The organism is Rhodococcus sp. BP-332 (assembly GCF_019836065.1).
GTDB lineage: Bacteria > Actinomycetota > Actinomycetes > Mycobacteriales > Mycobacteriaceae > Rhodococcoides.
The window spans coordinates 346029-574566 of the sequence record NZ_JABUEC010000001.1 but is presented as its reverse complement, the minus strand read 5'-3'; the positions used below and the strand labels follow the sequence as shown (position 1 = coordinate 574566).

Here is a 228538-nt window from a genome sequence, read left to right as displayed (position 1 = left end):
AGGTGCTGCACTCCGCTGCGGGGGAGTTGCTGTCGATCACGCCGGCCGACGAGAACGTCGGCCGCGAACTGCTCGTACCGTTCGTGTCCGCGATCGTGGTGTCGGTCTCCCGCGAGACGCGGACCGTCGAGATCGATCCGCCCGAAGGGCTTCTGGACGGCGAGTGACCATGCGTATCGACGTGGTGACGATCTTCCCCGAGTACCTCGAGCCCATGCGTACCGCGCTGCTGGGCAAGGCCGTGCAGAACGGTCTGGTGACCCTCGGTGTCCACGACCTCCGGGACTGGACACACGACGTGCACAAGGCGGTCGACGACTCGCCCTACGGCGGCGGCCCCGGCATGGTCATGAAGCCGACGGTGTGGGGAGACGCGTTGGACGACGTCATGCGCGACGCCGACCCGATCCTGGTGGTGCCCACGCCCGCCGGAGTGCCCTTCACCCAGCGCACCGCCGAGAGATGGTCGCGCGAGGATCATCTGGTGTTCGCATGCGGCCGCTACGAGGGCATCGATCAGCGAGTCTTCGATGACGCGGCGACCCGGGTGCGCGTCGAGGAGGTCAGCATCGGGGACTACGTGCTCATCGGCGGCGAGGCCGCGGTGCTGGTGATGACCGAGGCCGTGACGCGGCTGCTGCCCGGCGTCCTGGGCAATCAGCTCTCGCACCAACAGGACTCGTTCTCCGACGGTCTCCTCGAGGGGCCTGGCTACACCCGACCGGCCACGTGGCGCGGCCTGGACGTGCCGCCGGTTCTGTTGTCCGGCAACCACTCCCGCATCGAACAGTGGCGGCGGGAACAGTCGCTCGAGCGTACCGCTCAGCGCCGGCCCGACCTCCTGCCCTGACGCGATCCCTCAGGCGACGACCCCGGTGGGGAACAGGATCTTCAGCGCGCCGGTGACGGTGACGCGCGCGTGCTTGGCGCCGTCGTCGTCCGTCACCGCGGTGTCCGCCGTCGTCTCCGCGCTGCCGCCGTCCGCGCCGTACCAGGGATCCTCCCGCGAGAGCACCGCCACCACGTAGCGCTCCCCGTCGCCGACGAACCCCGTGCTCAGGTGGATCCACCGACCGTCGACGCAGCACATCCAGCCTTGCTTGACCCCGCGGACCGTCTCGCCCGGGAGTGCCCGCGGGATGCCGAAGGTCTGGGGATAGCCGTCTGCCCCCTCGGGGGTGAACGCCTCGAGGTCTCCGACGACGGTCGCCCGGTCCGCCGGGTTCAGTCCGCCGGTGCCGTCGAGGACGGCGTCGTAGTACCGCACCAGGTCCGCCGCGGTGGTCCGGGTGTTCCACCAGATCCCGTCCGCCGACGCGGCTGTGGCGGGCAGGCCGTAGCGGCCGGCGACGCGTGCCACGACGTCGGATCCACCGGCGGCGTCCCACAGGACCTGTGCCGCACTGTCGTCCGACGACGAGAGCATCGGCGCGATGAGGGCACGGGACTCCTCGTCGAGGGCGAACTCGCCGCGCGACGAGCGGTAGAGCAGATCGTCGGCGATGAACAACTTGACCACCGACGCCGTCTCGATCGGATCGTTGTCACCGGAACCCATGTACGTCCCGGTCTCCCGATCGAGGAAGCCGATGGAGAGCGTGGCGCCGCGAGCGGCCGCGCCGTCGAGTGCCTGCTGCAGGCGGCCGGTGAGGTCCGGTGCCATCGGCATCTCGGGTTCGGGGAACTCCGGTGCGACCGGGATCGTCGTCGCCGCCGGCTCGGCCGGCTGCGCGCAGGCCGCCGCCATCGTGGTGGCGAGCGCCACCGCCGCCATCATGGTGGAGGCTCGTCGCAGGCGCGCCGAGTGAGTTGTCACGTGACTACCGTTCTGTCATCGAGTGCCCCCACATTCGAGAGTGGACGTACCGGGCGCGTCGGCGCTCGGAACCCGGGGCGGCACCGTCACTCCACGGTACCGGCGCGGTAGGGTCCATCGCCGTGACGACCGCTGTGAAATCTGTCAATCGCCGGATCGCCGAGGAGCTCGACGTCGCGGAGGAGCGCGTACGCGCCGCCGTGGACCTGCTCGACGGGGGTGCGACGGTGCCGTTCATCGCGCGCTACCGCAAGGAGGTCACGGGCACGCTCGACGACACCCAGCTGCGCACGATCGACGAGCGACTGCGATACCTGCGCGAGCTCGACGAGCGCCGCGCCGCGATTCTCGAGTCCATCCGCTCGCAGGGCAAGCTCGACGACGCGCTCGAGGACTCGATCGTGCTCGCGGACACCAAGGCGCGCCTCGAGGACATCTACCTCCCGTTCAAACCGAAGCGCCGCACCAAGGCGCAGATCGCGCGCGAGGCCGGCCACCAGCCCGTGGCGGACGCCCTGCTGTCCGATCCGACCACCGATCCGACGTCCTTCGACGAGGAGCAGCTCGCCGGTGCGCGCGCGATCCTCGTCGAGCACTTCGCCGAGGACGCCGACCTCGTCGGGTCGCTGCGCGAGCTGATGTGGACCCGTGGCCGGTTGACCAGCGCGGTGCGACCGGGCAAGGAGACGGACGGTGCGAAGTTCTCCGACTACTTCGCGTTCTCCGAGTCCTTCACCTCCGTTCCGTCCCATCGAGTACTGGCAGTCCTGCGCGGGGAGAAGGAGGAGGTGCTCTCCCTCACGATGGATCCGGAGCCGAACACCGACGAACCCGCACCCGGTACCGCGTCGGTGTACGAGACCCGCATCGCGGCGCGCTTCGGTATCGGCGACCACGGCCGTGCGGCCGACCGGTGGCTCCTCGACACGGTGCGATGGGCGTGGCGGACCAAGCTTCTGGTCAGCCTGGGCATCGACACCCGCATGCGCCTGCGGCAGTCCGCGGAGGAGCGCGCGGTCGACGTCTTCGCCTCCAACCTTAAGGACCTGCTGTTGGCGGCGCCCGCCGGCAGTCGCACCACCATGGGCCTCGACCCCGGGTTCCGCACGGGGACCAAGGTCGCGATCGTGGACCCCACCGGCAAGGTCCTCGCGTACGACACCATCTATCCGCACAAGCCCCAGGGCAAGTGGAACGAGGCGCTCGCGACGCTGGCCGCACTGGCGGCGAAGCACCGTGTCGATCTGCTGGCCATCGGCAACGGCACCGCGTCGCGTGAGACCGACGCGCTGGCGGCGGAACTCATCGCGAGGTACCCGGACGCGAACCTGACCAAGGCGATGGTCTCCGAGGCCGGCGCCTCCGTGTACTCCGCGTCCGCCTACGGGTCGCGCGAACTGCCCGATCTCGACGTCTCGATCCGCGGCGCGGTCTCCATCGCCCGTCGTCTGCAGGATCCCCTCGCGGAACTGGTGAAGATCGACCCGAAGTCGATCGGCGTGGGGCAGTACCAGCACGACGTCTCGGAATCCATGTTGGCGCGTTCCCTGGGCGCCGTCGTCGAGGACGCGGTGAACGCGGTCGGCGTCGACGTCAACACCGCCAGCGTGCCTCTGCTCGCGCGCGTCTCCGGCGTGGCCACCACTCTCGCCGAGTCGATCGTCGCGCACCGCGACGAGAACGGCCCCTTTCGATCCCGATCCGCGCTGCAGAAGGTTCCGCGGCTCGGGCCCAAAGCTTTCGAGCAGTGCGCCGGGTTCCTCCGCATCACCGACGGCGACGACCCCCTCGACCGGTCGAGCGTGCACCCCGAGGCGTATCCCGTGGTGCGCCGCATCGTCGACAGGGCCGGCATGGGAGTCCGTGAGGTGATCGGCAACGAGCGGGTGCTGCGGTCCCTGCGCCCGCAGGACTTCGTCGACGACCGGTTCGGACTCCCGACCGTCACCGACATCCTGTCCGAGCTCGAGAAGCCCGGACGCGATCCGCGTCCGGAGTTCGCCACCGCCACCTTCGCGGCCGGTGTCGAGAAGGTCGCCGACCTGCGACCGGGCATGGTGCTCGAGGGAGTGGTGACCAACGTGGCGGCCTTCGGCGCCTTCGTCGACGTGGGCGTGCACCAGGACGGACTCGTCCACGTCTCGGCGATGTCCGACCGCTTCGTCTCGGACCCGCACGACGTCGTCAAGTCCGGACAGGTCGTGCGCGTGAAGATCATGGAGGTCGACCTGCCGCGCCAGCGGATCGGCCTGTCCTTGCGACTGACCGACGAGATCGGCGGTACGGCAGCGGCATCGGCTCCACGCGGCGGGTCGGGAGGCCAGGGCGCCCGGAACCGGCAGAAGACCGGAGCCGGACCGCGCAAGGGAGCGCAGTCCTCGGCACCGGCCGCGGCAACGGGATCGATGGCCGATGCCCTGCGGAAGGCGGGCTTCGGAAAGTAGAGGGTGTCGCGGCGGCGCGGATAGACTTCCTCGTCACAGGACGGGCACGGCAGGAAGGCGCTGCGATGGAGCGGTGGATGCACCACGTCTCCGACGAGGGGCGCATCCCGCTGCTGTTCTTCCTCGTCGGGTTCATCGCCGGGTTCGTCTTCATCCGGTTCAGCGTCCGCATGATCCGCGCGCAGGTGTCCTGGTGGCCGGGCAACGTCACGCCGGGCGGACACCACGTGCATCACGTCGTGTTCGGTGTGGTCGCCATGCTGGTCTCGGGTATCGCGATGATCACCGTGTACGTCGACGGCACCCAGACCACGGGCGCGGCGCTCGCGGCGTTCTTCGGTATCGGTGCGGCACTGGTACTCGACGAGTTCGCGCTCATCTTCTATCTGGAGGACGTGTACTGGGCCGAGCAGGGCCGCACCTCCGTCGATGCGGTCTTCGTCGCCGTGGCCGCCACCGTCATGCTGCTGTTCGGTCTCAAACCGCTCGAGTTCTTCGACGTCGCCGGCTTCCGTGACGATCCCAGCGTCGCGGTGCGGAGCATCATCGTCGTCCTGGCCGCGCTCAATCTCCTCCTCGCCGCGATCGTCCTCGCGAAGGGCAAGATCTGGACCGGGCTCGTCGGCCTGTTCTTCCTGCCGCTGCTCGTGATCGGCGCGATCCGGATCGGCCGGCCGGGGTCACCCTGGGCGCGCTGGCGCTACACCCGACGCCCACGGCGGATGGAGAAGGCCCTGCGGCGCGAGCGCAACCTGCGCCGTCCCGTCGTCCGCGCGAAGATCTGGATGCAGGACGCCATCGCGGGCACGCCCGACGTCGCGCACGTGCGCGCCGCTGCCGAGGACGAACTCGATCGCATCGTCCTTCCGGCGCCGGCGCCGGGGGAGTCGCGCCCCGATCGCGAATCGGTCGGCGCGGGCTGATCCGGCCGATTTCGTCGGGCACCGGTTCTCTGGCACAATCGTGGGGTTGCCTGACACCGGGCGTGCTACTCGCATGCCCGGCATCCGGTGGACACCTATTCGGAGTACGAACCAGTCGAGCGTCGACGGCAGCCGCCGACGGCAGCCGCTCGGGTCCTCTGCTCGAGATCTCGTCACAGCAAGGATGAACCATGAACACCCTGGATTTCCTGGACAAGCAGTCGCTGCGCAGCGACATTCCCGAGTTCCGCCCGGGCGACACACTGAACGTGCACGTGAAGGTCATCGAGGGCTCCAAGGAGCGCGTGCAGATCTTCAAGGGCGTCGTCATTCGGCGTCAGGGTGGCGGCATCCGCGAGACCTTCACGGTCCGCAAGGTGTCCTTCGGCGTCGGCGTGGAGCGCACCTTCCCCGTCCACACCCCGAACATCGCCCAGATCGACGTGCTGACCCGCGGTGACGTGCGTCGCGCGAAGCTGTACTACCTGCGCGAGCTGCGCGGCAAGGCAGCCAAGATCAAGGAGAAGCGCTGATCTTCGGCGTTCCACTCGCTGGACGGCCGGACACAGGGGACTCGTTCCCCGGTGTCCGGCCGTTCTGCGTCCCGGCCGTTCTGCACCGCGGCGCTGCCGCTAATCTTGACCCGTGACGGACGAGCGCGCGGGCGACGACAACGACGAGGCGCAGCGAACCAAGAAGCCACGGTCCTTCTGGCGTGAGCTCCCGATTCTCATCCTGGTCGCCCTGGTGCTCAGCTTCCTCTTGCAGACCTTCGTCGCGAGGGTGTACCTGATCCCCTCGGAATCGATGGAGCCGACCTTGCACGGCTGCACTGGTTGCACCGGTGACCGCATCGTCGTGGAAAAGATCGGGTACCGCTTCGGCGATCCGACGGCCGGTGACGTCGTCGTGTTCCGCGGACCGCCGTCCTGGGACGGCGACTACGTCTCCACGCGGTCGTCCAACGTCGTCGTCCGCGGCGCCCAGGAACTCGGATCCCTCGTCGGCCTGGTCGCACCGGACGAGAACGATCTGGTCAAGCGCGTCATCGCCACCGGCGGTCAGACCGTCGAGTGCTGCGACGAGCAGGGACGCGTTCTCGTCGACGGCAAGCCGCTCGACGAGCCGTACATCACCATGGACTTCGACTTCGTGCCCGGCACGCTCACGTGCGACACCCCGATCCGTTCCGGGCGGTGCTTCGGGCCCGTCACCGTGCCCGAGGGCAACGTGTGGGTCATGGGTGACAACCGCAGCAACTCCGCCGACTCGCGCTTCCACGTCGCCGACGAACTGCAGGGAACCATCCCGCTGGACAACGTGATCGGCAAGGCGCAGGCCATCGTGCTGCCGCCCGGTCGCTGGGGTCTCATCGACGATCCGGACATCCAGGGGCAGTGAGTTCGGGGCCCATGAAGTCGACCACGCGGCTCTCCCGGACGTCGTGGCCGCCGCGCACCGTCATCCGGCGTGCGGGTGGTATGCGCACCATGGAGTCGGCACTTCTCCGGTCGGGTCTCGGGCCCGTGGCGGGCGTGGACGAAGCGGGTCGTGGCGCCTGTGCGGGCCCACTGGTCATCGCCGCGTGCATCCTGGGCGATCGCGCCCGCGCCGCGCTGGACCTTCTGGACGACTCGAAGAAGTTGAGCGAGAAGACGCGGGAGTCGTTGTTTCCGAAGGTGATCCGCTGGGCGACGGCATACTCGATCGTCACCGTCCCCGCGGCCGAGATCGACCGCATCGGTATCCACGTCGCCAACATCGAGGGCATGCGCCGCGCGGTCGCCGGACTGTCGGTCGACCCCGGGTACGTCCTGACCGACGGTTTTCGGGTGCCCGGGCTTCCCGCGCCGTCACTCCCGGTGATCGGTGGTGACGCCACCGCGGCCTGTATCGCCGCCGCGAGCGTGCTCGCCAAGGTGCATCGCGACCGCATCATGCGCTCACTCGACGGAGACATTCCCGGCTACGACTTCTCCGTACACAAGGGCTACAACACGACGCTGCACACGGACGCCCTCGCCCGTCTCGGGGCGAGCCGGGAGCACCGTCGCTCGTGGTCGAACGTCGCCTGCCTCGAGGATGCCGGCGCCGCACCGACGGTGTCGCCGCAGGAGCGGGGTCGATGGGAACACGAGGGCGCCGATGCGCGATGATGGCGGCATGAGTGCCGAGGATCTCGAGAAGTACGAAACCGAGATGGAACTGTCGCTGTACCGGGAGTACCGCGACATCGTCGGCCAGTTCACCTACGTGGTGGAGACCGAGCGTCGCTTCTATCTCGCGAACTCGGTGGAGATGATCCCGCGGAACGCGGACGGCGAGATCTACTTCGAGGTGCGGATGTCCGATGCGTGGGTGTGGGACATGTACCGACCCGCGCGCTTCGTCAAGCACGTCCGGGTGATCACGTTCAAGGACGTCAACATCGAGGAACTCGACAAGCCGGATCTGAGACTTCCTGAGTGACGGGGACTTCCTGAGTGACGGGGACTTCCCGAGTGAATCAGCGCTGATCCGTTCCCAGGATCCGCGCGTTGAGGTGCCACCCCTCGTAGCCGTCGTCCACGCCGCCGCACTGGTCGTGCTCGATCGACGCGCGCGGAATGGACAGGATGCGTGCCGTCCGTAGCGCCCACGAGTAGTCGCCGCACCCCACCTCCCTGGTCGATTCCCGACCCAGCGCATCGTTCGACGTCCACAGCAGTGCATAAGGGTGAGCGGGCCGCCGATCGTCCGGCACGCGGCGGAGAAGGAACTCACTGCCGGACGGCGTCCCGCTCGCCGACGAGTCGCGTGCAGTGTTCATGACCCGATCATCGCAAACCCCAGGGCCGAGCGCCGCGCAACAGGGGGTTTCGGTGGTCCGTCATCCCCGGGTCGAGCGTCGTCCCCGGGTTTTCTGCGGCCGCAGGTCGGCGCCGCGGCACGGTCGCCGCGTGCCTGCACAGTCGTGCTCCGACACCGGGTGTGCCCACCACCGGGCACCGGGTCGGCGAGGGGAGCCATGGCGACGAACGCGGAAATGGGCAGAGCGGGCGAGGAGGCTGCCGCGTCGTATCTGACGACGGTGGGTCTGCGCATTCTCGACCGCAACTGGCGGTGTCGGCACGGCGAGGTCGACATCATCGGCGTGGACGGCGACACCGTCGTGTTCGTCGAGGTGAAGACCCGCTCCGGCGACGGGTACGGCACTCCGGCCGAGGCGGTCACACCGGCGAAGGCGCAGCGCATCCACCGGCTGGCCGGGCTGTGGCTCGCCGAGCGGTCCGGTCCGTGGGTGCCGGTGCGGTTCGACGTCGTGGAGGTCGTGATCGCCGACGGCCGGGGGCCTCTGCTCTCGCATCTGAGGGCGGCGTTCTGATGGCCCTGGGACGGACGTTCTCGGTCGCCGTCACGGGCATCGACGGCATCCTGGTGGAGATCGAGGCCGACGTGGGGCGGGGCCTGCCGGGCGTGCACGTGGTCGGACTCCCCGATGCGGCGCTGCAGGAGTCACGGGACCGAGTGCGGGCCGCGGTGAACAACTCCGGCCAGAGCTGGCCCGCGTCCAAGGTGGTGCTCGCGCTGTCGCCGGCCACACTCCCGAAAGTGGGATCCGTGTACGACCTGGCACTGGCGTGCGCGGTGCTCGGCGCCGCCAAGGTGGTGCCGCCGGGTCTGTTGGCCTCGACGGTGCTGGTGGGTGAGCTGGCACTCGACGGGCGGGTGCGGAGCGTGCGAGGGGTCCTTCCCGCCGTGCTCGCCGCACGCGGAGCGGGATGGACCCGCGTGGTGGTGCCGCAGGACAGCCTCGCCGAGGCGGGCCTGGTGGGCGGGATCGAGGTCCTCGGGGCCGCGCATCTGAGGCAGGTGATCGAGTGGCTCTCGCACCGGTGCACGCTCCCGGAACCGATGCCGACACGGCCGGGTCCGGAGCCCCGGTACGGCGATCTCGCCGACGTGGTCGGACAGTCCGAAGCACGCTGGGCTCTCGAGGTCGCGGCCGCCGGCGCACACCATCTGATGTTCACGGGACCGCCCGGTATCGGCAAGACGATGCTCGCGGGTCGGCTGCCCGGCCTGCTGCCGCCGCTGACGGAGGGTCAGGCCCTGGAGGTGACGGCGGTGCACTCCGTCGCGGGGACACTCACGGCGGAGTGTCCGTTGATCACCACCGCCCCGTTCATCGCGCCGCATCACACCACCTCGGTGGCGGCACTGGTGGGCGGCGGAAGCGGCATGGCGCGACCGGGTGCGGTGAGCCGGGCGCACCACGGCGTGCTCTTCCTCGACGAGTGCGCCGAGATGTCGGTGCGCGTGCTGGAGGCACTGCGTACCCCGCTGGAGGACGGCGAGGTGCGCATCGCGCGGCGCGACGGGGTCGCCCGCTATCCCGCTCGCTTCCAACTGGTGCTGGCGGCCAATCCGTGTCCGTGCGCCTCGCCGCGGACCGCCGACTGCGTGTGTGCGCCGAACGCCCGTCGGCGCTACCTCGGCAAGCTGTCCGGACCACTGCTCGACCGGGTGGACCTGCGGCTGTCGATGCAGCCCGCTGCGACCGGAATGTTGACCGACGACGTGGGGGAGACGACCGAGGTGGTGCGCGGCAGAGTGACGGCAGCGCGGCAGGCGGCGGCGGAACGGTGGTCCGAGTTCGGCTGGAAGACCAATGCCGAAGTACCCGGATCGGCACTGCGACAGCGCTTTCGGCTCGAACGCGAGGCGTTGATCCCGATCGAACGGGCGCTGCGGCGCGGTGGCATCACGGCGCGGGGCGCGGACCGCATCCTGCGCTTGGCCTGGACGCTCGGCGACCTCGAGGGGCGGATGTCTCCGGGACCCGAGTGCGTGGCGTCGGCGATGAGTTTTCGCGAACAGGGGAGTGGCGTGTGAGTGGAGCGGAGAATCCGGAGACCTTGGCGTGGGCGTACGTCTCGACGGTGGTGCAGGGTCCGTCGCGCGCCGTCGAGCAGCTCATTGCCTCGCGCGGAGTGGTGGACGCCGCGGCGACGATGCGCACCGGGGACGTTCCGAAGGCGGTGTGGGACCGCGTGTCGGCGCGGGCACATCTCGACACCGCCGCGGCGAGCCTCGACCTGATGGCTGCGATGGACGGTCGACTGGTGGTGCCGTCGGACGAGGAGTGGCCCGCCTGGCGGTTCCTCGGATTCGAGCGGCCGGACGGGGCTCTGCCCACTCGCGACGGCGGTGCGCCGTTGGCGTTGTGGGTGGTGGGTCCGGCGCCGGTGGCGTCGTCCACGGAGCGGGCGGTGGCCGTGGTGGGAACGCGCGCCGCGACGAGCTACGGGGAGCACGTGACGGGTGAGATCGCGGGAGACCTGGCCGTGGACGGGTGGACGGTGGTCTCCGGCGGCGCGTACGGCATCGACGGTGCGGCGCATCGCGCCGCGCTGGGCGTGGGCGGCTGCACGGTGGCGGTGCTGGCGTGCGGCGTCGACCGGGCGTACCCGGCGGGGCACGAGCGTCTGCTGCGGAGAGTGTCGGAGACGGGTGCGGTGGTGTCGGAGTATCCGCCGGGCACACCACCCGCCCGGTACCGCTTCCTCTCCCGCAACAGGCTGGTGGCCGCACTGTGTGACGGCGTGGTCGTGGTCGAGGCGGGATGGCGCAGCGGGGCGCGTAACACGGCGTCGTGGGCACGGGCACTGGGGCGACCGGTCATGGCGGTACCGGGGCCGGTGACGTCCGCGTCGTCGACGGGGTGCCACCGGATGATCCGCGAGGGCGAAGCGCGTCTGGTGACGGGTGCCCGGGACGTGGTGGCCGAGGCGGGTGCGGTGGGTGCGGGTGTCGAGGACGACGACGACCGGGACGCCCTGTTCGGCCGCGATCTCGATCGCCTGCCGCAGACTCCCGCCCGCGTGCTGGACGCGTTCCCGGCCACGGGAGCCCGAACGGTGCAGCAACTGTCCGTGGACTCCGGCGTGCCCGTGTCGGCGGTGCGGTCAGCGCTGGTGGTCCTCGAGATCGAGGGACACGCCGGCCGCGACGAGGCGGGATGGGTGCGCATCGAGAAGATCCGGTGAGGGCTGTGCCGGGAGCAGGTCCTCTGCCCGCAGGGAGGTGCCGGGCAGGATCGCGTCGCGCAGGTCCGGCTTGACGCCGCTGATGATCCAGGTGCACAGCGCGGCGAGCTGAGCGGACACGAGCGGCGGTACCGCGTCCCCGATGTGGCGGTACATGTTCGACAGCGATCGCGCGCGGAACACGTAGTCGTCCGGAAAACCGTTCAGCAGGGCCAACTCTCGCACCGTGCACAGCCGGTCCTGCTCGGGGTGGGTGTAGCGGCCGTTGCCGAAGTGGGCGCACTCCCGTTTGACGGTGGGCGCGGGACGGTCCCACCACAGTCGGCCGTAGACGTCGGGGTGCGACCCCAGGCGCCCGGCGGCGACGAGGCGCTGCATCGCGGGCGTCAGGTGGTCGTCGCCGCCGGGGGCGGACCTGAGGTCGAGCCAGGAACCGCCGTCGTGGGGGAGGGCGTGGAGGCGGCGGCGGGTCGACTCACGACCGATGCTGGGCGAGAGGTGCATCGGATCGCCGGACGCCGTCTCACCGGCCTCGACGCGGGGCAGGTGGCCGATCGCGCGACGCACCGTGATCGCCTCCGGTGCGATGGTCGTGCCCTCCCACAATTCGGAAAGAGTGTGCAATTCGTGATCGCGCCGCACCGCGACCACCAGGGATCTCTCGCGTCGTTGCGGTAAGCCGACCGAACTGAGCATGTGCACCGAGGCATCGACGTCGTAGCCGAGGCGATCCAACCGCAGAGCCAACGCGTCGAGATGACCACGGAAATTACCGCCGACCAATTCTCGTGCGTTTTCCATGACGAGGACGATCGGGCGCAGAGCCTCGACGGAGTCGGCGACACGGGTCACGAGCGAATTGCGTGGATCGTCGGTGAGATGATTTCGAGGATTTGCACGAGAGAAGCCGGTGCACGGCGGGCACGCGCTGAGTACGTCGAGTGGTCGTTCGTTCAGACGAGGGGCGAAGAGTCGCGCCAACTCGGCCCCGGTGACAGCGGAAAGATCCACGGCGTGCGGCACCGTTCCGATATTCGCCTCGTAGGACGCATTGCATTCGAGAGATCCGCGCGCACTGCTCGGTTTACCCAGTTGTGCGTCCGCCGCACCGACGACCTCGAACGCACCGTGTCGTGCGAAGCCGCAACTCATTCCGCCCGCACCGCTGAAGAGATCGACGAAGGTCAGCGAACCGGACGGTCTCGTCGTCGACGACACGGCACGCGTTTCCGAGAAACTCTGTGCGGTCATCCGTGAACCCTTCGTGGCCGACGTCGACGGGAGTGGCCGCGTCGAGTATGCGTTCGTCACAGTACCGGTGACCGCGGTGAGCCCGATCGTCCCGTGTCGGTCACGAACAACAGGTCGTCGAATTCACGACCGAGATGTCGTGATTCGGATGCTTTCAGGGCGGCGTCGGGTCGGTGTCACGATGTCGGCCATCTCGGCTGTTATCTTGGAGGAAATTCTTTCTCCACCCGGTATCGAGGAGCGCAGAACAATGGCACGACGCACCACCGTCCAAATGATCGACGATGTCGACGGTTCACTCATCAAGGACGGGCAGGGCGAGACGGTCGAGTTCGCGGTCGGAGGCGTGTCCTATTCGATCGATCTCAACAGCAAGCACGCCAACGAGTTGTACGACCAATTCGCATTCTGGATCGAACACGCGGAGAAGGTGGGCGGCAAGAAGTCTCGCCGGAACGGGTCCGCCGCGGCGCCGAAGAAGGGCCGCCAGAATCTGCAGGACGTGCGGGCGTGGGCCAAGGAGAACGGCTTCGAGGTCAGCACCCGCGGGCGCATCAGCCAGGAGATCCAGGACGCGTACGACGCCGCGCACTGACCTGTCGTGGGGCCGGTCGGCGAATTAGGGTAGGCTAACCACGTCTTGCGCCCCACCGGCGGCAAGGCCCGTACCCGATGGAGGTGCCCTGTGGCGCGACGACTGACCACCCTGACCGTTCTCCGCACCGAGCGGCTCACCCCGCACATGGTGCGCGTGGTGCTCGGCGGTGCGAACTTCGACGAGTTCGCGCCGTCCGAGTTCACCGACAGCTACGTCAAGCTGCACTTCGGTGACGCCGACGAGCCGACGTTGCGCACCTACACGGTGCGATCGGTGGACACGCAGGCCCGCGAAGTCGCCATCGACTTCGTCGTCCACGGCGACGAGGGTGTCGCCGGCCCGTGGGCGCTGAGCGCCGCGGCGGGGGACCAGCTCTCGTTCTTCGGTCCCGCCGGCGCGTACTCGCCTCGTGCGGACGCAGACTGGCACCTTCTCGCCGGCGACGAGACGGGCGTGCCCGCCATCTCCGCAGCACTCGCGGCGCTTCCCGAGGGAGCCGTCGCGCGAGTGGTGCTCGAAGCAGCGAGTCCGGAGGACCGCGTCGAGATCGCGGCGCCGACCTCTGCCGACATCCGCTGGGTGTACCGCGACCAGGATCCGGGTGGCTCACCGCTGGCCGCCGCCGTCCGTGCGGTGGAGTGGCTACCCGGTCAGCCTCATGTCTTCGTGCACGGTGAAGCGCAGTCCGTGATGCACGAGATCCGGCCGTACATCCGCAAAGAGCGTGGCGTGACTGCGGAATGGGCCTCGATATCGGGATACTGGCGTCGTGGCCGCACCGAGGAGGGATTCCGCACCTGGAAGCGAGAACTCGCTGCCAGCGAATCCTGACGATCTCGCGCTCCTCGCGAGATTCACCGAGCATCTCGCTCTGCAACGCAACCGCTCCGAGCACACCGTGCGCGCGTACGTCGGCGACGCCCGTGCTCTGATCGGCTTCTGTCGAGACGCGCACGGTGATCCGTCCGCGGCACTCGACGACGTGATCACTCTTCGCTCCTTGCGCTCGTGGCTCGCCTCGATGTCGGTCGCGGGAGTGTCCCGCTCGACTCTCGCGCGTCGAGCGAGTTCGGCGCGCACCTTCACCGCGTGGTCGTGCACCGTCGGAGCACTCACCGCGGACCCGGCGGTGCGACTGTCGGCACCGCCGTCGCGTCGGACGCTCCCGGGCGTGCTGCGTGAGCGTGACGCTCGGGACGCGATGACGGCCGCGACATCCGGTGCCGAGCAACAGGATCCGATGGCCTTGCGCGACAGGGTCGTCGTCGAGCTCCTGTACGCGACCGGAATCCGGGTCGGCGAACTGTGCGGTCTCGACGTGGACGACGTGGATCTCGACAGACGGGTGCTCCGCGTCCTCGGCAAGGGCGACAAGGAACGCGTCGTACCGTTCGGCGCGCCCGCGGAGGACGCGGTGGTGCAGTGGTCGACCGTGGGCCGCCCCGCCCTGGCCACACCGGACTCCGGCGCGGCCCTACTCCTGGGGCGTCGCGGCGGACGCCTGAATCAGCGGCAGGCGCGCTCGGTGGTGCACGAGGTGCTGTCCGCCGTGCCCGGTGCCCCGGACCTGGGTCCGCACGGCCTCCGACACTCCGCCGCGACCCACCTGCTCGAGGGCGGCGCCGATCTCCGCGTGGTGCAGGAACTGCTCGGGCACGCGTCGCTCGCCACGACGCAGATCTACACCCATGTCTCCGTGGAGCGGCTGCGCGCGGTCCACGATCAGGCGCATCCGCGAGCCTGACGTCGGGTCCTGTCGACCACCTCGCACGCTCGTGCACGTTTGGTACCGTCTGCACGGGGGATGTGACCGTGCCGGCGCTGTGAACCACACCGTTCGTCCCTGATCGGCAATCGGAGCAGACCGTCGACTGGAGGGTGGGGACCGTGGATCGTCGAGACGACAGCCCGCACTCCTCCGGTCCCGGCAGCCGGGCGGGTACGAACGGACCCTGGTCTCCGCCCGAACCGGAGCGATTCTCTCGGCCGTCCGTTCCGCCGTCCCACGTTCCCGCACCGCACCATCCGGGCCTCGCCGATCCGCGACGCGACTCGGCCGCCTTCGGTGCGGAGAGTCCGGTGCGCCGACCCGGGTCGCCCTTCGTCTCGCCGGCCCCGTCCTCCACTCGGCCGGGGTGGCGCCGCACCCTGGATCGCGTCCTGGGCAGTGGGCGACCGGGTGGCCGTGGTGCGGTCGCCTCCGAGGCGGAGCGTCGCCACCAGATCGACCGCATTCGACAGCCGCTGCGCAGCGATTACCGGATCGCCTTCCTGTCCCTCAAGGGCGGGGTGGGCAAGACGACCGTCACCGTCGGGCTGGGGTCGGTGTTCGCTTCCTTGCGACGCGACGACGTCATCGCCGTCGACGCGAACCCCGACTTCGGAACGCTGGGGGAGCGCGTCCCGCGGCAGACGATGTCCACGGTGCGCGATCTCCTCGCTGCCCGGCCGACCATCCGGAGTTACGCCGACATCAGGGAGCACACCTCCCAGTCGTCGAGTCGTCTCGAGGTCGTCGCGGGGGAGCGTGACCCGGCCGCGTCGGAGGCGTTCACCGAACAGGACTACCGCGCGGTCATCGACACCCTCCGAGCGCACTACAACCTGATCCTCACCGACTGCGGCACGGGCATCATGCACTCGGCGATGGAGGGGGTGCTGTCGCTGGCGCACGCACTGGTGCTCGTCAGCTCGCCGGCGGTCGACGGCGCCAAGAGCGCCGCCGCGACCCTCGACTGGCTCGGGCTGCACGGGTACGCGCACCTCGTCGAGCGGACCGTCGTCGTCATCAGCGCCCACCGACCGGGCGCCGCGAGCATCGACATGGACGAACTCACCCGGCACTTCCTCGCGCGCTGCCGCGCCGTCGTGGTGATTCCCTTTGACGATCATCTGGCGGAGGGCTCCGTCGTCGATCTCGATCGACTGCGCCCCCGCACGCGCGCCGCCTTCATGGACCTGGCGGCGATGATGGCGGACGATTTCCCCGACGCGGAGGGCCGGCACGCGTCCGCGCCGCAGTCGACGCCGCAGCGTCACCGCGCGTACTGAAGGCGCCTCACTCGGGCTCGGCCAGGGGTTTCAGCACCACCACACCGCGGTCGACGAGAGCCGTGGGATCGAGGTAGTCACGGCCGCGACGCGCTCCCCAGTGCAGGCACCAGGCGGCGCCGCACCCCTGGTGACCTGCCTCGAGGACACCGATCGGCTGACCTCGTCGCAGCCGGGTGCCGACCGTGACGGTGGGCGTGACCGGCTCGTACGTCGTCCGGAGGCCGCCGGCATGGTCGATCGAGACGACGGGGCGGCCGGCGACCGCACCTGCGAACACGACGACGCCGTCCCCGGCCGCGACGACGGTGTGTGTCGGATCGGAGCCCGCATCGAGGTCGACGCCGCGATGACCCGGCAGCCACCGCTCGGGTGGCGGGTCGTACGGGGTCACCACGGCGGGACGGGGCTGCAGCGGCCAGTCGAACGGGCGTCCGTCCGTGTCCGCGGCGGCTACGGATCCGGACGCCAGCAGGGCTGCCGTCAGCGCCGCGGACACGAGCGCCGAACGCGGCGACCAACGGCGGGCGGAGCGGAGACAGGTCATCCCCGCACTCTTGCGAACGCGACGACAGTGGTCCCGCGTCGAGCCACCGCACCCGGGGACGGACCGTCCTCCGTGCACAGGCGGTCGACCCGGTTATGACCTGCGGCGTCGCGGACGTACACTGGCTTCTGCGGCCTGTCCACACGGGTCGACTTCGCGCGCTCGTCGCGCTTCGGTACGGAACGGCACCTGTCGATCCTCCACCGGAGCACGGGTTCGTCGGCTGGTCCTGCACTGCAGGTCCGACGGACGACGAGCGCCAGGGCACGACACACCTGCGGTACGACGGACCCACGGGTTCGGCGATCGACGGTGCTCGCGCATCAACCGGCACACGAAAGAGAGATCCGCAGCTATGGCTGTCGTTACCATGAAGCAGCTGCTCGACAGCGGCACGCACTTCGGGCACCAGACCCGTCGTTGGAATCCGAAGATGAAGCGATTCATCTTCACCGATCGCAACGGCATCTACATCATCGACCTGCAGCAGACGCTGACGTACATCGATCAGGCGTACGAATTCGTCAAGGAGACCGTCGCCCACGGTGGCACCGTTCTCTTCGTCGGGACCAAGAAGCAGGCACAGGAGTCCATTGCGGCCGAGGCGACTCGGGTCGGAATGCCCTACGTGAACCAGCGCTGGCTCGGCGGCATGCTCACCAACTTCACCACTGTCCACAAGCGTCTGATCCGGCTCAAGGAACTCGAGTCGATGGAGCAGACCGGTGGCTTCGAGGGCCGCACGAAGAAGGAAATCCTCATGCTCACGCGTGAGATGACCAAGCTCGATCGCACCCTCGGTGGTATCCGGGACATGTCCAAGGTCCCGTCGGCGATCTGGATCGTCGACACCAACAAGGAGCACCTCGCGGTCGCCGAGGCTCGCAAGCTGAACATCCCGGTCATCGCGATCCTGGACACCAACTGCGACCCCGACGTCGTCGACTACCCGATCCCGGGCAACGACGACGCGATCCGTTCCGCAGCACTCCTCACCAAGGTCGTGGCGTCCGCCGTGGCCGAGGGCGTGCAGGCGCGTGCCGGCCGCAACGCCGGTATGGACGAGAAGCCCGAGGTCGGTGCCGGCGAGCCCCTGGCCGAGTGGGAGCTCGAGCAGCTCTCGCAGGCCTCCCCGGCCGCCGAGGCGACGCAGCAGGCCGCTGCCGAGACCCCGGCAACCACCGACGCACCTGTCACGGAGGCTCCGGCCGCCGAGGGCGCGAACGGTGCGGCGGCTCCCGCCGAGACCGAGGCACCCGTCGCGGACGTTCCCACCGCGCAGAACTGATCACGGTCGAGACCCGGTGTGCCCGTTAGTGGCGCACCGGGTCTCGTTCTGATTCACCCCCTCTCTCGTCACACACGAGACGCATCACCCGTGCGTCTCCACGAGCAATGCAAGGAGGCTCGCCCACGATGGCGAACTACACTGCCGCCGACGTCAAGCGGCTCCGTGAGCTGACCGGCTCCGGCATGTTGGACTGTAAGAACGCGCTCGCCGACAACGACGGCGACTTCGACAAGGCCGTCGAGCAGCTCCGTATCAAGGGCGCGAAGGACGTCGGCAAGCGCGCCGAGCGTTCCACCGCCGAGGGTCTCGTCGTCGCGAAGAACGGTGTCCTCCTCGAGATCAACTCGGAGACCGACTTCGTCGCCAAGAACGAGGAGTTCCAGAACTTCGCGCAGTCCATCGCGGACGTGGCGGCCGAGGGCAAGCCGGCCGACGTCGACGCCCTGAAGGCGCTGCAGCTCGACGGCAAGACCGTCGACGCCGCACTGCAGGAGCTCTCGGCCAAGATCGGCGAGAAGCTCGAGATCCGTCGCGTCGTCTCCTTCGACGGTCCGGTCGCGACCTACCTGCACAAGCGCAGCTCGGACCTCCCGCCCGCCGTCGGTGTCCTCGTCGAGTACACCGGTGAGGGCGAGGCCGCAGCCGAGGCCGCTCGCGGCGCCGCGATGCAGGTCGCCGCGCTCAAGGCCAAGTACGTCACCCGCGACGAGGTCCCCGCCGACATCGTCGAGGGCGAGCGCCGCATCGCGGAGCAGACCGCCCGCGAGGAGGGCAAGCCCGAGCAGGCACTGCCCAAGATCATCGAGGGTCGCGTCAACGGCTACTACAAGGACGTCGTGTTGACCGAGCAGTCCTCGGTCCAGGACAGCAAGAAGACCGTCAAGGCTCTTCTCGCCGACGCCGGAGTCACCATCACGCGCTTCGTGCGTTTCGAGGTCGGCTCCAACTGAGCCTCGTGACACCCGAGTGACGTCATGACCGTGCCGTCCACCCCGATGGGTGGACGGCACAGTCATGTGCGCCCCGTGCCGACGCATGGGGCAAGATCAGGCGCAACAGTGTCGTGCGGACACCGACCCGCACACGCCCCACGGACAGGAGCCTTCATGACCGAGTCGTCGCCCGCCCGCACCGGATTCTCCCGAGTGCTGCTCAAACTGGGCGGTGAGATGTTCGGTGGTGGCCAGGTCGGGCTCGATCCCGACGTGGTGCAGAAGGTGGCGGAGGAGATCGCGGACGTCGTCCGTTCGGGTGTCCAGGTCGCCGTCGTCATCGGCGGCGGGAACTTCTTTCGCGGAGCCGAGCTCCAGGTGCGCGGTATGGACCGGTCCCGCTCCGACTACATGGGCATGCTGGGCACCGTCATGAACTGCCTCGCCCTGCAGGACTTCCTCGAGAAGCAGGGCATCACCACGCGCGTGCAGACGGCCATCACCATGGGCCAGGTCGCCGAGCCGTACATCCCGCTGCGCGCCGAACGCCACCTCGAGAAGGGGCGCGTGGTCATCTTCGGAGCCGGCATGGGCATGCCTTACTTCTCCACCGACACCACGGCGGCGCAGCGTGCGCTCGAGATCGGCGCGGAAGTGGTGCTGATGGCCAAGGGTGTCGACGGGGTCTACTCCGCGGACCCGCGCGAGGATCCGACCGCCACGATGTACACCGAGATCTCGCACCGCGAGGTCATCGAGAAGGGGCTGAAGGTGGCCGATGCCACAGCCTTCAGCCTCTGCATGGACAATGGGATGCCGATCATGGTCTTCAATCTGCTCACCGAGGGAAACATCGCGCGAGCGGTGTCGGGTGAGAAGATCGGAACCCTGGTCAAGTGAGTCACCACGTGCAGTCGCTGCACACTCGAGGTTTTCGGAAGGAACGGTCGTGATCGACGAAGCGCTCTTCGACGCCGAAGAGAGAATGGAAAAGGCCGTCACGGTCGCGCAGAACGATCTGTCGTCCATTCGGACGGGTCGCGCGAACCCGGGGATGTTCTCGAAGATCGTGGTCGAGTACTACGGCTCGCTGACCCCCATCACCCAGCTCGCGGGCATCAACGTGCCCGAGGCGCGCATGGTGATCGTCAAGCCGTACGAGCAGGCCCAGTTGGGGCCCATCGAGACTGCGATCCGCAACTCGGACCTGGGGTTCAACCCGTCCAACGACGGACACATCATCCGGATCTCCATCCCGCAGCTCACCGAGGAGCGGCGCCGCGAGTACGTCAAGCAGGCCAAGAGCAAGGGTGAGGACGCGAAGGTGTCCATCCGCAACGTCCGCCGCAAGGTGATGGACGAGCTCAAGCGCATCCAGAAGGACGGCGAGGCAGGCGAGGACGAGGTCACGCGTGCGGAGGCCGAGCTCGACAAGACCACCGCGAAGTACGTGGCGCAGGTGGACGAGATCGTGAAGAACAAGGAAGCGGAACTGATGGAGGTGTGACCTCCGCACGTCCCGGTGGCCCAGATGAAGTGAAACGAGAAGCAGTGTCCGTATCGGCCGACAACGGTTCGACCGCCGATCCCGCCCCGAAGACCTCGCGGGCGGGCCGCGACCTCCCCGCGGCGATCGCGGTCGGCGGCGCACTGGGCGTGTCGCTCATCGTCGTCCTGGTCCTGGTTCCGCTCGTGTTCATCGGCATCGCCGCGGCCGCGGTCGCCGTCGCCTCGTGGGAGGTGACGAAGCGGCTGCGGGAGTCCGACATCTCCGTGCCCCGGATCCCGGTGATCCTCGGAGGTCAGGCGATGATCTGGCTCGCGTGGCCGTTCGGCGCACTGGGCGCGCTCAGTGCGTTCGCCGCGACGGTACTTGTCACGATGGTCTGGCGCCTGTTGTCCGGTGGTCTGGACGTGGCACCGAAGAACTACCTGCGCGACTGCGCGATCTCGATCTTCGTCCTGTCGTGGCTGCCGCTGTTCGGTGCGTTCGCGGCGTTGCTGACCCTCGAGGACGACGGCGGCTCGCGCGTCCTCGTGCTCATGATCGCGGTGGTGTGTTCGGACGTCGGCGGCTACGCGGCCGGAGTCCTGTTCGGACGGCACGCGATGGCGCCGGCCATCAGCCCGAAGAAGTCCTGGGAGGGGCTCGGCGGATCGCTGCTCTTCAGTGTCGTCGGGTGCGTCCTCACCGTCACGTTCCTGCTGGACGCGAACCCGTTCGTGGGGGCCCTGCTGGGCGTGCTCATCGTTTTCTCCGCGACGCTCGGCGACCTGGTCGAGTCGCAGGTCAAGCGGGAGCTCGGGATCAAGGACATGGGGACGATGCTTCCCGGTCACGGCGGACTGATGGACCGCCTCGACTCCGTTCTGCCCAGCATTCTCGTGACGTGGATCGTTCTGACGATCTTCGTCTGATCCTGTGCCCGGTCGCGACGGCGTGATCGCCAGTCCGAACATCTGGAACTGGCCCGACGTGTACGAGGCCGAGAATCGCGCCCAGGACGTCACCGGCGAGATCGAGGCGGTGTTGCGGGATCTCACGCCGTGGGCGGGACGCGACGTCGTCGACGTCGGATGCGGAACCGGATTCCATCTGCCTCTGTTCGCCCGCGAGGCACGGTCCGTGGTCGGTGTCGAACCACACCCACCACTGATCGAGCGTGCTCGGCACCGGGTCGCGGGCTCCGCTGTGCGGGTGCTCCGGGGGACTGCGGATCGGCTGCCGCTGGAGGACTGCTCGGCGGACGTCGTGCACGCCAGGACGGCCTACTTCTTCGGGCCGGGATGCGGGCCGGGCATCACCGAGGCCATGCGCGTCCTGCGCCCCGGGGGTGTGGTGGTGGTGGTGGATCTCGACGCCACGGTCGATCCGTACGGAGGATGGATGCGCCGTGACCTGCCGCACTACGACCCCCTCACAGTCGAACGATTCTTCGCCGCGCAGGGTTTCGACCTGCGCCGGGTTCGGACGCGGTGGTCGTTCGCGGACCGCGAGGAGGCCGCTGCGGTGCTGGGAATCGAGTTCTCGCCGCGGGTGGCCGCTCGCGCGCTGCGGCAGCTCACCGGCACGTCCGTCGAGGTCGGATACCGGGTGCACACTCGTCGCAGACCGCACGGACTCGAGACGGCCTGAGCCGCCGCGTCGGCGATCAGAAATCGAGAAGCAGCCCCGATGCGCACCGGCTACCGTGTCCGCTGACCCGTTCGCTGCACCACGAAGGACATCAGCCATGGCCACGAAGTCGAGTACCGCACGGCACGTCGCCGACACCCACGATGTCATTCGGGTGCAGGGGGCGAGAGTCAACACTCTGCAGAACGTGAGCGTCGACCTCCCGAAGCGCCGTCTGACGGTCTTCACCGGCGTGTCCGGATCGGGCAAGAGTTCGTTGGTGTTCGGCACGATCGCCGCCGAGTCCCAGCGCATGATCAACGAGACGTACAGCGCGTTCGTACAGGGGTTCATGCCCAGTCTCGCGCGGCCCGACGTGGATCTGCTCGACGGTCTGACGACGGCCATCATCGTGGACCAGCAGCGGCTCGGCGCCGATCCGAGGTCCACCGTCGGTACCGCCACCGACGCCAACGCGATGCTGCGCATTCTCTTCAGCCGTCTCGGACAGCCGTACGTGGGCTCCCCGCAGGCGTTCTCGTTCAACGTGGCGTCCATCTCCGGTGCGGGAGCGGTGACGGTGGAGAAGGGCGGACGTCAGACGAAGGAGAAGCGCACCTTCAGCATCACCGGAGGGATGTGTCCGCGGTGCGAGGGGCGCGGCTCCGTCTCCGACATCGACCTCACGGCGCTCTTCGACGACAGCAAGTCGCTCAACGAGGGTGCGATCACGATCCCCGGCTACAGCATGGAGGGGTGGTACGGGAGGATCTTCCGCGGCTCCGGCTACTTCGATCCGGACAAGCCCATCGCGAAGTTCACCAAGCGCCAGCGCGAGGACCTGCTGTACCGGGAGCCGACCAAGATCCAGGTGGACGGCATCAATCTCACGTACTCCGGACTGATTCCCCAGATCCAGAAGTCGTTCCTGTCCAGGGACGTCGACGCGATGCAGCCGCACATCCGGGCGTTCGTCGAACGCGCGGTGACCTTCGCCGTGTGCCCGGAGTGCGACGGCACGCGGCTCAACGAGGGTGCACGGTCCTCGAAGATCGACGGCGTGTCGATCGCCGACGCGTGCGCCATGCAGATCAGCGATCTCGCGACGTGGATCCGCGGAGTGTCGGCACCGTCCGTGGCCCCGCTGCTCACCTCGCTGGGAGACACCCTCGACTCGTTCCGGGAGATCGGACTGGGCTATCTGAGTCTCGACCGGCCGGCGGGCACGCTCTCCGGTGGTGAAGCGCAGCGCACCAAGATGATCCGACACCTCGGATCGTCGCTCACCGACGTCACCTACGTCTTCGACGAACCCACCACCGGACTCCATCCCCACGACATCGCCAACATGAACGATCTGTTGATCCGGTTGCGCGACAAGGGAAACACGGTGCTCGTCGTCGAGCACAAGCCCGAGACGATCGTCATCGCCGACCACGTCGTCGATCTCGGACCCGGCGCCGGAACGGCCGGTGGCACGGTGTGCTTCGAGGGCACCGTCGAGGGGCTGCGGACGAGTGACACCATCACGGGCCGGCACTTCGACGACCGCGCCGCGGTGAAGGACGCGGTGCGCACGTCGACCGGAGCGGTGGAGATCCGCGGCGCCGATTCGCACAACCTGAAGTCGGTGGACGTCGACGTGCCCCTCGGTGTCCTGGTGGTCGTGACCGGGGTCGCCGGGTCGGGCAAGAGTTCGTTGATCCACGGCTCGCTCTCGGGCCGCGAGGACGTCGTGGCCGTCGATCAGGGCGCGATCCGCGGCTCGCGGCGCAGCAACCCCGCGACCTACACGGGCCTCCTCGAGCCGATCCGGAAGGCCTTCGCCAAGGTCAACGGAGTGAAGCCGGCTCTCTTCAGCGCGAATTCGGAGGGAGCGTGCCCGACGTGCAACGGCAACGGGGTGATCTACAGCGACCTCGCGATGATGGCCGGAGTCGCCACCGTGTGCGAGCTGTGCGAGGGCCGACGGTTCCAGAACTCGGTCCTCGAGTACCACCTCGGCGGCCGCGACATCAGCGAGGTGCTCGCGATGTCGGTGGCGCAGGCACAGGAGTTCTTCGCCGGCGGTGACGCTGCGCTACCGGCGGCGCATCGAATCCTGACCCGGCTGAACGACGTGGGCCTGGGCTATCTCAAGATCGGTCAGCCGCTGACCACACTGTCCGGCGGCGAGCGTCAGCGGCTGAAGCTGGCGACGCACATGGGGGACAAGGGCGGCATCCTGGTCCTCGACGAGCCCACGACGGGACTGCATCTCGCCGACGTCGAGCAGTTGCTCGCCCTGCTCGACAGGCTGGTGGACGCCGGGAAGTCGGTGATCGTCATCGAGCATCACCAGGCCGTGATGGCCCATGCGGACTGGATCATCGACCTCGGACCGGGCGCCGGGCACGACGGTGGCACCGTGGTCTACGAAGGAACACCCGCGAACCTGGTCGCGGCACGGTCCACCCTCACGGGTGAACACCTCGCCGCGTACGTCGAGCGGTGACCGTCAGCCGATCGAGAAGACCGCGGCCTGAGCGGTGATCTTCTTCGCCTTGGCCAGGCGGGGGAGGTCGCTGCCGTCGCGCACGCCGGAGCCGTCCTCACCGAGCTGGGCGATGACGTCCCGAGCCCACGCCACATCGGCAGCGCTGGGTGCGAGTTCGCGGTTGACGATGGGGCCCTGATCGGAGTGCATGCACAGCTTGCCGGTCATGCCCATGGAGACGGTGAGCTGGCTGTCGCGGCTCAGCATGCTGTCGTTGACGGCGAGGGTGGGGCCGTCGATGGGGCCGGGAAGCCGGGCGGCGCGGCTCGACACGACGAGCCGGGCGCGCGGGTAGGCCATCGCAATAGGGTCGTCGCTCATGCCGGTGTCGCGCCGGAAGTCGCCGCTGCCGAACGCCAGGCGGAAGGTGGCCTCGGCGCGCGCGATCTCGGGGGCAGCCTCGAGACCCATGGCCGACTCCACCAGCGCCACGATCCGGCAACCGTGACCCAATCGGTCGGCGGTGGCCTCGACCTGGCTTCCGCTCTCGGTCTTGGCGAGCATGACGCCCTCGAGGGTGTCGATGCCGCGCAGCGCGTCGAGATCGTCGGCCCAGTACGGCGTGGTGGCGTCGTTGATGCGTACCCAGGCGCGGCCGCCGGCACGGAGCCAGGACACGACGGCATCGCGTGCGGCGGGCTTCGCGCCCGGTGCGACGGCGTCCTCGATGTCCAGGATCACGGCGTCGACGGCGGACTCCGCGGCCGGGGTGAAGAGTTCCGGCTTGCTCGCAGGAACGAGAAGCCACGAGCGCGCCTTGTCGGCGGCCACTCCAGATAGCACGGGGTTCTCCAGGAAGGTCGTCACGTGTGCAGTCCTCGCTCGGTGTGTCGCTCGTGGGTCGCGTCGAGCTGCGACTCGTACCGTTCGACCACCACTGTGCACGGCAGACAACCACACGTGAAGGTTGTGTCAATAGTGTTCACGTGCGCGACGGAACACCGACGGCCGCGACGTGAGATCGCTCACGACGGCGGCCGAGAAACTACTTGCGCTTGGCGGCCCGGCGGACCTGCAGGATGCGCACTCCACCCGCGGTGGCCATGACGAGCGCACCGGCGACCGCGGCGAGGAGCATGCCGATGCCGATGGGCAGGTCGAACGTCCAGCCGAACAGGTGAATCGGGACGCTGTCGAGGTTCTGGATGATGAACACCATCAGGACGACCAGGATGATCGCGCCCACCACGAGACCGGTGTAGAGCGCCGCCGCACGGGTGTGCTTGACGCCGTCGGGCGTCTTTCCCTGCGCCAGGCGGGTGTCCGTGGGCCCGGTCTGCTCGACGGGGAGACCCGCGGCGGTGGAGGAGGTGTCCAGAGGAGCGTCCGTGCCGGTCAGGGCGTTCGGATCGGATGCGTCGTGCGATGAGCGGGCCATGTACAGATCATGCTGTACGGAGATGGCGAATGCACGTCTGCCCCGACCGTGCCCGACAGTGTCGCCGAACAGTGAGAGAATGGTGCTCACTATGGCACCCATCGCTCTCCCTCTCGTGTTCGACGCTCCCCGTCGCGGCATGCCCGCGAAGCACCTCGCCGACCTCGACGCGGACCAGCGTCGAGCGGCCGTCGCCGAGCTGGGCCTGCCGGCGTTCCGCGCCGACCAGCTGGCGCGGCAGTACTACTCCCGGCTGGAGGCGGACCCGGCGAAGATGACCGATCTTCCGGCGTCGGTCCGCGAGAAGGTCGGGGACGCGCTGTTCCCGACGTTGCTCACGCCCGTCAAGCACATCGCCTGCGACGGCGGGGACACGCGCAAGACGCTGTGGAAGGCCGCCGACGGCACACTGCTCGAGTCGGTTCTCATGCGGTACCCGGATCGCGCGACGCTGTGCATCTCGAGCCAGGCCGGGTGTGGCATGGCCTGCCCGTTCTGCGCCACCGGCCAGGCCGGCCTGCAACGCAACCTCTCCACGGCCGAGATCGTCGACCAGGTGCGGAGCGCTGCGGCGGATCTCCGCGACGGTGCGGTCGAGGGCGGCGAGGGGCGACTGTCCAACGTCGTCTTCATGGGGATGGGGGAGCCGCTCGCGAACTACAAGCGCGTCGTCGCGGCGGTCAAACGGATCGTCTCGCCCGCGCCGGAGGGCCTCGGCCTGTCACAGCGCTCGGTGACGGTGTCCACCGTCGGGCTCGCGCCCGCGATCCGCAAGCTGGCCGACGAGGGTCTGACGGTGACGCTGGCCGTGTCGCTGCACTGCCCGGACGACGAACTGCGCGACACGCTCGTCCCCGTCAACAACCGCTGGCCCATCGCCGAGGTCCTCGACGCGGCGCGCTACTACGCCGACACCACGGGGCGACGGGTCTCGATCGAGTACGCGCTGATCCGCGACATCAACGATCAGCCGTGGCGAGCGGACATGCTGGCCAAGAAGCTCAAGCGCGCCCTGGGGGCGCTGGTCCACGTGAACCTGATCCCGCTGAATCCGACACCCGGCAGCGAGTGGGACGCCAGTCCGAAGCCGGTGGAGCAGGAATTCGTGCGACGCGTCCGTGCGCACGGAGTCTCGTGCACCGTGCGTGACACGCGGGGTCAGGAGATCGCGGCGGCCTGCGGGCAGCTGGCCGCCGAGAACTGAGCCGTCAGGAGCGGCGCGGCTTGCGGCGGAGCAGGATGTCGCGGACCAGCAGGCCTGCGATGGCCACGGCGAAGCCGACGAGCCAGATGTCCTCGACCCGGCCCGTGTGGTTACCGATGATCATGACCAGCAGGATCGCGACGGTGACCCAGCCCGCGATGCGCGAGGTACGGGGGCCTTCGCCGCTCCACCCCCACTCCGCGGACGGCACCTCGGCGGTGCTGACCTTGGTCGTGGGAACGCGCTCGACGTCCGAAGCCTGGTTGCGGCTGATGTCGGTCACGGCCGATCCTCCTGAAAGTCTGTGATGCAGGTGGTCCCTGGTGGGCTGAATCCTAGCGCGCTGTACGACCGGCCGTCGTAGGGGCAGTCGCCACGACGTGTCAGGCGGTGAGGGCCGCGATGTAGCGACCGGTCGCGATGCGCTGGGTCGCCCTGTTGAGGGGCCCGCCCAGTGCGACGACCCTGTTGCCGGGCCGCGAGAAGGCGCGGATGTGGGCGGTCACGGCGTCGGTGACCGGATCGTGTCGGACGGTGAAGCGCTCCTCACCCGACTCGGGGTGACCCGGCAGCGTGCCGTACGCGAAGCCCCGGTGGTGCGGTTCGTCGATCACCTCGACGACCCGGCACGGGATGCGGACCGGACCCAGCAGCAGGACCACCACGGTGTCGACGGTCGCCGACGCCGCGCTCGACCGCACCCGCAGCCCGGCGCCACGATGCATGTCCCACTCGACGATGCGGCGTCCGGCCCGCTCGAAGAGTTCGAGGCCGGTCCCGATGCGCTTCTCCACGTCGACGTGGTGGTAACCCGCCGGCATCGACTCGTGCGCGGTCCCTCCGATCTCGGCGTAGGTGAGGGGCGTCGAGAAGTACGAGTCCGGATCGGCGGACGGGAGCAGGGGCACGCCGTCCATCCTCACACGGTGAGCCGCAGTTGCCCGCTCACCGTGCTCTCAGTGAGGTCGTCCACACTGTCCAGGTGACGGAACAGAAGGCACGTGGGACCGACGGACCCGTGCGGGTGCTGGTGCTCGGCAGTACGGGGTCCATCGGCACCCAGGCGCTCGAGGTGATGGCGGCTCGACCGGACCGTTTCACCGTGGTCGGGCTGGCCGCCGGCGGAGGCAACGTCGATCTGCTGCGTCGACAGATCGCCGAGACCGGTGTCCGCGACGTGGCGGTGGCCGACGTCGACGCTGCGCGGACCGTGGACACGCCGGGGCTGCGCTCGGGGGCCGACGCGGCGACGTCGTTGGTCCGCGAGGTGCAGGCCGACGTGGTCCTCAACGCGCTCGTCGGGTCTCTCGGTCTGCCGCCGACGCTCGCTGCGCTGGAATCGGGAGCTCGACTGGCGTTGGCGAACAAGGAGTCTCTCGTGGCGGGCGGCTCGCTGGTCACGTCCGCGGCGGCTCCGGGCCAGATCGTTCCCGTCGACTCCGAGCACTCGGCTCTCGCCCAGTGCCTGCGCGGCGGTCGCGCCGACGAGGTGGCCCGACTGGTGGTCACGGCGTCCGGTGGGCCGTTCCGCGGCTGGGATCGCGAGGGACTCGAGTCCGTGACTCCGGAGCAGGCCGGCAAGCACCCCACCTGGTCGATGGGTCCGATGAACACGTTGAACTCGGCCACCCTGGTGAACAAGGGCCTCGAGGTGATCGAGGCGCATCTGCTGTTCGGCATCCCGTACGACCGCATCGACGTCACCGTGCATCCGCAGTCCATCGTCCACTCGATGGTCACGTTCACCGACGGATCGACGCTCGCTCAGGCCAGCCCGCCGGACATGAAGCTGCCGATCGCGCTGGCACTCGGATGGCCTGATCGCATCGCCGGCGCCGCGACGGCCCTGGACTTCACCCGAGCCCACACGTGGGACTTCGAACCACTCGACGACGAGGTGTTCCCCGCGGTCGAGCTCGCGCGCACCGCCGGCGCGCTGGGCGGCTGCATGACGGCGGTCTACAACGCGGCGAACGAGATCGCCGCCGAGGCGTTCCTCGACGGGCGCCTGTCGTTCCCGCAGATCGTGGACGTCGTGTCCGACGTGGTCGACGCCGGACGCGGCGACTGGTCCGCGGAACCGTCTACGGTGGACGACGTTCTCGCAGCGGACACGTGGGCTCGGGGCACCGCCCGCACACTCGCCGCCGCACGATCGAAAGGCTGAACGAGAAGATGGTGTTCGTTCTCGGTGTGATCGCCTTCGCGATCTGCATCGGCATCTCGATCGCGCTCCACGAGTGCGGGCACATGTGGGTGGCCAAGGCCACCGGCATGAAGGTGCGCCGCTACTACATCGGGTTCGGGCCCAAGATCTTCTCCTGGCGTCGCGGCGAGACCGAGTACGGACTCAAGGCGATCCCGGCCGGTGGCTTCTGCGACATCGCGGGCATGACGGCGGTGGACGAGCTCGCTCCCGACGAGGTCGAGCGCGCGATGTACAAGCAGAAGACCTGGAAGCGCCTCGCCGTGATGTTCGGCGGGATCGCGATGAACTTCGTGCTGGCGTTCGTGCTGGTGTACACCCTCGCCCTCGGCTGGGGTCTGCCCAATCGCGACACGACGGCCACCGTGGCGGGGACCCAGTGCGTGGCCCCGCAGAACGTCGAGGGCGACATGGCGCCCTGCTCGGGTCCCGGTCCCGCGGGTGCCGCGGGCATCCGGGACGGTGACGTCATCACCGCCGTGAACGGTGAGTCGACGCCCACGTTCGGCGACGTCGTCGCGGTGATCCAGGACGAGCGTGGATCGGTGTCCGTCACGGTCGAGCGGGCCGGTGAGACCCTCACCGTGCCCGTCGACGTGCAGGAGACGGACCGTCTCTTCGCCGTCGAGAACGGCGCACCCGACGCCACGGAGCTGCGCACGGTCGGCGCCATCGGCGTCGCCCGCACCCCACTCACCCTCGACTACGACGCGGTGTCCGCCATCGGCGGATCGGCCTCCTACACGGTGTTCATCGCGGGGCAGACGGTGCAGGCCATCGTCGATCTCCCCAGCAAGGTGGGGGCACTGTGGACGTCGATCACCGGTGGTGAGCGGGATCCGAACACTCCCATCAGCGTGGTCGGTGCCAGCGTCATCGGCGGTCAGGCGGCGGAACGCGGCCTGTGGGAGGTCTTCGTCACGCTGTTGGCGACCCTCAACTTCTTCCTCGGTGCCTTCAACCTGCTCCCGTTGCTCCCGCTCGACGGCGGTCACATCGCGGTGACCGTCTACGAGGGCATCCGGAACAAGATCCGCTCGCTGCGGGGGCTGGGCAAGGGTGCGCCCGTGAACTACCTCAAGCTGATGCCGGTGACGTACGTCGTCATTCTCATCGGCGGCGCGTTCATGCTCCTGACCCTCACCGCCGACATCGTGAACCCCATTCAGATCTTCCGCTAGAAGCGCAGGTCCGGCGTGACGGCGCGAACACACGGCGGTCCTCCCGGCGCGACTACAGTGGGGAGAGTCAGTCGGCACCAGATGCCGTCAGAAGCTCGAAAGGATCGAAGTGACCGTTGGACTGGGCATGCCGGCCGGACCCGTACCGGTGCTCACACCGCGACGGAAGACTCGTCAGCTTCAGGTGGGCAGCGTCGGTGTCGGCAGCGACTCGCCGATCTCGGTGCAGTCGATGTGCACCACCAAGACTCACGACATCAACTCCACCCTGCAGCAGATCGCCGAACTCACCGCCGCGGGATGCGACATCGTCCGCGTCGCGTGCCCGCGTCAGGAGGATGCGGACGCCCTGGCGACCATTGCGCGCAAGTCGCAGATCCCTGTCATCGCGGACATCCACTTCCAGCCGCGGTACATCTTCGCGGCCATCGATGCCGGGTGCGCCGCCGTGCGCGTGAACCCCGGCAACATCAAGGAGTTCGACGGCCGCGTCAAGGAGGTCGCGAAGGCGGCCGGTGACGCGGGCATCCCCATCCGTATCGGAGTCAACGCAGGATCCCTCGATCCGCGCCTGATGCAGAAGTACGGCAAGGCCACGCCTGAGGCGCTGGTGGAGTCGGCGCTGTGGGAGGCCGGCCTCTTCGAGGAACACGGTTTCGGCGACATCAAGATCTCGGTCAAGCACAACGACCCGGTCGTCATGGTCGAGGCCTACCGTCAGCTCGCCGCCAAGTGCGACTACCCGCTGCACCTCGGCGTGACCGAGGCCGGGCCGGCGTTCCAGGGCACCATCAAGTCCGCCGTCGCCTTCGGGTCGCTGCTGGCCGACGGCATCGGCGACACGATCCGCGTCTCGCTGTCCGCGCCGCCCAACGAGGAGATCAAGGTGGGGACGCAGATCCTGCAGTCCCTCAACCTCCGTCCCCGCAAGCTCGAGATCGTCTCCTGCCCGTCCTGCGGACGCGCACAGGTCGACGTCTACACCCTCGCCGACCAGGTGACGGCCGGACTCGAGGGCATGGAGATCCCGCTCCGCGTCGCCGTCATGGGTTGCGTCGTCAACGGTCCCGGTGAGGCGCGCGACGCCGATCTCGGTGTGGCGTCCGGAAACGGCAAGGGACAGATCTTCGTCAAGGGCGAGGTCATCAAGACCGTGCCCGAGGCGATGATCGTGGAGACCCTGATCGAGGAGGCGATGCGTATCGCCGAGTCGTACGAGTCCGACCAGGAAGCCGCCGGCGGATCGCCCGTCGTGTCGGTCAGCTGATTCTCCTCGTCTGCGGCGACATTTCCTGGCAGTGTCACCATGACAACGGGTGTGCTCGGTGTGGATCGGCGGTCACGGAGGTGGCGGGATGCTCAAGCTGCTCGGCGCTAAGGCGCTGACGAGCCGCGACACGAACGAGGTCGTCCGTGTGCTGCGCAGTGATCCCGTCGCATCGTGCATGGTGCTGGCACGTGTCGAGGAATCGGGCGTGGAGCCCCGCGACAACCACGGTGAACTGTGGTCACGCGGAGGTCCGGCATCGTCCCTGTGTTTCTCGGGAGCCAATCTCGTGCCGTTGTTCGGTACCTACGACGATCTCCGGAGTTTCGCCGAGCGCGCGTTGCGCTCTCCCCGCGTCTGCTCATCGCTGGTGGGGCGAGCCGAACTGACGCTGCCGTTGTGGGACATGCTCGCCGCGGACTGGGGGACCCCGCGTGAGGTGCGTGCCGAGCAGCCACTGCTGGCGTTGACGAGCGCGCCCACCGCCGTGGACCCCTACGTCCGACGCGTCACCGTCGACGAGCTGGACGTGTACCTCACCGCTGCCGTGGCGATGTTCATCGAGGAGGTGGGCGTCGATCCGCGCGCGGGCGACGGCGGACGCGGCTATCGGCGGCGCATCGCCTCGTTGATCGCGGCGGGTCGCGCCTGGGCGAGGTTCGAGGAGGGCCGCGTCGTCTTCAAGGCCGAGGTCGGATCGCTGTCCACCTCGGTCGGTCAGATCCAGGGCGTGTGGGTGCACCCGCTCTACCGCGGGCGCGGGCTCGGCACCGCGGGAACCGCATCCGTGGCGGCCGCGGTGGTCGACAGCGGCCGCACGGCCAGCCTGTACGTCAACAGCTTCAACGTGCCCGCCCGCCGTGCCTACGAGCGTGTCGGGTTCGAGCGCGTCGCCACCTTCTCCACAGTTCTGCTCGACTGACACGCTGTCAGGGTGAGGGCCGCGGGCGTCCCGTCGCCCTACGATGAGGATCGATGACCTCTCGTGAACACGGCCGTGCCACCCGCGTCCTGATCGTGCTCGTCGCGGCGATCACCGCGGTGGCGGCCTCGGCGTGCACCCCGAAACCGCAGGGCCCCGAGTCCGCGGCCGATTCGTTCGTCTCCGCGCTGGCCGAGCGTGACAGTGCCGCCGCGGCGCAGGCCACGGATCGGCCGGACCTCGCGACCGCCGCCGTCGATCAGGCGTGGGACGGCCTGCAGGCCGAGTCGCTCGACGCGGCGACCGGCGCGGTGAGCGTGAACGGCGACACCGCGACCGTCGACTACACCTACACGTGGCACCTTCCGAAGGACCGCACCTGGACCTACGACGGGGCCCTGCAGATGGGCCGACGCGACGGGGCCTGGGTGGTCCGGTGGAACTCGACCGATCTGCACCCCAAGCTCGGGGACACCCAGTCGATGGTGCTGCGGTCCACGTCGGCGCCGCGCGCGCGGGTCAACGAGCACGCGGGGTCGGACGTCCTGGTGCCCGGGGTGGTCCAGGGGGTGTCCTTCGACGCCGCCGAGTCGACCGACGTGGTGGGCACGGCGCGCACCCTCGAACGCATCCTGAAGCCCTTCGACGCGTCGATCACGGCGCAGTCCATCGTGGAGTCGGCGACCGCGACGCAGGGCCCGTACCGCCTGATGACCCTCCGGGACGAGGACTACGACGCCGTCGCCCCCGGTCTGCTCGCATTGTCCGGGGTGTCGGTGACGGAGCAGTCCGACCTGGTCTCCACCGATCGCACGTTCGCCCCCGACCTGGTGAGCCAGGTGAAGAAGACCGTGATGGATCGCGTCGACGGTGCCGCGGGCTGGAGCGTCGTAGCGGTCAATACCAACGGCGCCGACATCGGTGTGTTGACCGAGACGGCGCCGCAGCCGGTTCCGTCGATCAGTATCAGCCTCGACCGTCCGGTGCAGGTGGCCGCACAGAACGCCGTGAACGTGTCACGGGACCAGGCGATGATGGTGGTGATCCAGCCGTCGACAGGCGACATCCTCGCGGTGGCGCAGAACCCGGCGGCGGATCGGGACGGTCCCGTGGCCTCGACCGGCCTCTACCCACCGGGCTCCACCTTCAAGATCATCACGGCGGGTGCGGCGATCGAGGAGGGACTCGCGACGCCCGAGACCACCGTGCCGTGCCCGGGCCGCATCGTCATCGGCGAGCGCAGCGTGCCCAACTACAACGAGTTCTCCCTCGGGGACGTCTCGATGAACACGGCCTTCACGCGCTCGTGCAACACCTCGTTCGCGAAGCTCGCCAGTGAGATGTCCTCGAGTGCTCTCACCGACGCGGCGGCCATGTTCGGCGTCGGGCCCGACTACGGCGTCGTGGGTCTGCCCACCGAGTCGGGATCCGTCCCGCCCGCAGAGGAATTGGTGCAGCGCACCGAGGACGGGTTCGGACAGGGAAAGGTGCTGGTGTCGACGTTCGGCATGGCTCTCGCCGCCGCGACCGTCGCACACGGATCGACGCCCGTTCCCCGGCTGATCCAGGGGGAGGAGACCACGATCGACGGTGACCACCCGCAGATCGAGCCGGCCATGGTCGACGGACTCCGCGGGATGATGCGCTCGGTGGTCACGAGCGGCACCGCGGACCGGATCGCCGACCAGGGCGAGGTGTACGGCAAGACGGGTGAGGCCGAGGTCGAGGGCGGATCCCATGCCTGGTTCGTCGGATACCGCGGTGATCTCGCGTTCGCGACCCTGGTCGTGCGCGGTGGCAGCTCGGACAATGCCGTCGCCGTGACGCGGGACATGATCACCGCGTTGCCCGCCGGATACTGACCGCGACCGGCGGCGACTACGCTGGTGCCATGTCCGTCCGCACCGTTCTCGAACCCGGCACCGTCTCACCCGTTCTCGATGTTCCCAAGTCCGTCGAGCGTCCCGAGTACGCGTGGAAGAAGACTGCGCGCGAAGGCCACGAGCCGTGGGTGCAGACCCCGGAGACCATCGAGAAGATGCGTCTGGCGAGCCGCATCGCCGCGCAGGCACTGCAGGAGGCCGGAAAGGCCGTCGAGCCGGGCGTCACGACGGACCGACTCGACCGTATCGCCCACGAGTACATGGTCGACCACGGCGCGTACCCGTCGACGTTGGGCTACAAGGGATTTCCGAAGTCCTGCTGCACCTCGCTCAACGAGGTCATCTGCCACGGCATCCCCGATTCGACGGTCGTGCAGGACGGCGACATCGTCAACATCGACGTCACGGCGTACATCGACGGGGTGCATGGTGACACGAACGCCACCTTCCTCGCCGGGGACGTCTCCGAGGAAGCGCGCCTGCTCGTGGAGCGCACCCACGAGGCCACCATGCGAGCGATCAAGGCGGTCAAGCCGGGTCGCGCTCTGAACGTCGTCGGACGGGTCATCGAGGCCTACGCCGATCGTTTCGGGTACGGCGTCGTCCGGGACTTCACCGGCCACGGCATCGGCACCACCTTCCACAACGGCCTGGTGGTGCTGCACTACGACGAGCCCACCGTCGAGACGGTGCTGGAGCCCGGGATGGTCTTCACCATCGAGCCGATGATCACCCTCGGCGGCATCGACTGGGACCAGTGGAACGACGGCTGGACCGTCGTCACGCGGGACCGATCCTGGACCGCCCAGTTCGAGCACACTCTCGTCGTCACGGAGACGGGCGCCGAGATCCTCACCCTCCCTTGACCCTTCGCGGCGCCATTCTGGTCGCGGGAACCACCTCGGACGCGGGCAAGAGTGTCGTCGTGGCGGGGTTGTGCCGCCTCCTCGCTCGACGCGGTGTGAGGGTGGCGCCGTTCAAGGCGCAGAACATGTCCAACAACTCCGTCGTCACGTTGGACGGCGGGGAGATCGGTCGTGCGCAGGCACTGCAGGCCCGGGCATGCGGTCTCGAGCCCAGCGTGCGGTTCAATCCGATACTGCTGAAGCCGGGCGGGGACAGGACTTCGCAACTGGTTGTTCGCGGTCGTGCCACCGGCACCGTGGGCGCCGCCGACTACATGACGCACCGACAACATCTGCGCTCGGTCGTGGCGGAGGAGCTCGACGCTCTGCGGGCCGACTTCGACGTGGTGATCTGCGAGGGCGCCGGCTCACCCGCCGAGATCAACCTGCGGGCCACCGATCTGGCGAACATGGGACTGGCGCGCGCTGCGAGCCTTCCCGTGATCGTCGTGGGCGACATCGATCGCGGGGGAGTGCTGGCCCACTTCTTCGGCACTCTGGCCGTGCTCGACGCGGCGGACCAGGCCCTCGTCGCGGGGTTCGTCGTGAACAAGTTCCGCGGCGATCCCGCGCTGCTGCAACCGGGACTCGACACCCTCGAGACTCTCACGGGACGGCCGACGTTGGGCATCGTTCCGTTCAGCGACGAGTTGTGGCTCGACGCCGAGGACTCCCTCGGGACCGTGGCCGACGCACCGCTGGGCCGGCCCGCTCCTCCGATCGGATCGCAGTGGCTCCGCGTCGCCGCCGTGCGGTTACCGCGCATCTCGAACTCCACCGACGTCGAGGCCCTGGCGTGCGAACCGGGGGTGACGGTGCACTGGGCGACCGAGGCCTCCCGACTGGCAGATGCCGATCTGGTGGTGCTCCCCGGCTCCAAGGCCACGGTCCAGGACCTGGACTGGCTTCGTCGCGCCGGTATCGCGGACGAGCTGGCGCGGCGCGTGGCTCGCGGTGCTCCGGTCCTCGGGATCTGCGGCGGTTACCAGATGCTGGGGAGAACGATCACCGACGCCGTGGAGTCGGGTGCCGGGCAGGTGCAGGGGCTCGGCCTCCTGGACCTCGAGATCGAATTCGCGGCGGACAAGGTGCTCTCCCGGGTCAGCGGGCATGCGGGCGCGGTCCCCGTGACCGGCTACGAGATCCACCACGGCCGGGTGACCCGAAGCGGCGACGAGCCCTGGTTCACGGGCACCGACAGCGCACCCGAGGGCAGCATCCGTGGACGGGTACGTGGCACTCACTGGCACGGCCTGCTGGAGAACGACGACTTCCGTCGTGCCTTCCTCATGGAGGTGGCGGAGCAGGCCGGCCGCACGGGTTTCGTGGTGGCCCCGGACACCGATGTCGACGCGATGCGCACCGCTCAGGTGGATCTGTTGGCCGACCTCATGGAGAGCTCCTTCGACATCGATGCGCTTCTCACGCTCGTCGCCGAGGGCGCTCCCGCCCTGCCCGAACTGCGCGTCACGCAGTCGTCCGCCGCAGAATGACGCGTGTTCCCAGACCGGCCGCGGACGCGACGAGGAGTGGCAGCAGCACCATGGTCAGCAGCCGCGGTGCGTCGGCGACGGTCTCGATGACCGCGCCCCACCACCCCTGCCAGGTTACGACGAAGATCACGGCGCCGATCAGAACAGCTTCGGCCAGCACAGCCGTCCAGATGCCTGTCACCCGCCACCGCACGTAGATCGCGCCGGCCAGCATGCCGATGAGGTTGCACATCAGGAACGCCGCGATGAGGAAGAACAGTTCGATGGCGGCACTGCCCGCGAGAGGTGTTGCCAGAGAGAACGTCTGCATGCGCACACCGAAGCCGTCGGTCGCCGACTCCACCAGGGAGAGTGCGAACAGGCCGATCCCGAATATCAGGGCATGAACGACGGCGACCGCGACGGTGGCGGCGAAGAACTCTCTCCGTGTCACGCCCAGCCCGAGAGTGAAGGGAAACACCTGCGTGAGGATCTGAGCGAACAGAGTCAGGCCGAAGATGAAGACGAAGGTCGCCCCGCCGGTCTTGATCGACATGCTGCCATCGGGGACCAGGGAGAGAACGGCCCAGGTGATACCGACGATGACGGCCAGGATGCCGAGCGGCCACGCGAAGGCGAGCGTCCGGTAGTGGGTGTGGACGCGCATCACGGAGACGATGCGATCGCGAGCGGGGGCGGCGGGGGTGTCGAGCGCGGTGGTCATGACGGGACGTCCTCTCGGGTGTCGGACACGGCGGGCAGCGTGGCTCGTCCGCGCGAGGTGCAGTGGACGACGAACTGTTGCAACGACACGGGTTCGACGGCGAGCCCGTCTGCAGCGACCCGGTCGAGGTCTGCCTCGGTGAGCGGGCCCACGACGGTGGTGCGGGCCATCGATCCGAATGACTCACGATGCAGCACTGCGCGATCCGCGACGAGTCGCTCGACGGCGTCGGTGGACCCACCGATGGTGACCGCGCGTCCGCGAAGATTCTCCGCATCGTCGTCGACCACGACGGTGCCGTCACTGATGACGACGACGCGGTCGACGAGCTCGCTGACCTCGTCGATGAGATGGGTGGACAGCACGACAGTGCGCGGGTGTTCCGCGAAGTCCGCGAGCAGGTGGTCGTAGAACATCTCTCGGGCCACCGCGTCGAGACCGAGATACGGCTCGTCGAACAACGTCAACGGAGCGCGGGACGCGAGTCCCACGACAATGCCGAGCGTCGAGGTCATGCCGCGCGAGAGCTTCTTCACTCTGCGCTTGCGGGGGAGGTCGAAGTCCTCGGTCAGCCGGCGAGCGAAGTCCTCGTCCCAGTCACGCATCAGCGTCGCAGCGGACGAGAGGACCTGGCCGACCGTGAAGTCGTCCGGGTACTTCTGGCTCTCCTTGACGAAGCAGACGTCGCGGAGCACGGTCGCGTTCTCGAACGGCCGGGCCCCGAACACCGTGACATCGCCGTCGTCCTGCCACGTCTGACCGGTGAGAATCTGCATCATCGTCGTCTTTCCGGCGCCGTTGCGTCCCAGCAGTCCGTGGATGCGATGCTCCTGCAACTCGAAGGTCACGTTCTCGAGTGCGGCGACATCGCCGAAGGTCTTGGCGACACCGCGCACGGACGCCACCGTCGCGGTCATCCCTGTGCCTCCGAGATCACGGAATCGACGGTCGACGCCCGCGATTGGGCGTCGATCATGTCCTGGAGTTCGACGGGGCCGAGCCCGAGCTTGCGTGCCTCGGCCACGAGCGGTCGGACGTACTGCTCGGCGAAGCCCTCGCGCCGCCGGAAGCGGAGCGCATCTCGCGCGCCTGAGGTGACGAACATTCCGATTCCTCTCTTCTTGTAGAGAATCCCGGCCGTGACCAGATGGTTCAGGCCCTTGCCCGCGGTGGCGGGGTTGATGCGGTGGAAGGCTGCCAGCTCGTTCGTCGAGGGAACCTGGCTCTCCTCGGTGAGTGAGCCGTCGATGATCGAGTTCTCGATCATCTCGGCGATCTGCAGGAAGATCGGCCGGCCGTCGTCCATCACCTCGACCACTGGCCCTGGCGGCGTCGCCGCCTCGCTGGTTCATTAGTCATGTAATGGACCGTACAACCTCGGGCTCCGTCGTGGCAAGGGCTCCGATCGGACCCGGTCGGGTAGCGTCGGGTCCCATGCAGCAGCAGACCGTCTCCCTGCCCTCCGGCGATCTGATCGTGCGACTCGACGGGCCGGACAGTGGCCACGCGGTGCTGTTGCTCCCGGCCGACCACGACGGCGCAGACGTCTTCGACGACACGGCGGCGCGGCTGACGACATCGGATCTGCGCACCGTCACGCTCGAGCCCGGCGTGAGTCCGAACGACACCGATCTCGTGGCGCTGCTCGATGCTCTCGGGTTGCCGTGGGTCAATCTGGTCGGCAGGGGAGAGGGCGCCGACCGCGCCTGGTCGCTCGCCGCCCGCACGTTCGGGCGCGTGTCGAGCCTGGTCGTCATCGACCGAGGTCACCCGGCTGTTCGTGACGACTCCGGTTGCCCGGCAGTCGAATTGCGTACGACGATGGTGGTCGTGGACCCGACCTTCGCGGAGGAGGCGTCCGCGACGAGCCGCTACGTCTACGGCGACTACCGCGTCGTCACGCTCGACTCGTCGACCCCGGACGCCGCGGCCGCAGCACTGGCCACCGAGATCGTGATGCGCACCAGCGCCTGGTGATCATTCGCCGGGCGCGGTGAGGTAGTCGTTCCCCTGCGAGTCGCGGATGTGGACGATGCCGTTGTGAAGCTTCCGGTAATGCCACTGCCCCCGTGTCTTCAACCCGTGATGCCGGCGGCACAGGGGTTGAAGGTTGGCGGCGACCGTCCATCCGCCTCTCCGGGGGTCGGTGTGGTCGAACGGGACGACGTGGTCGAGGTCGCACTCCTCGCTGGGCACAGCGCAGCCTGGGTGCACGCACGCCGGATACAGGGCTGTCACCAGCGCTGCGACCGCCTCGGACGGCCGGTAGGTCAACGCGCCGGCCGGGGGTACGGCGAAGCCACCGTGGCCGGCGGGGTCGGCTACGGCGCGGTCCAATGCCGTTGGTGGGAGCGCGCGGAGATACTCGACCTGCTCCCTGGCTTTGCGGGCTGTCGTGCTGCCCAGCTTCCCCGTGGTCGGTGTCCAGCCTGCGGGCATGCGGCGGGTGCGGCGGACTTCCCGACCCGTGATCGGCACAGGCGGGTCGGGGACGGTGGGTGGGTCGTGCTCCGGGCATAGGCAGCTGCATCCCGCTCGCGGTTCAGTTCCGCCGGTTGCGGTGATGAGTGCTTGCCACGTCGCATCCCCGGCGATCCTCCGTGCAGTGTCCGCAGGAACCGGACCCCAGCCGACGAGGTGACCGGGTTCCCCTGCCAACCCCGCCGCCGTGGCGGCGTCGAGGACGATGACGGCATGATGGGCCGGTGCGGCCGGCGACGGCGCGTGGGCGCAACTCTCGTCAACGCAGTCGCACGGCAGAGGTGTGCCGGTGATGATCGCGTGCGCAGCGTCGAACAACCGCGCCGGCAGCGAACTCGGATCGGTCACCCCTCGGGCCGCCTCGACGATGGCCCGCTTCATCCCGGCGATCTGCTCTGCGGGGCCACGAACTTTCAGCTCGGCTTGACCTCGCGCCAGCTTCCTGACCGAGACGTACCGTTCCGTCGTCGCGCGCTCCCGAGCGATGCGGTGCCACTCCGCGTCGAACTCCGCGAGAATCCGATCGACCGCCGCGGCGACCGCACCCGGAGTGCACCTCGACGCGGCAGCGATCACCCGCTGCAGCAGTGCCTCGGTGGCGTTCGGAACCCCGGCAAGGGATCGGCACACCGTCCGGAACGCCGCATACGACAACCGGCCCGCATCGAACGCCTCCGCCACCGCAGGATGCGCGGTGCGGGTCAGGAACAGCCACTCGGTCACCGTGCGCGTCGACACCGACAACGCCGCCGCGACCTCCGCCACCGCACAGGTCTCAGCAGCCTCGGCGTCGAACACCCCACCCGGACCGAGCACCGCCGGCCGACGCGACGACTCCTGCACGTACGCACACGACGCCGACACGGTCCGGGCGAACGAGGCCTGGGCGTCGACCTTCGCCGACACCAACACATCGACGGAAACTGGTGCGTCGTACACGAATTCACCCCCCGGTGATGCCCCGATCAGGCCGCCCCCCGACGACCTGAACAGACAGTAACCGACACCACCGACACGGAATCAGCGTGGCGCGAGCGCGTCCGATTCAGTCGAGATCGAGTCCGAGGAGCGCGTTCTCGACCACCTCGGGCAGTGCCGGGTGGATCCAGTACTGGCCCCGTGCGACGTCGCGGACGGACTGCCCGAACGTGAGGGCCTGGATCAGCGGTTGGATCACGGTCGGCGCCTGCTCACCGATGATGTGCGCGCCCAGCAGACGGCCGGTCGCGCGGTCGGCGATCACCTTGCAGAGACCCTCGTCGTCCTCCATCGCCCAGCCGTACGCGACGTCGGCGTACTTCTGGACCTTGACCGCGATGTCGTATCCCTGGTCACGAGCCTCCTGCTCGGTGAGCCCCACCTCGGCGATCATCGGATCGGTGAACACCGCGGAGGGGACGTAGCGGTGATCGAAGCGCTTCCACCCCGTCGTGTCGTCCCACGACGGCTTCAGGACGTTCTCCTGCACCACACGCGCCTCGGCATTGGCGACGTGCTTGAGCTGGTACGGCGACGAGACGTCGCCGAGTGCGAAGACGCCCTCGGCCGACGTGCGGCCGAACTCGTCGACCGCGATGCGGCCGTCGTCGTGCAGGTCGATGCCCGCCTCGTCGGCGCCGAGCTGATCGGCGTTGGGAGCGCGACCGATCGCCACCAGCAGCGCGTCCCCGCGTACCTCGGTGCCGTCCGACAGGGACACCACGACGTCGTCGCCGTCCTGACGGACACCGGTGGCATCGACCGAGAGCCGGACGTCCCACTTGTCCTGCGCGAGCGTGGTGAACTGCTGCGAGATCTCGAGATCCGACTTGCGGAGGAGGCGCTCCTTGCGTGCCAGGACCGTCACGTGCGAGCCGAGGGCCGAGAACACGTGCGCGAACTCGGCGGCGATGTAGCCCGACCCGAGCACGATCAGCCGCTCCGGAAGGGACGGCAGCCGCATGATGTCGTCGTTGGTGTGGAACGTGACGCCGCTGTCGCGGATGAAATCCGGGACGGTGGCACGCGAGCCGCTCGCGACGACGACCTTGTCGGCGGTGACGACACGGCCGTCACCGGTGTCGATACGGCGCGGTCCGACGAAGCGCGCGTGGCTGCTGAACAGCGTCACGTTGGGCGAACCTTCGCGGCGGTACTTCTCCCCGCCGTCCGCGATGGGGTCGATCCGGCCGAAGACGCGGTCCACGATGTCGGTCCACCGCACCTTGTCGATGTGGGCGTCGATGCCGTACTTCGACGCAGTGGTGACAGCGCGGGCCACCTCCGCCGCGTAGACGAACATCTTCGTCGGGATGCATCCCACGTTGATGCAGGTGCCGCCGAAGATGGACTCCTCGAACATCGCGACTGTCAACCCGTCGAAGCGCTCGTCGAGAATCGAGTTGCCGGAACCGGTTCCGATGATCGCGAGGTCGAAATGCTGGACATCGGACCCGGTGTCCGCCGTGGCGCTCACGATCCGGTCGCCAGTTCTGCGTGGTCGCCGCCCGAGGGCGCGTCGGACAACCCGCTGCCGCGGTGCCGCAGCCAGTCGTCCATCTCGGCGAAGGCGCGTTCCAGCGGCTCGGGTGTGGAGAGGAAGACGTCGTGGCGGGCGCCCTCGATCGGGACGATCGTCGTGCGGTTGCCCAGGCATCCCGCCCACCGCGCGATCTGTCGGACGTCGAGAACGGCGTCCGCGGCGTCGACGTCCGGCACGTACGTCTTGGAGAAGCGCGTGACCTTGGATCGGAGGATGAGGGACGGCACGCCGATGTCGAGTCCCCGGTGCAGTTCCGCGTGGCCGCGACGGACCGCGCGGATCCAGCCGAGCTTGATGGGGAAGCCTGCCAACGGTTTCCACGACAGGTCGTAGTCCCACTCGCCGTTGCCACCCGAGCTGATGGAGAGGCCGTAGGTGTCCAGACCCTGACCCGGCAGCGCGCGCAGGGGAGCGACGCGGCCCAGGACACCGATCGCGACGGTTCCGACGCTGCGCACCAGAGGCGGGCCCTGGAGGTCGAACCACGGACTGTTCAGCACCAGACCGGAGATGCCGGCGGCAGCGGCACCCCCTCGGGTGCGTTCGAGACGATCGAGCCACAGCGGGACGATGAGGCCGCCCGTCGAGTGCGCCGCCATCAGGACCTCGGCGCCCGTCTCCTCGCGCACGATCGCCAGCGCCCGGTCGAGTTCCTCGTCGTACAGCGCCAGGTCGGACACGAAGTGCGGCGACTGCCCCTCGCCGATGGAGCGTCCGCACTTGCGCAGATCGAGTGCGTAGAACGCGTGTCCCAGATCGGCGAAGTGCTCGGCCAGATGGCGCTGGAAGAAGTAGTCGGTGAAACCGTGTACGTAGAGGACTGCGCCCTTCGGCGTCGCGGAACCCGTCACGGACCGCGTCAGGCGCACGAGAGTGGCCCGCACCTCGCCCTCGCCGTCCGGGTCGGAGCCGAGCGGTATGGTCAGTTGCTCGTAATCGTCACCGAGTACATCGGGCGCCCATGTAGTCACACTCACACAGTAATGGCCGCTTCGCAGGGGTGGCGAGGGGCACAATCGGGTACAGAGACGGTGACTGTCGCGGTGACGCGGCACGGCGCCGCGGACAGCAGCATCCGCACCGCACTCCCTGTCGGGAGTGCCGATGGACGAAGGAAGTCGATCCAGCAGTGGGCGAACACGATCAGAACAGTCAGTCCGGCACCAAGTCGGGATCGAAGGTGGAGAGGACCGACGTCGTCCTGATCGGCGCGGGCATCATGAGTGCCACGCTGGGCACGCTCCTCCGTCAGGTCGAGCCCACCTGGTCCATCTCCGTCTTCGAGCGTCTCGACGCCGCGGCCGCGGAGAGCAGCGACCCGTGGAACAACGCCGGTACGGGCCACTCCGCCCTCTGCGAGCTCAACTACACCCCGCAGGGCAAGGACGGCTCCGTCGACATCAGCAAGGCGCTGAACGTCAACGAGCAGTTCCAGGTCTCGCGGCAGTGGTGGTCGCACGCGCTGGAGGCCGGCGTGCTCGCCGACCCCAAGAACTTCATCAACCCCATCCCGCACGTCAGCTTCGTGCACGGCGAGGACAACGTGAAGTATCTGCGTGCGCGGTACGACGCGCTCTCGGGCAACCCGCTGTTCCCCGGTTTGGAGTACATCGACGACGAGACCGAGTTCGCCCGTCGCCTCCCGCTGATGGCGAAGGGGCGCGACTTCAGTGATCCGATCGCGCTCAACTGGTCCGACGGCGGCACGGACGTCGACTTCGGCGCACTGACCAAGCAGCTCCTCAACCACCTCGCGGTGGAGGGCGCGTCGGTCAACTTCGGGCACGAGGTCCGCGACCTGTCCAAGAACTCCGACGGCACCTGGACCGTCAAGGTCTACAACGGGCGGACCGGCGTCACGCGCAAGATCGTCACCAAGTTCGTCTTCGTCGGCGCGGGCGGCGGCGCCCTGCACCTCCTGCAGAAGTCGGGCATCGCGGAGGCCAAGGGCTTCGGCGGTTTCCCCGTCAGCGGTGAGTGGCTGCGGTGCACCACTCCCGAGCTCGTCGAGCAGCACTCCGCCAAGGTGTACGGCAAGGCCTCGGTCGGTGCGCCCCCGATGTCGGTGCCGCACCTCGACACCCGCGTCATCGGTGGCAAGCCCGGGCTCCTGTTCGGGCCGTACGCCGGCTGGTCGCCCAAGTTCCTCAAGCAGGGCAAGATGACCGATCTCGTCAACTCGGTCAAGCCGAACAACCTGTTCTCGATGCTCGGTGTCGGTGTCACCGAGATGGCCCTCACCAAGTACCTCGTCACCGAGCTGCTGCAGTCCGAGACCGACCGCGTGGAGACGCTGCGGGAGTTCATGCCGTCCGCTCAAGGCAAGGACTTCGAGCTGGTCACCGCCGGACAGCGAGTCCAGGTGATCCGTCGCAAGGGTCGCGGCGGCGTGCTCGAGTTCGGCACCGCCGTGATCAACGCGGGCGACGGCACCATCGCGGGCCTGCTCGGGGCGTCACCCGGCGCGTCCACCGCCGTGCCGGCGATGCTGGACGTGCTGAAGCGCTGCTTCTCCGACAGGTACAGCTCGTGGGAGCCGACCCTCAAGGACATGGTTCCGTCCCTGGGCACCAAGCTGGCCGAGAACCCGCGTCTGTTCGACGAGATCTGGTCGCACACCACGCGAGTGCTGCAGCTCGACACGACCTCGGCCACCGGCCGGCAGGTCGCGCACTCCGGAACTGTGTGATACCACCATCACATGACGACGGCGACTGCAACACTCAAGCGATCCTGGGCACTCGACCTGTCGAACGAGACCCTCTACGAGCTGCTCAAGCTGCGCGTGGAGGTGTTCGTGGTGGAGCAGGCCTGCGCCTACCCCGAGCTCGACGGTAAGGACCTGCTCTCCGACACCCGCCACTTCTGGCTCGAGCGCGACGGCAGCGTGGTCTGCACACTGCGTCTCCTCGAGGAGCACGACGACGGCGAGAAATCGTTCCGCATCGGGCGCCTGTGCACGCACCGCTCCTCGCGCGGGCAGGGCCACACCACGCGTCTGCTGCGGGCTGCGCTCGCGGAGGTCGGGTCGTCCCCGTGCCGCATCAACGCGCAGAGCTACCTGGTGGAGATGTACGCAAAGCACGGCTTCTACCCGGACGGCCAGGAAGTCCTCGAGGACGGCATCCCGCACACGCCCATGCGGCGCGGCGGCGGCAGTCCCTGGAGCGAAGGCGACAAGAACTGACTCGCCTGCACCGACACTGAACAACCGACGAACGTCTCGGAGAAGCCCGTGTGACTCGGGCGCGGTCCCGCCACTGTGACGTGGTCCGGCCTCCTTCAGGAGGTCGGATCACGGAGCCAGATCGCCGAGCGTTCGTGTCACTGCTGCGTGAGGAGACCACGCGCAGCATCGTCTCGACTCCTCGGCGCGGTCACCGAGGTCGAACAGGACCACACGCGTGAATCCCGGATATCCGTTCTCTGCCATCGTCGGTCAGGACCGACTGCTGTTGGCGCTCTCACTCTGTGCCGTTCACCCCGGCATCGGCGGCGTGCTCGTACGCGGTGAGAAGGGCACGGCGAAATCGACCGCCGTGCGTGCGCTGACGGCGCTGATGCCTCCCGTCACGGACTCGGCGGGCACCCGGCCCGCTCGGCTCGTCGAACTGCCCGTCGGTGCGACCGAGGACCGCGTCGTCGGGTCCATCGACTTCGAGCGCATAGTCCGCGACGGCGAACGCGCCTTCACCCCCGGCCTGCTCGCGTCCGCGGACCGTGGCCTTCTGTACGTCGACGAGGTCAATCTTCTTCACGATCATCTCGTCGATCTGCTGCTCGATGCGGCAGCCATGGGCCGTGTACACGTGGAGCGGGACGGCATCTCGCACTCCTACCCGTCGACCTTCGTGCTCGTCGGCACCATGAACCCCGAGGAGGGGGAGCTGCGCCCGCAGCTGCTCGATCGCTTCGGCCTCGCCGTGGACGTCTCCGCCTCCCGCGATGTCGACACGCGGATGACGGTCGTCCGTCGCCGACTCGACTACGAACGCGACGCCGTCGCGTTCGCCGAGGCGCATGCCGACGCCGACGCGGAGATCGCGGCCCGCATCGCCGGTGCGCGGGACCGTGTCGCCGACGTCGAGCTGCCCGACTCGGAACTGCGTCGTATCGCGGCCGTGTGTGCGGCCTTCGACGTCGACGGGATGCGCGGTGACCTCGTCGTCGCGCGCACCGCGACCGCTCACGCCGCGTGGCGGGGCGGCACCACGGTGACCGAGGACGACGTGCGCGTCGCCGTCGAACTGGCGTTGCCCCATCGGCGTCGGCGCGATCCGTTCGATGCTCCCGGACTCGCGGACGGCGAGCTGGACGACGCGATGTCGCAGGCGGACGAGGACGTGCGACGTTCGGAACCGGAGCCCAATCCTGACCCGGACGACGGCGGAGGCGCACCCGATCCCGCTGCCGAGGACGGTGCTCCCGAACAGTCGAGCTCCGACGATGCACCGTCGGCCGACGAACCGTCTCCGCGGCCGTCGACCGGTGGCAGCTCCGGAACCGCCGCGTCCGGGGACGGCTTCGATGCCCGGCTCCTGCAGATCGACGGTGTCGGCGACGGCGCACCCGGCCGTCGCTCACGCGCGCGGGTGTCCTCGGGTCGTGTCGTGCGTGCGACCGACTTCACTGGCGGCTCACTCCATCTCGTCGGCACTCTGATGCGTGCCGCGGAGCGCAGGGGAGCGGCCGAGTCCGGCCGGTTGTCCATCGCGGGCGGTGACCTGCGCGGCGTCGATCGCGAAGGGCGCGAAGGCAATCTGATCGTCTTCGTCGTCGACGCCTCCGGCTCGATGGCGGCGCGCGACCGCCTGTCGGCGGTCACCGGTGCCGTCGTGTCGTTGCTGCGCGACGCCTACCGACGCCGCGACCGCGTCGCCGTCGTCTCGGTGCGGGGCAGCGACGCGGAGGTGATCCTCCCGCCGACCCGGTCGGTGGACGTCGCCGTCACCCGACTCCGCGACGTACGCACCGGTGGCAGAACGCCGCTCGCCTCGGGCTTCCTGACGACACGCGACGTCGTCGCACGTGAGCGGGTCCGGGAGCCGGGGCGTCGTGCCCTCGTCGTCACCCTGACCGACGGCCGAGCCACCGGTGGACCCGATCCGGTGGGACGAGCCCGTCACGCCGCCGCACTGCTGGCCGCGGACAAGGTGGCCTCCGTGGTCGTCGACTGCGAGTCCGGCATGGTTCGCCTCGGACTCGCCCGTGACCTCGCGACCGCCCTGCGCGGAACCTACATCTCACTGCCCGAACTGTCGTCGGCGAGCGTGGCCGGCGTCGTCCGGGCCGCAGCCTGAGGAGATCGTTCATGCCACAGGGAGTTCCGGCACCCGGCACCGTTCCCGACGACGGCCTGACCACCAGGCAGCGTCGCAACCTCCCCATCCTCGCCGTCCACACGGGCCCCGGAAAGGGGAAGTCCACCGCCGCGTTCGGCATGGCGATGCGCGCCTGGAACCAGGGCTTCGACGTCGCGGTCTTCCAATTCGTCAAGAGCGCCAAGTGGAAGGTCGGCGAGGAGTCGGTGTTCCGCACCCTCGGTGATCTGCACGACGAGACCGGCGTCGGCGGCGCCGTGGAGTGGCACAAGATGGGCTCGGGATGGTCCTGGTCGCGCAAGCGCGGCGACGAGGTCGACCATGCCGAGGACGCACGCGAAGGGTGGGCGGAGATCGCGGCGCGCATCCGGGACGAACGGCACCGCTTCTACGTCCTCGACGAGTTCACCTATCCGCTGCACTGGGGGTGGATCGACGTCGACGACGTGGTGCGCACCCTCACCGACCGGCCCGGCAACCAGCACGTCGTCATCACGGGCCGCAACGCACCCACCGCGCTGCTCGACGCCGCCGATCTGGTCACCGAGATGTCGAAGATCAAGCACCCCATGGACGCGGGTCGCAAGGGTCAGCGCGGCATCGAATGGTGAACGATCTGCCCGCCGTCGTCATCGCGGCCCCCTCGTCCGGCAGCGGAAAGACCACCATCGCCACCGGCATCATGGGCGCACTGCGCGCCGCCGGCAGGCGGGTCGCTCCGTTCAAGGTCGGCCCGGACTACATCGATCCCGGGTACCACGCCGTCGCCGCAGGACGGCCCGGTCGCAACCTCGACGCCGTCATGACGGGCCGCGACGCGATGGTGCCCGCGCTGCGCTGGGGTGCGAGCGGTTGCGACATCGCGGTCGTCGAGGGCGTCATGGGTCTCTTCGACGGTCGCATCGACCCCCACGCCACCGGACCCGCTGCGGAGGGGTCCACGGCCGCGGTCGCCGCCGCGATCGGTGCGCCGGTGATCCTGGTGGTGGATTCGCGAGGGCACAGCCAGAGCATCGGCGCGCTGGTCCACGGGTTCTCGACGTACGACCCCTCGGTCCGCGTCGCCGGGGTGATCCTGAACCGGGTCGGCAGTGAGCGACACGAGGCGGTGCTGCGACAGGCCTGCGACCGGGTCGGCGTTCCCGTGATCGGGTCGGTGCCTCGCGCCGGCGCGCTCGAGGTGCCGTCGCGTCACCTCGGCCTGGTGACCGCAGCCGAGCACGGCTCCGCCGCGGTCGACGCCGTCGCGGCGATGACCGAGCTGGTGTCGCGCCATGTCGACGTCGACGCTCTCGCTCGCATCGCGGCGACGGCGCAGGTTCCGACGGCGGAGCCGTGGAGTCCGGACGCTGCGGTGGGGGTGCGGATCGAGGGTCCGCGTCCGGTGGTCGCCGTCGCCGGTGGCCCGGCGTTCACGTTCGGCTACGCCGAGCAACCGGAGGTGCTGCGTGCCGCGGGAGCGGACGTGGCGGTGTTCGATCCGCGCCACGACCGGTTGCCCGAGGGTGCCACCGGCCTGGTCGTCCCCGGCGGCTTCCCCGAGCTCCACGCCGCCGAGCTGGCCGCCAACGAGCCACTGCTGCACGACATCCGGGCTCTCGCCGACGCCGGGTGGCCGGTGCACGGTGAGTGTGCGGGCCTCCTGTACCTGGCCACCTCGCTGGACGGGCACCGCATGGCGGCAGTGCTCGACCTCGACGTCGAGTTCGGGTCGAGGCTCACCCTCGGCTATCGAGACGCGGTGGCGCTGACGGGGTCGGTGATGTTCGACGTCGGCCAGCGCATCACCGGCCACGAATTCCACCGCACCCACGTCGTCCGGGCGGGATCGTTCGAACCCGCGTGGGCCTGGCGGCGCGACGGCAGCACCGTGCAGGAGGGATCCGTCGGCGCCGGCGGACGGGTGCACGCGTCGTATCTGCACACCCATCCGGTGGCGACGGCCCGGGGATTCGCTCGGTTCGTGGCGGCCTGCCGGCCGAACTGACCCACAGCGTCTCGGCGCCCGTCTGGTTGCATCTCACAAACTTCTGGTGTCTACTGTCGGTCGGATACATACCGAAAGATTGTTTGCACCCGGTTTCCTGGGGAGTGCATCCGGCGAGAGGGTCCTTCACATGGTCAGCAGAATGTTCGGTAGCGCACGCGTCTCGTGGGCGAGTGTCGGATCCGTCGTCGTCGCAGCGGCGGCGCTGGCCGTGGCGTCACCGGCCGCAGCCGGTGCCACCGAGATCAAAGGGTGCGTGATCACCTCGCCGGCAGACGGCACGGTCTGCACCGGTATGGACCTGAGCGGCGCGGATCTCGCGGGCTTGAATCTGTCGGGAGCCGACTTCTCGGGCTCGAACCTCAGTGGAGCGGACCTGTCCGGCGTGGTCGGATTCGGCGGCCGCTTCACCGGCGCGAATCTGCGGGGTGCGAATCTCGCGGGCTCGTCCTTCGGCCGCGCGGACTTCCATCACGCGTCGCTGGCGAACGCCGACCTGACGAATGCAGCACTGTCGGACACGATGCTCGATCAGGCAGATCTGACGCGGACGGGCCTGAGCGGCACGGATTTCACCGTGTCCTACCTGCGAGACGCTGATCTCTCGCATGCTCGGTTCGCGGGCACGAAGTTCTTCGGCGCCCAGGTGTGCGGCGCCAACATCTTCGGTACCGACCCGTCGGCTGCGAGCAACCTCGACACGTCCTGCACGGTGTCCGAGGGTCCGGCAACCCCCCTTCCCGTTCCGGCACCTGTGCCCGGTGGGCTCTTCGGTAGTTGATCGACGTCGTCCACCGATCACGCCGCGAGCAGTCCCTCCAGGTAGTCCAGGAGCCGTGACACCTCCCGCGGGGCGCCGAGGACGACTACCTTGAGCCGGTCGCGTTGCGCGTCGTAGGCGGTGTTGACGCGCAACGGTTCACTGTCGGGTCGCGCGTCCCCGGTGGCTCTGGCGAGCAGTGCGGTCAGCCGATCCGCGGTCTCGCGGTCGACGGTGTCGATGTCGACGATCGAGGTGACCTCGACGCGATGCTCGGTGCGCAGTGTGGAGGCGGCCTGCCCGGTGAACGTCTCGAGGTCCTCGCCGGAGATGCGGTACTGCTTGCCGATGCGGACGGCGGGAAGGCGCCCGGACCGCACGTAGCCGCGGACGGTGCGCACGTGCAGCCCCAGCATGTCGGCGACATCGTCGACCGAATACATCCGCACAGTCATCCAAACAACGTAAACATCCCCTGTCGCACACGTCAATTGGGACATCTACGTGCCCCGTGGCGGCTTTTCCCGGACATGTCGTCGGGAGACTTTTCCGACAGGTTGCCGGTGAACGGCGCGGAAATCGGGCATTGGTGGCAATCTGGATCGAATGACCGACATCGACCAGAGACTGATCCTGGGGCCGTTCGTCCGCTACGTCAGTACCGATCGCGCGACCTTCTGGGTGGAGACGTCGCACTCCTGCACCGTCACGGTCACCACGTCCTCGGGCGCCTCGGTGGACGAGCGCACGTGGGGTCTCCACGGGCACCACTACGCCCTCGTCGCCGTCGAGGATCTGCCGCAGAACTCCCTCGTCGACTACACCGTCGCGATCGACGGCGAGCAGGTGTGGCCCACTCCCGACCGCCGGGCCGTCGTGCACACGATGTGCGACGACGAGCCCGTCACCGTCGCTTTCGGATCCTGCCGGCGGGGTGACACCTACAGCGACGAGGCGTTGACGCGCATCGGCGCCGACGCTCTGGTCGGGCTCGCCGACCGCGTCGCGAGCGAAGAGCCCGACACCTGGCCGGATCTTTTGGTCTTCCTCGGCGATCAGGTCTACGCGGACGATCCGTCGCCCGAGATCGTCGAGCGCCTGCACGCCCGGCGCGAGGCCGGCGAGCGTGCTGCCGGGGCCCGCTCGGAGGAGGTCGAGGACGAGATCTGCGACTTCGAGGAGTACACCTGGCTCTACCAGGAGTCGTGGGGCGACGACCGCGTCCGCCAACTGATGGCCACGGTCCCGACGTGCATGATCCTCGACGACCACGATCTGCGGGACGACTGGAACTCCTCCGCGGACTGGCGCGCGGAGGTGACACAGGCGTCCTGGTGGGAGGACCGCGTGATCGGCGCCTTCTCCTCGTACTGGGTCTACCAACACCTGGGCAACCTGTCTCCGCGCGAACTCGAGGACGACGCGATGTACGCGGCCGTGCGATCCGCCGCGAGCGACTCCGAGCGTGAGACGCTGCTCGCCGAGTTCGCCCTGAAGGCGGACGCGGAACCGTCCTCGGCGCGCTGGAGCTATCACCGCGACATCGGCAACACGCGTCTGGTGATGATCGACAGCCGGTGTTCGCGTGACCTGTCGCCCGAGCGCAGGGCCATGGTCGACGACGTCGAGTGGGCATGGGTGCGCGAGCACACGCTGAAGTCGGGCAAGGAGCACGTGCTCCTGGGGTCGTCGCTGCCCTTCCTCATGCTTCCGGGGCTGCACGCGGTGGAGCAGTGGAACGAGGCGGTGGCGCAGGGCGCATGGGGGAAGCGGTTCGGTCGGATCGGGGAGAAGCTGCGTATCGCGCTCGATCTCGAGCACTGGGCCGCGTTCGGAAAGTCGTTCGGCGACATGGTGGATCTTGTCGACGAGGTGGTCGTGGGACCGGACGCGCCGAAGTCGGTCGTGTGGTTGTCGGGTGACGTGCACTGCTCCTACGTCGCGAAGGCGGAGACCCGCGTGTCGACGTCGACGTCTCTGTACCAGCTGACGATGTCGCCGTTCCGCAATCCACTGAACCTGCCGATCCGGGCGGTCAACCGCCTGGCGATCCGTCGCCCGGTGGCGAGGATGCTCGCGCGCCTGGCGCGCGGAGCCAAGGCGGAACCCGTGCACGCGGAGTGGAGCACGGAGGCGGGTCCCTGGTTCGACAACGGGGTGATGTCGTTGACCACGGACTCGCAGGCGCTGCGTCTCGAAGTGAACCACGCCGCGGTGGTGAACGGGCGTCAGACGCTCAGCACCACGGCTCGCTACGACCTCACGCCGTCCGGGGTGCGGCAGCGCTGATCGTGCACGTGCCACGACAGGTAGGGTCTTCCGACGTGGACGCGACCGATTCTCCCTACCTCGCAGGGCTCGATCTGGCCGGTCGTCGCGTGGTCGTCGTCGGTGGGGGCAGTGTCGCGCAGCGGCGGCTCCCGCTGCTGGTGTCGTGCGGCGCGAAGGTCGTCGTCATCACCCGCGAGGCCACCCCGGCCGTCGAGGGCATGGCGAGCTTCGGTCAGATCGAGCTGGAGCTGCGCGACTATCGCGACGGCGATCTGCACGAGGCCTGGTACGCCATCGCCTGCACCGACGAGGCCGAGACCAACGCGGCCATCGTCGCGGAAGCGGCGCGCTCCCGGATCTTCTGCGTGCGCGCGGACGTGGCGAGAGACGGCACGGCGGTCACGCCTGCCAGCGCGGAGTACGACGGTCTGACCGTCGGCGTGCTCGCCAGCGGCGAGCATCGCCGGTCCGCCGCCGTGCGCAACGCCGTGCTGGACGGGCTGCAGTCAGGGGCCATCGCGGACGCACCGGAGAAGTCGATCGCGGGGGTCGCACTCGTGGGCGGTGGACCGGGAGACCCGGACCTCATCACCGTGCGGGGGCGCCGCCTGCTGGCGCGTGCCGACGTGGTGGTGGCCGACCGTCTCGCGCCGCCCGAGCTGTTGGCCGAACTGGGACCGCACGTCGAGGTGATCGACGCGTCGAAGATTCCGTACGGCCGGTTCATGGCACAGGAGGCCATCAACGACGCGTTGATTGCGCATGCCCGCGCCGGCCGGTTCGTGGTCCGACTCAAGGGCGGCGATCCCTACGTCTTCGGCCGCGGATACGAGGAACTCGAGGCGTGCACCGCAGCGGGCATTCCCGTCACCGTCGTTCCCGGCATCACCAGCGCCATCTCGGTGCCGTCCGCCGCCGGTATCCCGGTCACCCATCGTGGCGTCACGCACGAGTTCGTCGTCGTCAGCGGTCATCTGCGCCCGGATCACCCGGACTCGCTGATCGACTGGCCGTCTCTGGGCCGGTTGCGCGGCACCATCGTGCTGCTCATGGCGGTCGAGCGCATCGGAGCCTTCGCGGACGTGCTCGTCGAGAACGGGCGCGCCGCGGACACGCCGGTCGTGGTGGTCCAGGAGGGCACGACGCGGTCGCAGCGGGTGGTGCGGGCAGATCTGACCACCGTCGCCGAGCGGGTGCGTGCGGAGAACGTGCGCCCCCCGGCCATCATCGTCATCGGACCGGTGGCGGGATTCGACGCCGCGGCCGTGATCGGCGCAGCCTCGTGACCCGGCCGATGACGTATCCCGTGACCGAGCGGGCCTTCGGACTCGCGATCATCGCGCTCAGCGGCATGCAGTTGATGGCCGTGCTCGACGGCACCGTGGTGAACCTCGCGCTCGCTCCGCTGCAGGCCGAACTCGGCCTCAGCGATGCCGGTCGCAACTGGGTGGTCTCGTCGTACGTACTGGCCTTCGGCGGGCTCATGCTCCTCGGCGGGCGCATGGGCGACGCCTTCGGACGCAAGCGCATGTTCCTCGTCGGAGTCGCGCTGTTCACGGTGGCGTCCGCGGCCTGCGGACTCGCGCAGAACGAGGCGATGCTGGTGCTGGCCCGCGTGATCCAGGGCGCCGGCGCCGCGGTCGCGTCGCCCACGGCGTTCGCACTGGTGGCCACCACGTTCGCGCCGGGGTCCGTCCGCAATCAGGCCATCGCCATCTACGCGGCCATGACCGGTGTCGGCTCCTTCTCAGGTCTCATCATCGGCGGCGCGCTCACCGAGGTCTCGTGGCGGTGGATCTTCCTCATCAACGTGCCGATCGGTCTCGCGATCCTGGCCCTGGGATGGCGCGCGCTCACCGAGACGGCCGGCGAACGGGCACCCCTCGACGTGCCGGGGGCGATCCTCGCGACGCTCGGATCCACCGGTGTCGTGTTCGGCATCGTCGAGGGTCCGGAACGAGGCTGGACGGACGTCGTCACCCTCACCGCGATCGTCGTCGGTCTGTTCCTGCTGCTCGCGTTCCTCACTGTCGAGCGGCGCGCCAGGAACCCACTGCTGCCCTTCGAACTCTTCCGCGACCGGGACCGCGTCGCCACCTTCGTCGCCATCTTCTTCTCCGGCGGTGCCCTGTTCGCGATGACCGTGATCGTCGCGGTGTTCGTCCAGGACGTGTTGGACTACAGCCCGCTGCGCGCCGGCATCTCGTTCATCCCGTTCGGTGGCGGCATGGCGCTCGCCGCCGTCGCGTCGTCGTGGCTGGCGCCGCGGGTCGCACCACGCTGGATCATCGCGACCGGCGCGGTCCTCACCGTCGGGTACCTGATCTTCGCGTCGACCATCACGGTGGAGTCGACGTACTGGAAGAACCTGTTCCTCCCCATCGGCGGCATCGGTTTCGGCGTCGGACTGGCGGTCATCGCCCTCCCGCTCTGCGCGATCGCCAACGTCGACCAGAAGAACATCGGGCCACTCACCGCCATCTCGCTCGTCGCGCAGAACCTGGGAGGCCCACTCGGCCTCGCTGTGGTCAGCGCGATGGCGGCGTCGAAGACGCTCTCACTGGGCGGTCGGACGGGCTCGGCCGTCGACATGACCCGGCCGGAGATCGTCGCGTTGGGAGAGGGCTACACGTTCGCTCTTCTCGGCTGCGCCGTTCTCGCCGCGGTCGCCGCCGTCTCGGCGTTGTTCATCCGCTACAGCGCGGCCGACGTCGCCCAGGCCAAGGCAGCCCAGGACGCGGTTCACCGCTGACGGTCGGCGGGCAGGTCCGCCTCGTTCGCCGCCGCGCGCCCGGACTCCCATCCCGCGAGGTCCAGCCGGGGTCCACGGACCGACCGGGTGGCCGGGAACAGTCGCTCGACCTCTGCCTCGACGGCCACCGTCTGCGTCGCCAGCATCGGCAGCAATTCGCCGGACCGGCGACTCGCCTCCTCGAGGGCCAGCGCGTCCGACTCGGCGAGGCGTTCACCCAGCCGCACGGCATAGGCCCACAGGAACGCGGTGTCGAAGCCGGATGCGGCCTTCTTCCGCCGAGCCGGTCGGGGAGCGCGAGCCAGAGCGCGCGCCGCCTGCACCGAGAGGGAGGTGAAGAGCATCTCGGTCTGCTCCACGTCGACGGGTGCACCCACCACCGTCGCGAGGGCGTGATCGGTGTCCCAGACCACCCGGGTGCGGTTGACCGTCGCCACCACGTGCAGCAATTGGGCACGCGCATCCGCGTGCGGATTGTCGACGTGCACACGCCTGCTCACGACGTCGGTCCGGCCCTCGGCGAGCACGAGGGTGTCGACGGAGTACTTCGTCATCAGTTCCTGCGCCTTCGCGGTGAACGCATCGGCCTCCTCCTCGAACTCGGTCGAGTCCGCCTTGGCGAGAAGCCCCCTGATGCGCCCGAGCATGCCGGACCCGACGACGGTGTCGGGCGGCAGCAGGCGTGCGGTCCGGGCCGACGGCCACTGCGACGGCAGCGCGCCGATCCGGGTGAGTCGGGGCAGGCTCTGCCACCGCCCGAGCAGCGTGAGCACGGCGATCCACTGGTCACTGACGGCGATGTAGTCGGACGCACCGCCGAGGCGCAGACGCGCGGCGAGCAGACTCGGAGACGCGTCGACGGGCGACTCGACGTCCGGGCGCAGCGCCCGGATCGCCTCGACCTGGCGCACCCAGCTCTCGGGCGCGCGCGAGGTGGCGTCGGAGAGCTCGGCCTCGTGCAGGAGGGCCGCCGCGGCGAGTCCGGTGACCTCGGCGGTGCAGTGGCGGCGGACGACGTGCAGCAGGTCGAGCGGTTGCCACCCCTCCTCGTACAGCGCCGTGATCGTGGACAGGAGCGTGACGGACCCCTGAGCGAGGGGATCCGCGTCGGTGCAGGCGACCAACTGGTCCGCGACGTCGTCCACCACGCGTTGCGAGGCGGTGCGACCGACGGCGGCATCGGCGCCGCGCTGCAGCAGTTCCGGGACCGGGTTCATTCGGTCAGCACGATCACCTCGGTCGGCGATGCGACCTCGGCTCGGAGTCCTGCACGGACGGCGACCGCGGCGACGGCCCGTGCGCTCGTGGGTTCCGCGCGGGTGACGGTCAGCGCCCGTGCCAGCAGTCCCTTGTGATGCTTGTTGAAATGGCTGACGACGGTGCGGGATCCGTCGGGTTGCTCGGTGAGCACGGTGGCGGTGACCGCGCCGGGTATGGGGCCCAGGTCGCGGTAGATTCCCGAGCGCAGATCGACGACGAGACCGTCGGCCGCGGCGGTGACCGCCGCGGGCAGCACCGGCTTCCACAGGGCGCGGAGCGTGGGGAGCCCGGGCAGTGCGGACCCGCCCGAGAGCCGGTACGCCGGAACCGGATCGTCCGCTCGCACCGCACCGAAGAGGGCGGACCCGATCGCGAGGCGCTGCCGAGCCTTGGCCTTCTGCGCCCGGGTGAACGATGCCGCGTCCAACGCGTCGAACAACACTCCGGTGTAGCGCTCGAGAGCCGGTCTCGTCGCCGAGACCGTCAGGGCCGCATTGCGCTCGATCTCGTCGTCCTGCTTCGGCGAGAGTCCCAGGGCCGTGCGGGAGGCCGCGGGATCGTCGGCGAGGGACACGAGAGCGTTCACCAGCGTCGATCGGACGTCGGTGAGCTGCGGAAGCCACAGCCGGTCGAGATCGAGCGGATCACCGCGGCCGCCCGCGGACTTGGTTTCGGACGGTGGCAGAAGAACGAGCACGGCAGGAACGGTACCGACACACCCACGGACTAGGCTGTGCGCCTGTGATCACCCGTCTGTCCCACCTGTTCCTGCGCACGCTCCGCGACGATCCCGCCGATGCCGAGGTACCGAGCCACAAGCTCCTGGTGCGCGCCGGCTACGTCCGCCGCATCGCTCCCGGTGTGTACTCGTGGCTGCCGCTCGGGCTCCGGGTGCTGCGCCGCGTCGAGCAGGTGGTGCGCGAGGAGATGAACGCGATCGGTGGCCAGGAGATCTCGCTGCCGGCGCTGCTGCCGCGCGAACCGTACGAGGTGACCAACCGCTGGACCGAGTACGGCGACGGGCTGTTCCGGCTCAAGGATCGCAAGGGCGTCGACATGCTGCTCGGGCCGACGCACGAGGAGCTCTTCGCGCTGACGGTCAAGGGGGAGTACAGCTCCTACAAGGACCTGCCGGTCACGCTGTACCAGATTCAGACCAAGTACCGCGACGAGGAGCGTCCGCGGGCCGGCATCCTGCGCGGCCGTGAGTTCGTCATGAAGGACTCGTACTCGTTCGATCTCGACGAGGCGGGTCTGAAGACCTCTTACGAGGCCCACCGCGAGGCGTACCAGCGAATCTTCGAGCGCCTCGGTGTCAGCTACGTCATCGTCGCGGCCACGTCCGGTGCGATGGGCGGGAGCGCGTCCGAGGAGTTCCTCGCGGAATCGGTCGTCGGCGAGGACACCTACGTGCGGTGTGTCGAGTCCGGGTACGCCGCGAACGTCGAGGCCGTCACGACGCCGGCTCCGCCGTCGATCCCCCTCGAGGGCCTGCCGCAACCGACGGTGCACGAGACCGGCGACACCCCGACCATCGCGACGCTCGTCGACTGGGCGAACGGTGCGGATCTCGGCCGCACGGTCACCGCGGCGGACACGCTCAAGAACGTGCTGCTCAAGACACGTATACCCGGCGGTGAGTGGGAACTGCTCGCCATCGGCGTTCCCGGTGATCGTGACGTGGACGAGAAGCGCCTCGAGGCCTCCCTCGCCCCCGCCGAGTTCGTCATGCTGGGCGACGCGGACTTCGCCGCCAATCCGTTCCTCGTCAAGGGTTACATCGGACCGAAGGCCTTGCAGGACAACGGCGTGCGTTACCTCGTCGACCCTCGCGTCGTCGACGGCACGGCGTGGATCACCGGGGCGAACGAGAAGGGCAAGCACGTCGTCGACCTGGTCGCGGGCCGCGATTTCGTCGCGGACGGCACCATCGAGGCCGCCGAGGTGCGCGACGGTGATCCCTCTCCGGACGGCCGCGGCGCACTGGTGTCCGCTCGCGGCATCGAGATCGGCCACATCTTCCAGCTCGGTACCAAGTACACCGACGCCTTCGCGGTCGACGTCCTCGGCGAGAACGGCAAGCCCACCCGCCTGCTCCAGGGCTCGTACGGCGTCGGCGTGTCCCGCCTGGTGGCTGTCATCGCCGAGCAGATGCACGACGACAAGGGTCTGCGGTGGCCCGCGTCCGTCGCACCCGCCGACGTGCACATCGTCATCGCCAACAAGGACGTGGGCGCGCGCGAGGGTGCCGAGGCGCTCGCCGTCGAACTCGACGCACACGGACTCGAGGTCGTCCTGGACGACCGTCCCAAGGTGTCTCCCGGTGTGAAGTTCAAGGATTCCGAGCTCATCGGTGTGCCGCTCGTCGTCGTCCTCGGTCGCGGCTGGGCGGACGGCACCGTCGAGCTGAAGGATCGCTTCACCGGTGAGGCTCGCGACGTTCCGGCCGAGTCGGCGGGCCGGGAGGTCCTGCGCGCAGTCGGGCGACCCGTGTGAGCACCTCGTCGTCGAGCGAGTCTCTCCCTGCGGTCCTGACCCGGCTCGTCGACGCTCGCCGAGTCCTGCTGATCGCGCCGATACACGGACGCTCGGCCGCTCTCGCGGCCGACGCGGTCGGCGAGCGCGGCTCCGTCGTGGTGCTCGCCGCGGACGAGAGTGTCGCGGCCGTCCAGGCCGACACGGAGGCGGCACGAGGCCGGGTGGAGATCGTCGCCGGCGAACCCGCCGGATCGTTGCCGCAGCTCCGCACGGACGACGACACGACCTTCGGTGTGGTGTCCGCCGACGTCTCGCGGGCCGGTGCGGCCGAGGCCGTGCAGTACCTCGAGTGGGCGCTGGTGCTCGGTCGACCCGGGACCGCCGTGGTGGTCACCGGTGACGCCGACGGGGCGACGTGGACAGCGGTGCAGGACATGGTCGACGGTCACCCACGGCTCGCCGCGGCGTCGTGGACCGCGGGCACCGCGGTGATCGTCGCCGCCGTGACCGATCAACCCTGAGTCGAGGTCCCGACCGGCGGAGGGGTCAGGTCGCCGGAGTGCCGGGAAAGGCCACCGTCGACGGGAAGATGCCGAGGATCGCCTTCCACGCCGAGGCGCGCCGAGCTGAGTCCGTGAGGGCGACGATGCCGATGTCGCGGGTGTGCCCGGACTGGGCCCGTTCGACGACCGACCGCCAGGCGACTGCGGCGTCGTCCTCGACCTGCGCCGCGAGCCGTGCCGCCGCCACCGCGTCGGTCACCGGGAACGGCACCGTGTACCCGGCCGCGGGCTCCGGTGCGGTGACGCTGGCCGCGGTCAGGGCGTCGATGGTGCCGTCGCGCCGCGCTCGGTGGTCGGCGGCGTACTGCGCGACCATCGGATCGCGGGTGGGGTTCGAGAACGCCGCGATGACGCCGTACGCGAAGACGGCGGCGAACTCCACGTTCAGCGCGTCCACGAGGGCCTGCTGCTCCGGGCCGAGATCACTCATCCGGCCACCGCCGCGGACGCCAGCGTGCACGCGGCACTGATCGACCCGAGCAGGCCCGCTCGGTAACCGGACAGCGCACGCGCGTCGTCGGCTGCGCTGCGGCCCGCGTCCGACAGCGCCGTGGACAAGTCGATGAGAGCCGGAGCCGACACCGGCTCGGCAGTGCCGGTCGCCGCAGTGGCGGTCCCGGACACCGTGGGCGGGGGAGTGAGACGTGCGATCTCGGTGTCGAGTGCGTCGGCGTGGGCGGTCCGCTGATCGGCGATCACGGTGAGAGTGTCGACCGCCGCCGGGTTCTGCGCGATCGCCGCCGCCGCGGCGGCCGCGTCGCGGCGGGCCCGGGCGGCATGAGCCGCGAGCGGATCGGGCTGCGCCGCCTCGTCGTCCTGCGTACCGTCCGAGCACGCGACCGTCGAGGCGAGGATCGTCGTGCCCGCGACCACTGCCGCCGCACCGCGCAACATCGTGCGCCGCGAGAGCGTCGGGAGACTGCGGCCGTGCAGGAAGACCGGTCGGTGCGGAACTGTCGGTGGCACCCGGTCATCGTGCCAGACACGGACACCGTCCCCGCGCCGGACACGAGCACTCTCGGCGCGACGACGCAGCGTGTCGGGAGACGCGCCCCGGTCGCGGTATCGTGGTCCCTTCCCAGTTCGCCGGTGGCGAGCTGTACAACTTCAGCGAGGAGTGGTCGAGCGATGCCGGTTCCATCCAGGGAGAGGGTCGTCGCACTCCTCTCCGCACACGTGGCGGGCCCGGGGTTCACCGACGGCGATCTCGATCTCGAGGACGTCACCGTGTCGAAGGCCGGTGCTCACAGCGTCGTCAAGGTGATCGTCGATCGGGATTCCGGATTCGAGCTCGACGCGCTCGCTCGGCTGAGCCACGAGATCTCCGACATCCTGGACGCGGCAACCGAATTCGGGGACACCGCGTACAACCTCGAGGTGACCACGCCCGGTGTCGACCGACCCCTGACCGAGCCTCGCCACTGGCGTCGTGCTCGCGGCCGGATGGTCACCGTCATGCTCGGGGACGAGACAATCGACGCCCGCGTCGGGGAGCTCAGGACCTCGGAGGGCGGTACGACCGAACTGGATCTCGTTCTCCGCTCGCGCACCGGTCCGACGCTGCGCACCGTGCCGCTCGACGCGGTCACGTCGGCCACCGTGCAGGTGGAGTTCAAGAAGCCCAATCCTGCGGAGCTCGAGATGGCGGGCGGCGTCACGCCCGGACGCTTCGATCCGCTGAACCCGCCGGAGGAGCCCGTCTCCGGTGACGAAGACGACGACACAGACGACGAAAGCCGATAACGACGTGAACATCGACATGACTGCCCTCCGCGCGATCGAGGCGGAGAAGGGCATCACCATCGACGCGGTGATCGAGACGCTGCAGAGTGCGCTGCTCACCGCGTACAAGCACACGGCCGGTCACCGGTCCGACGCCTACATCGACGTGAATCGCAAGAGCGGCGAGGTCCGCGTCATGGCACGCGAGACCGACGAGAACGGGAACTTCGTCTCCGAGTGGGACGACACCCCCGAAGGGTTCGGTCGCATCGCCGCGACCACCGCGCGTCAGGTCATCCTGCAGCGACTCCGAGACGCCGAGAACGAGAAGTCGTTCGGTGAGTACTCGACGCACGAGGGCGAGATCGTCGGCGGTGTCATCCAGGCCGACGCAAGGCTGAACGCACGCGGCACGGTCGTGGTGCGGATCGGCAGCGACTCCGAGGGCGTGGACGCGACCATCCCGCCGGCGGAGCAGGTGCCCGGTGAGACGTACGAGCACGGCGACCGGATCAAGTGCTACGTCGTGGGCGTCACCCGCGGCAATCGCGGCCCGCAGGTCACCCTGTCCCGGACGCACCCCAACCTGGTCCGCAAGGTGTTCGCGCTCGAGGTGCCGGAGATCGCGGACGAGTCCGTGGAGATCGTGTCGGTGGCCCGCGAGGCGGGACACCGGTCGAAGATCGCCGTGCGGACGTCGGTGTCCGGCCTCAACGCCAAGGGCGCGTGCATCGGTCCGATGGGCCAGCGTGTCCGCAACGTCATGAGCGAGCTGGCCGGCGAGAAGATCGACATCATCGACTACGACGACGATCCCGCCGTGTTCGTCGGGAATGCGTTGTCACCGTCGAAGGTTGTCTCTGTCACGGTCGTCGACGCGGCTGCCCGCGCCGCTCGTGTGGTGGTGCCCGACTACCAGTTGTCGCTCGCGATCGGCAAGGAAGGTCAGAACGCGCGGCTCGCCGCGCGCCTGACCGGGTGGCGTATCGACATCCGGAGCGACGCCGCGCCGACCGAGGACGATCACTGAGTCGGCGCGCGCGAGCGGGCGACGTTCCGAACCGGACCGAATCCGCGTTAGACTGTGACACGGCTCGACACGCGTTGTCCGACGACACCGCGTCCGCACCAGCTGGACCGGTGCGTACGTGCGTAGGATGCAGACAGCGCGAGTCGCCTTCCGCCTTGGTGCGGATCGTCGCCGGCGTCTCCGACACCGGCACGGTCGGTGCCGTGGTCGATCATCGCCGCAGACTGCCCGGCCGGGGTGCATGGTTGCATCCCGACGCGACTTGTCTGCAGCAGGCGGAGCGACGTCGAGCCTTCGGGCGTGCCTTGCGCGTGACCGGTCCGCTGGACCTGTCCGCGCTTGCCCGAGAGTTCGCACCGTGACGGTGTGGACCACACCCGATCGACCGGCCGAACGGTCGCGGCACCTCGCCGCGCCACGAGGAGAACAGGTACACGAATTCATGAGCACACCGTGAAGCACCGACGATGAACATCGTTTCGAGATAACCCGAGGTCGTGCGGGCGCCTGCCATAGGAGCCGCGCTCGACCTCTCAGTGAGGAGAGCAGTGGCAGGCAAGGCCCGCGTGCACGAGTTGGCTAAAGAACTCGGTGTCACCAGCAAGGATCTACTCGCCCGGCTGAAAGAGCAGGGCGAGTTCGTGAAGTCGGCGTCGTCGACCGTGGAAGCACCGGTCGCGCGACGTCTCCGTGAGTCGTACCCGTCCGCGTCCGGCGACGCGGCACCGTCGACCGGCGCCCGTCCGTCCGGAAACGGCGCAGGCCCGAAGCCGGGCGGCCCCCGCCCCGGTCCGAAGCCGGCTCCGGCGGCCCCCGAGGCACCGGCCGCAGCAGCACCCGAAGCGCCCGCCGCGCAGGCTCCGGCCCCGTCGGCTCCCGCCGCCCCGGCACCCGCTGCCCCGGCTCCGACACCCGCAGCACCTGCCGCTCCCGCGGCACCGGCTGCTCCGGCGGCACCCGCCCCCGAGGCACCGGCAGCGTCGGCGCCCACAGCGCCCACAGCGCCCGCTGCTCCCGGCCCCAAGCCGGGACCGAAGGCACCGCGCGTCGGCAACAATCCCTACTCGTCCGCACCCGTCGAGCGCCCCGCGCCGCGTCCCGCTCCGGGACAGGCCGGTCCTCGACCCGGCGCCCCGCGTCCGGCTCCGGGCCAGGGTGGACCTCGTCCGGCCGGCGGCGCACCCGCTCAGGGTGGAGCAGGTCGTCCCCCCGCAGGTCAGGGTGGACCTCGCCCCGGCGGACCCCGTCCCAATCCCGGATCGATGCCTCCTCGCCCGAACCCGGGTGCCATGCCGAGCCGCTCGGCTCGTCCGGCTCCCGCAGCCGGCGGTCGTCCGGGTCGTCCCGGCGGCGCACCGGGCGGTCGTCCCGGCGGTGCCGGTGGCGGCGGCGGTTACCGCGGTGGCGGCGGTGCACCCGGCGCTCCCGGTGCCGGCGCACCTGCCGGTGGCGGCTTCCGTGGTCGTCCCGGTGGCGGTGGCCGTCCCGGCCAGCGCGGCGCCGCGGCAGGCGCGTTCGGTCGTCCCGGCGGCGCAGTCCGTCGTGGCCGCAAGTCGAAGCGGGCGAAGCGCGCCGAGTACGAATCCATGCAGGCTCCCGCAGTCGGTGGCGTGCGGTTGCCCCGCGGCAACGGTGAGACGATCCGTCTCGCTCGCGGCGCATCGCTGTCCGATTTCGCGGACAAGATCGACGCGAACCCGGCTGCACTCGTGCAGGCGCTGTTCAACCTCGGCGAGATGGTGACGGCGACTCAGTCGGTCAACGACGAGACGCTCGAACTGCTCGGCGGCGAGATGAACTACGTCGTCCAGGTCGTGAGCCCGGAGGACGAGGACCGCGAACTGCTGAACTCGTTCGACCTCACCTACGGCGAGGACGAGGGCGGCGAGGACGAGCTCGAGCAGCGTCCCCCCGTGGTCACCGTCATGGGTCACGTCGACCACGGCAAGACGCGACTGCTGGACTCGATCCGTAACGCCACCGTGCGTGAGGGCGAGGCCGGTGGCATCACGCAGCACATCGGTGCCTACCAGGTCCTCACCGAGCTCGAGGGCAACGAGCGTCTGGTCACCTTCATCGACACCCCCGGTCACGAGGCCTTCACGGCCATGCGTGCCCGTGGTGCCAAGGCCACCGACCTCGCGATCCTCGTGGTCGCGGCCGACGACGGCGTCATGCCGCAGACGGTGGAGGCGATCAACCACGCCCAGGCAGCAGACGTGCCGATCGTGGTCGCGGTCAACAAGATCGACAAGGAAGGCGCGAACCCGGACAAGATCCGGCAGCAGCTGACCGAGTACGGCCTCATCGCCGAGGAGTACGGCGGCGACACGATGTTCGTCGACATCTCGGCCAAGCAGGGCACCAACATCGATGCCCTTCTCGAGGCAGTGCTGTTGACGGCCGACGCGGCGCTCGATCTGCGCGCCAACCCGGACATGGACGCACAGGGTGTCGCCATCGAGGCACATCTCGACCGTGGTCGCGGACCGGTGGCCACCGTGCTCATCGCTCGCGGAACCCTGCGTGTCGGTGACTCGATCGTCGCCGGCGATGCCTACGGTCGCGTCCGTCGCATGGTCGACGAGCACGGCGAGGACGTCATCGAGGCGCTCCCGTCGCGTCCCGTTCAGGTCATCGGCTTCACGTCGGTGCCGGGTGCCGGTGACAACCTGCTCGTCGTCGACGAGGACCGCATCGCCCGTCAGATCGCGGACCGCCGCAACGCTCGCAAGCGCAACGCGCTGGCAGCGAAGTCGCGCAAGCGGATCAGCCTCGACGATCTCGATGCCGCACTGAAGGAGACGTCGCAGCTCAACCTGATCCTGAAGGGCGACAACTCCGGCACCGTGGAGGCCTTGGAGGAGGCGCTCGTCGGTATCGCGATCGACGACGAGGTCGAACTGCGCGTCATCGACCGCGGCGTGGGTGGTGTCACCGAGACCAACGTCAACCTGGCGTCGGCGTCCAACGCGATCATCATCGGCTTCAACGTCCGTGCCGAGGGCAAGGCGACGGAGCTGGCGAACCGCGAGGGCGTGGACATCCGGTACTACTCGGTGATCTACCAGGCGATCGACGAGATCGAGAAGGCGCTCAAGGGTCTGCTCAAGCCGGTCTACGAAGAGGTCACGCTGGGCCAGGCCGAGATCCGCGCGCTGTTCCGTTCCTCGAAGGTCGGAAACATCGCCGGTTGCCTCGTCACCTCGGGTCTGGTGCGCCGCAACGCGAAGGCTCGACTGCTTCGTGACAACAACGTGGTCGCCGAGCTCGTCACCATCTCGTCGCTCCGGCGCGAGAAGGAGGACGCCACCGAGGTCCGCGAGGGCTACGAGTGTGGTCTGACGGTGACGTACTCCGACATCAAGGTCGGAGACGTCGTGGAGGCGTACGAGCTTCGGGAGAAGCCGCGCGACTGATCGACGAGAACGTACGGGTGTGGCCCGCGGCATGTCCGCGGGCCACACCCGTTCGTCGAAGACGGTGTCCGACCCTGCTATCGATGAGGTGCTCGTGTTTCTCGGTGCTCTCGAACTCGACATCCTACTCGGCGACGTACATTCGCTGAAGGAGAAACGTTCGGTGATCAAGCCCGTCGTCGCTGCCCTGCAGCGCTTCGGTGTGTCGGCTGCCGAGACCGGGGAACAGGAGCGTTACCGTCGTTCGATGGTGGGTGTCGCCATCGCCACCGGGGACGTCGCCCACCTGCACGAGGTACTCGACTCGTGCGAGCGACACGTGGCCGAGAGGCCGGAACTACAACTACTCGCAGTTCGGCGCCGAGTGTTCGGGCCAGAGGACTGATGGACGAAGGAGACGCATCGTGGTGGACCAAGCCCGCGCTCGTAAACTGGCCAAGCGCATCGGTGCGATCGTCGCGACGGCCATCGATCACGAGATCAAGGATCCGCGGCTGTCGTTCGTGACGGTCACCGACACCAAGGTGACCCCGGACCTGCACGACGCCACCGTCTACTACACCGTGCGCGGCGAGACGCTCGACGCCGAGCCCGATTTCCAGGCTGCCGCTCTGGGTCTGGAGAAGGCCAAGGGCGCTCTGCGCACCAAGGTCGGTGCCGGTACCGGCGTGCGCTTCACCCCGACGCTGACCTTCCGTGCGGACACGGTGCCCGACACCGCGCGCCACATGGAGGAACTGCTCGAGCGTGCCCGCCAGATCGACGACAAGGTGGCTCAGGCCGCTGCGGGGGCGCAGCCCGCCGGTGATCCGGATCCGTACAAGGTGCCTCGAAGCGACACCGACGAGCTCTGAGACCCCGGTGACCGACACGCTGCGCGCAGACATGCAGAAAGCCGTCCGTCTTCTCGAGGACGCCCGGACGGTGACTCTGCTGTGCCACGTGCAACCCGACGCCGACACCATCGGCAGTGCGCTCGCCCTGGCCATCGCGCTCTCGCGACGCGGCGCGCGGCCGACCGTGTCCTTCGCGGCGCCCGCCTCGTTGCCCGAGTCGATGATCGGTCTGCCGGGAGCGGAGTTCCTGGTGCCGCCCGCCGAGGTCCCGACGGACGCGGATTTGGTGGTCACCGTGGACGCCGGCAGTCGAGGCAGGCTCGGGTCGCTGGGTGACCGGTTGGACGGCGCCGTGTCCCTGGTCGTCGACCATCACCGGTCCAACACCTTCTACGGCACGCATCACGTGATCGATGCGAGTGCGGAGTCCACCACAGCGGTGGTCGCCGTGCTGTTCGACGAGTGGGGCGTCGAGATCGACCGGGACCTCGCGCACTGCCTGTTCGCCGGCCTCGTGACCGACACCGGATCGTTCCGCTGGGTCCGGCCGGGCTCCCACCTGCTGGCCGAGCGACTTCTCGCGACCGGGATCGACGGCGCCGCCATCTCGCGCCGCCTGCTCGACACCCACCCCTTCGCCTGGCTGCCGATGCTGGGCGCCGTCCTGGGCTCGGCGCGCCTGGTGCCGGACGCGGCCGGCTCGCGTGGGCTCGTCTACGCGATCGTGCGGCTCGAGGACTCTCGCGGACTGCGTCCCGAGGAGATCGAGAGCGTCGTGGACATCGTGCGCACCACCGCGGAGGCCGAGGTGGCCGCCGTGTTCAAGCAGAACGAGGCGGGCTGGGCCGTGTCGTTGCGCGCGAAGAGCAGTGTCGACGTCTCCGTCGTGGCGTCCGCGCTGGGTGGGGGCGGCCACAAGTTCTCCGCCGGCTACACCGCGACGGGCCCGATCGAGGACGACGTCGACGCCCTGGTCGCCGCGCTCGGGTGACCGATCGCTCCGCCGTGGACGGGCGGGTGTCCGCTCGCACCCTGTTCGGCCTCGCGTTCCCCGCACTCGGCGTCCTGGTGGCCGAGCCGCTGTACCTGCTCTTCGACTCCGCGGTGGTGGGTCGACTCGGTGCGCTCCCACTCGCGGGTCTGGCCGTCGGTGGCCTCGTTCTCGCCCAGGTGAGTACGCAGCTGACGTTCCTCTCGTACGGGACGACCGCGCGCGCGGCACGGCTGCACGGTGCGGGCCGGGACGACGACGCCCGCAACGAGGGCGTCCAGGCCACGTGGCTCGCAGTGGTGCTGGGCCTCCTGCTGATCCTGGTGGTCCAGCTCTTCGCGAACCCGATCCTGTCGGTGCTGGGCGGCGGGGGAGACATCACCGCCGAGGCCACCACGTGGCTCCGAGTCGGCGTGCTCGGCACCCCGTTGATCCTCGTCACGCTCGCCGGGAACGGGTGGATGCGCGGCGTGCAGGACACCGTGCGGCCGTTGCGGTACGTGGTGGCGGGGCTCGCACTGTCGGCCGTGCTGTGTCCCGTCCTCGTGCACGGTCTGATCGGCGTTCCGGCCCTCGGCCTCGTCGGGTCCGCCATGGCCAACGTCATCGGCCAGGCCGTCGCAGCGACGCTGTTCGTCTCCGCCCTGATGCGCGGGCCGCGGACCCGCTCGCTCCGGCCGGATCTCGCGATCATCCGCCGCCAGCTCGTCCTCGGCCGGGACCTCGTGCTCCGCTCGTTCGCCTTCCAGGCCTGCTTCCTGTCCGCGGTGACCGTGGCGTCCCGCTTCGGTGCCGGTGCGGTCGGGGCCCATCAGGTGGTTCTGCAGTTGTGGAATCTCGTCGCGTTGATGCTGGACTCGTTGGCCATCGCCGCACAGTCCCTGGTCGGCGCCGCGTTGGGAGCGGGCCGTGGCCGCGCCGCGTCGATGCTCGCCTCGCGGGTGACCGCGTGGTCCGTCGGTTTCGCCGTGGTGCTCGCAGGACTGTTCGCCGCCACCCACGCCGTGATCCCGCCGCTCTTCACGTCCGACTCGTCGACCCTGGCGAGCATCGACGGCATCTGGTGGTTGTTCGTCGCGCTGATCCCCGTCGCCGGCGTCGTGTTCGCCCTCGACGGTGTGCTGCTCGGGGCCGGGGATGCCGCCTTCCTGCGGAACGCGACTCTCGCGAGCGCCGTCGTCGGATTCCTACCGCTGATCTGGCTCGCGGCGATCCTCGACTGGGGGTTGCCGGGAATCTGGGTGGGCCTGATGGTGTTCGTCAGCCTGAGAGCGGTCTCCGTGGTCTGGCGGACCGCGTCGGGCGCCTGGATCAGAACGGGGACCGATACCGTCGGGAGCCGAACATCAACCGCAGAAGGGTCGTGAGTGTGCCAGCCAAGTTGTGGGCCGTCAGCGACATCCACGTCGGTCACAAGGGCAACCGGCCCGTCACCGAGGCCATCGAACCGGAGAACCCCGAGGACTGGCTGATCGTCGCCGGAGACGTGTCGGAGAAGACGGACGACATTCGCTGGGCGCTCGCCGAGCTGAAGTCGAAGTTCGACACCGTGATCTGGGTGCCGGGAAACCACGAGCTGTGGACCACGGTCAAGGACCCGGTACAGATGCACGGTGAGGCGCGCTACGACTACCTGGTCACGATGTGCCGGGAACTGGGTGTGCTGACGCCCGAGGACCCGTTCCCCGTGTGGGAGGGGGAGGTCGGGCAGGCCGGAGGCCGGTCGGGGTATTTGGGCCCCGTCACGCTGGTGCCGATGTTCGTGTTGTACGACTACTCGTTCCTGCCTGCGGGCACCACGAACAAGCTCGACGGTCTGGCGCTGGCGCGCAGCCGCAACGTGGTGGCCACCGACGAGTTCCTCATCACCCCGACGCCCTACGCGTCCCTCGACGCGTGGTGCGCGGCGCGGCTGGCGATCACCGAGAAGCGGTTGGCCGAGGTGGACACCTCGATCCCGACGGTGCTGATCAACCACTGGCCGCTGGTGCGGCAGCCCACCGAGGTGCTGTTCTATCCCGAGTTCGCCCTCTGGTGCGGAACCACGGCGACCAAGGACTGGCACACCCGCTACAACGCCCTGTGTGCGGTCTACGGCCACCTCCACATCCCACGGACGACGTACTACGACGGCGTGCGGTTCGAGGAAGTGTCGGTGGGCTACCCGCGCGAGTGGAAACGCCGCGGACTCCCGGATCAGGTGCTGCGACAGATCCTTCCGGTCCCCGAGTACCCGCCGGGATCGTTGAACAAGTTCGGCGGCCACTTCACGGTCACGCCGGAGATGGAAGCGGAAGTGGAGAAGATGCGAGCGGAGAAGCGACTGTGACGACGGCACGAGAGACCTCCCTGCTCGGCGGGCTGCTCGCGCGCGGCGTCGTCGCCGAGGAGCTGTTCGAGGATCCGCCCGGTCTCACCCCGCACCCCCGCGAGGCGCATCTCGTGGAGAAGGCCGTCGACAAGCGCAAGCGCGAGTTCACCTCGGCGCGGCACTGCGCCCGACTCGCGATGGGCCGGCTCGGACTCGAGCCCGGTCCGATCATGCGCGGCGAGATGGGATCGCCGGTGTGGCCGGGCGGCGTCGTCGGCTCGCTCACGCACTGCGACGGCTATCGCGCCGCCGCCGTCGGCTACGCGTTGCAGGTCCGCTCGGTGGGCATCGACGCGGAACCGCACGAACCGCTGCCGGACGGCGTGCTGAAAGCCGTGAGCATCGAGGCCGAGCGTGAGGTCCTGGCCACCCGCACCGACGACGAGGTGCAGTGGGACAAATTGCTGTTCTGCGCGAAGGAGGCGACGTACAAGGCCTGGTACCCGCTGACCGGGCGGTGGCTCGGATTCGAGGACGCGCACATCACCTTCGAGCGCGATGCCGACTCGGCGGGACGCTCGACCGTCACCGGTACCTTCCGCTCCCGGCTGCTGGTCCCCGGCGACACCACCAGCGGCGCACCGCTCACCTCCTTCGACGGAAGCTGGGCCGTCTCCGACGGCCTCGTCGTCACTGCGATCACGGTCTTCTGACGGCCGGCCTCCGGCCTTCCCGCGATCTTCTGACAGACTTCTCCCTCGTGCCAGCTCACCCCAAACCCCCCACAGGACTCGACGGCGCCGGACTTCTGGTGGTGGACAAGAGTGGCGGAGTCACCAGCCACGACGTCGTCTCCGCCTGTCGCAAGGCCTTGAAGACGCGCCGCATCGGACACGCCGGCACGCTCGATCCCATGGCGACGGGGGTGCTGGTGCTCGGTGTCGAGCGAGCGACCAAGATGCTGGGTCTGCTGTCGCTGACCACCAAGGAGTACACCGCGACCGTCCGCCTCGGAGCCGCCACCACCACCGACGACGCCGAGGGCGAGACGGTGTCGACGGCAGACGCGAGTGCGGTGACGGACTCCGGGATCGACGAGGCCGTCGCCGCGCTGACCGGGAAGATCAGTCAGGTCCCGTCGAGTGTCAGCGCCATCAAGGTGGACGGCAAGCGCGCCCACGCTCTCGTTCGGGAGGGCGAGGACGTCGTGCTCGAACCGCGCACGGTCACCGTCTCCCGCTTCGACGTCCTGGAGCGTCGCCGGGGGAGCGACGTGATCGATCTGGACGTCCACGTCGAGTGCACGTCCGGGACCTACGTGCGGGCGCTCGCCCGAGACCTGGGTGCGTCCCTGGGCGTCGGCGGCCACCTGACCGCGTTGCGACGCACCCGGGTCGGACCGTTCACGTTGGAGCACGCCCGCACTCTCGACGAGGTGCGGGACGACCCGCACGTGAGCCTCGACATCGACGCTGCCGCTCGCACGGCGTTCCCGCACCGGACGGTCACGTCGGACGAGGCCGAATCGTTGAGCCAGGGACGCTGGCTCGACCCGATCGGGATGCCCGGCATCTACGCGGCACTGGACGAGAACGGCCACACCATCGCCCTGGTGCAGGAACGCGGCAAGCGGGCCAGCACCGTGATGGTCGTGCGGCCGGCCACGCTGCGCCCCTGAGTTCGTCGGGGCGGTCCGGCGTCAGTCCGTGGTCATCCAGATCGCTTCGGCGGCAACATGACCCAGGTCGAGTACCGTGTCGGCCACCTGCACGGCCACGGTCCCGGCGAAGTCGCGGCGTTCGACCATCGTGATCGACAGGTCGAGGGTGATGCCGATGGAATCGAAGTACCGCAGCATGTCCGGATCCGAGTCGGAGATGCGGGTGACGTGGCCCTTCTGGCCCGCGACGAAATCGCTGAGCGGTATCGCCGGCGGTGCGGGAATGGTGCCGTCGATGGTGGGGATGGGATCACCGTGCGGGTCGCGTGACGGCCGACCGAGCTTGGCGTCGATGCGCTCGACGAGCAGGTCCGACACCGCGTGTTCGAGTACCTCGGCCTCGTCGTGCACCTCGTCCCAGCCGTAGCCCATCTCCTCGACCAGCCAGGTCTCGATGAGCCGATGCCTGCGGACCATGCCGATGGCGGCGCGCCGCCCGGCCTCGGTGAGCGTGATGGACCCGTAGCGGGCGTGGTCGACGAGGCCCTGATCGGCGAGTTTGCGTACGGCCTCGGAGACCGTGGACGGCGAGACGCACATCCGGGAGGCGAGCATCTTGGTGCTCACCGGCTCGTCGGAGTACTCGCTCGCGGTCCAGATGACCTTGAGGTAGTCCTGCGCGACGGTGGAGAGGGCAGGGGCTGGCACGCCGACAGCTTAGCCGTCGGTGCGCCGGACGTGACCGGTCGATCGTCGGCCCGTAGGCTCCTGGTCGTGGAGAGATGGCGAGGTCTCGACGATGTCCCGGCCGACTGGGGCAGATGTGTTCTGACGATCGGCGTGTTCGACGGCGTACACCGCGGCCACGCCCAATTGATCGACCGCGCCGTGACATCGGCGGCGGCACGCGGAGTGCCGAGTGTGCTCATGACCTTCGATCCGCATCCGATGGAAGTGGTGCGTCCGGGCAGTCACCCGGCCCAGCTGACCACCCTCACCCGGCGTGCCGAACTGGCCGAGGAACTGGGCATCGACGTCTTCTGCGTCATGCCTTTCACGCCGGAGTTCATGAAGCTCACCCCCGATCGCTACATCCACGACATCCTCGTCGAGCGGCTGCACGCCGCCGAGGTCGTGGTGGGGGAGAACTTCACGTTCGGCAAGAAGGCCGCCGGCAACGTCGATCTGCTCCGGTCCGCCGGCACGCGGTTCGGGTTCGCGGTCGACGGTGTCACTCTGCTGGCCGAGGAGTCGGTCACGTTCTCCTCCACCTACATTCGTGCCTGCGTCGACGCCGGTGACGTCGCGGCCGCCGCCGACGCGCTCGGTCGACCCCACCGAGTCGAGGGCGTGGTGGTGCACGGTGACGGCCGTGGCCGCACCATCGGCTACCCCACGGCCAACGTCAAGCCGCCCATGCACGCCGCCATCCCGGCGGACGGGGTGTACGCGTCGTGGTTCACGGTGCTCGGACCCGGACCGATCATGGGTACCGTGACTCCCGGAAAGCGCTGTCGCGCAGCGGTGTCGGTGGGGACCAATCCTACGTTCTCGGGACGCACCCGCACGGTGGAGGCGTTCGTCCTGGACGGCGACGCCGATCTCTACGGGCAGCACGTCGCGGTGGACTTCGTCGAGCGTCTGCGCGGCATGGAGGCCTTCGCCTCGGTGGACGAGCTGATCGCGCAGATGGATCTCGACGTCGACCGTGCCCGCGACATCCTCGCCGCCCTGGACGCCTGAATGAAGAGGTGTCGTTCGGGCCTCGGCCACTGAGGTAGGATGGACGACTGTTGTTCGCTGCGGTCCGCGGCGGCTGCAACACCGCGCCCTCGGGTGCGGCACCATCCACGCGCGGACGGCACTGCATCAGGAGTTTCACTGTGGCTTTGACCACCGAACAGAAGAAGCAGATCCTCGGCGAGTACGGCGTCCACGAGACGGACACCGGATCGCCGGAAGCCCAGGTGGCGATGCTCACCAAGCGCATCCAGGATCTCACCGAGCATCTCAAGGTGCACAAGCACGATCACCACTCGCGTCGCGGCCTGCTGCTGCTCGTGGGTCGTCGTCGTCGTCTGCTCAAGTACGTGCAGAAGGTCGATGTCGCGCGGTACCGCTCGCTCATCGAGCGTCTGGGACTGCGTCGATAATTTCCGTCATGGTTCACGCGATCGCGCCGGCGAGGCAGCCCACGGCTGTTCCTCGTCGGCCGTTCGTCGTGGACCGGTAGTGTCACAGCAGTACTCCCTCTCCGGGAGTGCACAGCACCACAGGTAGGCCGCCGACTCGGCGGTGAGCACCATCAGCCGTTCGTCCCCGACACACGTCGCGGTGTCGGTCTTCGGTAGTGGTCTCTCGGTTTCCGGACGCGCGGAGCGCGACCCGGCCCGGGGGACTTCGATCGTGGGCCGCCTCCGCTCGCACGTCGACTCGGGGACGCCGCACCGGACCACCGGGTTCGAGTGCGCGCCCGGGTGGGCACGGCGAAGACGAGAGGACGAGAAGACTTCCATGTCAGAGACCACCACGAACACCGCAGCGGCCACCGAGGTCGACGAGGGCGTGTTCGAGACCACCGCCGTCATCGACAACGGGTCGTACGGCACCCGCACCATCCGCTTCGAGACCGGCCGGCTGGCCAAGCAGTCCGCCGGCGCCGTCGTCGCGTACCTGGACGACGAGACCATGCTGCTCTCGGCCACCAGCGCCTCGAAGCACCCCAAGGACCACTTCGACTTCTTCCCGCTCACGGTGGACGTCGAGGAGCGGATGTACGCCGCCGGCCGCATCCCCGGATCGTTCTTCCGTCGTGAGGGACGCCCCAGCACCGACGCCATCCTGACCTGTCGCCTGATCGACCGGCCGCTGCGTCCGACGTTCGTCGACGGACTGCGCAACGAGATCCAGGTCGTCATCACCGTGATGAGCCTCGATCCGAAGGACCTGTACGACGTCGTGGCCATCAACGCCGCGTCGGCGTCCACCCAGCTCGCGGGCCTGCCGTTCTCCGGCCCCATCGGCGGCGTCCGTGTCGCCCTGATCGACAAGCAGTGGGTAGCGTTCCCCACCAACGAGCAGCTCGAGAAGGCCGTGTTCAACATGGTCGTCGCCGGCCGCGTCGTCTCGGGCACCGGTGCGGACGCCGACGTCGCGATCATGATGGTCGAGGCCGAGGCGACCGAGAAGGTCATCGCCCTCATCGAGGACGGCGCGCAGGCGCCCACCGAGGCCATCGTGGCCGAGGGCCTCGAAGCAGCGAAGCCGTTCATCGCATCGCTGTGCGAGGCGCAGAAGCAGCTCGCCACGGCGGCCGCCAAGCCCACCGGCGACTTCCCGCTCTTCCCCGCGTACCAGTCCGACGTGTTCGAGGCTGTCGAGGGTGCGGCTCAGATCCCGCTCAACGAGGCACTCACCATCGCCGGCAAGACCGAGCGCGAGAGCAAGCTCGACGAGGTCAAGAATCAGATCCTCACCAGCGTGGGCGACCGGTTCGAGGGCCGCGAGAAGGAGATCGGCGCAGCGTTCCGCTCGCTGACCAAGAAGCTCGTGCGTCAGCGCATCCTGCGCGACCAGTTCCGCATCGACGGCCGCGGCATCACGGACATCCGTGAGCTCTCCGCCGAGGTCGCCGTCATCCCGCGCGCCCACGGCAGCGCGTTGTTCGAGCGTGGCGAGACCCAGATCCTGGGCGTCACCACCCTCGACATGGTCAAGATGGCCCAGCAGATCGACTCGCTCGGACCCGAGACCAGCAAGCGCTACATGCACCACTACAACTTCCCGCCGTACTCCACCGGCGAGACCGGACGCGTCGGATCGCCGAAGCGTCGCGAGATCGGTCACGGAGCCCTCGCGGAGCGCGCGCTGCTCCCCGTGCTCCCCAGCCAGGAGGAGTTCCCCTACGCCATCCGTCAGGTCTCGGAGGCGCTCAGCTCCAACGGCTCCACGTCGATGGGCTCGGTCTGTGCGTCGACGCTGGGCATGCTCAACGCCGGTGTGCCGCTGAAGGCACCGGTCGCCGGCATCGCCATGGGTCTGGTCTCCGACCAGGTCGACGGTGAGACCCGCTACGTCGCCCTCACCGACATTCTCGGTGCGGAGGACGCGTTCGGCGACATGGACTTCAAGGTCGCCGGCACCCGCGAGTTCGTCACCGCCCTGCAGCTGGACACGAAGCTCGACGGCATCCCGTCGCAGGTTCTGGCCGGTGCGCTGTCGCAGGCCAAGGACGCGCGCGTCACGATCCTCGACGTCATGGCCGAGGCCATCGACGCTCCGGACGAGATGAGCCCGTACGCACCGCGCGTCACCGCGATCAAGGTCCCCGTGGACAAGATCGGCGAGGTCATCGGGCCCAAGGGCAAGATGATCAACTCGATCACCGAGCAGACCGGCGCCAACATCTCGATCGAGGATGACGGCACCGTCTACGTCGGTGCTGCGGACGGCCCGTCCGCACAGGCTGCGATCGACATGATCAACGCCATCGCGAACCCGCAGCTGCCCAAGGTCGGCGAGCGGTTCCTCGGAACCGTCGTCAAGACCACGGCATTCGGCGCGTTCGTCTCGCTGCTCCCCGGTCGTGACGGCCTGGTGCACATCTCCAAGCTGGGCAGCGGCAAGCGCATCAACAAGGTCGAGGACGTCGTCAGCGTCGGATCGAAGCTCCGCGTGGAGATCGCCGACATCGACAACCGCGGCAAGATCAGCCTCGTCCCGGTCGAGGACGACGCGGCAGCCGCCGCGCCGGCCGACGATCAGGTCGCCACCTCCGACGAGGTCAGCGCTGAGTAAGAAGTACACGAACGCGGCGGCGCGGTCTGCGGAGCTCTCGGGCTCCCGGCCGCGCCGCCGTGTGCGTACACCCGAACCGTCCGGCGTCCGCCGCACGGTGTTGCCGGGCGGCGTCCGAGTCGTCACGGAGTTCGTTCCCGGCGTGCGGTCCGCCTCGGTCGGCGTCTGGGTCGCCGTCGGTTCGCGCGACGAGGGCCGCACCGTCGCCGGTGCCGCGCACTTCCTCGAGCACCTGCTGTTCAAGGCCACCCCCACCCGTACGGCTCTGGACATCGCGCAGGTGATGGACGGAGTCGGCGGCGAGCTCAACGCGTTCACGTCCAAGGAGCACACGTGCTTCTACGCGCACGTGCTCGACGAGGACCTGCACCTCGGACTCGACCTGGTGGCGGACGTGGTGCTCCGCGGTCGCTGCCGCGCCGAGGACGTCGATGTCGAACGCCAGGTGGTGCTCGAGGAGATCTCGATGCGCGACGACGACCCCGAGGACCTGCTCGGTGACGCCTTCCTCACCGCGCTGTTCGGTGACCACCCCATCGGTCGTCCCGTCATCGGATCGGTGGAGTCCATCGAGTCCATGACGCGGAATCAGCTGCACTCGTTCCACACTCGGCGCTACACCCCGCCGCGCATGGTGGTGGCGGTCGCCGGCAACGTCGACCACGACGACGTGGTGGCGGGGGTCCGTCGCAGTTTCGCCGACCGGATCGCCGGTGCCGCCGAACCGGCACCGCGGCGTGGGGGAGCGGGCCGCATCACCGCGCGCCCGGCCCTGAGCCTGACGACGCGGGACAGTGAACAGGCGCACCTGTGCCTGGGCGTGCGGGCGTTCGGACGCCACGAGGGTCATCGGTGGGCGTTGTCGGTTCTGAACACCGCCATCGGTGGAGGGCTCAGTTCGCGTCTGTTCCAAGAGATCCGGGAGGAGCGCGGTCTCGCGTACTCGGTGTACTCGTCGGTGGACACGTTCTCCGACACGGGTGCGTTCTCGGTGTACGCCGGATGCCAGCCCGAGAATCTCGGCGAGGTCACCTCGGTGATCCGCGACGTGCTCGCGTCGGTGGCCACCGACGGCATCACGGACGCGGAGTGCGCTCGCGCGAAGGGGAGCATGCGCGGGGGACTGGTTCTCGGACTGGAGGATTCCGGATCGAGAATGAACCGGATCGGTCGCAGCGAGCTCAACTACGGCGACCACAGGTCGGTGGAGGAGACGCTCGCGCGCATCGATCAGGTGACCAACGACGAGGTCCGCGATGTCGCCCGGACCCTGCTGGCGCGGCCCATGGCGGCCGCCGTGGTCGGGCCGTTCTCGAAGGTGACGAAGCTCCCGGCCTCGGTACGCGGAGCCGTGGCCGGGAGCTGAGGCGTCTCAGGCCAGGTGAACGGTGGCCATCGCCTTGTGGCCGAGGATGCGCTTGCCCTTGTAGCGGGCGTCGATGGAGACCACCGCAGTCCGGGTCGCCTCGTCCTTCGACTTCACCGTGCCGTCGATGACGATCTCCGACTTGGACACCGGGTCGACCATGACAGGGCTGGTGAAGCGCACGGTGCAGTCCTTCAGGGCACCCGGGTCGCCGAGCCACTCGGACACGAAGCCGGTGCCGAGGCCCATGGTGAGCATGCCGTGGGCGACGACGGTGTCGAGCTCGAGCAGCGACGCGAAGTGGTCGCTCCAGTGCACGGGGTTGTTGTCGCCGACCACGCCCGCGTAGTTCACGAGATCGCCGCGCGAGAGCAGCACTGTCCTGGTGGGCAGTGCGTCGCCGACCGCCACGTCCTCGAAGCGCCGACGGGCATGGCCGGTGTGCGGGACGACGACGGGCGGGGCGTAGACCGTCTCGAGGTCGTCACCGCCGGGATTGACGTCGGCCACCTCGTCGGACGTGGACAGGGTGAACATGCCGTTCATGACCATGCCGCGCGCGACGTCCGCGATGCTGTCGTCGCCGTCGTCGGCGCGCCCGATGAGCAGGGTGGTGTACGTGATCTGCGCCAGCTCGTTGCGCTGGTTGGTGATGACGGTCTTGGTCACCATCATGTCGCGGCCGACGACCGTGCGGAAGGAGTCGAGCGAGACGTCGCACGTGAGCCGGTCGCCCGCCAGGATCGGCGCGAAGTACTCGGCATGCTGGTCTGTCTGCAGCATCCGGCTGAGGTCGTATCCGGTGGCGATGCGCTCGAGCAGCTTCTGCTGGGCGATGATGCCGACCAGCGAGAAGAACGTGGGCGGCGCCATCAGCGCCGGATAGCCGACCTCGAGTGCGCCCTCCTCGGTCCAGTGGACCGGATGGAAGTCGCGGACGGCTTTCGCGTACTCCCGCACCTTCTCGCGGCCGACCTCGTAGTAGTCGTCGGCGCGGTAGTGGTAGCCCACCATGTCCAGCGCATGCTGCGCCGGGTCGAACGTGGTGTCGCTCGCGACGGCGTCGGTGGCCAGGATCTCGGCAGTCATGACGGCAACCTATCCCCGGCGACGAGCGCTGTGCAGTGCCAACGGAGTTCTCCGGGCTGATCACAGAAAAGCGACTTCGAGATTGTTATACGCACCCAATGCTGATCGGCATGCGGAGAATCAGGCCCCGAGGCTCTTCCTCATCCTGGTGAACGATCGGGCGTTGTTCATCGCCAGGACGGCGACGACGTCGTCCGCTCGCTCGTACACGGCGACGAACGAGCCGGCCTCCGGGTCGCCCTCGACCACGCGCACCGAATCGGTCGACTGGCGGCGGCCGGCGAACTGGATGCGAGAGCCGTACTGGTCCGACCAGAAATACGGAACACCGGACGGCGCGGGCTGCGCCCCCACGATCGACCGCGCCACTCGCCGAGCCTGGGTGACCGCGTGCGACCAGTGTTCGCTGCGATGGTGGTCCTGCAGCACCTCGTCGAACGCGCGAGCGCAGTCCCCGATCGCGTAGACGCCCGGAACGGTGGTGCGGCACTGCGCGTCGGTGACGAAACCGCCGTCGATGGCGAGGCCGGACGCTGCCGCCCACTCCGTGTTGGGGATCGATCCGATTCCGATCACCACGACGTCGGCGGGCAGTACCGTCCCGTCCCCGAGCAGGACGGAGGTGACGGCCCCGTCGCGGCCCTCGAGAGAGTCGACGGCGGCGCCGAGCAGGAGGGTCACGCCGTTCGCACGATGCAGATCGACGCAGACCTCCGCCATCGTCAGGCCGAGCGGGCCGGACAGGGGAGCGGTGGACGCCTCGACGATGGTGACGGAGATGCCGAGGCCGGCGGCCGTGGAGGCCACCTCGGCTCCGATGAATCCCGCGCCGATCACCACCATGGTGGTCGCCGTGGCCAGCGACGAGCGCAGTGCGGCGGCGTCGTCCAACGTGCGCAGCGTGTGAACGCCGCGGAGGTCGTCGGCGCCCAGCAGGGTCCGTGCGCGCGCGCCGGTCGCGATGACGACGACGTCGGCACTCACCTCCCGCCCGTCCGCGAGCTCCACGCTCCGCCCGGTCATGCCGACAGCCGGTGTCCCGAGCACCCAGTCGACGTCGAGCGCATCGGGTTCGGGAACGAGCCACGGGTCGGGAGCCGATCCCTGCAGGAAGGCCTTGGAGAGGGGCGGGCGATCGTACGGCAGGTGGGGCTCGTCGCCGACGACGGTGACGCGACCCGTGAACCCGTCCTCGCGGAGAGCGGTCGCGACGGTCGAGCCCGCGAGCGACGCCCCGACGACCAGGACGGAGTTCACCGTCTCGACGTCGGGCCTGTCGGGGGTCGTCACGAGCCGGGGAGGTCGAGCACGACCGCGCCGTCGACGACGTGCACCGCATATGTCCGAACGGGAGTCTTCGCCGGTGTGCCCGAGGGGGCGCCGGTCCGCAGATCGAAGCACGACTCGTGCAGCGGGCACTCGACCGCGCAGTTCTCCACCCATCCGTCGGCGAGCGAGGCGTCCTGGTGTGTGCACGTGTCGTCGATCGCGAAGAGGCCCTCCTCGGTGTGGAAGACGGAGATCGCGGTGTGACCCGGCGGGGTGACGGTGGCGACCTCGCCGACGGGGAGGGCCGATGCGGAGCAGACGGCGACGCGATGAACGGTGTCCGGCATGATGCCTCCCGCAAGTGTGATGGTGTTGCGTCAATCGCAACTGTGATCGATCTGCGCAACAGGATGCACCAGGACGATCCACCACGTCAATCGCTGCACCGGTGTGTCGAACCACGGCGTGCCGGGTTGACAGCCCGGCCCGGGGCGTCGAGTCTGTGTTGCGTAAACCACCCATCGTTGCGCTGATCGCAACAGGTCCCAGGGGGACGCTCGTGACACCTCGTATCGTCGTCATCGGCGCCGGCATCGTCGGGACCTCCCTGGCGGACGAACTGACCGCCCGTGGGTGGACTGACGTCACCGTGCTCGACCAGGGGCCGCTGTTCTCCACCGGCGGATCCACCTCGCACGCCCCCGGGCTGGTGTTCCAGACGAATCCCTCGCGCTCCATGGCCCACTTCGCGGCCTACACGGCCGACAAGTTCCGCGCACTCACGCACGACGACGGGCCGTGCTTCGACACGCTCGGCGGCCTCGAGATCGCGACGACCGAAGCTCGGTGGACGGATCTGCAACGCAAGGCCGGGTGGGCGCGCTCGTGGGGCATCGAGGGACGGCTCGTCGACGCCGCGGCCGCAGCGGCTCTGCACCCGCTCGTGGACCCGGACGTCGTGCTCGGCGCGTTCCACACTCCGAGCGACGGTCTCGCCCGGGCGGTGCGGGCCGCCGAGATGCAGGCGCGTGCGGCGCAGGCCCGCGGGGCGGTGTTCCGGGGGGACAGTCCGGTGACCGAGATCCTCCAGGCGAGTGGACGTGTGACCGGAGTGCGGACCCCGCACGGCGACGTGCCGGCGGACATCGTCGTGTCGGCCGCGGGCTTCTGGGGTGCCGAGCTCGGGCGCACGGTGGGACTCACGGTTCCCCTGGTCCCGATGGCGCACCAGTACGCCTACACCGGACAGATCGAGGCGCTGGTCGGCCGGAACACCGGTGCGACGGACGCGGGTCTGCCGATCCTTCGTCATCAGGACGGCGACCTCTACTACCGGGAGCACGGGGATCGTCTCGGTATCGGCTACTACGGCCACGACCCGATGCCCGCGGACATGGGCGCGCTGTCGTGGGACGCGGACGGTGACGCGTCGTCCGTGGCGCCCCCACCGATGCCGTCGATGCTGCCGTTCACCGAGGACGATTTCGCGCCGGCCTGGCGTGAGTCCGCGAGAGTGCTTCCGGCGCTGCGGGAGTCGAAGGTCGAATCCGGATTCAACGGCATCTTCTCCTTCACTCCCGACGGTCACTCGATCGTCGGGGAGCACCGGGATCTGGCTGGCTTCTGGGTGGCGGAGGCGGTGTGGGTGACACACTCCGCCGGTATCGCGCGCGCTCTCGCCCAGACCCTGATCGACGGCGCCTCGGAGATCGACCTCCACGAGTCCGATCTGTATCGCTTCGAATCGGTCGAGTGCAGTCCCGCCTTCATCGCCGCGACCAGCGCGCAGGCGTTCGTGGAGGTGTACGACATCGTGCACCCCCGCCAGCAGCGCACGGCGCTGCGAGGACTGCGGCGCAGCCCGTTCCACGCCGCGGAGGTCGCGCTGGACGCCCGCTTCGTCCAGGGCGGAGGCTGGGAGCGCCCCGCCTGGTACGAGAGCAACGCGGGCGAACTCGCGGCGCTCCTCGAGACCGGGTTCCACCTTCCGGTCCGCGACGAGTGGTCCGCGCGTCACTTCTCCGACATCGCCGTGGCCGAGGCCGCGGTGACGAGGAGCCGGGTCGCGATGTACGACATGACACCGCTCACCCGGTACGACGTGGAAGGACCCGGCGCAGCCCACTTCCTGCAGCACCTCACCACCAACGACGTGGACACCGCGATCGGCCGTGTCACCTACACGCTGATGCTCGACGAGAGAGGCGGGATCCGCAGCGACCTCACGGTCGCGCGACTCGGCGCCGATCACTATCGCGTCGGAGCGAACGGTCCACTCGACCTCGATGCGATGCTGCGCCGCGCCAGGACGGGAACGCCCGACGGTCCGGTGACGGTGCGGGACGTCACCGGAGCGACGTGTTGTGTCGGAGTGTGGGGTCCCCGTGCCCGCGCGATGGTGGCACCGCTGGCCGACGCGGATTTGGGACACAAGGCCTTCGGCTACTTCCGCGCCGTGCGGACGTACCTCGGTGCGATTCCCGTGATCATGATGCGGGTGTCGTACGTCGGCGAACTCGGGTGGGAGATCTACACCGACGCCGAGTACGGCGGCGCCCTGTGGGACCTGTTGTGGGAGGCCGGGTCCGACCACGGGGTGATCGCTGCCGGTCGGCTCGCGTTCGACAGCCTGCGACTCGAGAAGGGGTACCGCGCGTGGGGGCACGACATGACCTCCGAGGACACCCCGGCCGACGCGGGCGTCGAGTTCGCCGTCAAGGACGCCACGGACTTCGTCGGTCGGTCGGCCCTGGCCGCTCGGCCCGCGACGCGACGGCTGCGGACCCTCGTGTTCGACGACCCGGACGCCGTGGTGCTCGGGAAGGAGCCGGTCTCTCTCGACGGCACGGTCGTCGGGTACGTCACGAGCGCGGGATGGTCGGCGACCCTCGGGCGGTGCGTCGCGTACGCCTGGCTTCCGCTGAACACTCCACTCGGCACCGCGGTGTCGGTGACCTACTTCGCCGCCGCACTGGGTGCGACGGTGTCCGACGACGCGGTCGTCGATCCCGCCGGACAGCTGATCAGGAGATGAACCACGTGAGCTACGACGTCATCGTCATCGGACTCGGCGGCATGGGCAGCGCCGCCGCCTTCCATCTGGCCGACCGCGGACAGCGGGTGCTGGGACTCGAGAAGTTCACCCCCGCCCACGACAAGGGATCGAGCCACGGCGGATCGCGGATCATCCGGCAGTCCTACTTCGAGGACCCGGCCTACGTCCCGCTCCTCCTGCGGTCCTACGAACTGTGGGACGAACTGAGGAGCATGTCCGGGAAGGAGGTGCATCGGATCACCGGAGGACTGTTCCTCGGGCGCGAGAGCTCGGTGACGTTCTCGGGCTCGCTGCTGGCGTCACGGCAATGGTCGCTGCCGCACGAGATCCTGGATGCCGCGCAGGTGCGCGAGGCGTTCCCCACCTTCGATCCCGACCCCGACGAGGTGGCACTGTTCGAGGCCGCCGCGGGTTTCGCGAGGCCTGAACTCACCGTTCAGGCCCATCTGGACCTCGCCGAGAACCGCGGTGCGACATTGCAGTTCGGTGAGACGGTGCTCGGCTGGGAGGAGTCGGGGGACGGCGTCACCGTCACCACCGACAAGGGGACCCACACGGCGGGCCAGGTGGTGATCTGCCCCGGTGCCTGGGCGCCGCAGTTGCTCGAGCAGTTCGCGGTACCGATCGTCGTCGAGCGCCAGGTACTGCACTGGTTCGGCGCGAGCGCCGGTACCGCAGCGTACGAGAACAACCCGATCTTCATCCACGAGGCCGCGGACGGTATGCAGGACTACGGTTTCCCGGCGATCGACGGTCCCGACGGCGGCGTCAAGGTGGCCTTCTTCCGCAAGGGCATCGAGTGCACGCCGGACACCATCGACCGTACGGTGCACCCGCACGAGATCGAGGCGATGCAGACCCGAGTGCGGCAGACGGTGCCCGGCCTCGACGGGCCGAGCGTGCACTCCGCGACGTGCATGTACTCCAACACTCCGGACGAGCACTTCGTCATCGCGCGGCACCCCGACGCCACCAACGTCACCGTCGCGTGCGGGTTCTCCGGCCACGGTTTCAAGTTCGTGCCCGTCGTCGGTGAGATCCTGGCCGACCTCGCGACCACCGGGACGACCGCGCACCCCATCACCCTCTTCGATCCCCGCCGATTGGTGACCGTATGACAAGCGCCGCGCCCCGCACTCAGTCGTTGATCCCCACTCTCCCCGGATCCTGGTACACCAGCGCGGAGACGTTTCTGGCCGAGCAGGAGCACGTGTTCGAGACGATGTGGTTCTGCGCCGTCCGCAGTGCCGATCTCGCGGCACCCGGCGCCTTCCGCCGCGTCGACGTGGGCCGCGAGAGCGTGCTGGTGGTGCGCGGGCGTGACGGGGTCCTGCGCGCGTTCCTCAACGTGTGCCGCCACCGCGGCGCACAGATCTGCACGGAGGAGTCGGGCCAGGTCAAGCGTAATCTGCAGTGTCCGTACCACGCCTGGACGTACGGGCTGGACGGGAAGCTCGTGGCCGCTCCCAATCTGTCCGCGTTGTCGGACGGGTCCGGTGCCCCGCTCGACCGTACGGAGTGGGGTCTGATCCCCGTCGCGCTCCGGGAGTGGCTCGGCTACGCGTGGCTGTGCCTTGCGGACGAGCCGCCGTCCTTCGAGGACGAGGTGATCGGCGCGGTCACCGAGCGGCTCGGCGACCCGACGGCCATCGACCGGTACGACATGCCGTCTCTCGAACTCGGTCGCCGCGAGGTCTACGACGTGGCGGCCAACTGGAAGCTGATCGTCGAGAACTTCATGGAGTGCTATCACTGCGCCACGATCCACCCGGAGCTGACCGAGGTCCTCCCCGAGTTCGCGGACGGGCTCGCGGCCCAGTACTTCGTCGGCCACGGTGCGGAGTTCGGCGCGGAGATCGACGGATTCACCGTGGACGGGTCCGCGGGGTTCGGCGCCCTGCCGACGCTCTCGGAGGATCAGGACCGGCGGTACTACGCCATCACGATCAAGCCGACCGTCTTCGTCAACCTGGTTCCCGACCACGTGATCCTGCACCGCATGTACCCGGTGTCCGCGGACCGCACCGTCGTCGAGTGCGACTGGCTGTACACGCGGGACGTCGTCGAGTCCGGCCGCGACGTCAGCCGATCGGTCGAGTTGTTCCATCGCGTCAACGTGCAGGATTTCGACGCATGTGAGCGAACCCAACCGGCGATGAGCTCACGGGCATACCGTGACGGTGGCGTTCTGGTGCCGGCCGAGCATCACATCGGGCTCTTCCACGACTGGCTGGCGGAACGCCTGCGGGAGGACGGGCGCCTGCAGGGGTGACCGATCGGTGAAAGGGTGGGGCAGTGAATCAACAGACCGAGCACGACGTCGATCCGACACTGTTCGAGCGCGTTCTCCTCATCGGGGGTGAGTGGGTCCCTGCCACCTCGGGGGAGACCCGAGACTGCATCGACCCCGCGACCGGTCGCGTCCTGGTGTCGGTCGACGAGGCCTCGCCGGACGACGCCCGCGCCGCCGTCGCCGCGGCCCGTGCCACCTTCGATCGCGGCGACTGGCCCGCAACCCCGGTCGCGGAACGCTGTGCGGTGCTCGACCGCGTGGCGGATCTCCTGCAGCGCGACAAGGAGCGACTGTCGGTCATCGAGACCCTCGACACCGGGAAGACGTTGGCGGAGAGCCGCATCGACATCGACGACGTCACCTCGGTGTTCCGGTACTACGCTCAGCTCGCCGCCGTCTCGAGCGATCGTCTCGTCGACGTGGGTGATCCTGCGGTCATCTCGCGCGTGGTGCACGAGCCGATCGGTGTCTGCGTGATGATCGCGCCCTGGAACTACCCTCTGCTGCAGATCTCGTGGAAGATCGCGCCTGCGCTGGCTGCCGGCTGCACGATGGTGCTCAAGCCGAGCGAGGTCACCCCGCTGAGCACCATCGCGTTCACCCATCTGCTGGAGGAAGCGGGGGTGCCGGACGGTGTCGTCAATCTGGTGCAGGGCAGCGGCGCGACCATCGGGCCGGCGCTCACGGACAATCCGGACGTCGACTTCGTGTCGTTCACCGGTGGACTGGCGACCGGCAGCGCGATCCTCGCGAGTGCCGCGCCGCACGTGACCAAGGTGGCGGTGGAACTCGGGGGCAAGAATCCGCACATCGTGTTCGCGGACGCCGCCGACGAGGACACGTTCGACGCCTCCGTCGACCAGGTGCTCACCGGCGTCTTCCTGCACTCCGGCCAGGTGTGTTCGGCCGGAACACGTCTCATCGTCGAGGACTCGGTGGCGGATCGGTTCGTCGACGAGATCGTGCGCCGCGCCGAAGCCATCCGGATGGGACCGGGAACGGACCCGTCCAGCGAGACGGGGCCACTGGTCTCCACGACTCAGCGCGACAAGATGGAGGCGTTCGTCGAGACCGCCCTCGCGGAGGGTGCAGTTCTGCGTACGGGCGGCCGCGCACCGTCCGATCCGGCTCTGGCGGACGGAAGTTACTTCCTGCCCACGGTGTTCGACCACTGCTCTCGTGAGATGGACATCGTGCAGCTCGAGACGTTCGGGCCCATACTGACCGTCGAACGGTTCACCACCGAGGAAGAGGCACTGCGACTGGGCAACGACACGGACTACGGTCTCGCGGCCGGTGTGCGCACCACCGATCCCGAACGCGGCGAACGCATGGTGCGCGGGCTGCGACACGGAACCGTGTGGCTCAACGACTTCGGGTACTACACGGCCGCGGCCGAGTGGGGCGGTTTCAAGAAGTCGGGCAACGGGCGCGAACTCGGGCCCGCGGGACTCCACGAGTACCAGGAGACCAAGCACATCTGGAACAACACCGCAGCACCTCGGGCGGACTGGTTCGGCACCACCAGCTAGTTTCTTCCATTCTCACGTGAGCGAGGCGACATGGTGTCTTCCACTTCCGACGTCGAGGACGGCGGTCTCGGCGATTTCGGATACAAGGAATCTCTCGACCGCAGTCTGGGCAAGTTCGCGAGTTTCGCGGCCGGCGTCAGCTACATCTCGATCCTGACCGGCACGTTCCAGCTGTTCTACTTCGGATTCGGGTCCGCGGGCCCGGCTTATCTGTGGTCCTGGCCCATCGTCTTCGTCGGGCAGATGGCCGTGGCGCTGTGTTTCATGGAACTCGCGGCCAAGTATCCGGTGGCGGGCTCGGTCTACAACTGGGCGAAGCTGCTCGGCAGCCGCATCGTCGGATGGTCGTCGGGGTGGCTCATGCTCACCGCGTCGATCGTCACGTTGTCGGCGGTGGTGCTCGCCCTGCAGGTGAACCTGCCTCGGTTGTGGTCCGGCTTCCAGCTCATCGGGGACGGCACGGGGGAGTACGACTACGCCACCAATGCCGTCGTTCTCGGCACCATCATGATCGCGTTCACGACTCTGGTGAACGCCGCGGGCATCCGGTTGATGGCGCGGATCAACAGTGCCGGCGTCTTCATCGAACTCGTCGCGGCCGTGCTCATCGCCGTGATCCTGGCGTGCAACATTCAGCGCGGCCCGGAGATCTTCTTCTCCACCAACGGGTACGGAACCGAGGAGAGTGCCGGGTACCTGGGCGCGTTCCTCGTGGCGTCGCTGGCGTCGGGCTACGTGATGTATGGCTTCGACACGGCGAGCTCGCTCGGTGAGGAGACCGTCGAACCGCGGCGTACCGCCCCCAAGGCGATCCTGCGGGCCATCCTCGCGTCGTTCGTCATCGGCGGCGCCATCCTCGTGTTCGCCGTCATGGCGGCGCCGGATCTGAACGATCCCGAGCTGGGCACGCCGCAGGGTGGACTGCAGTCCATCGTCACCTCGGTGCTGTCCGGACCCCTGGGAACGGTGTTCCTGATCTGCATCCTGGTGGCCGTCACGGTGTGCTCGCTCGCGGTGCACACGGCGGCGATCCGCCTCACCTTCGCGATGGCGCGCGACAACGCGCTGCCGTTCGGCGAGCGGCTGGCCACCGTGCATCCGAAGTACCAGACGCCCGTGGTGCCCGCCGTCGTGATCGGTCTGCTCTCGATCCTGATCCTGGTGATCAACGTGGGGCAGCCCAAGATCTTCACGGTGCTCACGTCGATCGCGATCATCATGATCTACCTGGCGTATCTGATGGTCACGGGACCGCTCTTGAAGAAGCGACTGAAGGGCGAATGGCCGCCGAAGGACCTGAAGGAGGGTGGCTACTTCACGATGGGTCGCTGGGGTCTGCCCGTCAACATCTTTGCGGTCGTGTGGGGCGCCGGCATGGCGCTGAATCTGGCGTGGCCGCGCGAAGCCGTCTACGGGACACCCTGGTACAACACCTGGGGTGCGTTCGTCTACATCGGTGTCATCCTCGGGCTCGGATATCTGTGGTATTTCACCGTCGGTCGCGGACACATCGGTACGTTGACGTCACACGCAGCGACCACCACAGCGGGTACGGCGGAAGGCGAGAAGGTATGACGGACGCGATCTTCGACTACGTCATCGCGGGCGGCGGAACTGCGGGATGTGTTCTCGCCGCACGCCTCAGCGAGGATCCCACCGTGACCGTGTGTCTGGTCGAGGCGGGACCCACGGACGTCGGGAACGACGACATCCTGGTGCTCGACCGGTGGATGCATCTGCTCGACTCCGGCTACGACTGGGACTATCCCGTCGAGCCGCAGGAACGCGGCAACAGCTTCATGCGCCACGCGCGGGCGAAGGTGTTGGGCGGCTGCTCGTCTCACAACTCGTGCATCGCGTTCCATCCACCGGCCGGAATCCTGGACGACTGGGAGGCCATGGGCGCCACGGGCTGGAACGCCGAGTCGATCCTCCCGTACGTCTCGCGCGTCACCGGACCGGTGACGCTGCGGGACGTTCCGCCACTCGATCCGTGTGGTGCCGCCGTCCTCGAGTCCGCGGCCGGCGTGGGACTGCCGACCGTGCAGTTCAATCGCGGTGAGACGGTGCTCAACGGGGCCGGCTGGTTCCAGATCAACTCGTCCGACGACGGGTTGCGCATGTCCACCTCGCACGCGTACCTGCATCCGATCATGGCGACGCGCCCCAATCTCGAGGTCCGCACGGGCTGCTGGGTCAGCGAGATCGTCATCGACGACTCGCTCACGGCCACCGGAGTGCGGTATCAGCGTCCTGATCTGACGGGGCACGACGTCGTCTCCGCACGCCGTGAGGTCATCGTCACCGCGGGTGCGATCGACACTCCGAAACTGTTGATGCTGTCGGGAATCGGGCCCTCGGTGCACCTGCGCGAGATGGGGATTCCGGTGCGTGTCGACTCGGCGGGCGTCGGCGCGAACCTCGACGACCACGTCGAGGGCCTGGTGTTCTGGGAGGCGTCGAAGCCGATGGTCACCACGTCGTCGCAGTGGTGGGAGATCGGCCTGTTCGCCACGACCGAGGACGATCTGACGTATCCGGACGTGATGATGCACTACGGCAGCGTGCCGTTCGACATGAACACCCTGCGCTGGGGCTACCCCACCACGGACAACGGCTTCTGCCTGACTCCCAATGTGACACAGGGCCGTTCACGCGGAACCGTCCGACTGCGCTCACGCGATTTCCGTGATCGCGCCAAGGTCGACCCGCGGTACTTCACCGACAGCGAGGGGCACGACGACCGCGTGATGCTCGCGGGTCTCAAGCTCGCTCGACGCATCGCCGACCAGCCGCAGCTGAAGGACTGGATCGCCCGCGAGTTGGCGCCGGGGCCGGACGCCGTCACCGACGACGATCTCCTCGACTACGTGCATCGCACTCACAACACCGTGTATCACCCGGCCGGCACCGCGAAGATGGGTGCCGCGTCGGATCCGATGGCGGTGCTCGATCCCGAATTGCGCGTCAAGGGCGTGCACAATCTGCGGGTGGTCGATGCGTCGGCGATGCCGAAGCTGCCGGCGGTGAACCCGAACATCACGGTGATGACGATGGCGGAACGGTGTGCCGACCTCGTCACCGGCTGACACGCTCGCAGAATTCCTCGCCGGTCACTCTCCGTTCGACTCGCTGACCAGAAGCGATCTCGCCGATCTGGCGGCGACGGCGTCCACCGCCGAGTACGCGGCGGGCGATGTCGTGGTCGGACCGGGTGTCGACGACATCGACGCGGTGTGGGTGGTGTGGTCCGGCAGCGTCGACCTGCTGCATCCCGACGACGTCGACGGCGCCGCGCCGCTCGACACGATCGAGCCGGGTGGGTTGTTCGGCTTCTCGGCCATGCTCGTCGGTGTGCGCACGACCTTCACGGCGACGGCGGCGCGGCCGTCGGTCGTCGTGCGCCTGCCGGGTCCGTCCGTGCGACCGGTGTTCGCGAGCCCCGCGGGCGTGACGTACCTGGCTCGCACGATCGCGCAGTCTTTCGGCGGCCGGTCCATCGCCTCACCGAGTCCCGACGGCGCCGGTCTGTCGTCGGCGCCCGGCGGCACCGCGGCCGCCCTCGTGCGTCGTGCGGCGGCGACCGTGGACGCCGACACCTCGATCCGCGACGCAGTCTGCCTGATGACGGAGCGCGGGTCGTCGTTTGTGGTGATCCCGACGACGCGGGGCCGGTACGGCATCTTCACCGATCGAGACCTGCGGACGCGGGTGGTCGCCGCCGGTGTGCCGGTGGACACGCGGATCGGATCCGTCATGACAGTGCCCGCGGCCGTGGTGGACGCGGACCGGACGCCCACCGGCGTCCTGCTCGAGATGCTCGAGCTCGGCGTGCAACACATGCCGGTCGTCGATGTCCGGGGCGGTCTGATCGGTGTCCTCGAGAGCGCCGATCTGCTGGCCAACTCGACCACCCGCAGCTTCTCGTTGCGTCGGCACGTCGAGGCAGCCGTGTCCACCGACGCGTTGATCGAGGTGAGTGCGGGTCTGCGTCCGCTGATCGTCGACCTGTGGCGCACCGGGACCACCGCGGGGGCCGCGTCCGGGATCCTGTCCGTGGTGGTGGACGCCCTCGTCCGTCGTGCCGTGGAGCTGGCGATCGCGGCATCGCCGACCCCGCTGCGCGGCCGCGATCTCGCGTGGTTGTCGCTGGGAAGCGTCGGACGACGGGAGGCGATGCCGTCGTCCGACGTCGACAGCGCGTTGTCGTGGAGCGACGGCCTCGCCGGCCGAGAGGAGGCGCTCCGCCGCCTCGCCCGCGCCGTGCACCGCACGCTCGACGCCTGTGGACTGCCCGCCGACACCAACAACGCGATCGCGTCCAGCCCCCGCTTCGCCCGATCGGCCTCCGCGTGGCGCGCGGCCGCGAGCGGCTGGCTCGACGACCCCCTGGGCGATCGCGGCATCGTCATGTCCTCGCTCCTGGTCGACGGCCGGGTGGTGTGGGGCGATCCCGATCTCCACTCGGTTCCGGACGCGTACCGCAAGATGGCCGTCGAGCATCCCGAGGCGCTGCGGCTCCAGCTCCGCGATGCGCTGGCCACCCGAGCACGGGTGCGGTCGGTGCGGGACGTGCTCGCGCGGCGCGGTACGACGGTGGATCTCAAGTCGCACGCGGTGTCGCCGATCGTGAACCTGGCGCGGTGGGGCGGTATGAGTGTCGGCGTCGCCTGCGCGTCGACACCCGCCCGGCTGACCGCGGCGGCGGGCAACGGATTGCTGTCGGAACTGGACTCACGCGTGCTCGTCGACGTGTTCGAGCGGCTGCAGCACCTGCGTTTCGGCCATCAGGTGAACTGCCTGAGCGACGGGCGCACCCCGACGGACGTCGTGGCCCTCGGTGAGCTGACACCCCTCGAGCGCAGCATGGTGATGGACGCGATCCGGGAGATCGCGTCGGTCCAGCGCAGGGTGGGCCACGTGGCGTCCACCGTCGGTGTCCCCGTGCCCCGCGCGGTGCGCGACCGCTGACACCCGGTGCCGGATAGAATCGGACACCATCATGGCTTCTTCCGAGATCTCCGTGTCCGACACGTCCGGCACCGACGACGGCGACGACGCGGGCAGAGCGGTGACGCGCGGTACCGCGGTGCAGTCGGTCGACCGCGCTCTCGAGGTCCTCGAGATCGTCGCTCGACTCGGGACGGCCGGTGTCACGGCCATCGCCGACGAACTCGGGGTGCACAAGTCCACCGTCTCGCGGCTGCTGGGGGTGTTGGACGCCCGCGGCTTCGTGGAGCAGGTGGGTGAACGGGGCAAGTACCGGCTGGGGTTCACCATCGTCCGCCTCGCCGGGTCCGCGACGGCCGAACGCGACCTCGCAAAGGCAGCGCAGGGCATCTGCGACATGTTGGCCGAGAAGGTGGGGGAGACCACCAACCTCGCGGTGCTCGACGAGGACCGCGCCGTGAACATCGTCAAGGCTCGGTCCGAGTCCGAGGTCGCGCTGCGTACGTGGGTGGGCCAGGGCAGCCCGGTCCACGCCACGTCGAGCGGGAAGATTCTCCTCAGCGGACTGTCGCGGGACGAGGTACGTCGGCGCCTCCCGTCCCGGTTGGACTCCTTCACGGAGACCACGGTGACCTCGTCGACCGCGCTGGAGCAGGAGCTCGAGGCGGTGCGCTCGCGGGGCTGGGCCTCAGTGCGTGAGGAACTCGAGATTGGTCTGAACGCGGTGTCCGCGCCCGTGCGTGACCACACCGGGGACGTCGTGGCTGCGCTCAGCGTCTCGGGTCCGGCCTACCGGCTCGAACCGGACGACTTCGCGTCCGTCGCGGCGGACGCGATGAGTGCGGCCCTCGAGATCAGCCGCAAGCTGGGATACGTCGGCGACTGACACCGTGACTTCTCACAGTCTCGGGGGTGAGTGTTACGAATGGAAACATACTTCAGGTATGGTTATGGAGTCCTTGACCTGATCGCCGATAGTTTCCTCGGCAGTTGGCGGTGTTGCCGTATGACCGGTCTCCACCCGCGCGGCGTGCTCGACGCACCGCCGTCGTCGGCGCTCCAGAGCGGTGTCGTCGCGGCGATCGACGCGGTGGCGCGGCGGAACCCGTCGAGTCTCGCGCTGGTCTCACCCGCCGACTCGATCACCTACGGTGAGCTCGCCGTGGCCGCCAGAAACCGCGGAGCCGCGCTGCGCCGTGCCCACTCCCGCGACCGCGTCCCGCTCGCCGTACTCGCCGACGGCTCGGTCGACGCGGTCACCTCCGTCCTGGCCGTCCTCGCCTCCGGGCATCCCCTGTTCGCCGTCGACGCCGAACTTCCCGACGTGCTCCGCGCGCACGCCTGCGCGGCCGTCGGTGCCGTACCGGCCGCGTCGGTGACGTTCGATGCTCGTCTCGACGCCGTCGTGGATCACGAGGGTGTCTGGTGGGAGTCGCCCGCCTGGGATCAGGGTCTCACCGAAGCCGGCCGGCCCACCGCACTCGACGCCTGGCGGCCCGCCCTCGTCGCGCTCGGTCCGGGCACGACCGGACGCGTCACCGTCACGCACGAGGAGTTGGCCGCGTCGGTGTCCGATCTCGCCGTCCGTGCGGGTCTCGCGCCGGGCACTCTCTTCGACCTGTCCCACCCGTCGGCCTCGGTCGCGGGTCTCGTCGGACTTCTGGCCGGTCTGGTCACCGGCTGCACCGTCAGCGCGCCCGGACGGGGATTTCCCGCGGCGGTGTGACGCCCGGGCCTCCGGTGCGATGCACGTCCGCGTCCCTCGGGGCACACTGTGGCGGTGACCGACGCCGCAGATCAGCCTGCACACCCGACCGTCGAGCACTCTCGGCTCGCCGAATCGCCCGGAGCACAGAGCGCCTGGCGTACCTGGGGCCCGTATCTCGCGGGCCGTCAGTGGGGCACCGTGCGCGAGGACTACTCCGAGGACGGCAACGCCTGGGAGTCCTTCCCCTTCGACCACGCCCGCTCGCGCGCCTACCGATGGGGCGAGGACGGCCTCGGGGGCATCTGCGACCGCTTCGGCTTCCTCAATTTCTCGGTGGCCCTGTGGAACCGGCGCGATCCGATCCTCAAGGAGCGGCTGTTCGGACTCACCAACGGTGAGGGCAATCACGGCGAGGACGCCAAGGAGTACTGGTGGGCGCTCGACGGAACGCCCACCCACAGCTGGATGACGTGGCTCTACCGCTACCCGCAGGCCGAGTACCCCTACGAGGGGCTGCGTGAGGCGAGCCGCGCGCGCACACGCATGGACCGCGAGTTCGAACTGGCCGACACCGGGGTGCTGGACGAGAACCGGTTCTTCGACGTGGTCGTCACCTACGCCAAGGCGTCGCCGGACGACGTGTGCATCGTCGTCGACGTCACCAATCACGGGCCCGAGGCCGCATCGGTCGACGTGGTGCCGCATCTGTGGTTGCGCAACACGTGGTCCTGGGGGCGCGACGATCGCACCGCCTCCATCGTCGACGTCACGGCGGACGCGCTTCCCGGTGACATGGCCGTGGTGCGTGCGGAGCACGGTTTTCTCGGCCGGTACCACCTCGCCGCTCAGGGTGATGCGCGAGTGCTGTTCTGCGACAACGAGACCAATGCGGTGGAGCTGTTCGGCGCCGCGGAGAACCTCTCGGCCTGGACGAAGGACGGCATCGGTCGGCGCATCGTCGAGGGCGACGAGTCGGCCGTCAATCCGGACGGCACGGGGACGAAGAGTGCGTTCTGGTACTCGCTCGACGACGTGGCGCCCGGCGAGACCCGCAGCATCCGTCTCCGGTTGAGCACCGCGGTGCCGGACTCGTTCACGTTCGGCCCCGGCTTCGACGCGGTCCTCGCCGACCGACGGTACGAGGCGGACCAGTTCTACGACCACGTCATCGGCCCGGATCTGTCCGCGGCCGACCGCCACGTCGCACGGCGCGCCTACGCCGGCCTGCTGTGGTGCAAACAGCTCTACCGCTACGACGTACGCGAGTGGGCGCAGGGTGATCCGGTGGGAGCGTCGGCGCCGCAGTCGCGACTCGACGCGACCGCCCGCAACCATGCCTGGTCGCACTTCTCGCTCGCGGACGTCGTCTCCATGCCGGACGAGTGGGAGTACCCGTGGTTCGCCGCATGGGATCTCGCCTTCCACACCATCCCGCTGGCGCACGTCGACCCGGACTTCGCCAAGGAACAGCTCGTGCTCATGTGTCGCGAGTGGGCGATGCACCCCAACGGTCAACTGCCCGCGTACGAGTGGGAGTTCGGAGACGTCAACCCGCCGGTCCACGCCTGGGCGGTGTGGCAGGTCTACCGCATCGACGGACACCGCGACCGTGAGTTCCTGGTCCGGGTGTTCACCAAGCTGCTGTTGAACTTCTCGTGGTGGGTCAACCGCAAGGACGCGGGCGGCTCCAACATCTTCGAGGGCGGCTTCCTCGGGATGGACAACATCGGGATGTTCAACCGCTCGGAACCACTGCCTCCCGGTTTCCGACTCGAGCAGTCCGACGCGACCAGTTGGATGGCGTTCTACTGCCAGCAGATGTTCAAGATCGCGATCGAACTGGCACGCCACGACTCCGCCTGGGACGACGTCGCGACGAAGTTCTTCGCGCACTTCCTGTCCATCGCGGAGGCCGTGGGATCCTTCGGGTCGGCGCAGATGTCGCTGTGGCACGAGGAGGACGGATTCTTCTACGACGTCCTCGCCCCACCGCACGGTGACGCGGTGCCGCTGCGGGTGCGCTCGATGGTGGGCCTCCTGCCGATCCTGGGGGCCACCGAGATCCCGTCGTGGGTGCCGAAGGAGTGTCCGGACCTGACGTCTCGCTTGCGGTGGTTGCAGCACCGGAGACCGGATCTGGTGTCCCCGATGATGTCGCGCAACGACAACGGGACCTGGCGCATGCTCCTCGCCCTCGTCGATCCCGATCGGCTGCGGCGCATCCTCGAGCGCATGTTCGACAGCGACGAGTTCCTGTCGTCCTTCGGTATCCGGTCGCTGTCCGCGTCCTACCGCGACGGCGTCACGATGGAGGTCGAGGGCCGATCACTGTCCATCGAGTACGAGCCGGGGGAGTCCCGCACGTCGATGTTCGGCGGGAACTCGAACTGGCGTGGTCCGGTGTGGTTCCCCGTCAACGTGCTGCTCGCCGACAAGCTCCGCGCCTATGGTCGCTACTTCGGCGACACGTTCACCATCGAGATCCCCACCGGGTCCGGCGTGCAGCGCACCCTGGTCGAGGCCGCCGAGATCATCGAGAACGGCCTCGCGGACCTGTTCCGCGTGCGCGGATCCGGTCGGCCGTCGGACGGCGATCGCATCGAGTCCTCGGACGATCCGCTGTGGTCGGAGCATCCGACCTTCAGCGAGTACTTCGACGGGGACACCGGAGAGGGGCTCGGCGCCAGCCATCAGACCGGCTGGACCGCGCTGGTCGCGCATCTTCTCAATCCCAGAGTGCCGCAACCGCCGACGCCGCCGGGTTAACGTGGCGGCATGAAGATTCGCGGAGCTGTCCTGGAAGAGATCGGCCGTTCGCGGCCGTTCGCGGAGTCGCGTCCCCTGACGGTGTCCGAGCTCGAGCTCGATCCTCCCGGCGAGGGGGAGATCCTCGTACGCATCGAGGCGGCGGGGTTGTGCCATTCCGATCTGTCGGTGGTCGACGGCAACCGCGTGCGCCCCGTCCCGATGCTGCTGGGGCACGAGGCTGCGGGCATCGTCGAGGGCGTCGGCCCGGGGGTCGATCTCGCGCTCGGCACGCGCGTGGTGATGACCTTCCTGCCTCGATGCGGTGAGTGCTCGGGGTGCCGGTCGAACGGGCGCACACCGTGCATCCCCGGCAGCGCGGCCAACAACGCCGGCACTCTGCTCGGCGGAGACGTGCGGCTGCGCCGCGACGGCGTCGAGATCAAGCACCATCTCGGGGTGTCCGGTTTCGCGACGCACACGGTGGTGGACCGGCGGTCGGTGGTGCCCGTGGGTGACGACGTCCCGCCGGCCGTCGCCGCGGTGCTCGGGTGCGCGGTGCTCACCGGCGGCGGCGCACTGCTGAACGCCGCGTCCCCCACCGAGGGCGACACCATCATGGTTGTGGGGCTCGGCGGAGTGGGCATGGCCGCGGTGCTCACCGCGGCCTCGCTCGGACTGGGCGACGTCATCGGGGTCGATTCGATGCCGGAGAAGCTGGAGACGGCCCGCGAGTTGGGCGCCACGTCCGTGTACACCCCGCAGGAACTGGCCGAGTCCGGCGTGCGTGCCCAGATCGTCGTGGAGGCCGCCGGCAACGCGCGCGCCTTCGAGACCGCTCTCGCTGCCACTGCTCCGGGCGGCACCACCGTGACAGTGGGCCTGCCGTCGCCGGACGCCCGAGCGTCGATCTCGCCCCTCACGCTCGTGGCCGAGGCGCGGACCATCGTCGGGAGCTACCTCGGGTCCGCCGTTCCCGAACGGGACATTCCGACGTACGAGCAGATGTGGCGCGAGGGCCGCTTCCCGGTGGAGAAACTGGTGTCCTCACGCATCACGCTCGACGGGATCAACCGGGCGATGGACGAACTGGCGGACGGCAAGGCGATTCGTCAGGTCATCGAGTTCGACCACTAGGCTGTCCCCGACGGTTCCAGGTGAGGGGTGAACAGGTGACAGAGGCGATACGTGTCGGAGTACTCGGCGCGGCCGGCAAGGTCGGCCAGGCGGTGTGCGAGGCCGTCGAGGCCGCGGCCGACACGGAGCTCGTCGCTCGCGTGGACAAGGACGACCGGCTCGAGACGTTCGCCGAGAACGGCGCGCAGGTCGTGGTCGACTTCACCCATCCCAGTGTCGTCATGGACAACCTGCAGTACCTGATCGGCGCCGGGATCCATGCCGTCGTGGGCACCACCGGGTTCGACGACGAGCGACTCGATCAGGTGCGGTCCTGGCTCGCGGACTCGCCCGCGACCGGAGTGCTCATCGCTCCCAACTTCGCCATCGGCGCCGTGCTGTCGATGGCGTTCGCGCAGCAGGCGGCACGCTTCTTCGACTCGGTCGAGGTGATCGAGCTGCACCACCCGAACAAGGCGGACGCGCCGTCCGGCACCGCGTACCGCACGGCGGCGCTCATCGCGGACGCGCGGCGCGCGGCGGGAGTGGGCCCGAGTCCCGACGCGACCACCACCGAACTCGACGGTGCGCGCGGCGCCGACGTCGACGGAGTGCGTGTGCACTCCGTGCGCCTCGCCGGTCTGGTGGCGCACCAGGAGGTGCTCCTGGGAACGCAGGGCGAGACTCTCACCATCCGGCACGACTCGATCGACCGCACCTCCTTCACTCCCGGTGTGCTGCTGGGCGTCCGGTCCATCGCGGCGCGGCCCGGGTTGACGTTGGGCATCGAACCGCTGATGGATCTGTGATGAGCAGCGGGAAGTCCGGAGGACGGTCGGAGTGAGCAAGTATTCGCGAGTGGTCGCGATCATCGCCGTGATGGTGTTGGTTCTCGGCGTCTACTTCGTCATTCTGGGCGGGCGGGGGATCGACTTCATCCAGCTCGGCGGTCCGGTGAACATCGGGCTGGGTATCGGTGTGCTGATCCTTCCGCTGCTGGGCCTGTGGATCGTGGTGGCGACGCTGCGGGCGGGTTTCCGGCACCAGCACCTCGCCCGTCGGATCCACGACGAGAATCTCGAGCTGGACGTCGACGACCTTCCGCGCATGCCGTCCGGGCGCATCGAGCGCGGCGCGGCGGATTCGCTCTTCGCGGACGTCAAGGCGGAGTACGAGAAGTCGCCCGACGACTGGCGCACGAACTACCGTCTCGCCCGTGCGTACGACTACGCGGGCGATCGCGGGCGCGCACGCGAGATCATGCGGCGCGCCGTGGAACTCGAGCGCACCGAGAGCGCGTGACCGTCCTGCTGGTGGTGCACCACACGGTGTCGCCGCCCATGGCGGAGATGCTCGAGGCGGTGCTGGCCGGGGCGCGGGATCCCGACATCGAGGGTGTCGACGTCCGGGTGCGCCCGGCCCTGGGTGCCACGATCGCCGACGTGGTCGACGCGGACGGCATCCTCCTCGGCACTCCCGCGAACTTCGGGTACATGTCGGGTGCTCTCAAGCATTTCCTCGACACGGTGTACTACCCGACGCTCGGGTCGATGAACGGAAAGCCCTGGGGCGCCTGGGTGTACGGCAACAACGACACTGCGGGCGCGGTGCGCGCACTGACGAGCATCGTGAGCGGATGGGGCCTCGAGCCGGCCGCGGTGCCCGTCGAGGTGACCGGGTTCGACGCCGCTGCGCGGCAACGGCTCGTCGAACTCGGTGGCACGGTGGCCGCGACGATCATGCCTGCCTGATCACTCCGGAAGGGTCAGCGGGGATGCGGGATCCGGCGCGCTCTCGACGAACGCCGGCGGGTTCGCCGTGTCGAACGTGGTGGGCAGGGTCGCGCACGTCGCGCCGGGCTCCGGGAAAGTGTTCGGATTCAGGCGCAGTGCCGAGACGAAACGGTCGATGCGCTCGTCGTCGCTGCTCTCCACTGCCAGGCGATGCCCCCACGACTGCAGCGAGATCCGGCGATCCATGCCCGGATACGGCGACATCATCAGGTACGGCTCGCCCTCCACCCGCGCGGCCAGCGCTGCGATCTCGCCGTCGTCGAGCGCTTCGGGGTCGTATGCGATCCACACGGCACCGTGTTCGAGGGAGTGCACCATGTTCTCGGTGCGCACGGCCTCCGGATAGACCACGCCGGTGCACGTCGCCCACGCGTTGTCGTGTCGACCACCCATCGGCGGTGAGAAGGCGTACGCCACACGGTAGTTCGGCAGTACGTGGTAGGCGGGCGGGTAGTCGACCACCTCGATGCCGTCGAGCGCGAGAGAGGGGTCGGGATTGTCGGCGGTGGGCACCCACGCGTCGGCCGTCGGACGTCCCTCGACGGCCCTGCCGCAGCCCCCGGCGAGGAGGGCGGCCGACAGGATCAGGGGAACGAGCGCCGACCGATGCATGATTCGAGAGTATCCGTTCGGCCGCACCGTCCTGCTCGTCAGCCGTTCCGCACCACCGCGACGACGAAGACGCGTCGGAACGGGAAGAAGGTGGTCCCGTCGGATCGTGCCGGGTAGGCCTCGGCCAACAACGGAGCGAGGTCGTCGCGGAACTCGTCCCGACCCTTCTCGTCGAGGAGGTCGAAGATCGGGGTGAGAGCGGTGCCGGAGACCCAGTCGAGAACGGGCCGGGCACCACGGAGTTGCTGGACGTACGTGGTCTCCCAGGCGTCCACGGCGCAACCCCGGGCGGCCAGCAGGTCGGCGTACTGCTCGGGATCGTCCACGGCGTTCGCGTGCCGCAGCTCGAGAGTGGGAAGTCGCGGTGCCCAGGCGTCCGATGTCGCGAGGTCCCGGATGATGCGGTGCGACGGTGCATCGAAATTGCCGGGCATCTGGACGGCGATCACGGCACCGTCCGGCAACTGGCCGGGCCAGCGCGCCAGCAGTTCCCGGTGTTCGGGCACCCACTGCAGAGTCGCGTTGGAGACGACGACGTCGGTGTCGGAGGACGGCACCCAGTCCCGCACGTCGAGCACGGTGGCGTCCAGACCGGCAGCGCGCGCGGCCGCGACCATGTCCGGCGAGTTGTCCGACGCCTCGACGGCGGCGTCCGGCCAGCGGTGCGCGAGCAACGCCGTCGCATTGCCCGGGCCGCAGCCGAGATCGGCGACGCGCCGGGGACTCCCGACAGAGATGCGTGCGAGCAGTTCGCGGAACGGACGGGTGCGCTCGTCGGCGAAGGTGAGGTAGTCGGACGGGCTCCACATGATGGCTCCTTCGACGGGCTGGCAAACAGTACGCTTGTACTGTTACGCACGTTACGCCGGAGTGAGCAGTACTGTCCACCGGCGCTACGGTCGCTGGACACGTGAGGGTGAGGAGGCTGCCGGTGCCGCACACGAGTGCGCCGCGATCAGGTGTGGCGTTGCTCGTCGTCGCCGCCGTGCTGTGGGGGACCGGCGGTGTTCTCGGAACCGCGCTGGGTCGCTCCGCGGACCTCCCGTCCACCGCGGTCGCCGCGTACCGGCTCGGCCTCGGCGGGCTGATGCTCCTCGCGGTCGTGGCCGCGACCGGGGGCGTCCTGCCGCGCGGCCGACCTGTGTGGCGTCGCATCGCCGTCATCGGAACACTCGCCGCGGTCTTCCAGGGTGCCTACTTCGCGGCCACCATCACGGCGGGCGTGGCGGCCGCGACCCTGGTGACCATCGGGTCGGCTCCCGTGGTGGTCGTCCTCGTGGAGTCGCTGACGGCACGTCGCCGCCCGGCGGGTGCCGTCGTGCGGACCGTCGTCGTCGGTGTCGCGGGGCTCGGGCTGCTCGTCGGTTCCCCGGCCGACGGCGATCTGCGGTCCACCGTCGTGGGCGGCGCTCTGGCGGTGGTGTCGGGCAGTGCGTTCGCGACGATGACCCTCGTCGGTCGTCGACATGCCGCGCAGGGCGACGACACCGTCGTCACCGGATGGTCGTTCGTGCTGGGCGGGGCGCTGCTCGCGGTGGCAGCGACAGCCACGGACCGCACGGCGCTGCTCCCGGTCGTGTCGGTGACGAGCATTCTCCTCGTGCTCAGCTTCGCCCTCGTCCCGACGGCTGTGGCCTACAGCGCGTACTTCCGCGGACTGCGGACCGCGGCGGCGTCGACGGCGGCGGTCGTCGCACTCCTCGAACCTCTCACCGGTACCGTCCTGGCAGTGATCCTGCTGGACGAACGACTCACGGCGGTGGGCGCCGTCGGTGCGGTGCTGCTCCTGGTGTCCGTCGTCGACGCCGGAGTGACCCACGCCCGGACGAACGCGGGCGGTGCCCATGCGTGAGCTGTCCGCGGCGGCAGCGCGTCGCACGGCCGTCGCGGCCCAGGGCTTCGGTCGAGCGCGGTCCGGTGCGGTCTCCGGCAGGCGCGCGGTGGCGGGTGTGGTGCGCTCGACGAAGTTGCTGCAGATCGATTCGGTGTCCGCGGCGGTGCGGGCGCACTACGCGCCGGTGTTCAGTCGTGTCGGCCCCTACGACTGTCAGGCGCTGGACGATGCGGCGTGGACCGACACGGCGCGATCGCCGCGCCTGCTCGTCGAGTACTGGGCGCACGAGGCGGCATTCCTGCCCGTCGCCGACTGGCCGCTGATGCGGTGGCGGATGGATCAGTACGAGCACGGTCGGTGGGGCGGCGCCGCGAGGGTCGCTGCGCGCAGTCCCGGACTGGTGGAGGACGTGCTCGACGCGATCCGCGACCAGGGGCCCGTCACCGCGCGAGAGCTCGAAGTTCTGTTGGATCGCCGGAGACCCGGCCCCAAGGGGCCGTGGTGGGACCACAGTGACGTCAAGGTGGTGTGCGAACAGCTCTTCGCCGGCGGCGTGTTGTCGGTACCGCGGCGGGAACGGTTCACGAGGCTGTACGACCTCGCCGAGCGCGTGCTGCCCCCGGACGTCGTGTCGCGACGGGTGGACGAGGTGGACGCGGTGCGTCAGCTCGTCGAGAAGTCGGCCGAGGCGATGGGGGTCGCCACGGCGGCCGACCTGCGCGATCACTACCGGCTGTCGGCGGCCCAGACCACTCGGGCCGTGGCCGACCTGGTGGACGCGGGCGTGCTGGTGCCCGTGACCGTGACCGGGTGGCGGGATCAGGCCTTCCTGCATCGAGACACCCGGGTACCGCGGTCGGTCGAGGCGGCCGCACTGCTGTGCCCGTTCGACCCGCTGATCTTCGGGCGTCCGCGCACCGAGCGTCTCTTCGACTTCCACTACCGCATCGAGATCTACACGCCCGAGCCGAAGCGGACGTACGGGTACTACGTCTTCCCGTTCCTGCTGCACGACGAGCTCGTCGCCCGCGTCGACATCCGGGTCGATCGCTCCGCCGGAGTGCTCACGGTGCCCGGTGCGTTCACCGAGCCCTCCGTCGACGCCCGCGGCCGCCGTGGCGAGGTGGCGGCGGCGCTGGCCGCGTCGGTGACGGAGATGGCGCGATGGCTGGACGTGGCCGACGTCGTGGTCGGTGACCGTGGTGATCTCGCGGCCGACCTGGGCCGCGAGGTACGCGCCGTCTCTCGATGACTCCGCCACCCCATAGTCTGTGTCGAATGTCCCAGCGTCCAGTGTCAGAGCATCGAGCCGGTGCCCCGTTGTCCGTTCAGCTCGTGGCCGCGACGTCCTTCACCCCTCCGTCGGAGGTGCCGTGGGAGACCGACGCCGACGGCGGTCAGGCGTTGGTCGAGTTCGCCGGCCGGGCCTGCTACCAGAGCTGGTCGAAGCCCAATCCGCGCACCGCGACCAACGCCGGGTATCTCAACCATCTACTGGCCGTGGGGAACTGGTCGGTGTTCGAGCACGCGTCCGCGAGTTTCTACATCACCGGCATCTCACGATCCTGCAGTCACGAGTTGATCCGGCACCGCCACTTCTCCTTCTCTCAGCTCTCCCAGCGTTCGGTGTCCGAACGCGACGCGCTGATGGTCGTGCCTCCAGCTCTCGAGTCCGACGCGACGTTGCGTGAGTTGTTCCAGAATGCGACCGACTCGTCCCGTGCCGCGTACGACGCGTTGCTGTCCGCACTCGAAGCGGAGACCGGTGCGGACTCGCCTGCGGTCGTCGCCGGGAAGCAGGCGCGGCAGGCCGCGCGCTCGGTGCTCCCGAACGCCGTGGAGACGCGCCTGGTGATGACCGGGAACTACCGGTCGTGGCGGCATTTCGTCACCATGCGGGCCTCCGAGCACGCGGATCTCGAGATCCGACGGCTCGCGGTGGCCTGCCTGCGGCGCCTCGTCGAGGTCGCACCCGACGTCTTCGCCGACTTCGAGATCGAGACACTGGCCGACGGAACGGAAGTCGCCAGGAGTTCGTACGCGGGGGAATAGGCGGCGCGGGTCGTGGGGGTCCGGCGGCCGGACGGGGACCGGGTAACCTTCCTGACCATGACCATCGGTGACACCGCGAGGACTGTCGACGCTGCGGGGACTGTCGACACTGCGGCACGAGTGCAGACGAGCAGCACGCCCTCGCCGTTCGGTGCCGTCTCCGTCGCGATGGTGACACCGTTCACTCCGGACGGTGCTCTCGACATCGACGCCTCCGTCGCACTGGCCGCGCATCTGGTCTCGAGCGGGTGCGACAGCCTCGTGATCTCGGGAACGACGGGCGAGTCGCCGACCACGACGGATCGCGAGAAGGCCGACCTGCTGCGCGCCGTGGTCGCTGCCGTCGGAGATCGCGCTCGCATCGTCGCCGGCGCCGGTACCAACGACACCGCGCACAGCATCGAACTCGCTCGTGCCGCCGCCGACGCCGGGGCACACGGACTGCTCGTCGTCACCCCGTACTACTCGCGCCCGCCGCAGGCCGGCCTGTACGCCCACTTCGTCGCCGTGGCCGACTCGACCGATCTGCCCGTCATGCTGTACGACATCCCGCCCCGCTCGGTGGTGCCGATCGAGACGGAGACGTTGCGTCGCCTCGCCGATCATCCGCGCATCCTCGCCGTCAAGGACGCGAAGGGCGACCTCGCCGCGGGAGCCGAACTCATCGCCTCGACCGGTCTCGAGTACTTCTCGGGCGACGACCCGCTCAATCTGCCCTGGCTGTCCGTCGGGGCCGTCGGCTTCGTCAGCGTCATCGGGCACCTCGTGCCCGGCAAGCTCCGGGATCTCCACTCCGCCTGGGCCGCGGGCGACATCGCCGCAGCGCAGGCCATCAACGTCGGTCTGCTCCCGATCGTGCGGTCGTTCGCCCGACTCGGCGGCGTCACGGGCTCCAAGGCGGGCCTTCGACTTCTCGGCATCGACGTGGGGGAGCCCCGTCTGCCACAAGTTCCACCGTCCACCGATCAGATCGATGCTCTGGCAGCCGATCTTCACCGTGCAGGAGTTCTTTGATGACTCGACCGCCCAGGCGGCGCAGTGCCACCCGTAGTGCCGGACCGCCCGCGGAACTTCCTCCGCAGGAACAGCAGCCCGCTCCTCCTGCACCGAAGGCCGAGGCCGCGCCCGTGCAGGATGCCCCCGCGGCGCAGGCGCCGGCGAAAGCCGCTCCCGTGAAGGAGGCGCCCGTGAAGGACGCGCCGACCGGCCGCGACCGCCAGTCGGGCGGCTCGCGATCGTCGAACGGCAACTCGGGCTCGGGTGGGGGCCGCGGTCCTCGGTCGCGTCCCGCGCGCACCCCGCAGAACTCCGCTGCCATCCAGCGACCCGATGCGCGCACGGTCGTGGACAAGACGCAGCGACTCGGAGCTCCGCCCAAGGCACCGAAGAACGGTCTCCGCATCGTCGCTCTCGGCGGCATCGGCGAGATCGGCCGCAACATGACGGTCTTCGAGCACAAGGGCAAGCTGCTCATCGTCGACTGCGGTGTGCTCTTCCCCGAGGACGCACAGCCCGGTGTCGACCTGATCCTCCCGGACTTCCGTCACATCGAGAACCGGATGGACGACGTGGTCGCCCTGGTGCTCACCCACGGTCACGAGGACCACATCGGTGCCGTGCCGTTCCTGCTGCGCCTGCGCCCGGACATCCCGGTCATCGGCTCCAAGTTCACGTTGGCGCTGCTGGCGGCGAAGTGCCGTGAGCACCGCCAGAAGCCGAAGCTCGTCGAGGTGCGCGAGGGCGAGAGCACGAACCACGGACCGTTCGAGCTCGAGTACTTCGCGGTCAACCACTCGATCCCCGACGCGCTCGCCGTCGCCATCCGTACCGATGCCGGTGTCGCGCTGCACACCGGCGACATCAAGCTCGACCAGCTGCCGCTCGACGGCCGCCTGACCGATCTCGGCGGGTTCTCGCGACTCGGCGACGAGGGTGTCGACCTCTTTTTGGTGGACTCCACCAACGCCGAGGTGCCCGGATTCGTCACGCCCGAGCGTGAGATCGGCGGTGTCCTGGACACGGTCATCGGCAAGGCCAGGAACCGCGTGATCGTCGCGTCGTTCGCGAGCCACGTGCACCGCATCCAGCAGGTCATCGACGTCGCACACCGCTACAACCGCAAGGTCGCCTTCGTCGGGCGGTCGATGGTGCGCAACATGGCCATCGCCCAGGAGCTCGGGTACCTGACGGTGCCCTCGGGTGTCGAGGTCGACATGGACACCGCGACGAAGCTCGCGGACGACAAGCTGGTCCTGGTCTCCACCGGCTCGCAGGGCGAGCCGCTCTCCGCGCTGTCCCGGATGGCGCGGGGTGAGCATCGTCAGATCAACATCCGTGCCGACGACCTGGTCGTCCTCGCGTCGTCGCTGATCCCCGGCAACGAGAACTCCGTGTTCGCCGTCGTCAACGGGCTCGCGAAGCGTGGCGCCAAGGTGGTCACGCAGCAGAGCGCCAAGGTGCACGTCTCCGGCCACGCGTCGGCCGGCGAGCTGCTGTACCTCTACAACGCGGTCCGTCCCACCAACGCGATGCCCGTGCACGGCGAGTGGCGGCACCTGCGCGCCAATGCCGCTCTCGCGGTGTCGACGGGTGTGCCGGAGGAGCGCGTGGTGCTGGCCGAGGACGGCGTCGTCGTGGACATGGTCGACGGCCTCGCCGAGATCGTCGGCCAGGTGCCGGTGGGCCACGTGTACGTCGACGGCCTGTCCGTCGGCGACGTGGGCGACTCGACGTTGTCCGACCGCCTCGTCCTCGGTGAGGGCGGCTTCATCGCCATCACCATGGCCGTGGACACCACCACCGGCAAGTCCGTCGGCACTCCCGAGGTCTCGGGTCGCGGCTTCTCCGACGATCCCGCGGCACTGAAGGAAGCGGCGCAGCTGGTCGAGGCGGAGTTGGTGCGTCTCGCCGGCGAGGGTGTGCGGGACACGCACCGCATCGCGCAGTCGGTCCGCCGCATCGTCGGTCGCTGGGTGGCGGACAAGTACCGCCGCAAGCCGATGATCGTGCCGACCGTGCTCGAGGTCACGCCGAGCTGACACGGTCGCACTCGACAGGCCGGCCCCGGGGACACCCCGGCGCCGGCCTGTCGTGTCTCTCGCCCCGTCGTCGGCCGGCTAGGCGAGCAGGTTGTACAGACCGACGAGGCCCAGCAGGACGATGCAGGCACGCAGCACCCGCGGTGACAGACGCCGGCCGTACCGTGCTCCCACCGCGCCGCCCATCAGGGAGCTGACGGCGATGAGACCGGCTGCCGCCCAACTGATCCGGTCGAAGGCGAAGATGATGAACGATGCCGCCGCCACGACGTTGACCACGAGCGACAGCAGATTCTTGGCCGCGTTCATGCGCTGGATGTTCTCCGGCAGCAACGCTCCCATGACGCCCATCAGCAGAATGCCCTGGGCCGCGGTGAAGTAGCCGCCGTAGACACCCACGGCGAACGTCCCGATCACCAGCAGCACGAAGCGTCCGCGGCCGATCCCGGCGGCGGTGTCCGGCTCGGAGCGCTTCTGTGCCCAGGCCTGGATGCGGGGGCCGGTGACCACCAGGACCAGCGCCAGGATCAGCAGCACCGGAACCACGGCGGTGAAGGTCTTCTCGGGCAGGTGCTGCAGGAGCCAGGCACCGAGCACGCCGCCGAGCAGCGATCCGGGGAGCTGCCAGCGCAACCGCGACCACTGGCCGCGTAGTTCGCGTCGGTAGCCCCATGCGCCGGAGGCGCTGCCTGCCACCAGTCCGATCGCATTGCTCATGGTCGCCGTGACGGGTGGGTAACCGAAGGCGATGAGAGTGGGGAACGTGATGAGCGTTCCTGACCCGACGACGGCGTTGATGCCACCGGCGGCGAACCCCGCGAGCAGCACGAGGACTATTTCGGAGACGGGCACACCGGCGACCGTACGACACGGCTAGATTCGTGTGTCATGAGCCTTGCGCACGACGAACGTCTGGAACTGGCCGACACGATGGCGAAGGTCGGTCCGGACGCTCCCACCCTGTGCGGTGACTGGACCGTCCGGGATCTCGCGGCGCATCTGGTGATCCGCGAACGCCGCCTCGATGCGGCTCCGGGCATCTTCCTGCCGCCGCTGGCGGGGTACACGCGCCGCGTGCAGGACTCGGTCGCCGCGGGGGAGTGGGTGGGCCTCGTCGACGACGTGCGCACGGGACCTCCGGTGTGGTCGCCGTACAAGCTCCTCGACGCGCAGATCAACCTCGGGGAGATGTTCGTCCACCACGAGGACGTCCGGCGGGCCGACGGATCCGCACCGACTCCGCGAGAACTGAGCGCCGAGATGCAGACCGCCCTGTGGGGTCTGCTGGGTCTGCTCGGCCGTGTCGCCTACAGGGGAGCCCCCGTGGCGGTGGACGTGGAGACCCCGGACGGTCGTCGGCGCACGTTCGGGAAGAAGTCGGCCTCGCGCCGGGTGGCGCTGCGCGGGGATCCGTCGGAGCTGGTGCTGCACGCGTTCGGCCGCGATGCGGTGGTGCTGGAGTTCGACGGCGACCAGGCGGACGTCGCCGCGGTGAAGGGCCTCGACCGCGGCGTGTGACAGCGGGCGAGCTGTTACTGGTGTTGCGGATGGTCCGGATGGGGTCGACCGACTAGCCTGACGGGTATGGCAGGCAAGACGAGTACGCGCGCGTCCCGATCCGGCGCGGCCGGATCGAGCAAGGCAGGCACCGGCACGAGTGGTGCCTCCACCGGACGCGGGCGGACGGTCACGACGCCGCGCAAGCCCACCGCCCCCCGGTCGTCCACCGGGCGCACCCCGGCGACTCGCTCGTCCGGTACCGCACGGTCGTCGTCCGGAGCCCGACCTCGCAGCGCCCCCAAGCGCACGATCTCGCCCGGTCGCGCGGCCCTGAACTCCGTGGGTCGCGGCATCGGCAAGGGGTGGGGCCTCGCCGCGCGCGGACTCGGTGCCACCACTCGCACCGTCGGCAAGGCCGCCGACATCGAACACGGCCACCGCCGCGACGGCATCGCCCTCGGGTGCCTCGCGGTCAGCGTGGTCGTCGCCGCCGGTCTCTGGTTCTCGGCCGGTGGCCCGGTCGGGGAGTGGATCGAGATCGGGCTGCGCGCCGTCGTCGGCAGCGCGGCCATCCTGCTGCCGCTGCTCGGCATCGGCGTCGCCGTAGCCCTGATGCGGACCGAACCCGCTCCCGACGACCGCCCCCGGCTCGTCCTCGGGTCTCTGCTGGTCGGCCTGCCGATGCTCGGACTCTGGCATCTGGGTTCCGGATCACCGGACGACCTGGCCGGGCGTGCGTCCGGCGGCGGCTTCGTCGGCTTCGTCGTCGGCGGTCCGCTCAGCAGCGGGGTCACCGTCTGGCTCGCCGTGCCGCTGCTCCTGCTCGCGGTCCTGTTCGGCGTCCTTCTCCTCACCGGGACGACCGTGCGCGACATCCCCGCGCGTCTGCGGACCCTGTTCGGTACGGCGAACCGCGGCGACGAGTACAGCGACTACGAGGACTGGGAGGAGGAGTCGCACCTCGGTGACTTCGCACCGGACGGGTACGACTCCGCGGGCTACGGCTCCTCGTACGACGAGTACGACCCGGCCCTGTTCGACGCCGACGGCTACCCGGTCGACGAGAAGCCGGCGAGGTCGCGCCGCCGCCGATCGTCCGCGCCGGCCGACGCGTACCCGGTGGAGGAGTCGGCACCGGTGGACGACGCTCCCACCGAGTACGTGCCGGTGCCGCCGCCCGTCCGCACGCGTGCGAAGGAACCGGTGGTCGAGCCGACGCCGAAGCCGAAGCCCGCTCCGGTCGTCGCGGCGACTCCGCCGAAGCCGAAGGAGGACGACAAACTCGTCGTGGACCGCGTCGTCGACGGCGACTACGTCCTGCCCTCGCTGTCCCTGCTGATCGACGGCGATCCGCCGAAGACGCGCAGCCAGGCGAACGACGCGATGATCGAGGCGATCTCCGAGGTCCTCGAGCAGTTCAAGATCGACGCCGCCGTCACCGGCTTCACCCGCGGACCGACGGTCACGCGCTACGAGGTCGAGCTCGGACCGGGCGTCAAGGTCGAGAAGATCACGGCGCTCGCCCGCAACATCGCGTACGCGGTGGCCACCGACAACGTGCGTCTGCTGGCCCCCATCCCCGGCAAGTCGGCGGTGGGCATCGAGGTGCCCAACTCCGACCGCGAGATGGTCCGCCTGGCCGACGTGCTGACGGCGCCCTCGACCCGCAAGGATCACCATCCTCTGGTCATCGGCCTCGGCAAGGACATCGAGGGCGACTTCGTCAGCGCCAACCTCGCGAAGATGCCGCACCTCCTGGTGGCGGGCTCCACCGGCTCGGGCAAGTCGAGCTTCGTCAACTCCATGCTGGTGTCGTTGCTCGCGCGGGCGACGCCGGAGGAGGTCCGGATGATCCTCATCGACCCCAAGATGGTCGAGCTGACCCCGTACGAGGGGATCCCGCACCTCATCACGCCGATCATCACGCAGCCGAAGAAGGCTGCCGCGGCCCTCGCCTGGCTGGTCGAGGAGATGGAGCAGCGCTACCAGGACATGCAGGCAAACAGGGTGCGCCACGTCGACGACTTCAACAAGAAGGTGAAGTCGGGCGAGATCACCGCACCGCTCGGCAGCGAGCGCGTCTACAAGCCCTACCCGTACATCCTCGCGATCGTCGACGAGCTCGCGGACCTGATGATGACCGCGCCGCGGGACGTGGAGGAGGCGATCGTCCGCATCACGCAGAAGGCGCGCGCGGCCGGCATCCACCTCGTGCTCGCGACCCAGCGCCCGTCCGTCGACGTCGTCACGGGCCTGATCAAGACCAACGTCCCGTCCAGGCTCGCGTTCGCCACGTCGTCGCTGACCGACTCCCGCGTCATCCTGGATCAGCAGGGTGCGGAGAAGCTCATCGGTATGGGCGACGCCCTGTTCCTGCCGATGGGCGCGGGCAAGCCCACCCGTCTGCAGGGCGCCTTCATCACCGACGAGGAGATCACCGCGGTCGTCGACTTCGCCAAGAACCAGGCGGAGCCGGAGTACCAGGAGGGCGTCACCGCGCAGAAGGCCGCGGAGAAGAAGGACGTCGACGCCGACATCGGCGACGATCTCGACGTGCTGCTCCAAGCCGTCGAACTCGTCGTGACGAGTCAGTTCGGCTCGACGTCCATGCTGCAGCGCAAGTTGCGCGTCGGCTTCGCCAAGGCCGGCAGGCTCATGGATCTGATGGAGACGCGCGGCGTGGTCGGCCCGAGCGAGGGATCGAAGGCCCGCGACGTCCTGGTCAAGCCCGACGAGTTGGACGGGCTGCTGTGGTCGATCAAGGGCGGGGATCCGGGAGAGTCGGACAATCCGGACGAGTGACGGTGGCCCCGTTGTGAATTGACTCTCACGCTAGCTGAGTTTTACCTGTGCATTACCCTTCGCGTGCCTCCATACGGCCGGGGCTGTGGCATGGTTGTTCTCAGGAGGGGAGTATCCCCAGCTTGCGAAGGACCCGTCAGCACGATCGAGCCCTGCCTCGATCCGGGTCATCGGCAGACACAGTGGTCACACGAGACAACATCACTGGTTCTGTGGGAGAGACCTCCGGAGCCCACCCATGGACTACCGGAGGTAGTTGCTCACATGAATGTCTCGTCCACAGTCTGGATCGTCACCATCGTGGTGATCCTGGGACTCTTCGTCTTCGACTTCTTCGCTCACGTGAAGACCCCCCACGAGCCGACCTTCAAGGAATCGGCGACGTGGTCCGTCGTCTACATCACGATCGCCATCATCTTCGGCGGAATCGTGTTCTGGCAGTACGGCGCGACCTACGGCGGTGAGTACTTCGCCGGGTACGTCACCGAGAAGGCGCTCAGCGTCGACAACCTGTTCGTCTTCCTCATCATCATGACGACGTTCGCCGTACCGCGTCAGTACCAGCAGAAGGTGCTGCTCATCGGCATCGTGATGGCGCTCGTGATGCGCGGTGGCTTCATCGCCCTCGGTGCCGCGGCCATCAACAACTTCAGCTGGGTCTTCTACCTCTTCGGTGCGTTCCTCATCTACACGGCCTACAAGCTCATCAAGGAGGCCGGGGAAGAGGAGGAGAACGAGGTCCAGCAGGACACCAAGATCATGAAGTTCGCCAAGAAGATCCTCCCCACCACGGACGAGTACCACGGTGATCGTCTGACGGTGAAGATCGACGGCAAGCGCGTGGTCACCCCGATGCTGCTGGCCCTGGTCGTCATCGGTTTCACCGACATCCTGTTCGCATTGGACTCGATCCCGGCGATCTACGGTCTCACCACCGAGCCGTACATCGTCTTCACGGCCAACGCGTTCGCCCTCATGGGTCTGCGCCAGTTGTACTTCCTGATCGGCGGACTGCTCGATCGCCTGGTCTACCTGTCCTACGGCCTGTCCCTGGTACTGGCGTTCATCGGCGTCAAGCTCGTCCTCCACGCGCTCCACGAGAACGAGCTCGGCTTCATCAACGGCGGCGAGAACCTGTCGGTCCCCGAGATCAGCACCGGAGTGTCGCTCAGTGTCATCATGGGCATCCTGATCGTCACCACCGTGGCCAGCCTGCTCAAGACCCGCGGCGACGCGAAGCCCGCGGTGAAGGACGGCGAGACCGGAAGCCCGGTCCTCGGCGACGACACCACGGCCGCCTCGACCGGTACCACGTCGACCGGCGTCACGGACACCGAGCGCGACTCGCGCTGATCCGTCCCGCACGAGAACAGCCCGGCACCGAGAGGTGCCGGGCTGTTCGTGTGTCCGGCGGGTGCCGGAGGGCGGGTCACTCCGCGAGGACGCCCATCACCGGCTTCCACTCCTGGATCGCCACGGCGTCGACGAGCTTCTCCACCGCGAACGGGTCCTCGGCGAACAGTGTGCCCACCTGGTCCGCACTCTCACCCTTGACGATGATGGTGGCGCCGCTGTCGTCCGCGTACGGCCCCGCCACCACCACGATGTCGCGAGCGAGGAGATCCCGCAGCCAGTCGCGGTGCTCGGCGCGGACGCGGTCGCGTCCCTCGGCGGTGGCCGACGAGTACGTGTAGTTGACGAGGAAATGGGCCATCGATGTTCTCCTGCGGTGTGAGCGGGTGGTGGGTGATCTAGAGCGTGAGCAGCATGCGGGTGTTGCCGAGAGTGTTCGGCTTGACGTAGCTGAGATCGAGGAACTCGGCGACACCGGTGTCGTACGAGCGACACATCTCGGCGTAGACCTCGGCGGTGACCGGGGTCCCGTCGATCTCGGAGAACCCGTGGCGGGCGAAGAACGGCACCTCGAAGGTGAGCACGAAGATGCGGGAGAGCTGCAGTTCGCGGGCGACGTCGATCAACCGGGACACGATGAGGTGGCCCACGCCGTGACCCTTGACCGACGGATCGACGGCGACCGTGCGGATCTCGCCGAGATCCGCCCACAGCACGTGCAGCGCGCCGCAGCCGGCGACGACACCGTCGACCTCGGCGACCCAGAACTCCTGGACCGCCTCGTAGAGGGTCACGAGATTCTTCTCGAGCAGGATCCGGCCCGCGTAGATGTCGATGAGTCGCTTGATCTCCGGGATGTCGGAGGTGCGGGCACGGCGCAGGCGCACGCGCTCGGTGGTGGACCCGGACGCGGTCCGGACGTCTGCGCGATCCTGCGCCGCCCGGGAGTCCGTCTCCGGATCGAGGTCGGAAGTCATGGGGTGAACAGTAGTCATCGGGCGTACCGATATTGTGACCGTGTGTCCCGCGCCGGTAACTCACGTCACGTCCCGAGAGCGGGCTCGGCGACGTGAGCGCTCAGTACGACGTCGGTCGTGGCCCCGGTGACGCGTCCGCGCCGACGCCCGACGCCGTCGTCGGCTCGGGCCCGCTCACTCCGGCTCCACTGCTCAACATCGCCAACGTCCTGACCGTCCTGCGGATCGCGCTGGTCCCGGTGTTCCTGTGGGCACTGTTCGCGGACGGTGGCCAGGAGACCGGGTGGCGGCTCGCGGCCTTCGGGATCTTCGTCGTCGCGGCGATCACCGATCGCATCGACGGCCAACTGGCGCGCAAGCACGGGCTCGTGACGGAGTTCGGCAAGATGGCGGACCCCATCGCCGACAAGGCGCTGATCGGGGCGGCCCTGGTCGGACTGTCCATGCTGGGGGACCTGCCCTGGTGGATCACCCTCGTCATCGGTGCCCGCGAGATCGGCATCACGCTCCTGCGGTTCGCCGTCCTGCGGCACGGTGTCATCCCCGCGGGACGCGGCGGCAAGCTCAAGACCCTCGTCCAGAGCGTGGCCATCGGGGTCTACGTTCTGCCGCTTCCCGACGCTGTGATCCCGGCAGCGATGGTGCTGATGATCGTGGCCGTGGCGCTGACCATGATCACGGGACTCGACTACGTGGTGCAGGCGGTGCGGCCGCGGGTCCGGACACCACACGACGGGCGATGAGCCGTCCGGTGCTCCGCCGCGTGCGGATCGCGGGCGGGGGTTAGGGTTCTCTCACCCGTTCCGACGGGTGTCCACACGCGTAGCGGGAACCGATCGGACCGTTCCGGCGTTGTAGGTGGACGAGGGTCGAGCGACGGTGCACCGACAGGCGTTCCCGCGGTCGACCACGACGTAGTTCGAACACGATGAAGGAGGGGCCACATGGCGCTGCTCTTGCGTGAGGCATTGGGCGACAGTCTTCGCCGCACACGGGTCGCTCAGAGCCGCACGTTGCGCGAGGTCTCCAACACGGCGCGCGTCAGCCTCGGGTATCTCTCGGAGGTCGAGCGTGGCCGCAAGGAGGCGTCGAGCGAACTGCTCAACGCCATCTGCGATGCTCTCGACGTCCCACTGTCGGACGTTCTGTTCGATGTGAGCGAATCGCTCACGGACACGATGGCGAGTGCGGCCGCGTCGACGGGTGTTCCCGCCGAGCGCGGTGCGGCCCACATCTCGGACGAGACGCGCGTGGTCATCCCGGCCCCGACCGCGCGAGCACTCGCCGCTGCCTGATCTTCGCGTCCCGTTTCCGACCATTCGTGGTTCGACATGGGATCATGGCGGGTACCGATCACAGACAGACCGCGTGTCCCGGACACGCGCAGCAACACCGGCGGTGACGGTCGCCAGCCGGGTCGCGTACGCGGCGGATCACATGGAGGCAGGAAGAACCGATGGCCAATCCTTTCGTCAAGGGCTGGAAGTATCTGATGGCTCTGTTCAACTCCAAGATCGACGAGAAGGCGGATCCGCAGGTCCAGATCCAGCAGGCCATCGAGGACGCTCAGCGTCAGCACCAGGCGCTCTCGCAGCAGGCCGCGTCGGTCATCGGTAACCAGCGCCAGCTCGAGATGAAGCTCAGCCGCCAGCTCGACGAGGTGGAGAAGCTCAACGCCAATGCGCGCCAGGCCGTCACCCTCGCCGACCAGGCCAATGCGGCTGCCGACGTCGAGAAGGCCACCCAGTACACCAACGCCGCCGAGGCGTTCGCGGCCCAGCTGGTCACCGCCGAGCAGAGCGTCGAGGACCTCAAGGTTCTGCACGACCAGGCGCTCCAGGCCGCCACCCAGGCCAAGAAGGCCGTCGAGCAGAACGCCATGACGCTGCAGGCCAAGGTCGCCGAGCGCACCAAGCTGCTCAGCCAACTCGAGCAGGCCAAGATGCAGGAGCGCGTCAGCGAGTCGCTCCGCTCGATGGACTCCACGCTGTCCGCACCGGGCAACACGCCCAGCCTCGACGCCGTCCGGGACAAGATCGAGCGCCGCTACGCCAACGCGCTCGGCTCCGCCGAGCTCGCTCAGAACTCCGTGCAGGGCCGCATGATGGAGGTCCAGCAGGCGAGCGTCCAGATGGCCGGACACAGCCGCCTCGAGCAGATCCGTGCCTCCATGGCGGGCGACTCGCTCACCGCCGGCCCCTCCGCGGACGGCGTGTCCACGCAGAAGAACCTGTCGTCCCCGCAGGCGACCCCCGAGCCTCCTCAGGCCAACTGATCTGCCTGCACGAGACCCTCACGGAGCGTTGATGTCCGGACACGGCGACCCGCACCGACGGCAGATGTGGCACGAGCGGCCCGCTGCACCGCCCGAGGTGGGGCGCGCTGCCGACCTGGTGCGCGCTCGGGCTCGTGGCGTCGTCGACGTCACGCGGCCGTTCCTCGACGCCGCCAAGTCGTGGAACGACCCGCGGAAGAAGGCCGAACGGCGGATCCGTCGGACTCGCCGGCGGGCCACGCTCTTCGGTGCGGCGTCCGGGTCGATGGGCGTCGCCACCGTCACGGTGGCAGCCACGTCCGCACCCGACTGGATCGTCGTCGGGGGATCGGGCACCACGGTGTTGTTCGCGGTGCCCGCCGTGGCCGCGGCGGCGGCCTACCGACGGCTGCGGGCCCAGCCACTGCCGGCTGCAGCGCCGGTCCGCCGTGCTCTGCCTCCGGTGGGCTCCGCCGCTCGCGAGCCCATCGAACGTCTCGCGGCCGCCGAACGCAGTCTGCACGAGCTGACGGGCATCCTCGCTCGGTCCGGGGCGGTCGCCGCGGACGACGTGCACGACACGACCCGGATCGCCGCGGCCGCGTCGGCAGCCCTCACCGAGGTCGCGCACGACATCGTCGCGATGGAGAGAGCAGCGCTGGGAAGTCCGGCTGCAGCGGTCCATCTGTCCGGGTCCATCGGGTCCACCGCGGCCCGGTTGACGGACGGTGTGCACCAGTTCGACGGGCTCGTCGCCGCGGCTGCGTTGCTCACCGCGCCGGGCTCCTCCGGTTCGCTCACCGCACTCGACGCGCGACGGGACGCCCTCCAGTTCGCGTCCGATCGCCTCGAGGGCTGGGCATTCGGCCTCGAGCACCTGCAGAAGCCCTGACCTCGGCGGCGGTCTCACCCCGACCGCGACCCTGAGATCGACGTACCGTCCTCGGGGTCGACCCCGATCTTCACCCTGAACTCCGGGACGATTCGGTGTTGTGCCAGTTCGGTTCTGGCAGTGTCGAACTCGTCGACGGATCGCCGGTGAACTCCACCGCGGCCGGCGACGAGAGTCCCCGACGAGAAGGAGTTCGACATGTTCTGGAAGATTCTCGGTGCGATCGTTCTGGTGTGGATCGGCATCGTCGTTCTCGGCGCCCTGCTGAAGGCGCTGTTCCCCATGGTGGCGCTGGCCGTGGTGGGAACCGGTCTCTACTTCCTCTTCCGCGCGATGAGCGGCGATCGCGACTCGGCGAAGTCACCCTTCTGACGTCCCCGGTGCCGCGCTGACCTAGGCTTCGCCCATGCTCGTCGCGGTGGTCGCCGGCCCCGATGCGGGGCACGCCTTCCCTGCCATCGCGCTCGCGAAGGCGCTGACGGCCGCAGGAGAGGCGGCCGTGGTCTACACCGGCGATCGGTGGCTCGACGCCGCGCGAGCGGACGGGGTGGACACTCGCCTGCTGCCGGGACTGGAACCGCGGCCCGAGGACGACGACGCGGACGCCGGCCGCAGAATTCACGAGCGAGCGGCCCACATGTCCTCGATGCTGCTGCCGGTGCTCTCCGAGTCGGCTCCCGATCTGGTGGTCTCGGACATTCTCACGGCCGGCGGCGGTCTCGCCGCCGAGCGGCTGGGAGTTCCCTGGGTGGAACTGTCTCCGCACCCGCTCTACCGGCCCTCCGTGTCGTTGCCCCCGATCGGGAGTGGCCTCGCACCGGGCACGGGACTGCGAGGTCGGTTGCGGGACACCGTGATGCGAGCTCTGACCGACCGCTCCGTCCGAGCGGGGCTGGCGCAGCGCGCTCGGGCGCGCGAGGGCGTCGGTCTGCCCGCGTCGGACCCCGGCCCCGCGCGGCGCCTCGTCGCGACCATCCCCGCGCTCGAGGTGCCGCGGTCGGACTGGCCGGCCGAGGCGCGGGTCGTCGGTCCGTTGTTGTGGGAGCCGACGACCGCTCTCCTCGACCCGCCGCCGGGGACCGAACCGCTGATCCTGCTGGCACCGTCGACGGCCGCGACCGGCGCCGTGTCCATGGTCGAGGCCACTGTCGAGGCGGCGGCGGCCTCACGTGCGCGCGGCCGGAGTCGTCGACTGGTGATCACCACGGTGGACGACGTTCCGGCCGGTCTACCGTCCTGGGCGGTGGGCGGACTGGGGCGCCAGGACGCGCTGCTGCCGCTGGCGTCGGTCGTGGTGTGCGGCGGCGGCCACGGGATGTTGGCGAAGTCGCTGTCCGCCGGCGTCCCGGTGGTCGTGATCCCCGGCGGGGGAGATCAGTGGGAACTGGCCAACCGCGCGGCCCGGCAGGGAAGCGCCACGATCGTGCGTCCGGTGTCCGCCGACGCCGTGGCGGAGGCGATCGACCGGGTGCTGAGCGACTCGACGTACGCCGCCGCGGCAGGTCGCGCCGCGGCGACCGCCGCCGCGGTCGAGGATCCCGTCGCGGTGTGCCGCAGCGTGATCGTCGACTCCCGCCCGCGCTGAGGGGGAGCGCGGACGTCCCGGGTTACGGTGACATGGTGCGCCTGACCGACTTCCACGACCGTGTCGCCGAACAGTTCGGAACCGTGACCGGGGACTCGATGCTGGTCGACCACCTGCTGCTGAGCCTCGGGAACCGCACCGCCGCGCAGGCCATCGAGGACGGTGAGGATCCGAAGGACGTGTGGCGTGCACTGTGCGTCGAGTTCGACGTTCCCCGATCGCGGTGGTGAACCTCCGGCGTGTCGCTGGGTATCGAACACCTGTTCGCTTATAGTCGTGTGCAGAGTCGACGGGAATCGCACGGCAGCGGTTCTTGTCGGTACCCCCCTCTACCTTGGCGACAGATCGACGGGGTACAGACGCTTCGGGGACAAGAACTTCGAGAAGGAGACCATGATGGCTGCAGCTGCATACGATCGGGACAAGGCGCTCGATCTCGCGCTCGCGCAGATCGACAAGAACTTCGGCAAGGGGTCGGTCATGCGTCTCGGCGACGAGGCCCGTGTGCCCATCGCCGTCATCCCCACGGGTTCGATCGCGTTGGACGTCGCGCTCGGCATCGGCGGACTCCCGCGCGGCCGCATCGTCGAGGTCTACGGCCCGGAGTCCTCGGGTAAGACGACGGTCGCGCTCCACGCGGTCGCCAACGCACAGGCCGCCGGCGGCATCGCCGCGTTCATCGACGCGGAGCACGCTCTCGATCCGGACTACGCCGCCAAGCTCGGTGTCGACACCGACGCGCTGCTGGTCTCCCAGCCGGATACCGGTGAGCAGGCGCTCGAGATCGCGGACATGTTGATCCGGTCCGGTGCCATCGACATCCTGGTCGTGGACTCCGTGGCAGCCCTGGTTCCCCGTGCCGAGATCGAGGGCGAGATGGGTGACAGTCACGTCGGTCTGCAGGCCCGCCTGATGAGCCAGGCCCTGCGCAAGATCACCGGCGCCATCAGCTCGTCCGGCACCACGGTCATCTTCATCAACCAGCTGCGCGAGAAGATCGGCGTCATGTTCGGCTCGCCCGAGACCACGACGGGCGGTAAGGCGCTGAAGTTCTACGCATCGGTGCGCCTGGACATCCGTCGTATCGAGACGCTCAAGGACGGAACCGACGCAGTCGGTAACCGCACCCGCGTCAAGGTGGTCAAGAACAAGGTGTCGCCGCCGTTCAAGCAGGCCGAGTTCGACATCCTGTACGGCAAGGGCATCAGCAAGGAAGGCTCGCTCATCGACATGGGTGTCGAGCACGGCTTCGTGCGCAAGTCCGGCTCCTGGTTCACCTACGAGGGTGATCAGTTGGGCCAGGGCAAGGAGAACGCACGCAAGTTCCTGCTCGAGAACACCGACATCCGTGACGAGATCGAGAAGAAGATCAAGGAGAAGCTCGGCATCGGTGCAGACGTGCGTACGCCCGACGAGGCCGTCGCTGCTCCGGTCGACTTCTGACAGCAGGTCTCTCGACTGTGAACGACGACGAGTTACCGGACTCGCGTGCACCGGGCGCCCGACGTACGTCGGGCGCCCGGTCCCGTTCCGGCCGCCGATCGGGCGAGACGCCGCCCCCGGGCGGGGGCACGGCGGTGCAGGCCAAGGATGCCGCGTTGCGGTTGCTCACCGATCGCGCCCGGAGCCGCGTCGAGCTCGAACAGCGGTTGGCCGCCAAAGGATTCACGGACGAGATCATCACGTCCGTGCTCGACAGGCTGACCGAGATCAAGCTGGTCGACGATCGCGACTTCGCCCATCAGTGGGTCCGCTCGCGACACACGTATTCGGGACGCGGCAAGCAGGCGTTGCGCACCGAACTCCGAACCAAGGGAATCGAACCCGGTATCGCCGCCGAAGCGCTGGATACCATCGAGCCGGAGGACGAGCGTGAGCGCGCCCGCGACCTGGTGGTCAAGAAGCTGCGGGCTCCGGCTCTGCGGTCGAGTCTCGGCGACGACATCGAGGACCCGCGGGAACGTCGTGCACAGCGGGACAAGGTGGTGCGCAAGCTCGTGTCGATGCTCGCGCGTCGCGGGTTCGCCCAGGGCATGGCCTTCGACGTGGTTCGGACAGAACTCGAGGCCCTCGGAAACGATTCCGAAGGCCTCGAGTACTAGAACGTCAGACTGTCGCGCCACCCATGGCGGCACCCTGATCGACAGGAACCGGACTCTTCTTCGCTCGTCGCAGTCGCTTCTCCACCTTCGTGGCGAGGTACGTCAGCAGCGAGTTCAGGATGATCATGATGATGGCCACGATGATCAGCGCCGGCAGGAAGTTGCCGTAGAAGGCACCGACCTGCTGGCCCGACCGGACCACCTCGACATAGCCGATGATGTAGCCCAACGCGGAGTCCTTCAGCGCCACCACCATCTGCGAGATGATGGCCGGCAACATCGCGGTCACGGCCTGGGGAAGCAGGATCATGCGCATGATCTGGCCCTTGCGCAGGCCGATGGCCATGGCCGCCTCGGTCTGACCCTTCGGCAGGGACTGGATGCCCGACCGCACGATCTCGGCGATGACCGAGCCGTTGTAGAGCGTCAGGCCCGTCACCACCGCGGCCAGGGCCAGGTAGCGGGACTTGAACACCTGGTACTCGGCGAAGAACTGGTACAGGAAGATCATCAGGATCAGCACCGGGATGGCGCGGAACAGTTCGACGAAGAATCCGGCGACCAGCCGCACCGGGCGGTGGTCCGACAGGCGCGCGATGCCCAGGACCGCGCCCAGGATCAGCGCCAGCACGATCGACAGCCCCGCGGCGACCAGGGTGCCCTGGATGCCGGGAACCAGGTACGTCGTCCAGGTCGACGACTCGACGAACGGGCTCCACTTCTCCGATGTCAACTGGCCCTTCTCGTCCAGCTTCGCGTAGATCACGTACGCCGCCAGCAGTACCAGGACGAGCACGACGGCCGAGATGATGTGATTGCGCACCTTGGCGCGGGGCCCCGGAGCGTCGTAGAGAACGGTGGCGCGTTCGGCGGAGGCGACCTTCTTGGGCGGTGCCTCGGTGCTCAGAGGTGCGTTCGCTGTGGTCATCGGGCAACCGCCAATCGCTTGCCGAGGTAGCCGAAGAAGAGGCCGGTGGGGAAGGTCAGGATGACGAAGCCGAGCGCGAAGATACCGCCGACGACGAAGATCGCCGCCTCGTTCTCGATCATTTCCTTCATCAGGATGGCCGCTTCGAGGACGCCGATCGCCGCGGCGACGGTCGTGTTCTTCGTCAGGGCGATGAGCACGCTGCCCAGCGGGCCGATGACCGCACGGAACGCCTGGGGGAGCACGATGAAGCGCAGGTTCTGCGAGAACGTCAGACCGAGCGAACGCCCGGCCTCCGCCTGACCGACGTTCACGGTGTTGATTCCGGACCGCAGCGACTCGCACACGAACGAGGCCGTGTAGATGCTGAGACCGAGAACGGCGAGCCGGAAGTTGTTGTCCGCCTGGCCGGTCGGGGACGCCTGATCGGCGAGCGTGACGCCCAGGGTCTGGTAGAGGCCGAAGGCGCAGAACAGCAGGATCAGCGTGAGCGGGGTGTTGCGGAAGATGGTGACGTAGGTGGCACCGATCCACCGCGCGACGGGAACGGGGGAGACCCGCATCGCCGCGAGCAGGGTGCCGAGGACGAGAGCGCCGATGGCGGAGAGCACCGTCAGCTTGATCGTCATCCAGAACGCGTCGAGGAGTTCGGGCGCGTAGTCACTCAGTATGTCCACCGGCGACTCCTTCCGAGAGCGGTGACGAGTCGAACGGGCGGTTCACCGGTGTGAACCGCCCGTTCGGGTCTCGCGAAGAGTGGTGATCAGTAGCGATCGACGGTCGGCTGTGCGGGCAGCGGGTACCCGGACGGTCCGACGGTGTCCTCGAATGCCTTCTGCCACGACCCGTCCTCGATCATGGCGTCGATCGCGTCGTTGATCTTGGTGCGGGTCTCGTCGTCGCCCTTGGCCAGGCCGATGCCGTAGCGCTCCTCGGTGAACGGCTCGCCGACCACCTTGAGCTCACCCGGGTACTGAGCCGCGTAGCCGGCCAGGATGATGTCGTCGGTCGTGACCGCGTCGACGGCGCCGTTGCGCAGTGCCTCGACACAGGCGGAGTAGGTGTCGAACTCCTGCAGCTGCACGTCCTGCGCGTACTGGTCCTTGACCTTCTGCGCGGGGGTGGAGCCGGAGACGGAGCAGAGGCGCTTGCCACCGCTGAGCGACTCGGGGCCCGTGATGTCGGTGTTGCCGTCGGCAACGAGGAGCGACTGTCCGGCGACGAAGTACGGTCCGGCGAAGTCGACCTTCTCCTTGCGGGCGTCGGTGATCGAGTAGGTGGCGACGATGTAGTCGACCTCACCGTTCTCGATCAGCGTCTCGCGCTGCGCCGACGGCGACTCTTTGAACGTGATGTTCTCCGGCGTGACACCGAGCTTGCCGGCGACGTACTTCGCGACCTCGACGTCGAAGCCGCTGAACGAGCCGTCGGGGGTGCGCAGGCCCAGGCCCGGCTGGTCGAACTTGATGCCGACGGTCAGCTTGCCGCTCTCGGCGCTGGACGACGCGCTGGTGGCCTCGTCGCCACCACACGCGGTGGCGGCGAAGGCGAGCGCGAGTGCGGCGACGCCGACACGGGCGGTACGGGTGATTCTCATCGAGATCCTCCAGAAGTTGGGACGAGCGGGTGGTAGATCAGTGACTCAGGATCTTGCCGAGGAAGTCCTTGGCGCGATCGGACTTCGGTGTGGTGAAGAAGGTCTCGGGATCGGTGTCCTCGACGATCTGGCCGTCGGCCATGAAGATGACGCGATCGCCGGCGCGGCGGGCGAAGCCCATCTCGTGGGTGACGACCACCATGGTCATGCCCTCCTTGGCCAGCGACGTCATGACGTCGAGCACCTCGTTGACCATCTCGGGATCGAGCGCCGAGGTCGGCTCGTCGAAGAGCATCACCTTGGGGTTCATGGCGAGTGCACGCGCGATGGCGACGCGCTGCTGCTGGCCGCCGGAGAGCTGCGCCGGGTACTTGTCGGCCTGGTTGGCGATGCCGACACGTTCGAGCAGACGCTGCGCGGTCTTCTCGGCCTCGTCCTTCTTCATCTTGCGGACCTTCGTCGGCCCGAGCATGACGTTCTCACGAATCGTCTTGTGCGCGAAAAGATTGAAGGACTGGAAGACCATGCCGACGTCCGCGCGGAGCGCGGCGAGCGACTTGCCCTCGGAGGGAAGTGCCTCGCCGTCGACCTCGATGGTGCCCTCGTCGACGGGCTCGAGCCGGTTGATGGTGCGGCACAACGTCGATTTACCCGACCCGGAGGGGCCGAGGACGATGACGACCTGGCCGCTGGGAACGTCGAGTTCGATGTCCTTGAGGACGTGCAGATCACCGAAGTGCTTCTGCACGCCGTGCATCGCGATCATGGGGGCAGACGATGCTGTGGACGAGCGATGTTCGCGCTCGCCGTCAGGGTGGGTCATGGCGATGACCCTAGAGGTAGTTTCCTCCGCCACTGCTCGTTTTGGTGCGGGGACCGCGTATATGTAATGGAAACTTTACTCGGACCGCTCGGTGAGTCGGGTACGTGCGCCGCCGTACCCTGAAGGGGTGGACACGATCGACACCCAGACTCTGCCTGCGCGGTCCGGGACTGCGCGCACCTACGAGGTGCGCACGTACGGCTGCCAGATGAACGTGCACGATTCCGAACGACTGTCCGGCCTTCTCGAGGAGGCCGGTTACGAGAAGGCCGACTCCGGGTCGTCCCCCGATCTCGTCGTCTTCAACACGTGTGCGGTACGCGAGAACGCCGACAACAAGTTGTACGGCAACCTCGGCCAACTCCGGCCGGCCAAGGACGAGAACCCCGACATGCAGATCGCCGTCGGTGGGTGCCTCGCACAGAAGGACCGCGACGTTGTGGTCACGAAGGCGCCGTGGGTGGACGTCGTGTTCGGCACCCACAACATCGGATCCCTGCCGGCGCTGCTCGACCGGGCGCGCCACAACCAGCGCGCCGAGGTCGAGATCCTCGAGTCGCTGGACGCGTTCCCCTCGACTCTCCCGGCCAAGCGCGACTCCGCCTACTCCGGGTGGGTGTCCATCTCGGTGGGGTGCAACAACACCTGCACCTTCTGCATCGTGCCCGCACTGCGCGGCAAGGAGGTCGACCGCAGGCCGGGCGACATCCTCGCCGAGGTGCAGGCCCTCGTCGACGAGGGCGTGCTCGAGGTGACGCTGCTCGGACAGAACGTCAACGCGTACGGCGCCTCGTTCGCGGATCCCGAGCAGCCGCGTGACCGGGGTGCGTTCGCATCGCTCCTGCGCGCGTGCGGGGAGATCGACGGTCTCGAGCGTGTCCGGTTCACCTCGCCGCACCCCGCCGAGTTCACCGACGACGTCATCGATGCGATGGCGTCGACGCCCAACGTGTGCCCGACGCTGCACATGCCTCTGCAGTCCGGATCGGACCGCGTGCTGCGTGCCATGCGCCGCTCGTACCGCAAGGAGAAGTTCCTCGGCATCATCGACCGGGTGCGCGAAGCCATCCCGCACGCGTCACTGACGACGGACATCATCGTGGGCTTCCCCGGGGAGACCGAGGAGGACTTCCAGGAGACCCTCGACGTCGTCCGTCGCGCTCGCTTCAGCAGCGCCTACACGTTCCAGTACTCCAAGCGACCGGGAACGCCGGCCGCCGACATGCCGGATCAGGTGCCGAAGGCCGTCGTGCAGGAACGCTACGAACGGCTCGCCGCTCTGCAGGAGGAGATCTCCCACGAGGAGAACCGTCGCGTCGTCGGAACCGAGGTGGAGTTGCTCGTCGCCGACGGGGCCGGACGCAAGAACGCCGTCACCGAGCGGATGAGTGGACGCACCCGCGACGGGCGACTCGTGCACTTCACCCCGACGGGCGCCATCGACCGCGCCGTCCGGCCCGGCGACGTCGTCGTCACCACGGTGACCGACGCGAAGCCGTATCACCTGGTCGCCGACGTCCCGGTGCGCTCGCACCGGCGCACCACGGCCGGCGACCGACACGAGCGGGGCACGATGCCCCGGACCGCACCGGTCGGTGTCGGGTTGGGGTTGCCGTCCGTCGGCGCCCCGGCGCCCGAGCCGGTCACGACGATGGGATGTTCACTGTGAGTACCGAGCCGACGACCGGGTCCGATCCGGCGGCCGCCGAGAAGCGGATCTCGGGGCGTATCGACCCGGGGGTCCGCGCCGTCGTCGTGGCAGTGGTGGTGTTGTTGCTGCTACTGAGCTTCGCACTGCCGCACACAGGTTCGGCCAACGCGTGGGACGTGCTGGTGCACGACGAGGACGCCGTGGCGGAGTCGGTGGCACTGCCGTCACGCATCTTCGTGTGGCTGACCCTGGTGTTCGCGGTCGGCTTCTCGGCCCTCGCCCTGGTCACTCAACGCTGGGCGCTGGCCTGGGTCGCGCTCTACGGGTCCGGGGTGGCGACGGTGCTGGGCATCCTGGCCATCTGGTCGCGTCAGACCGTTCCCGTCGGCCTCACCGGGGCCGGCCCCGGGCTGGGCCTCGTCCTCGGCTGGTTGCTCGTGGTCGTGCTGGCGTTCCACTGGTTCAAGGTGGTGTGGAACCGCTCCAACGCTCAGTGGGCGGCTGCCGCCGCCCGGCGGGACGCGGCCGTGATGGACGAGGCGCGGCGCGAGAACGTGCTGGACACGTCCCGGCGCCGCGACAACTGATCCTCCGGAGTCACAGACCGCCGAGGGCGCTGTCGGCGGCGTCGGCCCACTCGCGCCACTGCTGTGCCTGCGCACGGGCCTTCTCGGCGTCCTTGGCCTTGCCCGCGGCCTCGGCCTTCTGGGCCTGCTCCTCGAACTGCGCGACCCGCTCGCGGAACTGAGCCGCGCGCGCCATCGCCTCGGGGTCGGTGCGTCGCCACTCGGAGTCGGCGGCGTCGCGGACGCGCTTCTCGATCGCGCGGAGCTTGCCCTCGAGATCATGCATCTTCTCGCGCGGGACCTTGCCGATGGCGTCCCACTTGTCCTGCAATGTCCGCAGTGCTGCGCGGGCCGCCTCGATGTCCTTGGACGGGTCGATGTGACCGGACTCGGCCAGCAGCCGTTCCTTCGCCTCGGCGTTCTGCTCGAACTCCGCGTTCTGCTCGGACTGAGCCGCGTTGCGTGCCTCGAAGAACACGTCCTGGGCGCCCTTGAACTTCTGCCACAGCGAGTCGTCGGCGTCGCGGGGAGCCCGGCCGGCGGCCTTCCACTCGGTCAGGAGATCGCGGAACACCTGCGCGGTGCCCACCCAGTCGGTGGACGACGACAGTTCCTCGGCCTTGGCGACCAGTTCTTCCTTGCGCACCTTGGCGGCACCGCGTTCGCGGTCGAGATCGGCGAAGTGCGCGCCGCGGCGGCGGTTGAACGCCTCCCGTGCCTTGGAGTAGCGCTTCCACAGGGCGTCGTCGACCTTGCGGTCGACGCCGCGGATGGTCTTCCACTCCTCGAGGATCACGCGAAGACGGTCACCCGCGGCCTTCCACTGCGTGGATTCGCTGCCGATGGTCTCGGCCTCGACGGCCAGCGCCTCCTTGCGTGCCGTCGATTCGGTCCGCTCGGAATCCTTGCGCTTGCGATGCTCGGCGGCGACCTCGTCGGAGTGTTCGATCACGGCCTGCAGGCGGGTCGCCAGCGCGTCGATGTCGCCGATCACAGCAGCGGTGGGCAGGGTCTCGGCGAGCGCGACGGCGGCGGTCTTCGTCTTCTTGGCGTCGCTGGCGCCGGAGGCGAGTCGCGCTTCGAGGAGTGCGACCTCCGTGGCGAGATCGTCGTAGCGGCGCCCGAAGTGTGCGAGGCCCTCGGCCGCGTCACCGGCCTGCCAGGAACCGACCTGCCGCTCTCCGTCGGTGGTACGTACCCACGCGGAACCGTCCTCGTCGACCCGGCCCCAGCGGGACGGATCGGTCACGACCGGGACGACAGCGGGCGTCGTCGGCACGTGGTGTGCAGCCGGATGCGGCGTCGGGTGCGACTCCCCGTCGCCTGTGGACGACGACGGTGCGGACGGATCGGCCGGGGCACTGGGCCGGGTGGGCGCCGGGCGCGGTGCGCCGCCGGGTCGAGGACCCGGTCGGGGCCCGGGCCGGGGAGGTGTGGGGCTCGCCTGCGCCTCGCCGGGGGCGTTCTCGGTCGTCTCGTGCTCGGTCATGGTTCTCTCCGTCTCTGCCGCGCGTCACGGCTGCCTGGCGCTACGTGGTTCTCTGCTCGGTCGTTCTCGGCCCATTCAACCCCCTCCGCGCGTCGGCGACCATGCAAACCCCGAGGGACGCGCGGAAAAGGGACGCCCTCGGACGGTCGACTACCGTGGCGTCCGTGCTGTCCGCCCTCGCCTTCGTCCCGTCGCCTCCGTTGCTGCTCGCGGAGCTCGCCGGTTCCGCCACAGGCGAACTGGACGATCTGCGTGCAGCCGTGCGCGAGGTGTGCGACGACCTGGGGCAGTCCTGTCACGGCTGGATCGGGGTCGGGGTCGGTGCGACCACGACCTGGATCGACGGCGATGCCGCGGGTACGTACGCCGGTTTCGGGGCCGATGTCGTGGTCGGTCTCGCCCCGGATCGCGGGCCTGTCGATCGCGCGATGGAGTTGGCCGCGCTGACCGTCGGGCTGCTCCGCGGGCAGGCTGTTCCGCAGTGGTCGGTCCCCGTACAGCTCGTCGCTCGGAACGCGAGTGTCAAGGACGTGGCGGCGGTGGCGCTCGACCTGCGCGGCCGCGTCGACGCCGCGCCCGGCCCCGTGGGGCTGCTCGTCGTCGGTGACGGGGCGACGACCCTGACCGACAAGGCGCCCGGCGCGTTCGACGACCGGGCCGAGGCGGTGCAGCACGCGATCGACGATGCGCTCGGCAGAGCCGACGTCGATGCGCTGGCGTCCCTGGATCCTGCTCTGTGTGATGCCCTCGGCGTGGACGGGCGGGTGGCATGGCAGGTGGCGGCCACGCTGGTCGGACCCACACGAGTGGTGCCGCACAGTCTCTTTCGCGGTGCCCCCTACGGAGTCGGGTATCACGTCGCCTCGTGGTCGCTGTGACGCGACCGACACCGGTCGCGGTGATCGGACCCACGGCCACGGGCAAGTCGGCCCTCGCGCTCGATCTCGCCGAGCGCCTCGGCGGGCACATCGTGAACATCGACGCGATGCAGCAGTACCGAGGCATGGACATCGGCACGGCGAAGACGCCGGTCGCGGAGCGTCGCGGCATCCCGCACCACCGACTCGACGTCCTGGACGTCACGGAGACGGCAACGGTGGCGGCGTACCAGGACGCCGCGGTGCGGGAGATCGAGGAGCTGCTCGAGCAGTCCGTCGTGCCCGTCGTCGTCGGCGGATCGATGATGTACGTCCAGGCTCTGCTGGACCGATGGCAGTTCCCGGCCACGGATGCCGCGGTGCGTGCCGAACTCGAGGCCAGGCTCGCCGCCGAGGGGGTCGCGGCGCTGCATCGCGCACTCGCCGAGTCCGATCCGGCGGCCGCGGCATCGATCCTGCCGACCGACGGCCGACGCATCGTCCGCGCGCTCGAGGTGGGACGCCTCACCGGGAAGCCGTTCGCCGCGTCGGCGCCCACCATCGGCGAGCCGCGCTGGGACACCGTCGTCCTCGGCATCGACCGTGACACCGACGAGCTGGACGCGCGCATCGCGTCACGCACCGACGCGATGTTCGCCGAGGGGCTCGTCGCCGAGGTCGAGACCCTCGTGGGTCGAGGACTGCGCGAGGGAGTCACCGCCCCGAGAGCGATCGGCTACGCGCAGGTGCTGCAGCTGCTGGACGGCGAGATCGACGAGGCGGCCGCGCGCGAGGCGACCTTCGTCGGTACCCGTCGCTATGTTCGCCGCCAACGGTCCTGGTTCGGCCGCGATCCCCGCGTGCACTGGCTGCGCGGGGGCGCATCGGACCTGCTGGACGCCGCACTGCGCACGAGGGGAGAACACCGATGAGCGATGCGCTCGTCCTGTCGAGGAACGCGCGGTTCCAGCAGTGGCAGTCCTACCTCGTCACCCGCGGCAAGCGCACCAAGGCGGGAGTCTTCCTCGTGCAGGGAGTGCGGCCGGTCACACTGGCCGTCCAGCACGAGTGGCCTCTCGAGTCCGTGCTCTATCGAACCGGCGACTCCCTGTCGTCCTGGGCCACGTCGACCGTGGACCGCTGCCGGGCCGCAGGCGTGCCCGCGGTGGGTGTCGCGCCGGAGTTGATGGCGGAGCTCGGCGAACGCGTCGATCAACCACCGGAGATCCTGCTCCTCGCACGGTCCCGGCTCCTCGATCCCGGCCACTGGACTCCGACGGGCGACGCGCCGGTGGTGGTCGCGTTCGATCGGCCGACGTCGCCGGGCAATCTCGGCACCCTGATCCGGTCCTCGGACGCCTTCGGAGCGTCCGGGCTGCTGGTCAGCGGGCATGCCGCGGACCCGTTCGATCCCGCGTGCGTCCGCGCGACCACCGGCTCCCTGTTCGCACTCCCAGTGGGGCAGGTCGGAGGTCCGGAGCAGGTTCGCGCGATGGTGGACAGGCTGCGGCAGCAGGGCACCGACATGACGATCGTGGGCACCGACGAGACCGGCACGGTGGCAGCGCACGAGCACGACTTCACAGGAGGAACGGTGCTGGTGGTGGGCAACGAGACCCGCGGCATGAGTGCCGCGTGGCGGGATGCCTGCGACGTCGTCGTGTCCATCCCGATAGGCGGCGCGGCGAGCTCCCTCGGAGCACCGTCCGCCGGCGCCGTCGGGCTGTACGAGATCACCCGCCAACGGCTGATCGCGCGGACGTCCGCGCCGGTGGGAGACTGATCCCATGCAGTTCACCAAGGGACACGGAACGCAGAACGATTTCGTCGTGCTGCCGGATCCGGACGCACTCCTCGATCTGAGCGCACACCGTGTGGCGACGCTGTGCGATCGCCGAGCCGGGCTCGGCGCGGACGGGGTACTGCGAGTCGCCCGCAGCGGTGCTCTCGTCGACCGCGGCGTGCTCGACGCGCTGCCCGAGGGCGTGTCCGCCGGCGACTGGTTCATGGACTACCGCAACGCGGACGGGTCCATCGCGGAGATGTGCGGCAACGGTGTCCGGGTGTTCTCCCATTACGTTCGTGCGGCCGGTCTCGTGGACTCGGACGAGTTCGTCGTCGGATCGCGCGCCGGCGGAAAACCGGTCACGGTGCACTCGCACGACGCCACCGACGCCGTGGTCACCGTCGAGATGGGCACCCCGCAGGTCTTCGAGACCTCCGACACCGAGGTCGACGGCAGGTCCTTCACGGGCATCGGCGTCGACGTCGGCAATCCGCACCTGGCCTGCGTGTCCGCCGATCTCGATGCGGAGACCCTCGGCGACCTCGACCTCACGGCGCAACCCACCTTCGACGGTGCGGTGTACCCGCACGGGGTCAACATCGAGTTCGTCACCGTGCCGAAGGACGGTGCGGTGAGCATGCGTGTCCACGAGCGCGGCGTGGGGGAGACCAGATCGTGTGGCACGGGCATCGTCGCCGCCGCGGTCGCGGCCCTGCGCTTCGACGGGTCCGGCGACGGCGAGCTGGCCGTCCACGTTCCCGGTGGTGTCGTGTCGGTGCGCGTGTCGAACGGTTCCGCGTCGATGCGGGGGCCGTCGGTGCTGGTGGCGTCGGGGGAGCTGTCGGACGCCTGGTGGGCGGGGCTGGAAGCGTGACGGCCGGGGTGCGGGTATTCCCCGCGACACGGTTGCGTAAATGACAGTGCACGTCAGGACGTTCTCGTGGATCATGGGTCTCGTATGACGACAACGAATGCAGCGGCCGACAGGGCCGACACGACAGGTTCGTCCCACAGCGACGGGTTCGAGCAGGACGCCGAGTGGTCCACCGGCGACATGCAGCTCGACGATCGCAGCGCACTGCGCCGTGTGGCCGGACTCTCCACCGAGCTCACCGATGTCACCGAGGTCGAGTACCGCCAGTTGCGGCTCGAGCGCGTGGTGCTCGTCGGTGTCTGGACCAGCGGTTCCGCCGAGGAGGCGGAGTCCAGCATGACCGAACTCGCGGCTCTGGCCGAGACGGCGGGTTCCGAGGTGCTCGAAGGGCTGGTGCAGCGTCGCGACCGACCCGACGCCTCCACCTACATCGGCTCCGGCAAGGCGAAGGAACTGCGCGAGGTGGTCATCGCGACCGGCGCGGACACCGTCGTGTGCGACGGTGAACTCACGCCTGCGCAGCTGACGGCACTGGAGAAGATCGTGAAGGTGAAGGTCATCGACCGCACCGCGCTGATCCTCGACATCTTCGCTCAGCATGCCTCCTCCCGCGAGGGCAAGGCGCAGGTCGCCCTGGCGCAGATGGAGTACATGCTTCCGCGTCTGCGCGGCTGGGGTGAGTCCATGTCGCGTCAGGCGGGTGGCCGCGCCGGCAGCAACGGCGGTGTGGGCCTGCGTGGTCCCGGTGAGACGAAGATCGAGACCGATCGTCGTCGCATTCGCGAGCGCATGGCGAAGCTACGTCGCGAGATCCGGGGCATGAAGCAGGCCCGCGACACCAAACGTGAGCGCCGGCTGCAGGGCAACGTGCCGTCCATCGCCATCGTCGGCTACACCAACGCGGGGAAGTCGTCGCTGCTCAACGCGTTGACCGGATCCGGTGTGCTGGTGCAGAACGCACTGTTCGCGACCCTGGATCCGACCACGCGCAAGGCGACGCTCGAGGACGGCCGCGAGTGCGTGCTCACCGACACCGTCGGCTTCGTCCGCCACCTGCCGACCCAGCTGGTCGAGGCGTTCCGCTCCACGCTCGAGGAGGTGACGGACGCCGATCTGCTGCTGCACGTGGTGGACGGGTCCGACCCGCTCCCCATCGGGCAGATCGAGGCGGTCCGCGAGGTCATCGTCTCGGTGGTGCGCGAGCAGAACGCCGCGGCGCCCGAGGAACTGATCGTGGTCAACAAGATCGACGCCGCGGATCCCGTCACGCTGACGCAGCTGCGGGGCCTGCTGCCGGGTGCGGTCTTCGTGTCCGCGAAGACTGGTGAGGGCATCGAGGAGCTTCGGACACGACTCGGCGAGCTGGTCCGCCCGCCCGAGGTGTCGGTCAGCGTCCTGCTGCCCTACGACCGCGGCGACCTGGTGTCGCGCATCCATGCGGACGGACGGATCTCGAGCACGAGTCACGAGAGCGGCGGTACGCGCATCGACGCGACCGTGCCGACGGCGCTGGCCTCGATACTCACGCGATACGCCCACAGCGCGTGAGCCGTCGGTTCGCGCCAGTGCTCGGCGCTGCCGTGGTGGCGCTCGTGGCAGCGTCTCCCGCGGCGGCGCAGACCGAGGCACCGGATGCGGAGCCGTACTGTGTGCCGACCGATCCGGGACTGTCCGAACTCTCGGGTATGACGGTGCTCGACGGGACGGTGTACGCGATCGGGGACAGCGGCGCCGACGACCGTGTCGCGCGCCTCGACTCCGAGTGTGCTGTCGCGGAGTGGCTTCCGAATCCGGTGGATCCGTACGACGTCGAGGATCTCTCGTCGTTCGAGGGGTCGTTGTGGCTCGCGGACATCGGCGACAACGACCGTCGACGCGACGCCGTGGCCCTCACCCGGATGGATCCTGCGGCCGGTGGTGCCGGTGAACTGCATCGGCTCACCTATCCCGACGGTGCGCACGATGCCGAAGCACTCCTCATCGGGCCCGACGGCCGTCCCGTCGTCGTCACGAAGGACGGTCTCGGAACCGGTGCCGTGTACACCGCGGACACGTCGGTGTCCGATCTCCCGAGTCCCGGTCCCACCCCGCTGCGCCGCGTGGCCGACTTCGCGCCGTCCGCGACGACCACACCTGGGGGTCCGCCGCTGCTCGACGGCAGTCGCCTGGTCACCGGCGGCGCCGTGAGCGCCGACGGGTCCATCGCTGCCGTGCGCACCTACACCGATCTGTACCTGTGGTCCGTGCGGGACGGTGACGTGGCCGCGGCCTTCGCGTCGGCCCCCGCCCGCGTCGTCGCGCTCCCGCCGCAGCCGCAGGGCGAGTCGATCGCCTTCACCTCGGACGACGAGGTGCTGCTCGGGTCCGAGCAGGGTGTGGACACGGCTGCAGCTCGTCCCGCCGTCCTCGTCCTGCGCGATGTGGCACCCTCCGCCGAGGCCGGCCCGGAGGCCACCGAGACCGCGGACTCCGAAGCACCCGCCGAGCCCACCGGGTCCATCCTCGTTCCGTTGATCGCCGCCGCGGCGTCGGTCGGTGTGGTCGTGGTGCTGACCCTGTTCTTCGTGCGTCGACTGTTCCGGTCGCGGTAGACACAGAAGCACACATGACGACGGCCCCCACGGTGTGTGGGGGCCGTCGTCGTCTGTGCGGAAGATCAGGCGTCGAGGTCCGACGCGACCAGTGCGGCCACCTTGTCGAGCGTGGCCTGATCGTCGCTGGTGATCGTGACCTCGGTGCCCTTGGTGGCCCCCAGCGTCATGATCATGAGCGCGGAGCCGCCGTCGACGGCCTCTTCGCCCTCCACCTCGAGGGTGACGTCGACGCCGGAGTCGGCGACCGCCTCGGCGATGACGGCGGCGGGACGGGCGTGCAGGCCGATGGCGGATCCGACCGTGACCGTGGTGCTGGGCATCGTGGTGATCTCCTTCTTCGTCAGGTGAGTGCTGGTGTCGATACTGCCAGCTGTGGGGGTGGTGACGTGGGTGTCAGGCTGCGACGGCGACGGGTTCGTCGACGATCTCCGCAGGCTTCTTGCCGGCGAACTGCTTGGCTGCGGTGATGAGCGCCGCGGAGACCACGGTGCCGATCGCCAGAGCCAGCAGGAACAGGAAGAAGTTGTTCATCGCGAAGAACACGAGCAGTCCGCCGTGGGGTGCGCTGAGCGTCGTCCCGAAGGACATGATCAGGGCGCCGGTCACAGCGCCGCCGGCCATCATCGAGGGGATGACACGTAGAGGGTCGGTCGCGGCGAACGGGATCGCACCCTCGGAGATGAACGCAGCTCCGAGAAGCCATGCAGCCTTGCCGTTCTCGCGTTCTGCCTCGCTGTAGAGCTTCGGACGCAGAGTCGACGAGAGTGCCATGGCGAGCGGGGGAACCATGCCGGCAGCCATGACGGCGGCCATGATGCGCAGCGATGCCTCGTTGTCGACGCTGAGCCCGGCGGTGGCGAAGGCGTAGGCGGCCTTGTTCACCGGTCCACCGAGGTCGAAGCACATCATGAGGCCCAGGATGATGCCGAGGATGATGACCGACGAGCCCGAGAGGCCGTTGAGGAAGTTGGTCAGGCCGGTGGTGATGGCAGCGAGCGGGCGACCCAGCACGAGGAACATCAGACCGCCGACGACGAGGGTCGCTCCCAGCGGGATGATGACGACGGGCATCAGGCCACGCAGCCACGGCGGCACCGCGATCCGGCTGATCCACAGCGCCACGAAGCCGGCGATGAGGCCACCGACGAGGCCACCGATGAAGCCGGCACCGACGAACAGGGCCACCGCACCGGCGGTGAAGCCGGGTGCCAGACCGGGACGGTCCGCAATGGCGAAGGCGATGTAACCGGACAGAGCCGGGACGAGGAAGCCGAAGGCCAGGCCGCCGAGCTGGAACAGCACCGCACCGATGAAGATGCGGAGCCCGCCGTCGGGCAGGTTGGTGAGGCTGTTGTTGGTCATGATGTCCTCGGCGACACCCTTGATCTCGTATCCACCGAGAAGGAAGCCGAGGGCGATGAGGAGTCCACCGGCCGCGACGAACGGGATCATGTAACTGACACCGGTCAGGAGGATCTGGCGCAACCGCGTGCCCCAGCCGAGTCCACCGGCAGCGGCGGCAGCGGACGCTCCCGGTGCGGTACCGGAGACGCGTGCGGCGTTCGGGTCACCGCCGGCGCGCAGAGCCTCGGCAACCATCTTGTCGGGCTCGTTGATCGCGCGCTTGACGCCGGACTCGATGACAGGCTTGCCCGCGAAGCGCTCGCGGCCCTTGACGCCCACGTCGGTGGCGAAGATGACGGCCTCGGCCGACGCGATGAGAGCCGGGTCCAGAGCCGTGGAGCCGCTCGAGCCCTGCGTCTCGACGTGCACGGTGACGCCCGCACGGTCGCCGGCGTCCTTGAGGGAGTCGGCAGCCATGTAGGTGTGGGCGATGCCGGTGGGGCACGCGGTGATGGCGACGATGTGCTTGGCAGCGTCCGCCGTGGCGGTCGGAGCGGGAGGAGCGGTCTTCGTGGTGGTGACGGGGGCAGCGGCCTTCGGAGCTTTCGGGGCCAGAACGCCCTCGACCAGTGCGACGACGTCGGCGGGGGTGGCCGCCTCGCGCAGCGATGTCACGAATGCGGGCTTGACCAGCGCGCGTGCGAGCGAGGACAGCAGCTTCATGTGCTCCGCGCCTGCGCCCTCCGGTGCGGCGATGAGGAAGACCAGGTCCGCGTCGCCGTCGGGTGCGCCGAACTCGACCTTAGGGTTCAGGCGAGCGAATCCGAGCGATGCCGTCGTGACCGCGGCGGAGCGGCAGTGTGGAATCGCGATGCCGCCGGGCAGGCCGGTGGCCGACTGCGCCTCACGAGCCATCGCGGCGTCGCGCAGGGCGTCGGCATCCGATGCACGGCCCGCGTCGGTGAGGACGCGAGCGAGGCGGGCGATGACATCGTCCTTCGTCGAGCCGAGATCGGCGTCGAGCAGGATGAGGTCCTCGGCGATGATGCCGGGCTTGGCATCGTGAGCCGTGGTGGGACTGGACATGTCGTTTCCTCTGGGAGTGGAGTGGAGCTGGGGGATCAGGACTGGGGTTTTCAGGACTGGGGTACGGCGGGTGACGAGTCGAGGGTGTGGACGGGGACGGCAGTGACGTCGACGTCGGACGGCGTCGGCAACCGGGTGCCCGGTAGGGCGGCGGCTGCGGATCCGTAGGCGACGGCCCGGGCGAGTCGACCGGCACCGTCCTCGCCGTCGAGATCGGCCAGGATGTATCCGGCCAACGACGAGTCGCCCGCGCCGACGGTGCTTCGCGGGGTGATCGGGGGAGGGGTGGCGAACCACGACCCTGTCGCGGTGACCAGGACGGCCCCGGACCCACCGAGTGTCGCCAGGACGGCAGCCACTCCGCGGTCGACGAGAACGCGCGCGGCCTCGACCGTGGGATACGGGTCACCCTGTGCGGCACTGGCTTCGAGAGCCGCGCCGTCGTGTCCGGTGAGGTGTGCGAGTTCTTCCGCGTTCGGCTTGATCAGGTCCGGTGCCGTGGCGGGGAAGCCCGCGGCGAGCGCCGAGAGGGGATCGTCGGAGGTGTCCACGGCAACCTTGGCCGACACCTCGTGCAGCGCGGTGACGAGGCGGCCGTACCAGGTGGCGTCGATTCCGGGCGGGATCGATCCGGACAGGACGACCCAGTCGGCGCGCTGCGCGAGTTCCAGGACGGACGCCATCAGTGCGTCGACCGTCTCGGGTGCCAGTCCGGCCCCGGGCTCGTTGATCTTGGTCGTCGTGCCGTCGGACTCGCTGATGGTCAGGTTCGTGCGCGCGACACCCGACGTGGGTACGGCGTGGTACCGGACTCCGAGGGTGCCGAGCGCGCTGAGCAGCGGATCGGAACCGCTGCACGGGAGCACCGCTGTGGCGGTCCGTCCGGCGGAGGTGACGACGCGTGCGACGTTGACCCCCTTGCCGCCGGGCTCCGTCGTGGTCAGTGCGCTGCGATGCACCGATCCGCGCACCAACGGCACGTCGAGGGAGACCGTGCGATCCATGCTGGGGTTGGCCGTCAGGGTGAGGATCATGCGACCACCACCTCCAATCCGTGTTGCTGCAGACGGGTGCAGTCGGTGTCGGTGATGCCGTCGTCGGTGACGAGGACGTCCACACAGTCGAGTGCGGCGAAGGACATGAAGAACTGCAGGCCGATCTTGGCCGAGTCCGCGACGACGATCACGCGGTCCGCCGCGCTCACCATCGCGCGCTTGACGGCGGCCTCGTCGGTGTCGGGAGTCGAGAGACCGTGGCCGACGCTGATCGCGTTGGTGCCCATGAACGTCACGTCGACACGCACGGTCCCGAGCACTCGCAGGGTGTCCTCGCCGACGGTCGCCTGCGTGACACCGCGGACGCGGCCACCGAGCAGGTGGAGATCGAGGGACGGAACCGCGGCGAGACGCGTCGCGATGGGAAGCGAGTTGGTCACCACCGTCAGATCCGACTCGACGGGGATCAGCGCGGCGAGGCGACCGGTGGTGGTGCCGGCATCGAGCGCGATGGATCCGCCGGGTGCAGGCAGGTAGGCGAGGGCGGCAGCGGCGATGCGGTCCTTCTCCTTCGCGCGGGTGTGTTCGCGCTCGGCCATCCCTGGCTCCACCGCGGTGACCGACGTGGCGGGCACTGCGCCACCGTGGACTCGGCGCACGACGCCCATACGGTCGAGCGAGGCCAGGTCACGGCGCACGGTCTCGGTGGTGACACCGAACGTGTCGGCCAGGTCGGCGACGGAGACGCGACCGCGCTGTCCGATGAGGCCGGCGATGGCGTTCTGCCGCTCTTCCGCGTACATCGTGTTCACCGCCCCTCCGTCCGATCCGTTGTTTCACTGTTGGTTTATGTTGTTTTACGCCCGTCTCTGTTGACATGTCAAGAGGTTCGAGTAATCTGAGTCACAAGAGCCATCGCGGGAGACGCGATGCACAGCGGGTAGGCGAGATGCCCCCGCACCACCGCGCAGCAGGAGGAAGCAGATGACGGGATCGCTCACCGTGAACGAGGCACAGCCGACGGCCCACGCGGTGCAGGGCACGCCGGTGGTGCCCGGCGTCGGCTACGGCCCCGCGATCCGCCCGGCGCCGCGCCCCTCACGTCCCGACACGGCCGTCGAGATCGCCGAGGACGCGCGCGATGCAGAGAAGGAGCGCTTCCGCGCCGCGGCGGCCGAGGTCGGTCGACGTCTGCAGGCCCGTGCCGCACTGGCAACCGGCTCCGCGTCCGAGGTGCTCGCCGCCAACGCCGCGATGGCCGAGGACCGCGGGTGGATCGGCGCCGGCGTCAAGGCCATCGGCAGGGGTTCCGACGCCGCGTACGCCGCCGTCACCGCGACGGACCAGTTCGTCGCCATGTTCGCCAAGCTCGGCGGACGCATGGCCGAGCGCATCACCGACCTCATGGACATCTGCGACCGCGTGATCGCCGAGCTGTCCGATCTCCCGGAGCCCGGCGTGCCCACCCCGTCGGAGCCCTCGGTTCTCCTGGCGGAGGACCTCGCACCCGCCGACACCGCGGGACTCGACGCCACGCTGGTCGTCGGCCTCGCGACCTCGCTCGGTGGACCCACCAGCCACACCGCGATCATCGCCCGTCAGCTCGGCATCCCGTGCATCGTCGCGGCGACGGGCCTCGACGACGTCCCCGCCGGGACGCTCGTCATGGTGGACGGCACCACCGGCCGTATCGAGATCGAGCCCGATCCGTCCACGGCACGCTCCGCGGTCGAGGAATCGGCCACCCACCTCGCCGAGGTCGCCGACTGGAGCGGGCCCGGCCGGACGTCCGACGGTCACCGTGTCGACATCCTCGCGAACGTGCAGGACGGCGCCGGCGCTCGCGCAGCCCGGTCGACCGCGGCCGACGGCGTCGGACTCTTCCGCACCGAACTCAGCTTCCTCGACCGCGACGTCGAGCCCACCGTCGACGAGCAGGCCTCGATCTACGCCGAGGTGCTCACCGCGTTCGAGGGCACCAAGGTGGTCGTCCGCACGCTCGACGCCGGCTCGGACAAGCCGCTGCGCTTCGCGAACCACGCCGACGAGGCCAACCCGGCCCTCGGAGTGCGTGGCATCCGTATCGCCGAGGGCAATCGCGGCATCCTGCACCGCCAGCTCGACGCCATCGCGGCCGCAGCGGCCTCGACCGAGTCGTCTCCGTGGGTGATGGCCCCGATGATCGCCACGTCCGCCGAGGCGCAGGCCTTCGCCGCCGACGTGCGGGAACGCGGGCTCACCCCCGGCGTCATGATCGAGGTGCCCGCCGCGGCGCTGCTCGCGGACCGGATCCTCGATCACGTCGACTTCCTGTCCATCGGAACCAACGACCTCGCGCAGTACACGATGGCGGCCGACCGCATGTCCGCCGACCTGGCCGCACTGACCGATCCGTGGCAGCCCGCAGTCCTGACGCTCGTCGCCCACGCGGCGAAGGCCGGCGCAGCGGTGAACAAGCCTGTCGGAGTCTGCGGAGAGGCCGCCGCGGACCCGTTGTTGGCCTGTGTCCTCGTCGGCTTCGGCGTCACGTCCCTCTCGGCCGCGTCGGCCGCCGTGGCCGGTGTCGGCGCGAAGCTCGGCACCGTGACCCTAGAGCAGTGCAAGGCCGCGGCCGAGGCCGTGCTGTCCACCTCCAGCCCGGCCGAAGCACGCGAGGTGGCAGCCGGCCTGCTCGGGTGATGCGCTCCCGCCCTCCGACCGCCCTCCGGCCTTCCCGGTGACCTGCCGACCGGCCTCCGGCCTTCCCGGTGACCTGCCGACCGGCCTCCGGCCTTCCCGGTGACCTGCCGACCGGCCTCCGGCCTTCCCGGTGACCTGCCGACCGGCCTCCGGCCTTCCCGCATGACATCATTTCCGCCGTGACGACAACTCGATCCAGGCAGTTCCTCCCTCGCTGGTCCGTCCACGGTGACGGTCGCACCGTGGCGCCCGACGCGGTCGTCGCTCCCGACGAACGGCTCTCGTGGCCGCGCACGATCGGGATCGGGATGCAGCATGTCGTCGCGATGTTCGGCGCCACTCTGCTGGTGCCGACCATCACCGGGTTCCCGGTCACGACGACGCTGTTCTTCTCCGGTCTGGGTACCGCGATCTTCCTGGTGGCCACGCGCGGCCGGATCCCGAGCTACCTGGGCTCGTCCTTCGCCTTCATCGCACCCTTGGCGGCGACGGCGGGCGACGGTCCCGCTGCGCAGCTCGGCGCGGTGCTCGTGGTGGGCGTGGTGTTGTTCCTGGTCGGCCTGCTCGTCCGGTTGGCGGGGAGCCGCGTCCTCGACGCCGTCATGCCGCCGCTCGTGACCGGCGCGATCGTGGCGCTCATCGGCCTGAATCTCGCGTCCACCGCCGCGACCTCGTACGAGGCTCAGCCGCTCGTCGCGACCGTGACCCTCGTGGCGGTCCTGCTGGTCACCGTCGCGGTACCGGGGCTGATCGGTCGCCTCGGCATCCTCGTCGGCGTCGTCGTGGGATGGGTGTTCGCTGCCGTCACCGGTGCTCTCGATCCCGCACGCGTCGACGCACTCGGTAGCGCGTCGTGGATCGGACTGCCCGAGTTCACTGGCCCCTCGTTCCAATTGTCCGTCGTGCTCGTCGCCCTGCCCGTCGTCGTGGTGCTCGTCGCCGAGAACGTCGGTCACGTGAAGGCGGTCGCGGCGATGACGGGTCGGTCCCTCGACGACGTCGCCGGTGACGCCCTCATGGCGGACGGCGCGGCGACCGTCCTCGCCGGTGCCGGTGGTGGTTCGGGCACCACGACCTACGCGGAGAACATCGGCGTCATGGCCGCCACCCGCGTGTACTCCACCGCTGCCTACTGGGTCGCCGCCGCCACGGCGCTGGTGCTCTCGTTCTCCCCGAAGTTCGGCGCTCTGATCTTCACGGTCCCGAGCGGTGTGATCGGCGGCGCGACGCTCGTGCTCTACGGTCTCATCGGCCTTCTCGGCGTGCGGATCTGGCGGGAAGCGGGGATCGACTTCACCAAGCCGCTCAACCTGATGGTCGCGGCGGCCGCCCTCGTCGCCGGTGTCGGTGACTTGACGCTGACCATCGGATCCGTCGAACTCGGCGGCATCGTGTGGGGCTCGGTCGGCATCCTGGTCGCGTACCCGGTGCTGCGCGCGCTGTCGGAGCGGCGACGAGACTGAGCGGTCTGTGCCACGCTGAAGCGGTGAGCCACCCACACCTCGACCCGATGCGACCCGTGCGCCTCGCGCCGGACGAGTGGCCGTCGACGCCGGCGTGGAAGGTGCCGGCGCTCATGGCTGTCTCGGCTGTAGCAGCCGCCTCGACGCTCGCGCTGCCGAACATTGCTGCTCGTGCGTCCGTTGCGGCTGTTGCCCTGATCGTTGCTGTGGTCCTCGCCGTGGCATCCGTACGCCGAGCCGTGCGCGAGAGCGGCGACCAGCGCATCTCCTGGTTGCGCGGCCCCGCGGTGCGTCGCCGTGACGTCGACCTGCTTCAAAGCTGCAGTGGGTCTGCTCTGTTCGTCGGGGCCTTGGCGCTGAATGCCGTTCCGGGTTGGTATTGGTGGGTGACCGCGGCGCTCGTCGCCTGGGTTCTGCCGCCCCTCGTCCTGCAGGCTCGGCACAATCGCCGCGTCTAGGCTGGCTCCGTGCCGCATGCCCTCGTCTCGACCCGACACGTCGATGCGGAAACGGTGATCGAGCGGAGCCGGTTCCTCGCCCGCGTGGTCACCGTCCACACCGAGTCCGAGGCGCTCGACGTGGTCGCTGCGGTGTCGGCACAGTTTCCCGATGCGGGCCACCACTGTTGGGCTTTCGTCGTCGGCGCAGATCAGGAGCACCGCCGTCAGCGCGCATCGGACGACGGCGAACCTGGCGGTACGGCAGGTGTTCCGATGCTCGGCGTGCTGACCGGCCGCGACCTGGTCGATGTGGTGGCCGTCGTCAGTCGGTGGTTCGGGGGCGTCAAGCTCGGCGCCGGTGGCTTGGTGCGCGCCTACTCGGGCGCGGTGAGTGCGGCGCTCGACCGCGCGGAGGTCGGCGAGCTCGCGCGAGTCGACGTCCTCGAGATGGGCTTGTCCCATGCTGATGCCGGTCGGGTGGAGGGCGTTCTGCGAGTGCACGGATTCGCCGTCGACGACGTCGCCTACGGATCCGACGTGCGGCTCCGGGTGATCGGTGACGGCGACCGGCTCGACGGTGTCCTCGCGTCCGCGACCGGCGGTGGTGTGGTGGCCGAGCGCGTCGGGCACCGGTGGGTGCTCGGGCCCTGAGGCGGCTGGGTGCGCTGAGCCGCGGATACCGCGGCTCAACACACCGGATTCGAGTCAGTGACGCCGGGCCAGCTGCGCGGGCGGAATCACGCCGGGGTAGTAGAAGTAGTGGTGAGGCGACTCGACGAGATCGGAGGAACGGATACCTGCCACTTCCCAGACATCGACCGGCCCGCCGGTGTTGTTCATCCGGACGAACCAGTCACACTCCCACTCGTCCCGCGCCAGAAAGCATCCCTGCTGCTCGGGCTCATTGCTGCCTGCGATGCTCCGTGCCGCACCCATGCGCTGCCAGTCCAGCCCGAACCGGGAGATCGAGTCGCGGTTACGTGACTACGAGACATGGAAGTGAGAAGGCATCGCGCAAAGGTTACGGAGCCGATTGCGGACGGGCCAGGCGATATCGGCTGACGCCGAGGTCACCGAACGTGCTCGCACTGGTCATCGACCCCGCTCGTACCTGGTTCTAGGCTCGAGACAGATCCGCCGTACGCACGACGAGGAGAATCATGAAGCGCACGTTGTTCGAGCCCGAGCACGACCTGTTCCGCAGCTCGTACAAGAAGTTTCTCGAGCAGCACGTCGCGCCGCATCACGCGGAGTGGGAGACGCAGAACATCGTCGACAGAGGTGTCTGGGTCGAGGCCGGTAAGCAGGGCTTCCTGGGCATGGCAGTGCCGGAGGAGTTCGGCGGCGGCGGAGTCAAGGACTTCCGCTACAACGCCATCGTCACCGAGGAGACCACGGCCGGTGGGTACAGCGGTATCGGGTTCACGCTGCACAACGACGTCGTCGCCCCCTACCTGATCGAGCTGACCAACGACGAGCAGAAGCAGCGCTGGTTGCCCGGGTTCTGCTCCGGCGAGCTGATCACCGCGATCGCGATGACCGAGCCGGGCACGGGCAGTGACCTGCAGGGCATCAAGACCAAGGCCGTCCGTGACGGTGACGACTGGGTGCTCAACGGCTCCAAGACGTTCATCACCAACGGCATCAACGCCGACATCGTCATCGTGGTGGCGTGCACCGATCCGGAGAAGGGCGCGCAGGGCTTCAGCCTGTTCGTCGTCGAGCGCGACATGCCGGGCTTCGAGCGCGGCCGCAACCTCGACAAGATCGGTATGAAGGCGCAGGACACCGCGGAGCTCAGCTTCACCGACGTCCGCATCCCTGCCGCCAACATGCTCGGTCAGGAGGGTATGGGTTTCATCTACCTGATGCAGAACCTGCCGCAGGAGCGCCTGTCGATCGCCGTCGTCGCGGCTGCCGCGATGGAGTCCGCGCTCGCGATGACGATCCAGTACTGCAAGGACCGCAAGGCGTTCGGCAAGCCGATCGGCAAGTTCCAGAACACGCGATTCGTGCTGGCGGAGTGCGCGACCGAGACGACTGCCGTCCGCATCATGGTGGACAAGTACATCGAGCAGCTCAACGCGAACGAGCTGTCGGTCCAGGAAGCCGCCATGGCGAAGTGGTGGACCACAGAGAACCAGGTCAAGCTCATCGACCGGTGCCTGCAGCTGCACGGTGGCTACGGCTACATGAAGGAGTACCCGATCGCCAAGGCGTACATGGACTCCCGCGTGCAGACCATCTACGGCGGCACGACGGAGATCATGAAGGAGATCATCGGTCGCGGTCTGGACCTGTAGGAACCTCGAACACGACGACGCCGGCGCTGGAAATCCAGCGCCGGCGTTCGTGTGTCCGGAATCAGAGCTTGCGCATCACGGTGACGACCTTGCCCAGCACCACGGCGTCGTTCCCGGGAATGGGCTCGAACAGGTCGTTGTGGGGGAGCAGCCAGACGTCCCCACCAGTCCGCTTGAACGTCTTGACGGTGGCCTCTCCGTCGATCATGGCGGCGACGATGTCCCCGTTGTCGGCCACGTTCTGCTGACGCACGACCACCCAGTCACCGTCGCAGATGGCGGCGTCGATCATCGACTCACCGACGACGCGGAGAAGGAACAGCGAGCCGGACCCGACGAGCTCGCGCGGAAGCGGGAACACGTCCTCGACGGCCTGCTCCGCGAGAATCGGACCACCCGCGGCGATACGTCCCAGGACGGGGACGAAGGTCGGTGCGGGCAGGCGATCGTCGTCCGACGACGGTGTGTCCGCGCTGTCGAGGTGATTCGTGGTGTCCGCGGCGACGAGATCGTCCTGCGCGACGGCAGAGACCTCTTCGGGGCGCCCGTTCTCGCCCGGCAGACGCACGTCGACGGCGCGGGGACGGTTGGGGTCGCGGCGCAGGAACCCCTTGCGTTCGAGGGTGCGCAGTTGATGCGCGACCGACGAGGTGGACGTCAATCCGACGGCGTCACCGATCTCCCGGATGCTCGGCGGATAGCCGCGCTCGACGACCGACGCACGGATCACCTCGAGCACTCGCCGCTGACGTTCGGTGAGACCGGACTCGGTGTCGGCGGTCGTGGCCGAGCCGGTCGCTGACGCGCGCCCGCCGACCGTGCCGGATGAGCTGTCGTCCTTCATCGAGATACCTCCATCGGTAGCAGTGGACGTGGGGCAGGTGGTGCTGGTGTCACGTCCGTTGTGCGTGTGTCGAACCTAAACCGAAACGGGACTCGGATCAAACACCTGTTCGAAGCGTGTCGCGTGTTCGATGCACTTTGTCGGACCGGACTGCTATACATCGAACATGCGTTCATTCGAACGCGTGGGCGAATGTGTTGTTCGAACACCTCGGTGCATCGGCGACGCGGACGGCCACCGGCTATCCACGAGGAGTGGTTGCAATGACTCGAAGTGACCTGCTGACTGTCGGCACCGCACGTTCCATCGACATGCATGCACCCGTCCGCACGCGCTGGACCTGCGACGACGATTCCTACTGGGGTGTGGCCGACCGCACGGCCGGGTCCACGACGACCGACGTGCGCGAGCGCACCACGGTCCGCCGCAGCCCCGCTCCGCGCGACTCCCGCCGCCCCGACGGCGGCACTGTCGACTACCGTCGCCGCTCGAACGGTGTCTCGCAGGTCGAACACCGCACTCGTCGGGGACACGGATTCGCGACGCCCATCGCTGTGGCGCTGATCACAGCAGTGTCCGTTCTGGGGCTGGTGGGGTTGGCGAACATGCGCTCCGCCGACGTTCCGGCACAGCCGTCCATCTCGGAGCAGGTGGAGATGGGCGTCGTCTCCGGACGCTGACACCGGCCGGACACGCCCCCGGGGCCGCGGAAGGCCGTCCCGGTACGCTGGACACACCGAGAGCCGCCGTGGCGCTCGGGAAATGCCCGAGCCATCGAGGGGTCTCTGTCCGATGCACTGCCCGTTCTGCCGTCACCCCGACTCGCGCGTCGTCGATTCGCGTGAAGCGGAAGAGGGCCAGGCGATCCGGCGGCGTCGTTCCTGCCCCGAGTGCGGTCGACGCTTCACCACGGTGGAGACAGCAGTGCTCTCCGTCGTGAAACGCAGTGGCGTGAGTGAGCCGTTCAGTCGCGAGAAGGTGGTCAAGGGAGTCCGTCGGGCCTGCCAGGGCCGCCAGGTCGACAACGACGCGCTCGTCCTCCTCGCCCAGCAGGTCGAGGACACGGTGCGGGCTTCCGGGTCGGCCGAGATCCCCAGCAACGAGGTAGGGCTCGCCATCCTCGGGCCACTGCGCGATCTCGACGAGGTGGCCTACCTCCGATTCGCCTCCGTCTACCGCTCGTTCAGCAGTGCGGACGACTTCGAGCGCGAGATCGAGGACCTTCGTCGCCACCGCGCCGAGCACGATGCCGCCCCCGCCCAGGACGCGGAGCCCGCCGCTCAGCGGTGAGTCAGCGCCGCACCGCACGTCGGACGTCGTCGATGGCCTTGCGCACCCGCTTCTCGCTCACCGGGTACAGCGTTCCCAGGGTCTGAGCGAACAGGTTGACCCTCAGCTCCTCGATCATCCAAGCGATCTCCCGCACGGCATCGCTGCGGCCCACCGAGTCCGGTACCGACCCGAGCAGGGCGTCGTAGTCCGCATAGACGCGGTCCAGCACGTCCATCCCCGCCGCGTCGCGGCGAGCGCTGGACGGGAATGCGCGAAGTCGGCGCTCGGCCGCCTCGAGGTAGCGCGGAAGATGTGGCAGGTGAGCTTCGCCGGTCTCGAAGACGTATCCGGGGAAGATCAGCCCGTCCAGCTGCTGGCGCACGTCGTCCGCGGCATCACCCGTCGCGTCAGCGAGTGCGAGGCGGACCCTCGTCGCGGCACCGAGAGATGGTTCCGCCACCCGGAGCACCGCGGCCGTCCGGCCGGCGAGCTCGCCCCGGACCGCCTTCTCCAGCACCGCATACGCCTCGGGCGTGGACACCGGGCCGCCGTGCTTCATCATGAGCTCGTCGGCCGCGAGGGTGCGGCAGTCCTCGACGAACGCCTCGATGCTTCCGTGCGGATTCTGCCCCAGCGCGAGCCGCTGAGCCGGGGAGCGTCCGGTGAGCAGGTTCTTCGTCGACAATGGGACGGCGTCGAGCAGGAGGCGTCGGGTGCCCTCGCGCATCGCTGCTCGCTGCTCGGCGGCGGTGCCCAGGACACGAACGGCGACCCCGCCCTTCTCGGGAACCAGGGCGGGATACCCGGTCACCTTCTGCGAGTTGACCGTTCGGGTGACGGTGGGCTCGAGTGTGCCGATGGTCTCGGACGTCCACCGTGTCACCGGGGCCTTCTCCGAGTCCTTGGCGGCGACGCCTACCGCAGCGGCCGCGGCAGCACCGAGTCGGGTGCGCAAGGCGGAGAGGGACGTGTCCTTGTCCAGTCGACGGCCGCGATCGTCGACCACCACGAACGTCATCTTCAGGTGGCGGGGCAGCGCGGACGGGTCGAAATCCGACGGTGCGATCGGCACGGCGCCCATGCGGGTGAGTTCACGCGACAGTGCGACCAGTAGTGGTTCCGTCCTCGGTCGCATCGCCGCGACGGCGGCCACCGCGTGGTCGGGCGCTGGGACGACGTTGCGGCGCAACTCCTTCGGAAGAGTCTTGATCAGGGCCGTCACCAACTCGACGCGCATGCCGGGGACGAGCCAATCGAATCCGACGTCGGCGACGCGGGGGAGGAGGGCGATGGGAATGGTGATGGTGACGCCGTCGTCCTCCTTGCCCGGCTCGAACTGGTAGGTCAGGGGGAACTGCGCCTCGCCCTGACGCCAGGCGTCGGGGTAGTCGCCCTCGACGACCGCGGCGGCGTCCGGGTTGACGACGGTGGCGCGGTCGAAGTCGAGCAGGTCCGGCGTCGTGCGGGATGCCTTCTTCCACCACCGGTCGAAGTGACGGGCCGACACCACGGTCGCAGGTACACGCTCGTCGTAGAAGGCGAAGAGGGTGTCGTCGTCGACGACGATGTCGCGTCGGCGGGCGCGCGACTCCAGTTCCTCGGCGTCGCTGCGCATCTCCTGGTTCGCGTGGAAGAAGCGGTGGTGCGTCCGCCACTCGCCCTGTACGAGAGCGTGGCGGATGAACAAGTCGCGAGACACCTCGGCATCGATACCGCTGAAGGTGACGGGCCGGCGGGCGGCGAGAGGAATGCCGTACAGCGTGACGCGTTCGTAGGCCATCGCCACTTCGCGCTTCGTCGACCAGTGCGGCTCCGAGTACTGGCGTTTGATCAGGTGCGGGGCCAGCTTCTCGGCCCATTCGGGTTCGATGCGCGCACCCATCCGGGCCCAGAGTCTGCTGGTCTCCACGAGTTCGGCCGCCATGATCCAGCGCGGCGGCTTGCGGAACAGGCTCGAACCGGGGAAGACGGCGAAGGTCGACCCACGTGCTCCGAGGAAATCCTTCTTGTCGCCCTCACGAAGACCGATGTGCGACAACAGACCCGGCAGCAGTGCCTGGTGGATCGAGGCATGGTTCGGCTCCGAGGAGTCGCCCGCGTCAGGCATGGTCCAGCCCAGGCCGCGCGTGATCTGGCGCAGCTGACCGTGCAGGTCCTGCCATTCGCGGATGCGCAGGTAGTGCAGGAATTCCGATCGGCACATGCGTCGGAACTGGTTGGAGGACAGCTCTCGGCGCTGGTCTCCCAGATACGTCCACAGTTGCCACAGTGCGAGAAAGTCCGAACCTTCCACGACGAAGCGCTTGTGCATCTCGTCGGCGGCCTGCTGATGCTCCGCGGGCCGCTCGCGCACGTCCTGGATCGAGAGCGCCGAGACGATGACGAGAACTTCCCGCAGGCATCCGTTGCGGTTGGCCTCGACCAGCATGCGCGCCATGCGCGGGTCGACCGGGAGGCCGGCGAGCTCCTTGCCGAGCGAGGTGAGGACGGGCCCGTCCTCGCCCTGCGACTCCAGCGCTCCGAGCTCGTCGAGCAGTCCCAGGCCGTCACGGATGCTGCGCGGGTCCGGTGCCTCGACGAACGGGAACGCGTCGATGCGGCCCAGTCCCAGCGAGGCCATCTGCAGAATCACCGATGCGAGGTTCGTGCGCAGGATCTCGGGATCCGTGTACTCGGGGCGGGCCTCGAAGTCCTCCTCCGAGTACAGCCGGATGCAGATGCCGTCCGCGACGCGACCGCACCGGCCGGCACGCTGGCGGGCCGACGCCTGCGAGATGGGTTCGATCGGCAGACGCTGCACCTTGGTGCGCAGCGAGTACCGCGAGATGCGCGCGGTTCCGGGGTCGACGACGTACCGGATGCCGGGGACGGTGAGCGACGTCTCGGCGACGTTGGTGGACAACACGACTCGTCGACCGGTGTGGCCGGTGAAGACGCGGTGCTGCTCGGCTGCCGACAGCCGGGCGTAGAGCGGAAGAATCTCGACGTTGCGCAGTCGGCGGTCCTTCAGAGCATCGGCGGTGTCGCGGATCTCGCGCTCGCCCGACAGGAACACGAGGACATCGCCCTCCGGTTCGGTGAGCAGTTCCTCGACGGCGTCGCACGTGGCGTCGACCGGGTCGAGTTCGATGGTCTGCTCGCCGTTCTCGACCGTGAGCGGTCGATACCGGACCTCGACGGGGAACGTCCGGCCCGATACCTCGACGATCGGCGCGTCGACCCCGTTCACCGCGAAGTGGTGCGCGAAGCGGCCAGGGTCGATGGTGGCCGAGGTGACGATGACCTTCAGATCGGGACGCTGGGGGAGCAACCGGGCGAGATATCCCAGGATGAAGTCGATGTTGAGGCTGCGCTCGTGCGCCTCGTCGATGATGATCGTGTCGTACCGACGCAGCAGCCGATCCCGCTGGATCTCGGCGAGCAGGATGCCGTCCGTCATCAGCTTGACGAGGGTGTTGTCGCTGGAGTGGTCGGTGAAGCGGACCGTGTATCCGACGGCGTCGCCGATCTCCTGCCCGAGTTCGTCGGCGATGCGTTCCGCGACCGTCCTGGCGGCCAGTCGCCGGGGCTGTGTGTGTCCGATGACGCCCTGGACGCCGCGACCGAGCTCGAGACAGATCTTGGGAATCTGTGTCGTTTTTCCCGACCCCGTCTCTCCGGCGACGATGACCACCTGGTTCGCGGCTATCGCGGCGGCGATGTCGTCCTTGCGGGCGGACACCGGCAGTGCCTCGGGGTACGTGATCGTGGGAACGGAGGCTCGACGAGCCGCGATCGTGGCTTCGGCGCGGCCGATGTCGGCGGCGATCGATTCGAGTTCGGCGGGCTTGCGGCTGCGGTCGAGCCGACGGCGCAGCCTGTGCGCGTCACGGAAGGTGAGGTCGGACAGGCGGGCCGTGAGGTCGCGGCGAGTGGGTCCGGAGGACGGGGGAGCAGATGTCGACATGGCTCACGCCAGTTTATCCGTCACCGCTGCGTCAGGATGCGTGGCCCGTCGTCCGTGATCGCGATGGTGTGCTCGGAATGGGCGGTCATGGATCCGTCGGCCGACCGGAGGGTCCATCCGTCCGGGTCCATGACGAGCTTCGCCGTCCCGCGGGACCACCAGGGTTCCAACGCGAGTGTCATGCCGGCCCGGAGTGTCAATCCCGATCCCGCACGGCCGGCGTTGGCCACGTGCGGGTCCTCGTGCATCGTCCGGCCCAGGCCGTGACCACCGAAATCGGTGTTGACCTGCTTTCCGGTCTCCCGCGCGACGTTCTCGATCGCCGCCGAGATGTCCCCGAGTCGCCCACCGACGACGGCCGCGGCGATGCCGGCATCCAGTGCGCGCTGCGTGCTCTCGATCAGTTCGACGTCTGCGGGATCAGGGTTGTCGCCGACGACGACGGTCAGCGCCGAGTCGGCGACCCATCCGTCGATGGAGACAGCGAAGTCCAGGCTGAGGACGTCCCCTGCGGCGAGCGTGTGGGCGAACGGGAGGCCATGCAGTACACGGTCGTTGACCGACAGGCAGATGACGTTGCGGAACGGCCCGCTGCCGAACTCGGGGGCGTAGTCCCAGTAGCAGGACACCGCGCCGCGGGTGGCGACGAGGTCGCGGCAGTGATGCTCGAGATCCATCAGGTTCACGCCGGGCTGCGCCTGCTCCGACAGCGTCGTCAGTGTCTCGGCCACGAACGCGCCGGTCACCGCCATTTTGTCGATCTCGGCAGGGCCCTTGAGCTCGATCATCCGTCCATCGCTTCCTGTCGGTATTTCAATACCAACGAACGGTAGCAGACCGGTACAGGAATACCGCTATGCTGACCTTGTGGTCCGCATTCCCCTGAGTCCCGAGCAGGTCGAGGCCGGTCGTCGCCTCGGCGCCGTCCTGCGCGCCGCACGAGCGGGACGAGACCCCGAGATCGTCGCCCGTGACGCCCGGATCTCACCCGAGACGCTCCGCAAGATCGAGGTGGGTCGGATCGCGAGCCCCAGCTTCGGGACCGTGCTGCAGATCTGTGCGGCACTGGGACTGCCGGTCTCCGACGCGGTGGACGCATGGCAGGGCGACAGGGAGCATCGCGTCGCGATCTAGTGCTTCGTTGCTCGGCGCCGAGGACCGCGCTCGTGTGAGGATCGCTCCATGACTCCGCCGGACGATCGCGTCGCCACCCCTGTCGCGCTGCGCGTTCTCCGAGTCGTCGCCGCGCTGCTCGGGCTGGTCGCCCTGATCTGGATCCCCGTCCGGTCCGCGGACGTCGCCGGATTCTCGCTAGCCAACTTCTTCAGCTACTTCACCGTGCTGAGCAACGTGCTGGCCGTCGTGGTCTTCGTGATCGGCGGGGTCGTCGATCCCCGCTCCGAGATCTTCGACAGGCTTCGCGGGGCGGCCACGACCTACATGGTGATCACCGGAATCGTGTACGCGGTGTTGCTGTCGAACGTCGACGTGCAGATCCAGGACGCGTGGACCAACTCGGTGCTGCACCGCATCGTGCCCGTCCTCATCGTTCTCGACTGGATCCTGGCGCCACCACGTCGTCGCAGCGCGGAGAGCGGGCCGGTACTGTGGTTGGTCTTTCCTGTGGTCTACGGGGTCTACAGCCTGATCCGCGGGCCCATCGTCGAGTGGTACCCGTATCCGTTCCTGGACCCGCGGGAGCGGGGGTACGGCCCCCTCGCGATCGGGCTCGCCGTCCTGGTCGTGGCGTTCCTGCTCATCGCCCTGGCGGTCGACAGAGTGGGCGAACTGGCGGCGTCCCGCCGGTCGCGGAAGCACGCCACGAGTGGCCTAGGCTGACCTCTCGTGACCACTCCCCAGCACACGTCCTCCGCGTTCTGGCACGGCTTCGCCGACATGCACACCGTCGAGTCCGGCGGCCGATTCGTCGTCGCCCGAGGTGAGGGCGCGCGCATCTGGGACACGGCCGGCACCGAGTATCTCGACGGCACCGCGGGTCTGTGGTTCACGAACGTGGGTCACGGCCGCACCGCCATCGCGGACGCCGTGGCGCGGCAGCTGTCCACGCTCGCGCACTACTCGACGTTCGGCGACGTCGTTCCCGACGTGACGCTGGAACTCGCCGACCGCCTCGCAGCGATCGCGCCCGTCGCGGGCAGCAAGATCTTCTTCACCTCGGGCGGCTCCGACTCGATCGACACCGCTGCCAAGCTGGCCCGGCGCTACTGGCACCAGATGGGCAAGCCCGGCAAGACCGTCGTCGTCGGCCGCCAGAAGGCGTACCACGGCATGCACGTCGCCGGCACCGCACTGTCCGGACTTCCGCTGAACCGGGAGAACTACGGCGAGCTGATGACGGACGCGCGGACGGTCGCGTGGGACGAGGGCAAGGCGCTGCTCGAACTGATCGAGAAGGAGGGCGCGGACACCATCGCCGCGTTCTTCGCCGAGCCGATCATCGGTGCCGGCGGGGTCTACCTGCCGCCCGAGGGCTACCTGCACGAGGTGCGTCAGATCTGCCGCGACCACGACATCCTGTTCGTGGCCGACGAGGTGGTGACCGGATTCGGTCGTATCGGCGGAGCGTGGTTCGCGTCGTCGAAGCTGGGCCTCGCGCCCGACATGATGTGCACCGCGAAGGGTCTGACGTCGGGCTACGTGCCGATGGGTGCGGTCTTCATCGCCCCGCGCGTCGCCGAGCCGTTCTACGAGGGCGGCGCCTGGTGGCGCCACGGCTACACGTACGGCGGGCACGCCGGCGCCGCTGCCGCGGCCATGGCCAACCTCGACATCATCGAGAACGAGGACCTGCTGACGCACGCGTCGCGCCTCGAAGCCACGCTGCACCGGCATCTCTCACCCCTGGCCTCGCACGACCTGGTCAGCGAGGTCCGCAGTGGGATGGGTGTCGTCGCCGCGGTGCAGTTCGCCGATCCGTCCTACGCGATGCCGTTCGTCAAGACTCTGCGCCGCGAAGGTGTCTCCGCGCGAGCGGCCGGCAACGGCGCGATCCAGTTCTCGCCGGCGTTCGTCATGACCGACGAACAGGTCGAACAGATGGCGTCCGCCACCGCGCGGGCGCTGGACGCCACGGTGAGCTGAACGTCGTGGCAGTTCCCGATCACTGGATCCCGCATGCCCGCGAGGACGGCGAGGTGATCGGGTGGATCGACATGCAGACGGCGACACCGGATCTGATCCCCATCGATCGACTGGGCCGACCCCTGTCGGCGGTGTCGGAGTGGCCCGATGCGGAAGAAGCGTTGGAGCGCCGCGGCCTCCGGTTCCTCATGAACAGGTTCCGGTTCGAGGGGCGCACGGTGCGCATCCGATCTCTGGACGACCACCGCATCGTCCTGACGACCGCCGCGTCCGATGCTGTGGGGGACGTGGGCGAGGAATACGTGCTCGACTTCCCCGCGGGGCCGGAGTTGGTGGAGTCGCCGTAGTTCCCGCGGACGTCATCGGGAGTGGTGGATGCTGCAGCATCAGCGGGAACCGATTCGATCCGCGGGACGGCTGCTCACGGGGTCGTCTGCAACTGGCTCAGGCGGCTCGCCATACGTTCGGCATCGGCCGGAAGATGCCGGCTCAGGAGGAACTGTCCGAGTGGAACCTCCGCGAGAAAATCGGTGCGTATCGACGCGTCGTAGAGCACGTCGACGAGGCTGCCGAACCGATGGGCGGCGTCTCGTCCGAGGCGGTCGGGTCCCGGTACCTCGCTGATGACCCACCGAGGAAATCGGTCCGCGAGCTCGAGGAAGTCGGACGGTGCGGTGGGTCGCGCGCACAGAGCGTCGAACGTGAACCACACCAGGTCCGGACGCACAGCTCGAGCGACGACCGTACTTACCCCGATCGAGAGTGAGGCCGCGTCTCCGTCACCTGGTTCTCGCCGATCGGAGAATCGGTCCCCGGTCATCCACCGTCCCGCGGCGAACCCGCTGCGCGGTGTGTCGAGGTCCAGGGTGCGATAGTCGATCGGGCCGTCGACGTGCACGATCGCCAGTGCCTGCTCGATGCGGTGGATGGTGGGCTCGAACATGCTGTGAAACAGAGGGTTCGGAAGCAGCCGTTGCGGAGGGTAGTTCGACGTCAGGATCACTCTGACGGGCCGCCGGAACAACGCGTCGAGCAGTCGGTCGACGAAGATGCCGTCCGCCGGGTCATGGACGTGGAACTCGTCGAAGCACACCAGGTCCGCATCACCGAGCATGTGATCGAGCGCGGCGTCGAGGTCGTGAGCGCGCAGGTTCAGCTCGGCGTGCAGGTCGGTGAAGAAGCGGTGACAGTGTGTCCTCGTCGTCCGGCTGGTGCGTGCCTCCGCGAGGAAGGTGTCCATCAGCCAGCTCTTGCCCCGACCGGGCGGACCCCAGAGGTAGATCCCCTGGCCGGCCATGGTTTCGAGACGGGTTGCGGCCTCGAGCTGAGACGTGTCGAGAACAAGCCCTCGCGTCGCCGCTGCTGCGGCCAGCGTTCCCTCGGGTACGAGAGGCCCGCGCACGCGTCGTCGCCACATCGTTCGACGGTACGAAACCCGGGCCGCGCGCGGTACGTGTCCTCTGCCACGCGGTCACCGCCGTGTCATGACAGCCATCCGGGCATCGAACCTCGGCATCGGCGGCTACCCAACCCCTCTGTGCGCTTTATGCCACACGATCGTCACGATGTCCACCGATCCGCAGAATGTGTCGCAATCATGTGGTGTCAGGTTCGCCCCGACTGCAGCCACGAAAATGGGGTCGCGCGCTCGCTGGTCGAGCACCTACCGTGCAAGGGCCGACCGAGAGGGGTTCGACCATGCGAGAACTGACCTACTACGTCGCCACGAGTCTCGACGGATTCATCGCGGCTCCCGACGGCACCTGGAGCGCGTTCCTCGACGAGGGCGACCATATGGACGTGCTGGTCGACGAGTTCGCGGACACACTTCCCGAACACGTGCAGGATGCGCTCGGGATCCATTCGGAAGCAACGGTTTTCGACACGGTGATCATGGGGTGGACGACATACTCCGCGGCCCTGGACGTGGGGATCGTCAGCCCCTACCCGCACCTGCGGCAGTTCGTGGCTTCTCGGCACCGGCAGACGGTGTCGCCGGACGTGACGGTCACCGCGGACCCCGTCGCCACCGTCCGCGAGCTCCGTGAGGAAGACGGCGCCGGAATCTGGCTGGCGGGTGGGGGAGCGCTGGCGGGTGACCTCGTCGACCAGATCGACCGACTCGTCCTGAAGATCAACCCGGTTGTTCTCGGAGACGGTGTGCGCTTGTTCGCCGGTGCTCGGCACGCCGATCGATCGTTCGAGCGCACCCGACTGCGGGCGTTCGACTCCGGAGTCGTCATCGCCGAGTACACCCGTCGAGCGGGGGTCGGATCATGAGCGGCCGGGTGTGGCTGATCACCGGTGCGAGTCGAGGGCTCGGTCGCGCGCTCGTGGACCGTGTGCTCGACGTGGGGGACAGCGTGATCGCGACCGTGAGGGGCGAGGCAGACCTTCCCGCTCACGAGCGACTCGTCGTCGATCACCTGGACGTGCGCGATCGCGGCGCGGCGCGGGCGGTCGTCTCGTCCGTCGTCGAGAAGTTCGGCCGCCTCGACGTACTGGTCGACAACGCGGGTCACGGGGCGGTGGGTGCCATCGAGGAGACGACGGAGCAGGAGGCCCGCGACATCGTCGACACGAACTTCTTCGGTGCGCTCTGGCTCAGTCAAGCGGCCGTCGAGGTCATGCGGCCTCGGCGGTCCGGCCACATCGTGCAGATCTCGACAGTCGGAGCCGTCGGCACGATGCCCACCCTGGGCCTGTACGCCGCGTCGAAGTGGGCGCTCGAAGCCTTTAGCGAGGCGATGGCAGCAGAGGTGAAGGATTTCGGGATTCGCGTGAGCATCGCGGAGCTCGGCGCGGTCGACACCCAGTGGGGCACAGGAAGCATGCGATTCAGCGCTCCGTCTCCCGACTACGACGATCTGCGGACCGCGGTGTTCGGCACTCCCGCCGTGCCGTGGCCGCGAGAGGGGACGGGCGGTGGGACGGCGCCCGCGGATGCTGCGGCGGCGATCGTCGACCATGTCCGCAGCCCGGGCGACGACAGGCTGCGACTGCTGGTGGGCGATGACGCGCCCGGACAGGTTGCCGAGGCGCTCGCGCGCCGACTGGGGGACTATCGGCGCGACGAGCGTTTTCCCGCGACTGCGCTCGCTCGCTCGATCACCACTCCGATCGGCTACGAGGTGACGATCGAACGCTAGCGCTTCGTGGACGTGGCCACGGCCAGCCGCTGGTGCAACCGCTCGCGCACTTCGTCCGGTTCGTACTGACGACGCTGACGCTCGTTGCGGGCGACGAGGACGCCGGACGCTGCCACGCCGACGGCGCCGGCGAGACCTGCGACCTTCAGCAGACCGCGCACGGAGATCTTTCGGGATCGTGCAGCCATTCATGAAGGCTAGCGCCACGAACTAGGCTCGTCGTCGATGAGCGTCGACGGAGTGTCCTCAGTCAACCTCGCCACCGCCGTGGAGACCACGCGGACAGGCGATCTCTGGATCTTCCGCGGCCGGTCGGCGGCGGATCGAGCGATCCAGACGCTGACGAACAGCCCGGTGAATCACGTGGGCTTGGCCGTGGTCCTCGACGACCTGCCGCCCTTGATGTGGCATGCCGAGTTGGGCCAGTCACTGCCCGACATGTGGACCGGGCGCCATCAGCGCGGCGTGCAGCTGCACGACCTACGCGACGCCGTCACTCACTGGGGCGAGCGCTACGACCAGAAATGCTGGTTCCGGCAACTGCAGTCGCCGATCACGCGTGAACAAGAAGACGAGCTGATGCGGACCATCGCGCGACTCGACGGCACCGCATTCCCGACCACCGCGAAGCTGGCGGGTAGATGGTTCGCGGGGCGGCTCCCAGCGGTGTCGGCCAAGGACGACCGTCGACTCGAGACCGCCTACTGCGCGGAGGTGGTGGCCCTGACGTACGAGGCGATGGGTCTGCTCGATCCGCGAGAGTCACCGACGCCGCTGAAGCCTTTCGACAAGGTGGGCCTGAAGCCACCGCGGCGCCGCGCGAACTGGTACGACCCCGGCCGGTTCTGGAGCGGCGATCACCTTCCCTTGGCGGAGGGCGTCGAGCTGGGGCGTGAGATCGCGGTCGTGCTGGACTAGAGAGTGCGCGAGGCGTCCGCCACCACGCGCCCACCGAGCTCCACCCATCCGTCGTCGGAGAGCGTGGTCGACAGGACCGAGCCTCGGCCCTGCACGATGCTCAGATCGCGCCCGAGCAGTTCGGTGACCCGGACGGCGGCCGAGCCCGTGGCTTCGTCCTCGGGGACGCCCATGTCGGGGGCGAACATGCGTGACCTGATCGTCCCGCGCTCCTCGTCCACCCATGCCCAGACGTAGTGGTGGCCCGTGGTGAACTCGGCGGGGCCCACGGCCAGAACGTCGTCGGCGCCCCGGACCTGACGGAACTCGAAGTGTGGTGCCCATTCGGGCCGTGCACGGACGTAGGTGGTGTCGCCGGCGACTCGGACGGCAACCTCGCCCGCGGGGACGAGCAACGTCTCCGCCGGAGTTCCGCGGCCGGCCAGCCATGCTGCCGTGCCCACGGTGGGGTGCCCGGCGAACGGCAACTCGACGGCGGGCGTGTGAATGCGGAGGGCGGCGGAGTCGACAGGGCTCTCGGGAACATCGACGAACACCGTCTCGCTGTACTGCAGGTCGTGCGCCACGGACTGGCGATCCGACGGGGCAACGGACGCAGCGTCGACGATGCCGAGGGGGTTGCCCCATCGACCCTGGTCGTCGGTGAACACCCGCACGACATGGACGTCGAATGACATGGTCTTCCTCTCAGCCTGCGGTGACGGTGATGTCGTCGAACACGATCTCGGCGAGGGCGTCGGACTCCTCGACGTCCACCGTCGCGTCCAGCGACCAGCCGTGGTCGCCGTCCGGATCGTCGAGAACCTGACGCGCAGTGGTCTCCTCGCGGGTCTGGACGAACGAGAACAGGTGCGGTCCGCGGGCGGCGGGCGTCATGCCGATCTCGCCGTACTCCTCGAAGTAGGGCTCGAGCTCGTCCTGCCAGTCGACCTCGTCGCCCAGCTCCTCGAGGAGGTCCCAGCGACGACGGGACGCCAGCTCGACGCGTCGGAACAGGGCGTTGCGCACCATGATCCGGAACGCTCGGGGGTTCGCAGAGATGGGTTTCGGTGTGTCGGCTCCGTACGCGACGACGGGTGTACCGTCCTCCTCGAACGTCGGATCGGTGAGGTTCTCCCACTCGTCGAGAAGGCTCGAGTCGACCTGGCGCACCGTTTCGCCGAGCCATTCGGTGATGTCCTGGACGTCCTCGGTGCGAGCCTCCGGTGGAACCGTCTGTCGCAGAGCGCGATACGCATCGGCGAGGTACCGCAGCACGGAGCCCTCCGAGCGGGAGAGACCGTAGTGTGAGACCAGCTCCGTGAACGTCATCGACTTCTCGATCATGTCGCGCACCACGGACTTGGGGGAGAGGCCGAACTCGGACAGCCAGGGGTGCCCACCGCGGTAGATCTCGAAGGCGGGGCCCAGAAGACCGGCCAGGGGCTTGGGCCAGGTCACCTCCTCGAGCAACTCCATGCGTTCCTCGTACTCGAGGCCGTCCGCCTTCATCTGCGCCACGGCTTCGCCGCGCGCCGCGTGCTGCTGTGCCATCAGGATTTGGCGCGGGTCGTCCAGGGTGGCCTCGATGACGGACACCACGTCGAGTGCGTAGGACGGCGACTCCTGGTCGAGCAACTCGAACGACGCGAGCGCGAACGGCGACAGCGGCTGGTTGAGAGCGAAATCGCGCTGCAGGTCGACAGTGAGTCGTGCGGTGCGACCGTCCTCGTCGGGCTCGGGGAGCTGCTCGACGATGCCGGCGTCGCGTAGACCCCGGTACAACCGCACCGCCTGGAGAATGTGCCGCCGTTGGTTCGCTCGGGTCTCGTGGTTGTCCTCGAGCAGATGCCGCATCGCGTCGAAACAACTGCCCGGGCGGGCGATGACGTTGAGCAACATCGAGTTGTTGACGGTGAATTTCGACGTCAGCGGCTCGGGGCTCGCCGCCACGAGTCGCTCGAAACTGGGCTTGCCCCAGGAGACGAAACCGTCGGGTGCTTTCTTGCGCTGAATACGTTTCAGCTTCTTGGGATCGTCGCCCGCCTTGGCGACGAGTCGGGCGTTCTCGACCTCGTGTTCGGGTGCCTGCACCATGACGGTGCCGAGGGTGTCGTACCCGGCTCTGCCTGCGCGACCGGCGATCTGATGGAACTCGCGGGCGCGCAACTGGCGCGTGCGAACACCGTCGTACTTCGTCAGTCCGGTGAGCAGCACGGTGCGGATGGGCACGTTGATCCCGACGCCGAGAGTGTCCGTTCCGCAGATCACGGCGAGCAGACCCTCCTGCGCCAGCTTCTCGACGAGCCGCCGGTAGCGCGGCAGCATGCCCGCGTGGTGCACGCCGATGCCGTGACGGACCAAGCGGGACAACGTCTTACCGAATCCGGTGGTGAACCGGAAGCCACCGATGGCCTCGGCGATGGCCGCACGGGTCTCCTTGGAGGCGACGGTGATCGAGGTGAGCGCCTGAGCCCGTTCGAGTGCCGAGGCCTGCGTGAAGTGCACGACGTAGACGGGTGCGAGGTGCGTGGAGACGAGTTCCTCGATGGTCTCGACGACGGGTGTGAGTCGGTAGGAGAACATCAGCGGCACAGGGCGTTCGGAGCCCTCGACGACGGTGGTGACCCGTCCGGTCCGGCGGGTCAGGTCGTCGCGGAAGAAGGAGACGTCGCCGAGAGTGGCGGACATCAGCAGAAACTGGGCGTGGGGGAGTTCGATGAGCGGCACCTGCCACGCCCAGCCGCGATCGGGCTCGGAATAGTAGTGGAACTCGTCCATGATCACCTGGCCGATGGACGAGTCCGGCCCCTCCCGCAGTGCCATGTTGGCGACGATCTCCGCTGTCGCACAGATGATGGGTGCCGACGCATTGACCGAGGCGTCGCCCGTGACCATGCCGACCTTGTCCGCACCGAAGATCTCGCACAGTGCGAAGAACTTCTCGCTGACGAGCGCCTTGATCGGCGCCGTGTAGAACGATCGGATGCCGGCCGCGTACGCGGCGAAGTGAGCGGCGATGGCCACCATCGACTTTCCCGACCCCGTGGGGGTGGCGAGCACGACGTTGTTGCCGGAGACCAGCTCGATGACGGCCTCGTCCTGCAGCGGATACAGCTCGAGTCCACGGTCGGAGACCCAGGTGGTGAACGCGTCGTACAGATCGTCGGCCGACGCGGAGTCAGGAACCATCTCGGTCAGCAGCATCACTACAGGTTACGTAGCCGACCTCTCGTCCGACCCCATGGCACCCAGGACCGCCTGCCTCGTCGTCGCACTGCCGGTGATGGCGTCCTCGCCGACACCGGAGACGAGCATCTGCCGCCATCGCTGTTCGTCGAACTTCAGCGGCATCGTCGTCCCGAGGAAGTTCTCCAGGACCTCGAGGAAGCGCATCGGATCGTCGCGGTAGGGGAAGTGGCCGGCGCCGGCGAAGACGTCGAGGCGGGAGCCGGGCATCGCGGCGTGCGCGAGCGTCGCGTGGGCGATGGGGATGACCGTGTCCTGATCACCCCAGATGAGTTGCACGGGCAGGTTCTCGGTCAGGTAACACCGGTCGAGCATGGTGACCACCTGCCCGCGCCAGTCGACGACGGCCCGCAGCGTGCGCAGGTAGGCGTCGTAGGCGGTGGAGTCGAGAAGGTTGCCGAGGACGCGGACCAGATCGGGCGTGTCGTGCAGGACGGCTCCCGGATGCAGGGGAGTGCCGTCCAACTGGTCGATCGCAGCGCCCGCCATGCGCAGCAGGCGCATGGCTCCGGGCAGGCGCAGCAGTTTGAACGCCTCGTTGACGATGGGCGTGGACATGAGTCGCAGTGCCGGGTGGACGTCCTTGGTGACACCGCCCGCCGAGACGAGGACGAGGCGCTCCACCATGTCCGGGTACTGGTACGCGAATTGCATGGCCACACCGCCGCCGAGCGAGTGGCCCACCACGGACACCGCATCGATGTTCAGGGTGACGAGCAGATCGCGGATGCCGTTCGCGTACGCGGCCACCGAGTAGTCGGCACGAGGCTTGTCGCTCAGTCCGTGCCCGAGCAGGTCCGGCGCGATGACGGTGTACTTCGACGCGAGATGGGGGAGAACGTCCAGCCAGGTCTCGGAGCTGTCACCGATGCCGTGGATCAGCAGCAGTACCGGCCCTTCTCCCGCCATCCGGAAGGCACGTCGATAACCGTGCACCGTGCGGAAGTGCAGCCGCGGTTCCGCATCGGGAACCGGACGCAGGGCGCGGCGGCGTGTGTCGGACATCCCGGCCCCTCTCGATCGGCGGCACCGTGTGTGTCGCCGACCGAGCCTAAACCGGGATCCTCACCGTTCACACAGCCCTCGGGTTACGGCTGGGTAAGAACTATCTACGTCAGGAGCGGTCGGTTCCGTCTTCGGGACCCTCGTGCGTCTCGGGTGACGGCTCGTCCTCGACGAACTCGGTCTGCTCCGCGAGGAACTTCTCGAACTCGGCGCCCAGCTCGTCACCACTGGGCAATTCCTCGTCCGCGGCGAGGAGCGTCGACTGCTGCTCCTGTGCCGTGACGAAGGTGTCGTACTGACGCTCGAGTGCCTGGACCACGGACTGGACCTCGGGGTTGCCCTCGACGTGCTGGTCGACCTGCTCGCGTACCCGTGCCGCCGATTCCGTCAGTGCGTTCAACGGGATGGTCAGCTTCGACGATTCGGCGACCAGCTCGAGCAGCGTCTCCGCCGCACTCGGGTACGCCGTCTGTGCCAGGTAGTGCGGCACGTGCACCGAGAAGCCCATCGACTCGTGCCCGTGCTGAGCCATGCGGTACTCGAGCAGGGACGAGGCGCTGGCCGGCACCTGCAGCTCACCCGACCACTTGTGGTGCTCACCCACCAGGTCGGTGTCGCTGGAGTGGGCGGTGACGCCCAGCGGCCGGGTGTGCGGCACCGCCATCGGAATGGAGTTCAAGCCGATGGTGCGGCGCACTCCCAGTTGCTCCGACAGCAGACGCACCGCGGTGGTGAACTTCTCCCACTTCAGGTCGGGCTCGAGACCTGCCAACAGCAGGAACGGGGTGCCCACGGCGTCCTGCACCGCGTAGAGGTTGAGGTGTGGCTCGTCGTAGTCGGAGAAGTGGTCGGCGGAGAACGTCATCATCGGGCGACGCGAGCGGTAGTCGAGAAGCTCGTCGACGTCGAAGGACGCCACCAGTTCGGTCTCGAGGGTCTCGCGCAGATGCGTGGTGGCCAGCTTGACCGCGTGACCTGCGTCGGAGAAACCTTCGAGGCCGTGGACCAGCACCGGACCCACACCGTCCTCGGACGACACTCGGGGCGCTGGAAACTCCAGCTCGTACATTCTCGACTTCTCGTCCATGCCGGTGTCCTTCCTCGTCGCCGTGCGTGTCCTGCCGGGTCACCACTGTGCGGTTACCCCATTTTCCCACAGCGACCCTGCGCGACCGGGCTTCACCCGTTTCTCCTCCCAACGACGGCGGGGACCCCGACATTCCCCGCCGTCGCCGGTCAGCGCGTGAAGGCCTCCAGAGCCCGGATCTTGTTGGCGACGTCCAGTGCCGCGACTTTGTACGCCTCGGACATGGTCGGATAGTTGAAGACGGCGTCGACCAGATAGTCGACCGTCCCCCCGCATCCCATGACCGCCTGGCCGATGTGCACGAGGTCGGTCGCGCCGGAACCGAAGATGTGCACGCCGAGGACCCGTCGGTCGACGGTGGACACGATCAGTTTCAGCATCCCGTGGGAGTCTCCCGCGATCTGTCCGCGCGCGAGTTCGCGATAGCGGGACACGCCCACCTCGTAGGGAACCGAGTTCTTCGTCAGTTCCACCTCGGTCGCGCCGACGTAGGACACCTCCGGGATGGAGTAAATGCCGATGGGTTGGAGGTCGGTGAGCTTGTTCCCCGGCTCGCCGAAGGCGTGATACGCAGCCAGTCGACCCTGATCCATCGATGTCGCGGCCAACGCGGGGAATCCGATGACATCGCCGACCGCGTAGATCGTGTCCACCTTGGTCTGGAAGTCGTCGTCGACGTCGATCCGTCCTCGGGCGTCCGCCTCCAGTCCGGCCTTCTCCAAGTCCAGACCGTCGGTCATGCCCTGACGTCCGGCCGAGTACATCACCGTCTCGGCCGGGATCTTCTTCCCGCTCGCCAGCGTGGTGACCGTTCCCGACGGACCCACGTCGACGGCCGTGACCGCCTCGCCGAAGCGGAACGTGACCGCGAGGTCGCGCAGGTGGAACTGCAGCGACTCGACGATCTCACGGTCACAGAAGTCGAGCATGGTGTCGCGCTTCTCGACCACGGTCACCTTGCATCCGAGCGCCGCGAACATGGAGGCGTACTCGATCCCGATGACGCCGGCTCCGACCACCACCATCGACGACGGGATGAACTGCAGATCCAGAATGCCGTCGGAGTCCAGCACGCGGTAGTTGTCGAACTCGACGTCGTCGGGACGGGCGGGCGCCGTCCCGGTGGCGATCACGACGTTCCGCGCGCCGACCGTGATGCGCTCGCCGCGGCTGCGGTCGTCCACCGCGATGGTGTGCGCGTCGAGGAACCGGCCCTCGCCGGTGATCATCTCTATTCGGTTGCGCAGTAATTGCGATCGGACGACCTCGACCTCCTTGCCGATCACGTGGGACGTCCGGGCCAGCAGATCCGACGGCGTGATGTTCGCCTTGACGCGATAGCTCGCTCCGTAGAGCTCGCGTTGATTGAGGCCTGTCAGATAGAGAACCGCCTCGCGCAGCGTCTTCGACGGGATGGTGCCCGTGTTGACGCACACGCCGCCGAGCATGCTGCCCTTCTCGATGATGGCGACGCGCTTGCCCAGTTTCGCCGCCGCGATCGCGGCCTTCTGCCCTCCCGGTCCGGAACCGATGACTACCAGGTCGTATTCGAGTTGGTCCGACATGCCCCAACAAGTAGTCCCGTCAGGAGAATCCGGTGTGCCGTGCGTGTCACGACTGGGTGAACACCTCTCCGATGCAGCAGTTCGCACCTGTGCATCGTTAGGGTGACGGTCAGGTTCGCAGCACCCGGCAGTACCGACAGATGGAGGCAAGAAATGCCACAGCAGGTCCGCGGCGTCGTCGCTCGGAGCAAGGGTGCTCCGGTGTCCCTCGAGACGATCGTCATTCCCGATCCGGGCTCCAACGACGTGGTCGTGCGGGTGCAGGCCTGCGGCGTCTGCCACACCGACCTGCACTACCGCGAGGGTGGCATCAACGACGAGTTCCCGTTCCTGCTCGGCCATGAGGCGGCCGGCATCGTGGAGACGGTCGGCGACGCGGTCACCCACGTCGAGGTCGGCGACTTCGTGGTGCTCAACTGGCGCGCGGTGTGCGGTCAGTGTCGTGCCTGCAAGCGCGGTGAGCCCTGGTACTGCTTCGACACGCACAACGCCTCGCAGAAGATGACACTCGAGGACGGCACGGAACTCTCGCCCGCACTGGGCATCGGCGCCTTCGCCGACAAGACCCTCGTGCACGAGGGCCAGTGCACCAAGGTCGATCCCTCCGCCGACCCCGCCGTCGTCGGACTGCTCGGCTGCGGCGTCATGGCAGGCCTCGGTGCGGCGATGAACACCGGCAACGTCGGTCGCGGCGACTCGGTCGCGGTGATCGGCTGCGGTGGTGTCGGCGACGCCGCCATCGCCGGTGCCCGGCTGGCAGGAGCGGGCACGATCATCGCGGTGGACCGCGACAAGGGCAAGCTCGAGTGGGCGACGGGCCTGGGTGCCACGCACACCGTCGACGCCTCCGACGTGGACGCTGTCGAGGCCATCCAGGAGTTGACGGGCGGCTTCGGTGCCGACGTGGTCATCGACGCCGTCGGACGTCCCGAGACGTGGAAGCAGGCCTTCTACGCCCGCGACCTGGCCGGCACCGTCGTCCTGGTCGGTGTCCCGACGCCGGACATGACGCTCGAGATGCCGTTGATCGACTTCTTCAGTCGCGGCGGTTCACTCAAGTCCTCCTGGTACGGCGACTGCCTTCCCGAGCGCGACTTCCCGATGCTGGTCGACCTGTACCAGCAGGGTCGTCTGCCGCTGGAGAAGTTCGTGACCGAGCGCATCGCGCTGGACGACGTCGAGGCGGCGTTCGACACCATGGCCAAGGGTCAGGTCCTGCGCTCGGTGGTGGTTCTGTGACCACGCCTTCCGGCTCCCGGGTCGGGGGCTTCCGTGTCGAGAAGGTCGTCACCACGGGCACGTTCGAGCTCGACGGCGGATCCTGGGCCGTCGACAACAACATCTGGATCGTCGGCGACGACTCCGAGGTGGTGATCGTCGACGCAGCGCACGACGCGGCCCCGATCATCGACGCGGTCGGTGGCCGGAAGGTCGTCGCCGTGGTGTGCACCCACGGACACAACGACCACGTGACGGTCGCGCCCGAGCTCGCGGAGCGGCTCGACGCACCGATCCTGCTGCACCCGGCAGACGACGTGCTCTGGGAACAGACGCACCCGGGACTGGCTCACCGTGATCTGGCGGACGGGGACCGGATCTCGGTCGCCGGCACCGAGATCGAGGTCCTGCACACGCCGGGTCACTCACCGGGATCGAGTTGCCTGTATCTCCCCGAGGCCGGTCAGCTCTTCAGCGGCGACACGTTGTTCTCCGGCGGGCCCGGTGCCACCGGGCGGTCCTACTCGGACTTCCCGACGATCATCGGCAGCATCCGGGAACGACTGTTCGCCCTGTCACCGGAGACGGTGGTCAACACCGGACACGGGGACGGGACGTCCATCGGCGACGAATCGCCCCATCTCGAGGAATGGATCGCACGCGGATCCTGAGCCGAGTGCCGGGTAACGAACCGGACACCCCTCGGTGTGGCCCGCGGGCGGGCGGGCGCCGGTGTGGCAGCGTCGAGGCCACGCACGGTCACCGGACGCCCGGGGACCTCACCGACAGGGGAGACATGCAGACGCGAGCGACGAGTACCGGTGCCACCAGCAGAGTGTCCGCGGTGCGTGCCGGTGCGCTCGTCGCCCTCGCCGCCGCCGTGCTGGCGGGATGCGGTGGCTCCACGGTGAGCGGGACGCCGGAGGCCGGCGGTCCGCGGCCCTCCGCCGCGCCGTCCAGCGCACCCGGATCGTCGTCGTCGACCACCACCACACCGTCGAGCTCTCCGTCCAGCACCTCGGCGAGTCCCGACGCGGCGGGATCGCTGTCTGCCCTGCTCCTCGATCCCAGCACCTTCACGGCGCCGTACCAGGCCGTGGTGTTGCCCCCGCAGGCCGTGGCGCAGGCGGCTCAGGACCTCGACGGCATCGCAGCCGACGCGTCCGTCCAACCGACGGGATGCAAGCCCGAGGCACGATCGTCCGATCCCGACTCGACGGCACTGCTCGTCGCGACCGATCCCGACGACCGGGCCACCATCTCCATCGAGTTGTCCCGGGTGGACACGACGCTGGAGGATCGGAAGGCACTCTGGGAGCAGTGCTCCGAAGTCGAGGCCACCTCAGCCGGTGTGACGAGCCTGGTGACCACCGACATCGTCCCGCCGCCGCCCATCGGTGCCGACGACACCCTCGCGCTACGTCGTACCGTCACCTCCGGTGGCCAGGCGGGCGAGGTCACACAGTCCATGCTGTCGCTGCTCGCCCAGGTCGACGACGTCCGCGTCACGGCGACGTACATGTCCTTCGGGGAACTGACGCCCGACTCCGCCACGCTCGACCGCACGTTCACCGCCGCGGTGCAGAAGGTCAAGGCCGGGGGATAGCCCATGTCATGGGCAGTGCCCGAGCTGTTCCGGGTCCTCGACCTCACGGGTGTCTTCGCCAATGCCCTTCTCGGCGGCGCCGTCGCTCGGGCCTTCCGCTTCGACCTGGTCGGCTTCTCGGTTCTCGCCATCGTGTCGGGGCTCGGCGGCGGCATCATCCGCGACACCCTGCTCCAGGCCGGGCCGCCCGTCGCACTCACCGACTACCGCTATCTGACGGTGGCGCTGATCGGTGCCGTCGTCGCGTTCGCCGTGCGCTTCGAAGGGCGTGGGTGGGACCGCGTCTTCCCCTACGTCGACGCGCTGGCACTCGGCTGTTGGGCCGCGGCGGGAGCGCAGAAGACCCTGGGCGTCGGGCTCGGGTGGCTTCCGGCCATCGGGCTCGGCGCCGTCACCGCGGTGGGCGGCGGTGCGATCCGCGACGTCGCGGTGGGGCGCATCCCCACCATCTTCGGTGGCAACACGCTCTACGCGTCGTGCGCCCTGATCGCGAGCGCCACCCTCGTGGTGGTGCAGGCTGCAGGGCAACCGACGATAGCTCTGATTGCCGCGACCGTGGTCGGCGCGGCCCTGTGTCTCCTCGCGCGCCGTCGCGGCTGGATGTTGCCTGAGGAAGTGGTGTGGCGCCGTCCGCGGCGCCGACGAGGCCGCTGAGTCAGGGGCTGTCGACGAGGACGGTCATGGGCCCGTCGTTCACCGACTGCACCGCCATGTGCGCGCCGAACACACCCGTCGCGACCGTGATGCCGCGCACCCGGAGCGACGCCACCACCGCTTCGACCAGCGGTTCTGCGACGTCGCCCGCCGCCGCACCGTTCCACGACGGCCGACGGCCCTTGCGCGTGTCCCCGTACAGCGTGAACTGGGACACGACGAGGACCTCGGCTGCGTCGGGATCGTCCGAGACGGATCGTTCGTCCGGCAGGATGCGGAGATCCGCGATCGTGCGGGCGACGTGCTCGACGTCCGCGGCGCCGTCCGACGGTGTCACCCCGACGAGGGCCAGGAGTCCGGCGCCGATACGTCCGACCTCCACGCCGTCGACTCGAACGGTCGCTTCGCTCACTCGCTGGATCACTGCGCGCACGGTTGCCTCTCGTCGTCTCCTGACGAGTGTGGCAGCCGCGCGAGCGTCCATCCCCGGGCGCGGGCCGATCCACAGGCCGTTTCATCGGCCCAGGTCGACCCCGGAGGACCTGTCGGCCGCACGCGGACAGTCCTCCTCATGACTCGACGCCCGTACCCCGTTCCCCGCCATCGATCCCCGTCGTCCACGACGGCGGACCACCCCGTCGTGACGTCGGTGGGCGACCTCATCGCCGCCGTTCCGGCTCTGCTCGGCTTCGTGCCGGCGCGGTCCATCGTGCTCATCTGCCTCAGCACCGGCAGCCCCACCGTCGTGGAGATGTGCATGCGGCAGGACCTCTCCGACCGGCTCGACTCACCCGAGCTCGCCGACGTGATCGAGCGGTGCGGCGAGGTCTGCACGAGAGAGGGTCTGGACGCGGTCGTCGCGGTGCTGATCACCGGGTCGAAGTTCACGATGCCGTACGAGGTGGTGGCCGATGCGCTGCGGGACACACTCGACCCGCGGGGGATCGACCTGTTCGGTGTGCACCACGTGTCCCACCTGGCGGTCGGTCAGCGGTGGCGCAGCCTGGGTGGTGATCCGCGGTGCGGCACGCTGCCCGATCCCGGATCGTCGCAGGTCGCGGCGTCCCGCGTGATGGCGGGACGGCAGATCCGCACGTCCCGGTCGGAGATCGCGCTGCTGCTGCAACCCGTTCCGGAGTCGGAGTGCGAACGGTTCCGCAACAGCCGACTGCGGGTCGAGCTGGAGGACGGGCCGGTCGGCCACTCGGACCTGCTGGCGGACACGGTCGTCTTCCTCGAGGCACTGCACGCCTCCGACGAGCTCGACCACCTGACGGCGGCGCGCATCATGGTGGCGATCAGCACGATCGCGGTGCGGGACGCCGTTCTCGGCCTCGCGACGACCGCGCTGGGACCCACGGCCGAGGCGGTGTGGGTCGAGCTGACGCGGCGGGTCAGCGGACCGGACCGAGCGCACCCCGCGACGATGCTGGGGGCGTGGGCGTACCTGCGCGGAGACGGACCGCTCGCCGGGGTGGCGCTGCAGACGGCGTTGACCGCGGATCCGGAGTACCGCTTCGCGCAACTGCTGGACACGGCTCTGCAGAACGGCGTGCGACCCACCGTGGTGCGTGAGCTCGTACTGTCCGCGCGGTCACTGGCGGAGGACCTGGGGGTCGAGTTGCCGCCGGACGCGGTGTGAGGCCCGGGGTCAGCGACGGGCGGAGTGCGCCCTGTCGCCGAGAGACTGCAGGAACGCCCAGGCGTCCGCGACGATCACGTCGAGATCGGTGAGCTCGGGCTTCCAGCCGAGCTCGGCCATGGCCTTCTCGCTCGACGCGACGAGCACTGCCGGATCGCCGGCTCGCCGGGGTGCGTCCGTGACGGCGATGTCGACGCCGGTGACGCGGCGGCACGCGTCGATGACCTCGCGCACCGAGAACCCTTCGCCACTACCCAGATTGAAGATCCGGTGACTCCCGGGGACGCTCTGGGACAGGGCGCGCAGGTGCGCGTCGGCCAGATCGCGGACGTGGATGTAGTCACGGACGGCCGTACCGTCCGGTGTCGGCCAATCGGTGCCGAACACCGAGATGGACTCACGGTGTCCGAGAGCGACCTGCAGGACGAGAGGAATGAGATGGGTCTCGACGACACGGTTCTCGCCGAGACCGGCGTGTGCTCCGGCCACGTTGAAATATCGGAGGCTGGTCGCCCCGAACCCGTGCGCCGCGGTGTATCCCGTGATCGCGTGGTCGATCGCGAGCTTGCTGGCTCCGTACGGGTTGGTGGGCCGAGTGGGGAAGTCCTCCGTGATGGGCGTGCGCTCGGGCTCCCCGTACGTCGCGGCGGTCGAGGAGAACACGAGGCGCGGAACCTGGTGCTCGACGATGGCATCGAGCAGTTCCAACGCCGCACCGAGGTTGCCGCGCCAGTACTTCTCCGGCTTCTCCACCGACTCGCCGACCAACGACTGGGCCGCGAAGTGGAGGACACCGTCGACCTTCTCGCGTCCGAGCACCGACGAGATGACCTCGGCGACGGGGCCCTCGACGAACTCCGCACCCGAGGGCACCCCGTCGGCGTTGCCGGTGGACAGATCGTCCACCACGACGACCTCGTGGTCGTTCTCCATCAGGACGGCCGCGCACACGCTGCCGACGTAGCCGGCGCCGCCGGTCACCACGAACTTCACTCGAACTCCGATTCCTGTGTCTGGGAACTCCGCGAGAGACCCGAGCAGCTAGATGGTGCGCACCTGAACGGCGTGCGCCATCTCCTCGGACAGATCGACGTCGTCGTGGCCCGGCACGGTGATGGTGACGGCGCCGGGCGTGACGGACACGGTGACGCGCGCGTCCGGGACGACTCCGGCCTCGCGCAGGCGCGCGATCGTGTCGGGGTCGGACTGCACGTACTCCGCGAGGCGGCGCACCACCACGGCGGTGGGCGTTCCGGGCGCGATGTCGCTGAGGCGGACCAGGTCCTCCGGCTGCTCGGTCGGCCGGGACGAACCCAGCAGTGCGAGACCGGGAATCGGGTTTCCGTACGGCGAAGTGGTCGGGTTGTCCAGCACCTCGACCAGGCGCCGTTCGACCTCCTCGCTCATGACGTGCTCCCAGCGGCAGGCCTCGGCGTGCACGTCCTCCCAGCGCAGGCCGATCACGTCCACGAGCAGCCGCTCCGCGAGCCGGTGCTTGCGCATCACGGCGACCGCGAGCTCGCGGCCCTTCTCCGTCAACTGCAGATGCCGGTCGCCCGCGACCAGGAGCAGCCCGTCGCGCTCCATCCGGGCCACGGTCTGGCTCACGGTCGGTCCGCTCTGCTCGAGGCGCTCGGCGATGCGGGCGCGCAGGGGAACGACCCCTTCTTCTTCCAAGTCGTAGATGGTCCGGAGATACATCTCGGTGGTGTCCACCAGATCCTTCACAATCACACCCTTCGTCGTTGTGGATTCTACCGGTACGGACGGTTCACCGGTGGGTCCAGGTGCGGGCGTGGTGAGCCGCGGTGCGTCCGCCCTGCCACGACCCGTCGAGCACGTGTGCGCGAGTCGATCACGAACGCCGAATCGGACACGTAGGTTGAGGGCCATGACTCTGCAGTCGTCCTCGACATCGCAGTCGCCTCCGGGGCAGCCCGCTCTGGTCTGGAGCGCGGACTACCTGAACTACCGGTGGAGCGACGACCACCCGATGAATCCCACCCGTCTCGCACTCACCATGGATCTGGCACGGGGGATCGGTCTTCTCGAGGGGACCGAACTGCTGCCGCCGGAGGTCGCGTCGGACAGTGAGCTGTTGCGGGTGCACACACCGGGGTACGTCGAAGCGGTCAAACGCGCGCCGCGTGACCTGCCGCTGGGTTCGCGGGCGTCCGAGGTGCTGCACGGTCTCGGATCCGAGGACAACCCGGTGTTCCCCGACATGCACGAGGCCAGTGCGGTGATCGCGGGTGGCACCCTGACGGCCGCGCGGGCCATCGCCTCGGGACGCTCGCGCCGCGCGGTGAGCATCGGCGGGGGCATGCACCACGCCATGGCGGACTGGGCGTCGGGCTTCTGCGTCTACAACGACGCGGCCATCGCCATCTCGTGGCTGCTCGACAACGGGTACGACCGCATCGCCTACATCGACGTGGACGCTCATCACGGTGACGGTGTCCAGGCGGCGTTCCTCGCCGATCCCCGCGTCATGACGGTCTCGGTGCACCAGCACCCGGCCACGCTGTGGCCCAACACCGGATGGTCCACCGAGGTGGGTGCCGACGCCGCGGAGGGCACCTCCGTCAACGTGCCGGTCCTGCCCGGCACGGGAGACCGGTTGTGGCTGAGAGCGTTTCACGCGGTGGTGCCCGGAGCGGTGGCGGCGTTCAAGCCGCAGATCATCATCAGCCAGTGCGGCGTGGACAGTCATCGGGAGGATCCGCTCGCCGATCTCGGACTCACCGTGGACGGGCAGCGCGCCGCGTTCCGTGCGATGCGCGACCTCGCCGACCAGGTCTGTGAGGGTCGGTGGCTCGCGGTGGGGGGTGGCGGATACGGGTTGGTGCGGGTGGTGCCCCGTGCCTGGACCCATCTCATCGCCGCGGTGCTCGACCGCGATCTCGATCCGACGACGTCCATTCCGGACGAGTGGCACGAGAAGGTGCGGCTCGCCGCGCCGAGCATCGACCTGCCGTCCACGATGAGCGACGACGGCGACGTGGACTACCCGCCGTGGGACGGGCCGGGTGGTTCCCCGGAGTCGGGTGTCGAGCACGTCGATCGCGCCATCCAACGCATCGACACCGCCATCGTGGCCACCCGCCGCGCCGTCTACCCGCTGTGGGGACTCGACCCGGAGGATCCGCGTGACTGACGAGACACCCGCACCCGAGACACCGACAGCGCAGACGGCACCGGACGCGCCGACGCCGCCGGATCCCAAGGAGCTCGAGCGGCAACGGGCCGAGAACTACCCGCGGCACTGGGCCGCCGACGTGCTCGCGTCCGACGGCCGCGTGGTGCATCTGCGGCCGATCGTGCCCGGTGACGCGGACGCCCTGGTCGAGTTCCACGGCAAGCTGTCCGAGCGGACGCGGTACCTGCGCTACTTCGGTCCGTACCCCACCATGCCCAAGCGCGACATCCTCAACTTCACGACGGTCGATCACACGTCGCGGGTGGCCCTCGTCGCGACGCTCGGCGACGAGATCATCGCCGTCGGCCGGTACGAGCGTCTGCCGCAGGGCGACGGCAACTCCGCCGAGGTGGCCTTCGTCGTCGCCGACGCGCACCAGGGTCGTGGGCTCGGTCCGATCCTGCTCGAGCATCTGGCGGGGGCGGCCGCCGAGAACGGGGTGCGCCGCTTCGTCGCCGAGGTCCTCGCGGAGAATCGCAACATGGTCACCGTGTTCCGGCAGGCCGGCTACCAGGTCAGTCGCAGCTTCGACGGCGGCGTGCTCAACCTGGACTTCGACATCGATCCCAGCGACGCGCTCGTCCAGGTGCGCAACTCCCGCGAGCGCGCGGCCGAGGCCCGCAGCGTCCGCAACGTGCTCGGCCCACGCTCCGTCGCCGTCATCGGTGCCTCGACGGACCCCGAGAAGGTGGGCAACGCGGTGCTGACCAACCTGCTGCGCGGGTCGTTCACCGGACCCGTCTATCCCGTGAACGCGGAACACACGTCGGTGCGCGGAGTGCGCGCGTACCCGACGGTGCGGGACATTCCCGACGAGGTGGATCTCGCGGTGGCCGCCGTGCCGGCCGACCAGATCGACGCGGTGCTCGACGACTGTCTCGCCAAGGGTGTGAAGGCGCTGGTGGTGGTCTCGTCCGGGTTCGGTGAGACGGGAGAGGACGGGCGCGCGAACGAACGGCGCCTGGTGCACTCCGCTCGTGCACACGGCATGCGCCTGGTCGGCCCCAATGCTCTCGGCGTCGCGAACCTCGATCCCGCGGTGTCGCTCAACGCCACGCTCGCGACGGACCTCCCGGGTCGCGGACGCGTGGGTTTCTTCTGCCAGTCGGGTGCCCTGGGTATCGCCATCCTGGCGCAGGCGTCGAAACGGCTCCTGGGACTGTCGACGTTCGTCTCCGCCGGCAACCGCGCCGACCTGTCCGGCAACGACCTGCTGCAGTACTGGGACCAGGACGAGGCGACCGAGGTGGTCCTGCTCTACCTCGAGAGCTTCGGCAACGCCCGCAAGTTCTGGCGCATCGCGCGCCGGGTCGCGCGGTCCAAGCCGATCGTCGCGGTCAAGAGCGGACGCGGAGCTGTGCCGCCCGCGCTGGCGACCGGCACGGACATCGACGACACGATCGTGCGTGCCCTCTTCGAGCAGGCGGGGGTGATCCAGGTCGACTCGATCGCCGAACTGTTCGACTGCGCCATCCTTCTGGGTTATCAGCCGCTGCCGGCAGGTCCGCGGGTCGCGGTGGTCGGCAACTCGACGGCGCTCGGCGTCCTCGCCGTCGACGCCGCACGCGACAGCGGCATGACCGCACCGGACCCGGTCGACGTGGGCGCGCAGGCCACGCCCGAGGAGTTCGCGGCCGCGGTCACCACGGCGCTGCGGTCGGACGACGTGGACACCGTTCTCGCGGTCTTCGTGCCTCCGGTCGCCGTCCGTGTCGCCTCCTACGCCGAGGCACTCGGCGCGGCGGTCCGCGGCGCCGACAAGCCGGTGCTGACGACCTTCCTCGCCGCCGAGGGCATTCCGGACGTACTGGCGGTCCGCGGCGACGACGGAACGCCGATCCGCGGATCGGTGCCGTCCTATCCCGACCCGGCGCGGGCGGTCTACGCGCTGCAGAAGGCGTGGCGGTACGCCTCGTGGCTGAATCGACCGGCCGACAGCGTGGTGCGGCCCGGCGGCGTCGACGCCGACGCGGCGCGCGCACTGGTGGCCGGCTGGATGGCGGCCAGTCCCTCGGGGCGGTGGCTCTCGGACGTCGAGACCGAGCAGTTGCTGCGGTGCTACGGCGTGGAGATCGCCGCCTTCCGCACGGTGACGGACGAGGCCGAGGCGGTGGAGGCGGCCCGCGAGCTGGGAGGACCCGTCGCGGTGAAGGCCACCGGCGATCAGTGGCGACACCGCCCCGACCTGAGCGGTGTCCGCCTCGACGTCGTGGGGCCGGACGCCGTCGCCCGCGCGTACCGGGATCTGTTCGAGGCATCGGGCACCCCGGTGATGCAGGTGCAGCGGATGGCGACCAAGGGGATCGGGTGCCTGGTGCGGGTCCAGGACGATCCGTCGTTCGGCTCACTGGTGTCGTTCGGGTTGTCCGGCATCATGTCGGATCTGCTGGGAGACAGGGCGTACCGCGTGCTCCCACTCACCGAGAGGGAAGCCGCGGAGCTCATCGACGCGCCGCGGGCCGCGCCGATGCTGTCGGGGTACCGCACCGCGTCCCCGGTGAACAAGGGCGCGCTGGTGGACGTCGTGCTCCGGGTCTCCACACTGGCGGACGATCTGTCCGAGGTGCGCGAGCTGGTGTGCGACCCGGTCCTCGCGTCACCGAGTGGCGCGGAGACCACCGACGCACGGATCCGCATCGGGCCCGAGCCCAGCCGTATCGATCTGGGCCCCCGTCGCCTGCGCTGAGCCCGTGAACGACGACAGGCCCCCGGCGAGAGCCGGGGGCCTGTCTCGTGATGCGGGGGACGATCAGCTGGCGTAGGACCGCAGTCGCTCGGCGCGGTCGCCCTGACGCAGCTTGCCCATGACCTCACGCTCGATCTGGCGTACGCGCTCACGCGATAGGCCGAACAGCTTGCCGATCTGGTCGAGGGTGCGCGGCTGACCGTCGTCGAGGCCGTAGCGCAACCGGATGACCTGCTGCTCACGCTCGTCCAGCGTGGCGAGCACGCTGCGCACGTCGGTGTGCAGCAGCCCGGCGATCACGGCGTTCTCGGCAGACGTGGCCTCCGAGTCCTCGATGAAGTCGCCCAGCGGTGCCTCCTCGTCGCTGCCGACGGGCATGTCGAGCGACACCGGGTCTCGGCTGTGGTCGAGCAGATCCGCGATCTTCTCGACCGGGATGCCGGACTCCTCGGCGAGCTCGTCGTCTGTGGCCTCGCGGCCGAGCTGCTGGTGCAGCTCACGCTTGATCCGCGCGAGCTTGTTCACCTGCTCCACCAGGTGCACGGGGAGACGAATGGTGCGGCTCTGGTCCGCCATGCCGCGCGTGATTGCCTGACGGATCCACCAGGTGGCGTACGTCGAGAACTTGAAGCCCTTGGCGTAGTCGAACTTCTCCATCGCACGGATGAGACCCAGGTTGCCCTCCTGGATGAGGTCCAGCAGCGGCATCCCGCGGCCCGTGTAGCGCTTGGCGAGTGAGACGACGAGACGGAGGTTGGCCTCGAGGAGGTGTGCCCGAGCGGACTGGCCCTCGCGGACGATGAGCGCGAGGTCACGCTTCTTGGCGGGGGAGAGGCGCTTGCCGGTCGCGAGCACATGGGTCGCGTACAGACCCACCTCGATCTTCTTCGCCAGATCGACTTCCTCCGCGGCCGTCAGCAGAGCCGTGCGGCCGATACCGTTGAGGTAGACGCGAACGAGGTCCGCTGCCGGGCTCTGTGCATCCAGGTCGGCATCACTCGGTCGAGGGCGAATGGTGGTGGGGCTGGTCATGACGTGCCTCCTGATCGGTGGTGTCTCACTGGCTACAACGCCGGGACACGTCAGAAAAGTTCCCGAAGCCCACCTCCGTCAAACACTCTGAGCTGCGGTTTCACCACCTCAGCCCTGAGAAGTTGCTGAGAGAAACGACTGCTCGGCTCAGGTGGGGATCACCAACCCGTGCACGACGAGCCCCGCGACCAACGCGACGACCGAGTCCGTCAGCTCCGCGGCGTCCACACCGCGCGCGGCCGCGAGAAGCTCGGTGAGGTCGCCGACCGTCAGTCCGCCCGCGCGCATCCCGGCCAGGAGTGCCGCCCCGTCCGCGTCGATCTCGTGGGACCACGCGGGCCCGTCGCCGCGGTGGACCCGGCGTACGACGGTGGTCCACCCACCGGCCGGATCGGGGGTGGAGACCTCCTCGAGTGCCGTGGTCGGGGCGACGGCCACACACTCGTCGAGCAGATCGTGTGTGCGGAGCCAGTCCACCCGGTCCAGGACGTCGAGTGCCTCGTCGCCGAGGGGATCCTCGTACCCGTGCATCAGGTCCTCCGCGAGGACGCTGGTGGGCCGGTCGGTCCGGCGGAGGTACACGAAGCCGAAGCCGACACCCGTGACGCCGGCGGCGTCGAGGTGATCGAGCCAGGCGGTCGCCGTCTCGTCGACGGCCGGGTCTCGCAGATCGAGGCCGCCGTCCCGCAGCCACGTACCCACGTAGAGAGCGGGGTCCGCGATGTCGCGCTGCACTATCCACGCGTCGACACCGTGGTCCGGCAGCCAGGAGGCGACCCGTGACCGCCAGTCCTCACCGTCCACGTGAACCCAGGAGGCGAGCAACGAGGCGGTCCCGCCGGGAGCGAGATGCTCCGGTGCCGCTCCCACGACGAGGCTGCTGGCACCGTCGAGGTCCAGGCCGGAATCGCGGTAGGAGTGGGAGACTCGGCCCGATCCGACGACGAAGGGCGGGTTGGCGACGATGCGATCGAAGGTCCGCCCCGCGACGGGTGCGAACCACGAGCCCGGGATCGTCTCGAAGTCCAGACCGTTGAGGGCAGCCGTCATGCGGGTGAGGGCGATGGCCCGATCGCTGACGTCGGTGGCGGTGATCGACCGGGCGTACGGCGCCGCGTGGAGCGCCTGGATGCCGCAGCCGGTACCGAGATCCAGGACGGTGGGCGGACTCCCGTCGACACGGGTGGGTGTCCCGCGGACCAGCGACAGCGACGCGTGACCGACGCCGAGCACGTGATCGGATCCGATACGGACGTCGCGCATGCTGCCGTCGATGTCGGACACCACCCACCGCGTGCCCGTGCCGAGATCGAGGGGGCGGATGTCGAGCAGACTGCGCACGGTGTCGCTGCCGGTCTCGAGGAGGCCGGCAGCAACCGCTCCGTCGAGTGTCGTCGGCGCGAGGGCGGTGGTCGCGGCGTCGATCGCCACGTCGTCGGAGAGCAGGAACAGCCGGACGAGCGTGCCGAGGGGACCGAGTTCTCCGCACCGGCGTCGCACCGGTGCGGGTTCGCCACGTCCCAACGCGGCATGAACCGAGTCGCCCAGTGCCTCCAGGATCCCGTCCGCGGTGAAGTCCGCTCGGTCGAACGCGACCCGCAACGTGGACGCGAGGTCGACGAGGCGGTCCGCGTCCACCGGGACGGACGGGGGAGGCGAGGTGCGGTGGTTCGAGTCGGTCACCGCGTCAGTGTGTCAGCAGACCGATCTCGGGACGGACCTGTCTCAGGACGTGGCGCGCGGATTCGAGATCGCGCGGCGGTCGAGATCGGGTTCCTCGTCGAGGTTCACCACCGGGTGGCTGCGGGCCTCCAGCGCGGTGGAGTCGGTCGCCCGCCAGCCGTAGCGGCTGGGCTCGTCCGCGGTCCGCGGCGGTCGGTCGTTGGCGATCAGGACTGCCATCCACGGGAGAGGAATGGACACGCCGACGATGGCCATGGCGATCCACGGGTTCTGCCACGCGCCGTACGACAGCGCCGCGAGGACCAGCGCCGGGATACGGAAAGACATGATGAAGAGGTATTTGCGCACGCGCGCTCGGTGCTGTTCCTCGACCGACGTTCGTGCCTCGGTGATCAGTACGGCCTCGCGAACGCTGTCGCGGGGTGAGATGCCGTCGTGTGCCATGACTCCACTGTGTCACTACTGAACGAAGTGTGCAGTAATCGGAGGTGGTGAGATGTGCGACGCGCGTGTCGGGAACAACCGTCATAATCGATGCATGAGCACGCAGACCAAGGAACGCCCCGACGTCAGCACCGACGAGACCACCGACGACGACACTCCGAAGTTCTTCCACTACGTGAAGAAGAACCGCATCGCCGAGAGCGCGGTGATGGGCACCCACGTCGTCGCACTGTGCGGCGAGGTCTTTCCCGTCACGAAGTCGGCCAAGCCCGGGTCACCCGTGTGCCCCGACTGCAAGAAGGTCTACGACGGCTTGCGCAAGGGCGAGTGATCCTGCCGATCACGCGTCACCTGACGCTTCTCCGGTGACTCGCCGCCGTCCCGATCCGACCGTGCGATGCGGATCGGGCCGGTGGCCAGCCGGCCGAGAGCGCCGACGGTGCCCGCACCCGGATCGGCTGCCTTCTCGGCGATCCATCCCTTGACCTGGTCCATGCGTGTGGCGCGCGCCGGCCAGAACTCCTGGACCGTGGCGTTGAACTCCGCCCCCAGCACCACCGCGAATCCCAGGAAGAACGTGAAGAGCAGGAAGGCGATCGGAGCCGCGAGCGCGCCGTAGGTGTAGCCCGTTCCGGTCACCCAGGACAGGTAGGTGCGCAGCACCGCACTCGCCAGCATGAAGAACACTCCGGCCAGCAGCGATCCGCCGAGCAGGCGGTGCCACGGCAGCGAGGTGTGCAGAGCCACCTTGTAGAGCGTCGTCAGGCCGACGATGAGCAGCAGTCCGACACCCGGGTAGTACGCGATGTCGATCACCTGCGAGCCGATCTCGAACCACGACGACGGCAGCACCCGACCGATGATGGTGGGCCCCAGCGCGACGAGGGGCAGGACGAACACCGCGACGATCAGGAACGCGACGTACAGCAGCAGAGCGAAGATGCGCTGCCACACGGGGTTGCGCGCGTCCTGCTGACCGTGTGCCTCGACGATGGAGTCGACGAAGGTGGAGATCGCCGACGAGCCGGCCCACAACGACAGCAGGAAGCCCACGGACACGACGGGACCGTGTCCGCTGTTGAGGATGTCCGTCAGCGTGGGGGCGATGATCTCGTCCACGACGTTGTCGCTGAACAGCGTGGAGCTGAACGTCACGATCTTCGACTCGATGATGTCGAGAGTGTTCGGTCCGAACCACCCCGCGATGTAGGTGAGGCTGCCGAGGAGTGCGAGCACCAGCGGCGGCAGCGACAGGGTCTGCCAGAAGGCGGCGGTGGCGGACTTGCCGAAGATGGAGTCGTCCCACGCCTTGCCCGCCGTCCTCGCGACGACGCGCCAGGCCGTGCGCAGCGGCCGTCCCGGGACGGGACCGGGCCCCGGCTCTCCGTCGGGCGTCGACGCTGCCGCGGTGTCCCGATCGGACGTGTTGTCGGCGGGTGCGCTCATGATGACTCCAGCATGGCCCACCGGCGTCGCTCGGGCACGTCCCGGCCCGGTGTGTCGCCGTCGCGGGCACCGGCGGCGACGTGCGCATTGGTGGGCGCGCCGACGTCCGCGATAGTCTGATCGACGGATGTGCACACGAGACGACGAGCCGAACGGGAGTTCCATGCCACGGGTGGTTCGCATCCTTTCAGGTGGACGTACGGCGCCGGACGAGGCCCGTTCATGACGGCCGAGATCGGCGAGAAGGTCGACAGCGCAGGAGGTCTCCCTGTGACAGGGCCGGCCGGAGTCACCCTGCCGCCACTGCGCGCCTGGCAGCGGCGAGCGCTCACGAAGTACCTGTCGGCGGGTCCGACCGACTTCCTGGCCGTCGCCACTCCGGGAGCCGGCAAGACCACGTTCGCGCTCCGCGTGGCGCTCGAGCTGCTGAGCGACCGCACCGTGGACCAGGTCACGGTCGTCGCTCCCACCGAGCACCTCAAGCACCAATGGGCAGAGGCGGCGGCGCGCGTCGGACTCGCCCTCGACTCCCGCTTCTCCAACAGCACCGGGCAGACGTCCAGCGACTTCCACGGCATCGTCGTCACGTACGCACAGGTGGCGTCGCACCCCTCCCGCCACCGGGTGCGGACCGAGAACCGCAAGACGCTCGTGATCCTCGACGAGATCCACCACGGCGGTGACGCCAAGAGCTGGGGCGAGGGCATCCGCGAGGCCTACGGCGACGCGACGCGCCGCCTGGCACTGACGGGAACGCCCTTCCGCAGCGACGACAGCCCCATTCCTTTCGTGAACTACGAGCCGGACGACGAGGGCCTGCCCCGGTCGCGCCCGGACCACAGCTACGGCTACGCCGACGCGCTGGCGGACGGTGTCGTGCGGCCGGTCGTCTTCCTCGCGTACTCGGGCGAGGCACGCTGGCGCAACAGTGCGGGCGAGGAGTTCGCCGCCCGTCTCGGGGAGCCGCTCAGCGCCGAGCAGACGGCGCGGGCCTGGCGTACCGCTCTCGACCCGTCCGGTGAGTGGGTGCCGTCGGTGCTCGCCGCGGCCAACACCCGGCTGCACCAACTCCGTCAGGGCGGCATTCCAGACGCGGGTGGCCTCGTCATAGCGTCGGACCAGACCACCGCGCGCGCCTACGCGGGAATCCTCGAGGCGGCGACGGGGGAGACCCCGACGCTCGTGCTGTCCGACGATCCCGGGTCCTCGGCCCGCATCGCCGAGTTCGGCGCGGGAACGTCGACCTGGATGGTGGCCGTGCGCATGGTGTCGGAGGGCGTGGACGTCCCGCGCCTCGCGGTCGGCGTCTACGCGACCAGCGCCTCCACACCGCTGTACTTCGCCCAGGCCGTCGGGCGCTTCGTGCGTTCTCGCCGCAAGGGTGAGACGGCGAGCGTGTTCCTGCCCTCGGTGCCGGTGCTCCTGGACCTGGCCAGCCAGCTCGAGGCGCAGCGCGACCACGTCATCGGGAAGCCGCACCGGGAGAAGGACGGTCTCGACGACGACCTGCTCATCGAGGCGAACCAGCAGAAGGACGAGCCCGGCGAGGAGGAGAAGGCGTTCACCTCGCTCGGTGCCGACGCAGAGCTCGACCAGGTGATCTTCGACGGCTCCTCCTTCGGCACCGCGACGTTCTCGGGCAGCGACGACGAGGCGGACTATCTCGGCCTGCCGGGCCTGTTGGACGGCGACCAGATGCGCGCGCTGTTGCGGAAACGGCAGGAGACGCAGCTGGCACGCCCGGCGACGCCCACGGAGACTCCGGCTCCGGTCACCCTCCCGCCCGCCGGGCGGTCCGCGGACGCCGCGAAGCTGGCCGATCTGCGCAAGGAGCTCAACGGCCTGGTGGCGATGCATCACCACCGCACCGGCAAGGCCCACGGCATCATCCACGGCGAACTCCGACGGAGCTGTGGTGGGCCGCCCACCGCGATCGCGACGGCGGAGCAGCTCACCGAGAGGATCTCGGCCCTGCGTTCGTGGTGATCGCAGCACTGTACGAGCCCCGCGCACGACGAAGGGCGACCACCGGATCGGTGGTCGCCCTTCGTGGTGTCAGGAGTCGAGTGCTGATGCTGTGGGACCGAGTGCCCCGGTCATCACGCCATGGCGTCGGAATCCGCGTCCGCGACGATGGTGGCGTTCATCTCGAGGAGACGCGCTTCGTGCTCATTGGCGTGGTGACGGCAGAACAGCAGTTCTCCGCCGGTGGGGAGGACGGCACGCACGCGCGCTCCCGCTCCGCAACGATCACACCTGTCGGCAGCGGTGAGGGTGGTGTCGGTCAACAATTCGGGCATGACTCCTCCGTACTGACCGTGACTACCACGGTCCTGGGGTCGGTCCGCCACGTCGGTTCGACGCGGTTCGTTCACTCTTACAGACGTATGGGGTTCGTGCGTTGTTCCCACGCGGATGGCCGTGTGTTGTCACAGACACGAAACATGCTGGTGAACCACGTCCCTCCCGAGCATCGTTCGCTGTCGGCAGAACGCACCCGCCCCTGTGCGCCCGTGTCGCGACCGGTGGATACGGTTCGACCATGACGGATGTGGACGCGCGCGGCCTCGCGTCGGTGGGGCGTTCGTTCCCGCCGTGGTCGGTGCCGTTCGTCTTCGTGGTCGGAGCGCTCGCGCAGTATCTCGGTGCCGCCATCGGCGTCCATCTGTTCGACACCATCTCGCCGGCGGCCGTGGCGTGGCTGCGCGCGGCAGGCGCAGCGGCCGTTCTGCTGGCCTGGCGTCGTCCCTGGCGCACGCGATGGACGGCCCGCACCATCGCGGTGGCCGGTGGGTTCGGTGTCGTCACGGTGGGAATGAACCTGGCGTTCTACGAGGCGATCGCCCGCATCCCGTTGGGCACCGCCGTGGCGATCGAGTTCCTCGGTCCTGTCCTCGTCGCCGCACTCGGATCGCGGCGCGCTCGGGACGTGCTCGCACTCGTCCTGGTGGTCGCGGGAGTCGCGCTGGTGGCCGGAGCGCGATTCGACGTGGGCCTGGTCGGGGTCGGTTTCGCACTCCTCGCCGCCGGACTGTGGGCCGGCTACGTGGTGCTCGGGAAGTCGGTCGCGACGGCAGGCGACGGGCTGGACTCCCTCGCCGTCGGCATGGCGGTGGCGTCGGTGATTCTCGCCCCGCTCGCGTTGACGCCCCAGGTCCTCGAGGATCCGTCGGTGTTCACCGCGCCGTCCACGTGGCTGCTGGGTGTCGGGGTGGGTGTGTTGTCGAGCGTGATCCCCTACGCGCTCGACCAGGTGGTCCTGCGCACGGTCGGACGGGCGCGGTTCGCGTTGTTGCTCGCGTTGCTGCCCACCACTGCGACGGTGGTCGGCGTCGTGGTGCTGAGGCAGGTGCCCTCGATCGCCGAACTCGCGGGCATCCTGTGTGTGATCGTCGCCGTCGCGCTGGGCGGTGTGGAACGACGCGCACGACCGGCGCCGCCGGCCGACACGACGCGACTGCAGGACCCGACACGAGAGGACGGCCGATGACCGAGATCCTGGTGCACATGTGCCCGGCGGCGGACTGGGAGGCGAGTGTGGCCGCGGGGGAGGTGGCACCCGCGTCGCTCGCCGAGCAGGGGTTCGTCCATCTGTCGACGCCGCAGCAGGTTCATCTGCCAGCCAACCGGCTGTTCGCCGGGCGCCGGGACATCGTGCTGCTGTCGTTGGACCCCACTCGACTGAAGGACCGTCTGGAATGGGAGCCGGGAGTACCCGGCGATCCGAGTTCGATGCTGTTCCCACACCTCTACGGACCGGTCCCGCTCACCGCGGTGGTCGAGGTGCAGCCCTACCTGCCCGACGACGACGGGACGTTCGTCGCCGTCGGGTGAGGTGCGGAACTGTCAGTCGAGGTAGTCGCGCAGCACCTGCGACCGGCTCGGGTGCCGCAGCTTCGACATGGTCTTCGACTCGATCTGTCGGATGCGCTCACGCGTGACCCCGTAGACCTGGCCGATCTCGTCGAGCGTGCGCGGCTGGCCGTCGGTGAGGCCGAAACGCAGTCGCACGACACCCGCCTCGCGCTCGGAGAGAGTCTCGAGAACCGACTGGAGCTGGTCCTGCAGGAGGGTGAACGACACCGCGTCGACTGCGACGACGGCCTCGGAGTCCTCGATGAAGTCGCCGAGCTGGCTGTCGCCCTCGTCGCCGATGGTCTGGTCGAGGGAGATCGGCTCGCGAGCGTACTGCTGGATCTCCAGCACCTTCTCGGGCGTGATGTCCATCTCCTTGGCGAGTTCCTCGGGAGTGGGCTCACGACCCAGGTCCTGCAGGAGCTCACGCTGGATGCGTCCGAGCTTGTTGATGACCTCGACCATGTGCACCGGGATACGAATGGTGCGGGCCTGGTCCGCCATGGCGCGGGTGATGGCCTGACGGATCCACCACGTCGCGTACGTCGAGAACTTGTAGCCCTTGGTGTAGTCGAACTTCTCCACCGCGCGGATCAGACCGAGGTTGCCCTCCTGGATGAGGTCCAGGAACGCCATGCCGCGGCCCGTGTAGCGCTTGGCCAGTGACACCACGAGGCGCAGGTTGGCCTCGAGCAGGTGGTTCTTCGCCCGGTTGCCGTCGCGGCAGATCCAGGTCATGTCGCGGCGCTGGGCCACGGGGAGCTTCTCGCCCTTCTCGGCGGACTCGGCCATGAGCTGGACGGCGTAGAGACCGGCCTCGATGCGCTTGGCGAGCTCGACCTCCTCTTCGGCGTTGAGGAGGGCGACCTTGCCGATCTGCTTGAGGTAGGCGCGGACGGAGTCGGCGGAGGCGGTGAGTTCGGCGTCCTTGCGAGCCTGTCGCAGCGCCTCGGACTCCTCCTCGTCCCACACGAAGTCGCCCGACGCCTTGTCCTCCGGCGTGGGTTCGGTGGTCGCGTCGTCCTCGACCTCGTCGCCGACGGCGACGACCTCGACGACGTCCGACTCGGCTGCGAGCTCGCCCTCGGGAACGTCGATGTCCTCGATGTCCGCGGTGGGCTCGTCGGCGTCGTCGCCGGTCGCAGGAGACGTCGCCTTCTTCGCTGCGGTCTTCTTCGCTGCGGCCTTGCGCGGCGCGGCCTTCTTGGCTGCTGCCTTGCGCGGGGCCGCCTTCTTGGCCGGGGCCTTCGCGGGTGCGGTTCCGACGGCGCCGGGTGCGGTGCCGTCGGCCGACGCGGTGTCGACGGCCGGAGTGCTGTCGACTGCCGGCGCGGTGTCCGCGGTCTGACGAATATCGATGGCTGCCACGTACGCCCTTTCGTGACGGTGTCGTGCGGCGTCACGCCAGAGTGATGATCCGGCGGAGAGGTCTGTGGATTTCCCGGCGTGAAACCGGGGCGTGGACCATTGTAACGACCGCCGCGAGTGCACAGCACCAACGCGCGGGAGGACGCCGAGGTTCCCGGCTCACCGGCAGTGGGGTGTGAGTCACATCGCGCATCGGCGAGCCGACGCGGCGCAGGTCAGAGGGGCGCGTGGTCGCCCTCGACGAGAATCAGGGCGCCACACCGGACTGTGCGGCGAGGGCCGCGCCGACGATTCCGGCGGCGTTGCGCAGCGTCGCGGGCTGCACCGGGGTGCGGTTGGTGAGCAGGGGGATCCACTTCTCGGCTTTGCGGCTGATGCCGCCGCCGGCGATGAAGAGGTCCGGCCAGAACAGATCCTCGATGCGCTCGAGCACGCGCGAGACCTCTTTGGCCCACGCCTTGTACGACAGTCCGTTGTCGTCCTTGACCGACGACGCGGCGCGGTGCTCGGCCTCCTTGCCGTCCACCTCCATGTGCCCGAGCTCCGTGTTGGGCAGGAGGACACCGTTCTGCAGGATCGCGGATCCGATGCCGGTGCCGAAGGTCAGCAGGATGACCACACCCTTGGAGTCCTTGCCGCCGCCGAACTTGTCCTCCGCGATACCCGCGGCGTCGGCGTCGTTGAGCACGGTCACCGAACGACCCCCGAGATGGTCGCGGAACAGCGCGCCGGCGTCGGTCCCGATCCAGCCCTTGTCGACGTTCGCGGCGGTTCGCGCCACGCCACCGGTGACGACGCAGGGGAGGGTGATGCCCACGTCCCCGGTCCACTCGAAGTGGTCGACGATGGCCGCGACCGTCTCGGCCACGGCCGTGGGAGTCGACGGTTGCGGGGTCTCGATCTTGTAGCGCTCGCCGATCAGTTCGCCGGTGGCGAGATCGACCACGCCACCCTTGACGCCACTGCCACCGACGTCGACACCGAAGCCTCGGCCCTCGGGGTGCGAGCCCGTCTTCCCGGCGATGGAGACCGGGCCGGGTTCGGTGTGGTCGTTCGTCATGACAGAACCTCCTGGTGGCGTACGCACGCGTCGGCGACCGGCGCGTTCGTGCGAGATCTGGTGCGCGCACGTCACCCTAGTTGCTGGCGGCGTTCCCGGTCGCGCGGCACCGCGGCGGGTGGCGCGCCGTACCGTTCCGCCGCCCGATGTGTTCGGATTACCGGGTGACTCCTCATGACGATCTGCCGCAGGACGACTCGACGAGCGCCCTCGACCCGGAGATGTTGCGCCGCATCGCCGTCGACGTCGCACGTGAGGCGGGACGCCACGTACGTCGGCGTCGGCCGGAGGTGTTCGGCGCGGGCGGTGCGGCGGTGGACGCCGTCCGGTCGAAGTCGACGCCCACCGATCCGGTGACGGTGGTCGACACCGAGACCGAACACGTCATCCGGGACCTGTTGAGCCGGCTGCGTCCCGACGACGCGGTACTGGGCGAGGAGGGCGGCGGGGAGGACATCGCCCCGTCCGGTGTCCGGTGGGTCCTCGATCCGATCGACGGCACCGTGAACTTCCTCTACGGCATCCCGGCCTACTCGGTCTCCGTGGCCGCGCAGATCGACGGTGCGTCGGTGGCGGGCGCCGTGGAGGACGTGGTGGGGGATCGCACGTACGCGGCGTCGCTCGGCGGCGGCGCGTGGTGCTCGGACGCGGGCGGAGACTGGGTGCGCCTGCGAGTCAACGACATCGACGACGTGGCACTCACGTTGGTGGCCACGGGATTCGGTTACGACGCGGCGCGCCGCCGCCGTCAGGGCGCGCTGATCGCGGCTCTGCTGCCCGAGGTGCGGGACGTTCGTCGCATCGGCTCGGCGGCACTGGATCTGTGCATGGTGGCGGCGGGGCGCGTCGACGCCCACTTCGAGCACGGGCTCAGCCCGTGGGACTGGGCGGCGGGCGCTCTGGTCGCGGCGGAGGCGGGTGCGCGGGTGATCACTCCGTCGCCGCACTCCCGCAGCGACGACGGCGAGGTGACGATCGCCGTGGCGGAAGGTGTGGCAGACGGGTTCCTGTCCGTACTCGACCGTCTCGGTGGCGTCGCCGCCATCGCGAAGGCCTGACCCGCGTCAGCAGTTGACGCGGTGCGCGGCGGCGAGCAGATCGACGTCCAGGTTCGGTGCCGCGGCGCCCGGAGCCACGTCCGCGAGCGAGCGGATGACCTCCTCGCCGTCGGTGTTCGGTTCCAGCGCACGGAAGTTGGTGCCCAGCGCGATATCCACGGTGTCGTCCTCGCGGGTGTCCTGAACGAACTCGGCGCACGGCGCGACCAGTGCGACGGTGCCAGCGGCGGCCACGCCGGCCGCGCCGAACCGGATCTGAGCTATGCACTGCATGTTCTGGTCGACGTAGACCGGGTCGTTGCCCACCTGCACGTCCGGTGCGCTGGCGAAGCCGAAATCGCTGAGATCGGCGGCGATCTCGGCGGCCTGGCCGCCCTGTCCGTTCGCGTTGAACACGCGCACGCGGGTGGCGGACAACGGGGCGGGCTGGGTGTCCGTGACCACCGAGGCGTCCACGACGCTGCCGGGCTCGGCGGCCGCGGGGGCGGCGGGATCGGAGGCCGGCTGGGGGGCGTTGCAGGCGACGGCGTCCGTGCCGGTCTCGGTCGTGGTCAGGATGTTCACCCACACGGCCGCACCGGCGAGGGCGAGCACGACGAGCACCACGAGGATCGGGAAGGCCCGACGCCGCGCGTACGGCCGCCCCTTGTCGTCGGTCGAGGAGCCGTGAGTGATGAGTGAGACCACGGGAGCGTGCCCTTCTGCTGATACGTGTCGCGCTGTCGTGTCACGGGCGGTGACTCGCTCACTGTAGTGGGCCGCGCCGGCATGTGACGCGCGACGCACGGCGGGTGGGAACGTCTGCACGGTCGACGGCGTTGGGCGGGGTGAACAGGGGAGATGCGGTTCCCGCGGGAGCCGTTCGCGCCACGACACACCGCGCTGGGCAGGGTGTTTTCCACACCGGCTCGTCGTCGGCTATTGTCTGGCGGCCCGGCGGATCGAACTCACGGCCGGTCGGGCTCCTCGGGCCTGCACGCCCGCAGCAAGAGAATGTTTCCCGTCACGGGGATTCGGGCACAGTCGGCTCACCCGCACGCCGGCCGTCATCCGTCAGGACGACGGCTGCGAATAGGTGAGCGAGAAGGACGGAGATCCTCCCGGCGGAAGTCGGGAAGAAGTCCGACCGGATCGATGTTCTGCCACGAACAGCAGACGAGGAACACGAACGACCTGCATCGGGATCCGAGGGTGTGAGTCCGACAGAGGACGAGTTCGTCGAACAAGAAGCGGTCGACGTCTTGAACATCCCCCATGAAGGCGATCGAAGGAGACCGGGCACACCCGGTCTCAGCAGGAAGGTAAGGGGAACAACATGGCCACCGATTACGACGCACCACGCCGTACCGAGTCCGACGACGTGTCGGAGGACTCCCTCGAAGAACTGAAGGCACGCCGCAACGAGGCGCAGTCCGCCGTCGTCGACATCGACGAGACGGACACCGCGGAGTCCTTCGAACTGCCGGGCGCAGACCTGTCCGGTGAGGAACTGTCCGTGCGTGTCGTGCCCAAGCAGGCCGACGAGTTCACGTGCTCGAGCTGCTTCCTGGTGCATCACCGCTCGCGGCTGTCGTCCGACAACGGCGGCGTTCTGGTCTGCCGCGACTGCGCGGCCTGACCGAGGAGGCCTCCGTCAGGAGGTCGGTGGCTGCGGAGTCAGAGCCGCAGCCACTGCATCCGGGTTCCGGGTGCTCACCAACCAGTACGGTGTCGGGTCGTTCTCGTCGTCGAGGACGACCAACACCATCGGCTTGACCCACGAACGATGCTGCACGAAGGCGGAGGGGTCGAGCTGGCGTCCGAGGGCGGCACTCTTCGCCGTCCCCGGCACCACCGCCACCCGATCGATCACCGATGCGGGGAGCCGAGCCTTGCCGGCGTGCAGCATGCGCTCGCCGTTCTGCTCCGTCACCTCGACGCGCATCCGGCCCAGGTACGTGACCACCCAGATCGCGAACGGCACCAGCACCACGTACGGCAGCCAGGCCATCACGCCGGGTGATCCCATGTGCACCTCGGCCGACAGGATCGCCGCGACGCCGATCGCGGCCACCCAGTACCAGACGGGTACGCGGAGCCGTTCGCTGTAGACGACCGTCTCACCCCCGCCGTCGTGTGCCGTCCCGGACGTCCGGGTGGCGTGATCTGCTGAGGTCTCTCTCGAAGCTGCGTCGGACACCTCTCCAGAGTAGAGGGTCGGACGGGCGGGAGGTCGACGGTGCATCGGCGAGTAATCTCGACCGATGTGAGCGATCTGACGGCCGAGACGGCGACACGCACGACCCGCGGAGACCAGGGATCGGCACCGGCCGTCGAGACGGTGGCCGTCAGACGACTCGATCCGGACATCCCGCTGCCCGTCCGTGCACACGCCGGTGACGCGGGTGTGGACCTGTGTTCCACCGTCGACGTCGTCATCGAACCCGGTGAGCGTGCCATGGTCGGTACGGGCATCGCCGTGGCGCTGCCGGTCGGCACCGTCGGCCTGATCCACCCCCGGTCCGGCCTCGCCGCGCGAGCGGGATTGTCGGTGGTCAACACGCCGGGAACGGTCGATGCCGGTTATCGCGGCGAGATCAGGGTCTGCCTCATCAACCACGATCCACGCACCCCCATCGAACTGCGGCGCGGGGACCGCATCGCCCAGCTGCTGGTGCAGCGGGTCGAACTGCCCGACTTCGTCGAGGTGGCCGAGCTGGACGACACCACCCGTGGTGTCGGCGGCTACGGCTCCAGCGGCGGGCACGCGGTTCTCGATGCCGTCACCGCCAGCGAGAAGGAGAACTGAGCATGTTCGGACGCAAGAAGAAGGGGCGCGACGACGTCGACGCCACCGATCTCGACTCCGCGCAGGACGTCGAGGTCGAGGAGGTGGACGAGGTCGACGAGGTGGACGGTACGGCGGACGACACCACCGGGCCGTGGTCGATCGACGACCTGAACGGCGACCGCGAGAGCATCGCGGAGGGACGGCTCGATCTGGGATCTGTGCTGTTGATGCTTCCGGCCGGCGGACAGCTGCAGGTCGAGATGACGCAGGCCGGCGCACCCCAGGCCGTCCACATCGTCACTCCGAACGGGCGCATCACCGTGGCGGCCTTCGCCGCTCCGAAGTCGCCCGGTCAGTGGCGTGACGTCGCCGCCGAGTTGGCCGACACGCTGCGCCGCGACAACGCGCGGGTGGCCACCGAGACCGGCCCGTGGGGCCGTGAGGTGGTGGGCTCCGCGGCCGGCGGGGATCTGCGTTTCATCGGCGTCGACGGGTACCGCTGGATGATCCGCGGCGTGGCGAGCGGACCGGCAGGCAGTGTCGAGGCCGGATCGCCGCTGGTCGAGCAGGCGCGTGCCGTCGTGGCGGCGACCGTGGTCGATCGCGGCTCGGATCCGCACCCGGTGCGGACGCCGTTGCCCATCAGTCTGCCGCCGGCACTCGCTCAGCAACTCGCGGCCGCGCAGCAACAGCAGATGGCGGCCGCACAGGCGCAGGCACAGGCGGCGGTGCAGCAGCAGGTGCCCCAGCAGCAGGTACCTCAGCAGCAGGCCCCCGACGCGGACGCCGCTGCCGAGGCGCAACGTCGGCGCGGGCCCTCCGGTTCGGCGATGCAGCAGCTCGACTGAGTTCTCGGCGAGAGCAGCTCGACTAGGACCCGCCCGTCGCACGCCGGAGCGCGGTGACGCCCAGCCTGCCGAGCTCGCCCGGGGACGCGGCGAGGACGCCGAGCGCGAAGGTGTCGAGGTGCGCCGTGGGAAGTGCCGCGCACCAGTCCTGCGCGACGCCGAGCGGGTGCACCGGGTCGTCGATCGCTGCCACCACGCCGACCGGCACCGCGAGGGATCGCAGGTCGTCGAGGGTGGGTGCCACGTACCGGGCGGCGTCGTCCAGCGCCGTCGGCAGCTGCGGCCACTGTGCTCGCCACGACCGCGTCAGCGCCTCGGCGAGCCACCGCGGACTCGACTGCGCCATCGCCGCCACCGACGCATCGAGGCCGTGGGCCCGCAGCGTCGCCGCCGTCGCGGCGGCACCGACCGCAGCGGGGGAGTCGCCCGGAGATCCGGTCCACGCCGGCATCGCGAGGACGGCGCCCTGCGCGGCGCCCCGACGGTCGAGCGCCCACCGCGCCGCGACCGCCGCGCCGAGTGAGACACCGCCCACGATCAGGTCCCCTCGAACGGCGCCTCGTACGTGGTCGAGCGCCCGCACGTAGCCCCCGACGACGTCGGCGGGTTCGGGCTCGATCACCCGCAGCGACCAGCCGAGATCCGCCACGGCATCACCGAAGGCCCCCTCGACGAACGACGCGTCGGAGCCGGTGCCGGGCAGCAGTACGACGGTGGTTGTCTCCATGGTGTCCGCATCTTCTCGTGGCGTTCACCGACCCGACCGGCCGGGTGTGGTGAGGCGTGCTCGGAAAGGTCTACAGTGGCGCTGACAGAAGCAGAACATCCGCCGCGGAAGGCCCGCGCGAACCGCTCCAGGAGCACTCATGGCACCCGCTGCCGCAGGATACTTCCGCCGCATGGCCCGGAAGTTGACCGAGGACATCGATCAACTCGATGCCGAGGAGTTGGAGTCGACGTCGAAGGCGTCCGGCGCCCAACGAGCATGCGATTGCACTCGCGGTGACGAGGTCACCATGGTCGGACGGCTCCGCAGCGTCGAGACGTGCAGCAAGGCCGCCAACGCCATCGTCGAGGCCGAGTTCTTCGACGGCACCGACACCATCTCGCTGATCTGGATCGGCCGACGCAAGATCGCCGGCATCGAGTCCGGCACGCAGTTGCTGGTCCGTGGTCGCGTGGGGGAGCGCGAGGGCCGCAAGGTCATCTACAACCCGTACTACGAGCTGCGCACCGAGGACTAGTTCTTCGGGAGCCGCATCGTCTGGCACCCTGAACTGCATGAGCGAGTCACCGAACAGTCAGCCCACCGAGGACGCGCCTCCCGAGACGATCCTGTCCCAGCTCGGTGGGGTCAGCGGACTGGTGTTCTCCACCCTGCCCGTGCTGGTCTTCGTTCCGGTCAACTCCCTCGCCGGTCTCACCCCGGCCATCTGGGCCGCCCTCGGTCTGGCCGTGGCGATCCTGGTGTGGCGCCTCGTGAAGCGGGATCCGATCCAACCGGCCGTGTCGGGATTCTTCGGCGTGGCTGTGTGCGCGTTCATCGCCTACCGCACCGGAGACGCCAAGGGCTACTTCCTGTTCGGGATCTACACCTCGCTCGCGTACGGCGGGGTGTTTCTCGTCTCGATCCTCGCTCGTCGTCCGCTCGTCGGCATCGTGTGGGGCTACCTCAACGGCACCGGCAAGGCCTGGCGCGAGCATCGGGCCGCCGTCCGCGCGTACGACATCGCGACGTTCGCCTGGGTTCTCGTGTTCGTCGCGCGGTACGTCGTGCAATCGCAGCTCTACGACTCCGACCAGACCGGGTGGCTCGCGGTCGCCCGCATCGCGATGGGCTGGCCGCTCGCGGCGGTCGCGTTCGCCGTCACGTTCTGGGCCGTGCGACGGGCCGACGCTGTCGTGGCCGCAGCGACGCACCGGGTGAGCGAGACCACCGAGGTCGTGGACGCGGACCGCATCGAGCCCTGACGGCTGTCAGTCGGTCCTGTCGGTCAACGCTGGGAGAGTCCCAGCACCTCGCGGAGTTCGTCCTCGACGTCGACGGTGGTGACGAACAGCAGTTCGTCGCCGCCCTCGAGCGGGTCGTCCTTCTCCGGGACGATGACGCGGCCACCGCGCAGGATGGTGACCAGCGCGACGTCGCGAGGAAGCGTGATGCGGCGCACCGGTTTGCCCGCCAGCGGTGTGTTCGCCGGCAACGTGATCTCCACGAGGTTCGCCTTGCCCTGGCGCAACGTCATCAGGCGCACCAGATCTCCCACCGAGACCGCCTCCTCGACGAGCGAGGCCAGCATGCGCGGTGTCGACACGGCGACGTCGACTCCCCACGACGCGTCGAAGAGCCACTCGTTGCGCGGGTCGTTGACGCGGGCGACCACTCGGTCGACGCCGAACTCGGTCTTCGCCAGCAGGCTCAGGACCAGGTTGGCCTTGTCGTCGCCCGTGGCGGCGATGACCACGTCGTACGACTCGATGCCGGCGCTCTCGAGGGTGGCCAGCTCGCAGGCGTCCGCGTGGATCCACTCGGCCGCCTCGACCGATGCCGGGTCGACGTGGTCGGCCTTGCGTTCGATCAGCAGGACGTGATGGTCGGACCTGAGGAGCTCGCGGGCGATCGAACGGCCCACGGCTCCCGCTCCGGCGATGGCGACTCTCATGACGGATCCTTCGGTGACAGGTCTGGTGCGGGGACGGACACGAGGTGAGGCAGGAGCCGTCAGTCCTCGGGCGGAGGGTTGCTCGCGAGCGCCACGGCCTCGGCGACCATGCCGTCGACCGCCGCGATCCACACCTCGTCGTCGGCCTGGATCACCGTCTTGCGGTCGGGCAGGAGTCCGGCACCGAAGCGGATGATGAAGGCCACTCGGGACTTGGTCGCACTCTCGAGCGCGGTCACGCCCTTGCCCACCCATCCCTCGCCGATGTCGAGGCGGGCCACCGCGACGCTGCCCGACGGATCGCGCCACTTGGTGAGCTCGTTGTCGTGGATCAGCGTGTGCAGGAATCGATCCGTCGTCCACGGCACCGTGGCCACCGTGGGGATGCCGAGGCGTTCGTACACCGCGGCGCGCTTGGCGTCGTAGATGCGCGCGACGACGCGCTCGACACCGAACGTCTCGCGGGCGACACGCGCGGAGATGATGTTGGAGTTGTCGCCCGAGGACACCGCGGCCAGTGCGTCGGCCTTCTCGATGCCCGCCTCGACGAGCACGTCCCGGTCGAACCCCATGCCGATCACCTGACGTCCGGTGAAGTTGGGACCGAGCCGGTGGAACGCGGTGGGATCGCGGTCGATGACCGCGACCTCGTGGCCGATGCGGGTGAGTGCACCCGCGAGGGCGGAGCCGACGCGGCCACACCCCATGACGACTACGTACAACAGACGCTCCGTTCGGGAGTCGAGAGGACGGTGCCCAGGTGATTGCTGCCGGGAGGGACTTCGCGCAACGCTATCGGTCACCCTGCCCCACGGTCGAGCCCGGTACGGCCTACGCTCTGCGATGTGTCCAAGCTTTCGACGGCCACCAAGAGGCTGCTGCTGGGTAGGCCGTTCCGTAGCGACACGCTCGGACACACGCTCCTGCCCAAACGCATCGCCCTCCCGGTGTTCGCGTCCGATGCCATGTCGTCCGTCGCCTACGCGCCCGAAGAGATCTTTCTGGTGCTGTCGGTCGCCGGGATCTCGGCGTACTCGTTCTCCATCTGGATCGGTCTCGCCGTCGCCGTCGTCATGGCGGTGGTCGTGGCGAGCTACCGCCAGAACGTGCACGCCTACCCGTCCGGCGGTGGCGACTACGAGGTGGCCACCACCAACCTGGGACCGACCGCGGGCCTGACCGTCGGCAGCGCCCTCCTCGTCGACTACGTGCTCACGGTCGCCGTGTCCATCTCGGCCGCCGCCTCCAACATCGGATCGGCCCTGCCGTTCGTCGCGGAGCACAAGGTGCTGTTCGCGGTCGCCGCCATCGTGCTCATCACCTCGATCAACCTGCGCGGCGTCCGAGAGTCCGGTACCGCGTTCGCGATCCCCACGTACGCCTTCATGGTGGGCATGGTCGTCATGCTCGTGTGGGGCCTGGTGCAGGTGTACGTCCTCGGCGACGACGTGTCGGCCGAGTCGTCGAACTTCGAGCTGCAGGCGGAGGACAGTCACCTCTACGGCATCGCGTTCGCGTTCCTGCTGGCGCGCGCGTTCTCCTCCGGGTGTGCGGCGCTGACGGGTGTCGAGGCCATCTCTAACGGCGTGCCCGCCTTCCGCAAGCCGAAGTCGCGCAACGCCGCCACGACGCTCCTGCTGCTCGGCTCGATCGGCATCACGTTGCTGCTCGGCATCATCCTGCTGGCGGAGAAGATCGGTGTGAAGTACGCGGCGGACCCCGCGACCCAGCTCGTCGGGGCTCCCGAGAACTACCAGCAGAAGACGCTCATCGCGCAGTTGGCCGAGGCCGTCTTCCGGCACTTCACGCCCGGCTTCTACTTCATCACCATCGTGACGGCGCTGATCCTGGTGCTGGCCGCCAACACCGCCTTCAACGGGTTCCCCGTACTCGGGTCGATCCTGGCCCAGGACCGCTTCCTGCCCCGCCAGTTCCACACCCGCGGCGACCGGCTCGCGTTCAGCAACGGCATACTGTTCCTCTCGGCCGCCGCCATCTTCTTCGTCGTCATGTTCGGCGCCGAGGTGACCAAGCTGATCCAGCTCTACATCGTCGGAGTGTTCGTCTCGTTCACGCTCAGTCAGACCGGCATGGTGCGGCACTGGACGCGGTTGCTGCGTACCGAGACCGACCCCGCGCAGCGCCGGTCGATGATGCGGTCGCGTGTCGTCAACGGCATCGGCCTGGCCATGACGGGCGCCGTCCTGGTGATCGTCCTGCTGACCAAGTTCCTCGCGGGCGCCTGGATCGCGATCATCGCGATGCTCGCGATCTTCGGACTGATGAAGCTGATCCGCAAGCACTACGACTCGGTGGCCACCGAGCTCGCCGACGTCGAGTGGGACGGTGTGCTGCCCAGCCGCACGCACTCCATCGTGCTCGTGTCCAAGCTGCACAGCCCGACTCTGCGCGCCCTCGCCTACGCCCGTGCGACCAGGCCGGACACCCTCGAGGCGATCACGGTCAACGTCGACGAGGCGGACACGCGCACCCTGGTGCGCGAGTGGGAGAAGAGCGACCTCAGCGTCCCGCTCAAGGTGGTCGAGTCGCCGTACCGCGAGATCACCAAGCCCGTGCTCGACTACGTGCGCCGGGTCAAGCGGGACTCACCGCGCGACGTCGTCACCGTGTTCATCCCCGAGTACGTGGTGGGTCACTGGTGGGAGCAGGTGCTGCACAACCAGAGTGCGTTGCGACTGAAGAGTCGTCTGCTGTTCCAGCCCGGCGTCATGGTCACCAGCGTGCCCTGGCAGCTCAACTCGTCCGAGCGGGCGAAGCGCGAGAGCCTCGAGAACGCACCGGGCTCGTCCCGTCGTGGTTACGAGCCCACCTCGGCCGAACGGCGATCCGAACGATGACCGACTCGTGGCTCGACGCGGTCTTCGAGGTCCGCGTGGGCAAGCCGGGACACGGCGGCTTCTGCGTCGCACGGCACGAGGGACGCGTCATGTTCGTCCGGCACAGCCTTCCCGGCGAGCTGGTGACGGCGCGGGTCACCGAGGACACCGGCAAGTCCTTCTGCCGCGCGGACGCCGTCGAGATCCTGGAGGCCTCGCCCGACCGCATCGCGCCGCTGTGTCCCATCTCCGGCCCCGGTGGGTCGGGATGCTGCGACTTCTCCCACGCGACCGCCGAGGCCGGACGCCAGATCAAGGCGGCCGTCGTCGCCGAGCAGCTGAGCCGCGTCGGGGGCATCGAGCGCACCGTCGAGGTGGAGTCGCTCGGTGATCAGACCGGCTGGCGGACGCGCATCCGGTTGGGTGTGGACGACGAGGGACGGCCCGGTTTCCACCGGCTCCGCAGCGCCGACATCGTGACGGATCTGGCCTGCCCACAAGCGGTTCCGGGGATGTACGACGGGCTGGCTGCCCGGTCGTGGACGCCGGGCGCCGATCTCGCGGTGGCCGTGGACTCCGACGGGACCCGTCACGTCGTGGAGATCGCTCCTGCCGTCGACCGTCGCGTGCGCGCCGACACCGGTCGTCGCGGCGCCTCCTCGCGCCGCGCCGCGAAGTCCGGTGACCGCGCGCACCGGGTGCGCGCGGGCTCGGGTCGGGCCGTCGAGCGCGTCGGGTCGCGCGAGTGGACCGTGGATTCGTGGGGGTTCTGGCAGGCTCACCGGGCGGCTGCCACGCAGTACGCCGAGGTGGTCCGGGAGTGGTCCGGTGCTCGGCCCGGTGACACGGCCTGGGACCTCTACGCCGGTGCGGGCACCTTCGCGTCCGTCGTCGCCGAGGCGGTCGGACCGGGCGGCACCGTCGCAGCGGTCGAGTTCTCCCACCGGGCGGTGGTGGACGGGCGTGCGGCGGTGACGGACCTGCCGCAGCTGTCGATGCAGGCAGCGCCCGTCGAGCGCGCGATCGGATCCCTGCCGCCACAGCCGTCCGTCGTCGTCCTCGACCCGCCACGATCCGGCGCCGGCAGACAGGTGATCGCGGCGGTCGCCGGTGCGCACCCGGATCGTGTGGTGCACATCGGGTGCGACCCCGCGTCCTTCGCACGGGACGCGGGGCTCTACCTCTCGCACGGCTACCGCCTGGAGAATCTCCGTGCGTTCGACGCCTTCCCGATGACCAGCCACGTCGAGTGCATCGGATCGTTCGTCCGGGACTGACGCGTCACTTGGCGTTGTACAGGCGCATCGTGATCGGTCCGAACACCGCCAGCAGTCCGACGGACCAGATGCCGGTCCACATCAGCGCGTCCGTCTCGAGCACACCGTCGGCGAAGCCGCGCAGCGTCGTCACCAGATGCGACACCGGATTGACCGACACGAACGCCTGCAGCCACCCGGGCATCGTCGTCGGGTCGACGAAGATGTTGCTGGCGAAGGTCAGCGGGAACAGCACGAGCATGGACACGCTCATCACCGCGGTCTCGCTGCGCAGCATCAGCGCGAACATCGTCCACACCCACGAGACGCAGAACGAGAACGCCAGCAGCAACGCCACCGACGCCAGCACGCCGAGCACGCCGCCCGCCGGCCGGAAGCCCAGCGCGAGACCCAGCACGAGCACGATCGTCGAGGCGAGGGTGTAGCGGACCACGTCTCCGAGCAGGGCGCCGACCAACGGCGCCGGCCGCCAGATGGGCAGCGACCGGAACCGATCGAAGACGCCCTTCTCGATGTCTTTGTTCAAGGTCAGACCCGTGTACATCGTGATCATGACGACGGTCTGCACCAGGATGCCCGGCAGCAGGAACTGGATGTAGGCACTGGTCGAGCCCGCCAACGCGCCGCCGAACAGGAACGTGAACATCAGCGTGAACATGACCGGGAACATGGTCACGTCGAACAGCTGCTCGGGGACGTGCTTGATCTTCAGCAGTGCTCGCCACCCGAACGAGAGCGCCGCCGACATCGACGACGGTCGATCGGGACGGGGACCGGAGTCGCGGAGCAACTCGGCGATGCTCGGCTGCGCAGTGCCCGTCGCGGCGGTGGGGGAGTTGGTGGTGGTCATTCTCAGGACGCCTCCAGTTCTGTCGTTCGTCCGGTCAGTGCCAGGAACACCTCGTCCAGGCTGGGTTGCCCGAGGGCGTAGGTGGTGACGCCGATGCCGTCGTCCGACAGCGTCGCGAGTGCGCGGGCCACCAGGGCGGTGTCGTCGACCAGCGCGGTGACGGCGAAGGGATCGGACTCGAGAGTCACGTCGGTGTGCAGGGTCGCGCGCAGGACGTCGGCGGCGTCGTCTCGGCGCGACTGTTCCGCGACGCGGACGTGCAGCGACCCCGAGCCGACCGACGCCTTGAGCTGACCGGTGGTGCCCTCGGCGATCACGCGGCCCCGGTCGATGACTGCCACCCGGTCGGCCAACTGATCGGCCTCGTCGAGGTACTGCGTGGTGAGCAGGACCGTCGTGCCGCCGGCGACCAGGGAGCGCACGATCTCCCACACCTGGTTGCGGCTGCGGGGATCGAGACCCGTGGTCGGCTCGTCCAGGAACATCAGCTCCGGCGTGACCACCAGACTCGCCGCGATGTCGAGGCGGCGCCGCATACCGCCGGAGTACGCCTTGACCTGCTTGCCGCCGGCCTCCACCAGATCGAAGACGCCCAACAGCAGATCGGCACGCTCCCGCGACGCCGGGCGCGAGAACCCGTACAGCCGCGAGAGGAGCACCAGGTTCTCCACTCCGGTCAGGTCCTCGTCCAGCGAAGCGAACTGGCCCGTGAGCGCCACCTTCGACCGCACCGCGTCGGACTCCGTCGCCACGTCGTGGCCGAGCACGCGGGCCGACCCGCCGTCGATGCCGGTCAACGTCGCCAACATGCGCATCGTCGTGGTCTTGCCGGCCCCGTTCGGCCCCAGCACCCCGTAGACCCCGCCCCGCGGGACGGCGAGATCCACGCCGTCCACCGCCACGGTGTCCCCGAACCTCTTCACCAGACCGACCGCCTCGATCGCCAGGCCCCCGGCCTTCCCGTCCGTCGGCGGCCGGCCTCCGGCCTTCCCGTCCTCCAGCGGCCGGCCTCCGGCCTTCCCGTCATGTGTCGTCATGTGAGTGCTGACTCCTGATCCGCCACGATCTCATCGGTATGTCCGGATCGTCCGATCCGGTGCGACGAGCGTCCCGCAGTCATTGCAGGTCCGCAACGGGTTTTTCGCCGGAGACGCCGGTCACCGATCCACTCACGCCCCGGTGACGAATGATTCCTGCACGATGTTCGCGCCGTGGCGTGGGCGCCATTGCCCGGTGGCGTGGGCGCCATTGCCCGGCGGCGTGGCCGCCATGATCCGGTGGCGTGTACGCCAGGACCGCGACGCGCAGGACCACGATCGCCGAGGGGGTGAGGATATGACGACGATGGCCACTAGTCTCATGGTCGATGAACTCGACGATGAACGTCTCGCAGCGAGGTGGGGGTCTGTGAGCGCCGGAGGTACGAGCGCAGCCGACCCGAGCGCCGGCGAGCCTCGGCACCGACGCGCCCCGGACGACACCGCCGATCCGTCGTGCCCCGTTCCCGATCCCGACCTCAAGCGTCGACGTGTCGCCGAGGCCGACGAACTGCGTGCGTTGCTCGCGCGTGTCGCCACCGGTGACCGCCGAGCGTTCGCCGATCTGTACGACGCGACCTCGTCTCGAGTGTTCGGCATGGTGCTGCGTGTGCTGCGCGATCCGGGGTTCAGCGAGGAGACCGCGCAGGAGGTGTTCCTTCAGATCTGGAAGACGGCCGACCGATACGACCCCGCGCAGGGGTCTCCGCTCGCCTGGATGATGACGTTGGCGCATCGCCGCGCCGTCGACCGTGTCCGGTCGGAGCAGTCCGGCACAGATCGCGAGGCGCTCTACGGCTCCTCGACCCACAGTCCCGCGCACGACGAGGTCCTCGAATCCGTCACCCAGACCCTGGAGTCGGAGTCGGTGGTCCGATGCCTGGACACGCTGACGGAGACCCAACGCGAATCGGTACGGATGGCGTACTACAGCGGGTTGACGTATCGGGAAGTGGCCGAGCGCCTGGGCGTGGCCGTTCCCACCGTGAAGTCCCGGATCCGGGACGGTCTGATCAAGTTGAAGAATTGTCTGGGGGTGGAGACCGGTGAGTGACGGAGAAGGTCGCCATCGCCGCCATGACGACGAGTCCGCACCCGACGACGTGTCGGAGCAGGATGCGATGCAGGACGTGAACGAGATGAACGACAGCGTGGTGGACGACGCCTACGCCTACGCACTGGACGCGATCGACCCCGCCGAGAGGGCGGACATCGAACGCAGGCTCGCGCAGTCGGACGCGGCGACGCGGTCGTGGTTCGAGAGCATCGTCGAGTCGGTGGACGAGACGATGGCGCTCAGCGCGTCGTCCACGGCCGCGGAACCGCCCTCGTCGTTGCGTGCGAGCATTCTCGCCGCGGTGGAGAGCACTCCTCAGGGCGATGCCCGGCCACTGGCCGATCCGATCGACGAGGCTCCGGTCGCTCCGGTGGTGTCGCTCGACGATCGCCGCCGCACACGCCTGCGCGTGCTCGCGGCAGCCGCGGCGGCCGTCGTGATCGTCGGAGTGGGCGGCGCCGTGGTCACGCAGCAACTGGGAGACGCACCGTCGTCGCCCACGTCGCAGGTGCTCGCGGCCGGTGACATCAGGACCAGCACCGTCGAGGTCGAGGGTGGCGGTACCGCTACCGTGCGCTGGTCGCGCTCGCAGGACGCCGCCGTGGTCACGCTCGACGGGCTCGCGGAGCCCGGCGACGGCAAGGTGTTCGAGATGTGGCTCATCGGAGAGGATCCCGCGCCGCGCCCGGCCGGTCTCGTCCCCGCCGATGCCGCCACGCCCGCGCGCGAGCACGTCGTCACAGGCTTGAGCGACGCGACCACGTGGGCGGTGACGGTCGAGCCCGAGAGCGGTTCGGACGCACCCACCACGACGCCCATCGCTGCGGTCACGCTCGACGCCTGAGCGCAGCCGGCGGCTCAGACGACGCCGGAACGGCGCAGTGCGGCGACGATCGACTCGGCCTGCTCGTACGCGCGATCGAGAAGCACCTCCAGCAAGGCTGTCTTCGCAGCGGGGTTGCTCTCGGTCAGCGCGTCGAAGTCCTTCGGGCCGAGGATCGCGACCGTGGTGTCCTTCACCGCGGTGATGCGGAGCCCGAAGCGTGAGCGCCGGACCAACGGCATCTCACCGAAACTCATGCCGGCGGACAGCGTCGACACGGCGCGGGCCCGGCCGTCCGCGCCGATGAAGTCGACCGCGACGCGGCCGGACAGCACCATCACCAGACCCAGTGACACGTCACCGACCTCGGCGATGACGCTGCCTGCGCTGTACTGCGCGTCCGTCGTGCGGGAGGTGACCGCATCGCGGTGGGCTTCGTCCAGCGCGGTGACGATCGGGTGCTGATCGACCATCACCTCCGTGGGCTGCCGTGCGCCGCCGCACCACCGGTCGAGGACGGTGTCCTCGCCCCAGCGCAGTGCGGAGTCCAGATCGTCGAAGACCCGGCCACTGCCGTCGTGTTCGGACAGGGACGACACGGTGTGCGCCATCGCAGCGCGGGGATCGACCAGGACGGCGGCACAACCCTGTCGGCGGAGCCCGGCAGCGAGGGTGTCCAGCATCGAGCGGGCGACGTCGCTCACCTCGTCGACCCGACGCATGTCCAGGATCACGCCGTCGAGTGCGCTCCCGTCGTCGGCGCCGTGGTCGACGGCCGTGGACACCGCGCGCACGACGCTCTCCGCTGCGGAGAACAGCAGATCGCCGTGCAGTTCGAAGACGCGGACTCGGCGTCCCCGCGCGGCGAGCGTCTCCTGCTCGGCGGCGGTGCGCCGGCGACGCGAGGGGGAGTCGGCGACGGTGTACTCGGCGCGCACGGCGCTGCGTGCGGCTCGGCCGACGTGGAGGAAGTGCAGTTCGAGGCGCGAGGACAGTTCGCGGCACGCCTTGACTCCGCGCACGCTGTTGCCGTGGGCGTCGAGTCTGGGTGAGAACACCGAGATACCGAGCTGACCGGGCAGGACCGCGAGCACCGCACCGGCGACACCGCTCTTGGCGGGTAGTCCGACGCGGTTGACCCAGTCGCCGGCTCCGTCGTACATACCGCACGTCGTCATGACGCTCAGCACACGCTCGACGAGCACCGGTTCGAGCGCTCGGACGTCGGTACACGGGTTGAGGCCGTTGTTGGCGAGGGTCGCCGCCATGACGCCGATGTCGCGGCACGTGACGTCCAGCGAGCACTGGCGGAAGTAGAGATCGACCATCGCGTCGGGATCGCCCTCGACGATGCCGAAGGAGCGCAGCATGTGGCCGATGGCGCGGTTGCGATGGCCGGTGCGTGATTCGGAGGCGTGCACGGCGGCGTTCATGGCGAGTTCGCGTCCCGCGTACCGCGAGAACGAGGCCCGGATCCGTTCGAACTGTTCGTCGGGCGTCGCGCCTCGCACCAGCGACGCGGAGGTGATGGCGCCCGCGTTGATCATCGGGTTGCGCGGGCGCTCGGTGACGGGGTCGAGGCTGATCTCGTTGAACGGCTCACCGGACGGCTCCACGTCGATCTTGCGGGCCACCGCGGTCTCGCCGCGATCGGTGAGAGCGAGGGCGTAGGTGAACGGTTTGGACACCGACTGGATCGTGAAGGGCACGTCCGTGTCGCCCACTTGGTACACGTGGCCGTCGGCCGTCGTGAGACAGATGCCGAAGCGATCGGGGTTCGCGGCCGCCAGTTCGGGGATGTAGTCGGCGACGCCACCGGAGGTGTCCGCCACACACAGCGCGTGGACCTCCTCCAGAATCTCCTGCACGACGTCGGTCATCGTCACCACTCTCTCGATTCTGTGCCGCGGCTCGGCGCTCGTACGGTAACCCGCCGATCCGGGTCCACGTAGACTTGTCCGAACTGGCCTGTCCGAGTGCCTCACGGCACGACGGACGACAAGGCAATCTTCGGAGGGGAGCGATTTCGTTGGGTGTTCTGGACGGCGTGCACGAGCCCAGCGACCTGCGTGCCCTCGGCCCGGTGGAGCTGGCCGAACTGGCGGACGAGATCCGTCGGTTCCTGGTCGAGAAGGTGTCTGCCACGGGTGGCCACCTCGGACCCAACCTCGGTGTCGTCGAGCTGACTCTGGCCATCCACCGCGTGTTCGACTCGCCTCGTGACCCGGTGATCTTCGACACCGGCCACCAGGCGTACGTGCACAAGATGGTCACCGGTCGAGCGGACCGCTTCGACTCCCTGCGCAAGGAGGGTGGGCTGTCCGGCTACCCGTCCCGCAGCGAGAGCGAGCACGACTGGGTCGAGTCCTCACACGCGTCGGCATCCCTCTCCTACGCCGACGGCCTCGCCAAGGCCTTCGAGCTGACCGGGCGCGGCGATCGTCACGTCGTCGCGGTCGTCGGGGACGGCGCCCTCACCGGTGGCATGTGCTGGGAGGCGCTCAACAACATCGCGGCCGGCAAGGATCGTTCCGTCGTGATCGTCGTGAACGACAACGGTCGCTCCTACTCGCCGACCATCGGCGGCCTCGCCGACCATCTCGCGACGCTGCGCCTGCAGCCCAACTACGAGCGCGCGCTGGACACCGGCCGTCACATGGTGAAGAACCTGCCCGTGGTCGGGTCGGCCGCATACGCCATGTTGCACGGCATGAAGGCCGGCCTCAAGGACGCGATCAGCCCGCAGGTCATGTTCACCGATCTGGGCATCAAGTACCTCGGTCCGGTCGACGGACACGATCAGGCGGCTCTGGAATCGGCGCTGCGCCGCGCGAAGGCCTTCGGCGGGCCGGTCATCGTCCACGCGGTGACGCGCAAGGGCATGGGCTACTCGTTCGCCGAGAACGACGTCGCCGACCAGATGCACTCGACGGGAGTCATCGACCCGCTCACCGGCCTGGCGACCAGCGTCGCGGCTCCGGACTGGACGTCGGAGTTCTCCCGTCAACTCATCGCCCTGGGAACCGACCGAGAGGACGTCGTGGCCATCACCGCCGCGATGGCCGGACCCACCGGGCTCGCCGCGTTCGGCGAGGTGTTCCCGGACCGTTTCTTCGACGTGGGCATCGCCGAGCAGCACGCGCTCACGTCCGCCGCCGGTCTCGCACTCGGTGGTCTGCATCCCGTGGTGGCGATCTACTCGACGTTCCTCAATCGGGCGTTCGACCAGCTGCTGATGGACGTGGCACTACTGAACCTGCCGGTCACCCTGGTGCTCGATCGCGCCGGGGTCACCGGATCGGACGGCGCCAGCCACAACGGCATGTGGGACATGTCGCTGCTCGGCATCGTGCCGAACATGCGCGTGGCGGCGCCCCGCGACGGAGCGACCCTGCGCGAGGAACTCGCCGAGGCACTCGCGGTGTCCGACGGTCCCACCGCGCTGCGCTTCCCCAAGGGCGCCATCCCCGACGACATCGAGGCGGTGCGGCGTCTGGACGACTCCGTCGACGTGCTGCACGAGCCCGAGGAGGAGTCGGACGTACTCCTCGTCGCCGTCGGTCCGTTCGCGTCGTTGGCACTGGACACGGCGCGAGAACTCGCCGCGGACGGTGTCTCGGCCACGGTCGTCGATCCGCGGTGGGTGCTGCCCGTTCCGGACTCGCTCGTGAAGCTCGCCGCGGACTTCCGTCTGGTGGTCACGCTCGAGGACAGCGGTCTGCACGGCGGCATCGGTGCATCCGTGTCGGCTGCCCTGCGCGCCGGCGGCGTCGACGTCCCCTGTCGGGATCTCGGTGTGCCACAGCAGTTCCTGGACCACAGCTCGCGGGATCGCATTCACGCCGACATCGGCCTCACCCCGTCGGACATCGCCGGCCGGGTGCGCGGATGGATCGCTCACCGGCCCGGCGACATCTGACGGTCGCTATGTCGCCTTGGTGGCGGCGTCCTTCAACTGCGGGAGGATCCGGTCGAGTACCCACGGGGTGCTCACCGGGTTGACGTTGCTCAGACCGGCGATGACCTGCTCGTCACTGAGCGCGACCGCGGATCCGGAGGCGATCGCGGGCAGCGTCGCCACAGCCGGAACCGAGGCGAGGTCGAAGCCCTCCGGAGTGAACGCGACGATCACGTCGGCGTCGAAGCTCTGCACGTTCTCCAGTGACACGGTGGAGAAGAAGGTGTCCGCGGAGTCGGCCTCGTCGAGTGCCACGACGCCGGGGGCGTTGACGAAACCCATCTCGTTGAGAACCTGCACGCGTGGATCGGACGGCATGTAGACGTTCGCCTGACCGGCGTCCGTGTCCAGGTTCACCACCGCGACGGTCTTGTCCGCGAACTCCGGATTGGCCTCGGCCTCCGAGGCGAGCCGCTGGCCCATACCGTCGATGAGAGCCTGTGCCTCCGTGGGCTTCCCGACTGCCTCACCGATCATCGTGGTCTGGTCCTGCCACGTCGTCTGCCAGGCCTCACCGGGGTAGGCGACGACGGGCGAGACAGCGGACAACGTGTCGTAGTACGACTGCGGGAAACCCTCGTAGGGCGCGAGCACCAGATCGGGCGCCAGGGTCGCGAGGGCCTCGACGTCGGGCTCACCCGCAGCCGGATCCTCGTACAGGGTGGTGGCGTCCGCGTCGTAGAACTCCTGCGCCCACGGCATCACACCGTTCTCGTCGGCACCGTAGGTGTACTTCGGCTGGCCGACGGGCGTGATGTCGAGGGCGCCCAGGATGTCCTGCGCGTTCCAGCCCATCGTGACGATGCGCTCCGGTGCGGCGTCGATGGTGGTCGAACCGAAGGCGTGGTCGATGGTGACGGGGAACGCGCCACCCGACGCGGCGGCGGGCGCGTCGGAGTCGGCATCGGACGAACATCCGGCGACGAGGGCGAGCGCGGCGGTGGCCGCGACGGCGGGGAGAAGGCGAGAGCGTTTCACATGGTTAGCCTAACCTATGTATGGCCTCCGGCCCCGTGCGCCCTTCGCGTATCCAGGGATGCGCAAAGGGCGCACGAGGGCGCAGCCCCATCACACGCTGGCGACACCCTTGTCGAGGAACCGGTGACCGGTGACGGCCTCGGAGGTGCCCGTGCGATCGAGGTACGGCACGATGCCGCCGTTCCAGAACCCGAAGCCGCCGCCGAGGATCAGGCAGAGGTCGATGTCCTGAGCGGCCGCGACGACGCCCTCCTGCAGCATGATGTCGATCTCCTCCGCGAAGGCGCGGCGGGTGCGATCGAGCACCTGCTCGGCCGTCGACGGTGAGTCGCCCTGCGGCCACAGATCGGCGATCTCGGGGTCGACGGTCTTGGCTCCGTCGGCGCCGTAGGTCCACACCGCAGACTTCTTGTTCGCGACCATCGCCTGCAGGCCGGGGGAGTCGTGGAACCGCTCCGGGTAGTACTCGGCCATGGTCTCGCCGGTGTGCAGTGCGACGGCGGGGCCGACGAGCGAGAGCAGCGTGAGCGGGCTCATCGGCATGCCGAGCTCGCTGATGGCGTTGTCGGCGACGTCGAAGGGAGTGCCCTCGTCGATCGCGTTCATGACCTCGCCGAGGGCGCGGGTGAGGAGGCGGTTGAAGACGAAGCCGGGCTTGTCGGCGATCAGCACGGCCGACTTCTTCAGAGACTTCGCCGTCGCGAATGCTGTTGCGAGCGTGGCATCGTCGGTCTTCTCACCGCGGACGATCTCCAGCAGCGGAAGAACGGCCACGGGGTTGAAGAAGTGGAACCCGACGACCCGCTCGGGGTGCTTCAGCTCCGCCGCCATACGGGTGATCGACAGCGACGACGTGTTCGTCGCCAGGATCGTCTCGGGGGAGACGAATTCCTCGAGCTCGGCGAAGACCTTCTTCTTCACGTCGAGGTTCTCGAACACTGCCTCGATGACCCAGTCGGTCGTCGCGAATGCGGACTTGTCGAGCGATCCGGACACCAAAGCCTTCAGACGGTTCGCCGCGTCGGGGGAGAGTCGCTTCTTGCCCTGCAGCTTGTCGATCTCGGCGTGAACGTAGCCGACGCCCTTGTCGATGCGCTCCTGGTCGATGTCGGTGAGGATCACCGGCACCGTCAACTGACGTACGAACAGCAGGGCGAGCTGGCTGGCCATGAGGCCGGCGCCCACGATGCCGACGCCGGTGACCTTCCGGGCGAGGGACTTGTCGGGCGCTCCGGCAGGCCGCTTGGCACGCTTCTGCACGAGGTCGAAGGCGTAGAGCCCGGCCCGCAGTTCGTCGGCCATGAGAAGGTCGGCCAGTGCCTCGTCCTCGGCAGCGAAGGCGGCGTCGAGCGACGCGGAGTCGGTGATGTCGGTCGACTTCGCCAGCTCCAGCAGCTGCACGGCGCGCACCGGTCCCGGTGCGTGGTCTCCCGTCTTGCCGGACACGATGGCCTTCGCGCGCGCGATCGCGTCGTCCCAGCCCTGGCCGCGATCGATGTCGGGGCGGGCGGGGGTGACGTCACCGGAGACGACCTTCGCGGCCCACAGCAGTGACTGCTCGAGGAAGTCGGCGCCGCCGAAGACCTCGTCGGCGATCCCGAGCTTCTGCGCGTCCGCAGGCTTCAGCATCCGGTTCTGGTTGAGCGCGTTCTCGATCACCACGGTGACGGCATTGGCCGGCCCGATCAGGTTGGGCAGCAACTGCGTTCCGCCCCAGCCGGGAACGAGGCCCAGGAAAGTCTCCGGGAGCCCCAGTGCCGCAGCGTTGTCCGCGACGGTGCGGTAGTGGCAGTGCAGCGCGATCTCGAGTCCACCGCCCAGAGCGGCGCCGTTGACGAACGCGAACGTGGGCACCGCGGACTCGCGCAGGCGGCGGAACACCTTGTGCCCCAACGTGCCGATCTCCAGCGCGACGGCGCGGTCGGAGATGTTCGGCACACCGTTGAGGTCCGCGCCGACGGCGAAGATGAACGGCTTCCCGGTCACCGCGACGGCCACCGGATTCGCCGCGTAGGCCGCGTCCAGTGCCGCATCGAGCTCGGTGAGTCCGGCGGGTCCGAAGGTGGACGGCTTGGTGTGGTCGAAGCCGTTGTCGAGCGTGACGATGGCGACCGGGCCGTCGAGGCCCGGCACGGTGACGATCCTGGTGAACGCGTGGGTCACCACTTCGTCGGCAAAAGCTGAAGTCATGGCAATCACTTGCTTCCGTCGTAGGCGGGGTTTTCCCAGATGACGCTGCCGCCCATGCCGAGGCCGATGCACATGGTGGTGAGGCCGTAGCGGACATCGGGACGGGTGGCGAACTGCCGGCTGAGCTGGGTCATCAGTCGAACGCCCGAGGACGCGAGGGGATGGCCGCAGGCGATGGCGCCGCCCCACTGGTTGATCCGGGCGTCGTCGTCGGCGATACCGAAGTGCTCGGTGAACGCGAGGACCTGGATGGCGAAGGCCTCGTTGATCTCGAAGAGGCCGATGTCCTCGATGGACAGGCCGGTGCGTCCGAGCAGCTTCTCGGTGGCGGGGACGGGACCGATGCCCATCACGGCCGGATCGACGCCGGCGAACGAGAAGCCCACCATGCGCATCCCGACCTTCAGGCCGAGTTCCGCGGCGGTGTCCTCGCCGGCCAGGATCGCCGCTGTCGCACCGTCGTTGAGTCCGGCGGCGTTGCCGGCGGTGACGCGTCCGGCGGGCCGGAACGGAGTCTTGAGCTTCGCCAGATCCTCGAGCGTGGTGCCGGGGCGCGGCGGCTCGTCCTCGGTGGCCAGACCCCAACCCGCAGCGGACTTCGTGGCGACGGGAACCAGTGTCTCGGCGATCAGGCCGGCCTTCTTCGCGGCGTCGTACTTCTCCTGGCTCGCGACGGCGTAGGCGTCCGTGCGGTCCTTGGTGATCGACGGGTAGCGGTCGTGCAGGTTCTCGGCCGTGTTGCCCATGACGAGCGCACTCGGGTCGACGAGCTTGTCGGCCAGGAAGCGCGGGTTCGGATCGACGCCCTCGCCCATCGGGTGCCGGCCCATGTGCTCGACGCCGCCGGCGATGACGACGTCGTACTGTCCGAAGCCGATGCCCGACGCGGTGGTGGTCACCGCGGTCATCGCGCCCGCACACATCCGGTCGACGGCGAAACCGGGCACGCTGCGGGGGAGCCCGGCGAGCAGTGCCGACGTGCGGCCGATGGTCAGACCCTGGTCGCCGGTCTGCGTCGTGGCGGCGATGCCGACCTCGTCGACGCGCTCGGGTGGCAGTTCGGGATTGCGGCGGAGCAGTTCACGGATCGCTTTGACCACGAGGTCGTCCGCTCGGGTGTCCGCGTACATACCCTTGGGGCCGGCCTTGCCGAACGGCGTACGAACACCGTCGACGAACGCGACGCCACGACTGGACGCGGATCGAGCGGGAGCGGATTTCGGAGAAGACATGGTTCCTTCCGGCAGGCGCTGGAACGAGCCGGACGCCCGGCTCGCGCGCCCACTCTAACCCGTGCCTACTCGCCGGTAACTTCGGCCGTCCTCGACTCCTCGGCGGTCCGTAGGCCTGCTGCCACGACGGGACCCGCCACCTCGCGCTGCCAGGGCCGCGACCCGTGCGCCTCGAGGAAACGGTCTACGAGCACGTCCTCGTCCGTCCCGTACTCCGCGACGAGAGCGGGGTGGTCCCAGCAGATCCGACGGACGAGATCGGGAGTCAGCAGGTTCTCGACGGGAATCGCGACATCCGCGGACAGGGCGGCCATCGCGTCGCGGACGGCGGACAGACGCCCGGCGGCCTCCGGATCGCGCCGCGCCCACCGACTGACCGGCGGGGGCCCCACGAAGGGCTGGGTCACCGGGGGCAGCGCATCGTCGGGAAGTGCGCGGGCGTGCTCGATCGCGTCCATCCACACGCGCGCCTGGCGACGCTGACGAGGTCCGCCGAAGACGGGCAACGCGTTCAGCTCGGACACCGTGGCGGGGTTCCTCTGCGCGGCGGCGACGATCGCGGAGTCCGGCAGGACGCGGCTCGGCGCGATGTCGCGGCGGCGCGCGAGATCGTCGCGGGCGGTCCACAGAGCGCGGACGACGGCGAGCGTCCGCGCGTTCTTGATGGTGTGGATACCGGAGGTGCGGCGCCAGCGGTCGGGCTTGGGAGGCGCCGGGGGTGCGGTGCGAATGTACTCGAATTCCTGTGCGGCCCAGTCGGTCTTGCCCTGGCTCTCGAGCTCCTCGGCCATGGCGTCACGCAACTCGACGAGCACCTCGACATCGAGTGCCGCGTAGTTGAGCCAGGTGTCGGGCAACGGTCGGGTGGACCAGTCCGCCGCACCGTGACCCTTCTGCAGCGACAGGCCCAACGTCCGTTCGACGATGGCCGCCAGACCGACACGGTCGAAGCCAGCGAGTCGGCCAGCCAGCTCCGTGTCGTACAGCGACGCGGGCGTCATGCCGAGCTCGGCGAGCCCCGGCAGATCCTGATCGGCGGAGTGCAGTACCCACTCCATGTCGTTCACGACGGCGGCGAAGCCCGCGAGCGCCTCGACACCACCGTCGCGGACCACCGGAATCGGATCGAGCAGGACGGTGCCCGCACCCCGGCGACGGAACTGCAGCAAATACGCGCGAGCCGAGTATCGGAAACCCGATGCGCGTTCCGCGTCGACGGCCAACGGTCCGGTTCCCGACGCCAGCAGCTCCGCGGCCGCTCGCACCGCGTCCGCCGTGTCCGTCAACGGCGGGACCCCCTCGCGTGGTGCGAGAAGGGGAGTCGCCTCCGGCTCGACGGCGGTGTCGCCGGAGGAGGCAGGAGTCGAGTCGGGCGTGTCGGGCATTGTTCGAACTCTAGGCTGTCCGACGATCAGGCGTCGGAGCTGCCCGAGTCGGCGCGTGCACCCAGCGCCGTGATGCCCGCCGGGGGCAGCCCCGCGGCGTAGGCGAGAACCTCACCGAACGCCTCGACGTGCACCGACAGTTCCTCGCTGAGCGCGGTCCACGAGGCCCGCAGCTCGAGCTGGTGGGCACGCGGCGGACCGGCGATGTCCCCGTACCGCACCGAACTCGTCGAGGTGACCGTGCCGCCCAGCGCCGTCAGCGGCTCGGACCGCGCCTCGAACGCGTCGACCAGCCAACTCCACGCCACCTCGGGCAGCAGCGGATCCGACGCCAGCGACGCGTCGACGTCGGCCTGGATGTAGGCGACCAGGCGCATGGTGCCGTTCCACGCCTCGTCGCCGTCCGGGTCGTACAACAGGATGAGACGCCCGAACGCGTCACCCTCGCTCTGCTCGGGCACCGACTCCGTCTCGGAGTGGCGCACCTCGGCCCCCAGTGCGTAACTGAACGGTGCCAGGCGCTGCGGAGGCCGGATCGGCCCGACCTCGATGCTCGGGTGGACCGTCGCCCGGTGCATCGCGTCGATGGCGGCGCGGAAGGGCGCAGGCTGCGAGGCGCTCTCGGACGTGGTCACGTGTGCGGACGTTAGCCGCGACCGTCGGCCCAGCGGAGGAGGCGCGCCGGGCAGGTGTGCGTCTCTGGCAGCATGGACGCCGATGAACACCATCCCTGACGCCGTCGGTCCGCGTCGAAGCCTGCCCGAAGCTCCCTTCCTCGCGGCCGCGACGGGACGGACGCCGTCGCGTCGGCCCGTGTGGTTCATGCGTCAGGCCGGTCGGTCGCTGCCCGAGTACCGCAAGTTGCGGGAGGGCACCTCCATGCTCGCCTCGTGCTTCGACCCCGAGATGGTCTGCGAGATCACGATGCAGCCGGTCCGGCGGCACGGGGTCGACGCGGCGATCCTGTTCTCCGACATCGTCGTGCCGCTCAAGGCGGCCGGCGTCGACCTCGAGATCGTGGCCGGCACCGGTCCCGTCGTGGCGAACCCGGTGCGGTCCGTGGCCGACGTGCAGTCGTTGCCGGTCCTGCAGTCGGAGCAGATCGAGCCGGTCGCGAAGGCCATCCGCCTGCTCCTGGCCGAGTTGAACGACGTGCCCCTCATCGGCTTCGCGGGCGCACCGTTCACGCTGGCGTCCTACCTGGTCGAAGGCGGTCCGAGTCGTAACCACGAGCGCACCAAGGCGCTCATGCACTCGGATCCGCAGACGTGGCACGCATTGCTCTCGTCGCTGGCCGACATGACCATCGCCTTCCTCACCGCGCAGGCCGATGCCGGCGTCGACGCGGTCCAGCTCTTCGACTCGTGGGCCGGGGCGCTGTCACTCGCCGAGTACCGCGAGTTCGTGTTCCCCCACTCCAGCCGCGTGTTCGAGGCCATGGCGTCGGCCGGCGTGCCGCGCATCCACTTCGGTGTCGGGACGGGCGAGCTGCTCGGTGCGATGGGGGAGGCGGGCGCGGACGTCGTCGGTGTCGACTGGCGGATCCCGCTCGACGTCGCCGCTCGTCGGGTCGGTCCGGGCAAGGCTCTGCAGGGCAATCTCGATCCCGCCGTGCTGTTCGCGGGCCCCGACGCGGTGCGCCGCGAGGTCACCCGCATCGTGGGCGAGGCGGACGCCGCACTCGCGGCCGGCGCCACCGGGCACATCTTCAACCTGGGCCACGGGGTCCTGCCCGCCACCGATCCCGACGTGGTGACGTCGGTGGTGGAGCTGGTGCACTCGCTGTGACCTCGGTCGCCGTCGTCGGAGCGGGCATCAGCGGACTGGTGGCCGCGTACCGGCTGCGGCAGTCGCTGGGGCCGGCCGCGTGGATCGTGGTGGTCGAGAAGGCGCCGCGCATCGGGGGCAAACTCCGGTCGGTGGACCTGGCGGGTGGCCCGGTCGACGTCGGTGCCGAGGCGTTCATCGCGCGTCGTCCCGAGGTTCCCGCTCTGCTCGACGAGCTCGGACTCGCCGACCAGCTCGTGCGGCCGTCGCCCGCCGCCCGCCCGCTCCTGCGCTCGGGCGGCGCACTGCACGGACTGCCGACCGGCACGTTGATGGGCATCCCGGCCACGTCCGACTCGGTGCGGACTCTGGTCGACGACGCCACGTGCCGCCGCATCGACACCGATCGTGACCGGCCGCTGCGGTGGACGCCCGGCGACGATGCGTCGGTGGGTGACCTGGTGTCCGAACGCTTCGGCTCCCAGGTGACCGCGCGGAGCGTCGACCCGCTGCTGGGCGGCGTCTACTCCGGGCTGGCCGTCACCACGAGCATCCGCGCCGCGGTGCCGACTCTCGCCGCGGCCCTCGACGCCGGTGCCCCGTCGCTGGTGGACGCCGTCGAGCGAGCGCGCCCGACGCCGTCGCCGGGACCGGTGTTCGGCGGACTGCGCGGTGGCTACGGCGTGCTTCTCGACGCGCTGCTCGCCGCCTCCGGTGCCGAACTCGTCGCCGCGGACGTGCGGCGGGTGACGTCCGACGGCCGGGGCGCGTGGCACGTCGACGGCGTCGGGGTGGTGGACGGCGTCGTCCTCGCCGCGCCCGCACCGCAGACGGTCTCGATGCTGGTCGACACGGCGCCCGCACTCGCGCGGGAACTCGGGGACGTGGAACTCGCCTCGTCGGCAGTGGTGGCCCTCGGGTTCGAGGACGGGGGACTACCGCAGAACTCGGGCGTCCTGGTCGCCACGGGGGAGCTCGATTCCTCCGGTGTTCCGTTGCGCGCCAAAGCATTCACGCTGTCGAGCCGCAAGTGGCCGCATCTCGCCGAGCGCGGCGGCCAGCTGGTGCGGGTCTCCTTCGGACGCTTCGGGGACGCGGACATCGTCGACCGGCCCGACGTCGACCTGGTGTCGGCGGCCCGCACGGATCTGCGTGAGGTGCTCGGTGTGGACGAGGAGCCGACGACGACGTTCGTGCAACGCTGGCACGGCGGACTGCCGCAGTACCGCCCCGGCCACACCGACCTCGTGGCCCGCGTCGAGGACGCCGCCTCGGCGGTGGGCCGACTCGAACTCGCGGGCGCGTACCTGCACGGCGTCGGAGTTCCCGCATGCGTCGCGACGGCATCCGCGGCGGCGGCCCGGCTGGCGGAGGCGCTGGCCTGACGGCCCGATCGGGACGGCCGGGTGGCACGATGGGTGTCATGGCACGTCTCGATTTCGAAGCACTCAATTCCACGTTGCGCTACTCGATGCACTCGGTGTTCACGGCTCGGCCGGGCGCTCTCGGTGAGGATCGGGAGGCGGTGCTCGCCGAGGCCCGCGCGTTCTTCGACGGTCTCGACGAGACCGACGTCGTGGTGCGCGGGATCTACGACGTGGCCGGACTGCGCGCCGACGCCGACTTCATGATCTGGTGGCACGCGGAGAAGATCGAGGACCTGCAGGCGGCGTACGCGCGCTTCCGTCGGTCCACGGCTCTCGGCCGCGCGTGCGACGCGTTCTGGAGCAACGCCGCGTTGCACCGCCCCGCGGAGTTCAACAAGTCGCACGTCCCGGCCTTCATCGCCGGCGAGGAGCCGGGCGCCTACATCTGCGTGTACCCGTTCGTCCGCTCGCTCGACTGGTACCTGCTGCCCGACGCGGAGCGTCGCACGATGCTCGCCGACCACGGCAAGGCGGCACGCGGCTACAAGGACGTGCGCGCCAACACCGTCCCGTCGTTCGCCCTGGGCGACTACGAGTGGATTCTCGCGTTCGAGGCTCCGACGCTGGACCGCATCGTCGACCTCATGCGTGATCTGCGTGCGACCGAGGCCAGACGTCATGTGCGGGAGGAAGTTCCGTTCTTCAGCGGACCCCGGGTGACGGTCGAGGCGCTCGTCGAGTCACTTCCGTGACCGCCCCGGCCGCGGTGCTCTTCGACTTCTCCGGCACGCTGTTCCGTCTCGAGGAGGACGAGAGCTGGTTCACCGATCTGCGCGTCGGCGACGACGAGCAGATCGACGGTCGTCTTCAGGCCGAGTTGATGCGCCGCATGACCCAGCCCGTCGGGTCGGTGGTCACCCTGGACGACGACGGCCACCGGGCGTGGGAGGCTCGCGATCTCGACCCCGCGATGCACCGGGCCGCCTACCTGGCAGTGCTGAAGGCGTCGGGTGTGCACCGCGTCGAGCACGCCGAGGCGTTGTACGACAAAGTGATCGACCCGTCCTCGTGGACGCCGTACCCCGACACGGCGCGAGTGCTGCACGGCCTCGCCGATCGCGGCGTTCCCGTGGCGGTGGTCAGCAACATCGCGTTCGATCTGCGCGCGGCGTTCGATCTGCTCGGCGTGCACGACACCGTCGCGCACTACGCTCTGTCGTTCGAGGTGGGCGCCGTCAAGCCCGATGCCGCGATCTTCCGTTCCGCCGTGGACGCTCTGGGCGTCGACCCGGCCTCGTGCCTGATGGTCGGCGACAGCGAGGAGGCCGACGGCGGAGCGCAGGCGCTCGGTATGTCCTTCGCGCTGCTCGATCCACTGCCGACGTCCGAACGACCGTCGGCTCTGCTCGACGCCGTGGCGGCGCACGGTCTCGCGCTCGCGTAGGGCGCCGTGACGTCCGCGCGCCGTGGGGTGCAGCACATGGCCCACTTCGGTATGTACACCGCCGACACGGACGGCCGGGACGTGGTCGCGGTCCGTCCGCCGACGGGCGACGCCGATCCGTCCCCGATCCTGGGCAACGTTCCCGGGTCGGTGACCCATCGCTCGCGCATCCGTCGACCGGCGGTGCGTCGGGGCTGGCTCGAGAACGGCCCCGGACCGTCCACCGCGCGTGGCGCCGATGCGTTCGTCGAGATGGAGTGGGACGAGTTCCTCCCCCTGCTCGCCGGCGAGCTCCGTCGAGTCGTGCGCGAGCACGGCAACGAGGCCGTCTTCGGCGGGTCGTACGGGTGGGGCAGCGCGGGCCGGTTCCACCACGCGCAGAGTCAGGTTCACCGGTTCCTGAACACCCTGGGTGGCTACACGCGGTCGGTGGGCAGCTACTCCCTCGGCGCCACCGGCACGATCATGCCGCGGGTCATGGGGACGCACTGGAAGATGTTCTCGCGCTCCACCTCGTGGGACGTGATCGCCGAGCACACCGATCTACTGGTCGCGTTCGGCGGGGTTCCGCTGAAGAACACGTCGGTCAATCACGGTGGCACCAGCGATCATCCGACACGCGACGCGCTGCATCGCCTCCGTGCGCGCGGCGGCCGGATCGTCTCGATCTCGCCGCTGCGTGACGACACGGACGGAGCGGCGGAGTGGATCGCACCCGTACCGGGGTCGGACGTCGCCCTCATGTTGGGGCTGGCACACGTACTCGCCTCGGAGGGGTTGCACGACACCGCGTTCCTGCAGCGGTACACCACCGGGTACGACGTCTTCGAGCGCTACCTGCTCGGCGAGACGGACGGTGTCCCGAAGTCACCGGAGTGGGCGCAGAGTCTGACGGGAGTCCCGGCGTCGGACATCACCGCCCTGGCGCGGCGCATGGCTCGCGCCACCACGCTGGTCACCGTCACCTGGTCACTGCAGCGCATCCGCCACGGTGAGCAGGCGCCGTGGATGGGTCTCACGCTCGCCGCGATGCTCGGCGGCGTCGGTGTGCCGGGCGCGGGCTTCGGCCACGGCTACGGGTCGATGAACGAGCCCGGCCTGGCACCCGTGCCGTATCCGCTGCCCACGCTTCCCCAGGGCATCAACGGTGTGTCGACGTCGATTCCGGTCGCCGCGATCTCGGACATGCTGTTGAACCCTGGTGGGCCGTACGACGCGGACGGCACCGCGTCGACGTATCCGGACATCCGGCTGCTGCACTGGGCCGGCGGCAACCCGTTCCATCACCACCAGGACATCGGCCGGTTGCGCATCGCGCTGGCTCGCCCCGAGACCATCGTGGTGCACGAGCCGTACTGGACACCGATGGCACGGCACGCCGACTTCGTGGTGCCGTCGACGACGACCCTCGAACGCGACGACCTGAGCTGCACCCGCAACGACCCGCTGCTCGTGGCGATGCAGGCCGCCGTCCCGCCCTTCGCCGACAGCCGCGACGACTACGACACCTTCGCGCTGCTCGCGCGAGAGCTCGGCGTCGAGTACGAATTCACGGAAGGTCGCTCGTCCGCGGACTGGCTGCGGCACCTCTACGACCAGTGGCGACGGTTCGTGTCCGATGCGGGGCGGGTGACGCCGCCTGTGTTCGACGAGTTCTGGACCGAGGGAACGTTCCGGATGGACACCGAGGACGGTCTGACGCTGCTGTCCGATTTTCGCGACGATCCCGAGCGGGCCCCCTTGCGGACACCGAGCGGGCGCATCGAGATCTTTTCGGCCGACATCGAGTCGTTCGGCTACGCCGACTGCGGGGGACACCCACGGTGGTACGCACCGGACGAGTGGCTGGGCGGTGAACGCGCACAGGCGTTCCCGCTGCACCTGATCGCGAACCAACCGCGGACCCGGTTACACAGCCAACTCGACCACGGGGCCGTGAGCCTCGCGTCGAAGATTCAGGGCCGGGAACCGATGCGGATGCATCCCGCGGACGCCGCAGCGCGCGGACTCCGCGACGGCGAGGTGGTGCGGGTGTTCAACGACCGTGGCTCGTGCCTCGCGGGGCTCGTCGTCGACGATCGCCTGCGCGAGCGCGTGGTGCAACTGTCGACCGGCGCCTGGTACGACCCGCTCGATCCGTCGGACCCGCGCTCGATGTGCGTGCACGGCAATCCGAACGTGCTCACCGCCGACCGCGGCACGTCGTCGCTCGCGCAGGGGTCCACCGGCCAGCACGTCCTGGTGGACGTCGAGAAGTGGACCGGCGAACTGCCGCCGATCCGCGCGCACGATCAGCCGGAGTTCGTCGATCGTGGGGACGTGCGTCAGAAGTAGACGCGGCTGATGACCTGGGCGACCAGCGCGGGCTTCGTCGCACCCTCGATCTCGATGGTCGAGTCGACGGTCATCTGCACCGCTCCGCCGTCCAGCCGATCTGCTGCGGCGAGGACGGCCGTCAGACGAACGCGCGACCCGACGAGCACAGGATTGACGAAGCGAACCTTGTTGCTGCCGTAGTTGACTCCCATCGTGGAGTTCTCGACCGTGTAGGTCTGCCAGGACAGGGCCGGCAACAGGGACAGCGTGAGGTACCCGTGGGCGACGGGACCACCGAAGGGGCTCTCCTTCGCGGCGCGCTCGGGATCCACGTGGATCCACTGGTGGTCACCGGTGGCGTCGGCGAACTGGTTCACGCGCTCCTGCGTGATCTCCAGCCAGTCGCTGGTGCCGATGGTCTCGCCGAGGGCGGACACGATGTCGTCCGCGGACGTGAAGGTACGCATGGAGCCGACACTAGCGGCGGCGAGCCGTTCTGCACAGAACCTCTGTCGGGGCGCCACATCCGGCCCTGCGGACCCGGCCTGGGTGCAGGACGAGCGCAGTACGATGCGCCGATGACGTCACACCCGGAACCCACCGGCCTACTCGAGCGCGCCGAGACGGGTGTCGATCTCGTGCTGGAGCGCGTCCTGGACGTACCGATCGACGACGTCTGGGACAGTCTCACCGTCAGTGAGCGCACCGCGCGGTGGTACGGCAGCTGGGAGGGAACGCCGGGAGCCGGCAGCACCGTGCGGGTGACGATGGGGTTGGAGGAGAACGCACCCGCCTCCGACCTGACGATCCTGGCGTGTGACGCGCCGAGGTATCTCGCACTGGAGTCCGACGGGTGGACGTTCGACGTGACGCTCAGGACCACGGGAGACGGGACCACGTTGACGTTCCGGCACCACCTGACGACGACGGACGGCCTCGAGGACATCGGCCCGGGATGGGAGTACTACCTCGACATGCTGGTCTCCACACACACGGAAGGGTGGTCGCCGTCCTTCGACGACTACCACCCGTCCCAGTGCGGGTACTACGGCTCACTCAGCCCTTCGGCTCCAGCGTGAGCGAGATCGAGTTGATGCAGTACCGCTGATCGGTCGGGGTGGGGTAGCCCTCGCCCTCGAAGACGTGGCCGAGGTGACTGTGGCAGTTGCTGCACAGGACCTCGGTGCGCTTCATGCCCATCGACCGGTCGACCTTCAGGATCACGGCGTCGGTGTCCTTGGGATCGAAGAAGGACGGCCACCCGCAGTGGGACTCGAACTTCTCGGTGCTGCGGAACAGTTCGGCGTCACAGGCGCGGCACTTGTAGACGCCCTCGGTGGTGGTGTCGGTGTACTCGCCGACGAACGGCCGCTCGGTGCCGGCCTTGCGCAGCACTGCGTACTCGGCTGCGGTGAGCTTGGTACGCCACTCGTCGTCGGACAGCTCGAACGTGGGCTTCTTCTCTGGTGCGGAACTCATGCCTCCACGCTAATGCGTGGCCGCGGTTCCCGCTGTCGTCGCAGGTACAGGCTTCGGTGAGGTCGTGTTCTCGTCGAGCAGGAACGCCGGATCGATGCCGCCGTCCAGCCGGCCCTCGCGGCGCGCGGTGAGATAGCGACCGACGAGCACGGCGAAGATCACGACGATGATCAGCGACCAACCCCACGTCGTGCGGAGGTACTCGATGGAGCGCCCGAACTCCGGGAAGCGGCCGACGAGCCAGCTGTCGTAGCTGAGGAACCCGTACACGGCGAGCCACGCCGGCCAGTTGCGCATCACCGAGTTGCGCAGCACCACCGACATGATCAGCGGGAACAGCATCATCGAGTAGTACATCTGGCCGAGCGACGCGAGCAGGAACGATGCGACCAGCAGCAGCCCACCCGCAGTGGTCACGAAGAACAGTTCGTCGTGGCGGTAGTACTTCCACAGCAGCCACAGGGACACGAGCACCATCACGGCGAACACGGCGCGGAGCGCGAGCACCAGCGCGGTGGGCAGTCCGTAGTAGAGGCCGTTGCCGACGATCGCGCTGTTGAAGTAGTCCCGCGTCTCGAGGAGGTACGGCACCGTGTGGGAGACGAAGGCCATCGGGTCGACCGACAGCGGGAGGGCGAGCAGCGTCAGAACGACGGGGATACCGACGGCGGTGACGAAGACCCGCCACTCCTTGCGGACGAGCGGCAGCAGAAGCAGCGGTGCGAGAGTCGGTTTGACGGCGATGGTCAGGCCGATGGCGGCGCCGGACCAGTACGGGTGCCGCCTCAACAGCAGCATCATGAACAGCACTTCGCCCAGCAGGATCAGGCCGTTGATGTTGGTGAAGATCAGTGTGTTGGTGACGGTCTCGGTGGAGAACGCGGCGAGCAGCACCACCGGTGCGGCCACCGACGACAGGCCGAGCTGGAACATGCGCAGCAGTAGGTAGAGCGCGACGATCACGGCGGCGGCGTTGACTCCGATGAACAACCAGCGCGAGCGCTCGGGGTCCAGCACGGCCAGCGGCGCGATGATCAGCGTCCCGCTCGGCGGATAGAGATAGTGCGGGTCGACCGAGTCGAAGTTCGCCGTGTAGACCTCGCGCCGGTTCAGAAATGCCAACGCGGCGTTGTAGACCGGGCGGAAATCGTCGGTGATGTTGCCGTTGACGGCCTTGACGATCACGCGATTGAGGACCGTCAGGATGGCGATGGGCCACAACGCGAAACGGATCACCTGCGCGGTGGTCTCACCAGTTCGCGGTTCGAGATGACGGAACGACACCCGGAGACGGTACCCCGGCAACTAGGCCGGACACGCATTACCGCCTTCCGGCACGTCGCCCGTTTCGAGGTACGCCGCGACGGCCGCGCGCCCGCACCCTGAGCCCACCGACACGGGGTGTCCGATGCCGTCCCAGGTGATCGTCGTGGTGGCCGCGCCGGCCGCGCCCAACGCTCCCGTGACCGCCGGAAGCGGCTCCGTACCGGTGACGGCGTCGGCGTTCCCGCTGAGCACCAGGACCGGGAGCCCCAGGGTGGAGGGGACGGGCGGCGGGGTGGTCGCCGGCCACGCCGAGCAGGTGAGCAGGTTCAACGCCGCCGTCGCACCGAAGGCCGGGTACTGGCCCGACCACGACGTCTGCAGCTCCCGGACCCGGTCGGGCGCGGGCCACTGCTGGCCGTCGGTGCAGCGGCTCACGAAATGACCGTCGGTCTCGGTCAGAGCACGCACCTCGTCGACCGCGTCGTCGAGTGCGGTGGTGTTCCCGGCGAGCGCACCTGCCACCGTGTCCGACGTGGAGCGCACCCGCGCGGCGCCGTCGCCGGTGGACGGATGCGCCAGCAGGTGGACGACTGCCTGTCGAACGGTGGCACCGGACAGCGGTGCGAGATCACCGGCGTCGGCGCGGCGGAACAACTCCACCACCTGTGAGCGCGGATCCGCCCCGAGCGAGCATCCGACGGCGGCGCATCGGGTGGCGAACGCCGTCAGGGCGGCCTCCTCCCCGCGCACGGTCTGCTCGGCGCTGGTGACGGCGTCGGTGATGACGCTCGTGGGGGAATCGAGCACGAGACGGGCGACGTGGTCGCCGTACGCGGCCGCGTACCCGAGCGCGACGAGGGCGCCGTTGCCCGATCCCAGGAGCGACAGGGCACGCACTCCCCACGCCTCCCGGAGCGCCTCGAGATCGTCGGCGCTGTTGGTGACCCCGAAGATGAGTGCCTCGGGAAGCAGGAAGTCGGTACACGCGATCGTCGCGTCGCGGGCGAGGGTCGCGACCTTGTCCGCCGCGTCGGTGCCGGGTGAGTACTGCCCGAGGTCGGTCAGCGCGTCGCGGGTGGACGTGGCACCCGAGTAGCAGTCGAACGGCGCGGAGTTGCCGATGCCGCGCCGATCGACACCGACGATCGGGTGGGCGTCGAGGAGCGCGGTGTCCGGCTGCGCGGCGAGCGCCGCCATGTCCGCGGACGACGGTCGATCGGTGCCGGACGTGTAGACCAGGGGCGCCGCGTCCGCCGGCGTGGCGGCCGTGCGCACGCGGACCGCGGAGAGTTCGAACGTGCCGTCCGAGGCGACGGTGCGGTCGATGGGAGCGGGGAAGGTCGCGCAGTCCACCAGCACTCCGGGCGCGGCCGTGACCCCGCGAGCAGCGGTGGTGCGGGCCGTGCAGTCGGTCCAGTTCAGGTCGGTGACCGGTGCCTCGAGAGGACGTGGCCCCTCGTCGGTGGGTTCGGTCGTCGTGGGCCCGCCGTCGGACCCGGCCGATCCACCCTCGATCGCCACGTCCGGACGGGTCGACGGTCCGGCCCCGCACGCGGCGGCGACCACGACGACGGCCGTCAGGGCGGCGAGCCGTGACCCGAACCTCGACATCTGCATACGTTCAGCGTGCCATCTCGCGCGCACGTACCCAGCGCACCAGGATGGTCCCGTCGTCGTCGAGCAGGATGTGGCCCGGGGTCATCGGGCGGTCGACGGCGGCATCGGACGTCGCCATCCGGCCCGAGGTACCGGCGCTGAGGGTGGGCGAGGTGGTCACGCAGACCTCGTCGACGACATCCGCGGCGAGAAGCGACCCGAAGAGTCCGGGCCCGCCCTCGCACAGCACTCGCTGCAGGCCGAGGTCCTGCAGCAGCGCGACCACGACGTCGCCGGTGAGGTCGCCGTCGGCGCGGACGACGGTGAGCCCGGCGTCGCGCAGTGCCTGCACCTTGTCCTCGGGCGCGTGCGAGGTGGTCAGCACGATCGGCGGCACCTCCGCGCCCGTCACCACCGTCGACTCGGGATCGACGCTCGCGGAGCCGGTCACCACGACGATCGGAGGGACCTCGCTCTGACCCCGCGCGGTGCGCGCGGCGCGCACCGCGTCGGACACCTCGACACCTCCGTAGTTCTCTGCCGTGACGGTGCCCGATCCCACCAGGACGGCGTCGGCGAGCGAGCGGAGCTCGCCGAAGACCGCCTTGTCAGCAGGGGTCCCCAGTCCACCGGACACCCCGTCCTGCGACACCGCACCGTCGATGCCCGCCACGAAGTTGACGCGGATCCAGGGGGAGTGGAGCTCGGCCGGATACGCGTAGAGATCGGTGAGATCGTCGTCGGTCACTGTGAGGTAGGTCCCATTATCGATACGCTGCACAAAAGCCATCACACCACGTCGTTAACCTCGTCCCATGCCACAACGCCTCGTCGACCGCGATCCCGTGGTGCCCGCCGACCAGCTGATCGCCCAGATGGTGCCGCCGGCGATGTTCGACGACGTGAGTTTCGCGTCCTACATCCCGGACCCGAACGAGCCGACGCAGGCCGAGGCCGTGCGCAAGGCGGAGGAGTTCGCCGGCAAGGTCGCGAAGATCCGGTCGGGCGGCAAGCGCGGTCTGTTCGGCAAGAAGACGCCGGCATCCGGCGCAGGTCTGTACCTCGACGGTGGGTTCGGCGTCGGCAAGACCCACCTGCTGGCGTCGATCTTCCACGCGTCGCCGGAGCCCAAGGCGTTCGGCACCTTCGTCGAGTTGACGCACGTCGTCGGAGCTCTCGGATTCACGAAGGCGCTCGACGAGCTGTCCGGGCACAGCGTGCTGTGCATCGACGAGTTCGAGCTCGACGATCCGGGCGACACGATGTTGGTGTCTCGGTTGCTCACCGAGTTGGCCGCCAAGGGCGTCTCCATCGTCGCGACGTCCAACACGCTGCCCGGCCAGTTGGGCGAGGGTCGCTTCGCCGCTCAGGACTTCCTGCGTGAGATCAAGAAGCTCGGCTCGATCTTCGAGTCCATTCGTGTCGACGGTCCCGACTACCGGCACCGCGACCTGCCCCCGGCTCCGGACCCGATCGGCGCGGACCAGATCGAAGCCGCCGCGGCGGCCGTCGAGGGATCGACGCTCGACGACTTCGACGCGCTGGTGAAGCATCTGAGCACCCTGCACCCGTCGCGCTACGGGAAGTTGATCGAGGGTGTCACGGCCGTCTTCATCGAGAACGTCCACGCGGCACCTGACCAGTCCGTGGCGCTGCGCCTCGTCGTGCTGGCCGACCGCCTGTACGACGCGGGTACGCCGGTCACCGTGTCGGGTGCGAAGCTCGACGAGCTCTTCACCGAGGAGATGCTCCAGGGCGGATACCGGAAGAAGTACCTGCGCGCGACGTCGCGTCTGCTGGCGCTCTCGCGCTTCGCCTCCGTCTGAGTCGCTACCGTCCGAGTCGGCGTCAGGTGAGGTCGCGCTGCATGACGAAGTCCTCGTGCAGCACGGCTCCCAGCGCGAAACGCTTCTCTCCCAGCTGCCGGAAACCGCTGCGCCGATAGAACGCCAGCGCGCGGGCGTTCTGCTGGTTCACTCCGAGCCACAGCGCGCTGCGTCCGAGCCGTCGAGCCTCGTCCGCGGCCGACTCCATCAGTGCTGCAGCAACTCCCGTGCCGTGGGCGGCGGGGTCGCTGTACATCTTGCTCACCTCCACGGCGTCCGTGGCCGTGAGGGCGCTCGACACGTCCGGGTCGGTCGACGCCGACAGGATCAGCATCGTGTACCCGACCAGTGCCGTGCCCTGCGGAGCAACCCGCACGATGCGCTCGTCGTCGTCGAGGTAGGTGCGGAACGCCGACTCCGACAGCACGGTCGCCACGAAATGGTCGATGTCCTCCTGCAGCGTTCCGGGTGGACACGCCAGGGGGAAGGTCCGTCCCGCCAGATCGGCGAGGGCCGGCACGTCGGCGTGCGTGGCGCGTCTCGTGGGCTGTGTCGCCACCCGTCAGGCCGATCGAGGGTGGGCGGCGTGGGGGCGGTCCGTCGCCTCCACGGCGTCCACCACGTTCTTCGCTTGTCGCAGAGGCATTCCCGTGCGATCGCGCAGCAGCGACATCGCCTGCGCCGGCTTGCGCGCGTGCACCAGAGCGGCCACGGCGGTGTGCGTCTCGGCGTCGACGGGATGACGGTCGACGGTCTCCGTCCGTGCGGCGGCGGTGCGGTGTCGCAGCGCGAACCAGGTGACGACGACGGCGAGATCGATGACCACGAGAGCCACGACGAACCAACCCCAGGTAGGCATGAGGCAAGTCAATCACCCTGCGCCGGACGCACACGGCGATTCGGGTGATCGGCGGGCGATCGCCGTTGTGTCTTCTCACTCCCGACGTCCGAGACGTGTCGTTCACGACACCGGACGATCGGGTAGGCGGAGGATGAACGACGAACGGACGAACGACGGCGCGGGGTCACGACGCCGCAGCGTGGCGACGACGAGAGGATCGACATGAGCGAACAGATGACGGTGCAGTACTTCACGGGTCGCGTGGACCGGGTCAAGGCAGCGGTTCAGAAGGCCGTCGACGAGGCGGGCGCGTACGGCAGCGATCAGCTGGTGGCGGATTTCGAGTGGATCCAGTACGCCCACGATCACGTGCACGTGACGACGCGCGACGAGGTGGACTACGTCGACGACGAGACGACGACGCGGCACCTCGACGAGCTGTTCGAGCGGTACCGAGTGGGATGAGGCGGAATGCACGAAGCCCCCGTCCGAGGACGGGGGCTTCGTGTGGTGGTGCGCGATACTGGGATTGAACCAGTGACCTCTTCCGTGTCAGGGAAGCGCTCTCCCGCTGAGCTAATCGCGCGGGACCCGGTGACGGGTGACGAGGTGGAGACGGGAATCGAACCCGTGTGCACGGCTTTGCAGGCCGTTGCCTCACCACTCGGCCACTCCACCGTGGTGACGAGAACCCCGGCTCGTGAGAACCGGGGGACTCGATACCCTCGAGCGGACGACGGGATTCGAACCCGCGACCCCAACCTTGGCAAGGTTGTGCGCTACCAGCTGCGCCACGTCCGCACACTCCTCGGTGGCGTTTCCGCCTCCGTGGTGCGGTTCGAAACATTAGCCCACGTCGGCCGGAAGTCACAAATCCGCTGTTCACACCGTGTTTCCCTGCCGTCACTCCTGTCACGACCGCCGCAGGGTCGGTCGGCCGCAGCGGTGGCCGGCGCGGGTCGGGGTCCGTGTTGGGAGCACCCTCGGGGACGTGTTAACGTTTCCCCTCGTTCGGACGGCGTGCTCGCACGCGGCCCGGTCCCGTGGCTCAGTGGAAGAGCGTCCCGTTCACACCGGGAAGGTCGCTGGTTCGATCCCAGCCGGGACCACAGAGAAGACGACAGGCCCTCGCTGCAGCGGGGGCCTTTCGCCGTTCCGAGGTCGGTGTCCCCGGGTATGGTGACCTGGTGAGTACCGACAAGGCCCCCGCAGACAGGGTCGCCCCCGCAGAGCGCGCAGCGACTGCCGACCCGTCCGCGGTGACGGACTCCGGAGCGCGCGAGCGCGGCAGCCGCGGGCGCGATGAGCGCAGCCGGTACCGCGAGTGGCGTGACGGCATCGCCTCGCGCCCGACCGTGGATCGTGCGTACCGCATCGCGGTGGCCGCGGTAGGAACCGTCGTCCTCGCCCTCGGCATCGTCGCCATCCCGTATCCCGGTCCCGGATGGCTCATCGTCTTCGCCGGTCTCGGCATCCTCGCCTCGGAGTTCGCGTGGGCCAAGACCGTCCTGCACTGGGTGCGGGCCCGGTACGACACGTTCATGGAGTGGTTCGGTCGGCAGAACATCGTCGTCAAGGGACTCGGCGCACTGTTGACCACCGTGGTCGTGCTCGCCACGCTGTGGCTGCTCGGCGCCCTCGAGCTGGTCGCCGGTTGGGTGGGCCTGGACTGGGCGTGGCTGCAGAGCCCACTCTGACCGCCGCGGACGTCGTCACGCGCACCGCGAAGGCGCTGCCGTGGACCGCGAACCTCATGGTGGTCCCGCCCGGGGACGGCTGGGACATCCCCGATCCAGCGCTGCTGGACGTCGCACTGGCTCGGTCCGCCGCGCGGTGGCCCGACGTCTCGGACACCACGTGCGCGACGCTGTGGTGGTACGGCTCCAGCTCGACGCTCGCACTGGTCCTCGGCGCTCAGATGCTCGTCACCGGGCACTGCGTCGACCCGACGGCTCCCGATGCGGTGGTGGCGATCGGCGACACCGGGACCGTCGCCGCACTGACGTCGCCCACGGTGGCGACGTCGGCGGACACAGTCGTGGCGGACCTGGTCGAACGCCTGGTCGGGGGGCTCGCACAGCGCGTGCCGGGGCTGTCCGCACCGAGCCTGTGGGCGATCGCCTCGGACTCCGTGGCCAACCGGGTGCTCGACGTGGCCTCCGCACTCGGACGCGTGGCCGACGCCACCGCGGTGGCGCGGCTCTTCACGTCGCAGGCTCGGACGCATCGGTTCCCCGGACCGCGTTTCGTGGACGTGACGGCGGACGCGATCGTCACACCGGCGACCGAGAGTGCGCCGGATGCGCACTCTCGCCGTGTCGTCCGTCGTGGATCGTGCTGTCTGGTCTTCGAGGCCGGGATCGACATGTGCGTCAGCTGCCCGCGTCGTACCCCCGAGGACAGAGCCCGACGGTGGTCGGCGCTTCTCTGACGCGCCAGGCGTTCGGGCGAGGTGTCTGCCGCGTCCCCGATGCCGATACGCTGTGCACGACACCCGACCCACACCTGTCGCCGCCGCCCCACCCGGGCGGCACCGACCCACGTCCGTAGGAGCGCATCACCGTGAGCATGCCCGATTCCGCTGTCCTCGCACCTCGCATCAGCGTGGCCGCAGGGACGACCGCCGGAACGGCGCTGCGCGACACCGGCCTTCCCAACAAGGGGCCGGACGCCATCGTGGTGGTCCGGGACGAGGAGGGTCGACTCCGCGACCTGTCGTGGGCTCCCGAGGCGGACACCGAGGTCGAGCCCGTGCGCGCCGACAGCGAGGACGGCCGCAGCGTCATCCGCCACTCGGCCGCGCACGTGCTGGCCCAGGCGGTCCAGGAGATGTTCCCGAACGCGAAGCTGGGCATCGGCCCGCCTATCGAGAACGGCTTCTACTACGACTTCGACGTGGAGAACCCGTTCACTCCGGAGGACCTGACCAAGCTCGAGAAGAAGATGAAGCAGATCATCAAGAGTGGTCAGCGGTTCTCGCGGCGCGTCTACGACTCCCTCGACGCCGCCAAGGCCGAGCTGGCCGACGAGCCGTACAAGCTCGAACTCGTCGACGACAAGGGCTCGGTCGACGATCCCGAGGTCATGGAGGTGGGCGGGGGAGAGCTCACCGCCTACGACAACCTGAACCCGCGGACCGGCGATCGCGAGTGGGGCGATCTGTGCCGCGGACCGCACGTGCCCACCACCAAGTACATCCCGGCGTTCAAGCTCACCCGCAGCTCGGCCGCGTACTGGCGCGGCGATCAGTCGAAGGCCGATCTACAGCGCGTGTACGGCACCGCCTGGGAGTCGCAGGAGGCGCTCGACGCGTACCTCGAGCTCCTCGCGGAGGCCGAGCGTCGCGATCACCGCAAGCTGGGGTCGGAGCTCGACCTGTTCAGCTTCCCCGACGAGTTGGGATCCGGCCTGCCGGTCTTCCACCCCAAGGGTGGCATCGT

General features: G+C 69.0%; 222 protein-coding genes, 4 tRNA genes and 1 riboswitch (2 of these 227 only partly in view). Of the genes, 144 read left to right on the top strand and 82 right to left on the bottom strand.

Going from position 1 to position 228538, the window contains the following annotated elements:
- Both rimM and trmD read left to right on the top strand, forming a co-directional pair.
- Positions 1 to 167, top strand: partial view of a ribosome maturation factor RimM gene (rimM, locus tag HQ314_RS02675; protein WP_222649214.1) — the 3' portion only. 379 nt of this gene lie to the left of the window's left edge; only the last 167 of its 546 coding nucleotides appear in the window; its start codon lies off the left edge, out of view; it ends in the stop codon at positions 165 to 167.
- Positions 168 to 169: 2 nt separating this feature from the next.
- Positions 170 to 850, top strand: a complete 681-nt coding sequence (gene trmD, locus HQ314_RS02670; protein ID WP_056445343.1) for a tRNA (guanosine(37)-N1)-methyltransferase TrmD — start codon at positions 170 to 172, stop codon at positions 848 to 850.
- A gap of 9 nt (positions 851 to 859) precedes the next feature.
- On the opposite strand, the gene HQ314_RS02665 is transcribed toward trmD, so the two are convergent.
- Complete coding sequence (locus tag HQ314_RS02665; RefSeq protein WP_308119193.1) at positions 860 to 1816, bottom strand: serine hydrolase; 957 nt, start codon at positions 1814 to 1816, stop codon at positions 860 to 862.
- A gap of 122 nt (positions 1817 to 1938) precedes the next feature.
- Here HQ314_RS02665 and HQ314_RS02660 point away from each other — a divergent pair, with 122 nt between their 5' ends.
- The 6 genes from HQ314_RS02660 (at position 1939) to HQ314_RS02635 (ending at position 7652) form a co-directional block, all read left to right on the top strand.
- Positions 1939 to 4260: a Tex family protein gene (locus HQ314_RS02660; protein ID WP_222649213.1), complete on the top strand. Its 2322-nt coding sequence runs from the start codon at positions 1939 to 1941 to the stop codon at positions 4258 to 4260.
- 65 nt (positions 4261 to 4325) lie between these two features.
- On the top strand, positions 4326 to 5183 hold the full coding sequence (locus tag HQ314_RS02655; RefSeq protein ID WP_222649212.1) for a hypothetical protein: 858 nt from the start codon (positions 4326 to 4328) through the stop codon (positions 5181 to 5183).
- 191 nt (positions 5184 to 5374) lie between these two features.
- Positions 5375 to 5716 carry a 50S ribosomal protein L19 gene (gene rplS, locus HQ314_RS02650; protein ID WP_027505024.1) on the top strand — a complete coding sequence of 114 codons (342 nt, stop codon included), beginning with the start codon at positions 5375 to 5377 and terminating at the stop codon, positions 5714 to 5716.
- 112 nt (positions 5717 to 5828) lie between these two features.
- A complete protein-coding gene (gene lepB / locus HQ314_RS02645) occupies positions 5829 to 6584 on the top strand; it encodes a signal peptidase I (protein WP_222630753.1) in 756 nt (251 codons plus the stop codon).
- 11 nt (positions 6585 to 6595) lie between these two features.
- On the top strand, positions 6596 to 7339 hold the full coding sequence (locus HQ314_RS02640) for a ribonuclease HII (RefSeq protein ID WP_056445340.1): 744 nt from the start codon (positions 6596 to 6598) through the stop codon (positions 7337 to 7339).
- Positions 7340 to 7346: 7 nt separating this feature from the next.
- Positions 7347 to 7652: a DUF2469 domain-containing protein gene (locus HQ314_RS02635; RefSeq protein ID WP_027505026.1), complete on the top strand. Its 306-nt coding sequence runs from the start codon at positions 7347 to 7349 to the stop codon at positions 7650 to 7652.
- 37 nt (positions 7653 to 7689) lie between these two features.
- Here HQ314_RS02635 and HQ314_RS02630 read toward each other — a convergent pair whose 3' ends face one another.
- Entirely contained in the window at positions 7690 to 7992 is a 303-nt protein-coding gene (locus HQ314_RS02630) for a hypothetical protein (RefSeq protein ID WP_222649211.1), read from the bottom strand.
- Positions 7993 to 8190: 198 nt separating this feature from the next.
- On the opposite strand from HQ314_RS02630, the gene HQ314_RS02625 reads away from it, so the two are divergent.
- The 3 genes from HQ314_RS02625 to dprA are packed head-to-tail and all read left to right on the top strand — an operon-like array spanning position 8191 to position 11212.
- A complete protein-coding gene (locus tag HQ314_RS02625) occupies positions 8191 to 8547 on the top strand; it encodes a YraN family protein (protein ID WP_027505028.1) in 357 nt (118 codons plus the stop codon).
- Positions 8547 to 10058 carry a YifB family Mg chelatase-like AAA ATPase gene (locus HQ314_RS02620; RefSeq protein ID WP_222630764.1) on the top strand — a complete coding sequence of 504 codons (1512 nt, stop codon included), beginning with the start codon at positions 8547 to 8549 and terminating at the stop codon, positions 10056 to 10058. The genes HQ314_RS02625 and HQ314_RS02620 overlap by 1 nt, the downstream gene beginning before the upstream one ends.
- Positions 10055 to 11212 carry a DNA-processing protein DprA gene (dprA, locus tag HQ314_RS02615; protein WP_235578930.1) on the top strand — a complete coding sequence of 386 codons (1158 nt, stop codon included), beginning with the start codon at positions 10055 to 10057 and terminating at the stop codon, positions 11210 to 11212. Before HQ314_RS02620 ends, dprA begins: the two co-directional genes overlap by 4 nt.
- On the opposite strand, the gene HQ314_RS02610 is transcribed toward dprA, so the two are convergent.
- Positions 11132 to 12463 (bottom strand): DNA cytosine methyltransferase, encoded by a 1332-nt coding sequence (locus HQ314_RS02610; RefSeq protein ID WP_222649210.1) that lies wholly within the window; start codon positions 12461 to 12463, stop codon positions 11132 to 11134. The two genes, dprA and HQ314_RS02610, sit on opposite strands and share 81 nt — an antisense overlap.
- Positions 12464 to 12713: 250 nt before the next feature.
- Here HQ314_RS02610 and HQ314_RS02605 point away from each other — a divergent pair, with 250 nt between their 5' ends.
- From HQ314_RS02605 to HQ314_RS02590, 4 genes are all read left to right on the top strand, one after another.
- A complete protein-coding gene (locus HQ314_RS02605) occupies positions 12714 to 13058 on the top strand; it encodes an Lsr2 family protein (protein WP_027505031.1) in 345 nt (114 codons plus the stop codon).
- A gap of 90 nt (positions 13059 to 13148) precedes the next feature.
- Positions 13149 to 13892 carry a siderophore-interacting protein gene (locus tag HQ314_RS02600; RefSeq protein ID WP_027505032.1) on the top strand — a complete coding sequence of 248 codons (744 nt, stop codon included), beginning with the start codon at positions 13149 to 13151 and terminating at the stop codon, positions 13890 to 13892.
- Positions 13876 to 14805: a tyrosine recombinase XerC gene (locus tag HQ314_RS02595; RefSeq protein WP_027505033.1), complete on the top strand. Its 930-nt coding sequence runs from the start codon at positions 13876 to 13878 to the stop codon at positions 14803 to 14805. Before HQ314_RS02600 ends, HQ314_RS02595 begins: the two co-directional genes overlap by 17 nt.
- A gap of 335 nt (positions 14806 to 15140) precedes the next feature.
- Entirely contained in the window at positions 15141 to 16112 is a 972-nt protein-coding gene (locus HQ314_RS02590) for a MinD/ParA family protein (protein ID WP_051613248.1), read from the top strand.
- Positions 16113 to 16119: 7 nt separating this feature from the next.
- Here the strand turns inward: HQ314_RS02590 and HQ314_RS02585 are convergent, their stop codons facing one another.
- Positions 16120 to 16659: a M23 family metallopeptidase gene (locus HQ314_RS02585; RefSeq protein WP_222649209.1), complete on the bottom strand. Its 540-nt coding sequence runs from the start codon at positions 16657 to 16659 to the stop codon at positions 16120 to 16122.
- Positions 16660 to 17014: 355 nt separating this feature from the next.
- On the opposite strand from HQ314_RS02585, the gene rpsB reads away from it, so the two are divergent.
- The 7 genes from rpsB to HQ314_RS02550 all read left to right on the top strand — a co-directional run bounded on the left by rpsB (position 17015) and on the right by HQ314_RS02550 (position 24491).
- Complete coding sequence (gene rpsB, locus HQ314_RS02580; RefSeq protein ID WP_222649208.1) at positions 17015 to 17947, top strand: 30S ribosomal protein S2; 933 nt, start codon at positions 17015 to 17017, stop codon at positions 17945 to 17947.
- A gap of 128 nt (positions 17948 to 18075) precedes the next feature.
- Positions 18076 to 18900: a translation elongation factor Ts gene (gene tsf / locus HQ314_RS02575; RefSeq protein ID WP_027505036.1), complete on the top strand. Its 825-nt coding sequence runs from the start codon at positions 18076 to 18078 to the stop codon at positions 18898 to 18900.
- A gap of 156 nt (positions 18901 to 19056) precedes the next feature.
- Positions 19057 to 19782, top strand: a complete 726-nt coding sequence (gene pyrH, locus HQ314_RS02570) for a UMP kinase (protein WP_027505037.1) — start codon at positions 19057 to 19059, stop codon at positions 19780 to 19782.
- A gap of 49 nt (positions 19783 to 19831) precedes the next feature.
- The gene (frr, locus tag HQ314_RS02565) at positions 19832 to 20389 is read left to right on the top strand and encodes a ribosome recycling factor (RefSeq protein ID WP_027505038.1); all 558 of its coding nucleotides are present in this window, start codon (positions 19832 to 19834) and stop codon (positions 20387 to 20389) included.
- A gap of 44 nt (positions 20390 to 20433) precedes the next feature.
- A complete protein-coding gene (locus HQ314_RS02560; protein ID WP_037185291.1) occupies positions 20434 to 21300 on the top strand; it encodes a phosphatidate cytidylyltransferase in 867 nt (288 codons plus the stop codon).
- Between the two features lie 22 nt (positions 21301 to 21322).
- Complete coding sequence (locus HQ314_RS02555) at positions 21323 to 22018, top strand: class I SAM-dependent methyltransferase (protein WP_027505040.1); 696 nt, start codon at positions 21323 to 21325, stop codon at positions 22016 to 22018.
- A gap of 97 nt (positions 22019 to 22115) precedes the next feature.
- On the top strand, positions 22116 to 24491 hold the full coding sequence (locus HQ314_RS02550; RefSeq protein WP_222649207.1) for an excinuclease ABC subunit UvrA: 2376 nt from the start codon (positions 22116 to 22118) through the stop codon (positions 24489 to 24491).
- 3 nt (positions 24492 to 24494) lie between these two features.
- On the opposite strand, the gene HQ314_RS02545 is transcribed toward HQ314_RS02550, so the two are convergent.
- Both HQ314_RS02545 and HQ314_RS02540 read right to left on the bottom strand, forming a co-directional pair.
- Positions 24495 to 25340 (bottom strand): CoA ester lyase, encoded by an 846-nt coding sequence (locus tag HQ314_RS02545; RefSeq protein ID WP_222649206.1) that lies wholly within the window; start codon positions 25338 to 25340, stop codon positions 24495 to 24497.
- Positions 25341 to 25518: 178 nt separating this feature from the next.
- Complete coding sequence (locus HQ314_RS02540) at positions 25519 to 25911, bottom strand: lipopolysaccharide assembly LapA domain-containing protein (RefSeq protein WP_027505043.1); 393 nt, start codon at positions 25909 to 25911, stop codon at positions 25519 to 25521.
- Positions 25912 to 26002: 91 nt separating this feature from the next.
- On the opposite strand from HQ314_RS02540, the gene rlmN reads away from it, so the two are divergent.
- Positions 26003 to 27115 carry a 23S rRNA (adenine(2503)-C(2))-methyltransferase RlmN gene (rlmN, locus tag HQ314_RS02535; RefSeq protein WP_027505044.1) on the top strand — a complete coding sequence of 371 codons (1113 nt, stop codon included), beginning with the start codon at positions 26003 to 26005 and terminating at the stop codon, positions 27113 to 27115.
- Positions 27116 to 27119: 4 nt separating this feature from the next.
- On the opposite strand, the gene HQ314_RS02530 is transcribed toward rlmN, so the two are convergent.
- Together HQ314_RS02530 and HQ314_RS02525 are read right to left on the bottom strand one after the other, a co-directional pair.
- Entirely contained in the window at positions 27120 to 27398 is a 279-nt protein-coding gene (locus HQ314_RS02530; RefSeq protein WP_037185298.1) for a DUF2631 domain-containing protein, read from the bottom strand.
- A gap of 100 nt (positions 27399 to 27498) precedes the next feature.
- Complete coding sequence (locus HQ314_RS02525; RefSeq protein WP_056445038.1) at positions 27499 to 28032, bottom strand: DUF1990 family protein; 534 nt, start codon at positions 28030 to 28032, stop codon at positions 27499 to 27501.
- Between the two features lie 107 nt (positions 28033 to 28139).
- On the opposite strand from HQ314_RS02525, the gene dxr reads away from it, so the two are divergent.
- From dxr to HQ314_RS02490, 7 genes are all read left to right on the top strand, one after another.
- Complete coding sequence (dxr, locus tag HQ314_RS02520) at positions 28140 to 29282, top strand: 1-deoxy-D-xylulose-5-phosphate reductoisomerase (protein WP_027505047.1); 1143 nt, start codon at positions 28140 to 28142, stop codon at positions 29280 to 29282.
- Positions 29283 to 29290: 8 nt separating this feature from the next.
- Positions 29291 to 30502: an RIP metalloprotease gene (locus tag HQ314_RS02515; protein WP_027505048.1), complete on the top strand. Its 1212-nt coding sequence runs from the start codon at positions 29291 to 29293 to the stop codon at positions 30500 to 30502.
- 103 nt (positions 30503 to 30605) lie between these two features.
- A complete protein-coding gene (gene ispG / locus HQ314_RS02510) occupies positions 30606 to 31769 on the top strand; it encodes a flavodoxin-dependent (E)-4-hydroxy-3-methylbut-2-enyl-diphosphate synthase (protein WP_204870455.1) in 1164 nt (387 codons plus the stop codon).
- 88 nt (positions 31770 to 31857) lie between these two features.
- Positions 31858 to 32691 carry a GNAT family N-acetyltransferase gene (locus HQ314_RS02505; protein WP_027505050.1) on the top strand — a complete coding sequence of 278 codons (834 nt, stop codon included), beginning with the start codon at positions 31858 to 31860 and terminating at the stop codon, positions 32689 to 32691.
- Positions 32692 to 32744: 53 nt separating this feature from the next.
- A complete protein-coding gene (locus HQ314_RS02500) occupies positions 32745 to 34553 on the top strand; it encodes a penicillin-binding transpeptidase domain-containing protein (RefSeq protein WP_222649205.1) in 1809 nt (602 codons plus the stop codon).
- A gap of 29 nt (positions 34554 to 34582) precedes the next feature.
- Complete coding sequence (gene map / locus HQ314_RS02495; protein ID WP_056445029.1) at positions 34583 to 35440, top strand: type I methionyl aminopeptidase; 858 nt, start codon at positions 34583 to 34585, stop codon at positions 35438 to 35440.
- Positions 35437 to 36972 (top strand): cobyric acid synthase, encoded by a 1536-nt coding sequence (locus HQ314_RS02490; RefSeq protein WP_222649204.1) that lies wholly within the window; start codon positions 35437 to 35439, stop codon positions 36970 to 36972. The genes map (HQ314_RS02495) and HQ314_RS02490 overlap by 4 nt, the downstream gene beginning before the upstream one ends.
- On the opposite strand, the gene HQ314_RS02485 is transcribed toward HQ314_RS02490, so the two are convergent.
- Genes HQ314_RS02485 through HQ314_RS02475 form a run of 3 tightly spaced genes read right to left on the bottom strand, consistent with a single transcriptional unit; the run spans position 36947 to position 38984 of the window.
- A complete protein-coding gene (locus HQ314_RS02485; RefSeq protein WP_222637699.1) occupies positions 36947 to 37675 on the bottom strand; it encodes an ABC transporter permease in 729 nt (242 codons plus the stop codon). The genes HQ314_RS02490 and HQ314_RS02485 overlap by 26 nt on opposite strands.
- Entirely contained in the window at positions 37672 to 38592 is a 921-nt protein-coding gene (locus tag HQ314_RS02480) for an ABC transporter ATP-binding protein (protein WP_222649203.1), read from the bottom strand. Before HQ314_RS02480 ends, HQ314_RS02485 begins: the two co-directional genes overlap by 4 nt.
- The gene (locus HQ314_RS02475; RefSeq protein ID WP_222630812.1) at positions 38589 to 38984 is read right to left on the bottom strand and encodes a GntR family transcriptional regulator; all 396 of its coding nucleotides are present in this window, start codon (positions 38982 to 38984) and stop codon (positions 38589 to 38591) included. The genes HQ314_RS02480 and HQ314_RS02475 overlap by 4 nt, the downstream gene beginning before the upstream one ends.
- A gap of 125 nt (positions 38985 to 39109) precedes the next feature.
- Between HQ314_RS02475 and HQ314_RS02470 the strand changes: the two genes are divergently transcribed.
- Positions 39110 to 39652, top strand: a complete 543-nt coding sequence (locus HQ314_RS02470) for an alpha/beta hydrolase (protein WP_222649202.1) — start codon at positions 39110 to 39112, stop codon at positions 39650 to 39652.
- Here the strand turns inward: HQ314_RS02470 and HQ314_RS02465 are convergent, their stop codons facing one another.
- From HQ314_RS02465 to HQ314_RS02455, 3 genes are all read right to left on the bottom strand, one after another.
- Positions 39653 to 41095, bottom strand: a complete 1443-nt coding sequence (locus HQ314_RS02465; protein ID WP_222649201.1) for an HNH endonuclease signature motif containing protein — start codon at positions 41093 to 41095, stop codon at positions 39653 to 39655.
- A gap of 106 nt (positions 41096 to 41201) precedes the next feature.
- On the bottom strand, positions 41202 to 42611 hold the full coding sequence (gene mtr / locus HQ314_RS02460; protein WP_056445014.1) for a mycothione reductase: 1410 nt from the start codon (positions 42609 to 42611) through the stop codon (positions 41202 to 41204).
- Positions 42608 to 43648, bottom strand: coding sequence for an alpha/beta hydrolase (locus HQ314_RS02455; protein WP_027505059.1), 1041 nt, complete (start codon positions 43646 to 43648; stop codon positions 42608 to 42610). Before HQ314_RS02455 ends, mtr begins: the two co-directional genes overlap by 4 nt.
- Positions 43649 to 43806: 158 nt before the next feature.
- Here HQ314_RS02455 and mqo point away from each other — a divergent pair, with 158 nt between their 5' ends.
- From mqo to HQ314_RS02425, 6 genes are all read left to right on the top strand, one after another.
- Positions 43807 to 45366 (top strand): malate dehydrogenase (quinone), encoded by a 1560-nt coding sequence (mqo, locus tag HQ314_RS02450; protein ID WP_222649200.1) that lies wholly within the window; start codon positions 43807 to 43809, stop codon positions 45364 to 45366.
- A gap of 12 nt (positions 45367 to 45378) precedes the next feature.
- Positions 45379 to 45864 carry a GNAT family N-acetyltransferase gene (locus tag HQ314_RS02445; RefSeq protein WP_027505061.1) on the top strand — a complete coding sequence of 162 codons (486 nt, stop codon included), beginning with the start codon at positions 45379 to 45381 and terminating at the stop codon, positions 45862 to 45864.
- 39 nt (positions 45865 to 45903) lie between these two features.
- A riboswitch (cobalamin riboswitch) is annotated at positions 45904 to 45987 on the top strand.
- A gap of 94 nt (positions 45988 to 46081) precedes the next feature.
- Complete coding sequence (locus HQ314_RS02440; RefSeq protein ID WP_222649199.1) at positions 46082 to 47977, top strand: VWA domain-containing protein; 1896 nt, start codon at positions 46082 to 46084, stop codon at positions 47975 to 47977.
- An 11-nt stretch (positions 47978 to 47988) separates the two neighbouring features.
- Positions 47989 to 48609, top strand: coding sequence for a cob(I)yrinic acid a,c-diamide adenosyltransferase (gene cobO / locus HQ314_RS02435; RefSeq protein ID WP_027505063.1), 621 nt, complete (start codon positions 47989 to 47991; stop codon positions 48607 to 48609).
- Positions 48603 to 49985 carry a cobyrinate a,c-diamide synthase gene (locus HQ314_RS02430; protein WP_222649198.1) on the top strand — a complete coding sequence of 461 codons (1383 nt, stop codon included), beginning with the start codon at positions 48603 to 48605 and terminating at the stop codon, positions 49983 to 49985. Before cobO ends, HQ314_RS02430 begins: the two co-directional genes overlap by 7 nt.
- Positions 49986 to 50115: 130 nt before the next feature.
- Entirely contained in the window at positions 50116 to 50766 is a 651-nt protein-coding gene (locus HQ314_RS02425) for a pentapeptide repeat-containing protein (protein WP_222649197.1), read from the top strand.
- Positions 50767 to 50783: 17 nt separating this feature from the next.
- Here HQ314_RS02425 and HQ314_RS02420 read toward each other — a convergent pair whose 3' ends face one another.
- Complete coding sequence (locus HQ314_RS02420) at positions 50784 to 51200, bottom strand: helix-turn-helix domain-containing protein (protein WP_027505065.1); 417 nt, start codon at positions 51198 to 51200, stop codon at positions 50784 to 50786.
- Between the two features lie 151 nt (positions 51201 to 51351).
- Here HQ314_RS02420 and HQ314_RS02415 point away from each other — a divergent pair, with 151 nt between their 5' ends.
- Genes HQ314_RS02415 through HQ314_RS02405 form a run of 3 tightly spaced genes read left to right on the top strand, consistent with a single transcriptional unit; the run spans position 51352 to position 55768 of the window.
- Positions 51352 to 53034: an alkaline phosphatase D family protein gene (locus HQ314_RS02415; RefSeq protein ID WP_027505066.1), complete on the top strand. Its 1683-nt coding sequence runs from the start codon at positions 51352 to 51354 to the stop codon at positions 53032 to 53034.
- Between the two features lie 35 nt (positions 53035 to 53069).
- Positions 53070 to 54302 carry a uroporphyrinogen-III C-methyltransferase gene (gene cobA, locus HQ314_RS02410; protein ID WP_222649196.1) on the top strand — a complete coding sequence of 411 codons (1233 nt, stop codon included), beginning with the start codon at positions 53070 to 53072 and terminating at the stop codon, positions 54300 to 54302.
- Positions 54303 to 54310: 8 nt separating this feature from the next.
- Positions 54311 to 55768, top strand: a complete 1458-nt coding sequence (locus HQ314_RS02405; protein ID WP_222649195.1) for an MFS transporter — start codon at positions 54311 to 54313, stop codon at positions 55766 to 55768.
- On the opposite strand, the gene HQ314_RS02400 is transcribed toward HQ314_RS02405, so the two are convergent.
- Positions 55759 to 56985 carry a DUF2786 domain-containing protein gene (locus tag HQ314_RS02400; protein ID WP_056445005.1) on the bottom strand — a complete coding sequence of 409 codons (1227 nt, stop codon included), beginning with the start codon at positions 56983 to 56985 and terminating at the stop codon, positions 55759 to 55761. The genes HQ314_RS02405 and HQ314_RS02400 overlap by 10 nt on opposite strands.
- The gene (yaaA, locus tag HQ314_RS02395; protein WP_056445002.1) at positions 56982 to 57725 is read right to left on the bottom strand and encodes a peroxide stress protein YaaA; all 744 of its coding nucleotides are present in this window, start codon (positions 57723 to 57725) and stop codon (positions 56982 to 56984) included. The genes HQ314_RS02400 and yaaA overlap by 4 nt, the downstream gene beginning before the upstream one ends.
- Before the next feature lie 44 nt (positions 57726 to 57769).
- On the opposite strand from yaaA, the gene HQ314_RS02390 reads away from it, so the two are divergent.
- Entirely contained in the window at positions 57770 to 59524 is a 1755-nt protein-coding gene (locus HQ314_RS02390) for a proline--tRNA ligase (protein ID WP_222637687.1), read from the top strand.
- A complete protein-coding gene (locus HQ314_RS02385; protein ID WP_222637686.1) occupies positions 59521 to 60027 on the top strand; it encodes a hypothetical protein in 507 nt (168 codons plus the stop codon). Before HQ314_RS02390 ends, HQ314_RS02385 begins: the two co-directional genes overlap by 4 nt.
- Before the next feature lie 25 nt (positions 60028 to 60052).
- Here the strand turns inward: HQ314_RS02385 and HQ314_RS02380 are convergent, their stop codons facing one another.
- Together HQ314_RS02380 and HQ314_RS02375 are read right to left on the bottom strand one after the other, a co-directional pair.
- A complete protein-coding gene (locus HQ314_RS02380; RefSeq protein WP_027505072.1) occupies positions 60053 to 60499 on the bottom strand; it encodes a ferritin-like domain-containing protein in 447 nt (148 codons plus the stop codon).
- A complete protein-coding gene (locus HQ314_RS02375) occupies positions 60496 to 61035 on the bottom strand; it encodes a hypothetical protein (protein WP_308119192.1) in 540 nt (179 codons plus the stop codon). Before HQ314_RS02375 ends, HQ314_RS02380 begins: the two co-directional genes overlap by 4 nt.
- Positions 61036 to 61197: 162 nt before the next feature.
- On the opposite strand from HQ314_RS02375, the gene rimP reads away from it, so the two are divergent.
- The 11 genes from rimP (at position 61198) to truB (ending at position 72056) form a co-directional block, all read left to right on the top strand.
- Positions 61198 to 61812, top strand: a complete 615-nt coding sequence (gene rimP, locus HQ314_RS02370; protein WP_222649194.1) for a ribosome maturation factor RimP — start codon at positions 61198 to 61200, stop codon at positions 61810 to 61812.
- A 4-nt stretch (positions 61813 to 61816) separates the two neighbouring features.
- Positions 61817 to 62821: a transcription termination factor NusA gene (gene nusA / locus HQ314_RS02365; RefSeq protein ID WP_027505075.1), complete on the top strand. Its 1005-nt coding sequence runs from the start codon at positions 61817 to 61819 to the stop codon at positions 62819 to 62821.
- Positions 62770 to 63183, top strand: a complete 414-nt coding sequence (locus tag HQ314_RS02360) for a YlxR family protein (RefSeq protein ID WP_374197734.1) — start codon at positions 62770 to 62772, stop codon at positions 63181 to 63183. Before nusA ends, HQ314_RS02360 begins: the two co-directional genes overlap by 52 nt.
- Positions 63184 to 63369: 186 nt before the next feature.
- Positions 63370 to 66240, top strand: coding sequence for a translation initiation factor IF-2 (infB, locus tag HQ314_RS02355; RefSeq protein WP_222649193.1), 2871 nt, complete (start codon positions 63370 to 63372; stop codon positions 66238 to 66240).
- Between the two features lie 94 nt (positions 66241 to 66334).
- Positions 66335 to 66625: a DUF503 domain-containing protein gene (locus HQ314_RS02350; RefSeq protein ID WP_027505078.1), complete on the top strand. Its 291-nt coding sequence runs from the start codon at positions 66335 to 66337 to the stop codon at positions 66623 to 66625.
- Positions 66626 to 66644: 19 nt separating this feature from the next.
- Positions 66645 to 67094 carry a 30S ribosome-binding factor RbfA gene (gene rbfA, locus HQ314_RS02345; RefSeq protein WP_027505079.1) on the top strand — a complete coding sequence of 150 codons (450 nt, stop codon included), beginning with the start codon at positions 66645 to 66647 and terminating at the stop codon, positions 67092 to 67094.
- Positions 67095 to 67125: 31 nt separating this feature from the next.
- The gene (locus HQ314_RS02340; RefSeq protein WP_222631496.1) at positions 67126 to 68067 is read left to right on the top strand and encodes a bifunctional oligoribonuclease/PAP phosphatase NrnA; all 942 of its coding nucleotides are present in this window, start codon (positions 67126 to 67128) and stop codon (positions 68065 to 68067) included.
- The gene (locus HQ314_RS02335) at positions 68064 to 69434 is read left to right on the top strand and encodes an MATE family efflux transporter (protein ID WP_308119191.1); all 1371 of its coding nucleotides are present in this window, start codon (positions 68064 to 68066) and stop codon (positions 69432 to 69434) included. Before HQ314_RS02340 ends, HQ314_RS02335 begins: the two co-directional genes overlap by 4 nt.
- 2 nt (positions 69435 to 69436) lie before the next feature.
- Complete coding sequence (locus HQ314_RS02330) at positions 69437 to 70396, top strand: metallophosphoesterase (protein WP_222649192.1); 960 nt, start codon at positions 69437 to 69439, stop codon at positions 70394 to 70396.
- Positions 70397 to 70416: 20 nt separating this feature from the next.
- Positions 70417 to 71091: a 4'-phosphopantetheinyl transferase gene (locus HQ314_RS02325; RefSeq protein WP_222649506.1), complete on the top strand. Its 675-nt coding sequence runs from the start codon at positions 70417 to 70419 to the stop codon at positions 71089 to 71091.
- 47 nt (positions 71092 to 71138) lie between these two features.
- Positions 71139 to 72056, top strand: coding sequence for a tRNA pseudouridine(55) synthase TruB (truB, locus tag HQ314_RS02320; RefSeq protein WP_222649191.1), 918 nt, complete (start codon positions 71139 to 71141; stop codon positions 72054 to 72056).
- A gap of 21 nt (positions 72057 to 72077) precedes the next feature.
- Here truB and HQ314_RS02315 read toward each other — a convergent pair whose 3' ends face one another.
- A complete protein-coding gene (locus HQ314_RS02315; protein WP_308119190.1) occupies positions 72078 to 72746 on the bottom strand; it encodes a metal-dependent transcriptional regulator in 669 nt (222 codons plus the stop codon).
- A 66-nt stretch (positions 72747 to 72812) separates the two neighbouring features.
- Here HQ314_RS02315 and HQ314_RS02310 point away from each other — a divergent pair, with 66 nt between their 5' ends.
- The 4 genes from HQ314_RS02310 to HQ314_RS02295 all read left to right on the top strand — a co-directional run bounded on the left by HQ314_RS02310 (position 72813) and on the right by HQ314_RS02295 (position 78201).
- Entirely contained in the window at positions 72813 to 73781 is a 969-nt protein-coding gene (locus HQ314_RS02310; RefSeq protein ID WP_222630856.1) for a bifunctional riboflavin kinase/FAD synthetase, read from the top strand.
- Positions 73782 to 73921: 140 nt separating this feature from the next.
- Positions 73922 to 74191 (top strand): 30S ribosomal protein S15, encoded by a 270-nt coding sequence (gene rpsO / locus HQ314_RS02305; protein ID WP_027505086.1) that lies wholly within the window; start codon positions 73922 to 73924, stop codon positions 74189 to 74191.
- 361 nt (positions 74192 to 74552) lie between these two features.
- Complete coding sequence (locus tag HQ314_RS02300) at positions 74553 to 76835, top strand: polyribonucleotide nucleotidyltransferase (protein WP_222649190.1); 2283 nt, start codon at positions 74553 to 74555, stop codon at positions 76833 to 76835.
- Positions 76836 to 76896: 61 nt separating this feature from the next.
- Positions 76897 to 78201 carry a pitrilysin family protein gene (locus HQ314_RS02295; RefSeq protein WP_051613192.1) on the top strand — a complete coding sequence of 435 codons (1305 nt, stop codon included), beginning with the start codon at positions 76897 to 76899 and terminating at the stop codon, positions 78199 to 78201.
- 6 nt (positions 78202 to 78207) lie between these two features.
- Here HQ314_RS02295 and HQ314_RS02290 read toward each other — a convergent pair whose 3' ends face one another.
- From HQ314_RS02290 to HQ314_RS02280, 3 genes are all read right to left on the bottom strand, one after another.
- Complete coding sequence (locus HQ314_RS02290; protein WP_056444959.1) at positions 78208 to 79290, bottom strand: fused (3R)-hydroxyacyl-ACP dehydratase subunits HadA/HadB; 1083 nt, start codon at positions 79288 to 79290, stop codon at positions 78208 to 78210.
- A 120-nt stretch (positions 79291 to 79410) separates the two neighbouring features.
- Positions 79411 to 80580, bottom strand: a complete 1170-nt coding sequence (locus tag HQ314_RS02285) for an NAD(P)/FAD-dependent oxidoreductase (protein ID WP_285185085.1) — start codon at positions 80578 to 80580, stop codon at positions 79411 to 79413.
- Positions 80577 to 80906, bottom strand: a complete 330-nt coding sequence (locus HQ314_RS02280; protein WP_027505091.1) for a bifunctional 3-phenylpropionate/cinnamic acid dioxygenase ferredoxin subunit — start codon at positions 80904 to 80906, stop codon at positions 80577 to 80579. Before HQ314_RS02280 ends, HQ314_RS02285 begins: the two co-directional genes overlap by 4 nt.
- 212 nt (positions 80907 to 81118) lie before the next feature.
- On the opposite strand from HQ314_RS02280, the gene HQ314_RS02275 reads away from it, so the two are divergent.
- The 14 genes from HQ314_RS02275 to HQ314_RS02210 all read left to right on the top strand — a co-directional run bounded on the left by HQ314_RS02275 (position 81119) and on the right by HQ314_RS02210 (position 99709).
- Positions 81119 to 83593 carry an FAD-dependent oxidoreductase gene (locus HQ314_RS02275; RefSeq protein WP_222649188.1) on the top strand — a complete coding sequence of 825 codons (2475 nt, stop codon included), beginning with the start codon at positions 81119 to 81121 and terminating at the stop codon, positions 83591 to 83593.
- Positions 83590 to 84732: an N-methyl-L-tryptophan oxidase gene (gene solA, locus HQ314_RS02270; protein WP_222645324.1), complete on the top strand. Its 1143-nt coding sequence runs from the start codon at positions 83590 to 83592 to the stop codon at positions 84730 to 84732. Before HQ314_RS02275 ends, solA begins: the two co-directional genes overlap by 4 nt.
- A complete protein-coding gene (locus HQ314_RS02265) occupies positions 84729 to 85886 on the top strand; it encodes an aromatic ring-hydroxylating dioxygenase subunit alpha (protein ID WP_056444954.1) in 1158 nt (385 codons plus the stop codon). Before solA ends, HQ314_RS02265 begins: the two co-directional genes overlap by 4 nt.
- Before the next feature lie 23 nt (positions 85887 to 85909).
- Positions 85910 to 87439, top strand: coding sequence for an aldehyde dehydrogenase family protein (locus tag HQ314_RS02260; protein ID WP_222637675.1), 1530 nt, complete (start codon positions 85910 to 85912; stop codon positions 87437 to 87439).
- A gap of 30 nt (positions 87440 to 87469) precedes the next feature.
- Complete coding sequence (locus HQ314_RS02255; protein WP_222649186.1) at positions 87470 to 89014, top strand: APC family permease; 1545 nt, start codon at positions 87470 to 87472, stop codon at positions 89012 to 89014.
- Positions 89011 to 90528 (top strand): GMC family oxidoreductase, encoded by a 1518-nt coding sequence (locus tag HQ314_RS02250; RefSeq protein WP_027505097.1) that lies wholly within the window; start codon positions 89011 to 89013, stop codon positions 90526 to 90528. Before HQ314_RS02255 ends, HQ314_RS02250 begins: the two co-directional genes overlap by 4 nt.
- Positions 90506 to 92410: a DUF294 nucleotidyltransferase-like domain-containing protein gene (locus HQ314_RS02245; RefSeq protein ID WP_222649184.1), complete on the top strand. Its 1905-nt coding sequence runs from the start codon at positions 90506 to 90508 to the stop codon at positions 92408 to 92410. The genes HQ314_RS02250 and HQ314_RS02245 overlap by 23 nt, the downstream gene beginning before the upstream one ends.
- 31 nt (positions 92411 to 92441) lie before the next feature.
- Entirely contained in the window at positions 92442 to 93275 is an 834-nt protein-coding gene (locus tag HQ314_RS02240) for an IclR family transcriptional regulator (protein ID WP_222649182.1), read from the top strand.
- A 120-nt stretch (positions 93276 to 93395) separates the two neighbouring features.
- Entirely contained in the window at positions 93396 to 94115 is a 720-nt protein-coding gene (locus tag HQ314_RS02235) for an AMP-binding protein (RefSeq protein ID WP_222649180.1), read from the top strand.
- Between the two features lie 54 nt (positions 94116 to 94169).
- The gene (locus tag HQ314_RS02230) at positions 94170 to 96863 is read left to right on the top strand and encodes a glucosidase (RefSeq protein ID WP_027505101.1); all 2694 of its coding nucleotides are present in this window, start codon (positions 94170 to 94172) and stop codon (positions 96861 to 96863) included.
- Between the two features lie 9 nt (positions 96864 to 96872).
- Complete coding sequence (locus tag HQ314_RS02225) at positions 96873 to 97979, top strand: zinc-binding dehydrogenase (protein ID WP_056444936.1); 1107 nt, start codon at positions 96873 to 96875, stop codon at positions 97977 to 97979.
- Between the two features lie 35 nt (positions 97980 to 98014).
- Entirely contained in the window at positions 98015 to 98767 is a 753-nt protein-coding gene (gene dapB, locus HQ314_RS02220; protein WP_027505103.1) for a 4-hydroxy-tetrahydrodipicolinate reductase, read from the top strand.
- 70 nt (positions 98768 to 98837) lie between these two features.
- Complete coding sequence (locus HQ314_RS02215; protein ID WP_222649504.1) at positions 98838 to 99260, top strand: hypothetical protein; 423 nt, start codon at positions 98838 to 98840, stop codon at positions 99258 to 99260.
- On the top strand, positions 99257 to 99709 hold the full coding sequence (locus HQ314_RS02210) for an NAD(P)H-dependent oxidoreductase (protein WP_308119189.1): 453 nt from the start codon (positions 99257 to 99259) through the stop codon (positions 99707 to 99709). Before HQ314_RS02215 ends, HQ314_RS02210 begins: the two co-directional genes overlap by 4 nt.
- On the opposite strand, the gene HQ314_RS02205 is transcribed toward HQ314_RS02210, so the two are convergent.
- Complete coding sequence (locus HQ314_RS02205; RefSeq protein ID WP_222649178.1) at positions 99710 to 100363, bottom strand: DUF3105 domain-containing protein; 654 nt, start codon at positions 100361 to 100363, stop codon at positions 99710 to 99712.
- Positions 100364 to 100401: 38 nt separating this feature from the next.
- A complete protein-coding gene (locus HQ314_RS02200; protein WP_056444928.1) occupies positions 100402 to 101172 on the bottom strand; it encodes a trans-aconitate 2-methyltransferase in 771 nt (256 codons plus the stop codon).
- A gap of 122 nt (positions 101173 to 101294) precedes the next feature.
- Here HQ314_RS02200 and HQ314_RS02195 point away from each other — a divergent pair, with 122 nt between their 5' ends.
- Genes HQ314_RS02195 through HQ314_RS02175 form a run of 5 tightly spaced genes read left to right on the top strand, consistent with a single transcriptional unit; the run spans position 101295 to position 107287 of the window.
- Positions 101295 to 102215, top strand: a complete 921-nt coding sequence (locus tag HQ314_RS02195; protein WP_222649176.1) for a DMT family transporter — start codon at positions 101295 to 101297, stop codon at positions 102213 to 102215.
- Positions 102208 to 103449, top strand: a complete 1242-nt coding sequence (locus tag HQ314_RS02190) for a winged helix-turn-helix domain-containing protein (protein ID WP_222649174.1) — start codon at positions 102208 to 102210, stop codon at positions 103447 to 103449. The genes HQ314_RS02195 and HQ314_RS02190 overlap by 8 nt, the downstream gene beginning before the upstream one ends.
- A 26-nt stretch (positions 103450 to 103475) precedes the next feature.
- Positions 103476 to 104249 (top strand): FAD-dependent thymidylate synthase, encoded by a 774-nt coding sequence (thyX, locus tag HQ314_RS02185; RefSeq protein ID WP_222630876.1) that lies wholly within the window; start codon positions 103476 to 103478, stop codon positions 104247 to 104249.
- Between the two features lie 57 nt (positions 104250 to 104306).
- A complete protein-coding gene (gene dapA, locus HQ314_RS02180; protein ID WP_081821173.1) occupies positions 104307 to 105263 on the top strand; it encodes a 4-hydroxy-tetrahydrodipicolinate synthase in 957 nt (318 codons plus the stop codon).
- The gene (locus HQ314_RS02175) at positions 105263 to 107287 is read left to right on the top strand and encodes a ribonuclease J (RefSeq protein ID WP_082544490.1); all 2025 of its coding nucleotides are present in this window, start codon (positions 105263 to 105265) and stop codon (positions 107285 to 107287) included. The genes dapA and HQ314_RS02175 overlap by 1 nt, the downstream gene beginning before the upstream one ends.
- A gap of 78 nt (positions 107288 to 107365) precedes the next feature.
- On the opposite strand, the gene HQ314_RS02170 is transcribed toward HQ314_RS02175, so the two are convergent.
- Positions 107366 to 108139, bottom strand: a complete 774-nt coding sequence (locus tag HQ314_RS02170; RefSeq protein ID WP_027505113.1) for a sulfite exporter TauE/SafE family protein — start codon at positions 108137 to 108139, stop codon at positions 107366 to 107368.
- A 36-nt stretch (positions 108140 to 108175) separates the two neighbouring features.
- Here HQ314_RS02170 and HQ314_RS02165 point away from each other — a divergent pair, with 36 nt between their 5' ends.
- From HQ314_RS02165 to HQ314_RS02155, 3 genes are all read left to right on the top strand, one after another.
- A complete protein-coding gene (locus HQ314_RS02165; protein WP_222649173.1) occupies positions 108176 to 108805 on the top strand; it encodes a TIGR03085 family metal-binding protein in 630 nt (209 codons plus the stop codon).
- 66 nt (positions 108806 to 108871) lie between these two features.
- On the top strand, positions 108872 to 111589 hold the full coding sequence (locus HQ314_RS02160; protein WP_200933806.1) for a DNA translocase FtsK: 2718 nt from the start codon (positions 108872 to 108874) through the stop codon (positions 111587 to 111589).
- A 264-nt stretch (positions 111590 to 111853) separates the two neighbouring features.
- Positions 111854 to 112942, top strand: coding sequence for a TerC family protein (locus HQ314_RS02155; protein WP_081821174.1), 1089 nt, complete (start codon positions 111854 to 111856; stop codon positions 112940 to 112942).
- Between the two features lie 76 nt (positions 112943 to 113018).
- Here the strand turns inward: HQ314_RS02155 and HQ314_RS02150 are convergent, their stop codons facing one another.
- Complete coding sequence (locus tag HQ314_RS02150) at positions 113019 to 113303, bottom strand: YciI family protein (RefSeq protein WP_027505116.1); 285 nt, start codon at positions 113301 to 113303, stop codon at positions 113019 to 113021.
- Between the two features lie 37 nt (positions 113304 to 113340).
- The gene (locus tag HQ314_RS02145; protein ID WP_027505117.1) at positions 113341 to 113823 is read right to left on the bottom strand and encodes an amino-acid N-acetyltransferase; all 483 of its coding nucleotides are present in this window, start codon (positions 113821 to 113823) and stop codon (positions 113341 to 113343) included.
- A 284-nt stretch (positions 113824 to 114107) separates the two neighbouring features.
- On the opposite strand from HQ314_RS02145, the gene pgsA reads away from it, so the two are divergent.
- The 9 genes from pgsA to HQ314_RS02100 all read left to right on the top strand — a co-directional run bounded on the left by pgsA (position 114108) and on the right by HQ314_RS02100 (position 120752).
- Positions 114108 to 114662 (top strand): CDP-diacylglycerol--glycerol-3-phosphate 3-phosphatidyltransferase, encoded by a 555-nt coding sequence (gene pgsA / locus HQ314_RS02140; protein ID WP_235578939.1) that lies wholly within the window; start codon positions 114108 to 114110, stop codon positions 114660 to 114662.
- Positions 114663 to 114863: 201 nt separating this feature from the next.
- On the top strand, positions 114864 to 115214 hold the full coding sequence (locus tag HQ314_RS02135; RefSeq protein WP_027505119.1) for a helix-turn-helix domain-containing protein: 351 nt from the start codon (positions 114864 to 114866) through the stop codon (positions 115212 to 115214).
- A 161-nt stretch (positions 115215 to 115375) separates the two neighbouring features.
- Positions 115376 to 116194: a phage shock protein PspA gene (gene pspA, locus HQ314_RS02130; protein WP_027505120.1), complete on the top strand. Its 819-nt coding sequence runs from the start codon at positions 115376 to 115378 to the stop codon at positions 116192 to 116194.
- A gap of 31 nt (positions 116195 to 116225) precedes the next feature.
- On the top strand, positions 116226 to 117065 hold the full coding sequence (locus tag HQ314_RS02125) for a hypothetical protein (RefSeq protein ID WP_261781337.1): 840 nt from the start codon (positions 116226 to 116228) through the stop codon (positions 117063 to 117065).
- A 198-nt stretch (positions 117066 to 117263) separates the two neighbouring features.
- A complete protein-coding gene (locus HQ314_RS02120; RefSeq protein WP_222649171.1) occupies positions 117264 to 117437 on the top strand; it encodes a hypothetical protein in 174 nt (57 codons plus the stop codon).
- 34 nt (positions 117438 to 117471) lie between these two features.
- Positions 117472 to 118650, top strand: coding sequence for a glycosyltransferase (locus HQ314_RS02115; RefSeq protein WP_222649169.1), 1179 nt, complete (start codon positions 117472 to 117474; stop codon positions 118648 to 118650).
- A 35-nt stretch (positions 118651 to 118685) separates the two neighbouring features.
- A complete protein-coding gene (locus HQ314_RS02110; protein WP_027505125.1) occupies positions 118686 to 118880 on the top strand; it encodes a DUF3046 domain-containing protein in 195 nt (64 codons plus the stop codon).
- Between the two features lie 166 nt (positions 118881 to 119046).
- Positions 119047 to 120093, top strand: a complete 1047-nt coding sequence (gene recA / locus HQ314_RS02105) for a recombinase RecA (protein WP_027505126.1) — start codon at positions 119047 to 119049, stop codon at positions 120091 to 120093.
- A gap of 17 nt (positions 120094 to 120110) precedes the next feature.
- Positions 120111 to 120752, top strand: coding sequence for a regulatory protein RecX (locus HQ314_RS02100; RefSeq protein WP_222649167.1), 642 nt, complete (start codon positions 120111 to 120113; stop codon positions 120750 to 120752).
- Between the two features lie 4 nt (positions 120753 to 120756).
- On the opposite strand, the gene HQ314_RS02095 is transcribed toward HQ314_RS02100, so the two are convergent.
- The 4 genes from HQ314_RS02095 to gluA form a co-directional block, all read right to left on the bottom strand.
- Positions 120757 to 121680: an amino acid ABC transporter permease gene (locus HQ314_RS02095; protein WP_082544487.1), complete on the bottom strand. Its 924-nt coding sequence runs from the start codon at positions 121678 to 121680 to the stop codon at positions 120757 to 120759.
- Complete coding sequence (locus HQ314_RS02090) at positions 121677 to 122357, bottom strand: amino acid ABC transporter permease (RefSeq protein WP_027505128.1); 681 nt, start codon at positions 122355 to 122357, stop codon at positions 121677 to 121679. Before HQ314_RS02090 ends, HQ314_RS02095 begins: the two co-directional genes overlap by 4 nt.
- A gap of 86 nt (positions 122358 to 122443) precedes the next feature.
- Positions 122444 to 123277: a glutamate ABC transporter substrate-binding protein gene (locus tag HQ314_RS02085; protein WP_027505129.1), complete on the bottom strand. Its 834-nt coding sequence runs from the start codon at positions 123275 to 123277 to the stop codon at positions 122444 to 122446.
- Positions 123278 to 123314: 37 nt separating this feature from the next.
- Positions 123315 to 124043, bottom strand: a complete 729-nt coding sequence (gluA, locus tag HQ314_RS02080) for a glutamate ABC transporter ATP-binding protein GluA (RefSeq protein ID WP_222649502.1) — start codon at positions 124041 to 124043, stop codon at positions 123315 to 123317.
- A 184-nt stretch (positions 124044 to 124227) separates the two neighbouring features.
- On the opposite strand from gluA, the gene miaB reads away from it, so the two are divergent.
- Both miaB and HQ314_RS02070 read left to right on the top strand, forming a co-directional pair.
- Positions 124228 to 125769, top strand: coding sequence for a tRNA (N6-isopentenyl adenosine(37)-C2)-methylthiotransferase MiaB (gene miaB, locus HQ314_RS02075; protein WP_222649165.1), 1542 nt, complete (start codon positions 124228 to 124230; stop codon positions 125767 to 125769).
- Positions 125757 to 126338, top strand: coding sequence for a hypothetical protein (locus HQ314_RS02070; protein ID WP_037185326.1), 582 nt, complete (start codon positions 125757 to 125759; stop codon positions 126336 to 126338). Before miaB ends, HQ314_RS02070 begins: the two co-directional genes overlap by 13 nt.
- Positions 126339 to 126348: 10 nt before the next feature.
- On the opposite strand, the gene HQ314_RS02065 is transcribed toward HQ314_RS02070, so the two are convergent.
- A complete protein-coding gene (locus tag HQ314_RS02065) occupies positions 126349 to 127806 on the bottom strand; it encodes a DUF349 domain-containing protein (protein WP_222649163.1) in 1458 nt (485 codons plus the stop codon).
- A 164-nt stretch (positions 127807 to 127970) separates the two neighbouring features.
- On the opposite strand from HQ314_RS02065, the gene HQ314_RS02060 reads away from it, so the two are divergent.
- The 6 genes from HQ314_RS02060 (at position 127971) to HQ314_RS02035 (ending at position 133914) form a co-directional block, all read left to right on the top strand.
- Positions 127971 to 128684 (top strand): hypothetical protein, encoded by a 714-nt coding sequence (locus HQ314_RS02060; protein ID WP_222649161.1) that lies wholly within the window; start codon positions 127971 to 127973, stop codon positions 128682 to 128684.
- Positions 128681 to 129595 carry a tRNA (adenosine(37)-N6)-dimethylallyltransferase MiaA gene (miaA, locus tag HQ314_RS02055; RefSeq protein ID WP_222649159.1) on the top strand — a complete coding sequence of 305 codons (915 nt, stop codon included), beginning with the start codon at positions 128681 to 128683 and terminating at the stop codon, positions 129593 to 129595. The genes HQ314_RS02060 and miaA overlap by 4 nt, the downstream gene beginning before the upstream one ends.
- The gene (locus tag HQ314_RS02050) at positions 129592 to 130446 is read left to right on the top strand and encodes an RNA methyltransferase (protein ID WP_056444906.1); all 855 of its coding nucleotides are present in this window, start codon (positions 129592 to 129594) and stop codon (positions 130444 to 130446) included. The genes miaA and HQ314_RS02050 overlap by 4 nt, the downstream gene beginning before the upstream one ends.
- A 4-nt stretch (positions 130447 to 130450) precedes the next feature.
- Positions 130451 to 131323, top strand: a complete 873-nt coding sequence (gene dapF / locus HQ314_RS02045) for a diaminopimelate epimerase (protein WP_027505134.1) — start codon at positions 130451 to 130453, stop codon at positions 131321 to 131323.
- A gap of 84 nt (positions 131324 to 131407) precedes the next feature.
- Positions 131408 to 132871, top strand: a complete 1464-nt coding sequence (hflX, locus tag HQ314_RS02040; protein ID WP_027505135.1) for a GTPase HflX — start codon at positions 131408 to 131410, stop codon at positions 132869 to 132871.
- Positions 132868 to 133914, top strand: coding sequence for a hypothetical protein (locus HQ314_RS02035; RefSeq protein ID WP_222630894.1), 1047 nt, complete (start codon positions 132868 to 132870; stop codon positions 133912 to 133914). Before hflX ends, HQ314_RS02035 begins: the two co-directional genes overlap by 4 nt.
- 65 nt (positions 133915 to 133979) lie before the next feature.
- Here the strand turns inward: HQ314_RS02035 and HQ314_RS02030 are convergent, their stop codons facing one another.
- From HQ314_RS02030 to HQ314_RS02015, 4 genes are all read right to left on the bottom strand, one after another.
- Positions 133980 to 134237: an HPr family phosphocarrier protein gene (locus HQ314_RS02030; RefSeq protein ID WP_027505136.1), complete on the bottom strand. Its 258-nt coding sequence runs from the start codon at positions 134235 to 134237 to the stop codon at positions 133980 to 133982.
- Positions 134238 to 134310: 73 nt separating this feature from the next.
- The gene (locus HQ314_RS02025; protein WP_222649157.1) at positions 134311 to 136347 is read right to left on the bottom strand and encodes a fructose-specific PTS transporter subunit EIIC; all 2037 of its coding nucleotides are present in this window, start codon (positions 136345 to 136347) and stop codon (positions 134311 to 134313) included.
- Between the two features lie 50 nt (positions 136348 to 136397).
- Positions 136398 to 137381, bottom strand: coding sequence for a 1-phosphofructokinase family hexose kinase (locus HQ314_RS02020; RefSeq protein ID WP_222649155.1), 984 nt, complete (start codon positions 137379 to 137381; stop codon positions 136398 to 136400).
- Positions 137378 to 138145: a DeoR/GlpR family DNA-binding transcription regulator gene (locus HQ314_RS02015; protein ID WP_027505139.1), complete on the bottom strand. Its 768-nt coding sequence runs from the start codon at positions 138143 to 138145 to the stop codon at positions 137378 to 137380. Before HQ314_RS02015 ends, HQ314_RS02020 begins: the two co-directional genes overlap by 4 nt.
- 181 nt (positions 138146 to 138326) lie before the next feature.
- On the opposite strand from HQ314_RS02015, the gene HQ314_RS02010 reads away from it, so the two are divergent.
- The 4 genes from HQ314_RS02010 (at position 138327) to HQ314_RS01995 (ending at position 142575) form a co-directional block, all read left to right on the top strand.
- A complete protein-coding gene (locus HQ314_RS02010) occupies positions 138327 to 140021 on the top strand; it encodes a phosphoenolpyruvate--protein phosphotransferase (protein WP_222649153.1) in 1695 nt (564 codons plus the stop codon).
- Between the two features lie 179 nt (positions 140022 to 140200).
- Positions 140201 to 141484 (top strand): uracil-xanthine permease family protein, encoded by a 1284-nt coding sequence (locus tag HQ314_RS02005; protein WP_222649151.1) that lies wholly within the window; start codon positions 140201 to 140203, stop codon positions 141482 to 141484.
- A gap of 23 nt (positions 141485 to 141507) precedes the next feature.
- Entirely contained in the window at positions 141508 to 141942 is a 435-nt protein-coding gene (locus HQ314_RS02000) for a hypothetical protein (protein WP_222649149.1), read from the top strand.
- A 9-nt stretch (positions 141943 to 141951) separates the two neighbouring features.
- Positions 141952 to 142575: a YigZ family protein gene (locus tag HQ314_RS01995; RefSeq protein ID WP_222649147.1), complete on the top strand. Its 624-nt coding sequence runs from the start codon at positions 141952 to 141954 to the stop codon at positions 142573 to 142575.
- A gap of 54 nt (positions 142576 to 142629) precedes the next feature.
- On the opposite strand, the gene HQ314_RS01990 is transcribed toward HQ314_RS01995, so the two are convergent.
- Complete coding sequence (locus HQ314_RS01990) at positions 142630 to 142860, bottom strand: hypothetical protein (protein ID WP_222649145.1); 231 nt, start codon at positions 142858 to 142860, stop codon at positions 142630 to 142632.
- Between the two features lie 224 nt (positions 142861 to 143084).
- On the opposite strand from HQ314_RS01990, the gene HQ314_RS01985 reads away from it, so the two are divergent.
- Positions 143085 to 144227, top strand: a complete 1143-nt coding sequence (locus tag HQ314_RS01985) for an acyl-CoA dehydrogenase family protein (RefSeq protein WP_027505144.1) — start codon at positions 143085 to 143087, stop codon at positions 144225 to 144227.
- A gap of 61 nt (positions 144228 to 144288) precedes the next feature.
- On the opposite strand, the gene lexA is transcribed toward HQ314_RS01985, so the two are convergent.
- On the bottom strand, positions 144289 to 145071 hold the full coding sequence (lexA, locus tag HQ314_RS01980; protein ID WP_027505145.1) for a transcriptional repressor LexA: 783 nt from the start codon (positions 145069 to 145071) through the stop codon (positions 144289 to 144291).
- Between the two features lie 263 nt (positions 145072 to 145334).
- On the opposite strand from lexA, the gene HQ314_RS01975 reads away from it, so the two are divergent.
- Both HQ314_RS01975 and nrdR read left to right on the top strand, forming a co-directional pair.
- Complete coding sequence (locus HQ314_RS01975) at positions 145335 to 145751, top strand: hypothetical protein (protein WP_222649143.1); 417 nt, start codon at positions 145335 to 145337, stop codon at positions 145749 to 145751.
- Between the two features lie 112 nt (positions 145752 to 145863).
- Positions 145864 to 146361: a transcriptional regulator NrdR gene (gene nrdR / locus HQ314_RS01970; RefSeq protein ID WP_027505147.1), complete on the top strand. Its 498-nt coding sequence runs from the start codon at positions 145864 to 145866 to the stop codon at positions 146359 to 146361.
- 1 nt (position 146362) lies between these two features.
- Here nrdR and hrpA read toward each other — a convergent pair whose 3' ends face one another.
- Both hrpA and map (HQ314_RS01960) read right to left on the bottom strand, forming a co-directional pair.
- Positions 146363 to 150289 (bottom strand): ATP-dependent RNA helicase HrpA, encoded by a 3927-nt coding sequence (gene hrpA, locus HQ314_RS01965; protein ID WP_222649141.1) that lies wholly within the window; start codon positions 150287 to 150289, stop codon positions 146363 to 146365.
- Between the two features lie 20 nt (positions 150290 to 150309).
- On the bottom strand, positions 150310 to 151077 hold the full coding sequence (gene map, locus HQ314_RS01960) for a type I methionyl aminopeptidase (protein WP_222649139.1): 768 nt from the start codon (positions 151075 to 151077) through the stop codon (positions 150310 to 150312).
- A gap of 79 nt (positions 151078 to 151156) precedes the next feature.
- Here map (HQ314_RS01960) and HQ314_RS01955 point away from each other — a divergent pair, with 79 nt between their 5' ends.
- From HQ314_RS01955 to HQ314_RS01940, 4 genes are read left to right on the top strand one after another with little or no spacing between them, the layout of a single operon-like run.
- Positions 151157 to 151423, top strand: a complete 267-nt coding sequence (locus HQ314_RS01955) for a helix-turn-helix domain-containing protein (protein ID WP_027505150.1) — start codon at positions 151157 to 151159, stop codon at positions 151421 to 151423.
- Positions 151424 to 151471: 48 nt separating this feature from the next.
- Positions 151472 to 152128, top strand: a complete 657-nt coding sequence (locus HQ314_RS01950) for a Pr6Pr family membrane protein (RefSeq protein ID WP_222649137.1) — start codon at positions 151472 to 151474, stop codon at positions 152126 to 152128.
- Between the two features lie 57 nt (positions 152129 to 152185).
- Complete coding sequence (locus HQ314_RS01945) at positions 152186 to 153391, top strand: aspartate aminotransferase family protein (protein WP_222649501.1); 1206 nt, start codon at positions 152186 to 152188, stop codon at positions 153389 to 153391.
- 5 nt (positions 153392 to 153396) lie between these two features.
- Entirely contained in the window at positions 153397 to 153738 is a 342-nt protein-coding gene (locus HQ314_RS01940) for a hypothetical protein (protein ID WP_222649135.1), read from the top strand.
- Between the two features lie 74 nt (positions 153739 to 153812).
- Here HQ314_RS01940 and zapE (HQ314_RS01935) read toward each other — a convergent pair whose 3' ends face one another.
- On the bottom strand, positions 153813 to 154808 hold the full coding sequence (gene zapE / locus HQ314_RS01935) for a cell division protein ZapE (protein WP_222649133.1): 996 nt from the start codon (positions 154806 to 154808) through the stop codon (positions 153813 to 153815).
- Positions 154809 to 155089: 281 nt separating this feature from the next.
- Here zapE (HQ314_RS01935) and HQ314_RS01930 point away from each other — a divergent pair, with 281 nt between their 5' ends.
- Complete coding sequence (locus HQ314_RS01930) at positions 155090 to 155671, top strand: dihydrofolate reductase family protein (protein ID WP_222649131.1); 582 nt, start codon at positions 155090 to 155092, stop codon at positions 155669 to 155671.
- The gene (locus tag HQ314_RS01925) at positions 155668 to 156540 is read left to right on the top strand and encodes an SDR family NAD(P)-dependent oxidoreductase (protein ID WP_261781336.1); all 873 of its coding nucleotides are present in this window, start codon (positions 155668 to 155670) and stop codon (positions 156538 to 156540) included. Before HQ314_RS01930 ends, HQ314_RS01925 begins: the two co-directional genes overlap by 4 nt.
- Here HQ314_RS01925 and HQ314_RS01920 read toward each other — a convergent pair.
- On the bottom strand, positions 156537 to 156728 hold the full coding sequence (locus tag HQ314_RS01920; protein ID WP_037185345.1) for a hypothetical protein: 192 nt from the start codon (positions 156726 to 156728) through the stop codon (positions 156537 to 156539). The genes HQ314_RS01925 and HQ314_RS01920 overlap by 4 nt on opposite strands.
- 37 nt (positions 156729 to 156765) lie before the next feature.
- On the opposite strand from HQ314_RS01920, the gene HQ314_RS01915 reads away from it, so the two are divergent.
- Entirely contained in the window at positions 156766 to 157458 is a 693-nt protein-coding gene (locus tag HQ314_RS01915) for a hypothetical protein (protein WP_222649129.1), read from the top strand.
- On the opposite strand, the gene HQ314_RS01910 is transcribed toward HQ314_RS01915, so the two are convergent.
- The 5 genes from HQ314_RS01910 to sthA form a co-directional block, all read right to left on the bottom strand.
- Positions 157455 to 158135: a PhzF family phenazine biosynthesis protein gene (locus tag HQ314_RS01910; protein ID WP_222649127.1), complete on the bottom strand. Its 681-nt coding sequence runs from the start codon at positions 158133 to 158135 to the stop codon at positions 157455 to 157457. The genes HQ314_RS01915 and HQ314_RS01910 overlap by 4 nt on opposite strands.
- 10 nt (positions 158136 to 158145) lie before the next feature.
- Positions 158146 to 160644 (bottom strand): RNA helicase, encoded by a 2499-nt coding sequence (locus tag HQ314_RS01905; protein WP_222649125.1) that lies wholly within the window; start codon positions 160642 to 160644, stop codon positions 158146 to 158148.
- Between the two features lie 9 nt (positions 160645 to 160653).
- A complete protein-coding gene (locus HQ314_RS01900) occupies positions 160654 to 161691 on the bottom strand; it encodes an alpha/beta fold hydrolase (RefSeq protein WP_204867688.1) in 1038 nt (345 codons plus the stop codon).
- Positions 161692 to 161800: 109 nt separating this feature from the next.
- Positions 161801 to 162778 (bottom strand): proteasome assembly chaperone family protein, encoded by a 978-nt coding sequence (locus tag HQ314_RS01895; protein ID WP_204867686.1) that lies wholly within the window; start codon positions 162776 to 162778, stop codon positions 161801 to 161803.
- 149 nt (positions 162779 to 162927) lie between these two features.
- Entirely contained in the window at positions 162928 to 164343 is a 1416-nt protein-coding gene (sthA, locus tag HQ314_RS01890) for a Si-specific NAD(P)(+) transhydrogenase (protein ID WP_027505160.1), read from the bottom strand.
- Between the two features lie 153 nt (positions 164344 to 164496).
- On the opposite strand from sthA, the gene HQ314_RS01885 reads away from it, so the two are divergent.
- From HQ314_RS01885 to HQ314_RS01870, 4 genes are all read left to right on the top strand, one after another.
- On the top strand, positions 164497 to 165582 hold the full coding sequence (locus HQ314_RS01885; RefSeq protein WP_027505161.1) for an S-(hydroxymethyl)mycothiol dehydrogenase: 1086 nt from the start codon (positions 164497 to 164499) through the stop codon (positions 165580 to 165582).
- The gene (locus HQ314_RS01880; RefSeq protein WP_222649123.1) at positions 165579 to 166232 is read left to right on the top strand and encodes an MBL fold metallo-hydrolase; all 654 of its coding nucleotides are present in this window, start codon (positions 165579 to 165581) and stop codon (positions 166230 to 166232) included. Before HQ314_RS01885 ends, HQ314_RS01880 begins: the two co-directional genes overlap by 4 nt.
- Before the next feature lie 125 nt (positions 166233 to 166357).
- Positions 166358 to 167167 (top strand): sensor domain-containing protein, encoded by an 810-nt coding sequence (locus HQ314_RS01875; RefSeq protein ID WP_261781335.1) that lies wholly within the window; start codon positions 166358 to 166360, stop codon positions 167165 to 167167.
- 3 nt (positions 167168 to 167170) lie between these two features.
- Positions 167171 to 167821 carry a trimeric intracellular cation channel family protein gene (locus HQ314_RS01870; protein ID WP_027505164.1) on the top strand — a complete coding sequence of 217 codons (651 nt, stop codon included), beginning with the start codon at positions 167171 to 167173 and terminating at the stop codon, positions 167819 to 167821.
- A gap of 1 nt (position 167822) precedes the next feature.
- Here the strand turns inward: HQ314_RS01870 and dtd are convergent, their stop codons facing one another.
- Positions 167823 to 168254, bottom strand: coding sequence for a D-aminoacyl-tRNA deacylase (gene dtd / locus HQ314_RS01865; RefSeq protein WP_222649121.1), 432 nt, complete (start codon positions 168252 to 168254; stop codon positions 167823 to 167825).
- A 138-nt stretch (positions 168255 to 168392) separates the two neighbouring features.
- Between dtd and HQ314_RS01860 the strand changes: the two genes are divergently transcribed.
- Positions 168393 to 169463, top strand: a complete 1071-nt coding sequence (locus tag HQ314_RS01860; protein ID WP_222630939.1) for a DUF4192 domain-containing protein — start codon at positions 168393 to 168395, stop codon at positions 169461 to 169463.
- Between the two features lie 9 nt (positions 169464 to 169472).
- On the opposite strand, the gene galE is transcribed toward HQ314_RS01860, so the two are convergent.
- Entirely contained in the window at positions 169473 to 170456 is a 984-nt protein-coding gene (gene galE, locus HQ314_RS01855) for a UDP-glucose 4-epimerase GalE (protein WP_222649119.1), read from the bottom strand.
- Between the two features lie 48 nt (positions 170457 to 170504).
- Positions 170505 to 171191, bottom strand: coding sequence for a metal-dependent transcriptional regulator (locus HQ314_RS01850; RefSeq protein ID WP_027505168.1), 687 nt, complete (start codon positions 171189 to 171191; stop codon positions 170505 to 170507).
- Positions 171192 to 171354: 163 nt separating this feature from the next.
- Here HQ314_RS01850 and HQ314_RS01845 point away from each other — a divergent pair, with 163 nt between their 5' ends.
- Together HQ314_RS01845 and HQ314_RS01840 are read left to right on the top strand one after the other, a co-directional pair.
- Positions 171355 to 172620 carry an acetoin utilization protein AcuC gene (locus tag HQ314_RS01845; RefSeq protein ID WP_027505169.1) on the top strand — a complete coding sequence of 422 codons (1266 nt, stop codon included), beginning with the start codon at positions 171355 to 171357 and terminating at the stop codon, positions 172618 to 172620.
- Positions 172613 to 175348, top strand: a complete 2736-nt coding sequence (locus HQ314_RS01840; RefSeq protein WP_056444843.1) for a bifunctional GNAT family N-acetyltransferase/acetate--CoA ligase family protein — start codon at positions 172613 to 172615, stop codon at positions 175346 to 175348. Before HQ314_RS01845 ends, HQ314_RS01840 begins: the two co-directional genes overlap by 8 nt.
- Before the next feature lie 63 nt (positions 175349 to 175411).
- Here the strand turns inward: HQ314_RS01840 and HQ314_RS01835 are convergent, their stop codons facing one another.
- From HQ314_RS01835 to HQ314_RS01825, 3 genes are all read right to left on the bottom strand, one after another.
- Complete coding sequence (locus HQ314_RS01835; protein WP_027505171.1) at positions 175412 to 176380, bottom strand: sigma-70 family RNA polymerase sigma factor; 969 nt, start codon at positions 176378 to 176380, stop codon at positions 175412 to 175414.
- A 147-nt stretch (positions 176381 to 176527) separates the two neighbouring features.
- Positions 176528 to 178018, bottom strand: coding sequence for a class I SAM-dependent methyltransferase (locus HQ314_RS01830; RefSeq protein ID WP_222649499.1), 1491 nt, complete (start codon positions 178016 to 178018; stop codon positions 176528 to 176530).
- An 87-nt stretch (positions 178019 to 178105) separates the two neighbouring features.
- Complete coding sequence (locus HQ314_RS01825) at positions 178106 to 178507, bottom strand: DUF3099 domain-containing protein (RefSeq protein WP_056444840.1); 402 nt, start codon at positions 178505 to 178507, stop codon at positions 178106 to 178108.
- Between the two features lie 94 nt (positions 178508 to 178601).
- Here HQ314_RS01825 and HQ314_RS01820 point away from each other — a divergent pair, with 94 nt between their 5' ends.
- On the top strand, positions 178602 to 178838 hold the full coding sequence (locus tag HQ314_RS01820; protein ID WP_027505173.1) for a DUF3039 domain-containing protein: 237 nt from the start codon (positions 178602 to 178604) through the stop codon (positions 178836 to 178838).
- On the opposite strand, the gene HQ314_RS01815 is transcribed toward HQ314_RS01820, so the two are convergent.
- On the bottom strand, positions 178811 to 179953 hold the full coding sequence (locus HQ314_RS01815; protein WP_081821180.1) for a YihY/virulence factor BrkB family protein: 1143 nt from the start codon (positions 179951 to 179953) through the stop codon (positions 178811 to 178813). The two genes, HQ314_RS01820 and HQ314_RS01815, sit on opposite strands and share 28 nt — an antisense overlap.
- Positions 179950 to 180123 (bottom strand): hypothetical protein, encoded by a 174-nt coding sequence (locus HQ314_RS01810; RefSeq protein ID WP_155956976.1) that lies wholly within the window; start codon positions 180121 to 180123, stop codon positions 179950 to 179952. Before HQ314_RS01810 ends, HQ314_RS01815 begins: the two co-directional genes overlap by 4 nt.
- Positions 180124 to 180175: 52 nt before the next feature.
- Here HQ314_RS01810 and HQ314_RS01805 point away from each other — a divergent pair, with 52 nt between their 5' ends.
- On the top strand, positions 180176 to 181939 hold the full coding sequence (locus tag HQ314_RS01805; RefSeq protein ID WP_222637635.1) for a DEAD/DEAH box helicase: 1764 nt from the start codon (positions 180176 to 180178) through the stop codon (positions 181937 to 181939).
- A 113-nt stretch (positions 181940 to 182052) separates the two neighbouring features.
- Here HQ314_RS01805 and HQ314_RS01800 read toward each other — a convergent pair whose 3' ends face one another.
- Positions 182053 to 182253, bottom strand: coding sequence for a hypothetical protein (locus HQ314_RS01800; RefSeq protein ID WP_027505176.1), 201 nt, complete (start codon positions 182251 to 182253; stop codon positions 182053 to 182055).
- Between the two features lie 242 nt (positions 182254 to 182495).
- Between HQ314_RS01800 and HQ314_RS01795 the strand changes: the two genes are divergently transcribed.
- Positions 182496 to 183443, top strand: a complete 948-nt coding sequence (locus HQ314_RS01795) for a DMT family transporter (RefSeq protein WP_081821181.1) — start codon at positions 182496 to 182498, stop codon at positions 183441 to 183443.
- The gene (locus HQ314_RS01790; RefSeq protein WP_027505177.1) at positions 183440 to 183787 is read left to right on the top strand and encodes a DUF952 domain-containing protein; all 348 of its coding nucleotides are present in this window, start codon (positions 183440 to 183442) and stop codon (positions 183785 to 183787) included. Before HQ314_RS01795 ends, HQ314_RS01790 begins: the two co-directional genes overlap by 4 nt.
- 12 nt (positions 183788 to 183799) lie before the next feature.
- Here HQ314_RS01790 and HQ314_RS01785 read toward each other — a convergent pair whose 3' ends face one another.
- Together HQ314_RS01785 and ppgK are read right to left on the bottom strand one after the other, a co-directional pair.
- Entirely contained in the window at positions 183800 to 185176 is a 1377-nt protein-coding gene (locus HQ314_RS01785; RefSeq protein ID WP_056444837.1) for an RNA polymerase sigma factor, read from the bottom strand.
- A 247-nt stretch (positions 185177 to 185423) separates the two neighbouring features.
- On the bottom strand, positions 185424 to 186236 hold the full coding sequence (gene ppgK, locus HQ314_RS01780; protein ID WP_081821182.1) for a polyphosphate--glucose phosphotransferase: 813 nt from the start codon (positions 186234 to 186236) through the stop codon (positions 185424 to 185426).
- Between the two features lie 146 nt (positions 186237 to 186382).
- Between ppgK and HQ314_RS01775 the strand changes: the two genes are divergently transcribed.
- Entirely contained in the window at positions 186383 to 187294 is a 912-nt protein-coding gene (locus tag HQ314_RS01775) for an inositol monophosphatase family protein (RefSeq protein WP_037185531.1), read from the top strand.
- A gap of 6 nt (positions 187295 to 187300) precedes the next feature.
- Here HQ314_RS01775 and cei read toward each other — a convergent pair whose 3' ends face one another.
- Positions 187301 to 187981 (bottom strand): envelope integrity protein Cei, encoded by a 681-nt coding sequence (cei, locus tag HQ314_RS01770; protein WP_222649117.1) that lies wholly within the window; start codon positions 187979 to 187981, stop codon positions 187301 to 187303.
- Positions 187982 to 188609: 628 nt separating this feature from the next.
- Here cei and HQ314_RS01765 point away from each other — a divergent pair.
- Complete coding sequence (locus HQ314_RS01765) at positions 188610 to 188912, top strand: DUF4193 domain-containing protein (RefSeq protein WP_027505182.1); 303 nt, start codon at positions 188610 to 188612, stop codon at positions 188910 to 188912.
- A 15-nt stretch (positions 188913 to 188927) separates the two neighbouring features.
- Here the strand turns inward: HQ314_RS01765 and HQ314_RS01760 are convergent, their stop codons facing one another.
- A complete protein-coding gene (locus HQ314_RS01760) occupies positions 188928 to 189473 on the bottom strand; it encodes a DUF3093 domain-containing protein (RefSeq protein ID WP_268788562.1) in 546 nt (181 codons plus the stop codon).
- A gap of 141 nt (positions 189474 to 189614) precedes the next feature.
- Between HQ314_RS01760 and dut the strand changes: the two genes are divergently transcribed.
- Both dut and HQ314_RS01750 read left to right on the top strand, forming a co-directional pair.
- Complete coding sequence (gene dut / locus HQ314_RS01755) at positions 189615 to 190082, top strand: dUTP diphosphatase (RefSeq protein WP_027505183.1); 468 nt, start codon at positions 189615 to 189617, stop codon at positions 190080 to 190082.
- Between the two features lie 2 nt (positions 190083 to 190084).
- Positions 190085 to 190912: a DUF3710 domain-containing protein gene (locus HQ314_RS01750; protein WP_222649115.1), complete on the top strand. Its 828-nt coding sequence runs from the start codon at positions 190085 to 190087 to the stop codon at positions 190910 to 190912.
- Positions 190913 to 190934: 22 nt separating this feature from the next.
- On the opposite strand, the gene HQ314_RS01745 is transcribed toward HQ314_RS01750, so the two are convergent.
- The gene (locus tag HQ314_RS01745; protein ID WP_261781333.1) at positions 190935 to 191639 is read right to left on the bottom strand and encodes an alpha/beta fold hydrolase; all 705 of its coding nucleotides are present in this window, start codon (positions 191637 to 191639) and stop codon (positions 190935 to 190937) included.
- Between the two features lie 139 nt (positions 191640 to 191778).
- Here HQ314_RS01745 and HQ314_RS01740 point away from each other — a divergent pair, with 139 nt between their 5' ends.
- Positions 191779 to 192156, top strand: coding sequence for an OB-fold nucleic acid binding domain-containing protein (locus tag HQ314_RS01740; protein WP_027505186.1), 378 nt, complete (start codon positions 191779 to 191781; stop codon positions 192154 to 192156).
- Positions 192157 to 192193: 37 nt separating this feature from the next.
- Positions 192194 to 192883: a DUF3159 domain-containing protein gene (locus tag HQ314_RS01735; protein WP_222649113.1), complete on the top strand. Its 690-nt coding sequence runs from the start codon at positions 192194 to 192196 to the stop codon at positions 192881 to 192883.
- Between the two features lie 23 nt (positions 192884 to 192906).
- On the opposite strand, the gene HQ314_RS01730 is transcribed toward HQ314_RS01735, so the two are convergent.
- Both HQ314_RS01730 and HQ314_RS01725 read right to left on the bottom strand, forming a co-directional pair.
- Complete coding sequence (locus HQ314_RS01730) at positions 192907 to 193572, bottom strand: TrkA family potassium uptake protein (RefSeq protein ID WP_222649112.1); 666 nt, start codon at positions 193570 to 193572, stop codon at positions 192907 to 192909.
- A gap of 59 nt (positions 193573 to 193631) precedes the next feature.
- Positions 193632 to 194294: a TrkA family potassium uptake protein gene (locus HQ314_RS01725; protein ID WP_027505189.1), complete on the bottom strand. Its 663-nt coding sequence runs from the start codon at positions 194292 to 194294 to the stop codon at positions 193632 to 193634.
- 123 nt (positions 194295 to 194417) lie between these two features.
- Here HQ314_RS01725 and HQ314_RS01720 point away from each other — a divergent pair, with 123 nt between their 5' ends.
- Both HQ314_RS01720 and HQ314_RS01715 read left to right on the top strand, forming a co-directional pair.
- Entirely contained in the window at positions 194418 to 196430 is a 2013-nt protein-coding gene (locus tag HQ314_RS01720; RefSeq protein ID WP_027505190.1) for an APC family permease, read from the top strand.
- Positions 196427 to 197686, top strand: coding sequence for a class I SAM-dependent RNA methyltransferase (locus HQ314_RS01715; RefSeq protein ID WP_222649111.1), 1260 nt, complete (start codon positions 196427 to 196429; stop codon positions 197684 to 197686). The genes HQ314_RS01720 and HQ314_RS01715 overlap by 4 nt, the downstream gene beginning before the upstream one ends.
- A 4-nt stretch (positions 197687 to 197690) precedes the next feature.
- Here HQ314_RS01715 and HQ314_RS01710 read toward each other — a convergent pair whose 3' ends face one another.
- Both HQ314_RS01710 and HQ314_RS01705 read right to left on the bottom strand, forming a co-directional pair.
- Positions 197691 to 198536, bottom strand: a complete 846-nt coding sequence (locus tag HQ314_RS01710) for an ABC transporter permease (protein ID WP_222630970.1) — start codon at positions 198534 to 198536, stop codon at positions 197691 to 197693.
- Between the two features lie 2 nt (positions 198537 to 198538).
- A complete protein-coding gene (locus HQ314_RS01705; RefSeq protein ID WP_222637630.1) occupies positions 198539 to 199573 on the bottom strand; it encodes an ATP-binding cassette domain-containing protein in 1035 nt (344 codons plus the stop codon).
- Positions 199574 to 199943: 370 nt separating this feature from the next.
- On the opposite strand from HQ314_RS01705, the gene HQ314_RS01700 reads away from it, so the two are divergent.
- Positions 199944 to 200627: a sigma-70 family RNA polymerase sigma factor gene (locus tag HQ314_RS01700; RefSeq protein ID WP_268788561.1), complete on the top strand. Its 684-nt coding sequence runs from the start codon at positions 199944 to 199946 to the stop codon at positions 200625 to 200627.
- Positions 200620 to 201474 (top strand): anti-sigma factor domain-containing protein, encoded by an 855-nt coding sequence (locus HQ314_RS01695; protein WP_222649110.1) that lies wholly within the window; start codon positions 200620 to 200622, stop codon positions 201472 to 201474. Before HQ314_RS01700 ends, HQ314_RS01695 begins: the two co-directional genes overlap by 8 nt.
- Before the next feature lie 14 nt (positions 201475 to 201488).
- On the opposite strand, the gene glsA is transcribed toward HQ314_RS01695, so the two are convergent.
- Positions 201489 to 203333 carry a glutaminase A gene (gene glsA, locus HQ314_RS01690; RefSeq protein ID WP_222649101.1) on the bottom strand — a complete coding sequence of 615 codons (1845 nt, stop codon included), beginning with the start codon at positions 203331 to 203333 and terminating at the stop codon, positions 201489 to 201491.
- 149 nt (positions 203334 to 203482) lie between these two features.
- Here glsA and dxs point away from each other — a divergent pair, with 149 nt between their 5' ends.
- On the top strand, positions 203483 to 205372 hold the full coding sequence (dxs, locus tag HQ314_RS01685) for a 1-deoxy-D-xylulose-5-phosphate synthase (RefSeq protein ID WP_222649098.1): 1890 nt from the start codon (positions 203483 to 203485) through the stop codon (positions 205370 to 205372).
- A gap of 6 nt (positions 205373 to 205378) precedes the next feature.
- On the opposite strand, the gene HQ314_RS01680 is transcribed toward dxs, so the two are convergent.
- The 5 genes from HQ314_RS01680 to HQ314_RS01660 all read right to left on the bottom strand — a co-directional run bounded on the left by HQ314_RS01680 (position 205379) and on the right by HQ314_RS01660 (position 211831).
- Entirely contained in the window at positions 205379 to 206389 is a 1011-nt protein-coding gene (locus HQ314_RS01680) for an iron-siderophore ABC transporter substrate-binding protein (RefSeq protein ID WP_222649095.1), read from the bottom strand.
- A gap of 90 nt (positions 206390 to 206479) precedes the next feature.
- Positions 206480 to 208579: a 3-hydroxyacyl-CoA dehydrogenase NAD-binding domain-containing protein gene (locus tag HQ314_RS01675; protein ID WP_261781332.1), complete on the bottom strand. Its 2100-nt coding sequence runs from the start codon at positions 208577 to 208579 to the stop codon at positions 206480 to 206482.
- A gap of 5 nt (positions 208580 to 208584) precedes the next feature.
- The gene (locus tag HQ314_RS01670; protein WP_222645278.1) at positions 208585 to 209811 is read right to left on the bottom strand and encodes a thiolase family protein; all 1227 of its coding nucleotides are present in this window, start codon (positions 209809 to 209811) and stop codon (positions 208585 to 208587) included.
- Positions 209812 to 209876: 65 nt separating this feature from the next.
- The gene (locus tag HQ314_RS01665; protein WP_222637625.1) at positions 209877 to 211196 is read right to left on the bottom strand and encodes a ribonuclease D; all 1320 of its coding nucleotides are present in this window, start codon (positions 211194 to 211196) and stop codon (positions 209877 to 209879) included.
- A 26-nt stretch (positions 211197 to 211222) separates the two neighbouring features.
- Positions 211223 to 211831, bottom strand: a complete 609-nt coding sequence (locus HQ314_RS01660) for a DUF3000 domain-containing protein (RefSeq protein WP_027505202.1) — start codon at positions 211829 to 211831, stop codon at positions 211223 to 211225.
- Positions 211832 to 211913: 82 nt separating this feature from the next.
- Between HQ314_RS01660 and hemE the strand changes: the two genes are divergently transcribed.
- The 5 genes from hemE to HQ314_RS01635 are packed head-to-tail and all read left to right on the top strand — an operon-like array spanning position 211914 to position 218108.
- Positions 211914 to 212984, top strand: coding sequence for a uroporphyrinogen decarboxylase (hemE, locus tag HQ314_RS01655; RefSeq protein ID WP_222649089.1), 1071 nt, complete (start codon positions 211914 to 211916; stop codon positions 212982 to 212984).
- Positions 212981 to 214348, top strand: coding sequence for a protoporphyrinogen oxidase (locus HQ314_RS01650; RefSeq protein ID WP_222649086.1), 1368 nt, complete (start codon positions 212981 to 212983; stop codon positions 214346 to 214348). Before hemE ends, HQ314_RS01650 begins: the two co-directional genes overlap by 4 nt.
- A gap of 38 nt (positions 214349 to 214386) precedes the next feature.
- Positions 214387 to 215082: a hydrogen peroxide-dependent heme synthase gene (hemQ, locus tag HQ314_RS01645; protein ID WP_027505205.1), complete on the top strand. Its 696-nt coding sequence runs from the start codon at positions 214387 to 214389 to the stop codon at positions 215080 to 215082.
- Positions 215079 to 215774, top strand: coding sequence for an HAD family hydrolase (locus HQ314_RS01640; protein ID WP_222649083.1), 696 nt, complete (start codon positions 215079 to 215081; stop codon positions 215772 to 215774). Before hemQ ends, HQ314_RS01640 begins: the two co-directional genes overlap by 4 nt.
- 36 nt (positions 215775 to 215810) lie before the next feature.
- Complete coding sequence (locus tag HQ314_RS01635) at positions 215811 to 218108, top strand: molybdopterin-dependent oxidoreductase (RefSeq protein WP_222649081.1); 2298 nt, start codon at positions 215811 to 215813, stop codon at positions 218106 to 218108.
- Here HQ314_RS01635 and HQ314_RS01630 read toward each other — a convergent pair.
- Positions 218099 to 218557 (bottom strand): MaoC family dehydratase, encoded by a 459-nt coding sequence (locus tag HQ314_RS01630; protein WP_056444801.1) that lies wholly within the window; start codon positions 218555 to 218557, stop codon positions 218099 to 218101. The genes HQ314_RS01635 and HQ314_RS01630 overlap by 10 nt on opposite strands.
- Before the next feature lie 111 nt (positions 218558 to 218668).
- Here HQ314_RS01630 and HQ314_RS01625 point away from each other — a divergent pair, with 111 nt between their 5' ends.
- Positions 218669 to 219169, top strand: coding sequence for an SRPBCC domain-containing protein (locus HQ314_RS01625; protein WP_222649079.1), 501 nt, complete (start codon positions 218669 to 218671; stop codon positions 219167 to 219169).
- On the opposite strand, the gene msrB is transcribed toward HQ314_RS01625, so the two are convergent.
- The 4 genes from msrB to HQ314_RS01605 are packed head-to-tail and all read right to left on the bottom strand — an operon-like array spanning position 219147 to position 223221.
- Entirely contained in the window at positions 219147 to 219569 is a 423-nt protein-coding gene (gene msrB / locus HQ314_RS01620; RefSeq protein WP_027505209.1) for a peptide-methionine (R)-S-oxide reductase MsrB, read from the bottom strand. The two genes, HQ314_RS01625 and msrB, sit on opposite strands and share 23 nt — an antisense overlap.
- 9 nt (positions 219570 to 219578) lie before the next feature.
- Positions 219579 to 220853, bottom strand: a complete 1275-nt coding sequence (locus HQ314_RS01615) for a glycosyltransferase family 87 protein (RefSeq protein WP_222649077.1) — start codon at positions 220851 to 220853, stop codon at positions 219579 to 219581.
- 21 nt (positions 220854 to 220874) lie between these two features.
- A complete protein-coding gene (locus HQ314_RS01610; protein ID WP_222649075.1) occupies positions 220875 to 222452 on the bottom strand; it encodes an alpha/beta hydrolase in 1578 nt (525 codons plus the stop codon).
- Positions 222453 to 222456: 4 nt separating this feature from the next.
- On the bottom strand, positions 222457 to 223221 hold the full coding sequence (locus tag HQ314_RS01605; protein WP_081821184.1) for a pyrimidine reductase family protein: 765 nt from the start codon (positions 223219 to 223221) through the stop codon (positions 222457 to 222459).
- Positions 223222 to 223246: 25 nt separating this feature from the next.
- On the opposite strand from HQ314_RS01605, the gene zapE (HQ314_RS01600) reads away from it, so the two are divergent.
- Positions 223247 to 224257 carry a cell division protein ZapE gene (gene zapE, locus HQ314_RS01600; protein ID WP_027505213.1) on the top strand — a complete coding sequence of 337 codons (1011 nt, stop codon included), beginning with the start codon at positions 223247 to 223249 and terminating at the stop codon, positions 224255 to 224257.
- Positions 224258 to 224279: 22 nt separating this feature from the next.
- Here the strand turns inward: zapE (HQ314_RS01600) and HQ314_RS01595 are convergent, their stop codons facing one another.
- Positions 224280 to 224816: a GNAT family N-acetyltransferase gene (locus HQ314_RS01595; RefSeq protein WP_027505214.1), complete on the bottom strand. Its 537-nt coding sequence runs from the start codon at positions 224814 to 224816 to the stop codon at positions 224280 to 224282.
- A gap of 3 nt (positions 224817 to 224819) precedes the next feature.
- Positions 224820 to 225116 carry a hypothetical protein gene (locus HQ314_RS01590; RefSeq protein WP_162246766.1) on the bottom strand — a complete coding sequence of 99 codons (297 nt, stop codon included), beginning with the start codon at positions 225114 to 225116 and terminating at the stop codon, positions 224820 to 224822.
- Between the two features lie 204 nt (positions 225117 to 225320).
- Here HQ314_RS01590 and HQ314_RS01585 point away from each other — a divergent pair, with 204 nt between their 5' ends.
- Complete coding sequence (locus HQ314_RS01585; RefSeq protein WP_162246765.1) at positions 225321 to 225563, top strand: hypothetical protein; 243 nt, start codon at positions 225321 to 225323, stop codon at positions 225561 to 225563.
- A 46-nt stretch (positions 225564 to 225609) separates the two neighbouring features.
- Here HQ314_RS01585 and HQ314_RS01580 read toward each other — a convergent pair.
- From HQ314_RS01580 to HQ314_RS01570, 3 genes are all read right to left on the bottom strand, one after another.
- Positions 225610 to 225684, bottom strand: a tRNA-Val gene (locus HQ314_RS01580).
- Positions 225685 to 225705: 21 nt separating this feature from the next.
- Positions 225706 to 225776, bottom strand: a tRNA-Cys gene (locus HQ314_RS01575).
- Positions 225777 to 225826: 50 nt separating this feature from the next.
- A tRNA-Gly gene (locus HQ314_RS01570) sits at positions 225827 to 225899 on the bottom strand.
- Positions 225900 to 226135: 236 nt separating this feature from the next.
- On the opposite strand from HQ314_RS01570, the gene HQ314_RS01565 reads away from it, so the two are divergent.
- The 4 genes from HQ314_RS01565 to thrS all read left to right on the top strand — a co-directional run.
- Positions 226136 to 226207 (top strand) — tRNA-Val (locus HQ314_RS01565).
- A gap of 150 nt (positions 226208 to 226357) precedes the next feature.
- On the top strand, positions 226358 to 226795 hold the full coding sequence (locus HQ314_RS01560; protein ID WP_222649497.1) for a TIGR02611 family protein: 438 nt from the start codon (positions 226358 to 226360) through the stop codon (positions 226793 to 226795).
- Positions 226774 to 227529, top strand: a complete 756-nt coding sequence (locus HQ314_RS01555; protein ID WP_222649073.1) for a (2Fe-2S)-binding protein — start codon at positions 226774 to 226776, stop codon at positions 227527 to 227529. Before HQ314_RS01560 ends, HQ314_RS01555 begins: the two co-directional genes overlap by 22 nt.
- 137 nt (positions 227530 to 227666) lie before the next feature.
- A protein-coding gene (gene thrS, locus HQ314_RS01550) for a threonine--tRNA ligase (protein WP_222649496.1) crosses the window boundary here: on the top strand, positions 227667 to 228538 show its 5' portion. It continues 1192 nt past the right edge of the window; only the first 872 of its 2064 coding nucleotides appear in the window; it begins with the start codon at positions 227667 to 227669; its stop codon lies beyond the right edge, outside the window.

What these genes read in the sequence shown, in the direction of transcription:
- trmD (WP_056445343.1), top strand. Translation starts at nt 170, where the DNA reads ATGCGTATCGACGTGGTGACGATCTTCCCCGAGTACCTCGAGCCCATG.
- HQ314_RS02655 (WP_222649212.1), top strand. Translation starts at nt 4,326, where the DNA reads ATGGAGCGGTGGATGCACCACGTCTCCGACGAGGGGCGCATCCCGCTG.
- rplS (WP_027505024.1), top strand. Translation starts at nt 5,375, where the DNA reads ATGAACACCCTGGATTTCCTGGACAAGCAGTCGCTGCGCAGCGACATT.
- HQ314_RS02640 (WP_056445340.1), top strand. Translation starts at nt 6,596, where the DNA reads ATGAAGTCGACCACGCGGCTCTCCCGGACGTCGTGGCCGCCGCGCACC.
- HQ314_RS02635 (WP_027505026.1), top strand. Translation starts at nt 7,347, where the DNA reads ATGAGTGCCGAGGATCTCGAGAAGTACGAAACCGAGATGGAACTGTCG.
- HQ314_RS02630 (WP_222649211.1), bottom strand. Translation starts at nt 7,992, where the DNA reads ATGAACACTGCACGCGACTCGTCGGCGAGCGGGACGCCGTCCGGCAGT.
- HQ314_RS02625 (WP_027505028.1), top strand. Translation starts at nt 8,191, where the DNA reads ATGGCGACGAACGCGGAAATGGGCAGAGCGGGCGAGGAGGCTGCCGCG.
- HQ314_RS02620 (WP_222630764.1), top strand. Translation starts at nt 8,547, where the DNA reads ATGGCCCTGGGACGGACGTTCTCGGTCGCCGTCACGGGCATCGACGGC.
- HQ314_RS02610 (WP_222649210.1), bottom strand. Translation starts at nt 12,463, where the DNA reads ATGACCGCACAGAGTTTCTCGGAAACGCGTGCCGTGTCGTCGACGACG.
- HQ314_RS02605 (WP_027505031.1), top strand. Translation starts at nt 12,714, where the DNA reads ATGGCACGACGCACCACCGTCCAAATGATCGACGATGTCGACGGTTCA.
- HQ314_RS02585 (WP_222649209.1), bottom strand. Translation starts at nt 16,659, where the DNA reads ATGACCTGTCTCCGCTCCGCCCGCCGTTGGTCGCCGCGTTCGGCGCTC.
- rpsB (WP_222649208.1), top strand. Translation starts at nt 17,015, where the DNA reads ATGGCTGTCGTTACCATGAAGCAGCTGCTCGACAGCGGCACGCACTTC.
- tsf (WP_027505036.1), top strand. Translation starts at nt 18,076, where the DNA reads ATGGCGAACTACACTGCCGCCGACGTCAAGCGGCTCCGTGAGCTGACC.
- pyrH (WP_027505037.1), top strand. Translation starts at nt 19,057, where the DNA reads ATGACCGAGTCGTCGCCCGCCCGCACCGGATTCTCCCGAGTGCTGCTC.
- HQ314_RS02550 (WP_222649207.1), top strand. Translation starts at nt 22,116, where the DNA reads ATGGCCACGAAGTCGAGTACCGCACGGCACGTCGCCGACACCCACGAT.
- HQ314_RS02540 (WP_027505043.1), bottom strand. Translation starts at nt 25,911, where the DNA reads ATGGCCCGCTCATCGCACGACGCATCCGATCCGAACGCCCTGACCGGC.
- rlmN (WP_027505044.1), top strand. Translation starts at nt 26,003, where the DNA reads ATGGCACCCATCGCTCTCCCTCTCGTGTTCGACGCTCCCCGTCGCGGC.
- HQ314_RS02525 (WP_056445038.1), bottom strand. Translation starts at nt 28,032, where the DNA reads ATGGACGGCGTGCCCCTGCTCCCGTCCGCCGATCCGGACTCGTACTTC.
- HQ314_RS02515 (WP_027505048.1), top strand. Translation starts at nt 29,291, where the DNA reads ATGGTGTTCGTTCTCGGTGTGATCGCCTTCGCGATCTGCATCGGCATC.
- HQ314_RS02505 (WP_027505050.1), top strand. Translation starts at nt 31,858, where the DNA reads ATGCTCAAGCTGCTCGGCGCTAAGGCGCTGACGAGCCGCGACACGAAC.
- HQ314_RS02500 (WP_222649205.1), top strand. Translation starts at nt 32,745, where the DNA reads ATGACCTCTCGTGAACACGGCCGTGCCACCCGCGTCCTGATCGTGCTC.
- map (WP_056445029.1), top strand. Translation starts at nt 34,583, where the DNA reads ATGTCCGTCCGCACCGTTCTCGAACCCGGCACCGTCTCACCCGTTCTC.
- HQ314_RS02485 (WP_222637699.1), bottom strand. Translation starts at nt 37,675, where the DNA reads ATGACCACCGCGCTCGACACCCCCGCCGCCCCCGCTCGCGATCGCATC.
- HQ314_RS02480 (WP_222649203.1), bottom strand. Translation starts at nt 38,592, where the DNA reads ATGACCGCGACGGTGGCGTCCGTGCGCGGTGTCGCCAAGACCTTCGGC.
- HQ314_RS02470 (WP_222649202.1), top strand. Translation starts at nt 39,110, where the DNA reads ATGCAGCAGCAGACCGTCTCCCTGCCCTCCGGCGATCTGATCGTGCGA.
- HQ314_RS02445 (WP_027505061.1), top strand. Translation starts at nt 45,379, where the DNA reads ATGACGACGGCGACTGCAACACTCAAGCGATCCTGGGCACTCGACCTG.
- cobO (WP_027505063.1), top strand. Translation starts at nt 47,989, where the DNA reads ATGCCACAGGGAGTTCCGGCACCCGGCACCGTTCCCGACGACGGCCTG.
- HQ314_RS02430 (WP_222649198.1), top strand. Translation starts at nt 48,603, where the DNA reads ATGGTGAACGATCTGCCCGCCGTCGTCATCGCGGCCCCCTCGTCCGGC.
- HQ314_RS02425 (WP_222649197.1), top strand. Translation starts at nt 50,116, where the DNA reads ATGGTCAGCAGAATGTTCGGTAGCGCACGCGTCTCGTGGGCGAGTGTC.
- HQ314_RS02420 (WP_027505065.1), bottom strand. Translation starts at nt 51,200, where the DNA reads ATGACTGTGCGGATGTATTCGGTCGACGATGTCGCCGACATGCTGGGG.
- HQ314_RS02415 (WP_027505066.1), top strand. Translation starts at nt 51,352, where the DNA reads ATGACCGACATCGACCAGAGACTGATCCTGGGGCCGTTCGTCCGCTAC.
- HQ314_RS02405 (WP_222649195.1), top strand. Translation starts at nt 54,311, where the DNA reads ATGACGTATCCCGTGACCGAGCGGGCCTTCGGACTCGCGATCATCGCG.
- HQ314_RS02400 (WP_056445005.1), bottom strand. Translation starts at nt 56,985, where the DNA reads ATGAACCCGGTCCCGGAACTGCTGCAGCGCGGCGCCGATGCCGCCGTC.
- HQ314_RS02380 (WP_027505072.1), bottom strand. Translation starts at nt 60,499, where the DNA reads ATGAGTGATCTCGGCCCGGAGCAGCAGGCCCTCGTGGACGCGCTGAAC.
- rimP (WP_222649194.1), top strand. Translation starts at nt 61,198, where the DNA reads ATGCCGGTTCCATCCAGGGAGAGGGTCGTCGCACTCCTCTCCGCACAC.
- HQ314_RS02340 (WP_222631496.1), top strand. Translation starts at nt 67,126, where the DNA reads ATGCAGAAAGCCGTCCGTCTTCTCGAGGACGCCCGGACGGTGACTCTG.
- HQ314_RS02300 (WP_222649190.1), top strand. Translation starts at nt 74,553, where the DNA reads ATGTCAGAGACCACCACGAACACCGCAGCGGCCACCGAGGTCGACGAG.
- HQ314_RS02290 (WP_056444959.1), bottom strand. Translation starts at nt 79,290, where the DNA reads ATGACTGCCGAGATCCTGGCCACCGACGCCGTCGCGAGCGACACCACG.
- HQ314_RS02280 (WP_027505091.1), bottom strand. Translation starts at nt 80,906, where the DNA reads ATGCCGGACACCGTTCATCGCGTCGCCGTCTGCTCCGCATCGGCCCTC.
- solA (WP_222645324.1), top strand. Translation starts at nt 83,590, where the DNA reads ATGAACCACGTGAGCTACGACGTCATCGTCATCGGACTCGGCGGCATG.
- HQ314_RS02265 (WP_056444954.1), top strand. Translation starts at nt 84,729, where the DNA reads ATGACAAGCGCCGCGCCCCGCACTCAGTCGTTGATCCCCACTCTCCCC.
- HQ314_RS02255 (WP_222649186.1), top strand. Translation starts at nt 87,470, where the DNA reads ATGGTGTCTTCCACTTCCGACGTCGAGGACGGCGGTCTCGGCGATTTC.
- HQ314_RS02250 (WP_027505097.1), top strand. Translation starts at nt 89,011, where the DNA reads ATGACGGACGCGATCTTCGACTACGTCATCGCGGGCGGCGGAACTGCG.
- HQ314_RS02240 (WP_222649182.1), top strand. Translation starts at nt 92,442, where the DNA reads ATGGCTTCTTCCGAGATCTCCGTGTCCGACACGTCCGGCACCGACGAC.
- HQ314_RS02235 (WP_222649180.1), top strand. Translation starts at nt 93,396, where the DNA reads ATGACCGGTCTCCACCCGCGCGGCGTGCTCGACGCACCGCCGTCGTCG.
- HQ314_RS02225 (WP_056444936.1), top strand. Translation starts at nt 96,873, where the DNA reads ATGAAGATTCGCGGAGCTGTCCTGGAAGAGATCGGCCGTTCGCGGCCG.
- HQ314_RS02215 (WP_222649504.1), top strand. Translation starts at nt 98,838, where the DNA reads ATGGTGTTGGTTCTCGGCGTCTACTTCGTCATTCTGGGCGGGCGGGGG.
- HQ314_RS02205 (WP_222649178.1), bottom strand. Translation starts at nt 100,363, where the DNA reads ATGCATCGGTCGGCGCTCGTTCCCCTGATCCTGTCGGCCGCCCTCCTC.
- HQ314_RS02200 (WP_056444928.1), bottom strand. Translation starts at nt 101,172, where the DNA reads ATGTGGAGCCCGTCCGACTACCTCACCTTCGCCGACGAGCGCACCCGT.
- HQ314_RS02190 (WP_222649174.1), top strand. Translation starts at nt 102,208, where the DNA reads ATGCGTGAGCTGTCCGCGGCGGCAGCGCGTCGCACGGCCGTCGCGGCC.
- thyX (WP_222630876.1), top strand. Translation starts at nt 103,476, where the DNA reads ATGTCCCAGCGTCCAGTGTCAGAGCATCGAGCCGGTGCCCCGTTGTCC.
- dapA (WP_081821173.1), top strand. Translation starts at nt 104,307, where the DNA reads ATGACCATCGGTGACACCGCGAGGACTGTCGACGCTGCGGGGACTGTC.
- HQ314_RS02175 (WP_082544490.1), top strand. Translation starts at nt 105,263, where the DNA reads ATGACTCGACCGCCCAGGCGGCGCAGTGCCACCCGTAGTGCCGGACCG.
- HQ314_RS02165 (WP_222649173.1), top strand. Translation starts at nt 108,176, where the DNA reads ATGAGCCTTGCGCACGACGAACGTCTGGAACTGGCCGACACGATGGCG.
- HQ314_RS02160 (WP_200933806.1), top strand. Translation starts at nt 108,872, where the DNA reads ATGGCAGGCAAGACGAGTACGCGCGCGTCCCGATCCGGCGCGGCCGGA.
- HQ314_RS02155 (WP_081821174.1), top strand. Translation starts at nt 111,854, where the DNA reads ATGAATGTCTCGTCCACAGTCTGGATCGTCACCATCGTGGTGATCCTG.
- HQ314_RS02150 (WP_027505116.1), bottom strand. Translation starts at nt 113,303, where the DNA reads ATGGCCCATTTCCTCGTCAACTACACGTACTCGTCGGCCACCGCCGAG.
- HQ314_RS02135 (WP_027505119.1), top strand. Translation starts at nt 114,864, where the DNA reads ATGGCGCTGCTCTTGCGTGAGGCATTGGGCGACAGTCTTCGCCGCACA.
- pspA (WP_027505120.1), top strand. Translation starts at nt 115,376, where the DNA reads ATGGCCAATCCTTTCGTCAAGGGCTGGAAGTATCTGATGGCTCTGTTC.
- HQ314_RS02125 (WP_261781337.1), top strand. Translation starts at nt 116,226, where the DNA reads ATGTCCGGACACGGCGACCCGCACCGACGGCAGATGTGGCACGAGCGG.
- HQ314_RS02120 (WP_222649171.1), top strand. Translation starts at nt 117,264, where the DNA reads ATGTTCTGGAAGATTCTCGGTGCGATCGTTCTGGTGTGGATCGGCATC.
- HQ314_RS02115 (WP_222649169.1), top strand. Translation starts at nt 117,472, where the DNA reads ATGCTCGTCGCGGTGGTCGCCGGCCCCGATGCGGGGCACGCCTTCCCT.
- recA (WP_027505126.1), top strand. Translation starts at nt 119,047, where the DNA reads ATGGCTGCAGCTGCATACGATCGGGACAAGGCGCTCGATCTCGCGCTC.
- HQ314_RS02095 (WP_082544487.1), bottom strand. Translation starts at nt 121,680, where the DNA reads ATGACCACAGCGAACGCACCTCTGAGCACCGAGGCACCGCCCAAGAAG.
- HQ314_RS02085 (WP_027505129.1), bottom strand. Translation starts at nt 123,277, where the DNA reads ATGAGAATCACCCGTACCGCCCGTGTCGGCGTCGCCGCACTCGCGCTC.
- gluA (WP_222649502.1), bottom strand. Translation starts at nt 124,043, where the DNA reads ATGATCGCGATGCACGGCGTGCAGAAGCACTTCGGTGATCTGCACGTC.
- HQ314_RS02070 (WP_037185326.1), top strand. Translation starts at nt 125,757, where the DNA reads ATGTTCACTGTGAGTACCGAGCCGACGACCGGGTCCGATCCGGCGGCC.
- HQ314_RS02065 (WP_222649163.1), bottom strand. Translation starts at nt 127,806, where the DNA reads ATGACCGAGCACGAGACGACCGAGAACGCCCCCGGCGAGGCGCAGGCG.
- HQ314_RS02050 (WP_056444906.1), top strand. Translation starts at nt 129,592, where the DNA reads ATGAGCGATGCGCTCGTCCTGTCGAGGAACGCGCGGTTCCAGCAGTGG.
- dapF (WP_027505134.1), top strand. Translation starts at nt 130,451, where the DNA reads ATGCAGTTCACCAAGGGACACGGAACGCAGAACGATTTCGTCGTGCTG.
- hflX (WP_027505135.1), top strand. Translation starts at nt 131,408, where the DNA reads ATGACGACAACGAATGCAGCGGCCGACAGGGCCGACACGACAGGTTCG.
- HQ314_RS02030 (WP_027505136.1), bottom strand. Translation starts at nt 134,237, where the DNA reads ATGCCCAGCACCACGGTCACGGTCGGATCCGCCATCGGCCTGCACGCC.
- HQ314_RS02025 (WP_222649157.1), bottom strand. Translation starts at nt 136,347, where the DNA reads ATGTCCAGTCCCACCACGGCTCACGATGCCAAGCCCGGCATCATCGCC.
- HQ314_RS02020 (WP_222649155.1), bottom strand. Translation starts at nt 137,381, where the DNA reads ATGATCCTCACCCTGACGGCCAACCCCAGCATGGATCGCACGGTCTCC.
- HQ314_RS02015 (WP_027505139.1), bottom strand. Translation starts at nt 138,145, where the DNA reads ATGTACGCGGAAGAGCGGCAGAACGCCATCGCCGGCCTCATCGGACAG.
- HQ314_RS02010 (WP_222649153.1), top strand. Translation starts at nt 138,327, where the DNA reads ATGACGGGATCGCTCACCGTGAACGAGGCACAGCCGACGGCCCACGCG.
- HQ314_RS01990 (WP_222649145.1), bottom strand. Translation starts at nt 142,860, where the DNA reads ATGGGTGCGGCACGGAGCATCGCAGGCAGCAATGAGCCCGAGCAGCAG.
- HQ314_RS01985 (WP_027505144.1), top strand. Translation starts at nt 143,085, where the DNA reads ATGAAGCGCACGTTGTTCGAGCCCGAGCACGACCTGTTCCGCAGCTCG.
- lexA (WP_027505145.1), bottom strand. Translation starts at nt 145,071, where the DNA reads ATGAAGGACGACAGCTCATCCGGCACGGTCGGCGGGCGCGCGTCAGCG.
- HQ314_RS01975 (WP_222649143.1), top strand. Translation starts at nt 145,335, where the DNA reads ATGACTCGAAGTGACCTGCTGACTGTCGGCACCGCACGTTCCATCGAC.
- nrdR (WP_027505147.1), top strand. Translation starts at nt 145,864, where the DNA reads ATGCACTGCCCGTTCTGCCGTCACCCCGACTCGCGCGTCGTCGATTCG.
- hrpA (WP_222649141.1), bottom strand. Translation starts at nt 150,289, where the DNA reads ATGTCGACATCTGCTCCCCCGTCCTCCGGACCCACTCGCCGCGACCTC.
- map (WP_222649139.1), bottom strand. Translation starts at nt 151,077, where the DNA reads ATGATCGAGCTCAAGGGCCCTGCCGAGATCGACAAAATGGCGGTGACC.
- HQ314_RS01950 (WP_222649137.1), top strand. Translation starts at nt 151,472, where the DNA reads ATGACTCCGCCGGACGATCGCGTCGCCACCCCTGTCGCGCTGCGCGTT.
- HQ314_RS01945 (WP_222649501.1), top strand. Translation starts at nt 152,186, where the DNA reads ATGCACACCGTCGAGTCCGGCGGCCGATTCGTCGTCGCCCGAGGTGAG.
- zapE (WP_222649133.1), bottom strand. Translation starts at nt 154,808, where the DNA reads ATGTGGCGACGACGCGTGCGCGGGCCTCTCGTACCCGAGGGAACGCTG.
- HQ314_RS01930 (WP_222649131.1), top strand. Translation starts at nt 155,090, where the DNA reads ATGCGAGAACTGACCTACTACGTCGCCACGAGTCTCGACGGATTCATC.
- HQ314_RS01925 (WP_261781336.1), top strand. Translation starts at nt 155,668, where the DNA reads ATGAGCGGCCGGGTGTGGCTGATCACCGGTGCGAGTCGAGGGCTCGGT.
- HQ314_RS01920 (WP_037185345.1), bottom strand. Translation starts at nt 156,728, where the DNA reads ATGGCTGCACGATCCCGAAAGATCTCCGTGCGCGGTCTGCTGAAGGTC.
- HQ314_RS01915 (WP_222649129.1), top strand. Translation starts at nt 156,766, where the DNA reads ATGAGCGTCGACGGAGTGTCCTCAGTCAACCTCGCCACCGCCGTGGAG.
- HQ314_RS01910 (WP_222649127.1), bottom strand. Translation starts at nt 158,135, where the DNA reads ATGTCATTCGACGTCCATGTCGTGCGGGTGTTCACCGACGACCAGGGT.
- HQ314_RS01905 (WP_222649125.1), bottom strand. Translation starts at nt 160,644, where the DNA reads ATGCTGCTGACCGAGATGGTTCCTGACTCCGCGTCGGCCGACGATCTG.
- HQ314_RS01900 (WP_204867688.1), bottom strand. Translation starts at nt 161,691, where the DNA reads ATGTCCGACACACGCCGCCGCGCCCTGCGTCCGGTTCCCGATGCGGAA.
- HQ314_RS01895 (WP_204867686.1), bottom strand. Translation starts at nt 162,778, where the DNA reads ATGGACGAGAAGTCGAGAATGTACGAGCTGGAGTTTCCAGCGCCCCGA.
- sthA (WP_027505160.1), bottom strand. Translation starts at nt 164,343, where the DNA reads ATGTCGGACCAACTCGAATACGACCTGGTAGTCATCGGTTCCGGACCG.
- HQ314_RS01885 (WP_027505161.1), top strand. Translation starts at nt 164,497, where the DNA reads ATGCCACAGCAGGTCCGCGGCGTCGTCGCTCGGAGCAAGGGTGCTCCG.
- HQ314_RS01875 (WP_261781335.1), top strand. Translation starts at nt 166,358, where the DNA reads ATGCAGACGCGAGCGACGAGTACCGGTGCCACCAGCAGAGTGTCCGCG.
- HQ314_RS01870 (WP_027505164.1), top strand. Translation starts at nt 167,171, where the DNA reads ATGTCATGGGCAGTGCCCGAGCTGTTCCGGGTCCTCGACCTCACGGGT.
- HQ314_RS01860 (WP_222630939.1), top strand. Translation starts at nt 168,393, where the DNA reads ATGACTCGACGCCCGTACCCCGTTCCCCGCCATCGATCCCCGTCGTCC.
- HQ314_RS01845 (WP_027505169.1), top strand. Translation starts at nt 171,355, where the DNA reads ATGACTCTGCAGTCGTCCTCGACATCGCAGTCGCCTCCGGGGCAGCCC.
- HQ314_RS01835 (WP_027505171.1), bottom strand. Translation starts at nt 176,380, where the DNA reads ATGACCAGCCCCACCACCATTCGCCCTCGACCGAGTGATGCCGACCTG.
- HQ314_RS01825 (WP_056444840.1), bottom strand. Translation starts at nt 178,507, where the DNA reads ATGGCACACGACGGCATCTCACCCCGCGACAGCGTTCGCGAGGCCGTA.
- HQ314_RS01820 (WP_027505173.1), top strand. Translation starts at nt 178,602, where the DNA reads ATGAGCACGCAGACCAAGGAACGCCCCGACGTCAGCACCGACGAGACC.
- HQ314_RS01815 (WP_081821180.1), bottom strand. Translation starts at nt 179,953, where the DNA reads ATGAGCGCACCCGCCGACAACACGTCCGATCGGGACACCGCGGCAGCG.
- HQ314_RS01805 (WP_222637635.1), top strand. Translation starts at nt 180,176, where the DNA reads ATGACGGCCGAGATCGGCGAGAAGGTCGACAGCGCAGGAGGTCTCCCT.
- HQ314_RS01800 (WP_027505176.1), bottom strand. Translation starts at nt 182,253, where the DNA reads ATGCCCGAATTGTTGACCGACACCACCCTCACCGCTGCCGACAGGTGT.
- HQ314_RS01795 (WP_081821181.1), top strand. Translation starts at nt 182,496, where the DNA reads ATGACGGATGTGGACGCGCGCGGCCTCGCGTCGGTGGGGCGTTCGTTC.
- HQ314_RS01790 (WP_027505177.1), top strand. Translation starts at nt 183,440, where the DNA reads ATGACCGAGATCCTGGTGCACATGTGCCCGGCGGCGGACTGGGAGGCG.
- ppgK (WP_081821182.1), bottom strand. Translation starts at nt 186,236, where the DNA reads ATGACGAACGACCACACCGAACCCGGCCCGGTCTCCATCGCCGGGAAG.
- HQ314_RS01775 (WP_037185531.1), top strand. Translation starts at nt 186,383, where the DNA reads ATGTGTTCGGATTACCGGGTGACTCCTCATGACGATCTGCCGCAGGAC.
- HQ314_RS01765 (WP_027505182.1), top strand. Translation starts at nt 188,610, where the DNA reads ATGGCCACCGATTACGACGCACCACGCCGTACCGAGTCCGACGACGTG.
- HQ314_RS01750 (WP_222649115.1), top strand. Translation starts at nt 190,085, where the DNA reads ATGTTCGGACGCAAGAAGAAGGGGCGCGACGACGTCGACGCCACCGAT.
- HQ314_RS01745 (WP_261781333.1), bottom strand. Translation starts at nt 191,639, where the DNA reads ATGGAGACAACCACCGTCGTACTGCTGCCCGGCACCGGCTCCGACGCG.
- HQ314_RS01740 (WP_027505186.1), top strand. Translation starts at nt 191,779, where the DNA reads ATGGCACCCGCTGCCGCAGGATACTTCCGCCGCATGGCCCGGAAGTTG.
- HQ314_RS01735 (WP_222649113.1), top strand. Translation starts at nt 192,194, where the DNA reads ATGAGCGAGTCACCGAACAGTCAGCCCACCGAGGACGCGCCTCCCGAG.
- HQ314_RS01730 (WP_222649112.1), bottom strand. Translation starts at nt 193,572, where the DNA reads ATGAGAGTCGCCATCGCCGGAGCGGGAGCCGTGGGCCGTTCGATCGCC.
- HQ314_RS01715 (WP_222649111.1), top strand. Translation starts at nt 196,427, where the DNA reads ATGACCGACTCGTGGCTCGACGCGGTCTTCGAGGTCCGCGTGGGCAAG.
- HQ314_RS01710 (WP_222630970.1), bottom strand. Translation starts at nt 198,536, where the DNA reads ATGACCACCACCAACTCCCCCACCGCCGCGACGGGCACTGCGCAGCCG.
- HQ314_RS01705 (WP_222637630.1), bottom strand. Translation starts at nt 199,573, where the DNA reads ATGACGACACATGACGGGAAGGCCGGAGGCCGGCCGCTGGAGGACGGG.
- glsA (WP_222649101.1), bottom strand. Translation starts at nt 203,333, where the DNA reads ATGACCGACGTCGTGCAGGAGATTCTGGAGGAGGTCCACGCGCTGTGT.
- HQ314_RS01675 (WP_261781332.1), bottom strand. Translation starts at nt 208,579, where the DNA reads ATGACTTCAGCTTTTGCCGACGAAGTGGTGACCCACGCGTTCACCAGG.
- HQ314_RS01670 (WP_222645278.1), bottom strand. Translation starts at nt 209,811, where the DNA reads ATGTCTTCTCCGAAATCCGCTCCCGCTCGATCCGCGTCCAGTCGTGGC.
- HQ314_RS01665 (WP_222637625.1), bottom strand. Translation starts at nt 211,196, where the DNA reads ATGCCCGACACGCCCGACTCGACTCCTGCCTCCTCCGGCGACACCGCC.
- hemE (WP_222649089.1), top strand. Translation starts at nt 211,914, where the DNA reads ATGAACACCATCCCTGACGCCGTCGGTCCGCGTCGAAGCCTGCCCGAA.
- hemQ (WP_027505205.1), top strand. Translation starts at nt 214,387, where the DNA reads ATGGCACGTCTCGATTTCGAAGCACTCAATTCCACGTTGCGCTACTCG.
- HQ314_RS01635 (WP_222649081.1), top strand. Translation starts at nt 215,811, where the DNA reads ATGGCCCACTTCGGTATGTACACCGCCGACACGGACGGCCGGGACGTG.
- HQ314_RS01630 (WP_056444801.1), bottom strand. Translation starts at nt 218,557, where the DNA reads ATGCGTACCTTCACGTCCGCGGACGACATCGTGTCCGCCCTCGGCGAG.
- HQ314_RS01625 (WP_222649079.1), top strand. Translation starts at nt 218,669, where the DNA reads ATGACGTCACACCCGGAACCCACCGGCCTACTCGAGCGCGCCGAGACG.
- msrB (WP_027505209.1), bottom strand. Translation starts at nt 219,569, where the DNA reads ATGAGTTCCGCACCAGAGAAGAAGCCCACGTTCGAGCTGTCCGACGAC.
- HQ314_RS01610 (WP_222649075.1), bottom strand. Translation starts at nt 222,452, where the DNA reads ATGCAGATGTCGAGGTTCGGGTCACGGCTCGCCGCCCTGACGGCCGTC.
- HQ314_RS01605 (WP_081821184.1), bottom strand. Translation starts at nt 223,221, where the DNA reads ATGGCTTTTGTGCAGCGTATCGATAATGGGACCTACCTCACAGTGACC.
- zapE (WP_027505213.1), top strand. Translation starts at nt 223,247, where the DNA reads ATGCCACAACGCCTCGTCGACCGCGATCCCGTGGTGCCCGCCGACCAG.
- HQ314_RS01590 (WP_162246766.1), bottom strand. Translation starts at nt 225,116, where the DNA reads ATGCCTACCTGGGGTTGGTTCGTCGTGGCTCTCGTGGTCATCGATCTC.
- HQ314_RS01585 (WP_162246765.1), top strand. Translation starts at nt 225,321, where the DNA reads ATGAGCGAACAGATGACGGTGCAGTACTTCACGGGTCGCGTGGACCGG.